At 68.7% G+C, this 175933-nt stretch carries 158 protein-coding genes and 7 pseudogenes; 75 read left to right on the top strand and 90 right to left on the bottom strand.

Annotated features, from left to right (window positions below; translation table 11 throughout):
- Positions 1-186, top strand: a pseudogene (locus tag ACZ55A_RS16450) (hypothetical protein); the annotation flags it as partial.
- A gap of 75 nt (positions 187-261) precedes the next feature.
- Entirely contained in the window at positions 262-978 is a 717-nt protein-coding gene (locus tag ACZ55A_RS16445; RefSeq protein WP_468840077.1) for a hypothetical protein, read from the top strand.
- A gap of 1518 nt (positions 979-2496) precedes the next feature.
- On the opposite strand, the gene ACZ55A_RS16440 is transcribed toward ACZ55A_RS16445, so the two are convergent.
- The gene (locus ACZ55A_RS16440; RefSeq protein ID WP_468840074.1) at positions 2497-2757 is read right to left on the bottom strand and encodes a hypothetical protein; all 261 of its coding nucleotides are present in this window, start codon (positions 2755-2757) and stop codon (positions 2497-2499) included.
- Positions 2758-3217: 460 nt separating this feature from the next.
- Between ACZ55A_RS16440 and ACZ55A_RS16435 the strand changes: the two genes are divergently transcribed.
- A protein-coding gene (locus ACZ55A_RS16435) for an IS5 family transposase (protein WP_468840071.1) occupies positions 3218-4035 on the top strand; the annotation gives its coding sequence in 2 pieces (ribosomal slippage) (positions 3218-3560 and positions 3560-4035; 819 coding nt in all).
- A 294-nt stretch (positions 4036-4329) separates the two neighbouring features.
- Here the strand turns inward: ACZ55A_RS16435 and ACZ55A_RS16430 are convergent.
- Positions 4330-4893, bottom strand: coding sequence for a GNAT family N-acetyltransferase (locus ACZ55A_RS16430; RefSeq protein WP_468840068.1), 564 nt, complete (start codon positions 4891-4893; stop codon positions 4330-4332).
- Positions 4894-5292: 399 nt separating this feature from the next.
- Between ACZ55A_RS16430 and ACZ55A_RS16425 the strand changes: the two genes are divergently transcribed.
- Genes ACZ55A_RS16425 through ACZ55A_RS16410 form a run of 4 tightly spaced genes read left to right on the top strand, consistent with a single transcriptional unit; the run spans position 5293 to position 10940 of the window.
- Complete coding sequence (locus ACZ55A_RS16425) at positions 5293-6666, top strand: ABC transporter substrate-binding protein (protein WP_468840066.1); 1374 nt, start codon at positions 5293-5295, stop codon at positions 6664-6666.
- A complete protein-coding gene (locus tag ACZ55A_RS16420; protein WP_468840063.1) occupies positions 6656-7648 on the top strand; it encodes an ABC transporter permease in 993 nt (330 codons plus the stop codon). Before ACZ55A_RS16425 ends, ACZ55A_RS16420 begins: the two co-directional genes overlap by 11 nt.
- Positions 7645-10116: an ABC transporter ATP-binding protein/permease gene (locus ACZ55A_RS16415; RefSeq protein WP_468840060.1), complete on the top strand. Its 2472-nt coding sequence runs from the start codon at positions 7645-7647 to the stop codon at positions 10114-10116. The genes ACZ55A_RS16420 and ACZ55A_RS16415 overlap by 4 nt, the downstream gene beginning before the upstream one ends.
- 53 nt (positions 10117-10169) lie before the next feature.
- The gene (locus tag ACZ55A_RS16410) at positions 10170-10940 is read left to right on the top strand and encodes a thioesterase II family protein (protein WP_468840057.1); all 771 of its coding nucleotides are present in this window, start codon (positions 10170-10172) and stop codon (positions 10938-10940) included.
- On the opposite strand, the gene ACZ55A_RS16405 is transcribed toward ACZ55A_RS16410, so the two are convergent.
- Positions 10927-12600, bottom strand: coding sequence for an MFS transporter (locus tag ACZ55A_RS16405; RefSeq protein WP_468840054.1), 1674 nt, complete (start codon positions 12598-12600; stop codon positions 10927-10929). The genes ACZ55A_RS16410 and ACZ55A_RS16405 overlap by 14 nt on opposite strands.
- Before the next feature lie 127 nt (positions 12601-12727).
- Here ACZ55A_RS16405 and ACZ55A_RS16400 point away from each other — a divergent pair, with 127 nt between their 5' ends.
- From ACZ55A_RS16400 to ACZ55A_RS16355, 10 genes are read left to right on the top strand one after another with little or no spacing between them, the layout of a single operon-like run.
- Positions 12728-20305 carry an amino acid adenylation domain-containing protein gene (locus ACZ55A_RS16400; RefSeq protein WP_468840051.1) on the top strand — a complete coding sequence of 2526 codons (7578 nt, stop codon included), beginning with the start codon at positions 12728-12730 and terminating at the stop codon, positions 20303-20305.
- Complete coding sequence (locus ACZ55A_RS16395; RefSeq protein ID WP_468840046.1) at positions 20302-21402, top strand: saccharopine dehydrogenase NADP-binding domain-containing protein; 1101 nt, start codon at positions 20302-20304, stop codon at positions 21400-21402. The genes ACZ55A_RS16400 and ACZ55A_RS16395 overlap by 4 nt, the downstream gene beginning before the upstream one ends.
- Entirely contained in the window at positions 21399-23651 is a 2253-nt protein-coding gene (locus tag ACZ55A_RS16390; protein WP_468840038.1) for a Gfo/Idh/MocA family oxidoreductase, read from the top strand. The genes ACZ55A_RS16395 and ACZ55A_RS16390 overlap by 4 nt, the downstream gene beginning before the upstream one ends.
- Positions 23645-24352: a VOC family protein gene (locus ACZ55A_RS16385; RefSeq protein WP_468840035.1), complete on the top strand. Its 708-nt coding sequence runs from the start codon at positions 23645-23647 to the stop codon at positions 24350-24352. The genes ACZ55A_RS16390 and ACZ55A_RS16385 overlap by 7 nt, the downstream gene beginning before the upstream one ends.
- 3 nt (positions 24353-24355) lie before the next feature.
- Positions 24356-25756 carry an FAD-binding oxidoreductase gene (locus ACZ55A_RS16380; protein ID WP_468840032.1) on the top strand — a complete coding sequence of 467 codons (1401 nt, stop codon included), beginning with the start codon at positions 24356-24358 and terminating at the stop codon, positions 25754-25756.
- On the top strand, positions 25753-31200 hold the full coding sequence (locus ACZ55A_RS16375) for a non-ribosomal peptide synthetase (protein WP_468840030.1): 5448 nt from the start codon (positions 25753-25755) through the stop codon (positions 31198-31200). Before ACZ55A_RS16380 ends, ACZ55A_RS16375 begins: the two co-directional genes overlap by 4 nt.
- A 28-nt stretch (positions 31201-31228) precedes the next feature.
- Positions 31229-32539, top strand: coding sequence for a salicylate synthase (locus ACZ55A_RS16370; RefSeq protein ID WP_468840027.1), 1311 nt, complete (start codon positions 31229-31231; stop codon positions 32537-32539).
- Entirely contained in the window at positions 32539-34146 is a 1608-nt protein-coding gene (locus ACZ55A_RS16365; protein WP_468840024.1) for a (2,3-dihydroxybenzoyl)adenylate synthase, read from the top strand. The genes ACZ55A_RS16370 and ACZ55A_RS16365 overlap by 1 nt, the downstream gene beginning before the upstream one ends.
- On the top strand, positions 34143-35945 hold the full coding sequence (locus ACZ55A_RS16360; RefSeq protein WP_468840021.1) for an ABC transporter ATP-binding protein: 1803 nt from the start codon (positions 34143-34145) through the stop codon (positions 35943-35945). The genes ACZ55A_RS16365 and ACZ55A_RS16360 overlap by 4 nt, the downstream gene beginning before the upstream one ends.
- On the top strand, positions 35942-37732 hold the full coding sequence (locus tag ACZ55A_RS16355) for an ABC transporter ATP-binding protein (RefSeq protein WP_468840018.1): 1791 nt from the start codon (positions 35942-35944) through the stop codon (positions 37730-37732). Before ACZ55A_RS16360 ends, ACZ55A_RS16355 begins: the two co-directional genes overlap by 4 nt.
- Before the next feature lie 34 nt (positions 37733-37766).
- Here ACZ55A_RS16355 and ACZ55A_RS16350 read toward each other — a convergent pair whose 3' ends face one another.
- From ACZ55A_RS16350 to ACZ55A_RS16320, 7 genes are all read right to left on the bottom strand, one after another.
- On the bottom strand, positions 37767-39953 hold the full coding sequence (locus tag ACZ55A_RS16350) for a heavy metal translocating P-type ATPase (RefSeq protein WP_468840016.1): 2187 nt from the start codon (positions 39951-39953) through the stop codon (positions 37767-37769).
- Between the two features lie 2 nt (positions 39954-39955).
- Complete coding sequence (locus ACZ55A_RS16345; RefSeq protein ID WP_468840013.1) at positions 39956-40273, bottom strand: DUF1490 family protein; 318 nt, start codon at positions 40271-40273, stop codon at positions 39956-39958.
- Between the two features lie 30 nt (positions 40274-40303).
- The gene (locus ACZ55A_RS16340) at positions 40304-41215 is read right to left on the bottom strand and encodes a metal ABC transporter permease (RefSeq protein WP_468840140.1); all 912 of its coding nucleotides are present in this window, start codon (positions 41213-41215) and stop codon (positions 40304-40306) included.
- A 35-nt stretch (positions 41216-41250) separates the two neighbouring features.
- A complete protein-coding gene (locus ACZ55A_RS16335; protein ID WP_468840010.1) occupies positions 41251-42135 on the bottom strand; it encodes a metal ABC transporter ATP-binding protein in 885 nt (294 codons plus the stop codon).
- On the bottom strand, positions 42135-43064 hold the full coding sequence (locus ACZ55A_RS16330; protein ID WP_468840007.1) for a metal ABC transporter solute-binding protein, Zn/Mn family: 930 nt from the start codon (positions 43062-43064) through the stop codon (positions 42135-42137). Before ACZ55A_RS16330 ends, ACZ55A_RS16335 begins: the two co-directional genes overlap by 1 nt.
- A gap of 108 nt (positions 43065-43172) precedes the next feature.
- Positions 43173-43859, bottom strand: coding sequence for a cation efflux transmembrane domain-containing protein (locus tag ACZ55A_RS16325; RefSeq protein WP_468840004.1), 687 nt, complete (start codon positions 43857-43859; stop codon positions 43173-43175).
- Positions 43859-44194, bottom strand: a complete 336-nt coding sequence (locus tag ACZ55A_RS16320; protein ID WP_468840001.1) for an ArsR/SmtB family transcription factor — start codon at positions 44192-44194, stop codon at positions 43859-43861. The genes ACZ55A_RS16325 and ACZ55A_RS16320 overlap by 1 nt, the downstream gene beginning before the upstream one ends.
- 204 nt (positions 44195-44398) lie before the next feature.
- Between ACZ55A_RS16320 and ACZ55A_RS16315 the strand changes: the two genes are divergently transcribed.
- The 5 genes from ACZ55A_RS16315 to ACZ55A_RS16295 are packed head-to-tail and all read left to right on the top strand — an operon-like array spanning position 44399 to position 48624.
- A complete protein-coding gene (locus ACZ55A_RS16315; RefSeq protein WP_468839998.1) occupies positions 44399-45382 on the top strand; it encodes a metal ABC transporter solute-binding protein, Zn/Mn family in 984 nt (327 codons plus the stop codon).
- Between the two features lie 17 nt (positions 45383-45399).
- A complete protein-coding gene (locus ACZ55A_RS16310; RefSeq protein ID WP_468839995.1) occupies positions 45400-46359 on the top strand; it encodes a metal ABC transporter ATP-binding protein in 960 nt (319 codons plus the stop codon).
- Positions 46346-47269 carry a metal ABC transporter permease gene (locus ACZ55A_RS16305; RefSeq protein ID WP_468839992.1) on the top strand — a complete coding sequence of 308 codons (924 nt, stop codon included), beginning with the start codon at positions 46346-46348 and terminating at the stop codon, positions 47267-47269. The genes ACZ55A_RS16310 and ACZ55A_RS16305 overlap by 14 nt, the downstream gene beginning before the upstream one ends.
- Positions 47266-48141, top strand: coding sequence for a metal ABC transporter permease (locus tag ACZ55A_RS16300; RefSeq protein ID WP_468839989.1), 876 nt, complete (start codon positions 47266-47268; stop codon positions 48139-48141). The genes ACZ55A_RS16305 and ACZ55A_RS16300 overlap by 4 nt, the downstream gene beginning before the upstream one ends.
- A 15-nt stretch (positions 48142-48156) precedes the next feature.
- The gene (locus ACZ55A_RS16295; RefSeq protein WP_468839986.1) at positions 48157-48624 is read left to right on the top strand and encodes a Fur family transcriptional regulator; all 468 of its coding nucleotides are present in this window, start codon (positions 48157-48159) and stop codon (positions 48622-48624) included.
- A 224-nt stretch (positions 48625-48848) separates the two neighbouring features.
- On the opposite strand, the gene rpsR is transcribed toward ACZ55A_RS16295, so the two are convergent.
- From rpsR to rpmG, 4 genes are all read right to left on the bottom strand, one after another.
- Positions 48849-49085, bottom strand: coding sequence for a 30S ribosomal protein S18 (gene rpsR / locus ACZ55A_RS16290; RefSeq protein WP_468839983.1), 237 nt, complete (start codon positions 49083-49085; stop codon positions 48849-48851).
- A 53-nt stretch (positions 49086-49138) separates the two neighbouring features.
- Positions 49139-50293, bottom strand: a complete 1155-nt coding sequence (locus tag ACZ55A_RS16285) for a CobW family GTP-binding protein (RefSeq protein WP_468839980.1) — start codon at positions 50291-50293, stop codon at positions 49139-49141.
- Complete coding sequence (locus tag ACZ55A_RS16280) at positions 50293-50547, bottom strand: type B 50S ribosomal protein L31 (RefSeq protein ID WP_468839977.1); 255 nt, start codon at positions 50545-50547, stop codon at positions 50293-50295. The genes ACZ55A_RS16285 and ACZ55A_RS16280 overlap by 1 nt, the downstream gene beginning before the upstream one ends.
- A 70-nt stretch (positions 50548-50617) precedes the next feature.
- Positions 50618-50782 carry a 50S ribosomal protein L33 gene (gene rpmG, locus ACZ55A_RS16275; protein ID WP_468839974.1) on the bottom strand — a complete coding sequence of 55 codons (165 nt, stop codon included), beginning with the start codon at positions 50780-50782 and terminating at the stop codon, positions 50618-50620.
- A 68-nt stretch (positions 50783-50850) separates the two neighbouring features.
- Here rpmG and rpmB point away from each other — a divergent pair, with 68 nt between their 5' ends.
- The 4 genes from rpmB (at position 50851) to ACZ55A_RS16255 (ending at position 53084) form a co-directional block, all read left to right on the top strand.
- On the top strand, positions 50851-51087 hold the full coding sequence (gene rpmB / locus ACZ55A_RS16270; protein WP_468839971.1) for a 50S ribosomal protein L28: 237 nt from the start codon (positions 50851-50853) through the stop codon (positions 51085-51087).
- The gene (rpsN, locus tag ACZ55A_RS16265) at positions 51087-51392 is read left to right on the top strand and encodes a 30S ribosomal protein S14 (protein WP_444478148.1); all 306 of its coding nucleotides are present in this window, start codon (positions 51087-51089) and stop codon (positions 51390-51392) included. Before rpmB ends, rpsN begins: the two co-directional genes overlap by 1 nt.
- A 205-nt stretch (positions 51393-51597) precedes the next feature.
- Positions 51598-51894, top strand: a complete 297-nt coding sequence (locus tag ACZ55A_RS16260) for a hypothetical protein (RefSeq protein ID WP_468839967.1) — start codon at positions 51598-51600, stop codon at positions 51892-51894.
- Positions 51895-51905: 11 nt separating this feature from the next.
- Positions 51906-53084, top strand: coding sequence for a GTP-binding protein (locus tag ACZ55A_RS16255; RefSeq protein WP_468839964.1), 1179 nt, complete (start codon positions 51906-51908; stop codon positions 53082-53084).
- Between the two features lie 305 nt (positions 53085-53389).
- On the opposite strand, the gene ACZ55A_RS16250 is transcribed toward ACZ55A_RS16255, so the two are convergent.
- The 13 genes and pseudogenes from ACZ55A_RS16250 to ACZ55A_RS16190 all read right to left on the bottom strand — a co-directional run bounded on the left by ACZ55A_RS16250 (position 53390) and on the right by ACZ55A_RS16190 (position 68664).
- The gene (locus ACZ55A_RS16250) at positions 53390-54448 is read right to left on the bottom strand and encodes a GTP-binding protein (RefSeq protein ID WP_468839961.1); all 1059 of its coding nucleotides are present in this window, start codon (positions 54446-54448) and stop codon (positions 53390-53392) included.
- Positions 54449-54546: 98 nt separating this feature from the next.
- Positions 54547-55581, bottom strand: coding sequence for a WD40 repeat domain-containing protein (locus ACZ55A_RS16245; RefSeq protein WP_468839958.1), 1035 nt, complete (start codon positions 55579-55581; stop codon positions 54547-54549).
- A gap of 2447 nt (positions 55582-58028) precedes the next feature.
- A complete protein-coding gene (locus ACZ55A_RS16240) occupies positions 58029-58922 on the bottom strand; it encodes a hypothetical protein (RefSeq protein WP_468839955.1) in 894 nt (297 codons plus the stop codon).
- Positions 58923-59145: 223 nt separating this feature from the next.
- Positions 59146-61260 (bottom strand): methyltransferase, FxLD system, encoded by a 2115-nt coding sequence (gene fxlM, locus ACZ55A_RS16235; RefSeq protein ID WP_468839952.1) that lies wholly within the window; start codon positions 61258-61260, stop codon positions 59146-59148.
- Between the two features lie 27 nt (positions 61261-61287).
- A complete protein-coding gene (locus tag ACZ55A_RS16230; protein ID WP_468839950.1) occupies positions 61288-62556 on the bottom strand; it encodes a lanthionine synthetase C family protein in 1269 nt (422 codons plus the stop codon).
- Positions 62553-65546 (bottom strand): lantibiotic dehydratase, encoded by a 2994-nt coding sequence (locus tag ACZ55A_RS16225; protein ID WP_468839947.1) that lies wholly within the window; start codon positions 65544-65546, stop codon positions 62553-62555. The genes ACZ55A_RS16230 and ACZ55A_RS16225 overlap by 4 nt, the downstream gene beginning before the upstream one ends.
- A 191-nt stretch (positions 65547-65737) precedes the next feature.
- Positions 65738-65884, bottom strand: coding sequence for an FxLD family lanthipeptide (locus tag ACZ55A_RS16220; protein WP_362830437.1), 147 nt, complete (start codon positions 65882-65884; stop codon positions 65738-65740).
- 117 nt (positions 65885-66001) lie between these two features.
- The gene (locus ACZ55A_RS16215) at positions 66002-66175 is read right to left on the bottom strand and encodes an FxLD family lanthipeptide (protein ID WP_468839945.1); all 174 of its coding nucleotides are present in this window, start codon (positions 66173-66175) and stop codon (positions 66002-66004) included.
- A gap of 209 nt (positions 66176-66384) precedes the next feature.
- Positions 66385-66485 (bottom strand): annotated as a pseudogene (locus ACZ55A_RS16210) (DUF5999 family protein); the annotation flags it as partial.
- 17 nt (positions 66486-66502) lie between these two features.
- Positions 66503-67351 (bottom strand): CPBP family glutamic-type intramembrane protease, encoded by an 849-nt coding sequence (locus ACZ55A_RS16205; protein ID WP_468839942.1) that lies wholly within the window; start codon positions 67349-67351, stop codon positions 66503-66505.
- A gap of 298 nt (positions 67352-67649) precedes the next feature.
- Positions 67650-67829 (bottom strand): annotated as a pseudogene (locus ACZ55A_RS16200) (DUF5999 family protein); the annotation flags it as partial.
- Positions 67830-68171: 342 nt separating this feature from the next.
- Positions 68172-68375 (bottom strand): hypothetical protein, encoded by a 204-nt coding sequence (locus ACZ55A_RS16195; RefSeq protein ID WP_362830441.1) that lies wholly within the window; start codon positions 68373-68375, stop codon positions 68172-68174.
- Between the two features lie 73 nt (positions 68376-68448).
- On the bottom strand, positions 68449-68664 hold the full coding sequence (locus tag ACZ55A_RS16190; protein WP_397881782.1) for a hypothetical protein: 216 nt from the start codon (positions 68662-68664) through the stop codon (positions 68449-68451).
- A 350-nt stretch (positions 68665-69014) separates the two neighbouring features.
- Here ACZ55A_RS16190 and ACZ55A_RS16185 point away from each other — a divergent pair, with 350 nt between their 5' ends.
- Both ACZ55A_RS16185 and ACZ55A_RS16180 read left to right on the top strand, forming a co-directional pair.
- Entirely contained in the window at positions 69015-69911 is an 897-nt protein-coding gene (locus tag ACZ55A_RS16185; RefSeq protein ID WP_362830444.1) for a helix-turn-helix domain-containing protein, read from the top strand.
- Between the two features lie 7 nt (positions 69912-69918).
- The gene (locus ACZ55A_RS16180) at positions 69919-70137 is read left to right on the top strand and encodes a DUF397 domain-containing protein (protein ID WP_362830446.1); all 219 of its coding nucleotides are present in this window, start codon (positions 69919-69921) and stop codon (positions 70135-70137) included.
- A gap of 717 nt (positions 70138-70854) precedes the next feature.
- On the opposite strand, the gene ACZ55A_RS16175 is transcribed toward ACZ55A_RS16180, so the two are convergent.
- The 3 genes from ACZ55A_RS16175 to ACZ55A_RS16165 all read right to left on the bottom strand — a co-directional run bounded on the left by ACZ55A_RS16175 (position 70855) and on the right by ACZ55A_RS16165 (position 74094).
- Positions 70855-71049 carry a hypothetical protein gene (locus ACZ55A_RS16175; protein ID WP_468839936.1) on the bottom strand — a complete coding sequence of 65 codons (195 nt, stop codon included), beginning with the start codon at positions 71047-71049 and terminating at the stop codon, positions 70855-70857.
- 571 nt (positions 71050-71620) lie between these two features.
- Positions 71621-73015 carry an esterase/lipase family protein gene (locus ACZ55A_RS16170; protein WP_468839933.1) on the bottom strand — a complete coding sequence of 465 codons (1395 nt, stop codon included), beginning with the start codon at positions 73013-73015 and terminating at the stop codon, positions 71621-71623.
- A 251-nt stretch (positions 73016-73266) separates the two neighbouring features.
- Entirely contained in the window at positions 73267-74094 is an 828-nt protein-coding gene (locus ACZ55A_RS16165) for a hypothetical protein (RefSeq protein WP_468839930.1), read from the bottom strand.
- 751 nt (positions 74095-74845) lie between these two features.
- Here ACZ55A_RS16165 and ACZ55A_RS16160 point away from each other — a divergent pair.
- A complete protein-coding gene (locus ACZ55A_RS16160) occupies positions 74846-76111 on the top strand; it encodes an IS701 family transposase (RefSeq protein WP_468839927.1) in 1266 nt (421 codons plus the stop codon).
- 182 nt (positions 76112-76293) lie between these two features.
- Here ACZ55A_RS16160 and ACZ55A_RS16155 read toward each other — a convergent pair.
- Positions 76294-77145 (bottom strand): annotated as a pseudogene (locus ACZ55A_RS16155) (trans-sulfuration enzyme family protein); the annotation flags it as partial.
- A gap of 251 nt (positions 77146-77396) precedes the next feature.
- Positions 77397-78050 (bottom strand): HNH endonuclease family protein, encoded by a 654-nt coding sequence (locus ACZ55A_RS16150; protein ID WP_468839924.1) that lies wholly within the window; start codon positions 78048-78050, stop codon positions 77397-77399.
- A 297-nt stretch (positions 78051-78347) separates the two neighbouring features.
- Here ACZ55A_RS16150 and ACZ55A_RS16145 point away from each other — a divergent pair, with 297 nt between their 5' ends.
- From ACZ55A_RS16145 to ACZ55A_RS16050, 20 genes and pseudogenes are all read left to right on the top strand, one after another.
- Positions 78348-79106: a hypothetical protein gene (locus ACZ55A_RS16145; RefSeq protein ID WP_468839923.1), complete on the top strand. Its 759-nt coding sequence runs from the start codon at positions 78348-78350 to the stop codon at positions 79104-79106.
- A gap of 349 nt (positions 79107-79455) precedes the next feature.
- Positions 79456-79683 carry a hypothetical protein gene (locus ACZ55A_RS16140; RefSeq protein WP_468839920.1) on the top strand — a complete coding sequence of 76 codons (228 nt, stop codon included), beginning with the start codon at positions 79456-79458 and terminating at the stop codon, positions 79681-79683.
- Between the two features lie 439 nt (positions 79684-80122).
- Positions 80123-80677: a histidine phosphatase family protein gene (locus tag ACZ55A_RS16135; RefSeq protein ID WP_468839917.1), complete on the top strand. Its 555-nt coding sequence runs from the start codon at positions 80123-80125 to the stop codon at positions 80675-80677.
- Between the two features lie 176 nt (positions 80678-80853).
- Positions 80854-81951, top strand: coding sequence for a hypothetical protein (locus tag ACZ55A_RS16130; RefSeq protein WP_468839914.1), 1098 nt, complete (start codon positions 80854-80856; stop codon positions 81949-81951).
- 567 nt (positions 81952-82518) lie between these two features.
- Positions 82519-82797 (top strand): hypothetical protein, encoded by a 279-nt coding sequence (locus ACZ55A_RS16125; protein ID WP_468839912.1) that lies wholly within the window; start codon positions 82519-82521, stop codon positions 82795-82797.
- Between the two features lie 161 nt (positions 82798-82958).
- Positions 82959-84314: a type VII secretion integral membrane protein EccD gene (gene eccD / locus ACZ55A_RS16120; protein WP_468839909.1), complete on the top strand. Its 1356-nt coding sequence runs from the start codon at positions 82959-82961 to the stop codon at positions 84312-84314.
- Positions 84315-84366: 52 nt separating this feature from the next.
- Positions 84367-85611, top strand: a complete 1245-nt coding sequence (locus ACZ55A_RS16115) for a MinD/ParA family ATP-binding protein (protein WP_468839907.1) — start codon at positions 84367-84369, stop codon at positions 85609-85611.
- 36 nt (positions 85612-85647) lie between these two features.
- Positions 85648-89622, top strand: coding sequence for a type VII secretion protein EccCa (eccCa, locus tag ACZ55A_RS16110; RefSeq protein WP_468839904.1), 3975 nt, complete (start codon positions 85648-85650; stop codon positions 89620-89622).
- 92 nt (positions 89623-89714) lie between these two features.
- Positions 89715-91142 carry a DUF6177 family protein gene (locus tag ACZ55A_RS16105; protein ID WP_468839901.1) on the top strand — a complete coding sequence of 476 codons (1428 nt, stop codon included), beginning with the start codon at positions 89715-89717 and terminating at the stop codon, positions 91140-91142.
- Between the two features lie 157 nt (positions 91143-91299).
- A complete protein-coding gene (locus tag ACZ55A_RS16100) occupies positions 91300-91632 on the top strand; it encodes a hypothetical protein (RefSeq protein WP_159748025.1) in 333 nt (110 codons plus the stop codon).
- Between the two features lie 50 nt (positions 91633-91682).
- Positions 91683-91994, top strand: coding sequence for a pore-forming ESAT-6 family protein (locus ACZ55A_RS16095; protein ID WP_468038917.1), 312 nt, complete (start codon positions 91683-91685; stop codon positions 91992-91994).
- A gap of 133 nt (positions 91995-92127) precedes the next feature.
- The gene (locus tag ACZ55A_RS16090) at positions 92128-92583 is read left to right on the top strand and encodes a DUF6507 family protein (RefSeq protein ID WP_468839896.1); all 456 of its coding nucleotides are present in this window, start codon (positions 92128-92130) and stop codon (positions 92581-92583) included.
- Positions 92580-95363 carry a hypothetical protein gene (locus ACZ55A_RS16085; protein ID WP_468839893.1) on the top strand — a complete coding sequence of 928 codons (2784 nt, stop codon included), beginning with the start codon at positions 92580-92582 and terminating at the stop codon, positions 95361-95363. The genes ACZ55A_RS16090 and ACZ55A_RS16085 overlap by 4 nt, the downstream gene beginning before the upstream one ends.
- Positions 95364-95374: 11 nt before the next feature.
- Positions 95375-96226, top strand: a complete 852-nt coding sequence (locus tag ACZ55A_RS16080) for an immunity 49 family protein (protein ID WP_468839891.1) — start codon at positions 95375-95377, stop codon at positions 96224-96226.
- A gap of 14 nt (positions 96227-96240) precedes the next feature.
- Positions 96241-97101 (top strand): immunity 49 family protein, encoded by an 861-nt coding sequence (locus ACZ55A_RS16075; protein WP_468839888.1) that lies wholly within the window; start codon positions 96241-96243, stop codon positions 97099-97101.
- 26 nt (positions 97102-97127) lie between these two features.
- A complete protein-coding gene (locus ACZ55A_RS16070; protein WP_468839885.1) occupies positions 97128-97286 on the top strand; it encodes a hypothetical protein in 159 nt (52 codons plus the stop codon).
- A gap of 214 nt (positions 97287-97500) precedes the next feature.
- A pseudogene (locus ACZ55A_RS16065) lies at positions 97501-98140 on the top strand (immunity 49 family protein).
- A complete protein-coding gene (locus ACZ55A_RS16060) occupies positions 98137-98493 on the top strand; it encodes a hypothetical protein (RefSeq protein WP_468839882.1) in 357 nt (118 codons plus the stop codon). Before ACZ55A_RS16065 ends, ACZ55A_RS16060 begins: the two are co-directional and overlap by 4 nt.
- Before the next feature lie 76 nt (positions 98494-98569).
- Positions 98570-98845 carry an Imm49 family immunity protein gene (locus ACZ55A_RS16055; RefSeq protein ID WP_468839880.1) on the top strand — a complete coding sequence of 92 codons (276 nt, stop codon included), beginning with the start codon at positions 98570-98572 and terminating at the stop codon, positions 98843-98845.
- A complete protein-coding gene (locus ACZ55A_RS16050; protein ID WP_468839878.1) occupies positions 98833-99729 on the top strand; it encodes a DUF5655 domain-containing protein in 897 nt (298 codons plus the stop codon). The genes ACZ55A_RS16055 and ACZ55A_RS16050 overlap by 13 nt, the downstream gene beginning before the upstream one ends.
- Positions 99730-100075: 346 nt before the next feature.
- Here ACZ55A_RS16050 and ACZ55A_RS16045 read toward each other — a convergent pair whose 3' ends face one another.
- From ACZ55A_RS16045 to ACZ55A_RS16030, 4 genes are all read right to left on the bottom strand, one after another.
- Positions 100076-103048 (bottom strand): RNaseH domain-containing protein, encoded by a 2973-nt coding sequence (locus ACZ55A_RS16045; RefSeq protein WP_468839875.1) that lies wholly within the window; start codon positions 103046-103048, stop codon positions 100076-100078.
- Between the two features lie 32 nt (positions 103049-103080).
- Complete coding sequence (locus tag ACZ55A_RS16040; protein WP_468839872.1) at positions 103081-106404, bottom strand: hypothetical protein; 3324 nt, start codon at positions 106402-106404, stop codon at positions 103081-103083.
- Positions 106401-107645: a restriction endonuclease-related protein gene (locus ACZ55A_RS16035; protein WP_468839869.1), complete on the bottom strand. Its 1245-nt coding sequence runs from the start codon at positions 107643-107645 to the stop codon at positions 106401-106403. Before ACZ55A_RS16035 ends, ACZ55A_RS16040 begins: the two co-directional genes overlap by 4 nt.
- A gap of 92 nt (positions 107646-107737) precedes the next feature.
- Positions 107738-109003, bottom strand: a complete 1266-nt coding sequence (locus ACZ55A_RS16030; RefSeq protein WP_468839867.1) for a helix-turn-helix transcriptional regulator — start codon at positions 109001-109003, stop codon at positions 107738-107740.
- Between the two features lie 531 nt (positions 109004-109534).
- Here ACZ55A_RS16030 and ACZ55A_RS16025 point away from each other — a divergent pair.
- Genes ACZ55A_RS16025 through ACZ55A_RS16015 form a run of 3 tightly spaced genes read left to right on the top strand, consistent with a single transcriptional unit; the run spans position 109535 to position 115451 of the window.
- Entirely contained in the window at positions 109535-111088 is a 1554-nt protein-coding gene (locus ACZ55A_RS16025) for a type I restriction-modification system subunit M (RefSeq protein WP_468839864.1), read from the top strand.
- On the top strand, positions 111081-112370 hold the full coding sequence (locus tag ACZ55A_RS16020) for a restriction endonuclease subunit S (protein WP_468839862.1): 1290 nt from the start codon (positions 111081-111083) through the stop codon (positions 112368-112370). Before ACZ55A_RS16025 ends, ACZ55A_RS16020 begins: the two co-directional genes overlap by 8 nt.
- 3 nt (positions 112371-112373) lie before the next feature.
- Complete coding sequence (locus tag ACZ55A_RS16015) at positions 112374-115451, top strand: type I restriction endonuclease subunit R (protein WP_468839859.1); 3078 nt, start codon at positions 112374-112376, stop codon at positions 115449-115451.
- A 362-nt stretch (positions 115452-115813) separates the two neighbouring features.
- Here ACZ55A_RS16015 and ACZ55A_RS16010 read toward each other — a convergent pair whose 3' ends face one another.
- The 31 genes and pseudogenes from ACZ55A_RS16010 to ACZ55A_RS15860 all read right to left on the bottom strand — a co-directional run bounded on the left by ACZ55A_RS16010 (position 115814) and on the right by ACZ55A_RS15860 (position 139655).
- Positions 115814-117187, bottom strand: coding sequence for an SPDY domain-containing protein (locus tag ACZ55A_RS16010; RefSeq protein ID WP_468839856.1), 1374 nt, complete (start codon positions 117185-117187; stop codon positions 115814-115816).
- Between the two features lie 59 nt (positions 117188-117246).
- Complete coding sequence (locus tag ACZ55A_RS16005) at positions 117247-118368, bottom strand: DnaB-like helicase N-terminal domain-containing protein (protein WP_468839853.1); 1122 nt, start codon at positions 118366-118368, stop codon at positions 117247-117249.
- Positions 118368-119624, bottom strand: coding sequence for a DNA cytosine methyltransferase (locus ACZ55A_RS16000; RefSeq protein ID WP_468839851.1), 1257 nt, complete (start codon positions 119622-119624; stop codon positions 118368-118370). Before ACZ55A_RS16000 ends, ACZ55A_RS16005 begins: the two co-directional genes overlap by 1 nt.
- Positions 119621-120544, bottom strand: coding sequence for an adenine nucleotide alpha hydrolase family protein (locus tag ACZ55A_RS15995; protein ID WP_468840138.1), 924 nt, complete (start codon positions 120542-120544; stop codon positions 119621-119623). Before ACZ55A_RS15995 ends, ACZ55A_RS16000 begins: the two co-directional genes overlap by 4 nt.
- Positions 120545-120581: 37 nt before the next feature.
- Positions 120582-121049, bottom strand: coding sequence for a hypothetical protein (locus ACZ55A_RS15990; RefSeq protein WP_468839848.1), 468 nt, complete (start codon positions 121047-121049; stop codon positions 120582-120584).
- Complete coding sequence (gene trpA / locus ACZ55A_RS15985; protein WP_468839846.1) at positions 121042-121755, bottom strand: tryptophan synthase subunit alpha; 714 nt, start codon at positions 121753-121755, stop codon at positions 121042-121044. Before trpA ends, ACZ55A_RS15990 begins: the two co-directional genes overlap by 8 nt.
- A gap of 120 nt (positions 121756-121875) precedes the next feature.
- Positions 121876-122442 carry a hypothetical protein gene (locus tag ACZ55A_RS15980; RefSeq protein ID WP_397881737.1) on the bottom strand — a complete coding sequence of 189 codons (567 nt, stop codon included), beginning with the start codon at positions 122440-122442 and terminating at the stop codon, positions 121876-121878.
- The gene (locus tag ACZ55A_RS15975) at positions 122439-123218 is read right to left on the bottom strand and encodes a hypothetical protein (protein ID WP_468839844.1); all 780 of its coding nucleotides are present in this window, start codon (positions 123216-123218) and stop codon (positions 122439-122441) included. Before ACZ55A_RS15975 ends, ACZ55A_RS15980 begins: the two co-directional genes overlap by 4 nt.
- Positions 123219-123287: 69 nt before the next feature.
- Entirely contained in the window at positions 123288-123953 is a 666-nt protein-coding gene (locus tag ACZ55A_RS15970; RefSeq protein ID WP_397881735.1) for a DUF317 domain-containing protein, read from the bottom strand.
- 44 nt (positions 123954-123997) lie between these two features.
- Positions 123998-124837 carry a hypothetical protein gene (locus ACZ55A_RS15965; protein ID WP_468839841.1) on the bottom strand — a complete coding sequence of 280 codons (840 nt, stop codon included), beginning with the start codon at positions 124835-124837 and terminating at the stop codon, positions 123998-124000.
- Positions 124838-124883: 46 nt separating this feature from the next.
- A complete protein-coding gene (locus tag ACZ55A_RS15960; protein ID WP_468839838.1) occupies positions 124884-125486 on the bottom strand; it encodes a hypothetical protein in 603 nt (200 codons plus the stop codon).
- A gap of 43 nt (positions 125487-125529) precedes the next feature.
- On the bottom strand, positions 125530-126012 hold the full coding sequence (locus ACZ55A_RS15955) for a hypothetical protein (RefSeq protein WP_468839835.1): 483 nt from the start codon (positions 126010-126012) through the stop codon (positions 125530-125532).
- Between the two features lie 182 nt (positions 126013-126194).
- Positions 126195-128348: a TraM recognition domain-containing protein gene (locus tag ACZ55A_RS15950; protein WP_468839832.1), complete on the bottom strand. Its 2154-nt coding sequence runs from the start codon at positions 128346-128348 to the stop codon at positions 126195-126197.
- Complete coding sequence (locus ACZ55A_RS15945) at positions 128345-128941, bottom strand: hypothetical protein (RefSeq protein WP_468839830.1); 597 nt, start codon at positions 128939-128941, stop codon at positions 128345-128347. The genes ACZ55A_RS15950 and ACZ55A_RS15945 overlap by 4 nt, the downstream gene beginning before the upstream one ends.
- A gap of 68 nt (positions 128942-129009) precedes the next feature.
- Positions 129010-129438, bottom strand: a complete 429-nt coding sequence (locus ACZ55A_RS15940; protein ID WP_468840136.1) for an SPDY domain-containing protein — start codon at positions 129436-129438, stop codon at positions 129010-129012.
- 105 nt (positions 129439-129543) lie between these two features.
- Positions 129544-129699 (bottom strand): annotated as a pseudogene (locus tag ACZ55A_RS15935) (DUF317 domain-containing protein); the annotation flags it as partial.
- Entirely contained in the window at positions 129657-129827 is a 171-nt protein-coding gene (locus ACZ55A_RS15930; protein ID WP_468839827.1) for a hypothetical protein, read from the bottom strand. The pseudogene ACZ55A_RS15935 and the gene ACZ55A_RS15930, both read right to left, overlap by 43 nt.
- Before the next feature lie 8 nt (positions 129828-129835).
- Positions 129836-130180, bottom strand: a complete 345-nt coding sequence (locus ACZ55A_RS15925) for a hypothetical protein (protein WP_468839825.1) — start codon at positions 130178-130180, stop codon at positions 129836-129838.
- 26 nt (positions 130181-130206) lie between these two features.
- Positions 130207-131010: an SPDY domain-containing protein gene (locus ACZ55A_RS15920; RefSeq protein ID WP_468839822.1), complete on the bottom strand. Its 804-nt coding sequence runs from the start codon at positions 131008-131010 to the stop codon at positions 130207-130209.
- Positions 131007-131396 carry a hypothetical protein gene (locus ACZ55A_RS15915; protein WP_444472686.1) on the bottom strand — a complete coding sequence of 130 codons (390 nt, stop codon included), beginning with the start codon at positions 131394-131396 and terminating at the stop codon, positions 131007-131009. The genes ACZ55A_RS15920 and ACZ55A_RS15915 overlap by 4 nt, the downstream gene beginning before the upstream one ends.
- Before the next feature lie 274 nt (positions 131397-131670).
- Complete coding sequence (locus ACZ55A_RS15910; RefSeq protein WP_468839819.1) at positions 131671-132078, bottom strand: hypothetical protein; 408 nt, start codon at positions 132076-132078, stop codon at positions 131671-131673.
- Between the two features lie 27 nt (positions 132079-132105).
- A complete protein-coding gene (locus ACZ55A_RS15905) occupies positions 132106-132858 on the bottom strand; it encodes a hypothetical protein (protein ID WP_109896515.1) in 753 nt (250 codons plus the stop codon).
- A gap of 20 nt (positions 132859-132878) precedes the next feature.
- The gene (locus tag ACZ55A_RS15900; protein ID WP_468839817.1) at positions 132879-133577 is read right to left on the bottom strand and encodes a hypothetical protein; all 699 of its coding nucleotides are present in this window, start codon (positions 133575-133577) and stop codon (positions 132879-132881) included.
- 13 nt (positions 133578-133590) lie between these two features.
- Complete coding sequence (locus tag ACZ55A_RS15895; protein ID WP_468839814.1) at positions 133591-134448, bottom strand: relaxase/mobilization nuclease; 858 nt, start codon at positions 134446-134448, stop codon at positions 133591-133593.
- The gene (locus ACZ55A_RS15890; RefSeq protein WP_468839811.1) at positions 134445-135215 is read right to left on the bottom strand and encodes a hypothetical protein; all 771 of its coding nucleotides are present in this window, start codon (positions 135213-135215) and stop codon (positions 134445-134447) included. The genes ACZ55A_RS15895 and ACZ55A_RS15890 overlap by 4 nt, the downstream gene beginning before the upstream one ends.
- Positions 135212-135646, bottom strand: a complete 435-nt coding sequence (locus ACZ55A_RS15885; protein ID WP_356367986.1) for a hypothetical protein — start codon at positions 135644-135646, stop codon at positions 135212-135214. The genes ACZ55A_RS15890 and ACZ55A_RS15885 overlap by 4 nt, the downstream gene beginning before the upstream one ends.
- A 100-nt stretch (positions 135647-135746) precedes the next feature.
- Entirely contained in the window at positions 135747-136244 is a 498-nt protein-coding gene (locus tag ACZ55A_RS15880; protein ID WP_468839808.1) for a hypothetical protein, read from the bottom strand.
- A gap of 95 nt (positions 136245-136339) precedes the next feature.
- Positions 136340-137437 (bottom strand): hypothetical protein, encoded by a 1098-nt coding sequence (locus ACZ55A_RS15875; RefSeq protein ID WP_468839805.1) that lies wholly within the window; start codon positions 137435-137437, stop codon positions 136340-136342.
- A gap of 273 nt (positions 137438-137710) precedes the next feature.
- Complete coding sequence (locus ACZ55A_RS15870; protein ID WP_468839802.1) at positions 137711-138169, bottom strand: hypothetical protein; 459 nt, start codon at positions 138167-138169, stop codon at positions 137711-137713.
- A 372-nt stretch (positions 138170-138541) separates the two neighbouring features.
- On the bottom strand, positions 138542-139159 hold the full coding sequence (locus ACZ55A_RS15865) for a hypothetical protein (protein WP_468839799.1): 618 nt from the start codon (positions 139157-139159) through the stop codon (positions 138542-138544).
- Positions 139134-139655 carry a hypothetical protein gene (locus ACZ55A_RS15860; protein WP_468839796.1) on the bottom strand — a complete coding sequence of 174 codons (522 nt, stop codon included), beginning with the start codon at positions 139653-139655 and terminating at the stop codon, positions 139134-139136. The genes ACZ55A_RS15865 and ACZ55A_RS15860 overlap by 26 nt, the downstream gene beginning before the upstream one ends.
- A 771-nt stretch (positions 139656-140426) precedes the next feature.
- On the opposite strand from ACZ55A_RS15860, the gene ACZ55A_RS15855 reads away from it, so the two are divergent.
- The 3 genes from ACZ55A_RS15855 (at position 140427) to ACZ55A_RS15845 (ending at position 142892) form a co-directional block, all read left to right on the top strand.
- On the top strand, positions 140427-140780 hold the full coding sequence (locus ACZ55A_RS15855; protein ID WP_468839793.1) for a hypothetical protein: 354 nt from the start codon (positions 140427-140429) through the stop codon (positions 140778-140780).
- Positions 140777-142243, top strand: coding sequence for a hypothetical protein (locus tag ACZ55A_RS15850; RefSeq protein WP_467012413.1), 1467 nt, complete (start codon positions 140777-140779; stop codon positions 142241-142243). The genes ACZ55A_RS15855 and ACZ55A_RS15850 overlap by 4 nt, the downstream gene beginning before the upstream one ends.
- A gap of 496 nt (positions 142244-142739) precedes the next feature.
- Complete coding sequence (locus tag ACZ55A_RS15845) at positions 142740-142892, top strand: hypothetical protein (RefSeq protein WP_467012412.1); 153 nt, start codon at positions 142740-142742, stop codon at positions 142890-142892.
- Between the two features lie 688 nt (positions 142893-143580).
- On the opposite strand, the gene ACZ55A_RS15840 is transcribed toward ACZ55A_RS15845, so the two are convergent.
- The 11 genes from ACZ55A_RS15840 to ACZ55A_RS15790 form a co-directional block, all read right to left on the bottom strand.
- Positions 143581-144363, bottom strand: a complete 783-nt coding sequence (locus tag ACZ55A_RS15840; RefSeq protein ID WP_468840133.1) for a glycosyltransferase — start codon at positions 144361-144363, stop codon at positions 143581-143583.
- A gap of 49 nt (positions 144364-144412) precedes the next feature.
- Positions 144413-145198, bottom strand: coding sequence for a hypothetical protein (locus ACZ55A_RS15835; protein WP_468839789.1), 786 nt, complete (start codon positions 145196-145198; stop codon positions 144413-144415).
- Positions 145199-145232: 34 nt separating this feature from the next.
- Complete coding sequence (locus ACZ55A_RS15830) at positions 145233-145802, bottom strand: hypothetical protein (RefSeq protein ID WP_468839786.1); 570 nt, start codon at positions 145800-145802, stop codon at positions 145233-145235.
- A gap of 14 nt (positions 145803-145816) precedes the next feature.
- A complete protein-coding gene (locus tag ACZ55A_RS15825) occupies positions 145817-147331 on the bottom strand; it encodes a VirB4 family type IV secretion system protein (protein ID WP_468840131.1) in 1515 nt (504 codons plus the stop codon).
- A 45-nt stretch (positions 147332-147376) separates the two neighbouring features.
- Positions 147377-147904 carry a hypothetical protein gene (locus ACZ55A_RS15820; RefSeq protein ID WP_468839783.1) on the bottom strand — a complete coding sequence of 176 codons (528 nt, stop codon included), beginning with the start codon at positions 147902-147904 and terminating at the stop codon, positions 147377-147379.
- Positions 147905-147925: 21 nt separating this feature from the next.
- Positions 147926-148396, bottom strand: a complete 471-nt coding sequence (locus ACZ55A_RS15815; protein ID WP_468839780.1) for a DUF6238 family protein — start codon at positions 148394-148396, stop codon at positions 147926-147928.
- A 48-nt stretch (positions 148397-148444) separates the two neighbouring features.
- Positions 148445-149917, bottom strand: coding sequence for an SCO6880 family protein (locus tag ACZ55A_RS15810; protein ID WP_468839777.1), 1473 nt, complete (start codon positions 149915-149917; stop codon positions 148445-148447).
- 69 nt (positions 149918-149986) lie between these two features.
- The gene (locus tag ACZ55A_RS15805; protein ID WP_468839774.1) at positions 149987-151330 is read right to left on the bottom strand and encodes an SCO6881 family protein; all 1344 of its coding nucleotides are present in this window, start codon (positions 151328-151330) and stop codon (positions 149987-149989) included.
- Positions 151331-151362: 32 nt separating this feature from the next.
- Positions 151363-152040 (bottom strand): hypothetical protein, encoded by a 678-nt coding sequence (locus ACZ55A_RS15800; protein ID WP_397881708.1) that lies wholly within the window; start codon positions 152038-152040, stop codon positions 151363-151365.
- Entirely contained in the window at positions 152040-152354 is a 315-nt protein-coding gene (locus ACZ55A_RS15795) for a hypothetical protein (protein ID WP_397882002.1), read from the bottom strand. Before ACZ55A_RS15795 ends, ACZ55A_RS15800 begins: the two co-directional genes overlap by 1 nt.
- 115 nt (positions 152355-152469) lie before the next feature.
- Positions 152470-153588, bottom strand: a complete 1119-nt coding sequence (locus tag ACZ55A_RS15790; protein WP_468839771.1) for a C40 family peptidase — start codon at positions 153586-153588, stop codon at positions 152470-152472.
- A gap of 511 nt (positions 153589-154099) precedes the next feature.
- Between ACZ55A_RS15790 and ACZ55A_RS15785 the strand changes: the two genes are divergently transcribed.
- The 3 genes from ACZ55A_RS15785 to ACZ55A_RS15775 all read left to right on the top strand — a co-directional run bounded on the left by ACZ55A_RS15785 (position 154100) and on the right by ACZ55A_RS15775 (position 156129).
- Positions 154100-154855, top strand: a complete 756-nt coding sequence (locus tag ACZ55A_RS15785; RefSeq protein ID WP_397882001.1) for a DNA-methyltransferase — start codon at positions 154100-154102, stop codon at positions 154853-154855.
- Between the two features lie 246 nt (positions 154856-155101).
- Positions 155102-155659 (top strand): DUF4913 domain-containing protein, encoded by a 558-nt coding sequence (locus ACZ55A_RS15780; protein ID WP_468840127.1) that lies wholly within the window; start codon positions 155102-155104, stop codon positions 155657-155659.
- On the top strand, positions 155656-156129 hold the full coding sequence (locus tag ACZ55A_RS15775; RefSeq protein ID WP_468839768.1) for a hypothetical protein: 474 nt from the start codon (positions 155656-155658) through the stop codon (positions 156127-156129). Before ACZ55A_RS15780 ends, ACZ55A_RS15775 begins: the two co-directional genes overlap by 4 nt.
- A 359-nt stretch (positions 156130-156488) precedes the next feature.
- Here the strand turns inward: ACZ55A_RS15775 and ACZ55A_RS15770 are convergent, their stop codons facing one another.
- Complete coding sequence (locus ACZ55A_RS15770) at positions 156489-156683, bottom strand: hypothetical protein (RefSeq protein ID WP_468839765.1); 195 nt, start codon at positions 156681-156683, stop codon at positions 156489-156491.
- Between the two features lie 117 nt (positions 156684-156800).
- On the opposite strand from ACZ55A_RS15770, the gene ACZ55A_RS15765 reads away from it, so the two are divergent.
- The 13 genes from ACZ55A_RS15765 to ACZ55A_RS15705 all read left to right on the top strand — a co-directional run bounded on the left by ACZ55A_RS15765 (position 156801) and on the right by ACZ55A_RS15705 (position 165563).
- Positions 156801-157241 carry a hypothetical protein gene (locus ACZ55A_RS15765; protein WP_398696978.1) on the top strand — a complete coding sequence of 147 codons (441 nt, stop codon included), beginning with the start codon at positions 156801-156803 and terminating at the stop codon, positions 157239-157241.
- Between the two features lie 148 nt (positions 157242-157389).
- On the top strand, positions 157390-157737 hold the full coding sequence (locus ACZ55A_RS15760; protein ID WP_468839762.1) for an SH3 domain-containing protein: 348 nt from the start codon (positions 157390-157392) through the stop codon (positions 157735-157737).
- Positions 157738-157796: 59 nt separating this feature from the next.
- Positions 157797-158141, top strand: a complete 345-nt coding sequence (locus ACZ55A_RS15755) for an SH3 domain-containing protein (RefSeq protein ID WP_397881703.1) — start codon at positions 157797-157799, stop codon at positions 158139-158141.
- Positions 158142-158217: 76 nt separating this feature from the next.
- Positions 158218-158685: a hypothetical protein gene (locus ACZ55A_RS15750; protein ID WP_468839758.1), complete on the top strand. Its 468-nt coding sequence runs from the start codon at positions 158218-158220 to the stop codon at positions 158683-158685.
- Complete coding sequence (locus tag ACZ55A_RS15745) at positions 158682-159122, top strand: hypothetical protein (protein WP_466977889.1); 441 nt, start codon at positions 158682-158684, stop codon at positions 159120-159122. The genes ACZ55A_RS15750 and ACZ55A_RS15745 overlap by 4 nt, the downstream gene beginning before the upstream one ends.
- A gap of 10 nt (positions 159123-159132) precedes the next feature.
- Positions 159133-159567, top strand: a complete 435-nt coding sequence (locus ACZ55A_RS15740) for a hypothetical protein (RefSeq protein WP_466977888.1) — start codon at positions 159133-159135, stop codon at positions 159565-159567.
- A 38-nt stretch (positions 159568-159605) separates the two neighbouring features.
- Positions 159606-160457, top strand: a complete 852-nt coding sequence (locus ACZ55A_RS15735; RefSeq protein ID WP_468839754.1) for a winged helix-turn-helix transcriptional regulator — start codon at positions 159606-159608, stop codon at positions 160455-160457.
- Positions 160454-160942, top strand: coding sequence for a hypothetical protein (locus ACZ55A_RS15730; RefSeq protein ID WP_468839752.1), 489 nt, complete (start codon positions 160454-160456; stop codon positions 160940-160942). Before ACZ55A_RS15735 ends, ACZ55A_RS15730 begins: the two co-directional genes overlap by 4 nt.
- Positions 160943-160989: 47 nt before the next feature.
- Positions 160990-162168 carry an MFS transporter gene (locus tag ACZ55A_RS15725; protein WP_468839751.1) on the top strand — a complete coding sequence of 393 codons (1179 nt, stop codon included), beginning with the start codon at positions 160990-160992 and terminating at the stop codon, positions 162166-162168.
- Between the two features lie 30 nt (positions 162169-162198).
- Complete coding sequence (locus ACZ55A_RS15720) at positions 162199-162507, top strand: hypothetical protein (protein ID WP_468839749.1); 309 nt, start codon at positions 162199-162201, stop codon at positions 162505-162507.
- Positions 162508-162614: 107 nt separating this feature from the next.
- The gene (locus ACZ55A_RS15715) at positions 162615-163805 is read left to right on the top strand and encodes an MFS transporter (protein WP_468840124.1); all 1191 of its coding nucleotides are present in this window, start codon (positions 162615-162617) and stop codon (positions 163803-163805) included.
- Between the two features lie 410 nt (positions 163806-164215).
- Positions 164216-165043, top strand: coding sequence for an SPDY domain-containing protein (locus ACZ55A_RS15710; protein ID WP_466496934.1), 828 nt, complete (start codon positions 164216-164218; stop codon positions 165041-165043).
- Between the two features lie 31 nt (positions 165044-165074).
- Positions 165075-165563 carry a hypothetical protein gene (locus ACZ55A_RS15705; RefSeq protein ID WP_397881694.1) on the top strand — a complete coding sequence of 163 codons (489 nt, stop codon included), beginning with the start codon at positions 165075-165077 and terminating at the stop codon, positions 165561-165563.
- A gap of 109 nt (positions 165564-165672) precedes the next feature.
- Here ACZ55A_RS15705 and ku read toward each other — a convergent pair whose 3' ends face one another.
- The 3 genes from ku to ACZ55A_RS15690 form a co-directional block, all read right to left on the bottom strand.
- The gene (gene ku, locus ACZ55A_RS15700) at positions 165673-166488 is read right to left on the bottom strand and encodes a non-homologous end joining protein Ku (RefSeq protein ID WP_468839745.1); all 816 of its coding nucleotides are present in this window, start codon (positions 166486-166488) and stop codon (positions 165673-165675) included.
- A gap of 220 nt (positions 166489-166708) precedes the next feature.
- On the bottom strand, positions 166709-167056 hold the full coding sequence (locus tag ACZ55A_RS15695) for a DUF6233 domain-containing protein (RefSeq protein WP_468839742.1): 348 nt from the start codon (positions 167054-167056) through the stop codon (positions 166709-166711).
- Positions 167057-167204: 148 nt separating this feature from the next.
- A complete protein-coding gene (locus tag ACZ55A_RS15690) occupies positions 167205-167441 on the bottom strand; it encodes a hypothetical protein (RefSeq protein ID WP_468839739.1) in 237 nt (78 codons plus the stop codon).
- Positions 167442-167611: 170 nt separating this feature from the next.
- On the opposite strand from ACZ55A_RS15690, the gene ACZ55A_RS15685 reads away from it, so the two are divergent.
- Positions 167612-168781, top strand: coding sequence for a PP2C family protein-serine/threonine phosphatase (locus tag ACZ55A_RS15685; protein WP_468839736.1), 1170 nt, complete (start codon positions 167612-167614; stop codon positions 168779-168781).
- Between the two features lie 31 nt (positions 168782-168812).
- Here the strand turns inward: ACZ55A_RS15685 and ACZ55A_RS15680 are convergent, their stop codons facing one another.
- On the bottom strand, positions 168813-169343 hold the full coding sequence (locus ACZ55A_RS15680) for a GNAT family N-acetyltransferase (RefSeq protein ID WP_466977878.1): 531 nt from the start codon (positions 169341-169343) through the stop codon (positions 168813-168815).
- Positions 169344-169502: 159 nt separating this feature from the next.
- Here ACZ55A_RS15680 and ACZ55A_RS15675 point away from each other — a divergent pair, with 159 nt between their 5' ends.
- The 3 genes from ACZ55A_RS15675 to ACZ55A_RS15665 all read left to right on the top strand — a co-directional run bounded on the left by ACZ55A_RS15675 (position 169503) and on the right by ACZ55A_RS15665 (position 171089).
- Positions 169503-169856 carry an SPDY domain-containing protein gene (locus ACZ55A_RS15675; protein ID WP_468839732.1) on the top strand — a complete coding sequence of 118 codons (354 nt, stop codon included), beginning with the start codon at positions 169503-169505 and terminating at the stop codon, positions 169854-169856.
- Between the two features lie 103 nt (positions 169857-169959).
- Positions 169960-170250 (top strand): hypothetical protein, encoded by a 291-nt coding sequence (locus ACZ55A_RS15670; protein ID WP_397881686.1) that lies wholly within the window; start codon positions 169960-169962, stop codon positions 170248-170250.
- 17 nt (positions 170251-170267) lie between these two features.
- A complete protein-coding gene (locus ACZ55A_RS15665; protein ID WP_397881685.1) occupies positions 170268-171089 on the top strand; it encodes a DUF317 domain-containing protein in 822 nt (273 codons plus the stop codon).
- Between the two features lie 315 nt (positions 171090-171404).
- On the opposite strand, the gene ACZ55A_RS15660 is transcribed toward ACZ55A_RS15665, so the two are convergent.
- The 7 genes and pseudogenes from ACZ55A_RS15660 to ACZ55A_RS15630 form a co-directional block, all read right to left on the bottom strand.
- Complete coding sequence (locus ACZ55A_RS15660) at positions 171405-172097, bottom strand: hypothetical protein (protein ID WP_468839726.1); 693 nt, start codon at positions 172095-172097, stop codon at positions 171405-171407.
- 79 nt (positions 172098-172176) lie between these two features.
- Entirely contained in the window at positions 172177-172578 is a 402-nt protein-coding gene (locus ACZ55A_RS15655) for a hypothetical protein (protein WP_468839724.1), read from the bottom strand.
- 129 nt (positions 172579-172707) lie between these two features.
- Positions 172708-174420 carry a relaxase/mobilization nuclease domain-containing protein gene (locus ACZ55A_RS15650; protein WP_468839721.1) on the bottom strand — a complete coding sequence of 571 codons (1713 nt, stop codon included), beginning with the start codon at positions 174418-174420 and terminating at the stop codon, positions 172708-172710.
- 13 nt (positions 174421-174433) lie between these two features.
- Complete coding sequence (locus ACZ55A_RS15645) at positions 174434-174772, bottom strand: plasmid mobilization protein (RefSeq protein WP_468839718.1); 339 nt, start codon at positions 174770-174772, stop codon at positions 174434-174436.
- Between the two features lie 290 nt (positions 174773-175062).
- Positions 175063-175296 carry a hypothetical protein gene (locus ACZ55A_RS15640; protein ID WP_468839715.1) on the bottom strand — a complete coding sequence of 78 codons (234 nt, stop codon included), beginning with the start codon at positions 175294-175296 and terminating at the stop codon, positions 175063-175065.
- Positions 175297-175390: 94 nt separating this feature from the next.
- Positions 175391-175582, bottom strand: a complete 192-nt coding sequence (locus ACZ55A_RS15635) for a hypothetical protein (RefSeq protein WP_397881679.1) — start codon at positions 175580-175582, stop codon at positions 175391-175393.
- Positions 175579-175933 (bottom strand): annotated as a pseudogene (locus ACZ55A_RS15630) (hypothetical protein); the annotation flags it as partial. The pseudogene ACZ55A_RS15630 and the gene ACZ55A_RS15635, both read right to left, overlap by 4 nt.

Here is a 175933-nt window from a genome sequence, read left to right as displayed (position 1 = left end):
TTCCGGATCTGGCACGACGTCGCCCGGGAGCTCGACTACCCCGACGCGCTGCGGCCGCTCATGGTGTGCGCGTACAACCTCGACGACTGGGACGAAAGCTGGGGAGTCCCCGTAGAAACGCTCAAGAACCACGTGATCGAGGCAGCCACACACTTCCTGATCCAGCAACCAGCGGCCGAACACTGACTGACTCCCGGCGGACGGCCCTCAGCTGACGCCTCCCGGCTGCTGGGGGTGACGAGGAGTTTCTGGTGACGATCGGTGCTGCCGCTGCCGTCCTGTGCGCCTTCGTGTGGGACCTGCCGACAGGAACACATCGACCTCTGGCTCACCTCCGAACCCCACCAGGGCCCTTACGCCGCCGGTCCTTTCGTCGCCTGGGCCGTCCGCAGCAAGTTCGCCTCCGGGATCAGCATCCCCACCCGGGCCCATCGGGTCTCCTACCGCCCGCTCGATGCCGACGAACGATGGAAGATCGCCCGCCAGCTCCTCAACGACGACTCCTTCGAGACCAAGGACCGCGTCGCCGGCCTGATGGTCCTGCTCTACGGCCAGACTCCCGCAAGGACCTGCCGCCTGACCACCGACCACGTCCTGCACGACGAGGACGGTGTCGCACTGCGCATCAACAAGACACCGCTCAGGCTGCCACCACCCCTGGACGCCCTTGTCCTGCAACTCGTCGACATCGCGCACAGCCATGAGCACGCGGTCTACAGCAACGAGACAAACGCGCCCTGGCTGTTCCCGACCCAGCGTCCCGGACGAGCACTGACCAGCAGCCGGCTCGCGACCCGTCTGCGGAACATCGGCCTCCCGTCCGAAGCCGGACGATGCGCCGCCCTGCTCGACCTTTGCACGCAGATGCCACCGGCCGTGCTGCAACGGCTGCTCGGTATCAGCCCTATGGCGGCCGAAAGATGGTATGCCGGCGCGGTCAGAATGGCCTACGCAGCCGAGGTGGCCCGTCGATCGTGAGCTGCACGTTATCTGGAGTGCTCAGGAGCCGTAAGGCAAGTAAGCCAAGTGGGTCCGATCGGTCCGTGCCTTACAGATATCCGGGAGGTCGTCAGGCACGACGGCAGGTCAACGACGGGCGTGTTCGGCGGCCTGGATGAGGTCTGCCGCGAAGTCCGGATTCTCCCCGTTCCAGCGTCGCAGGCCCTGCGCTCGGGTAGCTACGACGAAGTGACAAGTAACGGCCTGTAGTCAACGTGGCCTTTGGTTTCTTGAAGCCCGACTGGCAGCGCGAGCCGCTCCGGCCACCATGATCAATCTCACCGTTAACCGCCGTACGGCTACTACTCGCCCCCGGCGATTCGCATGCGGTCGGGCAGAGGTGGGAATAGCCCAGGTACTCATGTCCGCAGAGTGAGCAATCCTCGGGGGAACATTGACGGGTGACCGTCTCGGTGCGGCCAGCCCAGCTCGCCGCACCCGGCGCTAGAAGATAACGGCTCGGTTTAGCCTCCATCCGATAACGATCGTCATATGGGGCTTTTTGCTGCTGCTGGTGGTGCTCGGCGTGATTGTTGCGCACACCTACCACGGCACTGGCGAGCCGTGCCGGGGCGACGTCGGGGCCTGCTATCCCATCCGTTGAGCTTGCCGAACTGGCCAAACTCCCACCGGACGTCGTCCAGGTCGAGCATCCGTGCCTCGTTGATCCGCAGTCCCAACGGCCTGCGGTCACCCGAACCCGGAATAACACGCCGTCACATCGGCTACAGAGAGCTACTTGTCACTTCGCTGTAGCTACCCGAGCGCAGGCAGGGCCTCGATACCCGCGAGTTCGCGGAGACCGAGGGTTCTTCATCGGGAACCCGCGGATCCGATGCCGATTTTTTCGGGGACGGGCCCATGGGTTCGTGGTGAACACGCCGGGTCGGTTTCGAGATCAGACTGGAGAAGCTGCCGGGCCGAGTCCGCGTAACGGATGGCAGTCTTCTCGTCGATGCCGAAGACGAGGGCGAGGTGGAGCGGGTCAGCGCCGTGCGTCAGGGCCTCGTCGAGCTGGCGGTCGACACGGAGCCGTTCGAGGGTGGCGGTGAGGTTGCGGGTGGCGCGCGTGGTCCAGAGCTTGCCGACCGAACCAGGCCCGCACCTGGTCCAAGTGCCCGACGTCCCCGCGGATCGTGCCGTCCGCGAGCCCCGCCGAGGCCCGCGCAAGAACGAACCCGGCGAGCACGTCGGTCTCGAACTGCTCCAGATTCCTCCGCCGAGACCGGATCACGGAACTCGCGCAGGTCGCGTACGACAGCCAGCGCCAACCCGAGCCTCCTCACCTTCAGCCCGACTACACACTGGTCGGACACGATGGGAACGCTTCAAGAATCCCGAAGTTACGTCACTCGACGACAAGCCCCCAGGAAGAGGTGGAACCCCTGGCCACAGGGGCAGGACCTCAGTGGGGTTCAGCGGAACTCACGGGAGGTCACACAAACGTTCGCTTCCCGGGTTAAGGCCGCGCGTATGCGGTGATGAGGTTGCGCGGGGTCAGGGGCAGAGCTCCGAGATCGCGCTCTCCGTGGACTGGAGCGACAGCTGGTCCACCGCGAGTTTCGCCTCCAGGGACGCCTTCATCTGCAAGAGGGCCTCGATCGCCCTCAAGTCCGGGTCGGGCTGCCTTTTGAGCTCAGCGATGTCCTCGCGCAGCTTCTCGAGGTTCTTTTCGTGGCGAACGATCTCCTCTCGAAGGCCCTGCGCCCCCTCCTCCAACACCTCACAGAAGCTCTGACGCACGCTTTGGGTCACCATCCTGGTGCTCCCCTCTCTTGTGGTTCTCGGTGAACCCAGTCTGCGGTCCCGGCCGCCGTCCCGCGCGCGCACACTCGCGACCGCCGGTCCGTTCGGGGGAGACACAGCAGCGCACGTCCGGCAAACGCACCGGGGCCATCCGCGCCTCCTCACCTTCAGCCCGACTGCGAATCGGCCGGACGAAGTGAGAAGGCTTCAAGAATCCCGAAGTTACGTCACTCGGCGCCGAGACACCCGGAGGAGGAAGGACCCCCTGGCCACAGCGGTCGAGGCTCATTGGGGCTCAGGAGAACTCGCGTGATGTCGCACAGGAGTGCGGCCTCCCAGCCGGCCCGGGTCCGTTGGAGCGCCTGGTGGAGACGTTCGGCCGGTACCTCGAAGACGCCTTCGTGCTCGGGCCTGCTGTACTCGTGCGGCCTTAGACCGTGTCCTATGTGGTGAGGCGGTCGTTGGTTCGGTCATGGGGCGGGGTACGTGGAGTTGGATTGTTCCGGACGGGCTGTGGGAGGTCGCGAAGCCGCTGATCCCTCCGTCGAAGGTGCGGCCGCAAGGCGGAGGAACACAGGACACGCCTGATGAGACGCTGTTCGCGGCCATCATCTACGTCCTGGTCAGCGGCTGCTCCTGGCGCCAACTACCGCCTTGCTTCGGGATATCGAAGTCGACTGCTCACCGAAGGTTCCTGATCTGGTCGAGAGCTGGCGTCTGGGGTCGCCTGCACGAGGCCGTGCTGCATCGGCTCGACGACGCCGGCCTCATCGACGTCACTCGCGTCGTCCTCGATACCGCCCACGTCAGGGCGAAAAAGGGGGCGAACACACAGGTCCGAGCCCCGTGGACCGGGGTAAGCCGGGTTCCAAGATGCACATCCTGTCGGACGCGGACGGACTGCCTCTGGCCGTCGGCGTCTCGGCCGGCAACACCCACGACAGCGAAGGGCTGAAGCCCATGGTGGCGGGTCACCAAACGAGACACGACCCCCACAACGGCCGCCACTTCAAGCCCCAGCGCCTGCACGCAGACAAAGCCTACGACCGTGCCGACCTGCGAAAATGGCTTCGCGGCAAGCGCATCGGAGTCCGGATCGCCCGAAAGGGCATCGAGTCCAGCGAACGGTTGGGGCGGCGCCGCTGGGTCATCGAGCGGACCATGTCGTGGCTGTCCGGCTACCGCAGACTCAGCCCCCGCTACGAACGCAATCCCCGCAACTACCTCGCCTTTCTCGGACTCGCCGCAGCCCTCTGCTGCTACAAGCGACTCGTCCGCCTCACCACATAGGACACGGTCTTAGTGGTCAACGCTCGAATTGCTTCGGGGGGCGATCCCAGAACAGGATTTGTGGCGAGACCGGTCCGGGTGTCTTGGTTGCGGAGCGAGGCTGCTGCCAGGGTAGAGCCGCCGTGTCAGCACCGCCGCTACCGCTGCCGGCCCAGTCGCTGATCGCCCAGTAAGGGGTGTCGTTGACGGTAACCAACAGTCCGTGGCGGGCCCCGGGTTCAACCTGGTACGACTCCTGCCGTCCACCTACCGATTCCGGTGGGCGTGGATGCAGAACGGCCGTTCGCACCGCGGCTACTGCTGCTCCCACTGCTCCTTGGTGATCTCGTACCGTACGCCTCCGTGCTCGGAGCCCTCGATCATCTCCATGTCGGAGGGAGTAGGGATGGTGTCCGCGAGCGTCATTCCGAGCTTCTCCATGATGTTGCGCGAACTGTGGTTCACGGACATCGTCGCAGCCCAGACCATGCGCACACCGAGCTCCGTGAACGCCTTGCCGAGCAAGGCCCGCGAGCCCTCGGTGGCATAGCGCTTGCCCCAAGCCGCCTGCCGCAGCCGGTAGCCGAGTTCGGCTTCGTGCAGCGGGCCCTCCGGCTCGGGACGCAGGTGGAACCAGCCGATGAACGCGCCGCCGTCCTTCTCGTGCGCGGCGAATAGTCCGAGGTCGCCGCCCCACTTCTCGTAGCCGGCGAGGATGTTCGGCAGGTCGCGCTCGCGGACGAGCTCCGGCGCGGTCGGATTGCCGCCGGTCAGGTAGCGCATCACCGACGGGCAACTGTCCAGCTCGATCAGCAGGTCCGCGTCATCGGCAGTGAAGCGGCGCAGGGCCAGGCGCTCGGTCTCCAGGTAGGTGTCCACGAGTCGATCATGTCTGGAGCAAGTCGGACAGCCCAACGGTTTTCCTCGGCAACTCGGGGGCTTTGCCATGACGCCAAGGCCCTCCGGGATGGGTGGAGCGGCGGCTTCGAAAACCGCTTATTGAAAAGCGTTATCATTTCCTGTTAGGTTTCCTCGGCGACTGGACGTACTGGGCGGCCGGTTTCGGCGAAAGGTGACGTGGTGGGGGCTGGGCACATAGCGCGCAGGTCTGTTCTGCGGGGAATCGGCAGTGGAGCCGTCGTGGCGGCGGGTGGTGGGCTGTTGGCCGCCTGTGGTGGTGATGGCGGGAGTGGTGGGCCGGCCGCCGGTGGTGGCAAGCCGCGGCGTGGAGGGCGGCTGCGGGCCGCTTTCGCCGGGTCGAGTGCTGAATCGGCGAGCGTGGTGCAGGCGACGGCGACGGCCGTGGACTATGTCAGGGCCCGGCTGATCTGGGACACCATCGGCGAGATGGACGGCAGCAAGCCCGTGTGGCGGGTCGCGAAGTCCGTTGAGTCCAATGCCGATGCGAGTGTCTGGACCGTACGCGTCCGGGACGGCCTCACCTTCAGCGACGGGCGTGCCCTGACCGCCGAGGACGTGCTGTTCACGTTGCGGACCTTCGCGAGCCAGCCCACCACGCAGAGTGCCTACTTGGCCGGACTGGATGTGAAGGCGTCCAGGGTTCGCGACAAGCACACGCTCGAACTGCGCCTCACGAGCCCGGACGGGTTCTTCGACCTGGCGCTCGCGCAGTCGATGTTCGTCTTCCCGGCCGGCACCAAGGACTTCACCAAGGCGCTCGGCTCCGGGCCTTTTGTCCTCAAGGACTGGTCGAGGGGGAAGAGCAGTCTGTTGAAGGCGCGCAAGGACTACTGGGGGGAGGGCGGTCCGTATCTCGACGAGATCGAGCTGCTGTCCGTCGCGGAGGCCGGGGCGCGGCTGAATGGGCTCAAGGCAGGGCAGTTCGACTACGCGGGGGCGCTGACGCTGGCCACCGTCCGTGCCGAGGCGAAGAACCCGGACCTGAAGATCACCACCGCACCGCGCGAGCTGTGGGGTGAGCTGTCCTTCAGCATGAATCTCTCGGCGGCTCCCTTTACGCATCCGGAGGCCGTGCAGGCGGTGCGCTGCGCCATTGACCGCGAGGCCATGGTGCGTACCGTCACCTACGGGCTGGGCGAGGTTGCCGACGATGCGATGGGTCGTCACCAGGAGTGGTATGACACCTCGTTGCCGCGTCCTGATCACGACCCCGACAAGGCGCGTCGCCTGATGTCCTCGGGCGGGTTGAAGGGGGCCAAGCTGTCCGTGCGTACCAGTGACTACGAGTACGGGCCGCTGGAAGGGGCGACGGCCTTTGTCGAACAGGGGCGGGCGGCCGGGCTGCGGGTCGCCGTCGACAAGGTGCCGGCCGCGGACTTCTACGCCGATATGAAGGCATTGCTGGCGGCGCCGCTGAAGACCAGCTTCTACCACCCGCTGCCGCTGCCGCTGGCGCTGAGTACGTACTACGGGCCGCGCGCCTCGTATCCGTTCACCGGCCCCTCCAGCGGCACCCTCAACGGGCTGATGAAGGCCATGCACGCCGCGGTGGGGGAGGGCAAGCGCGTCCGCGCGGTCCACGACGTTCAGCAGCATCTGCGGGAACACGGTGGCGATGCGGTGTTCGCCCGTGTGCCCACCGTCGCGGGCGCGAAGCCGGCCGTGGGAGGGGTCAAGGCGCTCGGGTTCTTCGACTACCCGTGCCTGCGTGATGCCTACCTTGCCGCCTGACCGTCCGATGGGCCGCATACCGGGGTGGGGTCAGGCCGCATGGTGGCTGCGGCGGATCGCCGCCGCGGTTGGCACGCTGCTCGTCGCCTCTCTGCTCGTCTTCGCCGCGACCACGCTCGCGCCGGGCGATGCGGCCGCCGCCCGGCTCGCGGGGCGGGGGGCAAGCGCGCAACAGATCGCCGCACTGCACCACAGCCTGGGCCTGGACCGGCCCGCGTGGGAGCGCTACGCGAGCTGGCTGTGGGGCGTGCTCCACGGCGACCTGGGGCGGTCGTACGCGGGAGGGGAGGAAGTGTCCCGGTTGATCGCCGAACGAGGCGGGAATTCCCTGCTGTTGGGCGTCCTCGCGGCGGCGCTGCTGGTGCCACTGGCGATCGGGCTCGGGCTGTGGTCGGGGCTGCGCGCAGGGCGGACCGCGGACCGGCTGGTGACCACCAGCACGCTCACCCTCGTCAGCCTGCCGGAATTCGTCATCGGCACCCTGCTCATCCAGCTTTTCGCGGTGGGTACGGGCTGGCTGCCGGCCGTCTCGGTGCCGCCGTCCGGAGCGAGTCCGTTGTCCCAGCCGCAGATCCTGGTGTTGCCCGTCCTGACCCTGCTCTCCGTCTGCCTGGCCCAGAATGTGCGCCTGATCCGGGCCGGGACAGTGGCGGCCGCGGATTCGGACGCCGTACGGACAGCCCGGCTAGGTGGGATTCCCGAACGCCGCGTGGTGCTGCGATGGGTGCTGCCGTCCGCGGTGGTCCCCGCCGTGCCGGTACTCGCCCGCTATCTCGCCTATCTGCTCGGCGGGACGCTCGTCGCCGAGACACTGTTCGGCTACCCGGGACTCGCGGCAGCCCTCGTCAATGCCACCGCGGCCCGTGATGCGCCCGTCGTGCTCGGTGTCAGCATGCTCATCGCCACCGTGACCGTGCTGATGAACCTGGTGGCGGACGCGCTCGCCGCCGCCCTCAACCCTGCGGCCAGGAGGACCAGTTGAATCGGCACATCCGGTGGAGAAGGGCCGGCGCGACGGCGGCCGGAGCCGTGCTGGCCGGCACTGTGCTGCTCGCCGTGCTCGGCCCGTGGCTCGCTCCGCATCTGCCCGGTGCCGTGGCCGACATGCCGTACGCACCCTCCGGCGGTACCGCGCCGCTGGGAACCGACCACCTCGGCGCGGATGTGCTCAGCCGCTTCCTGGCAGGCGGGCGGACGCTGGTGCTGCTCTCCGTGGGTGCGCTCGCGGTCGCGTACGCCGTGGGCGCGGGCGTCGGAATGCTGGCCGCGCTGCGTGGTGGGGCCATTGATGCCACCGTTCTGCGGCTGGTGGATGTGCTGCTCAGCCTGCCGTCGCTTCTGCTGCTCAGCGTGGTCGTGGTGGCGGTGGGGCGGGGAACGGCAGGGGTGGCGGTCGCGACTGCCGTGGTGCTCTTCCCGGAAATCGTGCGTGTGGTGCGGGCAGCCGCACTCCAGGCCCTGCAACACGATTACGTCGAGGCGGCGGTGGCGCGAGGCGAACGCAGCCGCTACGTGCTGGCGCGCGAGGTGCTGCCCAACCTGGCGCCGGTGCTCGCCGCCGACGCCGGAGTACGGTTCGTCGGCGCGGCGTTCACCGTCGCCACCGCGAGCTTCCTTGGCTACGGGGCCCAACCGCCCGCCGCCGACTGGGGACTGATGATCCTGGAGAACCGTGACGGGCTCGCTCTGCAACCGCTCGCGGTCGTGGTCCCCGCCCTCGGCATTCTCGTACTGCTGCTGAGCGCCAACCTCCTCATCGACGTCGTTCTGCCCGCCGCGCGCCCGGTGCGTCGCGCCGGCAGGCCGTCCTCCGCCAAGGACGGCCTGCATACCGACAGCTCGCATCACGCAGTGGCCCTTCGTATCGAGGACGTGACCGTTGAGGCGGACGACGGCTCACGTGTGCTCGACGCGGTCGGGCTCGAACTGGCCCGAGGCCGGATCCTCGCCCTGGTAGGAGCCTCGGGCTCCGGCAAGACCACGCTCGCGCTGGCCGCCTTCGGTGAACTCCGTCCTGGCCTGACGCTGCGCGCCGGTTCCGTTCACCTGGCAGGCCGGTCCCTGCTCGGGATCCGCGCCCGCGCCCTGCGGCGACTGCGGGCCCGGCACGCCGCGTATGTGCCGCAGGATCCCCGCACCTCGCTGTCGGCGACCTTGCGGGTGGGCGACCACATCGGGGAGTTCCTGCGGGCCCGGGGCGTCCCGCGGGCCCAGCGGACGGAGCGCATCCGTGCAGCCCTGCGCACCGTCCGGCTCCCCGATGACGAGGGCTTTCTGCGCCGCCGGCCGCATGAACTCTCCGGCGGACAGCGGCAGCGGGTGGCCCTGGCCGCCGCGCTCGCCCACCGCCCCGATCTGCTGGTGCTCGACGAACCCGCCAGCGCCCTGGACCCGGTCACGGCCGCCGGGCTCCTCGCCGATCTGGGCAGGATCCGCGAGCAGGGCGGCCCTGCCGTCGTGCTGATCGCCCACGATCTGGCGCAGGTTGCTTCGGTGGCGGACGAGGTGGCGGTGCTCGACCGCGGTCGTATCGTCGAACACGGTCCGGTTGCCCAGGTCCTGGCGAGCCCGGTGAGTGAACCCGCCAGGCGCCTGGTCGCTGCGGCCCGTTCCGCCGCCGTGCCACGGAATTCCGGCGCGGCGGGCGCGGGCCCGGCCGAGGGCGTGCTCATGCTGCGCGGCCTCCGGGTCCGGCGCGGCGCCAGGAGCGTGCTGGAAGGCATCGACCTGACGGTACGTCCCGGCGGCTGTCTGACCGTGGTGGGTCCCTCAGGCGGTAGCAAGACCACGCTGCTGCGTTGCCTCGCCGGACTGCATCCCTCCTGGGAGGAGGGCGAACTCAGCCTGGCGGGCGAGGACGTGGCGCGAGGTGTGCGTGGCCGTGCCCGTGAGCAGCTGCGCTTGGTGCAGCTTGTCCCGCAGGATCCGTACGACTCCCTCAATCCGCGCCACTGTGTGGAGCGGATCGTCGCCCGCCCGCTGAGCCTGTTCCGACCGGAGCTGGACGGGGAAGCTCGCCGGGCGCGAGCACACCTGCTGCTGGAGCGGGTGGGTCTCGACCGCGCCCATGGTGCTCTGCGGCCGGACCAGCTCTCGGGTGGGCAGCGTCAACGTGTCGCGCTTGCACGGGCGTTGGCCGCGGAGCCCGCCGTGCTGCTGTGTGACGAGGTGACCAGCGCCCTCGACGCCCCGACAGCCGCGACCGTGCTGGCGCTCCTCGACGAACTGCGGCGGGAGCTGGGACTCGCCGTCGTCGTGGTCACCCATGACATGACGGTGCCGGTGCGCCTGGGCGGTGACCTCGCGGTGCTCGCCGACGGCCGGATCAGGGAGACCGGACGGGCGGAAGCGGTCATCGCGGCGCCACGCGATCCGGTGACCTCTGAACTCCTCTCCGCCGTACCGGTGTTGCCCACCCAGACGGCAGTTCAAGAAGAGCGCACTGGATGAACAACCTCACCGAGTACCCGAGAAGGGCAGGACCGATGCCGTCCCAGCGAGCCATGCGAGGCCAGCCTCCGACCACCGCCGCCCCCGACGCACGATGGCTGCGCCGTCCGCGTCCGCAGCGGGATCCGGCTGTGCGGCTGCTGTGTCTGCCCCATGCCGGCGGGTCGACGTCGCTGTACCGCGCCTGGTCCGGCCTGTTGCCGCCGGCGATCGAGCCCGTCCTCGTCTGTCCGCCGGGCCGGGAGGACCGGCTCGATGAGCCGCTGCCGCAGGACATGGATGAGCTGGTCGAGGGCCTCGCGGAGGCCGCGGCGGGGCTGCTCGACCGGCCGTGGGCCGTGTTCGGGCACAGTATGGGCGCGACGGTCGGGCAGGAGCTCGTCCTCCGGCTGCTGAAGGAAGGGCACCGGGCGCCGGAACACCTCTTCGTCTCCGCGCGCGAGGCGCCGCAGTACCACCGGGGCGGCACCGTTCATCTGCTGGACGAGGAGGCGCTGTCGGCGGAGCTGGTGCGTCTGGGCGGCACGCCTCCTGAGCTGCTGGAGATGCCCGAGGTGCGGCAGCTGGTGCTCCCCGTGGTGCGCGGTGACTACCGGCTGATCGAGACGTACCGGGCTTCGCCCTCCGGGCCGGTGCCGTGCCCCGTGACCGCGCTCATGGGTGCACAGGACGACGAAGTGACCGCCGAGGAGGCCGCGGGCTGGAAGCGGTGGACCACCGGTCCCTTCCAGCTGCTGACCTTCCCCGGCGGCCACTTCTACCTCTCGGACCGGCCTGACCCGGTTGTGGACGTTGTGCGCCGCCGGCTGCTCAGCCGCGGGTAGCCGCCGCGGCGGCAGGCTCGTCCTCGTCCTCGTCTGTCGTCCCGGCGGCGTCCGGGGCCTGGTAGGCGTCCTTGTCGCGGACGAGGACCAGGCTCGCGGCCGCGGCCAGCAGGCCGGCGATCCCGGCGATCCAGAAGATCTGGGACAGCGCTTCGGTGTAGGCGCTGTGCGCCAGGTCCAGGACGGGGCCGCGCGCCGCCTTCGGTACGGCGGCGCCGACCGCGTCGAACTGGCCCGCTGTCACCAGCTTGCGCAGCTGTCCGGCGGCCGCGCGCGGCACGGAGTGTTCGCTCAGCGCGGCCGTGGACATCACCGTGTTGACCTTGCCGGTCAGTACGACGCCGAAGAGGGCGACACCGGTGGCGGTGCCGAGCGGGAAGAAGCTGTTGGCCGCGCCCGAGGCGGTGCCGGCCCGGGAGGGCGGTACGACGTTGACGGCCAGCGACAGCAGATGGGGGAGGGTCAGGCCCGCGCCGAGGCCGATCAGCACCAGCATGGGCAGCAGGACCGTCCAGTCGTCGCCCGGCTTGATCCCTACGGTCAGCAGGATTCCGATGCCGACCGCCACCATGCCGAGCGCGAGGACGCGGGACACCGGCATCACCTTCGCCAGCACCCCGCTGAGCGGTGCGCCGATCATCAGCGCGATCGACTGAGCCAGGAGGACCAGCCCGATCCTGAGCGGCGTGAGGTGGAGCATGCCGCCGAGCCACAGGGTCAGGAAGGGCAGCATGCCGAAGCTGAAGATGCGGGCGGCGAAGCTGAGCAGCAGTGCGCCACTGAAGCTGGGGATCGCGAACAGCCGCAGATCCAGCATGGCGCGCGGTCCCAACCGCCACTGCACCACGATGAAGGCGGTGGCCAGGAGCGCTCCGACGGCCAGTGCCGTCAGCACGATGGGGGTGGTCCAGCCGTCCTCGGAGCCTGTCAGCAGGCCGTAGTTCAGCAGGAAGAGCGCCAGGACGGCCAGTACCGCACCCGCATGGTCGATCTTCCGCGAGCTGTCGGGGTCGGCGCTCTCCGGTACCTTCCGAACGGCGCCGTAGAGGATCAACAGGCCGATGGGCACGTTGACGGCGAAGAGGTACGGCCAGCTCAGCCACTCGACGATGGCGCCGCCGACCAGCGGTCCCAGCGCCGCGGAGACGGCGCCGCCGGCCGTGAACAGGCCGATCGCGGTCGTCCGGGCCTTGGCCGGAGCTCCCTCGAAGGCGCCGGAGATCAGCGCGAGCGAGGTCCCGAGGACCATCGCGCCGCCCGCCCCCTGGACGGCGCGGGCGGCGATCAGCACCCCGGCGTCCGGAGCCAGTGCGCAGGCGGCCGAGGCGAGGGTGAAGAGAGCGACACCGGCGAGGAAGACCTTCCGGCGGCCGATCAGGTCGGACACCGAGCCTGCCGTGAGCAGCAGGGCGGCGAAGCTCAGCGTGTAGGCGTTCACGATCCACTGGAGGCTGTCCAGCGAGGCATCCAGGTCGGTGCCGATCTCGGGCATCGCCACATTGACGACGGTGATGTCGAGCGTCATCAGCGCGGCTGCCAGCGCGGTCACGGCGGTCGTCCAGCGCCGTGCGCTGCGTATCCCGGGCGGGGTGGAATCCTCCGCTTCCTCCTTCAACTCTTCGGTCCCGCCGCTGCCTTGGGCGGCCTGGGCTTCAGTCATGGCATTCCTCTCGGGTTCGGTCGTGCGGAACGACGCTAGCGAGATTCCAGCCAGTTGTAAATGAAAATCATTGCCATTAGTGTGGGTGTGGCTGGACCGGAATATGCCTTGAGGAGGCTGAATCCAGGTGTCACAGGAACCCGCGGACGCGGTGCTCGATCTGCCCGGTGCTGTCGGCGAGGTGCTCGGCGTGCGGGTCGAGGAGATCGACGAACAAGCCCCTCTGATCCAGCTCGGACTGGACTCGCTGGCGATGATGCGGCTGGCCGGACGGTGTCGCCGCGCCGGTCTCGACATCGGATTCGCCGACCTGATCAGCGCACCGACCCTGGCGGCCTGGCGGCGGCTCGTCGGCGAGCGGCAGGGGAGTGGTCAGGGCGAGCAGGCCGCCAGCGTCGACGAATCCGAGCCCTTCGAGCTCGCGCTGATGCAGCACGCCTACTGGGTGGGCCGAAGTGAAGGGCAGCAACTCGGCGGTGTCGCCGCGCACTTCTACCACGAGTTCGACGGGCAGGACGTGGACCCCGCTCGCCTGGACAGCGCGGTGCGGGCCGTCCTCGCCCGGCACGGCATGCTCCGGGTGAGCGTCCTCGACGACGGACGCCAGCGCCTGCTGCCCGAGAGCCCCTGGCCGGGACTGCGCGTCCACGACCTGCGGGAGACGGGCAAGGCAGACGCCGAGCAGCGGCTGGCCGAATTGCGCCGTCAGCTGTCGCACCGCCGGATGGACCTCGCCGTCGGCGAGGTCTTCGACGTCCAGCTGACGCTGCTGCCCGACGCCCTCAGCAAGGGCGGCACGCGACTGCACATCAATCTGGACATGGTCGCCGCCGACGCCCTCAGCCTGCGGGTCGTCCTCGCGGACCTCGCCCGCGCCTACGCCGGCCCCGAGACGCCACTGCCGGCCCTCGACTACAGCTTTCCGCGCTACCTCGCCGAGCGCCGCGCCGCCCGTGAGTCACCGGCCCGCAAGAAGGCTCTGGAGGCCGATCGCGCGTACTGGCAGCGGCGGCTGCCGGAACTCCCGTCCGCGCCCCGGCTGTCGGTCGCCGGCGCCGGCGCCGAGGCCACCGCCACCACCGTCGTACGACGCCATCTCCACCTGGACTCCGACCGGATGCGGCGCTTCGAAGCGGCCGCACGGCGCCATGGGCTGACCCCCGCGATGGCCCTCGCCGCAGTCTTCTCCGAAACGCTTCAGGCCTTCAGCGCCGAACCGGACTTCCTGCTGAACCTTCCGATGTTCGACCGCGAGCCGCTGCACCCCCAAGTGGCGTCGCTCGTAGGAGACTTCACGTCATCGATGCTGCTCGCCTGGCACGGCGCGGCACCCGGCACCTTCGCCGAGCGCGCCGCACGCCTCCAGGAGCGCTTCCACCAGGACGCCGCACACGCCGGATACTCCGGCGTCGAGGTACTGCGCGACGCCTCCCGGCTGCACGGCGAGCGCGTTCTCGCCCCCGTCGTCTACACCAGCGCGCTCGGGTTGGGCGAACTGTTCTCCGACGCCGTACGGGAGAGCTTCGGCGAGGCCACCTGGATCATTTCCCAGGGTCCGCAGGTCTGGCTCGACGCCCAGGTCACCGAGGTGAACGGCGGCCTCCTCGTCAACTGGGACGCACGCGAAGACGCATTCGAGCCGGGCGTCCTCGATGTGATGTTCGACGCCTACGCCGCCCTGCTCGACCGGCTGCTGACCGACCCGGAGTCCTGGGGCGTCCCCGTACCGCCGATGCTGCCCGCCGGGCAGCTCCAGGTACGGGCCGAGGTGAACGACACCGTGTGGCAGACCGGCGTGGCGCGGCTGCACGACGGGTTCTTCGCCCGCGCGGCCGAAACGCCGGAGGCGCCGGCGCTGCTCTGGAGCGACGACGGCGTCCTGACCTACCGCGAACTGGCAGACAGGGCCCTCAAGCTGGCGGGCCATCTCTGCACGCGCGGGGTGCTGACCGGCGACGTCGTGGCGGTCACCCTGCCCAAGGGCCCCGAGCAGATCACCGCCGTACTCGGCGTACTCGCCGCAGGTGCCGCCTATCTGCCGCTGGGCACCGACCAGCCCCCGGCCCGGCGCGAACGGATCCACACCTCCGCCGGGATCCGCCTGGTGCTGGACGACCTCACCGTGCCGGACGACACCGAGCCGCTGCCCGCGCCTGTCCCCGGCAACGCCGACGATCTCGCCTATGTCCTCTACACCTCGGGCTCCACCGGCGAACCCAAGGGCGTGGAACTCACCCATGCCGCCGCGATGAACACCCTCGCCGACCTCAACGACCGTTATGCAGTGGGAAGGCCGGACCGAATCCTGGCGCTCTCCGCGCTGGACTTCGATCTGTCCGTGTACGACGTCTTCGGCACTCTCACTGCAGGCGGCGCGGTGGTCTGCGTGGAGGAGCCCGCGCGTCGCGACGCCGCCCACTGGGCCGAGCTGGCCCGCGCCCACGGCGTGACCGTCGTCAACTGCGCGCCCGCGCTGCTGGACATGCTGGTCACCGCGGCCGAAGCGGACGGTCTCCCGGACCTGCGACTGGTGCTGCTCGGCGGCGACTGGGTGCCGCTCGACCTTCCCGGCCGGCTCCGGTCCACCGCTCCCGGCTGCCGCTTCGTGGCGCTCGGCGGCACCACCGAGACCGCCATCCACTCCACCGTGTGCGAAGTCGGCAAGGTACCGGCCGACTGGGTTTCGGTGCCGTACGGGACCCCGCTGCGCAACCTCAGGTGCCGGGTCGTCGACCCGCTCGGCCGTGACTGCCCGGACTGGACGCCGGGTGAACTGTGGATCGGCGGCGCCGGGGTCGCCCGCGGCTACCGGGGCGACGCGGACCGCACCGCCGAGAAGTTCGTCGAGTGGGAGGGGGTGCGCTGGTACCGCACCGGCGACCTCGCACGCTACCGGCCCGACGGGACCCTGGAATTCCTCGGTCGCGCCGACCATCAGGTCAAGGTGCGCGGAGTGCGCATCGAGCTGGGAGAGATCGAGGCGGCGCTGGCCGCGGCCCCCGGCGTGCGGCGAGCCGTGGCGGTGGTCGGCGCGGACCGCCGGCTGGCCGCCGCGGTCACCGGTGACACCGACCTGGACCGGTTGCGCGCCCATGCCGCCGAGCGGCTGCCCAGCGCGATGGTCCCCGAACTCATCGTGGTGCTCGATGAGGTGCCGCTCACCCTCAACGGCAAGACGGACCGCAAGGCCGTCGCCCGTATCCTCGGCGAGCACACCACCAGCACATCCCGCTGCCCCGGCACCCCACCGCGGGGCGAGGCGGAGGAGCGGGCCGCGGCAGCCTGGTCCGCGGTGCTCGGCGTCCCGGACATCGCCCGCGAGGACAACTTCTTCACCCTCGGCGGCGATTCCCTGCTCGCCACCCGTCTGGTGGCCCGACTCCGGCAGGACGGCCACGGCGACATCCAGCTGGCCGACCTCTTCGCCCACCCGCTCCTCGCGGACTTCGCCGCGAAGCTCAGAGTTGGTGGCGGCCGGCGTGCGGAGCCGGTGCTCCAGCCCGACCCGGACCATCGGCACGACCCCTTCCCGCTGACCGAGGTGCAGCGCGCCTACTGGCTCGGCCGCGGCGAGGACTTCACGCTGGGCGGCACCGGCTGCCACTTCTACCGCGAATACGACGTCGAGGACCTGGACGTTGCCCGGCTGGAGTCCGCGCTCAACCGCCTCATAGCCCGCCACGACATGCTGCGCGCGATCGTCGACGACCAGGGCGAGCAGCGGATCCTGCCCGAGGTGCCGTGGTTCACCGTCCCCGTCACCGACGCCGGGCCCGACCCGGAAGAGGCCTGCGCGGCCCTGCGGGAGGACGCCTCGCACCAGATGTTCGATCCTGGCTCGTGGCCGCTGTTCGCCGTCCGCGGCGTACGCAGCGGACGCCGTACCCGCCTCGGCATCGGTATCGACAACCTTGCGCTGGACGCCCTGAGCATCCTCATCTTCTACGCCGAGCTGGCCACGCTCTACGCCGACCCGGAGGCCGAACTCCCGCCCGTAGGCGTCTCGTTCCGCGACTACCTTCGCTCCGTCGACCCCGACCCCGAATCGCTCGCCGCCGCGCGCGCCTACTGGACCGAGCTGCTTCCCGCGCTGCCGCCCGCCCCCGCGCTGCCGCTCGCCAAGGACCCGTCCGACGTCGTGCGCCCCCGCTTCAGCCGCCGTGCGGCCCACCTGGAGCCGGAGCGCTGGCAGGCCCTCGCCGAACGGGCCCGGCAGTACGGCCTGACCCCGTCCGGCGTTCTGCTCACCGCCTTCGCCGAAGTACTGGGCCGGTGGAGTGCGCGAGCCGACCTCACCCTCAATCTGACCCTGTTCGACCGCCGGGACATCCACCCGGACATCGGCAACGTCCTCGGCGACTTCACCTCACTGATGCTGGTCTCCTCCCGCCCGCAGCCCGGCGACAGCTGGCTCGCAAGGGCCCGACGGGTCCAGGAGGAGCTCTGGCGCTCCCTCGACCACCGGGAGGCCTCCGCCGTCTGGGTGCTACGGGAGATCGCCAGGCGGACCGGCGATCCTGAGACCACCATGCCGGTGGTCTTCACCAGCGCGCTGGGTGTCGGCGGCGAGGTCCCCCGAGAGCCCTTCGTGCGGCCCGCCTGGGGTGTCTCCCAGACGCCGCAGGTCTGGCTCGACCACCAGGTCACCGAGGACGGCGACGGGATCCGCCTCAACTGGGACGCCGTCGACGAACTCTTCCCCGAGGGCCTGCTGGACGCGATGTTCACCGCGTATCTGCGGCTGCTCGACAAGCTCGCCACCGGCGACTGGGACGCCCCCGCCCCCGAGCTGCTGCCCGCCGGCCAGCGCGAGGTGCGGGAGACGGTCAACGCCACCGGGTCCGGTGAGCCGGGCCTGCTGCACCATGCGTTCTTCCGTCGGGCCGTCGAACAGCCGCACCGTACCGCGCTGTTGTGGGGCGACGACGGCGCGATGAGCTACCGCGAGCTGGCGGACCGTGCGCTGCGGCTGGCCACCGTCCTCACCGAACAGGGCGTACGGCGCGGCGAGACGGTTGCCGTCCACCTTCCCAAGGGACCCCAGCAGATCGTGGCGGTACTCGGCGTACTGGCCGCCGGCGCCGCATATGTCCCGGTCGGCATCGACCAGCCGGAGGCGCGGCGCGAGCGGATCCACCGGCTCGCCGGAGTACGCCTGGTCGTCACCGACGGTACCCCGATGGAGGAGCCATCCGGCGTGCGGAGCGTCGCCGTGGACGCTGCGCCCACCCTGGATCTGGCCGCAGCCCCCGTCGAGCTCTCGCCGGACGCGCTCGCGTACGTCATCTTCACGTCGGGCTCGACCGGAGACCCCAAGGGCGTGGAGATCACCCACCGGGCCGCCGCCAACACCGTGACCGACATCAACGAGCGGTTCGAGGTGACGGAGTCCGACCGGACGCTGGCGGTGTCCGCGCTCGACTTCGACCTGTCCGTCTACGACATCTTCGGTCCGCTCTCGGCCGGCGGCGCCCTGGTCCTCATCGAAGAAGACGACCGGCGCGACGCGCGGCGCTGGCTCGACCTGGTACGCCGTCACCGGGTCACCGTGTGGAACACCGTGCCCGCGCTGCTCGACATGCTGCTGGTCGTCGCCGAAGGCGCCCAGGCCCCTGACCCACTGCGCTTGGCGCTGGTGTCCGGTGACTGGGTGGGCCTCGATCTGCCGGGGCGGTTGGCCGAGCAGTGTCCTTGGAGCCGGTTCGTCGCGCTCGGCGGTGCCACCGAGGCCGCCATCTGGTCGAACGCGTATGAGGTCGAGCAGGTGGACCCGGCCTGGCGCTCGATTCCGTACGGCCATCCGCTGCGCGGCCAGCGCTTCCGCGTTGTCGACCCGTTCGGCCGGGACTGCCCCGACTGGGTGCCGGGCGAGCTGTGGATCGGTGGCGCCGGGGTCGCCCGCGGCTACCGCGGCGCCCCCGAGCTGACCACCCGGCAGTTCGTCGAGGAGGGGCCCGAGCGCTGGTACCGCACCGGTGACCTGGGGCGCTACTGGCCGGACGGCACACTGGAGTTCCTCGGCCGGGCCGACCAGCAGGTCAAGATCCGTGGTCATCGCATCGAGCTCGGTGAGATCGAGGCCGCGCTGCGGGACGCCCCCGGCGTGGGCCGGGCGTGCGTTGCCGTTGCCGGTGAGGGCGGCGCCCGCCGTCTGGTCGCGGCTGTGCTGCCGGCTCAGGGAGCCGGCGAAGCAGTCGTCGACAGTGCCCAACTTCCGGCATCCGTAGGGAGGTTCCGAGCCGAAGCCGTCCGTACGGAAGGCGCGGTGGCGGAGGCGTTCCTGGCCCGGCTGCTCGGCTTGGACGAGAGCACGGACGGGCTGACGGTTCCGCAGTGGGCGGCCCGCCTGGAGCTGGCCGAGGAGCAGCTGCCGGTGCTGCGGCTCTGGCTGCGCTGGCTGGTGGAGCGGAAGGTCCTGATCGTCCGAGGGGCGACCTACGCGGCAGGCCCCGAGGCCGCCGCGGCACTCGCCCGGGATACCGCCACCGGAGCCCCGGGCGCCTACGGCGAGCTGATCGGCCGCGCACACAAGCAGCTGACCGGGCGCCTGCGGGACTACCGCCAGATCCTCGCCGGACGGCTGGACGCCGCCGTGCTGCTCGACGACGATGTGCTGGCACCGGCCCGCCTGGCGGGCGCCGACCCCGGCAGTGACCACGCGGTCGAGGAGATCGCCCGCCGGATTGCCGGGCTGGCCGAAGCCGCCGGCCGTCCGCTCGATGTCGTCGAGCTGAACGGCGGCGACGGGCAGGGCGCCGCACGGCTGCTGGACCGACTCGCCCCGGGCCAGGTGCGCTACACCCTGCTCGACGCCGACCCGGCACAGCTGGAAGCGGCCCGCCGCCGCCTCGCGGACCTGCCGCACGAGGTCGACTGCCAACGGCTGCCGGGCCTCCTCGTGCCCGACGAGCTGCGGCACCGCTTCGACCTCGTCCTGGCCGACCAGGTACTGCACCGCTTCCCCGACCCTTCCCACGGTCCCGCGCTGGCAGGACTGCTGACCCGGCAGGGCGGCACGCTCCTGGCTGTGGAACGCGCCGAGCTGACCCCGGTGGCTCTGCTGACCGCGACACTGCTCGACCGGGGCTACACCGGATTCGACCGCGAGCGGCGCAGCGCGGGCACCCCGATGCTGTCCGCGGGGCGCTGGGGTGAACTGCTGGGTGCCGCTGGGTTCGACGAGGTGGTGCACCGCCCGCTGGGCGACTCGTTCAGTGAACTGCTGGCGGCCCGCAGGCCTGCGTCCGCGCCGGACCTGGATCCCGCGGTGCTCCGCGAGCAGGCCGCGGCACGGTTGCCGGCCCACATGGTGCCCGAGCGGGTCGACATCCTGCCGTGGCTGCCCCTGAGCACCAACGGCAAGGTCGACCGGTCGGCGCTGGCCGCGCTGGCCACGGCCCGCAGCACCGAGGACCCCGACGAGCCGCCCCAGGGCGAACTGGAGCAGGCCCTCGCCGGCATCTGGTGCGAGCTGCTCGGGGTGGCCGCGGTCGGCCGTCAGCAGAGCTTCTTCGTGCTGGGCGGTGACAGCCTCCTGGCGACCCGCTTCCTGGCACAGCTCACCCAGCGCTACGGCGTACGGCTGCCGCTGCGTCGGATGTTCGCCGCCCCGACCCTGTGCCAGGTCGCCGAGTCGCTGGCCCACGAGCTGGCGGAGCGCCAAGGGACGGACAGGGACGACGAGATCGAGGAGGGCGCGCTGTGATCGGGATACTCGGTGGCTATGGCGCCGTGGGCGGCCACGCCGCGCGGCTGCTCGGCCGATGGGGCGCGGGACCGCTGCGGATCGGCGGCCGGGACGCCGTACGGGCCAAGGAGTTCATCGCCGACCACCTGCCGGACGCCGACGCACATGAGGCCGCCGTCGACATCGACGACGACACCTCACTGGCCGCCTTCGTCAGGGGCTGCTCGCTGGTGGTGCACTGCGCCGGTCCCTCGTACCGCACCTCCGAGCGGGTGACCTACGCGGCGCTGGTGGCCGGAGCGGATGTGGTCGATGCCGGAGGCGGTGACCACCTGGAGCGGATCAGGACAGCCGTCGGCGACCGCACCGCCCTCTACGCGGCCGGCGCACTGCCCGGCCTGTCAGGGCTGCTGCCCCGCTGGTCCGCCGCACGGCACTTCGACACCGTGCACGGACTGACCGCCTATGCGGGGGTGCTCGACCGGTTCACCGCGGCCGGCGCGGCGGACTACCTCGAGGGTGTGCTCGGCGGTGCCAACGAGCCGCTCGCCGCCTGGCGGGACGGGGCGCGACGGTCTGGGACGCTGACCCGGCTGAGCGGACACCGGCTGCCCTACTTCGTGCGGGAGGTGACCGCTCATCCCTACCTCGACGCGGAGGGGGAGCGGCTGGCCCGCGACCTGTCGCTCACCCATGGCAGCTGGTACACGGCCGTGGACGGCGTACAGCTGCCGGCCGTGCTCGACGCAGCGCGCGGCCTCGACCGTGCCTGCGCGGTCGCGGGCCTGTGCCGGGCCACCGCCCTCGACACCGCGGGCCGCACCCCGTACGTCACCCTGCTCGCCCAGCTCGACGGCAACGCCGGCGGACGGCCCGCGACCCGCACCGCGGTGCTGCGGGCACCCGGCATCGCCCCGCTCACCGGCGCGGTGACGGCGGTCGCCGCACTCGCGGTGCTCTGTGGCGAAGTGCCCGGCGGCGCCCGGTGCGCCGACGCCGCGCTCGATCCGGTGACCGCGGTGGAACGGCTCCGGGCCGAGCCCGGCATCTGCGAACTGACCATGCACGACGCGGCGATCGACGAACTCGCCGTGGCCGAGGAGGGCGCGCTGTGAACGGCCGCAGGCTCAAGACTGTGGTGTGCGGAACGACGTTCGGCCAGTTCTATCTGGCCGCACTCGCCGCCCGCCCCGCGGAATTCGAGATCGTCGGCGTACTGGCGAACGGCAGCCAGCGGTCGGTGCAGTGCGCCGCCCGCCACGGCGTGCCGCTGTACACCGCGGTCGCGGAGCTGCCCGACGACGTGGACCTCGCCTGCGTCGTCGTACGCTCCGGCGTGCTGGGCGGTACCGGCACCGAGCTGGCGCTGGAGCTGCTGCGCCGCGGCATCCACGTCGTCCAGGAACAGCCCGTGCACCATGACGACCTGGTGGCCTGCCTGCGCGAGGCGCGCCGCAACGGCGTCCGGTACCGGCTCGGCGACCTCTACGTACGGCTTCCCGCGGTACGGCGGTTCGCCGCCGCCGCGCGCAAGGTGCTGGCCCGGCAGCCGGTGGCGTATGTCGATGCCGCCTGTGCCTCGCAGGTCGCGTTCCCGATGCTGCACATCCTCGGCGACGCGCTCGGCGCCGTACGACCCTGGCAGGTGAGCGCGGCGGCCGCGGACGAGGACGCGCCGTTCGCCGTGCTCACCGGCCGGATCGGCGGCGCGCCCCTGACACTGCGGGTGCACAACCAGGTCGACCCGGACGACCCCGACAACCATCTGCATCTGCTGCACCGGATCACCCTCGGCACCGACGGCGGGGCACTGACCCTGACGGACACCCACGGCCCCGTGCTGTGGAGTCCCCGGCTGTACATCCCCGAATCCGTCAAGAACCGCTTCGACTTCACCGCCCCCGGTACCGGGCATCTGACGGAGTCGAGCAGCGCCCCGCTCGGCCCGGCCGTCCCACCGGACTACCGGCACGTCCTCCAGGAGCAGTGGCCGGCCGCCATCAGCCAGGACCTGGGCGCGGCACGCGCGGCCATCCTCGGCGCGCCGGACGCCGAACGGCCCGAGCAGTACCACCTGACCCTCAGCCGCATGTGGCAGGACCTCACCAAGGAGCTGGGCTACCCGTCACTGCGGCCCGGACAGCGCCACCAGCCCCTCTCCGCAGCAGAGTTGACGGTACCGGCGGCACCGGACGATCCCGCAGAGCTGATCCGGTATGCCGCCGGCGCCGCTGACCGCCGGGTGGGGCCCGTCGACCGCCGGCAGGTACGCGACTTCGTACGACAGCTGGACGACGCGGTGCTCGACTCGATGCTCGGCGCGCTGCAACGCTCCGGGGTCCTCACCGACCCGGCGTGCGGCCAGTCGCCGCAGGAGATCCTCACCGCGGCCCGGGTCGCACCGCAGCACCAGGCGCTGATCGGGCGCTGGCTGCGGGTGCTCGCCGACCGGTCCGTGATCGAACGGGACGGTACGGGCTTCCGCGGTGCGCCACCGGTGGATCCGGACGCCGTGGACCGGGCCTGGGACAGCGCCGCCACCACGTGGCAACAGGGGCTGGGATCAGCCGAATTCATCGACTACCTCCGCGACAACGCGCGGCGGCTACCCCAGCTGATGACCGGGGAGCAGCAGGCCGCCCTGCTGCTGTTCCCCGAGGGCAGCAGCGAGATCGCGGACGCCGTCTACCGGGACACCATCACCGCCCGCTACCTCAACACCGCGGTGGCCCGTGCCGTCAGCGCGCTCGCCGACGACCGCGATGACCTCTCCCGCCCGCTGCGGATCGTCGAGGTCGGCGCCGGCACCGGTGCGACGACCGAGGAAGTCGTCTCCGCTCTCGCGGGGGGCCCGGAACGGACACCGCCCATCGACTACCTCTTCACCGATGTCTCGCACTTCTTCGTGGCCGCGGCCAAGGAGCGCTTCGCCGGGCAGCGGTGGATCCGGTACGGCTGCTACGACATCGACCGCGACCCTGCCGCCCAAGGACTGGCCCCCGACTGCGCCGATGTCGTGATCGCGGCAGGGGTGCTCAACAACGCCCGGGACACCGACGCCACGCTCCGGGCCATCTCCGGGCTGCTGGCCCCGGCCGGCTGGCTGTTCATCACCGAGCCGACCCGCGAGCACCTGGAAATCCTCGCCTCGCAGTCCTTCATGATGACCACCGCCGACGACGCCCGCCGGACGTCGGACACCACCTTCCTCTCCCGCCGGCAGTGGCTCGATGCCCTCACCAGCGCCGGATTCGAGCGGATCGCCACCGCACCGGACGAAGACCATCCGCTGGCGCCCCTGGGGCAACGGCTGTTCGCCGCCCGCGCCGGCCGCATACCGTCAAGTGGAGTAACACCGTGTTGAGTTGCAGCCACGTCCTGTGCAAGGTCGACGACATCCGGTCGGCCGTACGGGACTACCAAGAGCTCGGCTTCACCGTCGAATGGGGCAGCGCACCCGAGCGCGCCCACAACGCCCTGCTCTGGTTCGAGCGGGGACCGTTCATCGAATTCTTCCAACTCGCCTCTGCCTTCCGCCTGTTGAAGTGGCCGATGAGCGCCGTGAACGGCGTGGCGGCCGGGGACCGGCTCGCGCGCTGGGCCCGCCCAGGAGAAGGCTGGCGCGATCTCGCGCTGGAAACCGACACCACAGCGCTGCACGGTACGCACCGCGCCCTGCGGACGAGCGGGAGCCGGGTGTCCCGCGTCATGAAGGGCCGCCGCACCCGTCCGGACGGCGACCGCGTGGGTTACCAGTTCCTGGCCACCCGGCCCGCCCGGCTGCCGTTCGTGGTCTCCGCCTACGACCCGCCGCAGCGCCCCACAGCCGTACGGCACCCCAACGGCGCCACCCACATCCGCACCGTACGGCTGGGGATCGCGGACCACGACCGGCCCGCATTCGACGCGCTCGCCGGCCACCTCGCCGAGGAAGGCCCGCTGCGGGTGGAACAGGCCCCGCACACCGGCGTCATCGACGTCGAACTGGCAGGAATCGACGAGCGGTTGGACCGCCAGAAGCTGCATGGCGCCGTCTTCTCGGCCGCCGTCGCCCGGAAGGAGTAGCGGATGCCGACGAACCTGCCGACGCGCCCTTCGCTGCCCGGCTTCCGAGGCCGCATCGTCACCCCCGGCACTCCCGGCTACGAACGGGCCCGCCGGGTCCGCAATGCACGCATCGACCGCCGCCCGGCCCTGATCGCCCGCTGCACCGACGTCGACGACGTCATCGCGGCCCTCGCCTACGCCCGCGGCCACGGACTGCCCGTCGCCGTCCGCGGCGGCGGGGCCAACGTGGCGGGCTGGGGCACCTGCGACGACGGCGTGCTGCTCGACCTCGGCGGGATGAAACGCATCGATGTCGACCCCCGGGCCCGTACCGCGGTCGTCGAACCCGGCCTCACCTGGGGTGAGTTCGACGCCGCCACGCAGCAGCACGGCCTGGCGCTGCCCGGCGCCCGCAACACCGACGTCGGGATCGCCGGCCACACCCTCGGCGGCGGCGTCGGCGACCTCTCCCGCCAGTACGGCCTGACCAGCGACAATGCCATGTTCTTCGAGGTGGTGACGGCCGAAGGACGGTATGTGCGGGCGGACGCCGATCAGCACGCCGAGTTGTTCTGGGCGCTGCGCGGCGGTGGCGGGAACTTCGGGGTGGTGACCCGCTTCGGCTTCCGGCTGCATCCCGTCGAGCGGGTGACCGCCGGCGCCCTCGTCCACCCGGCGCAGCAGGCGCGCGAAGCCCTGCGCACGGCCCGCGACTGGCTCGCCACCGCACCCGACCAGGCCTCCCTGATAGCCCTCGTCTGGACCGCGCCGCCTCTGCCCTTCGTCCCGGAGGAGTTGCACTTCGAACGCTGCGCCGTCCTCATCCCGACGTGGTTCGGCCCGCCCGAACGCGCCGACGAGATCCTCGCCCCGCTCCGCCACGGCCACCCCCGCCCGGTCCACGACACCGTCACCGACCTGCCGTACACCGCCTACCAGCGACTCCTGCCGTCGCCGCCCGACGTCGCCCGCCAGCACGTCTACAACCGCGGGGAACTCCTCGCCGAGCTCACCGACGCCACGATCGACCGGCTCCTCGGCCACTGGGGGGCCTCCGGGCCGAACTACTCCGTCGTGCTCGGCGCGCTCGGCGGGGCCATCAGCCGCGCCCCCGCCGGACCGACCGCCTTCGTCCACCGCCGCGCCCAGTGGTTCATCGAGATCTGTGCCCAGTGGTACGGCGAGGCGGACAGCCCCACCCACCTGGAGCCCGCCCGCACCGGCTGGCAGGAACTCCAGGACGTGACCGAGGGGCCGTACCTCAATCTGCTGCCTGACCCGGGCCCGCAGTGGGTGCGCGCCGCGTACGGAGACGACACGTACGCGCGGCTGGGGCGCCTCAAGGAGACCTGGGACCCGGGCAACCTCTTCCGCTTCAACGCCAACATTCCGCCCCGCGCGGCCAAGGAGACCGACAGATGACCACCGCATCCACCCCGGGCGAGCTGATCGCACAGCTGCGACACGCAGGAGCCCAGCTGTGGGAGGAGGACGGCACGCTCCGCTACCGCGCCCCCAAGGGCACCCTGGGCCTCGATGAGCTGCGCGCGCTCAAGGAGCACAAGGCGGACGTGCTGGAGTGGCTGCGCGCCGAGGACCGCCCGGCGTCACTGGTGCCGGACCCGGCAGCCCGGCACGAACCGTTTCCGCTGACAGACGTCCAGGCCGCCTATCTCCTCGGCCGTAACGAGGTGTTCGACTACGGCGGCGTGGCCTGCCATGTGTACCTGGAGGTCAACTACCCCGACCTGGACCCGGGCCGTGCCGAGCACGCCTGGAACCGGCTCGTCGAGCGGCACGGCATGCTGCGCGCCGCCATCGACCCCGAGGGCCACCAGCGCATCATGCCCACCGCGCCGACCCTCACCCTGCCCGTCACCGATGTCCGCGGCGCCGACACCGCCCGGGTACGTGTCGCCCTGGAAGCAGCGCGGGAGGAGATGGGCCACCGGGTGTACGACACCACCGCCTGGCCGCTGTTCGACCTGCGCCTGACCCGCACCGACAGCCGCGCCGTCCTCCATCTGTCCATGGACTTCCTCATCGCGGACTGGGCCAGCATCTGGCTCCTGCTCGCCGAATTCGAGGCGCTGCACACCGACCCCGAAGCGCAACTCCCGCCGTTGGACGTGGAGTTCCGCGACTATCTGCTCGCCGAGCGCGCGCTCGGCGAATCCCCGCGCCACCAGCGGGACAAGGACTACTGGCACTCCCGGCTCGATACCCTGCCGCCCGCCCCTGACCTTCCGGTGCTCGACACCGGTACACAGCAGGCGGCCCGCTTCCGCCGCCGCTTCCTCAAGCTCGACACCGCCGGCTGGCGGCGGCTCAAGGAACGCGCCCAGAGCCGCGGCCTGACCCCATCATCCGTGGTGCTCGCGGCATACGCCGCTGTGATCGAGCGGTGGAGCCGCACCCCGCGCTTCTGCCTCAACCTGACCGTCCTCAACCGGCTGCCGCTGCACCCGCACATAGACCGCGTCGTCGGCGACTTCACCACCGTCAATCTGCTCGCCGTCGAAGGCACCGCCGGCCAGAACCTGGCAGACCGGGCCCGCGCCCTGGCCGGACAGCTCTTCGACGATCTCGACCACCGGCTGTACTCCGGCGTGCAGGTGCTGCGCGAACTCGCCCGCCGCCGTGGCCGCGACGCCGCCCTGATGCCGATCGTGTTCACCAGCGCCATCGGCCTCGGCGACACCGAGGCGAACGGTCGTGCCGAGGGGCGGCTCGACGGCTTCGGCATCACCCAGACACCGCAGGTCTTCATCGACTGCCAGGCGATGGACGACGCGGAGGGCCTCCAGGTCAACTGGGACGTACGCGAGGGGGTGTTCCCCGACGGCCTGGTGGACGACATGTTCGACGCCTTCGAGAGCGTCCTCCGGGGGCTTGCGGACGGTGAGGAGCCCTGGGAATCCGCCGACCCGGTGGCGCTGCCCGGCTGGCAGACCGAGGAGCGCCGCCGCGTCAACGACACCGCGGCCGAATTGCCCGACGGACTGCTGCACCACGGCGTCCTCACCCAGGCCGTCCGCACCCCCGACCGCCCCGCCGTGATCGCCCCGCACACCACCCTCAGTTACGGCGAACTCGCCGGCCGGGCCACCGCCGTCGCCCAGGCGCTGCGCCGCGCGGGCTGTACGCCGGGCAGCCGGGTCGCCGTCGTCATGGACAAGGGCCCCGAGCAGATCATCGCCGTCCTCGGCGCGCTGCTCGCCGGCGCCGTCTATCTGCCGGTCGACACCGTGCAGCCGCCGGTGCGCCGCGCCGGCATGCTCCACGACGCCGGGGTCAAGCACATCCTCACCCAGTCATGGGTGGCCGCCGACTGGCCGCAGGGCAGCACGGTCCTCGCCGTCGACGCCCTCGGCGGGGCGCCGGCCGCCGCTTTCGACCCGGAGGAAGGGGACCCCGACGCACCCGCGTACGTCATCTACACCTCCGGGTCCACCGGTCGGCCCAAGGGTGTGGTGATCAGCCACCGTGCCGCGCTCAACACCGTCGCCGACATCGGACGCCGCTACGGCATCGGCGCCGACGACCGGGTGCTGGGCCTGGCCAACCTCGGCTTCGACCTGTCCGTCTGGGACATCTTCGGCCCGCTGTCCGTAGGCGGCGCCCTCGTCCTGCCGGACCCCGAGCGGCGCACCGACCCCTCCCACTGGGCCCAGCTGGCCGCCGAACACCGCGTGACGGTATGGAACTCCGTCCCCGCGCTGATGCAGATGCTCGCCACCTACCTGGAGTCCGAGCCTGGCCTGGGCCTGCCGGCCCTGCGGCTGGCGCTGCTCTCCGGTGACTGGGTGCCGCCCGCCCTGCCCGGTGAGATCACCGGCCGGCTGCCCGGACTGCGCGTGATCGCCCTCGGCGGCGCCACCGAGGCCGCGATCTGGTCCATCCACCACCCCTGCGACACCTCCGACGCGGCACGCCGCTCCATCCCCTACGGCACCCCGCTCGCCAACCAGGGTTTCCGGGTGCTGGACACCGCTCTGCGCGACTGTCCGGTGTGGACCGCGGGGGAGCTGTACATCACCGGAGAGGGCCTCGCCAAGGGCTATCTCGGCGACCCCCGGACCACCGCACACCGCTTCCGCACCCACCCCCGCGACGGCCAACGCCTTTACCGCACCGGGGACTTCGGCCGCTATCTGCCCGGCGGTGAGATCGAGTTCCTCGGCCGTGAGGACAGTCAGGTCAAGGTGCGCGGCCACCGCATCGAGCTGGGGGAGATCGAGGCGGCGCTGCTGGAGCATCCGGCGGTCGCGGCCGCCGGAGTCGTCGTCGACGGGGCAGGGGAGGAGCGCGGACTGCTCGGCGTTGTCGAACCTGCCGCCGCCACCAAGCCCGCCGAGGGTGCCGCTGCCCAGACGCCGCTGGTGGCTGCCGCGGCCGACAGCGCCGTCCCTGGCGTGGATCCCGCGGGCGTCGCCGCCCATGTCGAGACGCTTGACGCCGCCGTGCTGGCGTCCATGGCGTCCGCGCTGTACGAACTCGGGTTGTCGGCGGATGCCGAGCCCACCGAGGAGACGCTGCACGCAGCGGGCGTCGCGCCGCGCCACCACTGGCTGGTGCGCCGCTGGCTCGCGGTGCTGGCCGAGCACGGCGGCACCGAGGCCGACGAGGACGAGGTGGCCCGCCGCTGGGGCGCGGCCGAGGCCGCCTGGACGGACGCTCTCGGCTCCCGCGACTTCCTGGCCTACGTACGCAGCAACACCGACCGTCTCCCTGAGCTGTTGACCGGCCGACAGGACCCGGTCGAACTCCTCTTCCCCGAGGGCGACTTCAGCATCGCGCAGGCGCTCTACCGGCACCACGCCATGGCCCGCTACCTCAACACCGCCGTCGCCACCCTCGTCGGGCGCATCGCCGCCGAGCACCCCGCCGACCGCCCGCTGCGCGTCCTCGAAGCAGGCGCCGGCACCGGCGGTACCACCGAGGACGTGCTCCCCGCGCTGGAGGGCCGCTCCACCGACTACCTCTTCACCGACCTCGCGCCGTTCTTCCTGCCGGAGGCAAGGCGCCGCTTCGGCGACAGCCCCTGGCTGCGCTTCGGGGTGTTCGACGTCGACACCGACCACCGCGCCCAGGGCCTGGCCCCGAACTCCTACGACATCGTGCTGGCCGCCGGTGTCCTGGAGAACGCCCGGGACATCCCCGCCGCCCTCAAGCGGCTCACCGAGCTGGTGGCCCCCGGCGGATGGCTGCTGCTGACCGAACCGACCCGCGAACACCCGTGGATCCTCGCCTCGCAGGCCTTCATGATGACCGAGCCCGAGGATGACCGGGCGCTGGGCGGGTCCTCCTACCTGGGCCCGGAACAGTGGCGCGCACTGCTCACGGAGGCCGGCGCCGAGCAGGTGCTGAGCCTGCCCGAGGACGGCCACCCCCTCGCCCCGCAGCATCTGCGGCTGTTCGCCGCGCGGCTGAAGACCGACCGGTCCTACGTCACGGACACCGACCTGACCGCGTTCCTGCGCGACCGGCTGCCCGCGCACATGATCCCCTCGCACCTCCAGGTCGCTGACGCGCTCCCGCTCACCGGCAACGGAAAAGTGGACCGACGCACCCTCCAGGGCTGGCGCCCCACCCTCCCCGACACCGGTGACCGGCCGGCTACCGAGGCCCCCGCCGACGCCTTCGAGGCCCGGCTCGCCGAGCTGTGGGCGGCTGCCCTGCCCAGCGGCCGCCTCGGCCGCACCGACGACTTCTACACGCACGGAGCCGACTCCCTGATCATGGCCCGGATGGCGGGCAAGCTGCGCGAAGAGATACCCGAAGCGGCCACCGTCCCCTTCGACGCCATGCTGCGCCAGCTGCTCAACCACCCCACGCTCGCCGAACTCGCCGCCTTCCTGCGCACCACCGGCGACGGCGCCGTCGCAGGACGTCCCGCGCCCCGCCGCGCCGCGACGGGCAACGCCGGTCTGCTGTCGTTCAGCACCACCGGTGACGGACCGCTGCGCGTGATGTTCCACGCCGGCCTCGGCACGATGGACTGCTACCGGCCACTGGCGAACCGGCTTGTCGCGCAGGACCTCGGACCGGTGCTGGGCGTCGTCATCGACGACACCGAGCGCTACTGCTCCCTCGATCCGGCCACCGTCGTCGAGCGCGCCGCCGACGACTACGCCGAGCGGCTGCTCGCCGAGGGGCATGACCGCGTCCAGCTCATCGGCTACTGCCTTGGCGGTCTCTACGCCACCGAAGTGGCCCGGCGCCTCGAAGAGCGTGGAGTGAGTGTCGAGGACCTCGTCCTGATCAGCAGTCACCCCGTCGTCATCGACGTCGAGGACGACCTGCTGATCGAGATCCTGTTCGTACCCAACCTGCACATCTCCATGGCGCAGACCGGATTCGGCGATCTCGACAGCGACACCGTCGTACGCGGCTTCCTGCAGGTCATCGAGCGGCACGGCGGAAGCGTGCCGGCCGGCGCCCTCGCCGGGGTCGGCGGGGACCCGGACATGGACCGCGCCGGTGCCTTCTTCCGGCACCTGGGCTCCTTCACCCGCGAGGAGCGGTTCGCCGCCTACGCCCGCACCGCGTCGGAGGCCAACGGCGAGACCATGCCGCCGGAGATGGTCGCCGCGATGTTCCGGATCTTCCGGCAGAGCTTCCGCTCCGCACGCTTCACACCCCCGCCGTACGCCGGCGACATCCGCTTCCTGCGCCCGCGCGGCGCCTCCGGCTTCGCGCCCGGCATGGACGAGACCACGCTCGGCTTCTGGCGCGACGTCTGCATCGGCGACCTCCCCGTCACCGACATCGACGGCAACCACTTCAGCTGCATCGAGGAGCCCAACGCGGACCGGGTCGCCGACCTCGTCGCCGCCCCGCTGCGCGCTCCGCGGCAGCGCTGACCGCCCCTCTTCCCAGCAGGAGACCCTAGTGATCCATACCTATCAACAGGCATGTATTGACGGCCCGTTCGAGCCGGAGTCCGTCGTCGCCCACCTCGTCGAATCCGGCTTGCTGACCGATTTCGTCGTCTACGAGCGCGAACAGCACTGGCATGTGGCCAGCGATCCCGTCGCGGAGATACGCGTCCACGCCGATCACATCCGCACCGTCTCCCCCGCAACGAGAGCCGAGACCGCATACCCCTGGTCGGGCAGCCCCTGGGAGCCGATCCGCGCCGCACTCGCACGGACGGCGGCCGAGGACTGGCACGCATACGGCTGGCTGTCGTTCGAGCTCGCGAGCGGTGGCGAGAACACCGAGCTGCTCGGACATCTGATCATCCCCGGAAGCGAATTGACGATCAGCCGGCATGAGGTGCTGGTCCGTACCGTCGACCCCGAGCTGACGGCACGCCTGCGCAAGTTGCTCGCCGAGATCCCGGATCGAACGGAGCAGCCTGCTCCCGAACCTGTCGAGGTGGCCGCCGCGGACCGCTCGTACCACAACAACGTCGCGCGGGCCGTGGCGGAGATCGGCCGGGGCGAGCTGGACAAGGTCATCCTGTCCCGCACCGTCACCGTGCCGTACCCCGTCGACATGACCGCCACCTATGTGCGCGGCCGGGCCGCCAACACCCCCGCACGCTCGTTCCTCCTCGACCTCGACGGGCTTCAGGCCGCCGGCTTCAGCCCCGAAACGGTCATCGAGGTCACCGCCGACGGCACCGCCACCACCCAGCCACTGGCCGGGACTCGCGCCCTGACTGGAGAACCGGAGACGGACCGGGCGCTCCGTTCCGAACTGCATCGCGACCCCAAGGAGGTCTTCGAGCACGCGATGTCCGTGAAACTCGCGGCCGAGGAACTGTCCTCGGTCGGCGTGGCGGCCCAGACCCGGGTGGGGGAGTTCCTCACCGTCAAGCCGCGCGGCAGCGTGCAGCACCTCGCATCCCGTGTCACCACCGAACTCGCCGAAGGCCGCACCGCGTGGGACGCGCTCGGCGCGGTCTTCCCGCCGGTCACCGCCTCCGGCATCCCGAAGGCCGCCGCGTATCCGCTGATCCGCGAGCTGGAGGAGGAGCCGCGCGGGATGTACGCGGGCGCGGTGCTACGGGCCGGCGCCGACGGGTCGCTGGATGCCGCGCTGGTGCTGCGTGCCGTCTACCAGCGCAACGGCAGGGCCTGGCTGCGGGCCGGCGCGGGCGTGGTCGGGGCCTCCCGGCCGGACCGTGAGTACGAGGAGACCTGCGAAAAGCTCCGCAGCGTCTCCCCCTACGTCGTTCCGAAGGCGGGCCGCTGATGCCGCACGCACCTCTGGACGGTTTTGTGGGCTGGCCCAAGGAGTTCGCCGACCGCTACCGCGAGCGCGGCTACTGGCGCGGCCGTACGCTCGGAGCCCTGCTGCGCGAGCGTGCCGCGGCCACGCCCGACGCCGTGGCCGTGGTCGACGGGGCCCGACGCTGGACATACCGCGAACTGGACGAGCGCGCCGACCGGCTGGCGTCCGGACTGTGTGAGCTCGGCCTGGCGCCCGGTGACCGGGTCCTGGTCCAGCTCCCGAACTGCGCGGAATTCCTCCAACTGGCCTTCGCGCTCTTCCGCATCGGCGCCGTGCCGGTCATGACGCTGCCCGCACACCGCGAGGCGGAGATCGCGCACCTGGCGGGCCTGTCCGAAGCCGTGGCGTATGTCGTCCCCGACACCCACCTCGGTTTCGACCACCGCCCGTTGGCCCGCTCCGTCCGCGACCGGGTTCCCGGCCTGCGCCATGTGCTCGTGGCCGGCGACGCCCAGGAGTTCACCGACCTGGCGGAGCTGGAGAGGGAGCCGCAGCCGCTGCCCGAGCCCGATCCGTCCGGCGTGGCGCTGCTGCTGCTCTCCGGCGGCACCACCGGCGCCCCCAAGCTGATCCCGCGCACTCACGACGACTACCTCTACAACGCGACCGCCAGCGCGGCGATGGCCGGCCTGGACGCCGCAACCCGCTATCTGGTGGCGCTCCCGGTGGCCCACAACTTCCCGCTGGCCTGCCCGGGCGTGCTCGGAACGCTGCACGCGGGCGGCACCGTGGTGATGTGCCCGACGCCGAGTCCGGACGTCGCCTTCCCTCTCATCGCCCGCGAACGGATCACCGTCACCGCCCTGGTCCCCTCCCTGGCGCTGCTGTGGCTGGAGGCCAAGGACTGGTCCGACGACGACCTCGGCAGCCTCCGACTCCTCCAAGTGGGCGGCTCCCGGTTCCAGCCCGAGACCGCCCGGCGCATCACACCGGAGCTCGGCTGCCGGCTCCAGCAGGTCTTCGGCATGGCCGAGGGGCTGCTGAACTACACCCGGCTCGACGACCCACAGGAGCTCATCCTGCACACCCAGGGCCGGCCGCTCGCCGAGGACGACGACCTGCGGATCGTCGACGCCCAGGACCGCGACGTGCCCGAAGGCGACCCCGGCGAACTGCTCGTCCGCGGGCCCTACACGCTGCGCGGCTACTACCGGGCCGCCGAGCACAACGCCAAGGCGTTCACCGAGGACGGGTACTACCGCAGCGGCGATCTGGTACGGCGGCTGCCGAGCGGGCATCTCGTCGTGGCCGGCCGCATCAAGGACGTCATCAACCGGGCCGGCGAGAAGATCCCCGTAGAGGAGGTCGAGAACCACCTGCTCGGACACCCCGCCATCCATGACGTGGCCGTCATCGGCCTGCCCGACGCGGAACTGGGGGAGCGCACCTGCGCCTGCGTCATCGCCCGCGGCACACCACCACAACGCGCCGACCTGACCGCCCATCTCACCGAGCGCGGCCTCGCCGCCTACAAACTCCCCGACGACGTCAGGGTGTTGACGTCCTTCCCGCGCACCGCCCTCGGCAAGGTCGACAAGGGTGCTCTCATCCGGGAGGTGACCGGATGAGCAGCGGCCTGGGCACGGTACGGAAGCTGGTGGCGCTCGCCCCCGAGGCCCGCGGCAGGCTCCGACGGGCCGCGGCACTGAGCGTGCTCAGCGGCGTGAGCTCGGTGGCCGGTCTCCTCTGCGTGGCGTACGCAGTCGGGGAACTCGTCGTCGGCCACCCGTCCGGAGCGGTCCTCACCCGCTGGACGCTGGGCGCGCTGGCCGGTCTGCTCTGCGGGTTCGCCGCCCGCTGGCTCGCCGAACACCTCGCGCACGAGGCCAGTTACGGCCTGGAGGTCGTCCTGCGCCGCCGTCTCGCCGACGCGCTGGCACACATGCCGCTCGGCGAGGTGCAGCGGCTCGGCGCCGGCCGTATCAAGAAGATCGTCCAGGACGATGTGAAGGCGCTGCACAACGTCGTCGCCGACGCGCTGCCGTTCGTCGGCTCCGGCGTCGCCCAACCGCTCGCCGCCCTGCTCGCACTGGGTGTCGTGCAGTGGCGGCTGCTGCTCGCCGTCCTCCTCATCGTCCCCCTCGCCTTCGTCTGCTTCTCGCTCCTGGCCCGCGACTACGGCACCCAGCGCGAGCGCTACAACACCGCCAACGAGAAGGTGAACGCGGCCGTCGTCGAATTCGTCCAAGGCATGCCGGTCGTGCGCACCTTCGACGACGGACAGGCGTCCCTGGGGCGGTTCGCCTCCGCCGTCGAAGAGTTCACCGAAGCCGTCGCGGCCTGGATGGCCACCACCCGTGCCTCCGGCCGCCTGCACCGGCTGTTCATCGTGCCGCTCCCCACTTTGCTGATCGTCGCGGCCACCGGCACCCCCATGCTCACGGCCGGCTGGATCTCGCTGACCGATCTCCTGCTGGCCCTGCTGATCGGCACCATGCCGATCGAGGCGGTCTCCCCCCTGATGCACCTGACCAACCACATCAACGACTCCAAGGCCGGCGCCGTCCGCATCCAGGAGCTGCTGGACACACCGCCGCTCCCCGAGCCCGAGCAGCCACGCGAACCAGCAGGCTCAGCTCTCACCTTCGAGAACGTCGGCTTCCACTATCCCGGCCGCACCGGCCGACCCGCCTTGGACGGCATCGACCTGGAGATACCCGAAGGCACGGTGTGCGCGCTGGTGGGCTCTTCCGGAGCCGGCAAATCCACCCTCGCCCGGCTGATTCCCCGCTTCCATGACGTCACCTCGGGCACCGTACGCATCGGCGGCACCGACGTGCGCGACATCCGCAGCGCGGACCTGCTGCAACACGTCTCGCTGGTCTTCCAGGACCCGTTCCTGGTCAGCGGCACGGTCGCCGAGAACATCCGGCTCGCCCGGCCCGACGCCACCGACGACGAGGTCCGCGCCGCCGCCGAGGCGGCCGCCGCCCACGACTTCATCGTCAAGGAACTCCCGGACGGCTACGACACCCAGGTGGGGGAGCGCGGCGGACGCCTCTCCGGCGGCCAGCGCCAGCGCCTCACCATCGCCCGCGCGATCCTCTCCCACGCCCCCGTCGTCATCCTCGACGAGGCGACCGCCTTCACCGACCCCGAGACCGAAGCGGCGATCCAGCAGGCCCTCGCCCGCCTCACCCGCGGCCGCACCGTCGTCATCATCGCCCACCGCCTGGCCACCATCGCCGACGCCGACCAGATTGTGGTACTCGACGCGGGCCGGGTCGCCGAACGCGGCCGGCATGCCGAACTCATCGCCGCCGGCGGCCGCTACGCCGACCTGTGGACCCACCACCAGCAGGCCGCCGACTGGGACCTGACCAGCTCCCGGCCCACCCGGCCGGCCGAGGAGGAGATCGCCCCGTGAAGCGCATCCTGCGCCTGATGCTCACCGCCGCCGGCCCCTACGCCCGGCAGTTCCGCGCCACCCTGCGCATCTCGCTCGCCGCGACCGTCCTGCAATCCGCCGCCTACGCCTGCTTCGTCCCCCTGCTCGCCGAACTCTGCCGCGACCCCGTCCGCACCGGCCGCGCCGGACTCTGGCTCGCCGTGCTCGCCCTCCTCGTCGCGGGCGAAGGCGCCCTGCGCGTAAGGGAGATGACCTTCACCTACGACCACTGGCACCTGGTCATCCGGTCCACCCGGCTGCGCCTGGGCGCCGCCCTGCGCGCCATGCCGCAGCAGGAACTGGCCCGGCGGGCCGCCGGCGACCTCACCCAGGTCGTCGGCAACAACGCCACCACGGCCGCCACTGCCGTCTCCTCCCTCGCCGCCCTCTTCGTCCAGCTCGTCACCGTCCCCGCGGTGCTGGGCGTGGTCGTCCTTGCCCTCGACTGGCGCCTCGGCCTGGTCCTCGTGGCCGGGACCCTGGCCGCGCTGCCCCTCGTACGCCAGGTGCAGCGCCGCTCCGGCACGGGCTTCCGCGCGGTCGACGAGGCCGACGGCGAGAGCGCCGCCCGTATCGTCGAATACGTCCAGGGCCTCCCCGTCCTCAAGGCCACCGGCCGCGCGGGCGCCGACTCACCCCTCCTCCTCCCCGTACTCACCCGCCAGCACCAGGCCCAGGCCGCCTCCAACCGCTCCGCGGCACTACCGGTCGCGGGCGCCCAGCTCCTCGTGCAACTCGCCCTGGTGGCCCTGGTCGCCCTCGGCGCCGCACTCGCCCTCGACGCCCGGCTCACCCCGGCCACGCTGCTCGCCGTCACGGTCGCCGCGGCCCGCTTCGCCGAACCGCTGAGCCTCGCCGCCGTCATGACCAAGCTCTTCGAACTCTCGGATGCGGCCCTGGCCCGCATCGAAGACGTCCTGACCGTCCGTCCCCTGCCGGTGGCTCCCGGCGGCCATCCGCCCCGCACCTTCGACGTCCACTTCGACAGCGTCACCTTCACCTACGACGGCCAGGGCCAACCCACCCTCAAGGACGTCGACTTCACCGTCCCCGAAAGGAGCCTGACCGCCCTCGTCGGCACCTCGGGATCCGGCAAGACCACCCTCACCCGCCTCCTCTGCCGCTACGCCGACCCGCAGCACGGCACCGTCCGCCTCGGCGGCACCGACCTGGCCACCCTCGCCCCGGACGACGTACTGCGGCATATCGCCGTCGTCTTCCAGGACGTCTACCTGTTCGACGACACCATTCGCGCGAACATCACCCTCGCCCGGCCCGACGCCACCGACGCCGAGATCGAGGCCGCCGCCCGCGCCGCCGGCATCCACGACTTCGTCAGCCGGCTGCCCGACGGCTACGCCACCCCCGTCGGCGAGCTCGGCTCCGCCCTCTCCGGCGGCGAACGCCAGCGCATCTCTCTCGCCCGCGCCTTCCTCAAGGACGCCCCGGTCATCGTCCTCGACGAGCCCACCGCCGCCCTGGACACCGAGTCCGAAGCCGTCGTCCAGGGCGCCATCGACCGCCTGGTCGCCGGCAAGACCGTCATCGTCATCGCCCACCGCCTGACCACCATCGCGGGCGCCGACCAGATCCTGGTCCTCGACGAGGGCTGCATCACCCAGCGCGGCACCCACCCCGAACTGCTCGCCGAGCCCGACGGCCGCTACGCCCGTATGTGGGCAGCCCAGTCGGCTGCTCGCAACTGGCGGATCCCTGGTAGCAGCCGTGCCGGCTCGGCAGAGAGCGTCGCCGGACCCCGCGCATGAATCACGAGGACGTGACGAGGCCACGCTCCGGATGTCAGCGCACCCGGCGGTCCTCCAGCGGGGCCGCCATCAGCATGTCCTCGTCGGTCGGGGGGAGGTGTGGGGTGTGGTTGACCAGGCGGGCCGAGTTGCCGACGACGGCGATGCTGCTGGTGTTGTGCAGCAGGGCGGCGAGGACCGGGTTCATGGAGCCCCCCGCGCCGGCGACCAGGCCGAGGAGGTTGACGCCGATGGCGAGGCCGTAGTTCTGACGGACCACGCGCAGGGTGTGGCGGCTGAGCTCCACAACGGCGGGGACCTGTCGCAGGTCGTCGCCGGGTAGTGCGATGTCGGCGGTTTCCAGGGCCACATGGGAGGAGTGTGCGCCCATGGAGATACCGACGTCGGCGAGGGCCAGGGCGGGGGCGTCGTTGGTGCCGTCGCCGACCATCGCGACGGTGTGGCCCTCGGCCTGGAGGTCGCGGATCAGCTGGAGTTTGCCTTCCGGGAGGGCGTGCGCATGGACCTCGGTGATACCGAGGGTGTCGGCGACGGCCTGTGCGGTCTCGGGCGCGTCGCCGGTGAGCAGCAGCACGCGGGAGACCCCCAGTTCGACCAGCTGTTGGATGACGGCGCCGGCGCCCGAGCGCACGGCATCGGAGACGCCGAGCAGGCCGATCAGGTCCTCGTCGTGGGCGATGCAGATGACGGTCTCGCCGCCGCCCCGCAACTGCTCGGTCCAGCCTTGGGCTTCATCGGTCAGCTCGACGCCGTGCTGGCGCAGCAGCGCGGGGCTGCCCACCAGCAGCCGGGTGCCGTCGAGTTCGGCGCGCATGCCCATGCCGAGGACGACCTCGCATGCTTGGTGGATGGGCGCATGCAGATGCTGTTCCTCGGTGTGGGCGACGATGGCCTGGGCGAGGGGGTGGCGGGCGTGCAGCTCACCGGAGGCGGCCAGGCTGAGGACTTCGTTGGCGGTGAAGCGGTCGCTGAGGGTGACCACGCTGGTGACCAGGGGCCGGCCGAAGGTCAGGGTGCCGGTCTTGTCGAAGACGACGGCGGTGACCCGGCCGATGCCCTCCAGGTGGGTACCGCCCTTGATGAGCGTCCCGCGGCGGGCGCCGTTGCCGATGGCGGCGCTGATGGCGGTAGGCGTGGCGAGGCCGGCCGCGCAGGGGCAGGCGATCAGCAGCATCGTCATGGCGCGCCGGGCATCGCGGGTGACCACGTAGGTCAGCCCGGCCAGCGCGAACGACACCGGGACGAAGCGCCGGGTGAAGCGGGTGGCGACCGTTTGGATCGGTGCCCGGTCGGACTGGGCCTCTTCGACCCGGCTGATGATCCGTCCGACGGTGGTATCCCGTCCGACGGAGGTGGCCCGGACGGTCAGCGAGCCGGAGGTGACGATGGTCCCCGCGTAGACTTCGGCGCCGGCGCGCGCGTAGACGGGCAGCGCCTCACCGGTGATCGCCGCCTGGTCGACGAGGGCTTCGCCGCCGACGACCTGCCCGTCGACCGGGATCCGGTGGTGCTCGTAGACGGCCACGACATCGTCGGGCACGACCTCTTCGAGGGCCACCTCGACCTCAACACCTTCCTCCCTTACGAGCCAGACCCGCTCCTCACCGATGGTCAGCAGCTCCTCGATGGCGCGCCTGGTCCGACGGAGCGTCAGGGTCTGCAGGAACTCACCGATGTTGAGGAGCCAGAGGACGGTGAGGGCGACGACGTTCTCGCGCAGCACGAACGAGATGACGGTGGCCGCAGTGACGAGCGTGTCGGTCCCGGGGTGGCTTCGGCCGCGCAACGACCGCAGCGCGCCACGGAAGAAAGGCAGCCCGGTGAAGAGGGTGATCGCACCCAGGAGGCCGGAGGAGCCCGCAGTGATGCGGGGGCGGCGCAGCAGACGGCGCAGCGCCACGATGGCGAGTACCGCACCGCCCACGACCAGCCGGGCCAGTTCCCCCGTGGAGGAGTCGGGTATGGAGGGGGTCGGTTTGGCGGGCGCGGACGCGGGCGGGGCCTCGTCGAGCGCGGACACCAGGCGGTCGACGTCCAAGAGGTCCGGCGCCATCCAGATCACCACGCTGCCGGTGCGCGGAAAGATCCGCAGCGCCCGGAAGCCCCTGATGCCGGTCAGCCGCTCATCGACAAGCCCGGCGCTGCCGGGGCGCGCCCGCACCCACGGGACGGTGAACCGGGCCCGGCCCGAGGTTACGGAGCGGACGACGACACCGGACATGGTCAGTGCTCATGCCCGTGGTCGTGTTCTTGGCCCTCGGTGGCGACCGCGGAGGGTGGCGGGACCTCTTCGCCCAGTGACGTACGGGCCTCGGCGAGGACATCACCGGCCTTGAGCCGGGCTTCCTCTGCGGCCGACGCCAGCCACCGGCCGGCCACGATCCCGCCGGCCAGGCCTCCGACAACTGCCTTGCGGGCGACGGGCTTTGCTTCGGGCAGGCGCTTGGCGGCGCCCTTGACGATGAGGGCGCCCACCACCCCGGAAACCGCGTAGTGAGCAAGCCGTCCGGCTGCGGCGCCGACGAGCGCGACGGGGTGCATGAACGACTCCTTCCGTCCGTACCGGCTCCTTCAAGTGTGCGTCCGGACGGTGCCCCGGGGCGAGCCGAGTGCGGGCCCCGGCGCAGGGGTGGCCCGCCGCGCCGTCGCCAGCCGGCACCCGAGGTAGATGAGGAACGCGATGGTGGTGACGTACGGGCTGATGGGGATGGTGCTGCCGAGCGCGAGCAGAATGCCGCCCTCCATCGCGCACAGGGCGAAAACGACGCTCAGCACCGGCAGCAGCAGCGGAGAAGCGGTGACCCGCGCGGCGGCGGCCGCCGGGGTGACCAGGAGCGCGAGCACCAGCAACGCCCCGACGATCTGGACGCACAGGGCGACCGCGAGGCCGAGGACCAGCATGAACGCCAGGGACAGCGCGCGTACCGGGACGCCGCGTGCCTCGGCCACCTCCGGATCGACGCTGGCGAAGGTCAGCGGCCTCCAGACGAGGGCGAGAGCGATGAGCACCACCACCGACGTACCGAGAAGCCAGGCCATCTGCGGAGTGCTGACGGCGATGATCTGGCCGGTCAGGATGCCGAACTTGTTGGCCGCCCGGCCCTTGTAAAGGGAGAGGAAGAGCACGCCGAGGCCGAGTCCGAACGGCATGATGATGCCGATCACCGCATTGCGGTCGCGGGCACGGACGCCCAGGACGCCGATCGCTCCGGCCGCGATCAAGGAGCCGGCGATGGACCCGGCGACGATGTTCACCCCGAGCAGCAGCGCCGCCGAGGCACCGGCGAAGGAAAGTTCACTGATGCCGTGCACCGCGAACGGCAGATCCCGCGTAATCACGAACACCCCCACCAGCCCGCCGACCAGGCCGAGCAGCACCCCGGCGAGCAGCGAGTTCTGGACCAGCCCAAGCAGCTCCCCGTAATTGTCGAAGTTGAAGATCTGATGCCAGATGCCGGTGTCTTCCCCACCATCGGCGAACAGCCCGGACCCGTGGCCGAACCCGTAACCGAGCCCGATCACTGGCTTTCTCCCCCCTTCGCCCCGTCGTCGTGGGGGTGACCGGTGCCGGCATTGGGTTCTCCGACCACCACGATCCGGCCCCTGACACGGACAACATCGACCTGGGTGCCGTACAGCTCCGACAGGGCCGAGGAGGTCATCACCTCAGCAGGCCGCCCAATGCGGTATCGGCCATGGGCGAGGTACAGAACGCGGTCCACCAGACCCAGAACGGGATTGATCTCATGCGTCACAAAGACCACGGCAGTACCGGCGGAGCGCCGCCGCTCCTCCACCAGCTCGGTGATGGTGCGCTGGTGCTGAAGGTCGAGGGAGAGCAGCGGCTCATCGCAGAGCAGGATCCGCGGGTCGGTGGCGAGCGCCTGCGCGATACGGACGCGCTGCTGCTCGCCGCCGGAGAGCCGTCCGATCGGGGTGTCCGCGTACGCCGTCGCACCGACCGCGTCCAGGAGGTCATCCACACGGTGACGGATCGGCCGGCGCGCGAGCGGCAGGCCCCAGCAGTGCCCGTCCAGACCGAGGCGTACCAGGTCACGGGCGCGCAGCAGGGTATGCGTGGGCTGGAACGCCTGCTGGGGGACGTAGCCGATATGCCGGCTGCCGCTTCGGGGCGGGCGGCCGAGGACCGTGAGCGACCCTCCGGTGAGCTGCTGCCGGCCCAGGAGTACGCGCAGCAGACTCGTCTTGCCTGAGCCGTTCGGGCCCAGCACGGCGAGGAATTCCCCGGGCCGGACATCCAGCCGCAGGCCGTGCCACAGCACGCGGTCGCCGTACGCCAGAGCCGCGTCCCGCAGACTGATCACCGGCGCGCCGGTGTCGGCACTCCGCCTGGAACCTCGGTCCGCCGGGGAGAGCGGGAAGACGGCCTCCGCGCGTCCCATCACCTCTCCAATGCGCTCTTGATCGCACCGATGTTGGCGACCATCCAGCTGAGGTAGTCCTCGCCCTGAGGAAGGGTTTCGGTCACCGGAACCACCGGGATCCCGCTGTCCTCGGCCGCCGCCTTGACCTTCTCCGTCGGAGGCCCGGACGTCTGCTTGTTGTAGATCAGCGCCTTGACCTGCTCGTGGGTGAACAGCGAGAGCGTCCGTTGCAGGCTCCGTGTGGAGACGTCGTCGCCCTCCTCGACGGCCTGACTGAAGTCCGCGGGCGTCTTGTTCCGCAGCCCCATCGCCTCGGTCATATACAGCGGTACGGGCTCGGTGACCGCCACGGAAGCCCCCGCGTGCTCCGCCTTGACCTGCCGTTCCTTATGTTCCAGCGCCGTCAGCCGGTCTTTGAACCTCTTGGCGTTGTGCCGGAAGACGTCGGCGTCGGCGGGGGAGGCCTTGGCCAGAGCATCCGCGACCCGGTCGGTCAGCTTCCCCATTGCGGGGAGGTCGTACCAGACGTGCTCGTTGACCTCCCCGCCCGCCCTCGGTGCCTTCCCCGACACCTTCACGGCATCGATGACTGAAGGTGACGCATTGTTGGCACTGTGCAGCATCCTGCCGACGAAGTCGTCATAACCGCCGCCGTTCTCGACCACGACCTTCGCTTTGGACAGCTCCAGCCGGTTCTGCGTACTGGCCTCGTACGAGTGGGGATCCTGCGCCGGGTCGCTGATGATCGAGACGACCGTGACCTTGCCGCCCCCCACCTGCCGGACGATGTCCCCGTACACGTTCGTCGAGGCGACCACGGGAATGGCTGGAGAGGACGCACCGGCCCGGGAGCCGTCACGGGCACCGGCACCCGTGGAGCCGGTGCAGCCGCAGGTCAAGGCCAGCGCCACACCTGTGAGCAGAACCGGGCCACGCATCGAGGGCATAGGGTTCGCGGCCTCCCGGTCAACGAGAGCCGAAACGGTTATCGATTCATTATCGGCCGGTCCTCTCCTGTCATCCACCCGAGCCGACGGCGGGCAGGCTGGGCCTGGTCAGGCGCAGCAGTCGTGGGCGTCTGCGGTGGCGGCCGGCGCCGCGGTGACAGGAACGGGGCAGCAGGTGCCGCCACGCCATGCGTCGCGTCCTTCCTTGACGGCCACCGTAGCGATGATCAGCGCGGCGACCGGGTCGGCCCAGCTCCAGCCGAGCAGGCTGTTGGCCAGCAGTCCCGCGAGCAGGACCGCGGACAAGTAGGTGCACAGCCGCGTCTGTTGCGAGTCCGCGACGGCCGATGCCGAACCCAGTTCCCGTCCGGCTCTCCGCTGGGCGGTGGAAAGGACCGGCATCACGACCAGCGAGGCGGCGGCCAACGCGATGCCGGGTACGGAGTGCTGTGCCTCGCCCGTGCCGCTGACTGCGCGGACGGCGTCGGCGGTGACGTATGCGGCGAGGGCGAAGAACGAGAAGGCGATGATCCGCAGGGCGGTCTTCTCGCGGGCTTCCCGCACCTCGTGCCGGTTCGCGGAGAACTGCCAGGCCACGGCTGCTGCGGAGGACACCTCGATGACGGAGTCGAGGCCGAAGCCGATCAGTGCGGTCGACGAGGCGAACGTGCCGGCCGTGAGGGCAAGGGCTGCCTCGAGGACGTTGTAGACGATGGTGGCCGTGACCAGCAGGCGTATCCGCCGCGCGAGCGCGTCACGGCGGGCCGGAGCCGTCCGCTGCGGTGGGGGCGCCATCAGCAGCAGCCGTTCTCGGCGGCGTCGGCGCAGGTGCGGTCCGCCTCAATGGCGACCACGGCGTTACGCAGGTCGTCGAGGGCATGGCCCAGGCGCGGGTCTGCGAGTTCGTATCTCGTGCGACGGCCGACCGGGATCGCAACGACGAGGCCGCAGTCGCGCAAGCAGGCCAGATGGTTGGAGAGCCGCGTGCGCGAAATGCCGAGCTCGTCGGCCAACTCGGCCGGGTGGGCCGGGGCTTCGCGTAGGGCGAGCAGCAGACGGCAGCGGAGGGGATCGGCCAGGGCGCGGCCGAACCGCGCCAGGACCTCGATGTCGGAAGCGATGGTCAGCACGCCATGACAGTACACGCCTTCCTGAATTCAGCAATCCTTGAATCATGACGTGCTCGGCCGGCGCTTGCGCCCGATCGGAAAAAGTTGATAATGATTGTCATAATCCATGGGAGTGAAAATCATTTCCATCTAGGTTTGGGGGTGCACCCCGCCTGCCCGGCCGCGACCGCTACGCGTCCGGACCCACCCGAAGGAGCTCTCTGCATGTCCGCCGCCCCCGTCCCCCGTACCGTCCGACGACAGCGGCACGCGCGGCTTGCCCTCGTCACTGCCGCGGCCACGGTGACCGCCGCGACCGCCGCAGCGTGTTCCACCTCGGCCGCCGGAAGCGGTCACGCCGACGCATCCGGTGGCGCATCCGGTTCCGGGAAGAAGATCCAGGTGGTCGCCGCGGAGAACTTCTGGGGCAGCATTGCCTCCCAGCTCGGCGGCAGCCGCGCCGAGGTGACCAGCATCATCACCAGCCCGGACACTGACCCGCACGACTACGAGCCGACCGCCGGCAACGCCCGGGCCGTGTCCGGTGCGCGCTATGTGATCGTCAACGGCATCGGCTACGACGCCTGGGCCGACAAGCTGCTCGCCACCAATCCCGGAAGCGACCGAACCGAGCTGAAGGTCGGGGACCTGGTCGGCGTCAAGCCAGGCGGCAACCCGCACCGCTGGTACTCACCGCACGACGTCCACCAGGTGATCGAGAAGGTCACCGCGGACTACAAGAAGATCGACCCGGCCGGCGCCTCGTACTACGACCGGCGCAAGAAGGCGTTCGAGACCAAGACCCTCGCGTCGTACAACCGGCTGCTGTCCGACATCAAGTCGAAGTACGCGGGCACGCCGATCGGTGCGTCGGAGTCCATCGTCACCCCGCTCGCCGACGGGCTGGGCCTGAAGATGCTGACCCCCGAGACGTTCCTGAACGCGATGAACGAGGGCTCCGACCCCACCGCGAAGGACAAGACCACCATCGACCAGCAGATCAAGAGCAAGCAGATCAAGGTCTACATCTACAACACCCAGAACTCCACCCCGGACGTGCAGGCACAGGTCAAGGAGGCCAAGGCGCAGGGCATCCCGGTGGCCACCGTCACCGAGACCCTCACCCCCGCGGGCGCCTCCTTCCAGCAGTGGCAGACCGCCCAACTCCGTGGGATCGAGCGGGCCTTGGCCAAGGCGACCGGTAAGTAAGCGGGGAGCGAGCGACCATGCTGCATCCGAGGGCGAAGGCCCGTGCAGCGGCGGAACACACCGTGCCGCCGCCCCGGACGGCCGCCTCCGAGCCGCCCGCAGCCCTGACGGTCGCGGACGACCCGGTGATCGCACTGCACGGCGCGGCCGTGCGCGTGGCCGGCCGCACCCTGTGGTCCGGCGTGGACCTTCGCATCGGAGCGGGAGAGTTCGTCGCGGTCCTCGGGCCCAACGGGGCCGGCAAGTCCACCATGATCAAGGTGCTGCTCGGCATGCTGCCCGCGGCCGACGGCGAGGTCCGCGTCCTCGGCACCCGGCCCGGGCAGGCCAACCACCGCATCGGCTACCTGCCGCAACGCCGCAGCTTCGATCCCTCGATGCGGATCCGCGGTGTCGACGTCGTGCGGCTGGGGCTGGACGGCGACCGCTGGGGCATACCGCTGTGGCCGTTCGGCGCTCGGCGGAGGGCGGCCCGCCGACGCGTCGAAGAAGTCATCGAATTGGTAGGGGCGTCGACGTACGCGCACCTGCCCATCGGCATCTGTTCCGGCGGCGAACAGCAGCGGCTGCTGATAGCCCAGGCCCTGGTCCGCCAGCCTGAACTGCTGCTGCTTGACGAGCCGTTGGACAGTCTCGATCTGCCCAACCAGAGCGCGGTCTCGGCACTGATCAGCCGGATCTGCCACCAGGAGAATGTGGCGGTCGTCATGGTCGCGCACGACGTCAACCCGATCCTGCACCACCTCGACCGGGTGTTGTACCTCGCCGAAGGCGGAGCGGCGAGTGGCACGCCGGAAGAGGTCATCACCTCACCGACACTGACCCGGCTGTACGGGACACCCGTCGAGGTGCTGCGTACGTCCGGCGGGCGACTCGCCGTCATCGGCCAGCCGGAAGCGCCCGCGCTGCACACCGACCGGCACGCCGACGGGCATCCCGTCGGACCAGCTGCCGGAGGTGACCATGCTGCTGGCTGAGGCAGCCCCAGGACCGGCCTGGTCGTGGAACCTGATCACGGACGTCCAGGAGATGTGGTCGTTCCCCTTCATGGTCAACGCCTTCCGCGCCGGCACGATCGTCGCCGTCGTCTCCGCGGCCATGGGCTACTTCGTGGTGCTGCGGCGCCAGACCTTTGCGGCCCACACCCTCTCCACCGTCGCCTTCCCCGGCGCTGCCGGCGCCGTCCTGCTCGAAATCAGTGCGGCTTACGGCTACTTCACCGTCTGCGTGGCCGCCGCCGTGGTCATCGCGGCCATCGGATGGCGTGGCGGGGGAGGGGGCGGGGGAGCGGATGAGGCCGCGCTCACCGGGACGCTTCAGGCATTCCTGCTGGCCTGCGGATTTCTCTTCATCGCGCTGTACAAAGGGTTGTTGGGAGGTCCGCAGTCCCTTCTGTTCGGTACCTTCCTGGGCATCACCACCTCCCAGGTGAACGTGCTGCTCGGCGTGGGAGCAGTGGTGCTGGCGGCCCTGGCGCTGATCGGGCGGCCGCTGCTCTTCGCCTCCGTGGACCCACAGGTCGCCGCCGGGCGCGGGGTACCGGTTCGCCCGCTGTCCGTCACCTTCCTCGTCCTGCTCGGTGCGGCAACGGCGGAAGCCAGCCAGATCACCGGAACCCTGCTGGTGTTCGCCCTGATGGTCATTCCCGCCGCGACCGCCCAGACCATGACCGGCCGCCCCGGCACCGGCCTCGCCCTCGCCGTATTCCTGGCTCTCACGGCGACCTGGCTCGGGCTGACCAGCGCCTACTACTGGCCTTACCCCTTGGGCTTCTTCGTGACCTCGTACGCCTTCGCCGGCTATCTGCTGATCCGGGCCGGCCGCACGCTGCACACCTGGCTCAGCCGGACCCGTGCGCCCCTCCTGCACAAGGAGGCCACGATATGACGGGACTACTGTCCGCGCCGGCGCCGCTGGATCAGCCGTTCTTCCAGCACGCCCTGCTCGCCGGCACCGCCATCGCGGCGGCCTCCGGCCTCGTTGGCCACTTCCTGGCCCTGCGGGCCCAGATCTTCACCGCTGACGCCCTGAGCCACGTCGCCTTCACCGGAGCGATGGCAGCCCTCGCCTTGGGCTACGACCTGCACATGGGCCTGTTCGGGTGCACTGTCGGCGTCGCGCTGCTCTTCGGTGCACTGGGGCGCAAGGCGCGCCCCGACGACATCGACATCGGGAGCGTCTTCTCCTGGACCCTCGGCCTGGGCGCCTTCTTCATCACCCTCTACACCACGTCCCGGAACACGACCAACGGCCACGCCGGCACCAGCGTCCTCTTCGGATCGATCTTCGGCCTCTCGGCAGGGAGAGCGTCCGCCGCGGCCCTGGTCGCCGCCGCCCTCTGCCTCCTGATGCTGGTCATCGCTCGCCCGCTGCTGTTCGCGACGCTGGACGAGGCCGTGGCAGCGGCCCGGGGTGTGCCCGTGCGGACGCTGGGCTTCGGCTTTCTGGCGGTGACCGGGGTCTGCGCCGCCGAGGCAACCCAAGCGGTCGGCTCACTGCTGCTGCTCGGCCTGCTGGCGGCACCCGCCGGAGCCGCCGCCCGGCTCACCGACCGTCCATACCGGGCACTTGCGCTCTCCGCCCTCCTGGCGGTCCTGGAGATGTGGGCCGGCCTGGCCGCCTCCTACGCGGTACCGACGATGCCACCCAGCTTCGCCATCATGGCTGCCGCCACTGCTGTCTATGCAGCGACCTTCCTCGTCCGGCGCCCGGCGTGCCGTGGGCGTCTTCGTTTGCGTACCACTTCCACCGGGATATGAGGTGCTTACGGACACATGACGGCAAGCACCCGCCTCCAGACCACGGCGACGCAGGAGGTTCACCTCCTGGGACGCTTCACCCCACAACGCGCAACTGTGCTGAAAGCCTTGATCGAGGCAGAAGAGGCAGAGGGATTCGTCAGCGCACAGTCCCTGCACTCCCGACTGCAGTCCGCCGACTTACCGGTCGGCCTGTCCACGGTCTACCGCACGCTCAGTGCCCTCGCCGAAGCAGGGCGCGCCGACGTCGTACGGGACATGCACGGGGAGCGGCTCTTCCGCTACCGTCCCGGTTCCGATCACCGCCACTATCTGATCTGCACCGAATGCGGCGTCAGCCTGCCGCTCGACTCCGTCGCGGTGGAGAAATGGGCTGCCGGTATAGCCCGGACAAGCGGATTCACCTCCGTCCAGCACACCGTGGAACTCACCGGCATCTGCCCCGATTGCGGTCCCACGACGGGCGGTTCACCTCAAGGCTGACGCGACTCCCGGAGCACGCCAGGAGCCGAACCCGGCCGGCCCTGCTCGGGATCCGGGTCGGCCTCTGATTGGCACGCGCGTCACAAGCCAATGATCACCGTTGGGTTCGCCCACCGTGCACAGTGCACCGTCCGTCACGGAGCCGGGCCCTCACGATCCGCCTCTGTCTCTGACAGAGGCGGATCGTGAGGGCCCGGGACCATCAAGCCAGCGGCGCCTCTGAACTACTGGGAGGCGTACGGAAGGAGTGCCATCTCCCGGGCGTTCTTGATCGCACGGGCCAGCTGCCGCTGCTGCTGCGCGCTGACCCGGGTGACCCGACGGCTGCGGATCTTGCCACGGTCCGAGATGAACTTCCGCAGGAGCTCGGTGTCCTTGTAGTCGATGTAGGTGATACCGGCCTTGTCCAACGGGTTGGGGCGGGACTTGAGAGGCTTACGGGGGTCGGAGCGGCGGGCCATGGGGATTCCTTGTCTTGGTCGGTGTGGGTGAGGAGCTGTTGCTCGGCCGGGGTTCAGGAGACGGGGTCGAGGAGTGCGTCGAAGGAGGCCGGAAGGTGCTTCCAGGCCTCACGCCCGCCGGCCAACTCGTCCTCGGTCAGCAGGCAGGAGTCGAGCAGTCGCTCCAGGCCTTCGCGGTCGAGCCCGGGGGCGGTGAAGACCAGGTGCTGGCAGCAATCGCCGTGTTCGGGGTGCCAGTCGAGGGCGGCGGCTGCTCGGCGCATGGCCGGCACCATGTCCCAGGCGGCGTCCGGGAGGGAGGCGAGCCAGGGGCCGACGTTCTCCACGCAGAGGGCGCCGCCCGCGGCGTCCCAGGACAGCAGGGTGTCAGGGCGGTCGGCGAGCCAGAAGCGGCCCCGGCTGCGGGCCGCGGCACATGCCAGGTCTTCCAGCGCCTGGTAGAGCCGCTCCGGATGGAAGGGGCGGCGGCGGTGCCACACGAGGGTGGCGACTCCTGACTCCTCCGCTTCCTGCGGCAGCAGCGCGCAGGCCGGATGCTGGGCGGCGGCAGCCGCCTCGACATCGAATCCGGCGAACGCGACCTCGGCCAGCTGTCGGGAATCCGCGCGCACACGGCGGGCCGTCGGATGTAGCTGGGCGAGGAGAGCGCGGTCCTCGTCGTCCGCCTCTTCTCCCTCGACGAGCACGAGCACGGGCGCGTACTCCAGCTGGCGCGCCCAGGTGTCCCCGATGGTCCGCTGATCGGTAGCGGCCGCCGCGAGGCCCGCCTCCGCCAGATCGTCTCCGTTGGAGAGGTACGGCAGCACCAGCGCGGGATCGACCGCGGTTACCACATTCGAGAGAGTCAGCGCCTCGCCGCCGTGCGACGTGATGACCTCGGCCATCGCCTTGGGCTCGACGGAGTCCCAGAGTTCGACCACCGCCAGCCGGTTCAGACCGCTGTCGGCCAGCCGCTGGAGTTCGGGCACCAGGTCCTCGCGCAAGGCGCAGCACGCGCAGTCGTTGACGAGCGGTGCCTCGCCGGAGGACAGTTCGCCCGAGGCGTCGCGCACCGTGCGACGAACGGTTCCGGCCGCCGCGGTGGACAGGTCATGGTGCAGCGCGACGCTGCCGCGAACGGTGTGCAGCAGCCGACGTACGACCTCCGCACGGGCATCGGAGTGCAGCCCGCCGACGATGACGACGGGGAGCTTGCGGTTCTCCTCCATCACCGTGCCCCGCGCCGGGCGTACCGCCGCTCGAAGCGCTCGACGCGGCCGGCCGTGTCGAGGACACGAGCCGTGCCCGTGTAGAAGGGGTGGCTCTGCGACGAGATCTCCACGTCGATGACGGGGTAAGTCTCGCCGTCCTCCCACTCGATCGTCTTGTCGCTGGTCGCGGTGGACCGGGTGAGGAAGGCGAACTCGGCTGCCTTGTCGCGGAAGACGACGGGCCGGTAGGCGGGGTGGATCCCGGGTTTCATGAGGGTGTTCCTGTCTGTGAGGTCCGCTGAAGAGTCGAGGTCGGCCGGAGGGGCGAGGTCGACTGGAGAGTCAGCGCTCTTCCCGGAAGTCGACGTGGCGGCCGATGACCGGGTCGTACTTGCGAAGGACCAGGCGGTCCGGGTCATTCCGTCGGTTCTTGCGGGTGACGTAGGTGTAGCCGGTCCCTGCGGTGGAGCGGAGCTTGATGATCGGGCGCAGTTCGTTACGGGCCATGGGCGCTACTATATGGGAATGGTTTCCATTGCCAATAACTGGCCCGACGAGAGGTAGCCAAAACCGCCATGTCCGCCCACTGCCAACTGACCGGAGCCAAGCCGGGCTTCGGCAACACCATCTCCCACTCGCACCGTCGTACGTCCCGCCGGTTCGACCCGAATATCCAGCGCAAGCGCTACTGGCTGGCGAGCGAGGGGCGTCATGTCCGGCTCACTCTCAGCGCCAAGGCGATCAAGACGGTCGACGCGATTGGCGTCGAGGCCGCGGTGGCCCGTATCCGGGCACGAGGAGTGAAGGTCTGATGGCGAAGCAGAGCAAGATCGCGAAGAATGAGCAGCGCAAGGTGATCGTCGAGCGGTACGCCGCCCGGCGTGCCGAGCTGAAGGAGATCATCCGGCGGCCTTCGTCGACCGAGGACGAACGGGCCGCCGCCCAGGCCGAGTTGCGGCGCCAGCCGCGCGACGCCAGTGCGACCCGGGTGCGGAACCGGGACAGCGTGGACGGCCGGCCCCGCGGGCACCTGCGGAAGTTCGGCATGTCCCGGGTGCGCATGCGGGAGCAGGCGCATGCCGGGTTCCTTCCTGGGGTCACCAAGTCGTCCTGGTGATGTGCATGGATGCTGCCGCGGCCTGGGCGGCCGCCCAGGCCGCGGCAGCATCCGCCGAGAGCCGGGCGTGATATAAAAATGGAAACCATATCCATTAAGGGTCTGGAGGGGCGCACGGATGAACCCCGTAGCACCAGGTAGCCCAAGTCGCCCGTTCACTCTCGTCACCTGCACCAACTGCCGAAGCGCCACAGATGAACCGGTGATGGACCGGCTGCACGAAGCCGTCCGTACCTGCGCGCACGGCATCCTGATCGCCACCGGGTGCCTGGGCGGCCTGCTGCGCTGCAACGGTGCCGCCGCAGGTCTGTACGCCGCGGTGCAGCCGTGCGCGAAAGACCGAACGCCCAGCGGGCCCGTCATCCGCCTCGGCCCCATCGCGACCGAAGCAGACGCTGAGCTCGTCGGCGCATGGCTACTGGCCGGCATGCCGGACGACGGCACCCTTCCGCGCAGGCTGCGCGCAGCACCCGTACCCCGTCACGTCGCCCACCTCAACTGATGGGAAGCCGAGTGCCCAAGGCGCTGTTGAGCGTTGTGCTCGGGAACACTCCAGCCGCCCGGGGGCTTGCGGTGGACACGCTGGTACGTGCGGCTCCCCACGCCGTGGTGCTGGCAGCGTCCGTCCACTGCCGGGATAGCGGATATCCGGTCGTGCAACGCTTCGTCACCGGAGTCCGAGTGCCGCAGTCCATGTCGCGGGCGACTACCGGCGACCCGGTGGTGATTCTCCGGCAGGACCTGCTGGCCATCCGACGCACCGTGCAGCCGGCTCACGTAGTCCTTGCCCTCTCCGACGAGCTGGATGTCCTGCCGTTCCTGGTGGAGTTGTGGCACTCGCGGATCGGCGCCAGTGCGCTGGGTGACCACTACGACCCGGCCCCCGTCGTGGCCGGAATCGACCCCGCGGCTTTCCTGGCCGACCTCGGCTGCGTGCACCGCGCGGCCCGCCTGTGGGACGGTGCAGATCACTCCAGCCCCCTGACGCAGGCCGAGGTCGCCGCCCGCCGGGTGGAAGCCGGGGATGGCCTGATCGTGCAGGCATTGCCGAATCCCGCCGAGGGCCGAGCGGATGGGGCCGCTGCACTCGCACACCACCTCAATCCATCGGCCACGCTTGTCAACGATCCGCGACAGCCGTCCCCAGGTGTGGAGCTGCCGCCGTCGTTCCTGAGGCCCATGCCGGACGCGCTTGAGGCGTGGAAGGGTCGGCTGGAACCGGTGACCGCGTTGCGCCCACGCCCCGGTACCGACCAGGGCGTGGAGTCGGTGCAGTGGCGGGCCCGGAGGCCGCTGCACCCTGAGCGACTGGCCGACGTGCTGCCCACCGTCATGGCTGGAGTGCTGCGCAGCCGCGGCCACTTGTGGATTTCCAGCAGGCCAGAGGCCGTGGTGACCTGGCGGTCGGCCGGAGGGCACTTGGAATTGCAAGAAGCAGGCCGCTGGTTGGAACTCGACGCCGAAAGTGCCTGGCGTGCCGCATCCCCGCAACGGCGCACACTGGCCTCGTGGTTCTGGCACGACTACTACGGCGAACGGCGCAACGAGATCACGTTCATCGGCACCGACCTCGATCGAGACCGGCTGCGCTCTGCGCTCGATGCGGCCCTGCTGGACGACATGGAGCTCTCGCTCGGCTCGGACGGCTGGGCCGGCTTCTCCGACCCCTTGCTCGGCGATCTTCCTCACTGATCGGTGACGCTGTCTCGCGGGCAGGCCGCGGCGCGAATGTACGAAGCCGTGAAGCGGCTACGGATCCAGGGCAGTTGGGGAGGGACGGCGGGCCCGGTACGTGTCGTATGTGGCCGACGGCAAGGTGGTTGGCGTATGAGAGCCGAGCGGTCGCGCACGATCGGGCCGGGCTCTCTCTGAAGAAAGCCCGGCGCGGTTCGATGACGTCGGCCAGGCCGAGGCCGGCCAATGGCCACCTGGCCGTAAACCGGCAGGGAGCCGAGTTGGGCAGTGCCGTGGCTGCACCACTGCCCAACCCGGGGTCTTCAAGCCTGCGGCACCAGATCCGGGTGCAGATCCCCGTGCTCGTGTTCGCAGGCGTCGTCGAGCCCGTAGGTGTCCCACGCGGGGAACGGGTCGTCGGAGAGGTGCTCCCCGTCGGCCAGGAGGCAGCCGGTCAAGGCTGCTTGAAGTACCTCGGTGCGCAACCCGGTGCCGATGAAGACCAGTTCCTGACCCTGCTTGTCGTCAGCATCGCGGGCGCCGGAGGGCTCGAAGCGGGCGACGGCCCCGGCCTGTGACCACAGCCCTGTCACGTTCGGGCGGCTGGCCAGCCAGAAGAAGCCTTTGGAGCGCAGGATCTGGCCGCAGTCGCCGCTGTCGAGTCCCTCGGTGATGAAGGTCCACAGCCGGCCGGGGTGGAAGGGTGCATCGGCGCGGAAGACCGTGCTGGAGATGCCGTACTCCTCGGTCTCCGGTACGTGGTCGCCGTTGAGTTCCCGCACCCAGCCCGGGGCCTGTTGAGCGCGCTCCAAGTCGAACAACCCGGTGCCGAGGATGTCGCCAGTGTGCACCCGCCCGTGCAGCACGGGCACGACGCGGGCAGCTGGGTTGAGGCGTGCGAGGGTGGCCTGAAGGCGTTCGGCGCTCTGCGCATCGACAAGGTCGATCTTGTTGAGGACGATGACATCGGCGAACTCGATCTGGTCCATCAGCACGTCGCTGACGGTGCGTTCGTCGTCCTCGTACTGGTCCAGCCCCCGCTCGGCCAGCCCGTCGCCTCCGTTCAGCTCGGGCAGGAAGTTGGCGGCGTCGACGACGGTGACCATCGTGTCGAGCCTGGCGAGGTCGCCCAGGGTCGCTCCGTCGTCGCGCGGGAAGGCGAAGGTGGCCGCGACGGGCATCGGTTCCGAGATGCCGCTGGACTCGATGAGCAGATAGTCGAAGCGGCCCTCACGGGCCAGCCGGTCGACCTCTTCGAGGAGATCATCGCGCAATGTGCAGCAGATGCAGCCGTTGGTCATCTCGACCAGGCGTTCCTCGGTACGCGAAAGGGCGGCCTCGCCGCCGCGCACCAGCGTCGCGTCGATGTTGATCTCGCTCATGCAGCTCCGAGGGCGATGCGGCCCCGACGGGCGGGTCTGCCGGAAGCGCTCCCTGGAGCACGCCACACCTCACAACGCGTCGCTCGTCAGCACTGAACCTATGAGGGGTCGATGTCCAGGAGTGTTACGCGGCCTCCCCTTTCCGCCACGGCAAGCATTCGCTGGCCTGCCCACGCAAGGGATGTGGCGGGGGTGGTCAACTGCCATGCAGTGAGGGGGGTGTAACCGTTCCTCCGGCCTTGGGCTCCGGCATTCCACAGTCGGACGGCGTGGTCGGACCCGGCCGTCGCGAGCGCGTCCCCTGCGCCGGGGCGCCAGGCCAGCGCCGATACGCAAACAGGGAGGACGGCCGATCGTGTCGGTCTTCGGGTGCCGATGGACCAGAGCGACAGGTGGCGCTCGGCCGGTACGGCCAGCCGGTGCCCGCATTCGCTGAAGACTGGAGCATGCCGGCCCGAGGCTTCCTCGCACTGGACCGGCTGCGCCGTTGGCCGACGATGCGTCTCCCATAGCAAGGTCGCGCGCTGATACGTCGAGCACACAGCCCAGCGGCCGTCGACGGACAGGGCGAGACCGTCCGGTGCGCCACCGTAGAGATGGACGGCGACAGGTTCACGACGCATCGGCATGAAGCAGCGGACTTGGCCCGCCAGGGACACGGCCAGAAGGCGTCCGCCCTGCGCGCAGGCCACGTCGGTGACTGCTGTCGGGAGAGGTGCTGTGGACCACTGCGCCACGCCGTCGGTGTCGTACGTGGTGACCTTGCCCCCTTCCGCAATCGCCACGACGCCCAGCCCCATCCAGCGCGCGCGGACGCAGGGCGTCGGAGTGCTCCGCGTGATCAGCCTGCCGTCCGTGGCCCGCCACAGGGCGAATCCGCGAGGGCCCACCAGGGTCAGGTGGCGCCCATCAGGGGAAAAGGCGAGCCCCGTGATGCCGCCGGGCAATGTGAGGAGGTCGTGTTCCTCGCCACCTTCGAGGTCCATCACGCGAACCCTGCCACGGCGCCCGGCGGCGGCGATCAGGCCGACGCCCACCGACAGGAAGGCCGGTTCCCAGGGGAGCCGCTTCGACCACGGCGAAACGTCTTGCAGACGTTCGCCGGTTGCTGGTGCGGTCAACGCTGTCACCATGACCACGTTCCTGTCTGGACATGCGGTGCGGCAGCATGGCGGGAGTTGGCGGATATCCCCCGTGAGGATTCATTGACGTGCATGGGCGATCTTTCAGTGGCGAACATGGGAATCATTTCCATTAAACACTGTCGTGGCTTCTCTGCGTACCCCGGGTCCCGATGGCCGAACGGCTTGGCGGGTGTGAGCGGCCGTGCGTAAGGGCCGGCCGCTGCAGGTGAAGGCGGAGGCGTTGTCGGTCACCCGGTGGGGTCCAACCCCGAAATGGACATCAATTCTCGAACTGTCCTCTCACGCCTCACGCGCCGCGCATGCTCCTGGAGTGGGACGGCTTCGCCTATCAGGCCGTCGGCACGGCCCCGGCCTCGCGACCGCCGTGGCCTGGGTCAACGAGCCCACGCCCAGCGACGATTCGCAGCGATAACAGCAGTGGGCTCACTCCCGGCACGCCCACGAGACGTCAGCCCTGCGACGGCCCCGCTGACGTTCCTGTGTCCGCCGGCATCGGTGAACCGGTCGGTGAGGTCGGCGAGTTCGCCCCTCCCGGCCGGTGAGCGTGGGCCTACCCTGGCTTGGCAGGTCAGGAGACGCCAAGGGGGAGGCGGCATGCCCGAGTGGGCTCTCGAGATACTCGTTCCGGTCGGTCTGCTGGCTGTGGGCCTGGGGGCGTTCTTGGTCGGCCCTCCTGGGGACGAAGGAACCGTTGAAACACGACAACCGAATGCCGGAGACCCCTTTTCGACAGGGTGATGGTCCCGGCGGCGACTGACCGGCGGAGTCGCCTCGGCATGGTCGGCCTTTGCCGTGGCCGAGCAGAGCTGAAGTCGGCGGCCGGGAACATGTCCCTGCCCCGGAACGGCCACTCCAGCACGGCCAAGCCCGTCGACCAGCCCGAAGTTCGCGCGGTCACACGTTCAGGCGATAACAGACCGAACATCAACTCACGTACCCCCTCTCACACAACTCCGGCTGGATCCGGGGATGTTTGGCTCCCCAAGGCAGCTGTACTCTGGTGCCACAACTGGCATCAAGTCCGATCTCCGAATGCTGAGGAGGATCGGACCGCGGCGTCGGCGTATGGCCCCGGTAACCGACTCGTTCCCCGGAGTGGCGCCGCCGATGCTGACTTTGTGCTGACTTGCTGACCTGGAAACGCCCTCTGACCTGCAACGATGTCTTGCTGTGCCTCTTCGGCTTCCACTGGCACCGGGTTTGGTGCAACTTGCGGGTGCAGCGGGCTGGCCTGCATCTATGCAGCTCAGAGGTGGTGCGGAGCGGTTTGGTGCATGTGCATGTGTCGCCATCTGTCACCGCCTCTGGCTGGGTGCATGCTGACTCGATGCTGACTTAAGTGACGCGCCGTCAGCTAGAACTGATGAAGCGTCACCTTGTGGCGTGCCTTGTATCGGATAGTGGGTGAGTTCGGATGTTGACCTGCTAATTGAGTAAGGTCGATCCCTGGGAGCTGATGCCTTGATCGGGAACAGCCGTAGTCTGGGCCCGCGAACCGCGAACTGAGTCGGCGTGAGTGCCGACGGCCAGGCGATGACCTGGTCCCTTTCAAAACCCCGGTGCCGCAGCAGATCAGGCTGGCAGGCTTTGGGCATGCCTTCGCTCCTGCGCTCCCGCCGCACGCATCGTTATGCTCGTGAGATAGCCCGTAGCTACCACGCCAGGCGACTTCACGGACTCAGGGCTCTGCCCACCGGGGCGCCTGGGTGGGCTCGGAGTGCTGTGTCTCAGTGGGCTTTCGGGCTTTTGGCGGTCATGCCTTGCAGAATCGCGATCGCAGCAGCGACGTTCTGGGTATATCTCACTCATATCGATGCCCTGTTATCAGGGTTGCGCGGCGCGGCCGCTTAACTCTCCCGCAAGGCGGAAGCGACGCGTGGGACCTCGATGATGACGTGAACCGCCGACCCCGCAGACAGTTGGCTCACGCTGCCCTCGAACTCATATGTCTTGGCAGGTGCTTCTGCGGGCCACTCCGACCAGGAAGCGACACTGACCGAAGGCCGAGGGGCATTGCCGTTGCTACTGAAGTGGCGTTGTTGTTGCTGCCTAAAGGGGCGATGAGTGCCGCGACGACAGTTGCAACCGCAGCGATCGTCGCCGCGATGGTTGTCTGCCAGCGATGGGCCGATGCTGACCGCGAGGGACGAGTGCCGGGGACGGGCTGCGGAGGAACGAGGTCGGGCACCGGACTCGGGTCACCGCCGGCAGCAGTTGGTACTGGTCTGCTCATGTGTGTGCCCCCGCCTCACCGGAGTTCAGTTTGCCCGACGCGACGCGGTCATGAGGCGGAAATGACAGCGAGCAATCCTCCAGAGCCGCACCCGGATCCGTAGCCATGCCCGCACAACTCGAAGGTCATGTACGGAGCAACCCTTCGGGCCGGTGGCGCACTCAATGTTCCATGGCACCGGACAGCTGTCCCCATCACGCCCTCATGCCGTATCGGAAGGCGCTGCAGCGAGCACGCCGGTGATCACAGACTTGCTGATGTCCAGCGCGGTCAAGAGATCCACTTGCAGTTCGTCGGGAATAGCGCCGGAGCCCAGAGCACACGCTTCGACAATCTCCTTAAGGCGGGCTGCCTGCTGGCCGGTCAAATATTCATGGCAACCAGGGTGAGCTAGCACATCGCGAGCCGCATAGCCGTCGCCCGTCCCGACGGTCTCCTCGACGAGGTCTGTAGCGATACAGCGGGCAATCTCCGGCTCCTGGTCGCCAGCAAGGTCGACGGCGGACAGTCCAAGCCGCGTGAGGAAGACCGCCAGGCCAGCACTTCGCTCCAGGGAACGGTAGAGATCCACCAAGTCGTCCAGAGCTGTGCGGACTGGCAGGTTCGCCGTCCGCCTGCACAGCACCGTAAGAAGTGCTGCAACCGCGGTCTCCCACGCCTCGCCAGGAACGGTGCCGCTCAGCAGAACCTGAGCCTGTTCGATGTCGCCCGCCGTGATATGGGCTATGACGGCAACCTGGCGGCCGTCGAGCATCCTGCTGCCGATGCCCTTGTGCCGCTGGACCTGGGCGTGTGCCTCCGCCCACATGTCGGCGCTGGCCAGGGCGCGCGCACCGTCGGCCAGCAGTACGACCCAAAGCCATTGATGCAGTTTGCGGCGGTCCTCGTCCGCCCCGGTGATGTTCCCAAATGACACCTCGTGCCCGTCGATCGTGGCGGCCGTATCGGACGTCACCGCTTGATACATCGAGTCGAGAAGTGCAAAGGCACCGTCTCCGTCGCCGGAACGGATCAACAGCCGCGCGAGGTTGACAAGGGGCTCCAGGCCGAACCGGGCGACCTGCGCGCCCAGGGGCTGGGTGCGCAGGTACGCCACGGCGTGCCGCCAGCACAGAGCGCGGGCCAGGTCCGGAAGAGCACAGTCACTGGCGAGCAGAGCCGCCTTGTTGAAGGCCGCGGATGCTGGAGCCAGACGGCCTGTGCACTCGGCCTCCCGTGCAAGTCCGCCGATCTCCCGAACTCGATCAACGAGCGGCGAACACGCCGGCCGAGGCCGGGCGACCAGCGGGAAACGCCGCACTATCTGGCCGGCGTCCATCTCACTGCCACTCGATGACGATCCGGTTGATGGCATTGTCGAACGCGAATCGTCCCGGCGCCGAGACCGGCGGTGCACCATCGAGCTTCTGGACCTCGAAGGCCACGTCACGCTGGCGGAAACCGCGATCCCATACACCCATCTCTTCGGCTACCCGATCGGCGAGTTCCTTGCCCGCCGGACCATGGCCAATGGCTCCCGCCTCGTACAGCTGCCCGCCGTCCTCGGCAAGATCAGCCTTTCGCAGCGTGAGGTAGGCGAAGCTGCTTCCTTCCGCCACTGCCATGGGCCGGAACCCGTCGGCCAGGTTGCTGGCCCCGGCGCCGTTGCGATCGACCTCCATCCGGCTGAGGGCGTTGTCCAGGCTGCACGACAGCCAGAGCCACATGTACTCCGGCGACTCAGACCCCCGGAACGTCACGCCCGACCACGCTTCGGTTCCCGGCTGGTCGAGCACCCCGCGCAGCGCCTCGTCGGCCTTCTGCTCCTGGTTGAACTGGAGCTTGACTGCGCCGTCGTCGGTCAGCGCGACAAGGCGCCGCGGGTCATCAGCTACGCCTGCCCGCAGCGGCATGAACGTGCACATCTCACTGCGGACGCTACGCCAGCGGCCTGTTGCGTCCCGCTCGAAGGCAACAGCGCGCGAGACGCTGCCCCGCAGCCGGAGCGGCACGACGAGGCGGCCGTCGGGCGCGAGCTGGTCGAGCCAGGCCGACGGGATGCCGTGTGCACCAACGGTCGCGACGATCCGGTCGTACGGGGCGCCGGCCGGGTGGCCGACCGCGCCGTCTCCGAGGATTACGGTCACGACGCCGGCGAAACCGGCTTCTTCGACGGCCGCTTGGGCGTTGTCGACGAGGTCCTGGTCCACGTCGATCGTGTAGACGTGCCCCTCTTCGCCGACCAGACGTCCCAGGGTCGAGGCGAACAGGCCGCTGCCGGCGCCGCCTTCCAGAATCCTCATGCCCGGCTTGGCTTGGGTGAGTTCGAGCATGAGGGCGTTGACCGACGGCTGGGAGACGGCGCTGATGGACGTGCCAGAGGTGTCGAACTTGGTGTGGACCGGGGTGTCGGCGTACGCCTCTTCGAGGGTGGCGCCAGGCTTCGACTGGTGTACGAACACGTGTCGAGGTACTGCCCGTAGAGCGTCTTCGATGTCGTCGCTGTGCACGCGTCCATCTGCCTTGAGCTGGTCGACCAGCTTGTTGCGGAGGTTCTCGGCAGCGGCGTTGTCGTTGATCGTGTCGGTATCCACGCCGGTGAGGCTAGCGTCGCCGGCGGCTGTGCCTGATGCAGACGCGGTGGATTCGCTCGTTCCCATGACTACCTCTTTCGCCAGGTTTGACAAGGTGCTTTGGTCCTCACTGCTGAGGCCCAATCGGTTCCAGTGGAAGATCAGGTGGTGGGCGAGTACCGCTCGAAAGCCGCGTTCCAGCTGTCCACGGTGGTGGAGGCGTGCGAGCCGCTGCCCTGCCCACTCGAACGTGGCAAGCCAGTCGGCCAGTCCCGTCAACGGGCCTCCGTCGACGAGCCTGCTGGTGGCGCTGACATCTACGGTCATGAGCTGTCGTACAGCCTTCGCGGCCCGATCGGCCACCGGCGCAACCGCAATGCCCTGCCGTTCAGCGGCCACCCTCGCCCATACGTCACCCTGCTCGAATCGGTCCAGGCCCGCGGAGCGCATGAGAACGCTGAACAGCAGGATGGCCAGCTCGCGCCGTCCCAGGTCCGGGGCCTTGGGGGCTTCCCGCTTATCGGCGGCGAATTCGAGGATGTGGCGGCTGTCGTGGTGAAACAGCTCGTGGGCCAGCTCCATCCCGGCGACGCCGCCGAATGCCACCGTCTCCGGCTCGTAGATCCCCACCGTCCACTCGCTGACTAGGCCCTCGGCCCGCAGGCGTCCCAAGAGGCTGTCCAGGCGGTTGGAAGCTCGATCGTCAGTGGGCTGATATCGGATCCGCCAGCACGGGAATTTGCGCAGGAAGGACCACTGCGCAATCTCGCCCTCAGCTGCACTGATCTCCAACTCGGGCAGAAGGTATTCGGCGGCGAGCTGTTCGGACTCCGGCCAGGTGGCGAACTGGACGAGGCGCTGCGGCCACTCGTCAGGTGCCATGTTCACTGTTGTCTCTTTTCGTGCGCGTCAGTTGATCAGGAAGCATGTGGCCCAGCCGGATATGGGGGGCGTGCCTGTCTGCGTCGCGTGCAGAGCGAGAGCTACGCCGGCTGCGCCTTCGAGCAGTCCGATGTCGCCGGGCCCGTACGGCGGCCGAAGAAGCGATGTGGCCAGGGCATCCGGCTCGACGTGCGTGATGGGAGCGAGCAGGGGAGGCAGGCGCTCGACGAGGCTGGGCTGGATCGCGTCCGCCGCCATGCTCCGCGTGATGTGTGCCAGTCCGGCAAATCCGTGGCAGATGGAGTGATCTCCGGTCGCTCGCAGCTGTTCCGGATCTGTCATCGCATGTGCCATGGCGCTCTCGGCCATCTGTTGCCGCTCTGTGTCGCCCGTCGCGATTCCAGCGAGTTGCAAAGCGCGGGCGAGGCCCGCTGTTCCGTAGCACCAGCTCGGGCGTGAGGGGCCGTTGCCGGCATGGCCGGACCGAAGCTGCTCGCGAGTGATCCAGTAGGGCCACCAGGGTCCGGCCGGTCCGTCCTGCCGCCATCGGTCCAGCCATGCGCAGATCCGGCTGATTGCCTCGGCCTGCCCGTCGACGGTGACGCCGCGCCGTGCGGCGATCGAAAGAAGAGCCAGAGGGCCACCGATGCCGTGCGCAAGGCCGGTGTTGGCGTGGCCTTGCGGGAATTCCGGTGACGGCTTGCCGGAGGGCGCCAGGTCGCTCCACCAGCCGGGGAGGAGTTCTCCGGAGCTTTCGATCGGTTCGGTGAGCCGGACCAGGTAGGAGAGGACGGCCCGGGTCAGGTCGACTTGGCTCTCGCGCCGGAGCAGAAGTGCACCGAGGCCGCTCAGGCCGCGGATGGTGTCGAACTCCTTCAGCGCGGGCAGCTCACCACGGTCCATTCGGAGATGTGCACGCTCCAGTCGGCGGCGCGTCATGTTCTCGATGTGCCGGTCGAGGGTGTCCAGGGCGCGGGCGTACCGTTCGGGCCGGTCTGCCGCGGCGTTCAGAGCGAAGGCGAGCGCGGGGGCGCCGTAGTAGAGGTGCCCGTCCGCGCCGCCGACGGCTGGGGCTTCAGCGGCGCAGGCGAGCCAGTCGTGAGCGCGCTTCCACGACGCGATCCCGGAGCGGGCCCGTTCGATGTGTAAGAGAGCGACGCCTGCGGCGCCGTACGCCAGGGACTGCGGAAACCAGCCCTGTGCGAGTTCAAGCCCGCGCGCATCGGCCGGTGAGGCCAAGCGGTCGGCGATGGCATCGGCTGCTGCCTGCACCCTGAGGTCTGACGTCTCGGTCATGAATGCCTCGCCTTCCAGGCGAGCGCAGCGGCCCGAGCCAGCCTTAGGCAGGTGCGCTCGTCATCTTTGTCGATGCCGGCGGCTCGGATGTGGTGGCCGTGGAGCAGCGAATCAATGACAGTGTCGGGGTCCACGTCCTCGGCCTGGCGCAATAGCTCCCGATACTGGCCAAGGGCACGGTCGCGGGCTGCCCATTGCGCGTAGATCGTCTCTCCGCCGGGGGCTGCACGGAGTCCGGCCCAGTTGTCCGAGGGGTCAGCCAGCCGTACGGCTTCTGCGAGCACGCGTCGATCCAGCGGTTTTGAAGCGTCGATCTTGCGGTACCTGATCATCCAGTCCATGCCCTCGCGCGGGCTGCCGGAGAAGGCCGCCGCGATGGCTATGAGGTTGCTGGCGGCGAGGGCCTGCGGCTGGGGGCCGCTTGGTAGGGCGAACTGTGCGGCCAGGCAGCGTGAGTCGGCGGTGAAGACGGCCTCGGCGGCCTGCATGGCTGCCCCGCGTCCCCACCGCCCGGTCTCGGGGTAGGAGGTGGCGAATTGCAGGTCGCTGAGCAAGCCGTCCTCACGAAGGCCATCCGCCCACCTGCTGATCCGCGCGGCGGCCTGACCGAAGGCTGCGGGGTCAGGAAGAGCAACCCTCAGGCGAATGTGCGGTCGCGGGTCGCGATACCGCATGTACCACCACGCTGGCGGCTGGTCCCATTGGGCGAGGAGATGCTGGAGGTAGTGGCCCAGGATCTCTGGCTGCCGCTCGTTGTGCCCGTACAGCTTGGCCATCAGCCAGTCGGATCCGCCAGGCAGGCGCCCGTGGCCACGTCCAATGAGGCGGGAAGCGGAGACGGCTGGAGCAGCGGGCCACTTCGGGGGCACGGCTGCCGTCATCGGAATGCTGATCTCGTGGGCGTGCCCAGCGAACCAGGCGCTGGTGCCCTCAGGGGCTTCCGTGAGCACCGCGTGCTCGGATGCGTCCAGGTGCGAGCGCAGGAGTTCAAGGTGCGAGCTGTGCCCGAGATCCAGGTGCAGAAAACGATCGCCCTCGGTCAGGTAGACCGAGTCCGGGAGGCGGCGTTGCTCTGCCCACCTTCGCAGATCCTCACGCCACTCCCTCCACGGAGCCGCGCGGCCCGGCAGTTCGGAGCGCGTCAGTCGCCACCTGGCCGGCGAGAGGACTGTCCGGCCGTAGCGCAGGCGCGGAAGGAACGGGAGCCGATCAGCGATGCCCCACGTGAAGCCGGTCACGACGCCGGCCTGCGCTCTGCCGATCTCGCTGAGGAACCGGGCCAAGGGCGGGGTGTGCGTTCGAAGGTCGAGAGCGTGCAGAGCATAGGCATCCACTCGGCTCCTTCGGGACACCGAAGCCAGGTAGAGACGACGTCGGTCACAGCCCACCGCGAGATCGCTCAGCGCAATCACGTTCGGTCCGGCTGGTCGGTGTTCCGCCACGCTGATGATCTCGGGGGCCAATGCAGGAGCGCGGGTTACGTGGGCGTCGCTCGGGTCGAGTGGTGCAAAGGAGAGCTGGGCCAGCCGCGTGCCGGGGTCGCTCGTCGGCAGCTGTGCGATTTCGCGGGCTGCTCGGGCTTGATCAGATTCGTCCAGCAGACCGATGAAGCGACCGGACAGAGTGCCGACGCCGCGGGAAGCACTGACGACAGAGAGCGTGAAGTCGCCGCTGTCGAGTGCGCGGGCCGAATCGGCGTGAAGTTGGAACCGCAGCTCGAAGTGAGGAGGGATCTGCATCCTCTTCCGGTCTCCAAGCTGTAGCTCGGTGATCGTTTGCTCATCGAGCAGGACCTCGTCGCGACCGTCGAGCGCGGCGCTCTGGGCGAGGGCAAGAAGCTGTTGGTCGCGGGCGTTCACCGGCCCTTCCGGCTCGGGCTCCCCATCGAGGTATCCAGCGGGGAACCCAAGACCGATGTCGGGGTCAACGACGTCCCGTAGCGGGACGAGAGAGCCGATCCCGTACCGCTCGAAGAACCTGTTGTGGTAGTCCTTCCACGCCGCGGTGCCGAACGGCCAGGCCGTCAGCTGCGCCAACGCCGTCGCTGCCGACTCGGCTTCACGGCGAACCTCCCGCGGAAGGCTGAGCGAGCAGTCCACACGCAGGTCCACCGCCACGGGCTGAGAGACAACGGTGCTCACGTCCGTCATCAAGCCGCGCAGCTCGGCGCGCAGCCACCGTCCGGCGGTACCGGCGCCTGCCTGGTTGTGCTCGTTCATTCGACGGCGAACAGAGCGGAGTCGACCCACGATCTCACTGGCCTCAGGCACGTCTCCGATACGGGCCGCTTCTGCCTGATCCATGAGGTGAGCGAAGGCGTCGAACGTGGTCGACGGCGCATGGAGGCCGGTAATCAGAGCTCCGTGTTCCACCAGGGCCTCGATGAGGGGAGCGATCTTGCCTGCGGCCTTGGGGAACTCGGCGGCCACCTTCTCCACCAGCGCGTCGTAGCCGATCGGCGCTCGGGCAGCTTCGACCGCTACCCGGACTGGTGCGGTGTACCTCAGGCGCGCTTCGGCCACTGCGGCACCTCCCACCGAGCGGCGCCGGGGCGGGTATGGAACGACCAGCCGGTTGCCCCGTAAGAACACCGCTGTGTTTGACATGAGCGGTAGCCGACACAGGACCTCCGGCACGGCTTCCAGCTGGGCGATGACGTCACTGAGCCAGGCAGCATCAGCCCGTGCAAGCGCATGGTGCCGTTCGCCCCAACGAACCGCGGTCTTGGGGCCGAGTTCGGCCGGCGCCACACCAGCGAACAGTCCGAAAGGGGTAGCTCGGCTGGTCATCCGCAGCACGTATCGGATCACGGACAGAAGCGTTCGGCGCACGTGCCGTCCGTCCAGGCGAGCGTCGGAGCACACCGCTCCAACCTGCTGCGCAAGTTCCGGGCTCGCAAGCTCGATCGCTTCGACGACCGCGGGCAACGCCCAGACTTCAGCCAGCCATTCGCGCGACCGCTGCACCTGTCCGGGCGAGTCGTCAGCCATGTCCGGCCAGGCTGGCAGCTCCAGTTCGGCCCAACGAGCGGCCCTTACGAGCACCGACTCACCACACCGATACAGCTGTCGGCTACGTCTCGAAGCCATGTGGTCCCCTCCCTCGTAAGCCCTTCGGCCAGGTGCCGGTTCGGGCAGCGGCGCACCACCGCCCGAACCGGCATGGACTAGCGCCCCTGTGGTCAGCCCACCTTGGTGGCGCAGGCGCTGGGGCACGAGCTGCCGCAGCCGTCGTCCGTCAGCACGATCAGCCTTCCGTCATCGACGCCGGACTCCAGAACGCTGACGTCCAGGTCGAACTCGTCCTTCATCTCCACTTTCATCTCCATGGGATTTCCTCCAAGGGTTGAGGCCGATCCGAAGGTTCGGCTCGGCGAGCCGGTACCGCCGTCGCCGACGGCGCCCAGAACACGAACGTGTCGGTCCTGGGAGTTCGAGGTGTTGCGTCAGGCAGCGTTGCTGACACACGAGGTGCCGCACGTGCTCCCACAGCCACCGTCGGAGGCCGCGAGTTCCGTGGTGGCCTTGCCGGCGTCCAAGACGGTGATGTCCAGATCGAACGGGTCCTGAGCGACGGCGCCGGCGGCCTCCGGCCGCCCTTCCAGCGTGCTGAGCATCATGGTGATACCTCCGTTGACTGGTCGAGATGGTCCTGCGGTGTTGCAGATGGCCGGGCAGACCCTGGAGCGTAGTGAGATAGCCACACAGCTCAGGCAGTTCCAGCCACCGGTCCGAGGCGCCATGCACCACGAGCTGACGTGTGCGGAGCCGCTTCCCCCCGGACCGGGGTTCGAGTGCCGCCGAGTTCACCCACCGTCGGCGTCGCTACTCATGCCGCGGTCACGGCGGATCGGTGCGGCGCGATTGCCCGCCCGTCCGGCAGCAGCTCACCGGTGTCCGCGAAAGCAGGACGCCGTTGCACAGCAGGCTCCTTCTCTGCACTTTCCTCATGGCCGAACCTCCATGTCAGCGATGACCGGCAGGTGGTCCGAAGCCGCACGTGCCCGGGGCGTAGTGACGCCGGTGACGAGCGCCGCGATGGAGGCGGTAGCAGCGAGGAGCAAGCCAAGCGCCCAGTCGGGTACGGGGAGGTCGTTGCACAGGTCGTAAGCAATGTGTGCGATCACGATGGGAGTGAGCCTGCCGGTGTGTCGGTACAGCGCGAGACTCACGGCGGCAACAAGAGAGATGCCGATGGCTGGAACGCCGAAGTACAGATGCATGCCGACCTCGATCGTGAGGCTGAGGGCATACATCTCCCACGCCGGTCGCCGTGCCATGGCCAAAAGGCTCACAATCGCCCCGACCATGACTACGTCCTCGACCACCCCGGTGACGACAACGTTCGCGGCCTGAAGCCAGAAGTTTTTCCAGCCGAGGAACCCTGCCTGGGATCCGCCATATGCGCTGCCTGCGTCGGGAAGGAGGGTGGGCAACGCGTTCACAATCACGATCGTGATGAGCGCAGCGAGCCCGACAGTCGCACCGACCGAGACGGCTTGGGCCCTGCCACGCGCCGTGGATACGCCCGGCGGGCCGATTCCCAGTTGTTCCCGGCTGCCCCCGCACCACCTCATGAGCGCGAGAGTCAATGCTGCGAACAGGGCCGCTGCCGCGAGGTTGCGCAGGCCCCACCAGTTGCTGGTCGGATCCGCCCGGTTGAGCAGGACGGCCGCGATAGCCACAGCATGTCCTGCCCAGCGCACCGCTGGGGATAGCTTTCGCGCGCCGTCCTGTCGTTGGCTCGTCGTGAAAACCAGCCAGATCAACCATCCGGCGGCCACCGTGATACTCACGGACCGGGCGTAGTAGACCAACAGCGTCGATGCATATGGGCTGATGGGGCTTACGTATGCGCCGTAGGCGGTCGTACCACTGATCGTCAAGGCGGGTGCTGCGGCAAGCAGGCTCAACGCGTACACCGACAAATGAATTGAGCGGGGCGAGCGGGCCGGTTCGGAGGCAGCGAGGGTATGACCCTGCTCTGCCCTACGGGGCGCCTGGTGCGGCAAGGCTGATCTCCGTTTGAGGCGAATGGGATGGGAAAAACGGGAAGGCCGCCGAAGCGTCATGCGGCATTAGCCTTCGATGCAGGGCTGCCGGCCGCTCGGGCGGCGCGATGATCTGACCGTCCGGCAGCAGCTCACCGGTATCCTCGAACACCAGTACGACATTGCAGAGAAGAGACCAGCCCTGCTCGGGATGGCAGGCCACGGGATGTGCTGCTTCCCGGTCAGTGGCCTCCGCGGTGGGGCACGGGGAGTGGTGCTGACAACGTGGGTGCGTGTCCGGCTTGCGGAATGCCGGTGGTGCGGAGCGTTCTGAGCTGGCATGCACGGCAAGTGGGCCTTTCATCGCTGGGCTGGCGGTAGTGGGTGAGTTGGCCGGCCGCCGCTCTCTGCGCATGTAAAAGAGCGGCGGCCGAGGCCCAGCTCCCAGCGCCGACGGGGACGGCGTACCCACCAGGGAGCGGGCCGCTCCCTCCGCCCTGACCATCCCGGGACCTGCCCGTGCGCGTGTCGGCGAGCACGGTGGTCGCAGCGGGGAGCGGAGGAAGCCATTTGAGAGTCATCTCGGCGCGGGGACAGCGTTCCGGCCGTGCGGAGATGACCAGCTTTAAGGGCTGAGGTGTACGACGTATTGGTAGGCGAGCCAGCCGATGACGCCGATGGTGAAGGACCCGACCACGGCGGCCTGCAGGAGGCCGAAGCCGGTGTAGTCAATCGCCTTGCCGTGGTTACGGACCAGCGTCTGGTAGGGGTGTCGGATCGCCCAGCGAAGACGCGGCAGCCGCCGTTTCCTTCGGTGTGCGCCGCTCATGATCGCCTTCCCCACTTCGAGCCGAGGAGGACGAGAAGACCGATCGCGGCGACGATGGTTAAGCCGATGGGGGTCACGAGACGGGCTCCTCTCTGGTGAGTACACGGTGCAGACGGCGCCATGTCTGGGGAGCGTCCGGGACATGGAAGAGGTCCGGCGTGCGCTCCTCCAGCTCGTGTCGCGCGTCGAGCTGCTGCATCGCGTGCTGAGGCGTACGGACCGGCAAGGGTGCGTGCGCAGCCTCGGGCCGGATGATGCGGGGCGGGGTATCGCGGCGTCCCTCAAGCATGGGTTGCCTCCGCGGTGGTGGTGGTCAAGCGTGGGAGTTGGGCCGGAGCGCAGCCGCGCCCATCGGACGGGGGCAGGTCTTCTCCTCCGCCACCCATGCGAACCGCACTGCACGGCGCGCTCCGGCCGCCGGCTCGGTCTCGCCTCCCCCAGGAGATCGCCCCTCACCGGCACAACTACGGTGGCGCTTATGCGGGTTCATCGGCAACCGAATCTGCGGTGAATATTCAAATGAAGACACATTGGTATATGCCGAGATCCGCACAAGGGGCTGCGGAGCTCGCACACGGGGTGCCACACTCTGCGCACACCAGCAGGTGATCCGCACAGCGGTATGGGGAGGGCGCACAAGTGGCAGCGAAGCGTGGGGCAACCGGACGACGTCTGGAACTCGGGCTCCAGCTACGACAGATGCGGGAAAGCATCGTCATGAAGAACGGCAAGCCGATGACGCGCAAAGCCGCCGTCACCGGCTCGAAGCTCTCCGAGGCCGCGCTGCAACGCATCGAGACAGGCGCCCTGAACTTCCGGAACGTCGGCGACCTACGCAAGTTGCTGGACAAGTACGGAGTCACGGACGAGGACGTGATCGAGACTCTCGTCGAGCTGAACCGCGACTCGTCGAACCAGGACTGGGTGACCCGCTACCGCAGAGTCATGCAGGCCGGTATGCCGACCTTCGTGGGAGTCGAGTCGGAGGCGCGGGAGATCCGCGTATACCAACCGACGGCAGTCCATGGCTTGTTGCAGACCGAGGGTTATGCTCAGGCCATATTCGACATCGGGAAGCCGGTGGAGGAGACCACCACAGAGTTCTGCCGTCAGAACGTCGCTCTTCGCATGGAGCGCAAGGAGAGGGTCCTACGGCGGGAACCCGATCCGGTCAAGCTGTGGGTGATCCTGGGTGAGGCGGCGCTGCGCCACGTCGTTGGGGACATAGAGGTGATGCGTGAGCAGTACGAAGAGATCACGAAGCTGTCTGCACTCGATCACGTAGCGATCCAAGTGCTCCCCCTCGCCGGCCGGGGCTACCGCGCATCCCACGACTTCGCCATCCTCGACCTTGGCGATGGTCTGCCACCGATGGTGCAGATCGACACCGCCTGGGGCGCCGTCTCGACCTCCGACAAGCCGCGCGAGGTGGATAGGTTCAAGCGCCGATTCGACACGATGATGTCCTCGGCGCTCCCGCCAGAGGACACCGCCGAGTTCATCCAACGACTAGAGCGAGAGTTGAAGAGCCATTAACACTCACATGCACCAAGCCACGGCCTCTGAACTGGCGCCCGAGAGCGCCTGGTACAAGTCGTCGTACAGCAGCGGCGACACGGGCAACTGCATCGAGATTGTCGACCTGAGCAGTCAGGTCGGCATCCGCGACTCTAAGGACAAGAGCAGGCCGGCGCTCGTCGTGTCGACTGCTGTGTGGTCGTCGTTCGTAGACCTCGTGCGTTCAAGTGATGTCGACCTGTAGTCAGCACGGGGTGCGGTTGGCGACTGATCTGAAGCACTGATAGTGGCACGGAGTGGTCCTCCCCAGGGGATTTGGGGAGGACCACTCCGCGTCTCGCTTCACCCTGACGTACGGGTCCGACAATCGTCAGGTCGCACGTGGAGCGTACGCATGTTCTGGCCTCTTGTCCCCATCGCCCCGCTGCCTCGGTAGCTGGACATCCGGCCTGGGGCCGAAGGCCCGTCGACAGCGCGGATGCGATATGGGCCACTCGGCTGCCTCCTCAACGCCGCGGAGCGTGCCGGTCGCCTTATCCGGGTCCTGGTGAGAAGTCCACCCGCAGTCGGAGCCGTCGAAGACCTCAACGAAGCTGACGCCGGCCTGGCGAGATCGGTTGAGGGTGCCCGCGTTGTACGCGACGGCTGACTTCGCGAGCGTGGCGGCCATGGCCCACTCACGCACTGGGACGCGGGCTCCGTTGCGGTAGATGACGTGGGTCAGCTTGTGCTCGGCGGCAAGCCGGCCCACAAGGTTCTTCGCGGCCTGCTTCGCCGTCAGGTTGCCCGCGGCCAGCAGCGGCACTTCGCTGCGCGCGGCCTGGCCATCCGCTCGACTTCCTCTGAGCGGCGCAGGAAGTCGGCGTACGAGTCGGCCGCGAGCGACTGAAGTGCGGCGCGGTGGAACGTGGTCCAGGTGAAGGTCGTCCCCAGCGCCTCGGCGGCCGTACGCCCTCCCTCCTCATAGATCGACGCGTTGGCGGAAGTCGAGGATGGCCTGCTTGAACTCTTCCAGTGTGGCCAAGGTGTAGGGCGTCCGCGGGTGGTCGGCAAACGTGGCGATCACTGCACGCTGCTTGCGTGTGAGGCGCAGCCAGGCTTCCTCGAGTACGGCGGCGATCCGCCGTGCGATCTCGTCGGAGTCGCCGGGAACCACTGGAACAGGCCACCACCAGCACACACATCAAGCCCTGAGGTGGTCCCGTTTCCGGCGTCGCCACCAGCCAAACGCTGCCACTACAACCGGCGCACCCGGCGTCACGAACTCCCGCCACATGACGGCTAGTCAGGTCACTGTACTTGAAAGCAAGCCCTTGACCAGCGGCAATAGCGAACTGCGACTGGAGTACTAGTACGGGCCGGTTGCATGATGGATCTGGCATCCACACGAAAGGCGTGGCGGATCTTCGAACTGTTCGGCGTTGAGCTGGTACACGTGCCCTCAGCCACCTGGCTGCCCGTTATGGTCAGAGCTCAGCGCCGTTCAGAGCCCGTCGGTCTCCGGGGCGGGCGTAGCAGCGGGCTGCCAGGCGGTGTTCGGGTTCTTCGCCGGTCGCGTCGCAGAGCGGGGTGAGGACGTCGGCGGCGTGGCAAAGCGGCGAGCGCGGGATCGGCTGGCGGGCCCTGCGGAATGATGGGCATTCACCGTTCGGTGGCCGTGCAGTGGCAACGCAGACGTCGCGACCCGGTATGGACGCGGCCGACGTCAGGATGCCGCTTTGCCCAGCTCAGTCCGACCTGCAATCGAGGTTGTCGGCGAAGAGGGGCTCGCCAGCTGCAAAGGCGTCAACCTTGCCATTTTTTACGGAGAACTGGATGACTCTTCCACCGAATTTCGGTGCGCTGGGCTTGAAGAGGAGTTCCTCGTTGGCATTGTCAACGGAGGTGGTGGTGATCTCCCCTACGTAGGTCTGGAGCAAAGCTGAGCGCGGACTACCCCGGTGGATCCCAGAGGCTGTCGAAATCGACGTCGATGCGGCTGACGAGACTCGGATTGCGACCAGTTGGTCTCGCGAGAATCGCAGGAACACGCCCTTCGGCCCGTCCTTCACGGCCAGGTCCCTACAAGGCCGCCCGAATGGTTCTGGTTGATCGGGTGTTCCTGAAATCCGTGCCCCAATTACCTTCTCCGCCTGAGCTCGACTCATTCCGAACTTCAAAGGCCCCATGTCGTCGACTGTGATGGGCTGGTGACTCAAGTCAACCCGTCTGGGAGTCGACTTCCTCTCCTCCCTTTGAATGACGATCTTAATCCTGCCTACCACCGTTCTCGCCAAAGTGTCATTTCGGTGAAGCATCGTATGGAAACATGTATCCTTCTGCGGATCCTTTGTCCCGCACACCACAGTGGCTACGCTCCGACCATTGGTGGCAGACTCTAGACTTACGACTTTGTCCCCTATTTCGATCCCGCCAACGGCAAGTAGACCAAAGAGCCCTGCCTCGCCCCTTCTCTCCTCTGTTTTGAACTCAGCTTTTCCGGCGAGCGGGTAAACATCGGGGCCGCCTTTCGATGGCCAAGGCGCAAGCCTTGTTATCTCTGAGTTTTTGTTGGCTAGCCCCTCCACTGCTTTGCTTTTGCGTGCGATCTTGGAAGGGACGCCTATGCAGGTCGCTGGCTGCTTTTCACCCCTTCGCTGTATATCGTCGCACTTCTCAAAGACCTTCCTAGCTTCGCCGCATTCGCGAAAGTGGCCCTGGTCAAAGGACCGGTTGAGTGTACATTCTGCCAACCATGAGCCTTTGTATGGTGTTCCGAGTGTGACAACTGCGGCGATTTTACGTCCCACGCGACCGCCACTATCGCTTGCGGCCCATTGCGTAGCAAGGCCACCCATGGAGTGGGCCACCACAATCACTCTGCGATCAGCTTTACTGCTAAGGCAAGAAATCGTGTCGGCCAGCCTGCGACCTATGTCTCTATCTGTGACCCAGCGATTATTGAACCGCTGATAATCGAAGGTAAACGAAGTGACGGATCCCGTACGCGCGACCATATCAACGAGCGTTTTGTTGGATTTTTCAACCCGCGCCTCTTTTCCCGTCCACATTGCTGGCCCGGAGTTGAATCCGTGGACGAACAAAACCGGGGTTACCCCGTTGGAGAACTGCTTTCCTGCCACCTGGGCTGCTCCGCAAACTTTGGACGGTGAGGATGGTGGCGCATAAGCATTGGTGACGGCTACTGATGACGGGGCCGCCGCCATGGCCACGGCGACAGATTGGGTGAATAGAACGGCTGCGATCCGCCTGGCCGCAGAGCTGAGGAAGCCAGCCATTGTTCTCCCTCCCTGCAACTCTCGTAACCGTGTCGGCGTCGGTTCTACGTGTAGCCCTCGTATACACGCGCCGACCCTCATTGTGCTGGCCGTTTCTATTCGGGGGCCCCGCAGGAGGGCGCAAATGTTGCCCAGTCACGCTCACCAGCAACGAAGGTTTCTACGGCACCTTCGCTCATCCCGAACCTGATCACTTTGCCCGCGAACTCGGGTGCTTCCGGAGCGAAAATGAGCTCTTCTCCGCCGTAGTCCGGACTGGTGGAAGTGATCTCTCCGGGGTACGTATTGAGTACGTCCCGTCGAGTACTGCCAATGTGGATGCCGGAAAGCGTAGATATTTTCGTGGCCGGCGGCGTGACGTAGATCGCGACGAGGCGGTCAGATGCGAAGCGGAGAAGGAGACCCTCTGGTCCTCCTTCCACGCTGAAGTCGGTACAGACTCTCTTGCTCGCCTTCCCTGGGATCGGCGCACCGATCGCCTTCGTAGCTTCGTTACGGCTCATGCCCAACTCCAGCGGACCCATCCCATTGACGGTGATACGTTCGCGATTCATGTCAACCCGTGCACCCTCTCGTGACGTGTCAGCGCCGTGCGTGACGAATCCTTTGCCGTCCCACGCCCAGGTGACATGACGAGGCAACGATGGGTGCCCGTGGGGATCTCCCGGTTCGTAAAACGTCATGTCAGCGGCGATGCGGCCCTTAGTGATAGCTAGGGACGCGGGCTTATACTCGGGAGGGCCATAGACATCATCAGGCGGTTCGAAACTAGGGGTTCGCCCAATTTCACTTCCACCTTCCGTGCGGTAAATGCGCAACTCTTGATTAAAGAAGTTTGCGGGCTGGGGACTGCAGTAGAACAGAACGGCAGTCACGTTGCCGAGCCCGGAGATTTGCCCCTGCGCTGTCTGTTGAACCTGCACCTCCCAATGTGAACCGGGGGCACCGCTCCCTCTCACCGTCCCTTTACCGTTGCGGACTGCCACATCAACGGGTTTGTCGACGACGTCATCGCATGTGAGGCTGTACGCACGATTGCGCCAATCGACATCCTCGGAAGTTCCATGAGTGCTAGCCGCACCCGCAAGCGGTGTGATTCCTCCCGCCAAGACGCAAAATACGCTCAGAACTATGGAGGTGCCCCACCTCGAGCTTCCCAACATGGAAATATCCTCTCCGAAACCGTCCGCAGTCGCGAGGTACACACCACTACGCCTTTGTGAAAGGACCAGTTAACCTGTTTGGATCGCGGTGCCCCATGATTGAGGAGCGAGCCAAGTCGGCTAACCTTCGCGCAGCTGTAGCAGGAACTTTGTTGCCGTGCGGGCTTCAGGGGAGCTAACGGTCCACATCGTGCAGCGCCCGGCTCCCGCCCCTTGTGCAGAAGGTCGGTTCGTACAGTGGAGCCCTGGGTACTGTGCCATCCGTGATCCCGAGGTAGTCGAGGATCTTCCCACTGCCCATAGTGCGCCCCCGAGCATGTGGTCGCATCTAGGGCCCGTCATGGTCGGCGTCGCTTGAATCGTCGGCCCTCCGGGGGCACAGCCGTATCCGGCAGCTGTCACCCTCGCATCGCGATGTGGGCGTGACATTTGAAGACAGTCCCTAGTAGGGCCTGGTCAGGTTGATGGTCGTGGTGCGTGTCCTCTGGGTGTGGTGTGGAGTTGTGGTGGCATGACACCGGATGAAATAGCGGAGGTACGTGGTGAGTTGGAGGGCTTCGCGGCTGAGGTCTTCGAGCCGTTCGCGCGTAACGATCAGCGTCGGTGGGGGCAGGTCTACCTGCGGGGACTGCTGACCGACGGGCAGCGCAAGTCGGTCGAGCCGATGGCTGCCCGACTGGGTGAGGACGGGAACCGGCAGGCCCTGGCCCATTTCGTGACGACCAGCCCGTGGGATCCGGCGCATGTGCGGGCCCGGCTGGCGTGGAAGATGGAAGCGGCGATCCGGCCGAGGGCGCTGATCTTCGATGACACCGGGTTTTTGAAGGACGGGAACGCCTCGGCGTGTGTGTCGCGGCAGTACACCGGCACCGCGGGCAAGGTCACCAACTGCCAGGTGGGTGTCTCGCTGCACCTGGCCTCCGACCACGCCTCGGCGGCGGTCGACTGGCGGCTGTTCCTGCCCGAGACCTGGGCGCCCGGGTCCGCGAAGGCCGACCCGGACAAGGTCGCCCGCCGCACCGCTTGCCAGATTCCCGAGGACGTCGGGCATGTGGAGAAGTGGCAGCTCGCTCTGGACATGATCGATGAAACCCGCTCCTGGGGGATCGAGGTGCCCCTGGCCATCGCGGACGCGGGATACGGCGACGCGGCGGCCTTCCGGCTCGGCCTGCAGTCCCGCGGCCTCAACTACGTCGTCGGAATCTCCACCACGCTGTCGGCCCAGCCCGGCGAGGCCGTCCCGGTGACCGAGCCTTACGCCGGGACCGGACGGCCGCCGGTGGCGAAGTACCCGGGCAAGCCGCAATCGGTGAAACAACTGGTCATCGAGGCGGGCCGGAAGGCCGCCAGGCCCGTGCAATGGCGGGAGGGCTCCCGCCCCGGCAAGAGCAAGAGCGGCTTGAAGCGGATGTACTCGCGGTTCACCGCCCTGCGGATCCGGCCCGCCGGACGCGAGATCGCCCGCGCCACCGACGGCCCCACGCTGCCCGAGTGCTGGCTCCTGGCCGAGTGGCCCGCCACCGAGAACGAGCCAGTCCAGTTCTGGCTCTCCGACCTGCCCGCCGACACCCCGCTCACCACGCTGGTCCGACTGGCCAAACTCCGCTGGCGCATCGAACACGACTACCGCGAAATGAAACAAGCCCTCGGCCTGGCCCACTTCGAAGGCCGCACCTTCACCGGCTGGCACCACCACGTCACCCTCGTCTCCGTCGCCCACGCCTTCTGCACCCTGCAACGGCTGGCCAGAGCCCCAAAAGACACGGCGCCGGCCTGAGCCTCTACCAAGTAGTCCGTGAACTGCAGCTCCTACTCGCAACCTGGACCGGCGCCTGCCCCACCTGCCACCGCGACATACCCGCAGCAACACCAACCTGACCAAGCCCTACTAGGTCCCGACCGCACAGGACGACGACCGGCCCCGGTCGTCTCGACCGGGGCCGGTCGTCGTCTGCGGTTCTACCTGTTCGCGACCGCCGCTTCCCGGAGGACCCTGCCCGGCCCCGGCGCCGTCCCCAACGCCCGGTCGAGGTCGGCCCACAGGTCCGCCACGTCCTCCAACCCCACCGAGAGCCGCAGCAGCCGGTCGCTGACCCCGGCACCGCGACGGTCGTCGGCGTCCACGATGCGGTGGCTGATGGACGCGGGGTGCTGGATGAGGGTGTCGACGCTACCCAGGCTCACGGCCGGGGTGATCAGTCGGACGCCCGCGATGACGTCGTGGGGGTCGCCGGCTACCTCGAAGGCGACCATGGCGCCTCCGATGCGCGGGTAGTGGACGCGGGTGACGCGTGGGTCGGCGGCGAGCCGGCCGGCCAGCTCCGCCGCGTTCGAGGACGCGGCTCGGACCCGTACGGGCAGCGTCGACAGACCACGGAGCAGCAGATAGCCCGCGAGCGGATGCAGCACTCCGCCCGTGGCGAACCGCACCTGGCGCAGCCGCCCGGCGAACTCCTCGTCGCAGGCCACCACGCCACCCATGACGTCTCCGTGGCCGCCCAGGTACTTGGTGGCACTGTGCAGGACGAGACGGGCTCCCTGCTCGACGGGGCGTTGCAGCACGGGGGTGGCGAAGGTGTTGTCGGCGAGCAGCGGGACGGAACCGCAGGCGTGCGCGAGGGCTCTCAGATCGAGTTCGGCGAGGGTCGGGTTGGCGGGGCTTTCGACCATCACCAGGCCGGTGTCGGGGCGCAGCGCGTCCGCGATGCCCGCCGGGTCGACCCAGGTCACCTCGGAGCCCAGCAGCCCTGCGGTGAGCAGGTGATCGCTGCATCCGTACAGCGGTCGTACGGCGACGACGTGGCGCGGACCCCCTTTGCAAACGTCATCCATGCCGATACCGATCTTGATTGAACCTCGTTTGGGACGAACAGGTCGTGGGTTCAGATCCCATTGCGGCGAAGCCCTCCATGCGTGAGCGGACGGCGAAAGACGAGCCGTCCGTAGGCGGAGCCAGCCTGCCGCTTCACCAGCCGCCCACGGTGCGCCGCAGGTTCCTGCCCTGCGGCGCACCGACATGTCCCGGCCTTGCAGTGGGAAGGCGCTGTGCACAACTCTGCGTGCTACACCCGCTCAAACACCACGTCGGTGCTCTCGCAGCCGGCGGCGAGCTGGCGCAGGGTGTCGCGTTCGGTGCGGTCGACGGTCAGCGACCAGCGGAGCTTGGTGCTTACCCAGTCGGAGAGGTAGGTGCACTGGGCGTCGGCGGCCGGCGGCATCCATTGGGCGGGGTCCTGGTCGGCTTTGGAGCGGTTGGTCTTGGCGGTGACGGCGACCAGGGAGCGTTCGGCGCCGAGGTCGTTGGCGTAAGCCTGACGGCGGGTTGCGGTCCACTGGGAGGCACCGGAGTCCCAGGCTTCCGCGAGCGGCACCATGTGGTCGATGTCGAGGCCGGACGGCCCCTGGACGGTTGTGTCGTCGTAGTAGCTGCGCCAGGTTCCGCCGGTGATTTTGCAGCCGGCTCCGATGGTGGGCGTGGTGACTGCTTCGGCGAGGAGGACTTCGTTGCGGGTGTTGCAGCCGTCCTTGTCCTCGTCGATCCAGTGCTTGAACTTGGCGCGCTCGTAGCCGTCGCGGGACTCGGCGGCCTGGGGGAGAGCTTCGATAGCGTCGTGCAGGCTGAGCGTCTCGGCCGCATGAGCGGCGGTGGTGGCGGTGGTGAGGGGCAGCAGGGCGAGGGCCGCGGCCGCGAAGGCGCGGACAGTCGTCTTGATCATGATCTGTTGATAGCGCCGTAGCGTCGGTCGTCGCCCGGGAACAGGGATGGTGGTCACTCGGGGGAGTGGCTAGTCGTACCGGGGCGGCGAAACCGCGGAACTACGCGAACTCCTCTCGCCACCGTGGTTCAACCGGTGCCGGCGCCTGGCGCGAGGCCCGTGCCGAGATCACCGCTCCGCGTCCGCGTCACCGTCCTGCTGTCCGCGTTGTAGACGTCGGCCTCGGCAGGCTAGAGAGAAATGATCACGCCACCTTGCGAGACTCCGGACCTCGGATGACCGGCTGCCGATAGGGTCATGTCCATTGTCAATAACGGGGGTTGGCCGATGCCGGACATGCAGCGTCGAATCAGCGGGGTGGCGGCAGCGGCTGCCTTCGGGATCCTGGCCCTGGCGGCCGGCTGCGGCAGCACGCCCGCCGCTGGAAGGCACGAGGCCAAGCCGACAGGGTCCAGCGCGACAGCTCCCGGATCTCCCTCCTCCTCGGCTTCCCCTGCAGATCTCAAGCCCGTCCAGGGCCAGCAGTTGCGTCACTATCTTCTGACCGCTGACGACTTGGGACCGGGATACACGCAGACCGCGACCCCCGACGATGAGAAGGTCGCCGACCCTCACCGGTACGACGACATGGGTGTGAGCGGCTGCCCCGCTTTGAAGGAGCTGGGCAAACACAGCGACGAAGTGCAGTTTGCGGCGAAGACCTCCGCCGGCTTCACGTTCGGCGCGGATTCGACGCTGGGCGAGGAACTGCACAGCGATGCACCGTCCAAACTGTCCGCAGGGCTGCGCAGGCTCGTGCATGCTCAGACGTCCTGCCCCACCTACACCATGACCTCTGGCAGCACCCCTCTCACTGTGACCGTGCGCAAGGACGACGCACCCGGCCCTGGGCCAGATGCCTACGCCTTCACGACCACGCTCACCGGTCCAGGAGGGTCGCAGGTGCTGAAGACGGCCGCCGTCCGCCGCAGCAACGTACTGGTGATGCTCGTGGGCGCGCCCGCCCTGGTCGACCGGCATATCGAAGCGGCCATCGCCAAACTTCCGGCCAGCTGAGTCAGGGTTTCCCGAGCTCTGCCACCAGCCTTGTTGCGGCCTCCTGCGCGGAGCGAAGCTCTGGTGATATCGCCGAAGGCAGCAACGCCATTGAATTGGCCGTCGCCTCATTACCCGTGCACTGCGCGGTTCCTCCGGATGCATCTGGACGACTACGGGTCAGTCGGAGCAGGCCCGGCGCTTCTTCCCCGTGATGACGGCGGAGACTGGAGCCGCATTCACCGCCCTTGCTAAGACATGCCTGCACATCCAGGAAGATGTCCGCGTGCCCCACGATCAGAGGCCGAAGCCACGTCTCGAACGCGGCATTTGAGCCCCACATACGAAGCTCTGCACGCTCACCCGGAAAATGAAGCCTGAGCTGTTTCTTACCCTGGGTACGCGTCAACGGGTTCACCTCCGGAGCGCGGACGGCATTCCGCGAAGGGACCGCATTCCTGACGATGGACGGCACGGATCTCTTCTGCGCGTCTTGGCCGACCGCGTCCGACTCGACGAGCTGCTGCTGCGCAAGAAACGCCGCGCGGACGAGACGGGCGACTGCTACTTCCCGGAGAGCCTCATTCTGGAAGGCTGAGTCGCGGCAGATCTGCGAGCGAGGCCGGAATGCGAGGCTCCACTCCAACGCCCACCATTGAGCTCAGGTGGACGTGGCGGAGGAGTCGCGAGGCAGAGGGAAGTCTCTATGTTTGGGTTGTGGTCTAGCCAGTGCCCCCTCGTGATCGGGGGTGTGGGCGGGCTTGGTGGTGATGCAGCCGATGGGGGGTCCTCTGGGTCGGGCCGAGGAGCCGATCCAGGACGGTGGGGTGTTCCTGGAAAATGACGGGTTCTGAATCGCCCGCCCGGGCAGCGCCCGGATCGCGGTCATCCGCGAGTGGTGTGTAGGACGGCCCGGCAAGTGTGGGGACGGGGGATGGGCTCTCGCTCGTCGTTACTCAACGTCAACGTCTTGGAGCCAGAATAGTGCTGTGCCAATTTCGGTGGCACTGATCGCAAGCAGTGCGACACCCTCAACTGTGACTATCTTCTACCTGGTGCAACATGCGGAGAAAGAGCGCCAACTAGGCGATCCGGGGCTGACAGCGTTGGGTCAGGAGCGGGCTGCCCAGACGGCGGAGTGGGTTCGCCATCTTGGGCTGCAGGCGGTGTTCAGCAGTCCGCTGCTGCGAACGCGCGAGACAGCGCAGTTCATCGCTGCCGCAACTGGTCTGCCGGTGCAGGTGGATGCCCGCCTGCGAGAACGGATGAATTGGGACGACGGCCAACTATTTGAGGAGTTCCTCGCCGATTGGGCCGCGACGGTTGAGAACCGGGACTTCGTACCGCGATCCGGAGACTCATCCCGTCAAGCTGGCGCTCGATTCCTCTCGTTTTTGACCGACCTAGCCGAGGAGCGGGGGTCGATTGCGGTGGTCACCCATGGTGGCGTCACTGTAGACCTGCTGCGCACACTGGCCGGCGATGATGCGCTGACGGCCAGCTTGCTGAACGAGGGAGTGCCTTCGTGTGCGATCACTATGCTCGACGGGACGGCCGTCGTTGATATCGCATCACAGGCGCACCTGGAGTAGGAAGACTCCAGACGTCATCGTGCGGTGCGGGCCGCTGCTTGGTGATCGCTTCGGCAGGGTTGGGAACTGTCGGCTGCACGCTGATCACCCTTTGGAAGCTCGCAAACCAGCATGAACAGGTTCATATAGGCTGCTTGCTCCGTCTCTTGCAACCCGCATTGATCTGGGAGTTCCCTGTGACCGTAGCGACCGCTGCGTCCGAACCGGCCGTCCCGCCCGTCACCGAGATGTCGGGAGAAGAGGATTTCTGGGACGAGAGGGCGTCGTCCGGCAATCAGGTTCTGGCGGGTGCCGCAGACGACTTGGTCGTGCGGGATGCCCGCGAATTCGGGGCGTACGCGCGCACCGGCGGCTGGGCCTTCGCCCTGAAGGTGGCACGCAGCGTACGGCCCGGCGGGCAGGCGGCGGGGGAGACGCCGAAGGTCTCCGCAAAGGAGTTTGCCGAGCTGGCCGGATGTTCCCCCGACCGCGTCATGCGGTTCTACAAGGCATGGGACATGGCTGCCGACGACGGCGTTGTCCCGCAGTTTGAGGCGCTGGCTCCCGGCGAGGACATCGAGCTGCCGGACGCGGATACCTGGCTCTCGTATTACAGCTCCCGCAACAGCGCCACGTCCGTACGCGGCACAGCGATCACGGCGGCGGCCGAGGCTGAAGGCATCCGGCCGACCAAGGCCCTGGAGGTCGCGGAGAACCCCACCGCGTTGCGCGCGGCCATCCTCGCCGATCCGTCCACCGCCCAGGCCGCCCGGAGCGCGCTCCTGGACCGGCTGAAGGAAGATCCGGACCTGCAGGCCGAGCTGGCACGCGACATCGTCCGGACGGATGAGCTGAAGAAGGCGGTGGCCAGTCAGAGCCGGACAGCGGACCGGATCGGCTATGTACGCCAGATCGTGGAGAACGGTCAGGTCAAGACGTCGGCTGGTCAGACGGTCGATGCGACCGCCGAACTGCGGGCGGAGGCCGAGCGGCACCTGTCCCTCCTCGATGAGCTTGACGACGACGAAGAGGCCGGGCAGTGGGCCACCGAGGCGTACGACACCATGAAGGACCTTGTCGCCGAGACCGTCGAGGCTGACCCGGAACTGCGCCTCCAGGAGCGGCGTACGAAGTTCTACAGCAGTCTGCAGAAGGCGACGAAGGTGTTCGAGGAGCTGACCTTCGACGATGCCGACGACATCTACGAGGACGACATGGTGCAGCGACTGGAGGAACTCCAGGCAGCAATCACTACCTGCATCACCGCCCTCCGCAAGGCAGCTCCCGGCATCTGAACTCGGGCGCCAGCCCACACAGTGCCCGCTGCGTTCCCAACGGTGGGCATTGAGCGGGCTGCGCGCTACAGCGTCTCCTTGGCGCGTCCGATATCCGCCACCTCCCTGAACAGCCGCAGTCACCGAAGACGAGCGACGACCATCTCGGCCAGACCGAGCGCAGCCCAGTCCAGTCGTCCACTGTCGTGAGGACGTTGCACGGCAGACGTTCGTCGAGGACCCTCATACGGATCCCGAGATGCCGGGGGTCGACAACGGTGAGCTGTCCTGCGCCCAATGCGCCGAACGCGGACCCCGCGCCTCGTCGACAGCCGCCGCCCTTGGCCGCTGGTCGCCGGAGGCCCCGGAGTGCATGACCCCATGGTGTGCGGCGAGAACGACCAGAACCTCTGTTGCTGGCCACGAGGCTGGAGCGCCGCGCGAGCCGGAAGATCCCCACGACGACCGAAGCGGAAGTCGCGGTCAGCCGGGAGCACCTAGGATTGACGCCCGGTGCGGGACCGCCGATGGACTGAGGTTCATCGACCGTGACTGCGGCGACGGACCACTGAGGCGACGGGCGGCGAAATGGCGCGGGATTACGACAGCCAGTTGTTGGAGTCGGTGGCGGTACGCCGACGCAGGATGCGGGATGCCCTGTTGTTCGGTGTGCAGCGGGGGCGCCGCACCGCGGACGAGCGGTTGGGGAAGGTCTTCGCGGGGATCGCGATCACGGCTGTCCTGTGCGCGGGGTGCGTAGGGTGGTCCTTCCTTCAGCACACGCTGGCTGCTCAGAAGGCTGAGCAGGAGAAGCAGCAGCGTCAGGTGCAGCAGTACGGGCAGCCGACGAGGTCGGCGAAATCCTAGAAGTCCACGGATCGGATTCGGACAGAGTTGGCGGAATTCCCGGGGAGTGCGCGAAGTGCCCCCCCGTGGCGGGAGAAGGGTTCCCTGACCCGGGGGCAGGGTGGAAGCATGTCCAGTTTGGCCAAAGAGTTGGTCAACCTCGCGATGATAGGTTCCGGTAAGTGGTGAGTAGAGCAGCGAGTTCCCGGGGGCAACTGAGCCGAGTGACGTTGGTCGGCGAGCGGCGCCGGGCCGATGTCGTCCTGCTCTCCGATACGCCGATAGGGCAGCTGATCCCGGATGTCCTGCCGTTGCTGGGGGATCGGCCCGCATCGCGGCCGGTAGCACGTCAGTTGATTACGTCCGACGGCTCCGTCCTGCCGCACGACAGCACGCTGGCGTCGGCCGGGATAGCCGACGGCGCCGTGCTCCGGCTCGTCACGACGCACTCTGCGCCGCCCGCTCCCGTTGTGCACGACGTCACCGACCAGGTGACTGACGACCTCGACTTGCGGGCTTGGCGATGGCGTCCCGCTGCGCGCCGGGCCAGTGCGGGTGTGGCGACCGTCGCCTTCGCCGTGATCGCCGCGTTGCTCGCACGCCGTGAGTTCCCGCTCGGCGCCCTGGTCGGTGCGCTGTCAGCTGTATCGCCTGTGCTCCTGGCGGCCGGTGCGCTCGTCGCCAAAATCGGGCGGGGAAACCGGGGACTGGCGACCGCGCTCCTACTCGCCGCTGGCGGGCTTGGTGTTCTCACCGCGTGGACGGCTGCCGATGCGTTCGGCTGGCCGGGCACCGCCCGGCTCGCTGCCGTCGCGGGGGCACTGGTCGTGACGCTTGTGTTCCTTGGTTATTTCTCTCCGCTGGGCAAGGGTGGGCTCGTTGGTGCGGTGACCACTGCCACGCTCGCCATTGTGTGGGAGGCAGTAGCCGCGGTTCAGGGTGATGCTGCCCGGCTCGGTGCCGTTATGGCTGTCTTCTCTTTGGTGATGCTCGGTCTGCTGCCTCGGCTCGCTCTGATGGCGTCGGGGCTCACCGCGCTCGATGACCGTCGCTCGGGCGGCGTCTCTGTCAGCCGTCACCAGGTGCGTACCGCGCTTGCGGCGACGCACCGCGGCCTTGCCCTCTCGACGATCGTCACTGCGATTTCGGCATCCTCCGCGGGCTGGCTGCTCACGCTGGCCGAGAAGCCGACCGTATGGACCGTGGTGCTGGCAGCCCTCGTTGTCGTGGTGCTGGTGTCGAGGGCGCGAGCGTTCCCACTGGTCGCTGAGGTTGTTGCGCTCTTCGCTGCCGCGTCGTGCCTGGTGGTGCGCCTGGTGACGTGGTGGATGGAGCAAGCGGGGGGCGTCGGGCCGCTGGCTGTGCTGTGTGTGGCTGCGATGCTGCCATTGGTCGTTTTGGCGGTGCAGGTGCCCGAGCATGTGCAGGTGCGGCTGCGGCGCATGGGCGACCTGGTCGAATCCATTGGGATGGTGGGACTTTTCCCGCTCGCCTTTGGTGTGTTCGGTGTGTACGGGCAGCTGCTCAACCAGTTCTGAGTCGATGTGCAGGCGCTCCGGGCGGGGCAGCAGTTGGGGGTGAGGGGCAGGCATGCCGAGCGGAGACGGCTGGCAGGGTGAGGTGCTGCGCGACCTGAGAGGCGGCGCCCCGCAGGGTGCGCAAGGCCCCGGCGGACAGGCGTACCCCGCTTCCGCGTCGGGCCCTGCCCTGCCCGCGCAGGGCGCCCAGGCGCCAGGCACCGCCCATGGCGGTGGCGCGCCGCGGCAGGCCAGCTACCCGTACCGGGGGCAGGAGCAGCAGGCGGGTCATCCGGGCAGCTGGCCCCCGGAGCAGGCTGGGCACCAGGAACAGCGGCAGGAGCAGCAGGCCCCGGCCGCGTACACTCTGGGCCCCCATCCCCCCAGCGCACCTGGCTCCCGGCCCGTGGTGGACGAGGGCTTGGCCGGCACGCTAAGCAGCAAGCCGCGGCACGGCGAGCCTTTCGCGGCGCGTGCCGCACGTGCCCTGCGCCGTACGCTTTCCTCGTCGGCCGCGCGCGAGGTCGCCGAGATCACCCGCACCGCTGCGGTGCTGCAGCAGCCCGTGACGACGGGGCGGCAGATCGCCGTCACGTCCATCCGGGGCGGGTCTGGCAAGTCGACCGTCGCTGCGCTGCTGGGCACCACGTACGCGCACTACCGGCAGGACCCGGTCCTCTTCCTAGAGGCCGACCCGGCGCTCGGCTCGCTGCCGCTGCGGCTCGGTGCCAAGTCGTGTCGCTGGACGACCAGCGATATCGCGGACATCGTCAAACCGAACATGTCACTGCTCGACGTCACCGGCTATCTCGTCCAACTCCCCAACAACGCCTGGCTGCTGCCCGCGAGCCAGGGCCAGATCGGCGTGATGCTGGACAGCCAGGCATACGAGCGGGCTGTGGTGGCGCTGCGCCGCTACTTCGGTGTGATGGTCATCGACTGCGAGACGCTGCCCGCCGAAGTCGGCCGGGTCGCACTCGCCGCCGCCCATGGCCGCGTTCTGACCACACCCGCCACGCCGGAAGGCATCACCAGCACGTACTCGGTGCTCCAGTGGATGCAGGCGCTGCCCCGGCACGTGATCGCCGGCACGGTCGTCGTGCTCACCGAATTGGTGCCCCACTCAGGACTCGACCTCGACGAGGCCGCCCAGAAACTCAAGTCCACCGGGGCAAGCGTCCAGGTCCTGCCGTATGACCGGCACTTGGCAGCCGGCGGCCCGGTCCATACCGAGTTGCTGGCTCACCCGACTAGGGAAGCCGCCGCCCGCCTCGCCGCGGACGTCTTCCAGCTCTCCCTCTCCCAGCAGCGTCACTGACCAGATGCCGAGCCCGATCGTGAATGACGGACGATGATGAGTACCCGACTGATCCACCGCCCGGCCAGGACCACCCGGCCCCCGGCCGCCTCCACCGCACGCATCATCGAGGCCCCGCCCAACCTCCCCGAGGGGAAGGCGGGCAATATCGCGATGTCGCTGCTGCCCGTCGCGGGTGTCATGTCGTCCGTGGTGATGATGACGGTCGTGCGCAACAGTCAGTTCGCAGGGCTGGGCGCGATCATCCTCGTCGTCACCGTCATCGGCTCGGTCGCGCTGGTCTTCTCGCAGCGTGGCAAGGCCCAGCGCACCCGACGCACCCAGCGGGAGGCGTATCTCGCGTACCTGGAGGATCTGCGCGAGGAGCTCTCCGCCGAGGAGCGCCAGAGGCGCGAGCATGCCGACGTCCTCAATCCGCCGCCGCCTGCCCTGTACGACATCGTGCGCGATCCGGCTCGCCTGTGGGAGCGCCGCCGCGTCGACGGCGACTTCCTGCGCGTGCGGGTCGGCACCGGCGAGATGCCCGTGCGCGACCTGCAGATCGCTCAGCAGGGCTCGTCGGTCCTCACCCCACCCGACCGCTTCATGCTCAATGAAGCCTCGGCGCTGATGGCCCGCTTCCGCACCGGCACCGAACTCCCGCTCACCGTCCCGCTCGACCGCGTCGGCAACATCAGCGTCATCGGCCCCCGCGAGGACTGCCTGCGCATCGCGCGCGCCCTGCTCGTCCAGGCCGGCGCCCTGCACGCCCCCGACGACGTGGCCATAGCGCTGGCCGTGCCCGGGGATCGGCTCGACGATTGGGCGTGGGCCAAGTGGATGCCGCATCTGCTCGACACCGAGCAGTTCGACGGCCCCGTCGCCGCTCGCCGTATCGCCCCCTCCGTCCCCCAGCTCGCCCGGCAGTTCGGCGCCGAACTGCGCCGCCGCGCCTCCTACGCGGCCGAAGTGCGGCGCGGCCTGTCGGACAACGACGCCCTGTCCATGACGTCCCGGCTACTGGTCGTCGCCGACGGACACGGGGAGGACGCCGTCGACCTGCCGCGTCCCGACGAGGCAGTTGGTCTGCGGGAGATGGGTGTCACCGTCCTGCACCTGCTCGACCAGCGGGTCCAGGAGCCGGGGCATGTCGGCGTGCGGATCACTGTCGACGGCGACCAGGTGATCATCGAGGACCTGCGCGCACAGGAGCCGGTCAGCGCCCACGGCACCGTGGACGAGGTCAGCGTCCCGTTCGCCGAGGGCCTGGCCCGGATGCTGGCACCGCTGCGCCTGTCCGCCGAATCGCTCACCGACGCCCCCCTGACCGGGCCCGTCGACTTCGCCGAGCTGCTCGGCGTCGACGACGTAGCGCAACTCGACCTCTCACACCTGTGGGCGCCGCGCGGCGAACGTGCCTTCCTACGGGTACCCATCGGCATCAACGACTCCCACGAGCCGGTGCTCTTGGACCTGAAGGAGTCCTCCGAGCTCGGCATGGGCCCGCACGGCCTGTGCGTCGGCGCCACCGGCTCGGGGAAGTCGGAACTCCTGCGCACCATTGTCCTCGCCCTGGCGACCACCCACCCGCCGGAGGACCTCGCGCTGGTCCTGGTCGACTACAAAGGTGGCGCAACCTTCGCACCGTTCACGGACTTGCCGCACGTCGCTGGCGTCATCACCAACCTGGAGAACCAGGCCGGCCTCGTCGAGCGCGTCCACGCCTCGCTCGCCGGCGAGGTCAAACGCCGCCAGCAGGTCCTCAAGGACGCGGGCAACATCGCCGACATCGGTGACTACGCCGCGCTGCGCGCCAGCCGGCGTCCCGATCTGGAGGCGCTGCCGCACCTGTTCGTCGTCATCGACGAATTCGGCGAACTCCTCACCGCCAAACCGGACTTCATCGACCTGTTCCTGTCCATCGGCCGCATCGGCCGCTCGATCGGCGTGCACCTGCTGCTGTCCAGCCAGCGCATCGAGGGCGGCCATCTCAAGGGCCTGGACACCTACCTCTCCTACCGGCTCGGCCTGCGCACTTTCTCCGCAGACGAATCCCGTACGGTCCTGGACACCGCGGACGCCTTCCACCTGCCGCCGCTGCCCGGATTCGGCTACCTCAAGGTCGACACCAGCCACTACGACCGCTTCAAGGCCAGCTATGTCTCGGGCGCCTACCGCGGCCCCGTACAGCGCCCGGGCGACGAGGAGAGCGGACCCCTCGCCCTTCCCTACGACACCTTCAACACCCTGTCCTCCGCCGAGGATTCGGACGCGCAGGAGCCGACGGTGCGGCGCCGCGAGATGGGGCCGACCGAGCTGGGCGTCATGGTCGAGCAGCTGGCGAACGCCGCCGGTACGGTGCGCCGCATCTGGCTGCCCCCGCTGCCCGACGCGATCACCCTGGACACGGTCGCCGGACCGTTGGACGTCGGCACGCGCGGTATGCAGCTCGCGGGGCGCCGTGGCCCACTAGAGGTGCCGCTGGGCCTGCTCGACGATCCGGCCAGGCAGTGGCAGGGCCGTTGGTACCTGGACCTGACGGTGGCGGGCGGCCACGCCGCCGTCATCGGCGGCCCGCAGTCTGGCAAGACCACGCTTCTGCGGACCCTCGTCCTCTCACTCGCGCTGACCCACACCCCGCAGGAGGTCGGCATCTACGGCCTCGACCTCGTCGGCGGCGGCCTGGCGGCCGTGTCGGGCCTTCCTCACGTCGGGGGTGTCGCGGGTCGCGTCGACCGTGAGCGGGTGGCGCGCACCGTCGACGAGGTACGGCACATGCTCGCGGCTAGGGAGGACCTCTTCCGCGAGCACGGCATCGACTCCGTCGATCAGCTGCGCGACCTGCACGCGGCGGGCCGGCTGCCGCAGCTGGCCTCCGCCGAGATCGTGCTCGTCATCGACGGCTTCGGGGCGCTGCGCGACGACTTCGAAGAGCTGGAGGACGCCGTCGCCGACATCCTTCAACGCGGCGGCGGTTACGGCATCCACGTCGTGGCAGGCATGCTGCGCTGGAACGACGTGCGCATCGCCGTCCAGTCGAACTTCGGCACCCGCGTCGAGCTGCGGCTGAACGATCCCAGCGAGTCCAGCATCGACAGCAAGCTGGCGGTGACTCTTTCGCCCGACGAGCCCGGCCGCGTCCTGACCGCCGGCAAGCTCTTCGCGCAGGTCGCGCTTCCTCGGACGGACTCACTCGCCGATACCGCGGACATGGGCGCGGTTCTGGAGCGTGCGGCCCGGACGATCCGCGCCACCTGGAGCGGTGAGGTGGCCCAGCCGGTGCGGGTGCTGCCGCACCTCCTGGAGCCCCACCTCCTGCCGGGCCCGGTCGCCGAACCCCAGCGGGTGCCCATCGGCCTGGACCAGACGGCCCTCGAACCCGCTCTGCTCGACCTGTTCCAGCATGACCAGCACCTGCTGATCATGGGCGACAGCGAGTGCGGCAAGACGAACCTCCTCAAGACCATCGCCGGCGGCCTCGTCGAGCGTTTCAGCGAGGACGAGCTGGTCTTCGCCGTCATGGACCCGCGGCGCAGTCTGCGCGGCGCGATCCCCGAGGAGTTCAACGGCGGATACGCGTACAACGCCAAGCTGTGCGCGGGCCTCGCCGCCGGCATCGCCACCGAATTGGACAAGCGGCTGCCCGATGACAGCGCGCGCCTTGAGGACCTGGAGCCCGGCAGCTGGGGCGGCGGTCCGCGGATCGTGGTTCTCGTCGACGACTACGACGTCCTGACCACCGCCGGCCAGGAACCGCTTGCCCCCTTCCTCCCCTACGTCCCCTCCGCGGTCGACATCGGCCTGCACTTCGTCCTGACGCGCCGCGTCGCAGGCGCCTCCCGCGGCATCTACGAACCCCTCGTCCAGGGCCTGCGCGAGTCCGGATCCTCCGCACTCCTCATGGCAGGCGACCGCGGCGAAGGCCAGCTCTTCCCCGGCGTCTACGCCTCCCAGCAGCCACCGGGCCGCGGCGTCCTGATCCGCAGAGGACAGCCCAACCGCCTGATCCAAACCGTGTACACCGCCGGCTGACGCATCGCGGACCCAAAGCCCGCGCACGCGTCCCATGCGACCCACGGATCGCTGGGATCCATGCCACGAACGACGAAGGACCGGACGAGAACATGACCAAGGACGTCATCGCCCTCACCCAGCGCATGCCCAACCCGGCAACCATGCTCGCTGGCCTACTCTCCGGAGGCTCCGACAACCTCGTCGACACAACAGGCGAAGGCGCCGTCATACGACTCTGCGACGAGGAAGGCCGCCCCCTCGTCTCCGTCGAGGCCCCGCTGCTCGTCCAGGTCCCCGGCGAAGCCGAACGGCTCCTCGGCGCTACCCCACCACCCATCCCCTACTGGTGGACGGAAGCCCGCGCCACCACCGGCGTCGAGCACGCCGAGCGCCTGGCGGGCACCTTCGCCGCCCGGCTGGCCACCTTGGCCAACGGTTCCGCCTGGCCACCCGAAGCCGCCCACAACCTCGCCGTGGTGAAAACCGACGGCGTAAACGTCGCACCCACCCCCGCCGACCCCGCCGCCGGTCAGGCCACCGTCGACGTCCTCACCGACAAAGTCGCCGTCGTCATCCAGGACCGCCCCGTGGTCGCCATGACAGCCTGGCTCTCGCACGCATACCAGACAGCCGCCAACGCCGAGCTGGGCCTGCAGATCGTCACCCCGCCCGGAACCACACTCTCCCCCGCCGTACGCGACAGCCTCAGCCACTGGCCCTCCCGCTGGGTCCTACGAGACGAACGCGACGGCTACTACGACGGGCTGACCGGAGCCGTACTGTCCTGGCAGGACGGCATGTTCGCCCCCGTCGCGTCACCCGACGCCACCGCCGACGACCCCCGCACCCCGCTGGCCGCCGCCTACCAAGATGTCGAGATCACGTGCGAGCGCCAGCTGGCCATCACCTTCCGCACCACCCACCCCGCCGACGAACGTCTGGTACTCGGCGGCGCACTGGAAGCGATATGGCGCGAACTCACCGGCGAGCCCCCGGCCGGCTGGGGAACCGCAGAACCCGCCACCCTCCCCTGGTCACCACGCCAAATGACCGACATCGCCTACGAGCGGGCACCAGCACCGACCTGGTTCGTGGTGGTCGGCAGCCCAGACCGGCCCGGCATCGCCACCATACGCGTCAAGCGCACGAAGGCAGGCGTGGAGGAATACGTCACGCTGGCGTTCGGCTACGGAGCTGACGAGGAGCCGCCGGTGGAGGCCCTGCCCAGGGCCGCGGAACTGCTCGCCACCCGCCACCGCCTCACCTCAATGCTCGTACAGATCCGCAAAGCCCGCCGCGACCTGGCCGTGCCGCCCCGCTTCGAGGGACCCGGCGTCCCGTTCGCCTTCGTACTCGGCGCTGAGGAAGTCCACCAGATGCCCGACGACCGCACCCGCCACACCCCGCTGTCCCAGCCGCCCGTCCCCCTCGGCCCCAAGACCCGCCCCGCGCTGTACTACCCACTGCCCGGCGACCCCTCCGACCTGTCGGGCTGGCAGGACTTCGAACGCCTCATGCGGCATCTCAAAGGCGAGTAGGAACGCCTGATTGCGCAAGTGACGGGTGCGGCCCCTGGCACCTTTGAGCCATTGTCACACCCTCGTCATAGCATCGGGATTGTGAATTGCACCGGTCATGTCCCAGTTGATAGGCATGACCGCACATACGATCGTCAAGTCTGGCAGGGGGAGCCCGATGAAGTTCGACATGGGAGCACAGACGCTCTCGACCCTGAGGTCGAAGTCGCAGGGATCGAGCACGGAACTGGGGACGCTGATCCACCAACTCGTCCAAGCAGCGCAGCCGCTGGAGGGCAAGTTCAACGGCGCAGGCAAGGCGGCGTTCGACTCCTTCAAGGCGAACGCGGACGAGATCACGGCGTCGCTGAACAGCGCGCTGTCCGCGATTGTGGGCGGCCAGTCGGGTATGGAGTCGGCATTCGGCTCGGGCGTGCAGGAGCAGGCCGACAACGCCCGGACGCAGATGGCGGCGGCGAACTTCGACGCGGCCCGCTTCTCAGGCCGCTGACAGCCCGGTAGCTACGGAAGTACACAGAGTCTTTAGGGGGAGTGATTGTGATGGCTGCTGGCATGGACCGTCGTTCGTACGACTCGGGTGCATCAGCGGAGGCGCAGGGCAACATCCAGGCGGTGATCGGCCGTCTGGAGCAGGTGATCGCGGCGCGTGATGCGCAGGTCAAGGCGGCGATGGCGGATTTCGCGGCGGATGGTGTCGCCGAGGAGTACCACGGCAAGGAGCAGCGCTGGAACCGCGCCTCGCAGGAGGTCCGGAGCATCATCCAGCTGCTGAAGACGACGCTGGAGAAGAACGACTCCACCGCGCACCAGACACTCGCACGCGCGAAGGCCGCAGTCGACAACATCGGCTGAACCACCCCCAGCGCACCAGCAGACGGAAACACTGCTTTGTGGTGCGCCGATGGGTTGTTGGCCTCCGTGGAGGCGGCGGTGTCGCGCGGGTCGTGGTGCGTGGGTGCAAGAGATGAGGAATACGGGGGCATTCGTGGCGTCATGGGACATTCGGCCGCAGGGAGTGCAGGGCCAGTTGAAGGTCGTCGGCACGCACGCCGAAGACCTCGGCACAGCCCTCAACACACTGCTCGCCGACATCCAGGAGGCCGCCCAGGCGGCCGGTACGGCCGTGCCGGGCACGCAGGCCACCACGTCACCGAACGGGCTGATGTCGGCGTCGGGGTACAAGCCGGTGGGACCGGTGGCCCCGGACCTGTTGCCGAAGACGGCCACGGGCCCGGTCGCCGCCGCGCTGGTCGAGTACGTGAACGGCCGCAAGAAGGGCATGAAGGCGATGGCCGACCGTTGCCAGGCCGCCGTCTGGGGCGCCGCCAAAGCCACCAATGAATACGTCCAGGGCGACCTGGAAGCGGCCAAGAATGCCCAAAGCGCCGCCTACAGGGTGCGGCTGGATGCTCTCAAGGACTTCGGGGGGAAGAAGAAGTGAGTGGCGGACCGGTCGATCCGGCCGACGTACCGGTCTTCACCGGGGACCTGGACGTTCTCGAAACCAAGATCAAGGCGCTCTCCCGCGGCGGCTCCACGATCGAAACGGCCGGCTCGGACGTCCACAAGTCCTTCGGCGGCCTGGCCGCCTTCTACAAGGCACCCGAGGCGGAGCAGCTGTTCGGCGTCACCAAACCGGTGGAGGACACGGCACATGACCTCGGCGAGGACATGCGCGTCATCGCCAAGGCACTGGGCACCTACGCCCGCGAGATCACCCCTCTGATCGAGAAGTTCAAGCAGCTCAAGAAAGAAGCCGCCGACTTCCAAGCCAACGAGGCCGCCGAAGACGACTGGAGCGAAGACGGCGACCTGACCGACGAGAACCTGGCCCGCCGCAACAAGATCGCCGAAGTCTGGTCCGCGTTCCAGGAAGCCGAGCGCAACTGCCACGCCAAGATCGTCGGCCTCGTCAATGGCAAGGCACTCCACGTCATCGACGCCACCCACAAGACGGGGTACGGCTACAACGCCGAAGACCTCAAGCAGGCCAAGAGCCTGCCCTGGGGCGACGCGGTCGAGGAATCCATTCCCGGGTGGCAGGTGTGGGAGCACGCCTGGGAATTCGGCAAGGGCTTCGTCGTCGACGGCGCAGGAGCCGGCGTCGAGGCGCTGAAAACCCTGTTCGGCGGGCACGGAGGAGACGCCGCCGGCGAGGCATGGCTCGGTCTCGCCAAGCTCTCCACCGGCATCACCATCACCACCGCCATGCCCTTCCTGGCCGCCCCTTACTTCACGACACCCGGGCACATGCTTCCCTCCTGGTTGCGGGAATCGCGTACCGCGATGCTTGAGACCGGAAAAGCGTTCGTCGCCTGGGACCAGTGGGGATCGAACAACTCTCGGGCCGCAGGCGCTGTCACCTTCAACGTCCTGAGCGCCGTCATCACCCGGGGCGGCGGCAGCGCCGTAGCGGGCGCGGGCAAGGCCGCCACGGCGGCCAAGGCCATCTCCGTCGGTAGCAAGGTGGCCCAGGCCATCGATCCGATGACCTACGTCGCCAAGGGCGCAGGCGTCGGCCTGACGAAGCTCCGCGGTGTAATGGCTGGCCTCAAGGAAGCCGGCCACGTCGAGGTCCCGAAGATCTCCGACGGCACCTACAGCCTGCCCGAAGGCTCCCAAAAGTTGCCGGACGGCACGATCCAGCTACCCAAGGACGCCGCCGTTCCGGAGGGGGCGACTAGGCTCCCGGGCGGCAGAATCAAGCTGCCCGAAGACACGGTCACCCTCCCGCCGGACACGGTGAAGAACCCACTCGGCGGCCCGGGGAAGTACATGGGCAGCGATGGCTCTCTGTACAGGGAGGACGGGAGCCTCCTCCAGAAGGGCGATGAGGCCAGGAGGGAGAATGTCCCCAACCCGAAGGCGGGCGCGGACAACCCACGGGTCGAGACCACGGTCCGCCAGGAACAGCGGGTCCCGGCCGGCGTCGGCGGACGCAGCGACGACATCACACGCGTCGGCTCGGAAATATCCGACCCGGTGCGTGCCAGCGACGACCTCACGGCCAGCCGCCCCGACATGACTCCGGGCGGCACCGTGGGCCACACCCCTGGCGGCAATGCGGGCGACCACATGCCCACGAACAACCTGGACAACGGGGCAGGCGGCACCAGCCGCACCGGCGACAACCCCACGGGCGGCGCGGGCCACACGGACACCCCGTCCACGGGCGGCGACCACAACGTGCCAGGCGGTTCCACGACCGACAACGGCATCCCGGGCGGTGGCCACCCAGACACCCCGTCGACGGGCGCCGCCCACCCAGGCAGCGATGACGCGGCCCGCGGCTCCGACGACGCAGCTCACCGAGCGGAGTACGACGCTGCCCGCGCGAAGCCAGCCGACGACCGGACGCCCGCAGAACGGGCGGCCATTACCCGCGAGCACGTCCGGTTGGCCAATGAGGACCCGGTTTGGCGCGCGGAGCACTACGACAAGTGGGGGCCCGGCAAGCGCAACAACGCCGAGGAAATGGTCGACGGCCAGCTCCTGCCGAAGCTCGTCGAGAAGCCGGGCGGCGGTTGGATGGCCGCCGACAACCTGCCGTACGCGAACCCGGAGAGGTACCACCTCGACGACCTCCGCCGCGACCGGGACACGGTCGGTTCGCTAGGCGACCTCAACCACCTCGACGACGTTTCTGCCAAGCGTGTGGCGGGTATGGACCTGAACGCTGCCGAGAAGGCATTCGACGCCAACCCGACCGATGAGATGGCGAAGGCGCTCGACGACGCGCAGGATCACTTCAACAAGACGGTCGGCGAGGGCGTCTCCAACAACACCAAGCTCGGCGAGGCCCTCGGCGAGGAGGCTGCACGCCGGCACATGCTCCTGCAAAAGGAGTTCGAAGGGGCCAGGGAGATCACCGACCTTCCCGATACCCCCAACGGATCCAAGAGGTTCGACCAGCTCTGGCGTGACAAAGACGGCAACCTCATCATCGTCGAGGCGAAGGGCCCCAACGGGACACTTGAATGGCGCCAGGGCAACGGAAAGTTCGACAGGGGCACCAAGGTGAAGCAGGGCACCCTCGAGTACGTCCGCACAATCTGTGCCGATATGCGGGAACGCGCACTTCTGTCGCCGAAAGACGCCAAATACGCCAAGGAGATCATGACGGCCATCGAAAACAAGACCCTGCGCTACGTTCTCGTCCAGGCCACCGAGAACACCGGTAAGTATGCTGGTGCTGAGCTAAAGCACTTCAAAATTTTCTAAGGAGAAACGCGTTGGTCTCGAACATCCCCCGCCACCCCTTTCCCACAGGGAACGCGGAAGAGGGCCTCGCCGTGCTCCAGGAGAATGCACAGGAACTGATCGACGGTCTGGAAGCGAGCTCTGCCAATCTGGGTGACGCCCTGGATACCACGCTCACCCTGGCGGAGGCGCACTGCCTGATGGACCCGAGGGCAGCGATCTTCCCCACGTGGGACGCCTGGGTGAACGCAATGCAGGTCGGCTCCGCCCTGTTCGCCGCCGCGACCACGACCGAGGAGCACGTGCAGTGCCGCATCGCGCACAAGGACCGCACGCTCCGGGCCACCGGCGCGCAGTGGTACGTACACCCGGGAACCTGGCTCAGTGCCTTCTACCTGGCTGTGGTGTGCCGAGAGAAGGACAGGATCACAGCCCTGTGCCGTGTACCCCTGTCCCTGCTACGGGAGAACGGCTCACGCTTCGGGGAGTACGACTACGCCTGGATCGACACCCTCCAGACCTATTGGCTCAGCGGCCAGGACCTCGTCCCGAAGCTGGTGACCGCGGTCGACGCCACCGACCCGGAAGCCGTCGACGACCCTGAGACGGTGGGCAAGCTGCTGTACCCCCCCATGGAGATGTTCCACCGCTTCATCCGCAAGGACCAGGACGGCTTCAGCAAGGCACTGGCCAACGCCCTCCAGTGGCACAAGCAGTACTGGAGCGACGAGGAGCGAGCCTTCCAGATCTCGGGCCTCGTCGCCCTCGCCCCCCTCGCCATGGCCTGCATCGCCCACGACGCGGGCATCCCCATCGAGGTCGAGTCCGAGTACCTGCCCGCCGTCCTCATCAAGCGCAACTGGTGCGGCGAGTTCCCCACGTGAGACACCTGGAACAGATGGCAACGCGCATTCCGCGCCAGGACTATCAGAAGGACACGATGGCGGCGGTGGTTCCCGTCATGGAGGAGTCACTGTCCTATTCGCTGGAGAAGATCGAGACCTCGCACAACTCCAGGTCGGATGCCGTCATGGAGTCACTGAACGTCGCACTCGTCCGCTCTGTGGGGGACCCCGGTGCCGTCATGCTGGAGACGTGGGAGTCCTGGCTGCTGGCCATGCAGGTGCATTCGGCCGTCTTCGCCGCCGCCGATCCCGACCGGGAGGCGGTCACCTGCAAGATTCGCCAGGAGGAGCGCCACCTCGCCACCACCGGGCCGCAGACCTACCTCAACGCGGACACCTGGCTCGACGCCTTCTACCTCGCGGTCATCTGCCGTGAAGCAGCCCGCCTCGACATGCTGGCCCGGATCCCGGTGTCCCTGCTGCGCGACTTCGGCGGCGCCCTGGACGAGTACACCTACGCCTGGGTGGAGACCCTCCAGAGCTTCTGGCTCCACCGGGACGACCTGCGCACGCACCTGGTGCGCGCCGTGGACCTGAGCGCTCCCGAGCAGGCCCGCGTCGTCGACGCGGAAGAGATGGGCAAGCTCCGGTACCCGCCGATCATGATGCTCTACCGCTACCTGCGCAACGACGCCGCCGGCTTCAACGAGGCCCTGGCCGACGCCGTCCGCTGGCACAAGGAGTACTGGACCGCGGACGAGGACCGCACCCACAACATCCTGGGCGTCGTGGCCCTCGCCCCGCTGGCGATCGCCTGCCTGGCCAAGGCCAACGGCATCCCGGTCGAGGTCGAGACCGACTACCTCCCCGAGGCCCTCATCGACTTCGCCTGGCGCGGCGAGTTCGACGCGTAACACCGCACCCCACGTGAGGCGCACACATGACCATGGTCATCCCACGCCACGCATTCCGTATGGGCAACGTGGCCGTGATCACGGCGCCGGTCGTCGACCATGTCAAGATCACAGAGATCGAGGCTGCCGCGTTCATCGAAGCGGTGACGACGAAATTCCTTGGCTCCCGGGAGGTCCCACCGTGACCGTCACGCTTCCTCGGCATAGTGCGCCAAGCCCTAATGCTCCGGAGTGGGCGCAGGAGCTGGGCCAGGACCTGACGGAGGACATCGACGAACTCGAGCAGTCCTCGGAGACGATCGACTCACGTTCAATACCGCTCTTCTGTACCTGCAAGCCCGCTGCACGATCGATCCGCGAGCCGTGGAGCTGGAGACGTGGAAAGCGGTCGTCAACGCGATGCAGCTGGGCTCTGCGATGTTCGCCGCGGCAGGCGTGAGCGAGGGCACCGTCGAGTGCCGAATCAACCGGGAGCTGCGCAATATCCCAGCGCTCGGTCCGAGTTCATTCGCTGACGCGGGTAACTGGCTGACGTCGTTCTGGTTGACCGTTGTGTGCCGGGACCAGAAGCGAATGACGGAGCTCTGCGAGATCCCGCTTGACCGTCTCCGCTCACCACAAGGGGCCTACGACGAGTACATCTACCACTGGGTGGATGTACTGCAGACGTACTGGTTGCAGCGGCCGGGGCTGGTGGACAAGCTCATCTCCGCGCTCGAGACGTCGCACTCAGACGTGGCTTCGGTCTCTCCCCGGCCTCTGCTGCAGGCCGTGCTCTACCCACCGATCAACCTCTTCCACCGCTTCGTTACCAAAGATGAGCAGGGCTTCCACCAGGCGCTGGTGGAGGCGCTGGAGCTGCACAAGGGGTATTGGACTGCCGACGGGGAGGGCGAAGGACCCCGACGGGCGGATCGCTCTGGGCCCGCTCGCCATTGCCTGCCTCGCCTATGACGGGGAGATCACGATCGAGGTCGAGTCCGAGTACCTGCCCAAGCACCTCCTGCGCCGCGGTTGGCTCGGCGAGTTCCCCACGTGAGCCACACGAGCATTCCCCGCCATCACTTCCGTACGGACAACATGGCGGAGGCCATGGAGCCGGTCGTCGCGGCCGCCCAGGACGCCATCGAGGGGATCGAGGCATCCGAAGACGACCGCTACGACGCGCTGTCGTTCTCGCGCTCGGTGGCGAAGTGGCACTGCCTCCAGGACCCCGTTGCGGGCGACCTCGAAACCTGGGAGTCGTGGGTTCTCGCCATGCAGGTGGGCTCCGCGCTCTTCGCCGCCGGCACGGCGCAGGAGGGCCCGGTGGCCTGCCGGGTCGGGACCTTGGACGAGGCGCGGAAGCTGCCCGCGACCGGCCCGCGGGATTACCTGCACGCCGGGAACTAGCTCACCTCCTTCTACCTTCTACCTGGCGGTGATCTGCCGCGAGAACGAGCGGGCGAAGCAACTGGCGTAGGTCCCGGTGGAGTTCCTGCGTGCCTCTGGCGCGGAGTTCGACGAGTACGTCTACGCCTGGATCGAGACCCTCCAGCACTTCTGGTTCGGCCGCTCGCAGGTCTGGGAGACCCTGGTCACCGCGGTCCAAGGCACCGCCCCGGAGCAGGCACGGATCGCCGACTCCGAACTAATGCTGAAGATCACATCATTTCCACGCCTCCGAAGCCTCTCGCGGAAACAATCCCGCACCTCATCGGCGTTTACGATCTCCGAGCCGAGGAGGGGAAGGTGTCGGGCCTGAAGCTGTTCCGTAAGGACACGACGAATAGCGACGTGACCGAGGTCACGCCGCATCTTGCTGATGTCGAGGCAGATGTGCAGGGCCTTGTCGAGGCGCACATGGAGACGCTGCTGGGCGTCCGATTCCTGGCGAGTGAGTACAGCACGGGGCCGGTTCACGGGGGCCGGATCGATTCGCTCGGGCTGGACGAGAACGGATCGCCGGTCATCGTCGAGTACAAGCGCGGCGTCGATGCCGGCGTCATCAACCAGGGCCTGTTCTACCTGGCATGGCTGATGGACCATCGCGCCGAGTTCGAGCACGTGGTCCGCGACCGGCTCGGGGTGACGGCCGCGTCCCAGGTCCTGTGGAGCGGCCCTCGCCTGATCTGTATCGCCGGCGACTTCACGCGCTACGACGTGCATGCAGTGCGCGAGCACCGGCGGTCGATCGATCTGGTCCGCTACCGACTCTTCGGCAGCGACCTGCTCGGCCTTGAGACCGTGGCGTCTGTGAGCGGCGGCATGCAGGTAGTACGCCGGGCGCGCCGCCAGGCGGTTGCCCGGGATGCGGCCGACGTCCAGGGCGCGTCGATGGTGGAGCTGGCGGATGCTGTCGACGAGGCACTGCTCGGGATCGGGGACGGTGTGAACCGCGTCGAGCGCAAGCAGTACCGGGCGTATCAGCGGTTGCGGAACTTCGCCTGCCTCTGCCCGCCGCAGCGCAGCAAGCTGCTGGTCTACCTGAAGGTCGACCCGCAGGACGTCGACCTCGTTCCGGGTTTCACCCGTGACGTGTCCGGTCTCGGTCACCACGGGACGGGTGATCTGGAGGTGCAGCTGCGTACGCCGCGAGACGTGGAGCGGGCGCAGGATCTGTTCCGAGCGAGCTACGCGGCGGCGTGATTGCTTGTCAGCCTGTGGGCCGTGCGCGGTTCGCGGCTGGTCTGTGGCCGTCGGGAGATGCCTATCGACGTATGGGCAGGGAGTGCCGGTGGACGATCAATGACGAGCGGGATCGCCGGTTTGCCTACCGGCGATCCCGCGCTATGTAGTCCCGCCCTGCCGTGCCGGTGAGTAGCGTGTCTGGCCCCGAGATCGGCCGCTATCAGGGGCGGTTCACAGCGTCTACGACCAGTCACACGACCTGGATCAGTAGCGCATTGATTCGACACCGCTAACCGCCATCGGCCGGCCCAGGAGGTGGGCCGGCCTTTCCTTCTGGCATCGTCGCCAGCGACGCGCCCATGGGCTACTCGTCGGCTGCGTCATCTCCCTGTTCCTCGGGCGGCGCCGACCGCCGGTATTGAGGGTGGTCGAGGTCGAGCTGTTTGGCTGCGTGCAAGGGGACGGGGTAGCGGGAGCGGTCGGACCAAGCGATGGTCTGGTGACACAAGCGCGCGGTCGCCCGTGCGAGCATCGTCCGGTCGACCCCATCGGCCGCACCGACTGGGTAGATCTCGGTCGCTGTGACGGCCCACCACGGAGCCTTGAGCTCATTCGTCTCCCGCTCCCCCTCTTCCCCGCCCTTGCCCGGGTCGGCATCCCAGCGAGTGATGGCTTTGCCCAGGTCTCCGCCCTTGGCTTGATAGTTGCGCGGGATGTTGAACAGGATCCAGAAGGGATTCCCGAAGTCCACGTCGGCGCGGTGCAGTTTGGCCGATGCGAACAGGATGGATTCCTTCTCGGTGTCCGGATCGCTCTCGCGAGGGACGGGAACGTACTGGGGCACCTCGTCCGCGGCGACGTTCATCCGGATGACCGCGCTCGGTTTCTTGCGAGGAGCGTTCTTGCCTTTGCCGTACCCCGGCAGCCAGGTGCGCGGATCGGTGATGTCCTCTTCCTGGTAGCTCTGATTCTCGTTGTGCAGGCCCGTCCACATCCGTCGGCAGGCGTGCCCATCGACCATGACGACATAGCCCATGCCGGGTTCCAGCTCGTCGCGGACGAGGCTGGAGAGGGCGTCTTCGACGTGTGCTGCTGCTTCTGCCCAGCGTTCCTTGTCCGTCTCGCCTTTGCCGTCGACGTGGAGTGCGTAGTCACTGGCGTGGAAGGCGGCGATTGCCTCCCGGTAGGGCACCCAGGCCCCGATTTGGGGCGTCCACGCTCGCATCGTCCAGGCGTCGTCGCCCTCCTCCTCCGGCGGGAACAGGGCGGTGGCAACGATGATGCGTTTGGTGTGCTTGCCGTCGGCGGTCTTGGCCTGCCGGCGGGCGTGGATCCCGCAGTAGACGAGTTTCCCCGCCTCGTGGCCCTTCCTGTCCTTCGCGATGGCCCGCGCGAGGCGCTGGTCGATGATCCCGAGTGAGCGGTACAGGTCGAGGAGCGCCATGTAGGCGGCGTGGTCTTTCCCCGGCTTCGGAGGACTGATTTCTGTTGCGGGGTTTCCGAAGGATCCCGGTTTCATTCCCGTGGTGAACTGACAGACGAAGTCCTTCTTAGCCAGGAAGCGGCGGACTTGGAATTTCCCGTCATAGCGCTCCTTTCGCAGCAGGAATGCGTTCCGCTTCTCTCCGTCCTTCTTCTTCAGGGCCGGGATCTCGGTCTCGCACCAGGCGCCGACCATTACCTGCGACTCGCTGTCGACGAAGTCCTCTTCGAGGGATTTGAACTCCACGCTCCGGTTGATCTCGTCGCCGTGTGACAGGAAGCGCTCGGCCTGGCGGAACACCACGCTGATGCCGGGAGCGAGGAAGACCTCCTCACCTGGCTCCGGATCGCCGATGGGCGGGCCGTCCGGGAACGCCAGGGACAGCGCGTTGATCATGCGTAGGCGAGTGTTCCAGCGGTACCACAGGCATACGATCCGCAGGTGCTCGAAGCCCTGGGCCTTCACGGAGGCGGTGATCTCTTCGGGCGGGGGAAAGCCGATGGTGTGGAGGAGTTCGCCGGCCTCGATGCGGCTTGCACGCTCCTGCGGGGCCATCTTCTGCTTGTCCGTGGGGCGCGGCTCGAAGGTCATCGGTTCCACCGTGAAGTCGACCCAGGTGGCCTTCTCGCCCAGCACCTTTGAGACGTGTTCAGCCAGGAGCCGCAGGTGGAGGGTGCCAGGTCCCGTGCCGACAGCGAAGTTGTCGTTCTGCGGCATGAGCGGGCGGATGACGCCGGCGTCAGGGGTGATGAACGAGGGGAATTCCCCCTTCTCGGCGGCCCTTTCCAGCAGGTCCCGCTCTTCGGTGACGCGCGTCTGCAGCGCTTGCAGGACGCTGATGTCCATCTCGTCGCGTGCGAGCAGTTCCAGGGCGCGCTGGTTGACGGCTCGGACACTGCCGTTGCGTACCAGCTCGGTGTGCAGGATGGGAAGGCCGTCGCTGCCCTGGTAGATGTGCGTGGACTTGGCGTAGACCATGTTGCTGTGGACGCGGGTGACGTGGGCGTCCAGGAAGATGACGGGGTGGACGACGTTGGGCTCGGTCTTCATGACCACTGAGAGCCGGGACATCGCGTACTGGGCCTTGGTGGCCTCGTTGACCTCGGTTGCGTCGTCACGGAGGTTGTACTTGCGTCCGAAGGGGTGATCCCAGGCGATGAGGCCGCCCCGGCTGTCGGGGAGGTAGGTGACTTCCCTTTTGTTCGGGTTGGCCTTCCAGCCGATCGTGCGGTTCTTGTAGACCTGTTCGCCGTTTGCGTCGAGCTTGGGGGAGCCGTCCTTCTCCTTGTCGGCGACCTTCTTGGTGATCGGGACGAGGTCGTAGATGGTGAACTCTTCTTGGGCGAGCTTCTTGGAGATCACCCAGGGCACGGCCACGTACATCCAGTCGGGACACTTCGGCTGCCTGCCGGACACCGGCTTGAGGAAGCGCGTCATCTCGAACTCCTGCTCGGGCGTGTTCGCGATGGCTTCGGCCACCGGCGGTACGTCGAGGAGGACGGCCTGGTCGGTGTTCAGCCCCTTGCTGTAGCCGACGACGCACCGGAAGACGTGGCGCAGGGTCTCGTCGTCAATCTTCTCCAGTGAGACCAGGAAGTTGAGGTACCGGTCAAGGTGGACGTACCCGCCGGTCTTGAACTTCAGGTAGGTCAGAGCGGTTGAGTACGGCAGGTTCTTCTTCTCGTCCGGATGCTGCTGGCTTTTCTGCTCGTCGTCTCCGTTGCTTTTCAGCTTCTCCCATTCTTCCCGCACGCTGCGCGGGAAGATCCGTACGTACACCTTCTGGCCCTGGACGAGTTCGGGGGTGCAGCGCAGGGTGAGGGTGTTCGGGAGAGTCGCGGTGGTGTCGCTCAATGCTGTGATCTCTTTCGCGAAGAAGCGTTGGGCTATGCGGAGAGGGCGAGGTCGACGCCTGCGTAGGTCAGGAAGGCGTTGACGGCTTCGCCGTACAGTTCGGCCATCTGCCGGCGTTCTTCCGGCAGCCACCGGGAGGCCATGCGTTCGATGATGCTGGCCAGGTCGGAGCTCCACGTCTCGTCGTGGAAGGCGTAGTCCACGAAGTGCAGTTCCATGTTGGTACCGCCGCGTCGTGCTCGGCCGGCGAGCTGGATGAGGGACACCAGCATTCCGGCGACCATCTGTTCCTGGAGGACGAGGTCCATGGTCGACAGCTGCGGGGAGGAGCGCAGAATGGTGGCCAGGTGGTCGCGTGCTGCGGTGCGAGCCGTCTGCAGAGCCTGGACGGGATCCGACGCACCGGATGCGGGCAACGAGTTGATGCCTGCGGCGTTGACACTGCCGTACATCCAGGTGGGATCGTCGATGATCAGCGGGGGCCTCACGCACAGGTAGATGGAGTGGATGGCTGAGCGGAGATTGACGACGATGTTGAGTCCTCTGGCGATGTTAGCCAGGGGAGCGACCAGAATGTCGCCGAATTGGGGGAATTCCTCGACCTCCTCGACGGTGATACGGCGGACCAGTGACGGGTCGGGGAGGTAGCGGACGTTGCTGAGGCGGTCTTCTTCCCGGACGAGGACGCACACTCGGTGGGAGAGCCCTTTCGCCTTGGCGATGCCGGTGGCGATGTGGCCGCACTGTTCGTAGCTGTTGGCGGTGAGGATCACGCGGGCGCGGGCGCGGGTCGATTCCGATTTGGCCAGGCGCGTGAGTTTCCTCGACAGCTTTGTCTCGTACAGGCGTTCACCGATTTCGCGCAGGGCTTCGGGCTTGTCGGAGGGAAACTGGCCGGCGATCGGGATGCGTTCTCCGGCCTTGCGGTGGCCGTTGCCGTAGGTGACGGCCGAGGACTCGACCAGGATGGATTCTTCCTGGGCGTCGGTCATCCACCACATCACGGGGGCGTGGACGTGCTCCTTGACCGCCTGGGGGAAGTAGGCCGTGGCGGAGAGCCCGAAGATGGGCCGCTCCACGCCGGCGGTGATCAGTGAGACGAGTCCGCCGAGTTCCGACACGTAGGTGTGCGGGTCGCCGGCCATTTGCTGCGTGGAGAGCTTGGCGTCCTTCTCCGGGTTCTTCATGCCGGTGACCCGGTAGCCGTTGATCGGCCTGCCGATTGTTCCGTGCGGAAGTACGTCGGCGATGCCGCCGGAGCGCATCGAGTCGATGATGCGGTTGGCGGTGAGCAGCCCGGAGTGACGCAGGGACTGGGCGGTGTCGCGCAGAACGGCGAGCGACACGTCCAGTTCGCTCATCAGCGTGCGGATGAGGAGGTGGTCGATGGCCCGGTTGCGTGCGCGGCCGTCGCTGATCATCGAGGCGAGGGCCTCGTGGAGCCTGAGTTTGAGCGCGTCGCGCTGGTTGATGCCGCGCGGCGACACGACGGCCCCGAGGACGCTGCTCACTCGTTCCCACTCGGGATCCAAGAGCATGGGTGCAGGAGCCATCTCGTCGTCTTTGCCGAGGTCGGGTGCCGGTACCAGGGCATTGAGCCGGTGGATGGCCTCGGCGGGAAGCGGCTGGCCGTCGCTGACCTGGTATTCGGGGAACAGGAGGCTGATGAGCTCGCGGTCCTTGGAGCGTGGCAGGCGCCAGCCCTCGTAGTCGTATTCGTGCCGCAGCCGCGGGACTCGGGTGTCGTCGTGATGGTTGAGGCGGAATGCCTTGGTGCACAGGCCGGTCAGCAGGGACTCGGCCATGAGCCGGACGTGGCTGACCGGTTCGATGAGCTGGTCCTCGAAGCGCAGAGGAAGGTGCTTGGCCGCGGTGTCCAGGACCTGTGGTTCTGCCGTCCACGGGCGCCGGGAGTGCAAGTCGACCGTGGTGGCGCACCGGTCGACGGCGACGGCCTGGAAGGCGTCGATCTCGTCGATGATGACGAAGTCGCTGGCGCGGAGCACGAACTCGCGGACGGTGACGGACCGGACCGGGCGGCCGTCGATCTGGATGCCCACCCGCATGGTGCCCTGGATGAAGTTGTGGTGGTTGGTGACGATCACCGTGGCGTCAGCGGCCTGGTAGGCGGGGGTGAACTTGCCGCAGGTCGGGATCCAGGGGCAGGCCAGCATCTCTCCGCCGCCGCGCAGGCTCAGGCAGTTCTCCTTGCCGGGGCGGTAGACGCCGGCGGAGTCGAGCCAGTGCTGCTGTGCGCATCCATAGGCGAGGTGGTCGACGTCACGGCGGCCTCGCTTGCCCCATTCCCCGGGGGCGTCAGGGTCCTCCTTGACGAGGGCCGCGTGCTTGAGGGCCCGCTCGTGCCGTGAAGACGGCGACATCAGCGGTGCGCACGTCGCCAGGTGCTCGGTCTTGCCCGCTTCGTGCAGGATCTCGAGGTCGCGGCTGATGTCCCAGACAGAAGCGAGTGTGGCCTTGACGTCGGGAACGAGGAGGGTGATGCGGTAGTCGTTGAGCGCAGCCCACGAGCCCAGGAGCCGGACCAGCACGGACTTACCGGTTCCGGTGGGCGCGTGGAAGATCTGGGTGCTGCCGGCCAGGAGGTTCAGCACGTTGACGGTGTCGGTATCGCGTGCCTTGACCCGGTCGAGCAGGCCCGTCAGCACCTTGTACAGCCAGGGGCCCGCCTCTGTGTTCTCGTACTGAGTGTCCAGGAGCTGTGCGATGTCCTTGAGATCTTGGACGTAAACCGGGACTGTGCCGACGTTGGGCCGGGTGGTGAGGGCGGGAAGCGTGTCGTGGCCGAGAGGCTGGGTGAAAGCGGGAAAGCGGGGGATGGTCACGCGCCCGTGGACGATCTCGTTGCCCTCGGTGCGTTCACTCGTCTCGTACGTCTGGCCCGGCGCTGCGAACTCGTGGGGCTTGCGCCGGCTGCTCGGCCGCCGGAAGGGCGCGAGAAGGCTCTTGGCGTAGCCGAGGTAGTCCCCTCCCAAGAGGGGGTAGGCAGCGGTGGCGGTAAGAGGATCACCGGCCAGGGTGAACAGCTGGAGGGTGGTCTCCTCGTCCTCCTCGTCGGCGCTGTCCATGGCGCCCAGGAGGATCCGCGCGGCGGAGGCGAACCGCTTCTCGTCGGCGAGGTCGGGGTTGCTGAGCTTCATCACCTCGGCCACGAGCAAGCGTTCCTCACTGCCCAGCTCATTCCATTTCTCCCATGCCTGCGGTTTGCAGCTGGCGAAGAACGCCGCGTGGCGGAAGGAGGCCAGCGGCTTGCCGTCGTCATCCTGCTGGGGGAAGTAGTGGGCGGCCAGGGCAAGCGCGGCGCGGACGAAGGCGTCCCTGACAGTCATCTGGCTCATGCCCACACCACCCCGGCGCTCTGGCAGACCATCTTGGCGAAGTCGGTCATGGTCGCGGCCTTCATTCCGTACTTGCGGCAGGTCACGGTCAGCAGGGGGATCTGGTCGGCCCGGTGGTCGGGAACGACGAGCCATTCGGCGCCGCCCTTGTCGCCCTCGTTGCGGTGCAGGCTCTCGGCCAGGACACGGCCGTGGGTGTAGTCCTTCACATCCACGGTGAAGACGTGAGTGCTCCCGTCAGGGCCCTTGACCTCGATGCGATGGTCGTAGGCGTCGCTCATCGGCCAGAGCCTGACGGCCTCGTCCACATCTGCCAGTGCGGCGGCCAGCCGCTCCAGCAGAACGGTGTGCAGACGCAGCTCGTGCAGGCCGGGCACGCAGGTGTAGCGCCACACGCCGCGCTTGAGGGCCAGATGCCCCTCGACCGGCTTCGCCTCCGGCACGGCACCGGTGGTGCCCAGCGCGAGCGCTGCCTCGTGCGGAGCCGGGGTGTCGGGGCTGTCCGGATGCAGCTGCGGCGCGTCTCCGGACGTGGGGCGGAACATGAAGCTGGCGCCGGTATCGGCGTGACGGCTGTAGAGGCAGGCGACGCGGTAGTACTCGCGGCCCGCACTCATCCGCTTGCTGATCTTCATGGGCCACTTGCACACCGTGCAGGGGAACCACCAGGTGCGGTAGACGGCGTGGTAAGGGATCGGCTCGTAGAAGCCGATCGCGTTGAGGGGCAAACCACGCTTGTTCAGCTCTGCGGAAGTGCCGGCCGGGCATTCCACCAGCGTGGTGCGGTCCTTGACGTACTGGACGTCACCGCGGCCCTTGAGGATCTCGTACATCTGATCCTGGTCGATCTCGTCCTGAAGCTGCTCCTCGGTGAACCGCATCCGGCCGATCCGCTGAAGCCGCTTCAAAATCCGGTGCAGCTGGGAGGTCTCCCACTGCAGATCGAAGGCGTTGCCGGTGACGCAGCCCTCGGCGTCGACAACGGGAAAGTCGAGATCGCCGAAGCCGGACCGGTCCAGCCACGGCGGGAGCAGGCCGTCGATGGGACCGCGCAGCCTTCGGCGGAACTCGCCGAACGACAGCGGCACTCCGGGGCCGTACGCGGCGAGCAAGTCCCCGTGGTACCGCATCAGCTTTTCGGCCCGGTTCCTCGGGGTCAGGTCCGGTGCGGTGATCGTCTGACAGGCTTTGATGAAGGTGAAGTTGATCAGGCGGAACGCCTCGAAATGCGAGAACGTCAAGCCGTCATCATCGACATGGGTCGTCACGGGAGACGACGGTAGACCACGGGTCTGACAATGCCCCCGGAACGGCCTCGGACCGCCCTAAATGATCATTGCGGCGGAGACGCCGTAGCTGGGTACATCTCCGTGTAGACGTGCAGGTAGGAGGCAATGTGCTGCTGCCCGAGAGCGGTGGTGTGCCACCGGTACTCGAGGACGTGCGTATCGCCCGGTGCCATCCGGGGACGTAGTTCGATGAAGCCTCTGCTGGGATGCGCCTGGCGCTTTGGCCGATAGCCGACAGCCAAGTAGAACAGGGACTTGCCCGACAGCTCGCTCTCGTGGAGACCTTCCGGGCCAGCCGCGGCGACACGGAGCAGAACGCCCCACAGCCATTCAGACAGCAGATGCGCGGGAGGCGCCGACTCCGCGGGCTCTCCCAGCCCAGCGCGGGCGCAGGCACGGCCGCGGCGCGTAATCTCCACGAGGGTCCGGTCCACCTCGCCGACCCCCGGAACCTCTACGCGGTCCTTGGTCACTTTGATCAGTCCCAGCCGCTCCAGCGAGTGGAGGGTGGCCCCGGCCCCTTGATCGTGGACGCCAGCGCTCCGCAGGCGCTGCTGAAGGCGCGTGTGGCCGACTACTTCGCTGGGTGCGTCGAGAGCGAACGGCAACTTCCGCCACTGCTTGGCCGGCGGAACCCTAACCTGGTTCTGCCGGCGCATCCACATCTCCGTTTCAGTCATCTGGTCATCGCGCAGGATTGCCCCCAGATAGACCCGCTGCCGTTCATTCAGTGCCTCCCAGCCCTCGACCGCTGACGCCGGCGGACCGAGCCGCTCCCGCTCGGGCAGACGCGGGGGCTCATCAGCTGGCCGCGTACGCATCCAGGCGTCCATCACCATCCGGACCGGCACCTCGTACACGGTCGCCAGCTGCTGCACGAGCCGACCCGTGTGCCCCGGCTTCCTCCAGTTCCAGCCGGACACCTGACGGCCCCGCTCCAGGCTGCGGACTTTGTGTGCGTCCACGAATAGATCACGGCCGACGGCAGTCGCGCGAAGGCGGGTGGCGACCTCTTCTGCGGTGAGACCAGCGGCATAGCGGAGGTCAACCAGCGTCTCGGACCCGCTGGGCGTACCCGTGAGGTCGGCGGTGGCGCAGCCCAGAGCATCGGCGAGCCGCCGCACGTTCCTGGCTTCGGGCACATACCTGCCCTCCTCCCAGTACACGACCACGCGGTACGTGACCCCCACAAGATCAGCAAGCTCCTGCGGAGTGAGCCCAGCCTGCTCGCGCAGCGCCCTGATCTTGGTGTGCTCAACGGCTAGCAGATGCCTCGGCATACTCGTAGGGAACCTCAGTGAAGACTTCATGGCAACTGCTCGGCGCCGGGTGCCTGTCAGCGTGGAGGTGAGTTCAAGCGAGTGCGGTGGGCCTGCCTGAAGCCCAGAGACCGTCATGATCGTGTCCCGGGATCGAGTCGTCGTTGGTGAGGGCGTAGATAGCGCCGTCTTCCAGGAGCGCATCGGGGCCGAGTCATGCACCTGCCGGGCGGGCGATCGAAGGTGACCTGTCGATCACGAGGGGCGGGCGCGCCCGACGTCGCATAAGGGGCGGCCGCCGACGGATCCGCGCCATCGGACGGCCAGGCCCACGGCGTCGCTGTGACGCCGTCTCCGTCAGTCCCTCGGAGCGTCGCTCGCTGGGCGCGATTGCCGTATTTCGTGGTCCTGGGGAGGGATATCGTTGGCGGGTCGTCCGCACAGGGATGCGACGCCCCGCGCATGTCCACTCGGCGGCGTGTCCGGTGGATGCGCGCCGGGCATCCCCGTACTGGGCTGACTGATAGGAACACCACGACCTTCGGGTCGCCACCTTTTGACGAGCAAGGACACCCCCGACTGATGGCAGTGACCCAGCAGGAGATCGAGAACCGGTTGTGGGACGCCGCCGACGAGCTGCGCGTGGCGATGCCCGAAGCGCAGTACTCCTCGGTCGTCTTCCCGCTGATGTTCTGGAAGTACCTGTCGGACACCTGGGAGCACAACCACCAGGAGTTCCTGGCCCAGTACGAGGGTCTGGACGGTCTCTCCGCCGAGGAAGCCCGGGAGATCGAGTACCGGGACCATCAGTCGTTCGAGATTCCGTTCATTCACCCTGGCACCGTCCAGGAGCGTCGCGCTTCTTGGTCGTCCATCCTCGCCACCGTCGCCCAGCACGGCCTCGGCCAGCGTGTTCGCGCTTCCCTCCAGGCCATCGAGTCGGCCAACCCTGACAAGTTCTCCCGTCTGTTCGGTTCCATGACCTGGACCTCCGAAGCGGTGCTGCCGGGGGAGGTGCTGGCGTCGGTCATGCGGGCGATGGACCGCACCCCCAAGATGCACGAGGGCAACATGTCCCACGACGTGCTCGGCGGTGCGTACGAGTACCTGCTGAAGCGCTTCTCCGACGGTTCCGGCACGCGCGCCGGCCAGTTCTTCACCCCGCGCGAGGTCGTCGAGCTGATCATCGAACTACTGGCTCCCAAGAACCACGAATCGGTATACGACCCGACTTGCGGGTCGGGCGGCATGCTCATTGCCGCCGCGAGCCTCCTGAAGGCCCACGGCGGGCGGGGGTACACACTCAGCCTGAACGGGCAGGAGGCGGTGACGGACACCGCAGGTGTGGCCCGCATGAACCTCTTTATGCACAACCTGACCGAGTTCAAGGTCGAGGTCGGCGACACCCTGAGGGATCCGCGCTTCAAGAAGCCGGACGGATCCGTCAAGCAATTCGACGTGATCGTGGCCAATCCGCCCTACAGCCTGAAGTGGAAACCCTGGACCAACGACCCCCGCGCCATCGGAGGGGTCGCCCCACAGTCGTCGGCGGACTGGGCATTCGTGCAGCACATGATCGCCAGCATGGATCCGAAGAAGGGTCGCGCCGGCGTCGTCCTGCCGCACGGCGTCCTCTTCCGAGGCGGCCAGGAAGGAGCCATCCGCAAGCGCGTCCTAGGCGGCGACCTGCTCGAAGCCGTGATCGGGCTTCCAGCGAACCTCTTTTACAACACATCGATTCCGACCTGCATCCTCGTATTCCGTAGCCCAGGCACCAAGCCCCCGATGCGGCAAGACGGCGTGCTGTTCATCGACGCCTCCACACGCTTCACCAAAGCCAAGAACCGCAACGTCCTCACTGACGCAGACATCGCCGACGTCGTGACCGCCTTCCACTCGGGCAGAGACGGTGACGGAGAAGGCGGCCTCTCGGCGCGTTTTGTCCCCATTACAGAGATCGTCGCGAACGGGTACGACCTCAACATCGGCCGCTACATCAAGCAGGCTGCCGCCGAGCACGAAGACCTAGGCACCCTCATCGACGCCTACAACATCGCCCGGGCTGAACGCCAAAAGGCCGAGCAGCGCATGCTTGCAGTCCTCTCCGCCGCAGGGATCGAGGGCTTTGATGAGTGACTGGCAGCAGATCAGCCTCGGTGACCTGGAGGCTCCTGCGCGCCGCAGGGTGGCCGTTCCACCGCAGGCATCAAGGGCTTCGATGGGTGACGGCTATTCGCTTCGACCGCTCGGCGAGGTGATGCGCCTCGATATCCAGCGCACCCCGATGAAGCCAGCAATCACCTATCGTCTGGCCGGGGTCCTGAACGCAGGACAGGGACTTGTCGCCAAAGGCGAATTCGACGGCGGAGACACAGGGTACGCGGCAATGAACGTGCTGCGCGTCGACCAGGTCGTGATGCGCAAATTGACCGCGTGGGAAGGCCCGATCACCGTAGTGCCAGCCGAGTTCGACGGATTCGTCGTCAGCAACGAGTTCCCGACGTTCACGCTTGGCCCAGAACTGATGCCCGACTGGATGAGACACGTCTGCCGTTCACCGCGTCTGTGGACGGAGATGAAGAATCGGGTGAGTGGGACAGTTCAACGGCGCAAGCGTCTTACCCCAGAGCAACTCTTGCAGATCCAACTCCCGATTCCTCCCCTCGGGGTACAGGCACGGATCGTCGAAGTACTCGACGCAGTTGACGACCAGATCACCGCGCTCGACGCCGAGGCGGACGTGCTTGATGATCTTTGGTGGGCGCTGGGGCGAGAGATGGCGGCCGCGGTAACCGACGAGGCGGCGGTCCCGTTGGCGTCGTTCTGCGACATCTCGGGAGGGCTCACGAAGAACAAGAAGGACCTTGAGCAGCCGGATCTTGTGGCGGTGCCGTACCTGCGTGTGGCGAATGTCCATCGACATCATCTGGACCTGTCTGAGGTGGCGACGATCCAGACCACCCAGGCCAAGGCCGATAAGCTTCGACTGCGCGCGGGCGACATTCTGATGAACGAGGGCGGGGACAAGGACAAGCTTGGTCGCGGGCACGTCTGGGAGGATCAGATTCCCGACTGCATCCACCAGAACCACGTCTTCAGGGTCCGGGTCACCGACCGGCGCTTCGATCCATATTTCGTGTCTGCTTGGGGTAATACGTTCGGTCGGGAGTGGTTCGAGACTTTCGGCACCCAGACGACAGGGATCGCCTCCATCAACCGCGCGACCCTCAGCAGATTTCCCGTCCCGGATATCCCGTTGTCCGACCAGCAGGACTGGGCGGGGCGTCTCGGGGCCATCGTAGAAACGATGGACTCCCTCCGAGGCCAGGCGAGCAGTCTCCGAGCAACCCGCGAAAGCCTTGCGGCGGGGCTACTGGACCGCACGATCGATATCAAGTCTGCCGAGTTGGAGGTCTGAGCCGTGGCAAAGGGCATTCGTGAGCGCGAGTTTCAGAACTTAATGATCCAGTGGTCTCTCCCGATGGGATGGGGCTTCACGGCGGGCAGGTCGCTGCCGCGCGAGACGACGCAGACAGTGCTCGCCAGCCAGCTGCGGGACTCCATCGTCCGGCTCAACCCAGGGATAATCGACGGGTTTGACGTGGCCGTTGTGGTCGAGGAGATCATCGCCACGGTCAATGCCGTCGAAGGCGGCCTGGTGCGCGCCAACGAGCACGTGCTGAAACTGCTGCGCGGACAAAAGGAGTTCCGTGCCGCCGACGGCGTGTGGCACGCCTTGAAGGTCATCGATTTCGAGCACCCGGCCGCCAACACGCTGGTCGTGTCGGACGAGGTGACCATAGCCGTCCCCGGCAAGACCCCTCGCCGGTTCGACCTCGTGTACTGGGTCAACGGCCTACCTTTGGTAGTAGTTGAGGTGAAGTCACCGACCGCGAAATCCGGGTGGACCGACGCCGCCCGCGAGATCAACGACGTGTACGCCACTGAGTATCCGTGGTTTTTCACCCCGAACGTCTTCGCCGTCGCCTCCGACGGGCTGAAGCTGAGGTTCGGTGCAGCCGGCGCGCCCCTGAACCTGTGGCAGCCGTTCCGTTCCACCGAGGACGACGAGAACCTGTCCGGGCAGGCCGACTTGCAACGCTCCGTCGAGCTGCTACTCGCCCCGGCCACGCTCCTGGACATGCTCGCCAACTTCGTCCTCTTCGATACCTCCGGGGGCGGCGCGGACAAGAAGTATCTGCCCCGCTACCCGCAGATGGAGGCCGCCCATCTGATCCACAAGCGGGTCCTGGCCGACGGAGCGAAGGGCCTGATCTGGCACCACCAGGGGTCTGGAAAGACGCTGCTGATGGTGTTCGCCGCCTCCCTGCTGTTGGCCGACACCCGCACCGATTCGCCCACGATCATCCTGCTCTCGGACCGCACGCATCTCGTCCGGCAGACCTCCGGGGTATTCACCTCCGCTATGGGGGACGCCTACTTCCACCAGCCCGCCACCAGCGCGGAGTTGCGTTCCCTGCTGGCCGACGACGTGCGCGGCGTCATCTCCACCACCGTCCATAAGTTCGCCGATGCCGGCAAGAACCTGTCGACCCGCAGGAACATCATCGTGCTGGTCGACGAGGCCCACCGCACCCAGTCCGATAAGTCACAGTCCTTGGCCGGCCAGATGCGCGCAGCATTGCCGCACGCGAAGTTCTTCGGCATGACCGGCACCCCCGTCAGGAACCTCGCAACCGACACCTTCGCCCTCTTTGGCGAGGAGACCGACCCGGACAGGGTTTTGCACCGGTATTCGGTGTCCCGGTCTCTGCTGGACGAGGCAACCGTCCCGGTCATGCTGGACCCACACCCGGTCACCTTCGAGATAAACGACCAGGCACTGCAGGCAGAGTTTGACCAGTTCGCCGACGAATTCGACCTCGACGACCCTGACCGTGAAACTCTGTCCCGCAAGTTCGGGCGCCTCACCTCGGTGTTCGCCAACCCCCACCGCATACACACGGTCTGCCAGGACATCGTGGACCACTACCTGGCCAGCGCCTACCGCAATGGGCTCAAGGCCCAGGTCGTCGCCTACAACCGTGAGTTGGCCGTGGCATACACGGCCAAGATCAACGAACTGCTTGCCGGCTTCGAGGCGTCCCGGGTTCTCGCTGAGGTCGGCAAGCGCGAGCGGATCACCGCCGAGGTGAATATCCACGTCTCGGACGCTAAGGACGAAGACCCTGCCATGCGGCCGTACCGGCTCTCAGAGGTCGACGAGGAGGACCAGAAGCGGCGATTCCTCTCTCCTGACGACCCGCTGTGCTTCCTGGTCGTGACAGCCAAGCTGATGACCGGTTTCGATGCCCCCAACGAGGGCGTCCTCTACCTGGACAAGCCGCTGAAGGCCCACAACCTGTTCCAGACGATCACCCGTCCGAACCGCACCTGGGTATCCCCGACCGGGTTTGTGAAGACCACCGGGGTGGTCGTGGACTACATCAGCCTGGCCGAAGAGGTCCAGCGGGCCGTCGTGGACCCCACCTCGGAGGGATCCGCCGGCAAGGGCGGCGGGTTCGTTACCGACCTGACCGAGCTGGTCGCCGAGTTCCGTACCACCTTCGCCCGCATCGAAGACCTCCTCGCAGACGTGGAGGGGCTGGATCTCACGGTCCACGGCTACGAGTCCGTGCGAACCATCAATGCCTTCTTGGACACCCACCCGGACGCAGCCGAGGTGTTCGCCAAGGACTACCGGCTCTTGGCCCGGCTGTACCCGCTCATCAACACCGACAAGCGGGTCGCCAAGTACCAGGACGGATTCGGGCTGTTCGGCTCCGTTTACACGACCCTGTTCAAGAAGTCCTCCGACGAGGAGAGGAAGGAACGGCTGGGCGAGCTGGGACCAATGGTCCTGGAGATCATCAATGCTCACGTCCATTCCTTCTCCGTGGCCGCTTCCCAGGAGGAAGCCCTCGTCCTGGACGCCCAGGGCATCGCCATCCTCAAGGAGTTGCTGGCCCTCGTCCGCCCCAAGCCTGGCAAGGACGACGGCGAGGACAAGAGGCCGCCGTCTGCGGCGGAGATCCTGGACCACATCAAGGACGCCCTCGATAAGGGCGTCGAACCAGGGTCCGCGAAGTACACCGCCCTCGCGGAGCGAATCAGGCAGCTGCGGGACCGGATCATCCAGAACGCGCAGGACGCCCTGGAGTTCCTGGCCGATGCGCTCCGCGTCGCCCGTGCCATCGTGGACGCCGAGAAGCACCCCGACGAAGCCGTCGTGCTGGACGACGACCACGTGGGTGTCCTGTCGCGAATCATTCACGATCACGCACCGTCCGGCCTCACCGTCACAGAGCGGAACCTGGCCGAGGAGATCGATCAGGTGGTCAAGCGCACCCTCGCGCAGTCATGGGACAACGCCGAGGCTCGCAACCGAGGTGTCCGCCGCGCCACCGCCGCGGTCTTCCGCCGGTACGCGTTGAAGCCGGTGGGCGAACCGTACGGCTCCACCGTCGCCTACATCGAAGCCCACTACCTCGTTGACTGACGATGCGATGAGGCCCGGCAACCCGTGTCGGTTGCCGGGCCTCGTCACGCTGCTTGCATTCAGTTCTACTCGCCGCACTTGGTCGCAAGCATCGTGGTAGCTCCAGGGGCCTGCAGGGCAGCCAAGCTCCTCTCGCCGTTGTCGGGTCTCCGGAACCTGCCTCGGGCATCACTCGCAGGAAGGCGTTCAGCCATTACTGGACGGACGACGTACGGGTGGAGTTCCGCAGCCGAGGCACGTGGACTGGGCGCACGAGCTGTTCCGCGAGCTATGGGGTGGAGTGACGGCCGACGGCGTCCCTGGCAATGGGCGTCCTTTGTCGAGATTTGGTCGTCCGGTGGCCTCTTCCGGCGTACCCGTGATCAGCGCCTACGGCTGGCTGCAAGGCTGCTCGTGACCGTCTGAGCAGTCGGCGATGTGACGGCGAATTTCTTTGTTGGTTCGCGGCCCGCGGTCTGAGGGCTGCGGGTGGCGGTTCTGTGGACGAGGTTCTCGGAGAGGTCGGCCAGCAGCGAACTTGGGGTGTGCGGCGACGCGGTGAGGGTCCAGGCGGGCCGTTCAGGATCGGCACCGGCCCATACGGTCCAGGTGGCCAGGTTCTGGCTCGGGTGCTGGGCGGTGAAGGCGTCGAACTGGATGCCCGCGTCCCCGGCGGGGGACGTCCAGCGGATCCATCGACCGTCCACGGTGTGCTTCCATCCGGCCTCGGACAGGGGCTCCGTGGCCGCGGTGACCATCTTCTCGTCCACCGGGGCGCCGATGACTGTGTCCCAGCCGTCGCCGTCGGCGAGGTGATTCAGCAGCTCCTCCAACACCGGGGCGGGGGTGGCGCCGGTCGCGGTGAGGACCCACATGCGGTCGGAGACGGGTGTCTCGTAGGCGGCCACGGTCCACGCTATTTCGTGAGCTGGCGTTTCGTGGACGCGCTCGATGCGCAGGGTCTGGGACTCGTGGATGGCGTGGGTTGTCTCATCCGACCAGGTCCGCCACTTCTCGAACTCGCCGTGCGCGTCGAGGAAGGCGTCGAGGAGAGCGTCGTGGTCGCCGGCATCGGCCAGGTAGACGGGGACTGTATCCGGGTCTGGGCGGGAGGGTTCGGCCTTGGCCGCGGTGACGTCGAAGACGGAGCGGGCCTCGATGGCGGCGCGTTCGGTGTCGGTCAGGGGTGCTGGGCCGGGGCGCATCTCGGCCGCGTGGATCTTCTCGAAGGCGAGCAGGGCTTGCGCGGGTGAGTCGAAGGTGTCGGCGACCTGGCGCAGGTGGTCCTCGCCGTGCAGGTAGACGGACTTGCCGCCTTGGCCGAGGTAAGTCCCGACCGCGACGGTGGTGTGGCCGTCTTGGGCGTGGGCGTGGATGAGGAGCTGGCCGTGGTGGATGTCGTCGTGGATCTTCTGCGCCTGATTGGAGACCTCGCGGATTTCGCTGCGGGTGCACCACGGCATTGGATAGTTCGCCCAGGTCCATTCCTCGTCCATGGCCTCCCGGAGCCGAGGGGTGATCTCGACGGTGATGCCTTCGGCGCGCAGGTGCTTGGCTGCATCCTCGGCCCAGTAGGGCTCCTCGTGGTCGATGCGGGCCAGGACCAGGGTGTTCTTGGCGACGACGTGCCAGTCGGCGGCCTCCAGGCCCACGTGGGAGATGTGAGCTTGGGCGCCGGTGAGGGTGGCGATCACAGCGCTGGGGTGCGTGGGGTGGGTGTCGAGGCGGACGTGGGCGTCGATGGAGGGGGGTGTCACCAAGGAGGCTCTTTCTGCCGGTGTCCGGGCCAAGGGGGCAGGACAGCGGCGGGCTTGGGTCAGCGGGAGATGCGTGTCGTGGGCGGAGCCGTGGTCCGTGGTGGACTGGTCCGGGGCGCCGCTGTGCCTCTGGTGGGCGCGGGCCTGCTCTCCGGCGCGGGCGAGGTGGCGTGCTGCCACCGGGTACGTACGGCGGTCAGGTCGGCGAGCGCGCGGCGGCTGCCGACGACGAGCTGGTACGGCGTGGTGGCCGGGTCGTCGGAGAACGCCTCGATACGCCGGCCTGTGTGGTGGGCGGCCCCGAGGACGGAGCGCTGGAGGATCCGCTCGCCCCAGCACTCCGGGGAGCCGACCGGTCCGGCGAGGAGGTCGAGCAGCTCACTCGGCTCGGCCCCGGCGCTGAGGAGGCCACGGTGCTGCGCCTCCCACAGGACCGTCACGGGGTCGACGGGGGTATCGCTCCGCGTCAGGGCGACCAGGCACTGCCACAGTCCGGCGTGCAGAGGGTGCGTGAAGTCGTCGGGCTGCAGCCACCGCATGGCCGTCACTTCGTTGGGGTGGGCCGTGGCGGTGGCGAGCAGCAGTTGCTCCTCGTCGAGGGCTTCTTCTCCGGCCTCGGGCGGGGGCGGCGGCGGTGCAGGGGTGCGGGGTAGGGAGCCGGGATGCGGGGCGAACTGGGGTGTGAGTTCGTCGAGGTAGCGACCCAGGGCATCGGCCTGCGCAAGGACGGCCACGGCCGGGTCCGGCAGCGTGGCGTCGGTGGCGATCTGGCAGAGGCGGTCGGCGTGCTCGCGAAGCATCCGGCGGGCGTGATCGGCGCGGATCATGCCCGCGTACGCCGCGGCGTGCTCGGGCCGTGGGCAGACCTGGATGAGGGTGTGCAGGTAGGAGGCGGTCAGTCCCGGCGCCTCGGGCTGGGCCTTGGCCAGTACGGCGTTGAGCCAGGCTACGTCCTTCGCGTGCTGCTTCGGGCTGGGGGCCGGCACGGTGCGCATGGCGAGGAACAGAGTGCTGTGGGCGTGGTTGCCGAAGTGGTGTGGCTCCAGGTGGCCGATGGTCTTCAGCCGGTGTGGTTCGACTAGGAGGGCGCCGAGCAGGGCTTGTTCGGCGTAGTGCACGGGTTGTGGCGGTGGCAGGTCGTCCAGGTCGTCGCCCTCGTACGGGTCGGCGGGGTGGGGCATTAGGCGGCCAGGGTGAAGTCGTCGGGGGTGAGGGTCTTGCCGAGGTGCGGGGCGAGGAGGTGGGCGGCGAGGCGGGGCGGTACGGCGTTGCCGATCTGGCTGAAGACTTGGCCCTTGTTGCCGGCCCAGGGGTAGTCGGCGGGGAACGTCTGCAGAACTCCGGCTTCCTGGGCGGTGATCCGGATGGGCGCCGGGACGGCGGGCGATTCTGCGTCCCCGGCAGGCGAGGCAGCGGGCTCGGCGACCCAGGTGCATTCGTTCGAACGATGCCCGAAGAACAGCGTTCCCGCGGGCTCGCACAAGGGCCGGACGGTGGCGTGGGCCTGGTTGTTGCTCCGCAAGGACCACGACCAGGCAGGCTCCAGCACGGGACGGCCCGCTGCCTGTTCGTCCTGGTAGCTGGGCCGGTCGGCAGGCTTGGTTCCTTCCCGGCCGGAGGGCTGGAGGGGGGCGTCCGGGCGGGGTGTCCAGGTGCCGCGGGCGCGGGCGGTGGACAACGCCTTCCGCGAGCCGGAGGGGAAGGGCTCGGCGCCGCCGCCGGGCCCGCCGCCGGCGCAGACGGTGGGCACGGGCCGGTCGGTGGCGCCCCACCCCAGGGCCTGCGCCATGCTGACCCAGCGGGTGCGGCCAGGCCCGAACAGCCCCTCGGGCTCTTCGATTTTGGCGTGGGTTGGCGGGGGCGGCTGGGCGGTACGGACGCGGGAGGCGAGCAGGATCGCCCGCCTCCTTGTCTGGGGCACCCCGTAGTCGGCCGCGTTGAGGATGCCGGTCCACACGGAGAACCCCCAGCGGCGCAGGATCACCGCGTACTGCTTCCACAGCGGGAGGACGTCTGGCACTTCTTCCATGGCGACCCACTCCGGCTCTCCGACCGAATTCAGGTCGTGGAGGTAGCGCATGGGCTCGGCGGCCAACAAGGAACGCACATCCTGGCAGGCGCTGAGGAGCGCTTCGCGGGTGTCGCGACCAGCGGCGAGGTCTGAGACCGCTTGGTGGACCAGGGGCTGGTCGATCAGCCCGAGGCGTTTGCCGGCCATCGACCATGCCTGGCACGGTGGGGACGCGATCAGGCCGTGGGTCCGACCGATGAAGGGCCACGTCGGATACGTCGCCACATCGGTCTGAATCGTCAATTGCCCAGCGGCAGTGCGAGTTTTGCAGGCCCATGGGTCCCATTCCAGGCCGATGTCTTGCGCGCCGAGGGTGCCCAGTGCCCTGCTCCAGCCGCCCGGCCCCGCGAAGAGATCAAGTATCAAGCGACCAGCCCGTAGTCGTCCTGCCCCGCGGTGTCGACGTCACCGCGGCAGGACCAGGGCGAGCAGCCGTCCGTGACGCCGTTCTCCAGCTCGTCGCCCTCGCCCTCGCCGAGGCGCAGGGCTGCCCGTTCGGCGGCGGTGACGTGGTCGATCGGCGCCTGGCTGAGCGGGACGCGGGAGCGGTGCAGGAACGCCTCGCCGAGCAGCCGGCTACCGGATGCGTTGGCGCGGGCGTTCCCCTGCCGGATGGCCGCGTCGAATTCGACGACGTCCGCCCACTCGGACGGGGATGTGTCCCTGATATGCCGCCACTGCGCATTTCCGTGGAACGGGCATCCCAGGCAGCTGGATTTCGGTGTTTCGGCCAGTCCGAGCGAGGTGAGATAGCGGACGCAGTCCGCCCTGCTCCAGTCAAGGTCCAGAAGTGGATGCCGGTTGCGCATGTACTTCACATCGGCGTCCTTGGCCCGGTGGAACTCGTCGGTGGAGATCCCCACCCACTGCTCGACGAACACCCCCTTGGGGATGCGCGAAGGGTAGGGGTGCCCGAGTAGGTCGCGGACCTTCTTTTTGATCGGCTTTATTTTGTATTCGCCGGTGCACTGCCTGCGGGTCATTCCCGGACGCCCGTCCTTGTTCAGGATGTGGAGGGGCATGGAGGCGAATCGGTGGTCCGGGTTCAGGGCGTCGCTGCGAATGTTCCCGGACGACACACGTAGAAGGGGTATTCCGGCGGGTTTGGCTATCTCCCGTTCCAGGCGGTCTAGATGGGCGTAGACGGCTTCGGGTTCCCAGCCGGTGTCGGCGAAAATCGCGTAGTCGACCTTCGGGAGGATCCCCTCGGCTGAAAGGGCGAGGAGGGTGCTGGACTGAACTCCGGCGCCGAGGGAAAGGGCGCGGAATCGGGGCTGATCTGAAATGGTCTGTCCTGGAGGTGGGGAAACGGGGGGCACGCTCTCAATGCGGCTGGTGCGTCAGTGGGCTGGGCGGGGCCAGCCGGTCACGGTGTATGGCGTGGTAGAGGGCGGGGATGCGGTCGAGGAGGTCGGTGGCCGACTCGATGAACTGCTGCGGTGAGGGGCCGATGAGGACGACCTGTCCTGACACGGCGTCGGCTCGGCGGCGCCGGTTCTCCACAGCGCGAGCAAGGGCGGCGGCGAGTTCGGCGCCCGCGTCCTGGGCGGCCTTGGCGATATGCGCGACCCGTTCGAGGAGCAGCAGGTCCGCGGACGTGGTGTGCGGCGTGTGCTGTGCGAGGACGCGGAACAGATGCAGGGCGGTGTCGGCGAGGTCTTGGGTCTCGGTGATCCGTGCGCCCAACGCGTGTGTGTCGTCGGTGGTGCTGGTGCGCAGGGCCCGGTGCAGGGCAAGGGCGTCGGCGGTGATCCGGTCGAGGATCTGGGCCGGGGCGGAGCGATCAGGCACGGGTCTCCGTGGAGGTGGGTGTGTGCAGGGCCTGGGCGAACGCGGCAGTCACTTCGGCAGCTCGCTCAGGGTCGGTGGCCAGGGCGCGTACGACGGGGGTGCCGATGACGACGGCATCCACCACCGGGGCGACGCGCGCGGCGAGGGCCGGCGTCGAGATCCCCACGCCCGAGACCACGGGCAGCGGGCTCACGCTGCGCAGGCGCCGGGTGAAGTGCCCGAGCGCCGGGAGATGGAGCGGCCCTTGGTAACCGGTCGGGGCTGTGCTGGCGGGGGCGTAGAGCCATCCGGAGGCGCCGGCGACCGCGGCCGGGAGGCTGGTGTCGGGGGTGGTGCGCGGGATGAGGCGTGGGGTGCGAAGACCCGCGTCCCGCGCGGTGTCGTGCCAGCGGGCCGCCTGGTGGGCGGGCAGGTCGACGACCATCACGCCGGCGGCACCTGCGTCGGCGAACAGGCGGGCCAGGTGCTCGGGGCCGTGGCGGTGGACGGGCTCCCAGTAGGTCATGACGACGGTCTGCCGGAGGCCGGCGGCATGCTCGACGGCGCGGACGGCGGCATCGACGACGTTTCCGCTTCGCAGGGCGCGTTGGTAGGCGGCCTGGATGACGGGTCCGTCGAGGAAGGCGTCCTCGGTGGCCAGGCCGACCTCGAACAGGTCGGCACCTGCCTGCGTGAGCTGGTCGAGGTGACGGCGCTCGGCGGTCACCGGATGGAGGCCGGCCGGGACGAACACGCCAAGCGAACAACGGGGTTGGGTGAGGAGGATGTGGAGGGGATCGGCAGTGGTCAGGGTGGGGCCTTTCCCGGCGGGGGCTGTCGCCGGAGGTCAGCGGCGGCGCCCAGCCGGTGGAGTCGGGAGCGCGGGCGGGCCGGCGATGTGTTGCCGGCCGGGCGTCACGGGCGCGGCGGGATGTCTGCTGAAGGCGGGTGCGACGAGGTCGAGGTTCTGGGCGACCTGCTGGGCCTGGTCGTGAGCGTCTCGGAGCTGTTCAGCTACGTCGTCGGGCAGCCGGTCCCACTGGGCCCGGTACTGGTAGCGCTGGATGATCTCGGTGGCATTGCGCAGCTGCTCGGCGACCTGTCGCAGGATCGCGGTCTGCTGCTCGGGCGCGGTCGCGGTGTGCGTGGCCTGCAAGAGCGCATCGAGGGCGGTGGGCAGCGGCTCGTCGTCGGTGGGGAGGCCGAAGAGGTCGGCGTGCAGAGCTTGGGCGAACACCGTCACGGGCCCGCCTCGGGAGCGGTGGCCGAAGTCGGCTGCCGCCTGTCGGCGGACGCTGAAGCTGACGATCACGTCGCGGGGAGCGGCGCCGGGGATCTGGTCGGCGAGGGCACAGGCGAGGTCGTGTGCCGTCGGGGTGTCGGAAGGCGTGCGCAACTCCAGGGGAGCGGTCACCGGGCCGCGGTGCGGGCGGCGGTTGCAACTGGGCGGACTGGTGGGCGTGCCGCGGGGGGAGCGGCGGAGCGGGGCCGGGCGAAGGAGGCGGCGAGGCTGAGGCGCCCGGCTGCGGTGAGATGGACGCGCTCGTCGCGGAACCAGTCCGGGCAGTCTTCACGCATCACCAGGCCGCGGCTCTCCAAGGCGCGGATGGTGCTGATGCTGACGCGGAGGTCCTCGCGGCGTAGATAGGGCTTGCCGCTGGTGATCGCCACGTCGCCGCGCGCCACCGCGCGCAGCGTGGAGTCCTGGGTGGGGGACAGGACGGGCGGCCGGTACTCGGGTACGAAGCCCCGGTGGCGGCGTTCGGCGACGAAGATTTCAGAGGTTGCCAGGGCGTCTGAGGCGCCCAGTGCCGTGAGGCTCGCGACGAGGGTGAAGCGCCGGCTAGCCTCCTGGCGGGCCTGCTGTTCGGTCAGGACCGTCAGGAAGTCGTCGCCGATTTCAATGGGAAGCCCGGCGCGGGTGTTGTCGAGGATGTCGACGGCATCGATGAGATGGTCGGCTGCATCGGTTGCCAGTTGGGCGAGTTGGCGCACGCGTGCATACACCGCGTGGATCGCGGGGCTGTGGTACATCGGCTGGGCGTTGAGGGTGTGCACGATGGTGAGCGCAGATTGAGCCAGATGTTGTGCCGATTCCGTCTGGGCGTTCAGCAGGGTGGTGGGGGTTGGGCCGTTGAGTGCGAATCGATTGTGGGCGTCGTTGAAGCGAGTGAAGTCGGCTGCCAGCATTAGGAGTTGTTCAGCGGGCTCAAGGTAGGCGGTCTTCTCGGTCAGGGATGGCTCCGGGGAGATTGGGAGTCAGCGACGGCGGCCGGGGCGGTCGAGCTGCGAGAGCGCGTGATGAACCTGTGGATTCACTGCGGCCCCCCGGACCGGCGTGATCAAGGCGGTGCGCCCATGCCGCGTGCTGAGGGGGACATCGGCGAAGACCCGCTCCACCGCCATGGGCGTGGCCAGGTCGGAGAAGAAGTTGCGGACGAGGCACTCGGGGGTGTCTTGCGTGAAGGTGGCCAGCGGCGCCCCCTTGAAGTAGACGTGCTCGACCTGCCAGGCGATCTCCTCGCCGGGCGTGTGCTCTAGACGGCAGTACAGGTCGGGCGAGGTGAGGAGGCTGTCCTCGGCGGACCAGCCGTTCAGCTCGGCGAGCTGGTCCAGCGGCATGTCCGTGATCGGGATGCGGTCGGCGTGACGGGCATCGCCCAGCAGCTGGGGCAGTGCCTGGGTGACGGCGGCGACCGCCTCCAGGGGCGCCTGCCTGCTGAACGTCGCTTCCCAGTACGGCTCATGGTGGGCCACGGTGAACCACCGACCGAGCGGGTGCAGTGGGACGAAGTCGATGAACAGGCTGGCGTCGGGGCTGTCGATTGCGACGTGCCCGGTGACGGCATCGCGCTCGTGCTTCCACCCGAAGAGGTGGATGAGGGGGCCGATCACGTCGGCGATCCGGTCGCCGGCGCCTGCCATGTACCGAGGCGAAACCATGGCCCGGTCGTCATGTGCGTACGGCCTCATCGGCGCACCTCCCGCGTCACCGTGACCGCCGTGGCTGTTGGCGCGGCTGCTGGAACCGTGGTGGCACCGGTGCGGGCCCGGTGCTGGGCCAGCGTGCGATGCCCCTCGGGAGTCACGGTGATGCCCCGCCCTTGGTAGAGCGGTACGGAGGTGTCGAGGTGGACCAGGCCGCGCTTGTCCAGGGACTGGAACGTGGCAATGGTGATCAGGGTGTGGTCGGGGGTGAGGACGATGGTCGAGCCGCGGCCTCGTGTCTGCATCGTGGCGCCGCCCTTCGCCAGCGCGCGCAGCGCTTCGTACTGGGTGGGACTGATCTTGCGCGGCGCCTGTTGGCTGCTGTTGGAGGCGCGTTCGAGGTCGCGGGTGATGCCGGTGACCAGGTAGTGGCAGGCGGTTTCGCACACGTCGAGCTGGTGGGCGGCGTCGGCGAGGTAGCCGACCATCTCGGGTACGGCACGGGCATGCCGGGCGTTGCGGATGCTGTCCTCGTTCTGGTGCGGTCCGGCGAAACCGGTGCTGTCCAGGGGGTTGGCGGCCAGCGCGTGCGCGAGGCCGGAGCTGGCCAGGGATGCACCGGAGACGACGGCACCGAGAGCGTTGAGTGCTTGCCGGCTGCCGCTGACGGCTGTGTACGGGCTTGCGTCGAGGGCGGACAGCGGCAGGAGCGCCTTCCCGACCAGCTCCTGGCTCTTGAGCACGAGGGGGGTGAGCTGCCGAAGGGCTTCTGTTCCTGGTGCGACAGCGAGGTCGCGGACCCGGTCGTGGAGGGCCTTGAAGTCGTGGGCGAGGTGGAGCAGGTGGTTGATCTGCTCGTGGAGATCGACGGCGGTGGGCAACAGGGGCTCCGGGGCATGCCCTTGAGAAGGGCGGCGGGTGTGGGAATCAGCGCGGGCGACGACGCGTCGCCGGACCGGGCGGCGGGCTGGGGGCCACAGGTGATGCAGGGCGGGGTGCGGCCGGGATGTCCATCGGTGTGGGGATGCCGAGGCCGACGCGGACCGTGAGGCCGTGGGTGTAGGCGTGCGTTTCGGCGGCCGTGACGGCGCCGAGCAGGCCGCGTTGCTCCAGTCCGGGCGGTGGCTGATAGGAGGGGCCGTCCGCCGCGAGGGCGAAGCCGCACTGCTCCAGGAGTGAGCGGGCGGCGGTGGTCCCGGCTGTCGCCGTCACGGTGCCGTCGGTGAACTGGAAGCGGAGGTCGGGATCGGCTTCGGGAGTACCGGGGCTCCAGCGCGTCGTCCAGGAGAGGTCGACAAGGTCGTGGGTGTGGGCCAGGAGCCCGTACATCGCGACCCCGGCGCGCTCGTGGGCGTCCTGGGCCGTGCCCGGTGGGAGCAGGTAGAGGGTGCGGCCGAGGTGTTCACAAGCGAGGAATCCGGCATCGGTCAGCAGCCGGTCGGCGTCGCGGATGCGGCGGTTGAGGACGACGAAGGTGTGCCCGTCATCGGTGGACCCGATGAACACATCGGGGAGGTCGAGAAAAGACAAGGCAGTCCAGGGAGGTTTGTTGGGGGGAGGGGCTGGCGGTTGCTCAGCGGGCCCGGCGCGAAGCGGTCTGTTCCGATGTCGCCGCCGGGGGCGGGGCAGAGGGGGACGGAAGCCGTGCCGGGGTGGGCGTGCGCAGCGTGGTGCGGGCCTCGTCGAGGGACTGCGCGGCGGCGTGGAGATGGGAGCGCAGCGCGCTGTGATGCTCGATGCCGTCCAGCCGTGTAGCCGTGGACGTGTCAGGGTTCGGTTTGCTGAACGTGGCGAGCGGAACCATGGCCTGCGCGTAGTGGTACTGCGCTCTGCTGAGCGGGACGGCCGCGTTGGTGAGTGCTTCGACTGGATGCCAGGCGGAGCCCGTTTCGTGGGCAGAGCCGAGGTGGTAGTGGGCGTCGCCGGCGAAGCGCAGGGCGAGATGGCTGAGCAGGTCGATGTGGCGCAGGGCGGTGAAGAAGCCGCCGGGGCCGGCGTCGACGGGGTGGGAGCGAAGGTCGGCGATGACGGCGTCCAGTGCTGCGGCTGGCGTCATGTCGTCGAGTTCGTGGGATTCGTAGGTGTCGATGAGGGTGGCCTGTCAGGGGGCTTGCCAGAGCGTGCGGGCGATCTGCTGGGTCCCGCGGTCCGTCCGCGGCCGGGACGGTGTGTGTCGTCCCGGCCGCGGCGGTTCAGTGGCGCGCGAGGGAGGAGCGGCTGGTTGGCGGGGCGGAGTGCTTACGCGGCCGTTGTGAAGTCGCTCTGCTTCGGTGTCGTCTTGGCGACGGCGCGTTCGGTGATGGCCTTCGAGGCACGCTCTGAGGCGGTGGAGATCTCGTCCGCTTCGGGCTGCTGGTACCAGGGCTTCATGTCGAGTGCGGCGACGCGCATTCCGGTGGCGAAGCACAGGGCGCTGCCCTTGGGCAGGGCACGGATGGCGTCGGCCGCCAGGATGCGTTCTTGCCGCATGGACACGCTGGTGGACTTGCCGGACTCGGAGTGCGAGATGGACGTGCTCTCCACGTCGTGGTCGCCGATCATCCGGGACAGCTTGTCGGCGAAGTCGGGGTCGTCGATGCCGGGGCCGACGACCTTGATGGTGGACGCCGACCACATCGCGTCCATGCCCGCGTCCCCCCACACCTTCTGGCCCTGCCGGTAGGACTGCAGGATGGTGATCGGGATGATGCCGCGGCTACCGAGGTGGGAGTACAGGTCCGGGAGGTCGCTGATCTTGCACACGTTGGCGGCCTCATCCAAGATCGCCAACATCGGGGGGTCGAGCCGTCCGCCGGCTCGTTCGGCTCGGGCGGTCGCGGCTCGCATGACCGAGTCCGCGCACGCCGCGATCAGTGCGCTGGCGCCGCCGCCGCCGTCCTTGGAGAGCAGGTAGAGCGTGTCGGTGCTGTCCACGAACTCCGACGGCTTGAACTCAGGGATGCCGTCCTGCGGGGTGACCCACGCGGCGATCTCGGAGTTCAGCAGGGCGGCGGCGTACTGGCGGGCGGTCTCGTAGATCCCGTCGCGGGTCTCCGGCGGGCCCTCCACCGTGCCCTTGAGCTGGGCGGCGACCGCGGCGTGGCCGTGGTCGCGCAGGATATCCAGCGGGGTGCGGTCGGCGGGGAAGGCCAGCCAGGCCATCACGTCCGTGATCGGGCGTTCGTCGAGCGCGGCGGCAAGGAACAACTGCGAGAGGATGTTGGAGCCGGCCTTGGACCAGAAGTCGCCCTGCTGGCTTGCGTCCACGCTTGCGGCGAGGAAGTGACCGGCGAGTCGCCCGGCACCGTCGAGGGTCTTGGCGTCCGCCAAGGGGTTCCACCACATGGTGCGCTCGGCGTGGGCGATCTGCTGGGGGTCCATCGACCAGACGCGACCGGCCTTCGCCCGCGCGGTGATGGTGGCGGTGTAGGCGTCGCCGCCGGCCTTGTTCGAGGTCAGCAGAACGGGGCCGGGGGCGCTGAGGATCGAGGGGATGGCCAGGCTCGTGGTCTTGCCAGAGCGGGGAGCCATGATCGCCACGGCGACGTCCTCCCAGCCCATTCGCACCTCATGCTGGGTGCCCTGCAGATCACCGAGGAGGACTCCGGTGTCGCGGGGATCGACGCGCTTGACGTCCGCCAGGCTCGGACGCAGGGACCGGGCCTTGGCCGTCATCGCCTTGGCGAGAAGGGGCTCGATGTCCCTCTTGCGCGCCAGCCCGCGGATGGGCTTCTTCTTCCCGCTCGAGGTGTTCTTGTGCCGCGACCACCACAGGGCGCCGAGGGCGGCGAGGGCGAGCAGGACGGCGATGGGGGCGATGCGGGTGCCGATCAGCAGCGCGGTGTGGTCAAGGCCGGGCCACAGCTGGTCGGGATGGAGGAGCGCTCCGAAGGGCTGGTAGCTAGCGGGGGTGCCGGAGCCTGTCAGCCACGCGGTGGCGTTTCCGCCAAGCCAGGCGAGGTTGGCCAACGGGACGGCGACGGCGAGTACGCCGAGCAGGGCCCTGAAGGCTATGTCGTAGCCGTCGTTCGAGGTCGGTGAGGGGGAGGAGGGGGTGGGCAAGAGGGGTGTTTCCAGGGGGTGGTGTCGGGGTGCGGACGCCTGGGCGGTGGCCGGGTCGGTGAGGGCGTCGGTGAGTCCAGCGATGATCTCGACGGGAGTGCGGGCGCCGAAGCTCACTGACCAGGCCCGCTGCTCGCCTCGGGTGCGTGCTGGAGGACCCACCACGGACCGTCGGGGTCCGGGCCCCGACGCAGCATTTCTGTCGGGGCTGGTGAGCAACACGCGCGGCACCAGCCAGTTGGATTGGGCACTCCAGTCGCAGGCTCGGTGCAACGCGGCGGTGATCCAGGTGGGACCGCCGCCGGCCAGGTAGCGCGGGGCGACCAGCGCCACATCGACGTTCTCGGTCACGCTGATCTGCGGACCGCGGTGGAGTGGCTGGCTGGCGCCGGTGGTGCGGGGGCTCGCACCGGAGCTGTGGGGGTGAGTGCTGATGGAGCCTGTAGCGCGGCACGGTGGATTTCGAGGAGGACTTCGCCGGCCGACGTCCACTCGTCGAGTTCGTGCCAGGCTTCGGCGTTGCGCCTGGCCCGTGCGTCGTCGTAGACCTCGGTTTCCGGCCGGGCAGAAGGGGGCAGGCTGTCGCGGGTGACGAGCCAATCGTCGTGAAGGGCGGCGAGGCGGTCGAGCGCGGTGTCGAGGACGCCGAGCTGCCAGACCCACCGTGACTGAACGGCTTGGGCAGGGAGGCGCTGCAGCTGTGCCTCGGCGGTGGCGACAAGTGCTCTGGCGCTGGGATAGATCCGGTTGAACGCGCGCCAGGTGTCGGCATCGCGGCGGCTGGCGCGCTGCCCGTAGGCGTCCTCGTCGTGGGGCCAGCCGTCGAGGTCGGTGTGCTGCTCGGAGTAGGCGTCCCAGTCGGCCAGGATCTGGTTGCTTTCGCGGAGGAAGACGGCCAGCTGCTCCAGGCGTTGCTTGTGGTTCTCGTGGGGGGATGTCTTCACGGGGGTCTTTCGGAGTGCGGTTCACCGGCCCGCAGCGGTGGGGCTGCGGGCCGGTGGTGGTCGGTTGGTCAGCGCCGCAGAGGTGCGGTTGTGCTCGTGGCCGGGGCTGGAGCCGTGGTGGTGGCCGGTTGTTGCCGGCGGCGGGCGGCGCGTGCCTGCGCGCGGAGGGCCTCGAGGCGGGTGGTGTGCGCGTCGAGGACCTGCCGCCGGGTGGGCGGGCGGCTCGGCTTCTGCACGGCGCTGTGGTGCGCGGTGCGTTCGTACATGCCGCGCTGGAGCGGGGCGGGGTCGGCGAGCGCGCTGACGAAGGCTTCCACGAGGTGGGCGGGTGAGTGCTCGTCGAACGAGGCGTGCCAGATCCGGGCCCCCAGGATGCCGGGGGCCGGCTCTGTCGTCTCGATGTGCCAGTGCGGCATGCTGCCGTCGCCGAGGTCGGTCCGCAGTTCTACGTGGCACATGCCGTCGAGTGAGAAGGCGGAGTTCGGTGTGTCGATCACCCATCCTGCCCATCCCAACGTGCGGAAGAGATTGGGCTGTTCGGAGGGCGGCGGGGCTGTGAGCGCGTCGGTGAGGCCGGTGAGGATCTCGGCGGGGACGAGTTCGCCGAATTCGGCGTACCACGGCTTGGCGTCGGGGGGCTCGGCCCGCAGCCGCCACCAGGCGGAGGTGGCGGACTGCGGGTCGAACTGCAGGTGGTACCGCCTGTCTGGGCTTGTCAGACGATTTCGGGGCTGAGCGGGTCCGAGGTGCGGGTCCATCCGGCCGCGGCGAGACCGTGGGTGACGTGGCGGCCGTCACCGGGGCCGGCGAGGTAGCGGGGAGTGGTGTCGAACGGGATTCGCCAGGCGTGCGTGGCGGCGAACGCTTCGAGTTGCCGTTCGCTCACCGACACCGCTAGGACCTCGCCGCGGTGGAAGTCGCACTCCGCACAAGGGTGCGCAGGTCGTCGAGGGTGTAGTGGAGGGTGTGCTGGTCGGTCTGCTCCCACGCCGCGGTGCGCAGGTCGTCGACCAGGGCGTGCATGGCCGTGCGGTTCGGGATGTCCGGGTGAGCGAGTACGGCGCGGGCAAGGGCGCGCAGGGTGTCGCCGAGCTGAACGGGCAGGCCCGTGTATTCGTCGAGCAGGGGTTCCATCAGGGCGATGGCCTCGTCGAGGTTGGGGTTCTCGCGCAGGTGCTCGGTGAGCTGGGTGAGGGTTTCGGTGGCGCAGCGGACGTCGTCCGGAGTAGGTGCGGGCATGGGTCTCCTCGTTGATGTGGGGCGGTTCAGCGGGTGGCGCGGGCGCTTCCGGCTGTCGCGTGGGGTCGGGCGCTGCGGTTGCGGGGTTGGGCGGCGGCCCAGGAGTTGCGGGCCCAGGTGGCGGCGCGGGCGGCGGTGATGCGGGTCTGCTGCCAGGCGCTGAGCTGGGAGGGCAGGACGGAGACGGAGGTGGTGCGGACGCGGGCGGAGGGCGGAACGGTTCCGCGGGGCCGCATCACTGGCTGCGGGTCGGCCAGGGCTGCGGTGAGCGCCTGGACGAGGTGCATTGGGGTGGTGGGGGAGAGATGGGCTTCCCACGTTCTGCCGTGCTCGGTGCGTGCCCCTGCCCACCAGAACGCCTTGCCGGGAGCGGTCTGGTGGAACTGCACCCAGCTGCTGTCGTCCGGGCTGGTCGCCGTGGGATGTCGGCGTTGTTCGGTTTTCCAGCTGTGCTGGTGCAGGGGGGCCCAGGGGTTGGGGGCGTGGGCGGAGCGGGGCTGGGTGAGGGCGTCGGTGAATCCGGCGACGATCTCCACTGGGGTCTGTCGGCCCAGGGTCACGTGCCAGGCCGGTTGCCCCCGCGTGGCTTCGGCGCGGATCATCCACCCGCCGGGCTGGATGAACGGGTCGTACGCGACGCGGATGGTGCGGTCAGGGCTGTCGAAGGCCAGCGGACCGCCGCTCTTGGAGCGGTCCTTCCAGCCCGAGGCGCGCAGAAATTCGCTGACATGGCGCACGTCGCCGCCGCCGGCCAGGTACCGCGGTTCGACCAGGTAGTGCTGCTGGGCCTGGTCCCCCGGGCCGCCGGCTGGCTGCTTGTGATTCTTCACCGGTGCCGCCTGACGACCATGTCGGAGGCCACCGGCTTGGACACTGCGGGGTGTGCGGCGGTCGGCGGGTTGGCGAGGCGGCGGATGTCGTCGGCGTGCTCGTCGAGGTCGAGCGCGATGTCGTGGAGCGCGTTGGCCGCCCGGCCCAGGGCGAGGAAGACCTCGGGCGGGAGGGAGCCGGCCTGGGCGCGGTGCTGGGCGATCTGGGAGCCGGTAGCCATGAGTCCGGTCATCCGGCCCAGGACGCCTTCGTCAGCGTCGAGGACCTTTCCCAGGATCTTGGCGGCCTGGCGAGGCGGGGCCTGGGCGAGGTGCTCGGTCAGCTGGTCGAGTCCATGTGCGATGTCCTCGGCGAGGGTGACGGCGTAGGGGGTGGGGTCGGGCATGGTCCTCCCGGAGCGCAGGGGCAAGGGGGTCAGGGGCGGTGTCCGAGGCGGCGGGATTCCCCCAGGGCGCCGTCGGGCCGGCCAGTGGCGAGCGGGCTGCTGCGGTCCCGCACGACGTAGGCGCGCAGATATCGACGGAGCAGTGCGGTCGCGAGTCTGGGCTTGAGGTGGTGGGTGATCGGTGGGGGTGTGCGGGGTGTTACGGAACTCTCCGGTTGGTTGTGCGGTGCAGGCCCCCGGTGGCCCCAGTCGGTGCTGGGGTCACCGTTCGCTACTACGCGGTGTGCCGGGACGGCTCGGGGCGAGAGGAGGGGGCGGCCGGGGCCGGGCGTGTCGCAGCTGGTCGGGCTCGACGGGAGCGGATCTCCTGCACGGCTCGCCGGTAGGCAGTCTCGTCGAAGACGTCGTGGGTGCAGTTGACCTTGTATCCGGCCATGAGAAGTGCGGGGATCGCGCGGCTCGCCAGACGTTTTTGCTCGTCGGCATCGAGGTGCCCGGGGACCTCGTGCCAGATGTAGACGGGGCCGGCGGTACGGACTTCCTGGCGTTCCAGACCCAGCTGATCGAGGAGGTCGAGGAGCTGCTGGGGGGCGCCGGTAGGGGTGTCGGCGTGAATGGTGTTGGTCAGGGCTTTGCAGTAGATCTCGACGTCGGTGCCGCACTCGTCGGCCCTATTGCCCATGATGGGTTCTCCAGTTCACGTTCGGTCTCATCGGGTCCTGGCCGTCGAGGCGCGGGAAGCAGGGGCAGGCGCCGCCACCGCGGGCGTGGCGGCGGGTGCGATCCGGCCCGAGGGGTGCTGCAGGGCGGTGTCGATGCCGAGGGCTTCGAGCTGTCGGCCGGTCTGGCGCACGGCGCGCGCCTGAGTGGTGGTGTCGTCGCCGTTGAGGCGGTACACACCCGCGCTGTCACGGACGAAGCCGTTGGCGGTCAGGACAGAGCCGGCCTGCTCACCGACGGGGGAGGCGGCGAGGCCGCCGTCGGGCTGCCAGGTCAGGACGACCCGGTCCGCCTGTGACGGCTGCACGCCTTGGGCAGCGTTGTGCCGGGCCTGTGTGAGCGCGATGTCGTAGCGGGCTAGCAGGTCACCGGCGACCTGCTCGGCCCCCAGGAAGGGGTCGTCGGTCAGGGCAATGCCGTTCGGCTCGCTGACACCGCGGTATGCCTCGTCGGGCAGGTCGCGGGGGGCGACGGCGGCGATGAGGAAACCGTCGCGCTCGTCGTGGCGGTGGAGGACGGCGAGCCTGGCGCCGTCCGACCGGGCAAGGACGGCTGCCTGCTGGAGTGGGTGATGGGCGAGGGCCTCGGCGACGAGGTCCAGGTCCCAGATCCGGTCGACCAGTTCGGCGAGGTCGTCCTTGTGCTCGGGCGGGAGATAGGCGCTGGTCCAGCTGTCAGGGAGTTCGCTGGCGAGGACGTCAGCGTACGAGGCGAGACGCTCGGAGTTTTCGTGGTCGTGCATGGTGTCCTTGGGCGGGTGGGTCAGCGGCGCATCGCGGCGGCCACGGGCGGGGGAGGCGGAGCCGGAACCGTGCGCGGCGGGGGCGGGCAGGCGCACACGGCGGAGCGCTCTCGCTCGTTGGCGGGGACCTGCTCGGCGCAGATGCTGCGGCCGGGATGCGGGACGTGGCGGTCGGCGAGGTCGTTGCGCGTGTGGGAGAGGTCGCTCCTGATGACGCCCAGGCGCTCGTCGGCGAGGTAGCGCAGGCGTCGGGCGATGTGCGGGTCGGCCGCGTCGCCGAGGCCCTCGTGGAACTCGGCGAGGGCGACGAGCACGTCGTCGAGAGCGGCGAGGACGCCGTCGTGGGGGGCGGTCAGCTCGGTGAGTGTGTCGGCCACCTCGTCGGTGGTGGTGGCTTCGCGGATGGACTCGGCAATGTGGGCGACCGAAGTCCCGAGCGGCAGGTGGTGCGTCGGGCGGTCGTCGGTGTCGAAGTCCTTGTCGCAGTCGACGTGGTAGCTGGTGGATCGAAGCCGGGCGACCGCTTTGGTGGCGAGGCGGGCCTCGTCGTGCTCCGCGAGGTTGGTGGGGACGCGGTGGTATGTCTCGTGGGCTCGTACGACGGGGACGAACCCGGTGCGCTGGAGGAGGCTGTGGGCCTCTGGGTCGCCGCCGCGGGCGAGGACTTCATCGGAGTACGGATCGCGTCGGATACTCAGGAAGCGGTCGGCGTGGGCCAAAGAAGCGTTTCTCCTAACGTGGTTGGCGTGTGACTGCCTTGACTGTGGGCGGGGCCGGAACGGCTGTGCGCGGCTGGGGCGGGGCGTTCAGGCGGGTGGCGGTGGCTTGGAGGTCCTGCTGGATGCCGTAGAGGCGGTGGGCGATTAGCTCCAGGCGATGCGCAGTGTCGGCGCTGGCGGCACCGGCCTGGTCGGCGAAGCGGTGTGCGGTGTGCTCGACGAGGCCGCGCACAGCGACCAGCGGGCCGTCCTGTTCGTTGGCGAGCTGGGCGAGAACCCTGGCGAACTGCGTTGACGCGGTCGGCGCTTCCTGGCTGCTGCCGCGCTGTCGGGAGGCGGTTCGTGGGGGAGTGAGGCGCAGGTCCTCTTCGATGGCGCGGGCCTCGTCGGAAAGCCGTCGTAGGAGGTCGGCCGGCTGGCGCTGCCAAGTGCCGTCGAGGCGGATGAGGTTGGCGATCAGGTCCAGGCGTCCGTGTTTGCCCTGGACAGCGATCCAGTGGCAGTCGTTCGTGTCCCCTGGTGTTTCGATGCCGGCGGCGCGGGCGAGACGGTGGGCGGCCTCCGCCCACTCTGCACGGGACAGCTCCCGGTCGTCGGGGTGGAGTCGCGCATCGAGGTGGAAGATTGCCCGCCGGTCGTCTTGGGGGCTGGCGGCGAACGGATGCTCCAGGAGTGGGTCTTCGAGGTGTTCGGCCCACTGTTTGGCTGTCCACGTGGCCTGTTCGTCGTCCAGGATGTAGGAGTCCAGCCCCGGCCAGTAGGCGACGACGGCATGTTCGGTCAGTCCGCCCACGAAGGGCACCGCGTATCCCAGCGCCTCGCTGAGCGGGTCGTGTGGGGTGTGGGTGCGTTCGTTGATGCGGGGGATCATGCTGCTGTTCCTCCCTTGGGACTGGGCAGGTCGCGGGCGGCTGCGATCAGGGAGCGCTCGCGCACCAGGTCGGCGTGCACGGTGATGTCACCCGGCGGGAGAAGGTCCAGGGCCCGGTCGATGGCAGCGAGCCCTTCGTCGTATCGGCCCAGCCGACGCAGGGCGCCGGCAACGCGGAAGAGCAGGATCGGGTCTCTGTCGGTGTCGAAGCCAGGTCGGGAGCTGAGAGCCAGGAGCCGTTCCGCGCCTTGCTCCAAGTCTTGGCCCAGCCACAGCCCGTGAAGCAGAACGTGCAGCGTCTTGGTGTGCTCCCCTGCCTCCGCGAGTACCTCGTCCATCAATGCCAGGCCCTCGGGACGGGACTGGCCCAGCAGCGCGAAGGCGTACAGGGCGTGGCTGTAGCAATCCAGTGACCGGAGCGCGGTGCTCGGGAGCTGTTCGATGACGGCTTGGAGGGTGGGGCAGCGGAAATCGAACCGAAGGGCGCTCAGGTACAGATGCCGCAAGGTGCGGCTGGTGACCGGATCGGGTCCGGCGGCGGTGGCCTGCTCCGGGCTCAGCAGACCAAGAATGCTGTGCCCAGCGGAGCGTGCCGCCCATGCGGCATTCGCGCATACCTCAGCCGATTCGCGCCAGTCGGCGTCGAGTTCGCGCAGATCCCTTGCCAGGCGGACCGGCCAGGAGGTGTCGGCCGGATGAGAGGTGGCTCGGGCTTCCGTGTCGAGGAGGGCGTGGGCTCGGCCGGGGCGGCGTACGGGGAGGGTCACCGGCCGCTCCGGGCGTCGGCGATGTGGACCAGCTGGCCAAGGGCGGTGGTGGTGTACCAGCCGCAGTCGATCAGCGCGTCGTGGTCGGCGTACTTCGGCAGAAGGTGGTCTTCCATGGCGCGCAGGTGGATCAGGCACTCCGGGCAGCGACGCGAGAGATGCACCAGGTACCGGGGGTGGCCTGTGATGTATGTCTGCGCGCCTCCGGTGGCGTCGCGCAGCCGCCATCCGTCCTCGTCGGTGGGCGTGTGCCAGGAGGGAGCGACGACGTGCACTGCATCTCCCCACAGCTCCCCGCCGGCCACGCCCTTGAGGATGACGACCTGGTCTCCGGGCTCGAAGTGGGCGTGGGTGATGTCCCGGGCGGGCGTGAGCGGGTCAGGCGTCGGCGCGAACGCAGGTGTGGGCGGGGGAGTCGAGGGCGATGTCATACGAGTCCTTCCACGCGGATAGGGGTGGCGGCGGAAGGATCAATGGTCCGGAGGATCGCCGGTTTGGCTAACCGGCGATCGTCGTCTATGTTGCCCCCCGTCAGCGGAACGGGTTCTCCGTCCCGCGCTCCGACTCGCCAGCTGCGTCGAGGAGTTCGAGCAGGTCAGAGCCGTCGGCGTCCCTCTGGTCGATCCACCATCCGGCCTGCGTGATCGTTCGTGCTTTCTCCTCCACTTCAGCCCAGTCCGCCTCGTCCCAGGTGTCCTCGATGACGAGGGCGGTGTGCGCGGCCGTCATCAGCTGGTGGCGGGACCGCTCGCCCCATTCCAGGGCGCGCTCGGGGCCTTCAAGCGGCGGCATGTCGAACCGCTGTGCCCACTCCGTCGCGGCCTGCTGTTCTTCGGCCCGCTTGGCGGCAAGCCACTGTGCCCTTTCGGCGCTGTCACTGTGGCGGCCAGCCTGCCAGCAGTCCGTGCAGTCTCGCGCGGCGAGCCAGCGGGCGAAGCCGGCGCGTTTGTCGGCGGGACGGTTCGACAGGTCGTGTGGCAGATCGTGTCCACAGGTGTGCTGGACGTTCCAGGTCGTACGGACAGCCATAGGTGAATCTCCTTGAAGGCGTGCAAATGACGGGAAGTTGGGGTGCCTGCTCAGGCGTGTCCGCGTCGGTGCGTCGACCGGGGCGGAACGGTGCTCTAGCGGTGGCGGGCGGTTGCTGTGGTGCGCGGCGGCGATGTGGGCGGTGTGGTGTCCAGGGCGGGTCGCGGGCGGATCCGCGGTGCGGGGGTGCGGTGAGGCGGCAGGACGGCGATGGTCGCGCCGAGGTCTTCGGCTGCCTCGTGGACTTCGCGGGTGAGGAATTCGACCTGTCGGCCGAGCGCGGCGAGCCGGGCAGCGACCTGGCGGCCCTGCACGTTCTCCAGGGCGAAGGCGAACTGGCCTGCGGTATCCAGGAGTTCCTGGAGACGGATCAGTGGGCCCGCGTCGTAGCCGCGCTGGGTGGTGGTGAGCAGAGCTTCGGAGACGTCCGCTGCGGTGCGGGCCTCGAGGACATCCCGGCGCAGTTCCTGCAAGGACATCTCTGGCACGGTCTCTGGGCGGTTGAAGCGCGAGACGTCCGGTCGCAGCACCCCAGGGGGAACGGGGCGCGGTAGCGCCTGCCCGGCTGCGTACTCGTTGTCGTAGTGCCCGATCACCTGAAACTCCGGCCCGTCCGGGTCGCCGGCCAGAGCAATCGTGGTGGACGTATCGTCCTCGACCAGATCGGCGAGCGTGATCCGTCGACCGTCAGCGGCGTACCACGACTCCATCAGCTCCAGCTCACCACGCCTCTGTGCAGCCTGGGCCCTTTCGGTCCACATCTGCCGTTCCTCGTCAGCCAGTTCGGGTGCGGGCTGGTGATGCTGGTCGGTGAGGTCGGCGGCGATGGAGCCGTGGTCGGCCCAGGCGGCGAGATGCGGCCACACGCCTGCGTGCTGCTCGCGCTCCGCGTCCGAGCCAGGAGCGGCGGGCTTATCGAGGACGCGGACGATCTCGGCGTGGGACGTGGCGAGGCTGTCGAGGACGCTTCGCCACCCGGCGGTGTGCCGGGCGGGAGGCAGCTTGTCGAGAGCGCCGTGGGCGGCGGTCAGCAGTGCGTCGGCGCGCGGGGCAAGATCCATGGCGTACGCCTCGATGGCTGCGTGGTTTCGGCGTGCGCGGGCTGCCGTGGCGGTGTGATGGTGGACGGTCCGCCCGTGGCGGTCGCGGGTGGTGTCGAGCACGGTCTCCACCTCGCGGGCGATGACGGCCATCCGCAGCCGGAAGTCACGGGCACGGGCGCGAAGTTCGGCCGTCGAAGGCGTGGGGGATATGGGGATCGGTTGCTCCTGGTGGTCGGTGTCAGCGGGACCGGGCCGTGCTCGTCACCGCCGCCGGCGGCGGTGACGAGCACGGCGGTCGGAGTGGCCGGCCGTGTAACGGCGGTCTGGCGAGTGGGAATGGCCTGAGCGAGTTCGATCAGTTCCTCGCCCTCGGCGACGGTCCTTCGTCTGCGCCGGTGGGCCAGGGCGCCCCTCGCGGGGCCGTCATCGCGACCGGCCGGGGGCAGAGTCGGGGAAACGGGCGGTGGGCGCGTAGCCCGGCTCCGGCAGGACCGACCGCGCGGGCGGCAGTGAGCCCGTCGGCGTCATGCCGTACTGCCGTGACTGGCCAGCGGCGGCCTGTGCGATTCGGCTGCGCCGCTCCGACAGGCCATTGGACTGGACGGGGCGAGGCGGACTCGCCGAAGCAGCCGGATCGAGGGCGACGTCGGTTTGCACGTCGTAGCCCTGGCGGCGCAGGTCATGGACGGCCTGCCGGGTGCGGCGCGGGCCGTCGCGCTCGGGCTCGGTAAGTCGGAAGAGGCCCGGTTGGTCGGGGACGGGCTCGAACTGTTCCCGGACGAGGAACCAATGGGCCAGGTGCGCGGGCATGGAGGAGGAGAAGGTGGCGACAAAGCCGTGGTTGGGGTGAGTGCCGAAGGCGAAGTGGGTGGATGGGGCCAATGTGCGGAGCTTTCTGTTGTGTCTGGGCGCGGGCACCGACGGACGGGCGGCTGTCTCAGCGGGCGGGAGGGGGGCAGCGCCCGCGTGGAGGGCTGGGCGCCGGCTCATCGGCGGTGCGTGCGGTGATGACCTGGTGGGGCCCGCGGCTTTCGGCCCGGCGGTCGTGGTGCAGGGGGATACGCCCGCAGGGGCTCGTGGCCGTGAACGTGGTTGTGCTCATGCGGGACGGCCACTGCCGGGTACTGGCGAAGCTGACGAGATGCGACTGGTGTTGGGCCGGCCAGCTGGTGGCCAGGTACCGCCGGCTGCTGTGGAAAGAGCCGTCGCCCATGGGGTGGTCGGGGGTGTCATGAAGTTCCTTGGGCGTGGTGCTCAGCGGCGTGGTGCGGGGGTGCCCGGCGGGAGGGCGCGAGGCGGAGCCGGGGCGGCGAGGCCGTTTCGCACACGTGGGGTGAAGGTGTGCGCCTGGCGGAGGAACGCCTCGCCGTGGCTGAGCCAGGTCTCGATGGGCGTCCAGGTTCGGGTAGCGCGCTCGCCGCGGGTGAGCGGGACGCCGGCGGCCAGCTCTTCGTGGACGGCCTCGGCGTCGGCCAGGGCGCCCGCCAGGTGTGCAAAGGCGGTGCCGTCCTCGGGCCACGGGGTGGTGGCGGGCCGACAACGGTCCAGCAGCGCGGGCGCGTGGTCGAGCACGGTGAGGAAGTCGCGCCAGGCGTTGTCCAGGAGATCCTCGGTCGAGCTTCCTAGGGCATCGAACTCGAGCGGGGTGGCGTCGCTGTACTGGCCGGAGGCAACCATGGCCGTCCAGGTGCTGTGTTCGCTGCGGAGGCGGGCGAGCACCGCGGCGACGGCGTCAGTGCTGCGGGCATGGACGGCGCGGTCGTAGGCCGGAAGGTACCGGTCGGTGATCGCTCGTGCCGCGAGACCGGGTGAGGGCGGCAGGACGACGCTGCGCGGCGCATGCGGGTCAGCGAAGCCCTCTTCGAGGGGCATGGGCGCGAAGGCCCCAATCAAGTAGTCGCGTTGGTGCCCGGGGGCGCTCGGCAAGTAGGAGGGTGGTGCCGGTGGTGGCGTTGGTGAGGGTGGCCGCGTAGGGGAGGCGGGTGGTGCGCACGGCGCGGCCGAGCTCGCCGCTGTCCCACAGCCACGGCACGAGGTCCTCCTGCCACAGGGGATGGGAGTAGATCTCGACCTGTGCCTCCCACTGGCCGGGCAGCAGGCGGGCGATATGGTCAGCCATGTCGCCGATGAACTGTCGGCTGATGACACTGACGGTGGTGTGGTGCCGCTCGGCGCACCGGATCAGACCAGCCACCGTGGTACGGGAAGCGGTTGGCTCGTTGGCCGGCAGGTAGTGGATGCCGGCTTCGCCGCGCTGGAATCCGCTCTCTCGCAGAGCGGTGTGCGCCCAGGGGTACTTCTCGCCGGAGGCGAAGGCGACGATGCCGTTGTGCCGACTGTCGGTGAGGATGATCTCAGCGTCAGCCATGGGCGAGTGCCTCTCTAGGGACCGCAGTTTCGTGAGCACGGGCTTCAGCAGGGATGGCGACTTCCACACGCGATGAGCAATGCACGTGGGTGCGGATCATGCGCAGAATGTCCCAGTGGGTCCTCGTCGACAGTCGCTCGTAGTAACGCCGGTCGTCTTCAACGGCGGATGGTCGGTCAACGGGATGCCGTGGGTGGCGCGTTGTACAAGAGTTCTCCGATGTCGTTGGGGTGGTTGGTACACCGATGGTCACGTTGGATCCCCGGTTTCGCTAACCGGGGATCCGCAGCCATAAAGGAAACGCGCCCGCCAGGGACGGCCCAGCGATCGGACCATCCACCCGACCTCGCGCCAGCCCTCGGTATTGAGGTAGCCGCGGCCGTCGAAGACCCAGGTTGATGCCACACAGGGCTTCGTCGTCGATGAACAGGTAGCCGTCCAGGTGGTCTGCGCGGACGGGGGACTCGCCTTGGGTATGCGCGCAGGGGCGTACGCCCGTAGCGCGTCTCGCCCGAGTGCGCCACTGACAATTCCCTTTCTCACCAGTACCGTCCTGGTGTGCCGTCGTCTGGAGTTCCGCCCCCCCCTACGACGCGGAATTGGTAGAGCCTGCGGCTCGGAGGGACGGCGCACCGCCGTATGCACTGGGGGAGTAGTGAGCTGCGGCAACGTCGAGACGGAGCCGTGAAGGTGATCTGACAGGGCTCACGGCCGGGCAGTGGAGAATGGCGCCGCTCGGGTGACTGGGTTCGTCGTGACGGGGGAGGGGCCATGTCCGTCGGCGAGTACCTGAACAAGACTGAGGACGAACTGCACGCGCTGCTCGGCGCATCACTGCTCGGCGATACCCTTGGAGCCGCCCCGAGTGATCCTGACTTCCCGCGCCGATTCGGCCAGGAATGGTTCAACGGGCAGCTGGATGCCCTGCGCAGCAGGATCTGTGGGCATGAGCGGCTCAAGGCGGTGGCAGGCACCAGTCCCTCGGAGCGGGTGATCGATGCCTATGCGCTGAGCGACATCCTCGGTAACTTCGGCGGGGACCCGACGAAGGCTGCGTTGGTGGCCGTTTTGGTGGCCCGGATCGGGGTCGGCGCCTTGTGCTCTGGCCACAGGCCGCTGCCATGACCGGCGAGTCGATGGCCGAGGACGCCGGACGGAGCCTCCTCCCGGTAGGCAAGGAGAGTTACTCCTCCTACCTGCGCAAGAACATGGCCGACATCGGCGCACTGAGCGACGACCAGAAGTGGCGGCTGCCGTTCCCCGAGCTCTTCGGCGAGTCCCTGTCTCAGGTGCTCGATGCCGCGGCTGCTGATCTCGCCTCTGCCCTCACCATGCTCGGGCAGGGAGACCGGCTCTCCCAGCTCGTGGTGATCGCCACCAAGAGCCAGTCAGTCTCGGCTCACTATGCCCCGCAAGAGGATGAATCCGGCCTGGTCGTGGTCTCGGACTCGCTGGTCGCCCTGTGCACCTCCTACTGCCAGCACGTCAGCCGGGAACTGTCGCCAATCGCCGATACGACATCGATACTGAAGTCTTTCCTCCGTTTCGCTGTTGCTCACTTCAAGGGCACACTCGTCGGCGATCCGGCACGTCTGGCCTCGGTTCTGCGCTACCACCATGTAAACCGCCGGGCCCACGGTGTCGCCACCGCCTTGATCACCCAGCAGGACCGACGCGATGAGGATGGCTTCTCGCATCACGACACAGCCGACCTGTTTCTGCTGATGACGATCAGGTTTCTCCTCGGCCACGAAATGGCACACCACGCTCTCGCCCACCACACCGAATGTTCCCAGTCACCGGAACAGGAGTCCCAAGCCGACTTCCTGGCCCTCCAGGCCGGAAACCTCGTGAACGCAGACGTCATGAAGAAGAATGCGTCCGATATCGGGTTCGTGCGCAAACAATGGCTGGAAGACGCGGGCGAGTTCTACGGTCTGGTGAGTGCCGTCATCGGGATGCTGGCAGTGCAGTCACTGGAAGAAGCTTTACTGGTCAGGCGGGGCAGAACACACCGCCCCGCGCGTGAGCGAGCCGCCCGTCTTATCGAGCTGTCCCTGGGCGACGCCCGGATCCACGAGCGCGAACGCATCCTGGGTCACCGGGATGCGAGTTTCCGCAAGCGGATTGATTCGGAACGCTACGGCCTGGAACTTCTGACACGCAGTTTGGCAGAGGCAACGGACAAGGCAGCAGACTTCAGCGCAAGTCCTGGGTTCGACTGGACGGTCCTGCCCACGGCGCAGGTCGTCGCGCCGACCGAACGCCACTTGCGGGAGGTGGCACGGCTCGACGGGCTGCTGTGCCAACCCGACGAGTCGCTCGCCGCTGCCCTGGCTCACAGCCCACTGCACGACGGTGCCCTGTACGCGCTGGCCGGGGACACGCGCCGGGCGATGCGGGCCTGGAAAGTACCTGACGCCACGATCCGCACCACGCATGATGAGGCCACAGCACTGGCGTTTTACACCCTCGTCCACTGCATCCGGACCGCCAGTAAAACGTACGGGTTTTCAGGGGAAGACCTCCATGAACTCCCGATCGTGGCCGCGACTTTGATTTCCCGGGGATTGACGCATGAGGAGTGACGAATCACCTTGAGCTCCAAGCTGGCGAATATTGGAGGAATCCGGACCAGAGGAGGTGAGCTCGTTCCGTGAGATTCGTTGTCAAATGCCTGATTGTGCTCATGCTGGTGCCATTGTTCGTCGCTTTTGGCTTACTCTTGATCACGCTAGGAGCGGTACTTGGATTGTTCCTTCTGGCGCTCTTTCCGTTGTATGCAGTCATCTCCGTGATCTACTGTAAAGGTAAGCTGGACACGTGGTTCAGTGAAAGTCTAGACATATACGTGGATGGCTGTAGTGGTGCATTTCTCTACGGATTCGTAAAGTCCGGGGAGAATTTTAGAGCGCTCTGGAAGTTCGTGATGTCGTGAGATCTGCTCTTTTTATCTCGGGTTTCTATGGGGGGCGCCAGGTCGCCTGTCTGTGGAGGGTCGGCAACATGTTCGTTTAAGTGCCGCTGGCCGGGGAGCCTCAACCCGACGGATACTGCCGGGCCGTGGGCGACGGGAGCACGCAGATGACGAGCTACAGGCTGTTGTGCGTCTGCCACGTCCTCGACTACGTCGCCGATTTTGAAGCCAAGTTGCTGTCCCGCATCCTGCCCCCCAAGCGCACCGCAATGGTCGGCGGTCTGTGGCTCCTTGCCAAGAGTGTCGGCGTCCCCCTTTGACCGGCAGCCCGTAGAACCGGCAGATCGCCGCGTTCAAGCTGCGGATCTGCGTGTTGCCGCTCAGCGCGATAAAGACGGTCAGCACCCGACAGGCGCCGGCCGGTGTGGTCTCCCCACGCAAGGTGACCTGCCGTCTGAACAGGTCGCGGCAGCCGTACGCGAGCACCGCCGTGCTGTTGCCGATCCCCGGGGTGGGCATCCACCAGCGCGGTGGCTTCACGTTGACGACGTGCACCATCGTCGAGCGCAGCGCCAGGAGGAAGTCGGGTACGTGGCTGCGTACTTTGCCGTTGATGTGCGCCACCATGTGGCAGGGCTGGGCGAAGATGCCGCACACTGACCGATCGAAGTCGGCAAGCGGCGGGCGGGCCAGTTCCAAGCGGCTCTTGTGGGCGACGTAGCCACCCGTCGTGGCGGAGGTGTAGTCGCCCGGGTAGTGCTTCATGCCATGCGCCGAGCGGACCCGGCGCCACGGCTCCGACTCGGCGAAATCCCTCAGCCGAAGCTGAGCGAAAGGGACATCACGAGTCGCCCCGTCCACGCACCGGATCGATGCCGCGGGAGTCCTGAGCTTATTAGGGCCACTCGGTCGCCGTACTGGAACGGTGCGAAGGACTCGCACTGAGCAGACGGGAAGATCGCCAAAAACTGGCACCAGACAACTACTGAACGTAACCACTGCTCATGGTCACGCGGAAATGCTCGAACGATGCTCATGATCACGCGGGAATGCTCGCGGAACTGCGGCACCTAGAGCCTCCCCAGACCGGAAGGCGGCGCGCAGGCTGCGGCCGTAGTTCCAGGCGTGCTCGCGGGACGCGGATTCCAGCTGGTCGTACGTGGTCTGCTTAGTCATCTGGCCCGGGTGCTTGCGGTAGCGGTAGACCGGGACGGGCAGCAGGATCCCGGGGGCGAGGTTGGTCACGCCTAGGGCCATGTAGTCCTCGCCCTGGACGAGGCCGCCCATCGGCGCCGCCCGCACCAGGTCGGTGCGAGCCAGGATCGTGGTGGGGCCGATTGGAATGGTGTCCGATGGGCGCTTCCAGTACGTCCACACATCACCGGCCTGGTGCAGGCCGGGCGGCGTGGGACAGCGCCACAGGGTGGTCGAGCCGTCGGGGTGCCGGTCCTCGCTCCATCCTGCGCACCAGCCCACTCCGGTTGATTCGAGAGTGTTGAGCCGCGTCGCCATGGCGTCGTCGGTGAACTCGTCGTCATCATCTGCCCAGTTCACATAAGGCGTGCGGACCTGGGTGAGGGCGAGGTTGCGGGCGCAGGCGGCGCCGACGGCCCGGGGGAGGGCGAGAGTGCGGATACGGGGGTCGGTCACGAGCGGCGCCGGCAGGCGGGCGGGGTCGGCGCCGTCGATAGCGATCACCGCTTCCCACGGCACGGTCTGCCGGGTGAGGCTGGTGTGCATGGCGGTCAGGTAGTCGAGACGGTCGTCGTGCAGGCGGGTCGCGATGACGATCGTGATGCGGGGTGTGGGCAGGTCGGTCTCCGGTGAGGGGCGGAAGGGGTCAGCGGCGTGCAGTGGTTCGGGGCTTGCCCAACGCGGTGGCGGGAGCCGTCGTCGGCGGCGCGGGTGGGTGCTGGTTGGTGGCCGGTGTCGCGTGGCGGAGATTCACGCCGATGCCCTGCGTCGCGAGCTGGTGGGTTACCGCCTGAATACGAAGTGCACGACCCGCCACTCCGTACGCGGCGGGCAGGAGGAAAGCGGCTCGGTGCGGGTGGTACTGGAAGCCGTGCGCGTACAGGTGCATCCGTGCCTCCTCGGGCACGCTGGCATAAGGGGTGCCCAGCACTCCGTCCTCGTACCAGACGAGAGTGACGACCTGGTCGGTATCGGGCGGGGTGTGAAGCAGTGGCGGCTCAGGCTGTTCCCGGGCGTTGCGGCGTACGTCGATCAGGGCGCACCTGTAGTGGGGCAGGAGACGCCGGGTGACCGCGGCGGCGGCACGCAGCGGGTCGCCGCCGACCTTGATGCCGTTGGGCTCGAACGCACCGTCGAAGTGATGCGGCTTGAGGTTCCCATCGCGAAGGGGTGCGACGAGGAACTGGTGGCGGTGCAGGGGCCGGTCGATAACGCAGAGCTGCTGTCCGGCAGGGCCGTTGAGCAGCGCGTGGTGGCGGAGGACGAACTCGGACAACGCCCAGCTGACGAGGCCGTTGTCCCAGACCTCTTCCGCTAGGGGGAACTGGTCACGGTAGGCAGCGTGCTGGTGATACTCACTGGTCCACGTGCCGGGCAGGCGGGCGGCGAGGGAGGCGGCGAAGGAGGACAGGTCTGCACGGTGGTGGGGCATGGGCTCCTTGGGGCCGAAGTGTTTTCGGTTCGGGTCAGCGGTGTCGTGCGCTCGGCTTGGGCAGTGAAGGCGCTGGGATCTCCCGCTGGGTAGCTGTCGGGAAGAAGCGGTGGATATCGAGATGGTTGCCAAGTTCCTTGGCCGCGTCGCGCAGCGATTCCGACGTGCGCCGCAGATAGGCGCGCGCCGTGGCATGGTCGATGACCATGCGGTTTTCCAGCTGCTGCTTGTCGGCCGGGCGCGAGGCTCGGCGCAGGGAGAGGGCGGTCTCCGCAGTCTCTGCGAAGTACGGTGCGGCGAAGCACGACATGGTGGCCGCCGTCGAGAGGCGGGCGAGTACGGCACTGCCGTCTCGGTTCGTGCTGTGGGCGGTTTGGGCGAATTCGGCGGTGAGTTGGACGACGTCGTGGGCGAGGGACTGCGCGTCGTCGGCGTGCTGGATCAGTTCGGCGTAGGACGGCGCGGCCGGCACATGGCCGGTGCCGTCCAGCAGCTGCCACTGCTCGGCGGCGTCGAGGAGTTTGACCTTCATGTCGTTGAACGCCGCGATAAGGCGGAGGGTGTCGTCGCGAGGTATCAGTTCGCGCTGGACATTGGGATTCATGAGCCTCTTGCTTTTCAATGCATGCGGGCGTCGGTGTCGAAGAGTGCCAGCTCGTGGCTGTGCAGGAGGTGCTGCACGATGAAGCTCCTGCCTGCGACTTTCCACAGGCCCCTGCCGCGGTTGAGGTGCGCGATGGCTTCCATCTCGACGGAGGTCAGGCCGAGCAGGGAGGCCGCGGCGTGGAGCTGGTCGGTCTCCTGGCGGTAGATGATGCGGGTGGAGCAGTCGGCGAGGAGGCCCTCGGCCAGCGCCCGGCCTTGTGATCCGGCGTCGCCTGCGGTGAGCAGATCGCTGAGCCGGTGGATCACCATCAAGTTCGCGATGCCGAGGCCGCGGGAGAGCTTCCACTGGGCCTGCATACGTTGCAGCAGCCCGACATGGCCCATCAGGCGCCATGCCTCGTCGTAGACGATCCACCGTCGGCCGCCGCGCGGGTCGGTGAGGGCGGACTCCATCCAGGCGGAGGCGCAGGTCATGGCGAGCACGAGGGCGGTGTCGTCACCGCCTCCGCCAAGCCGGGACAGGTCGATTGTGAGCATCGGCGTGCTGGGGTCGAATTGCACGGTGGAGGGTGCGTCGAACATGCCGGCCAGGTCGCCGTGGACCAATCTCCGCATGGCGTGGGCGAGGTCGGATGCTGCCTCGCCGAGCCGTCCGGACATCATCCCGGCGGCTTCGTCGAGCTGGGTGGTGTCGTTGAGGGCGGCGGCGACGTCGCCGAGAAGCGGGGCCCGGTCGGCGGCTTGGGCGCGGGTGACCACGCCGTTGAGGGCAACGTCGAGGGCGGTGTGCTCCATGGGCAGCAGGTCCCGGCCGAGGATGGTCCTGGCCAGGGAGCCGAGCAGCAGGAGGCGCCTCTTGCGGATCTCGCCGACCCAGTCCGCCTCGGAGATGCTCTCCGGGCGGGGCGCGGCGTCCAGGGGGTTGAGTCGGCCGGGCAGGCCGGGGCCGAGTGCGACGGACGTCCCGCCCAGCGCTTGCGCTACCGGCGTCCACTCACCCTTCGGATCGCAGGGGACATAGACCCGGTAGCCGAAGGCGACCGACCGGAGGGCGAAGCTCTTGGCCAGCGCGCTCTTGCCCTGGCCGATCACCCCGGCCAACAAAATGTTCGGATTGGTGAAGTCCTCCACGCGGCCGTAGAGCGCGAACGGGTCGAACACGAAACTGCCTTCGGCGTGGACGTCGCGCCCGATGTAGATGCCCTCTGCCCCCAGCCCGCCCTCGGCGAGGAACGGATACGCTCCCGCGACGGTGGCAGTGGTCATGCGGTGGGCGGGCAGCCTGAGCTTGTTGTTGCGGGAGGACGCGGGGCCGGGTCGCCCCGCGGGCGGGAAGAGGGGTGCCGGCATCTCCTGCTCCTCCACGCCGGTGCCGCTGGCGTAGGCGGCTTCTTCGACGCGGGCCTTCGCGGTTGCCTCGGCGAGCTGTCGGCGGGCGGTTTTCCGGGAGGCGCGGTCCGTGCCGTGCGGGGTGAACAGGGGGCTGGCGCTGGCACGGCGGGCACGGCGCGCGGGGCGGTGGCTTATGGCAGGGCGGCTTTCACGTGATGACGGTCTGGACGCGGTGCGGGGTCAGACGCGCGGGGAGGCGCGGAAAATTAGCGGCTTCCGGTAGCCCTTGCCATCGCCCGCCCAGTCCAGCTCGATGTAGCCGTCGGCGAGGTAACGGCTGGAGCCCGCCTTGTGCTTGAGGGTTCCGGTTTCGTACGAGCCGTTGCCGTTGCTGCTGCTGTGTGCGAGCGCGTGCTCCAGGCCGGTGTAGTTGGCGTACTTCACGACCGGGTCCGTGCCCTTCGCGCTTCGCTTGGTCTGCAGGTGGAAGCGTGCCTTGTTGAAACGGTTCTTCGGGGCCGAGTAGGGGCCGTCCCAGTTGACCTTGGCCGTGGTGTAGATATAGCCGCCGCTCCTCTTGGCGCACAGCTTCACGTCGAAGTCCCAGTTGTCGGAGTCGGGGTTGAACGACGGGTCGTCGACGGTGTAGCTGCTCGTGGTGCAGTGGTAGCTGGCGGCGGAGGCCGGTGCGGCGGTGGCCAGGGCTGCGGTGCCGGCGAGCGCGGCGAGGATGGCCGCGGTGGAGGTGGAACGCTTAAGGGCGCGCATTTGGTGCCTTTCGGTGATGGGTTACTGGCTGCTGGGGGCGGTGTGGCCGTGCAGCGGGGTGTTGAGGTCGCTCGGAGTGGTTTTGCGGCGGACGACGTGACCTGCGGCGAGGTGGCGCTGGCAGATGGTGAGGACGTGGGGGCCCTTGGGCAGCCGCTCGGGGTGGCACTCGGTGTCTGCCGAGGGTTCGTCCGCCACGGGCAGGAGGTGGAAGGCGTCGTGCACGGCGGCGGCGGCCTGCCACAGCCGTGTGTGTGCGGTGGCGAGGTGTCGGCCGGCGGCGGGATGTGGCGGTCGGGAGGATTCGGCGAGCTGGTCGAGCAGCTGGTGGAGCGCGGTCAGGTGGGCGTGCAGCACGTCGAGGTGCACGCGGTCCGCGGACGAGGGGGTGTGCTGGGCTCGGGAGGCGAGGCTGCGCGTGTGGTGGCGGATCCCGGAGGTGGCGGCGCGGAGGTAGGGGTGCGCGTCGTCGGTATGCGTAGGCGAGTTCAAAGGGGCGGGGTCCTTGCTGCCGCCGTATCGGTGGAGAGGGCGGCGGAGTCAGAGGGCGGTGCGAGCCAGCGGCAGTGCGGTGACGGCGAAGGCGTCGGGCTGCTGGTAGTTGAGGCGTCGCAGGTCGACACCGGCGGTCACGGCGGCGGTCTCGATCTGCGCGCAGGCGGCGTCGAGGAGGTCGTCGGTGTCGGCGGTGACGGTGACCAGCCCGGTCAGGGCGACATCGGCGTGTCCGGCGATGAGCTGCCGCTCGCGCTGCTTGACGTCGGCGTATTCGACGCTGTCCTCTTCGCTGTCGACCTGGCCGCGGCGGGCGCGTTCGCTGGCGTCGGCCATGATCGCCGATTTGCGGCGCTGGACGTCGCGCAGCGCCGACTCGATTCCCTGGGGCACATACACCAGGGACAGGCTGCGGCGGACCCCGGCGGTGAACATCAGGCCGTGGAGGAATCCGGCGCCGACTTGGACGCGCGGCCAGTTTTCCACCCAGTAGGTGGCGTGGCGGGCGGAATCGGTGGCCATTCGGTCCCAGTCTTCGACTTGGACGACGGGTCCGGCGGCGGCGGGGTCAGCTTCCGCGCGGCCGGTCTCGGACCACTGCTGCAGGGCCGACAGGGCTTTGGGGTCGTAGGCGGTGCGGATGACGGCTGCGATCTCCCGTGCGCTGAGCCAGCCGGTGACCGTCAGTCCGGCGTTCCGGGCGGCCTGGGCGACGCTGGCTGTGGTCTGCTGCATCACGGTGAAGGCGCCGGGCAGCCCGCCGCCGGCCTGCGATATCAGGCGCTTGGCGGCCTTGAGGTCGAGGGAGATCGCGAGGTACGTCTCGTGCGGTGCTGCCGCGGGTCCGGCGGCGGCGACCAGTTCGGAGTAGACCTTCCCGGCGACCGGGGTCTCGGGCTGGCCGTGCTGGGTCCAGTGCCGGGCGAGGGTGTCGCCGCTGTCGGGGACGGTGCGCTCCAGTACCTGCACGGTGGCGACGTGTCCGGTGCGGGCGATGCCTGCCAGTGCTCGGCCCCACCCGGCCACGTTGTGGTTCTGCGTCGCGGGGTCGAGCAGGGCGAACGCGCGGCTGCTGACGCGGGCGATGGCGGTGAGGGTCTGCTGGTGCGGGTCGTGGATGGCGGCGGAGCCGGTGGCGGAGTCGCCGGGGGTGACAACTTTGAGGGAGGCGGAGGTGCCGGGCAGGTGCAGGACGCCGTCTTGCCGGGGCCGGGTGATGGGACGGGCGAGCCAGAGGGTCTGCCCGGTGCGGCGGCGGTTTGCGTAGCGGGCCACTATGGGGGCCCAGTCGATCAATGAGCGGCCGTGCCGGCGGATCATGACCAGGGCGGCGACGGTCGCCCACAGCGGTGCGAGGGCGATGGCGCCGAGCAGCCCGGTCGTCACGACCGTCACCAAAAGCAGCGCCAACGCACAGGCACACAGGGTGAGTTGGGAAAGAGAGAGGCCGAGGAGGAGGCCACGGCGAGACCGGTGAGGAAATTTCACCGCGACCGGGGCGATGGAGATATCAGACAAGGAACTGTCCTGGGGCGCGGGCCTGGGGGCGGGAGCCGGGAGCCTCCCGCCCCCAGGGAGCGGGCAGGGTTAGGGGCCGGTCGGCGGCGCTGGGGAGGCGCTGACGGGCTGCTGCGAGTTGGAAGGCGGCGGTGCCCCCTGCGGCGGTGGGGTCGTGGCCGGCGGCGTGGCCTGCCATCCGCCGGCCTGACCAGCCGCGGCACCTTGTCCGGAGCCGCCTGCTGTTGAACTTCCCCCTGCCTGACCGCCGGTGTCATCAGCGACATTGGTCGGCGGCGGCTGGACGGCCTTCTCCAGACCCGACTTGGCGGCGTTACCGCCTGGCGAGATTCCCGAGCCTCCGCCGGAGGATGTGGCGGCGATATCGCCGGGGAATTCTCCGGAGCCTGCGTCGGGGCCTTGGGGAGCTGCGCCTGCCCCGGCGGCTGCTCCGCCGGTTCCGGCAGTGGCGGCCATGGAAGCACCCTTGCGTCCGGCACGCTCGGCGTGCTGCCGGGCCATTTGCGCACCGGCGCCACCGGCGCGGTGGATCGACTCCCCGTCTGTGCCCTCGGCCGCCCAGTGCACGAATTTGAACACCGCGTAGGGGCAGAGCAGGACCAAGACCATGATCACGATGCCGGACATGACGTCGGCGAGCGCACCGAGCCCACCCTTGGGCGAGGTGTTGCCCATCGCGGCGACGCCGAGTACGAAGATGATCGTCATCAGCAGCTTGGAGACCACGAGGGTGGCGGTGGCTTCGATCCAGCCCTTACGCCAGCGGCGGGCTGCTTCCCAGCCGCCACCGGCGCCGGCGAAGACGGCGAGGGTGACCATGACGAGGATGCCGACCTTGCGGACCATCATCACGCACCAGTACAGGACGGCGCCGAGAGCGACTCCGAGGCCGGCCACGGAGGCGACCATCCAGCCCAAGCTGGAGAGCGCGCCGATCTCCGAGACCTTCACGGTGCGTCGAACGGCCGTCTCGATGGACTGGTGCGAGGCTTTGAAGAGCCCATCGGACAGGGCGTCGACTACTTCAATGGCGATGGTGGTGGCGGCGACGGCGCCGAAGGTGAACAGGACGCCGCTCATCGTGCCGGTGAACGCCTGGGCGAGGGCTTGTCCGTCGCGTCGGACGGCGGCACGGATGAGCTGCGCGCAGAAGGTGGCGACCAGGATGGTCAGTCCGATGGGCAGCAACATCTGGTAGTTGTCGCGGAACCATCCGGCGCTCAGGTCGACGTGGGTGGTGGTGTTGACGGCTTTGGCGGCCAGGTCGGCCGCCGCGGCGGCGAGTTCGCCGGCGCTCTTGGCGATCCAGTTGCCGATCGCCTTGCCGGGGTTGGAGACGAAGTCGATCGCGCCGCCGGCCGCGTCGGTGGCCGAGCAGACCTTGTCTGCCAGGGGCAAGTCACAAAAGCCCATGGGAGCGTGTCCCTCCTTTCGGGATCAGGCGGTCAGGGCGCGACGCGGGGGGCGATGGCGGCCAGGGAGCAGTCGTGGTGGGGCCGGCACTGCACGGCGAGCGTGATGGCGCGTTCCTCGGCACCGCCGCCGTGCTTCTTCCAGGTGATCTTCTGCTTGCCGTTGACGGTGACGACGAAGATGTACGCCTTGGTGATCGCTGACGGGTCGTTCGCCAGGGCTTGCTTGAACGTGCTCGGGAAGTGGCCCTCGGCAGCCGTGCCGGTGGCGTGCTGGTTCTGATCGGCCATACGCGACCACAGCACCGGATCAGGGACCTGGCCGGAGACCGAGGCCCAGTCGGCGTACTTCGCCTCGCCGGTCATCCACGCCTGCATGCCATCGAGTTGCTGGCTACGGCTGGTATTCCGGGTGTCGTACGACCACAGCATCTCCGCGGCGGCCTTGGCGTAGGCGACCGGCTCAGCGGTCCGCGGCGGCTTCGGCACCGACCCGGTCTTGGCCGGCCGGTCCGGCGCGGGCACGGCCGGCGAAGACGAACTGCTCGTCGGCGTGGGGCGATCCTGGTGCTGCTCGCCGCTGCCGGTGAGGAAGGCGACGCCAGCGGCGATGGCGAGCAGTACGGTCAGGGCGAGGGCGACGATCGCGATGCGTCGGTTAGCCGGCCAGCCGAAGCCGTACGCGGATCGGAGGGAGGGGGGCTTGGGCATCAGTGGATCTGCGTCCCCAGCGAGCTGAAGAAGGCCACAATTCCGTTCGCAGCCCCGAGGCCGAGGGCGGCGAAGGCCGAGATGGTGGTGCCTTTCTTGCCGTTCGCTTCGGCCTGGTGCCCGCCGCTGTGGTGGCCCCAGGCCCACACACCGAGCGAGACGGCGAGCGCGCCGACAACGGCGATGATGCCGAACAGGTTGATGCTGTTGACGACGGACTTCAGAACGGCCAGGCCGGGCAGGCCACCGCTCTGCGGTGTGATGCCGGGGTTGTAGGCAAGGTAGAGGGCACGGTCTACGAGTGACGTGGTGATGGCGAAGCTCCTTGCATGCGCAGGCCCGGTGAAACCCGGCCCGGCGGGATAAGAGAAGAGGGAGGGGCGCCGCGCTCCGGGGGCGGGGGGAGTGACAACGAGCCGGGCGGTGGCGTCAGAGGACGCGGCGGGCGGCGAGAATCGTCCAGGCCGTGATCGGTGTGATCCGGACGGGCTTGGTGGTCCTGGGGGCCTCGATGACGAGACCGTCGCCCATGAACATGCCGACGTGCTCGGGCCGTGCGGCGGTGCCGCGGCTGAAGACCAGGTCGCCTGGGCGGAGGCGATGGGCGGAGACGGCCTTGCCCTCGTGAATCTGCGTGTACGTGGTGCGGGTGAGCTTGACGCCGGCGTGCGCGTACGCCTGCTCCATGAGCGAGCTGCAGTCGCAGCGGCCCATCGGATCGGGGCCGCGGGGGTTGGTGCAGTGGCCACCCCACTGATACGGCGTGCCGAGCTGCTGCATCGCCCATCCAATGGCCTTGCGAGCCCTGCGGTCGGCGCCCTTGGGGATCTTGTAGCCCTTCGGGACCTTGCCTTCGGGGATGGGGCCCCAGCTGGAGCCGACCTTGCCCGGGACACACGCCGAGGCGGCGCCCGATGACGCGTCCTTGGCGTCTTTGCCCTGGGTGGAGTGGGGGAGCGACGTGGTGATGGCCTTGTCCAGCGCGGTGGCCAGGCTTTCCCACTTGGCGTACGCGTCGGGGAAGCCGGACTTCTGGACGGCTTGGGCGGCCTGGGCGACGGTCAGCTGCTGCCAGCCGTGCACCTTCAGCAGCGACTTGTAGAACTTCGTGGTGGCGTAGACGGGGTCGTGGAGCTGCTGGGCGGTGCCCCAGCCCTGGCTGGGCCGCTGCTGGAATAGCCCGACTGAGTCGCGGTCGCCGCTGTCCAGGTTGCGCAGGCGTGATTCCTGCATCGCGGTGGCCAGGGCGACGATCTGGCCGCGGGCCGGCACGTTGAGGCTGATGCCGGTGGTGACGATGGTCTGGGCGTTGGGGATCTGCGTCGCGGGAAGTGTGAGGTCCTTGATGTGGACGTGCTTGCTGTCCGCGCCGTCGAGGATCTTGGTGATCTTCTTCGTGACCGCACCGGTGTCACCCGCGGGGAGGCAATCACCGAACTGGCCGCTGTTCTGAGCGGCTTGGCTGGCAGTGGCCATCATCGTGGCCGTGCCGAAGAGGAGTACGGGGGAGAGGACGACGACGCCGAGACTGGCGGCGAGCGCCTTCAACCCGTGCGGCCCGCTCGCAGATCACCGTTTTCGGGCAGGGGTGGGTAGCGAGAGGTCATGAATGTGTCCTTCGGGTGCAGTTCCGGCGTGCCGCGTGCGCTTGGAGTGGTGGAGGGGGTGCGGCGGCCGGGGTGGGCGGTCGAGGTGTTGGTCGGCTTTGGCGAGTTGCCGCTCGCCGTGCCGGCCAGAAGGCGAGCTAGGGGCGCCGGGGCAGGGGGAACCTCCGTGAGGCAGTGTGGGGAATCAGCCAGCGGCGGTGTGCGCCGGGCAGTTCAAAAACAGTAGGCCCAGATCGGCAGCTGACCAAAAAGTCGACGTGAGGGGTCGGAATCCGACACCTCAGTACGGCACTTTTTGGTCGTCGGCGCATTCGCCTCTACAGTTTTGGGACTCCCCTCGCCCCCCGCTCGTAGCTCTGGGCTTCTGCATGTCCAATTTCGGCTCACGAGGACTTCGACGTGCGATGGGGGAGTTATTCCACCTCAAGCTCCCACCCGAATCGGGGTTCTCTTTGCCCTTTTCCCTTCACCAGGGCGACGCTCTCAGCGTCCTCGCCGATCTTCCGGACGACTGCGTCGACTCCGTCATTACCGACCCGCCGTATAACTCGGGCGGGCGCACGGCGAAGGAACGTACCTCCCGCAGCGCAAAGCAGAAGTACACCTCCGCCGACGCCGGCCACGGCCTTGCCGACTTCACCGGCGAAAACATGGACCAGAGGTCATACGGATTCTGGTTGACGCAGATCATGACCGAGGCGCACCGGCTGACCAAGACAGGCGGCACCGCCCTGCTGTTCACCGACTGGCGCCAGTTGCCCGTCACCACCGATGCCATCCAGGCGGCCGGATGGCTGTGGCGGGGTGTGCTGGCATGGCACAAGCCGCAGGCCAGGCCGCAGAAGGGGCGCTTCACCCAGAACTGCGAGTTCATCGTCTGGGCGAGCAACGGCCCGATCGATGCCTCCCGTAACCCCGTCTACCTGCCGGGTCTGTACTCAGCCTCGCAGCCGTCGGGCAAGCAGCGGCAGCACATCACGCAGAAGCCCGTCGAGGTGATGCGTGAGCTGGTCAAGATCAGCCCCGAGGGCGGCACGGTGCTCGACTTCTGCGCCGGCTCCGGCTCGACGGGGGTTGCGGCCCTGCTGGAGGGTCGCGATTTCATCGGCGTAGAGAAGACGAAGCACTACGCCTCGATCGCGGCCGACCGTTTGACGGAGACAATCCGCGAAACCCTCACCCAGGACGACATGAAGCTCACTGCCTGAGGCCGCAACAGCGCGACCTGCGGAGCAGTTTTACTCCCTTCGCTGACCCGGCGACACCCCGTGCCCTGCTGACAACCCGAGGGCGGAATTGCTCACCAGTGTTTCGCGCTTCCCCATTTCCACGGCTCGTAGGAGGCCCTTCCTTTCATGCCTGAATCCGTAGAACCCCCTGTCGACGGGGAGTTGGAACCGGTCCGCATTCCAGATGCCCAGTTGGAGGGGATAGAGGCCAGCGTCCGGCGGCTGATGGAGCAGTCGGCCCAGCAGGCCCAACAGCTCGACCACCTTTCCTCCACCCCGGCCGCCGGGGGTGGCTCTCCGTTCGCGGCGTTCGGCCTGCCGGCGCTCGGCGGACCGGCCCCGGCAGCGCCGCCGGAGCCACGTCCCATCCTGGAGCTGGTGGGCGAGGCGTACGAGGACGAACTCGACGCGCTGAGCGACTGGGTGGATGACTTCCTTCTACCCGCCTACGGGACGGAGGTCACCACGGCGACCCCCTGGTGCCTGCAGTGGCAGGAGCACGCTGATGTCGTCGCTTGGCTTCATGCGCTGTGGCTTGCCTACCAGCAGCACAAAGATCCCGAAGCCGGCCCGTCCGGGATGCTCGTGTGGCACCGGGACTTCCTGACCCACACCATCGCAGCGATCCGCTCGCCTGGAGGTCCGCTGTCGGCGTGCATGACCTCCCCGGATCGACCCGCGCACCGGATCCTTCCCGGGCCTCCGCCGTCGGCGCGAGCCGAGAAGGCGACAGAGGCCGAGCCGGAGTCATCCGCGTCCGGTGAGCACGAGCTGGCGTCATGACCGGGGGGCAGCAGCGGCCGGCATTCGGTCTGAGCTTCGATCCTCGCGCCCTCACCGACCTTCTCCAAGCCCCCACCGACATCCGTGACCTCGCCCTCGCCTACCTGCAGGATGTGGTGAACGCCGAGCGATTCGGGCTTCAGCTCACAGGTGATTTGGAGGGCTACCGCAAGCTGTTCGTGGACTCCCGGAAGGACTGGCGCGTCGTCTACGGCCTCCGCCCGGCGCCCGAGACATCCACATACCGGCAGGAGATCCACGTGGTCGCCGTCCGGCCACGGGCCGGCAACGACGTCTACGACGAGGTCGGACGCCGCCTGGGTATGACCAGCCGGCCGCTGAGCGCGCGAACACACGCGGCCCGCTCCAGCTCCCCGCAGCTCACGACCCGCATTCCGGCACCGATGCCCTCCGTGGTACCGGGCCTGCCCCGCCCTCCCCAGAGCCCCTCGCACCATCGCGCCCGCTGAGCATCTGGCGCTCCGGCCATGCCCTCGGATCCCGCGTCGGCGCCGGTCCGGCGCGCGGTCCCCCAGCTTGTCCCCCGCATCAAGGCCAGCAGCGGCCACGACGTCGACACCCTGTGGCCCACCGCGGCTGCGGCCTGCTCGACGAGCCGCACGCCATCCCTGTACGCCGAACCACAGCGGCTCGAATCGGCCGGGCTCATCTCCCGGGACAGCGGACACCCCCTCCATACCGGCCAGCCGCTCGCCCTGATCGAAGCCGGCTCGCGCCGCGCTGGTCGCCGGCCGCCCGGCCGGGAGCGTGGGCGACCGTCTCAGCACCTCGGCGCATAACGCGCCGATTCCCATCGAAAGGCTCAATGTCAGCTACCGAATCGACCCCACCTGACGACCGAAGGCGGCGCACGCCTGAACTGGATGCCCGGCTTGACGGCTTCGAGGCCGACGAGAAGACCGCCGAAGCGTATTTCCACCAGATCGGCGTGATCGAGGATTGCCTCATCCCGCTCGGCGAGCACCACACCGCCGATGGCGCCCACAGCTTCTGCGTCCTGCACGACTCATCGGCCACCTGGGACCACCCAGGCGTTCCCCAGTATGTCGCTCTCCATCTCCAACGCGACCTTGAGTCAAAGACGTTCCGGTTCGAGCGAGCTGTGCTGCCACTCCCCGTGATGGCGCAGTCGTGGCTGATCCACCGTGGCTGCCCGCCGCAGTCCATCGGGCTCAACCCCGATCTGGGCCCGTCGCCCGCGGACGAGGCGACGCGGGCCCTGGAGCGGCGGCTCATGACTGACGGAGACCACTTCGCACTCGGGTACTCCTACACCCGAGACGACCCGGGCGACCCGGTCATCGTCGTGGCGCTACGTGCCCTGGACGAGCAGGCCCCGTCCGAGTTCCGCGTCGTGGCCGAGGAACTCGATACCAACGCGTGGACGTACAGCCTGCGCGAGGGCGGCTTCGACACGGTCGAAGAAGCGCTCCAGTGGTGCGACGACCGGCTCAGCGGCACGGCCGGACCGCTCCCACCCGTCAGGCCGGCCACGTCATTCGTCCGCCCGGCTCCCGCACCGAAGGCGCCTGCTCCACGCCCGCCGGGCCGATCACGCTGAGCCTCAAAGCGCCCGTGCGCGGCGAAACATAGCCGACGATCGCCGGTTGGCCAAACCGGCGATTCTCCGGACTCTTATATGGCCGCCGGGACGACAGATCTGGCCGCCTCTCCACGCATTCCCCCTTCCGTAAGGAGGCTTATTTCGCATGCGCTCAACCCGAATTGCGATATCCGCCGCGATGCTCGGCGCTCTCGTCCTGCCGATTGCCTCGACAGCGGTGGCTACGGCCGCCCCGGCTTCTGCGGCGAATACTGCCCAGGTCGCCTGGCCGTGTCACCAGCCTGGCCCGTGGGTGATCGGTACGAAGGCCGTGACCATCCGCTCGAAGGCGTCGTCGAAGTCGACCGCCGTCGGGATTCTGTACCGCGGCCACAAGTTCACCGTCCACAAGACCCGCGGCAACTGGCACTACATCACCGACACAGCCACCGGTGAAAGGGGCTGGGTCTCCGGCACCTACGTCTACCGGCAGGTCTACATGTGCCTCGACTGATTTAGCCGCCGCCCGCACATACCTCCTCACTACCTCCCTTCAACTGTTAGGAAATCTCCTTGCGCCTTTCCCGCATTGCCGCTGCCGCAGCCGTGACCGCGGCCATCGCGCTGCCCGCCGTCACCGCTCCGGCCGCCAACGCCGCAGCCCCGGCGACCTTCGCTGCCTCCGCCTCGTGCGACAAGGTCGGGCCGTACAAGGTCCACGCCAGCGCTGTCACCATCCGCTCGAAGGCGTCGTCGAAGTCGACCGCCGTCGGGATTCTCTACAAGAGCCACAAGTTCACCGTCCACAAGACGACCAAGTCCGGCTCGTGGGTCTACATCACGGACAAGAAGACCGGCGTAAAGGGCTGGGTCTCCGGTGTCTACGTCTACCCGACCGTCTACACCTGCCTCCACTAAAAGGCCACCCCACGCCGCGCCGTCAATGGCTGCCGGTGAGATCTCACGGAACCGCTGCAGATGAAAGGAATGCGCAGTGCTTGATGGCACCGACGACGTCATGGGCGTCATCACCGAGCAGATCGAAGCCCGCTTCGATATGGGTATTTTCGAACTGCAGAGAGCTGTCACTGCGGCTCCTCACGCGAACCGTGAGGCAACCGAGATCGTGCGCTGGCACGGCCTGCTCGCCGAGTCCCAGAAGGCGCTGGAATCGGCCGAGGACGATCTCGTCACCGTACTCGAATCGCAGCCGGGTGAACTCGACGATCCAGCTATGGAAATGGCTCACCGAGTAAATGCGGCCGTGGCCGCGCGGGATGGGCGAGCCATGGTCGTGCAGTGGCTCCTCGACCCCGCCGCCCCCGGAAAGCAGGGCCTGGCCGCGGAACGGCTGGCCCGCCTCAGCCGAGGGGCTCGGCAGGGCCCGGCCGTGCAGACCAGCGCGCCCCTTAGGCCGGCGACTGCACCAGAACCGGCAACGGGACGGGGTGCCTTGCGGTGAGCGTCCGGCTCAAGCCCAGCACCTCGGACGGCCGGCTGGAGCAGGTCTTTGACGCTCCCATCGCCGACCTGTACGCGACAGCCACCAGGGGGGACGGCTCGGCCGCGTTGACCCGCGCCATGGAGCTGCGTTCGTTCCTCGCCCTGGCCGAGGAGCAGGTCGCCCGTGTCCGCGACAGAGTTCGCCACGCCATGGCGGCCGAGCGCGACATGGACGAGCTGTCCGCAGGTGACCTGCGGTTCGACGCGCAGTGGCTGGGCGCTGCGCTCGATGCCCGCAACGGCTACCGAGCCGCGCTTGATGACCTGCTGCGCACCATGCCGGCTGCTGGCCAGCAGCCCCGGCCCGTCCGCATGACGCAGCCAGCTGCCCCCACAGCCCTCCCCACCGCCGCCCCGGCACCGCAGCGTGCCGGGGCGGCCCGGGCCCGACCGTGAAGACCCCCGATTGGCTCACCACATCACGTCTCCCGAGATAGCCGGACGGATCCAGGACCTGTACGGCCAGCCGCTGGCCAGCCTCGAAGCACACGCCCAGGACCAGCCGCCCGGCATGCTCGCTGCCCTTCTCGGCATGCACCACGACCTCGCCTTCGCCGAGCAGAGCATCACCTTCCACCGCGACCGCCTCGCCCAACTCACCCACCCCGATCGGCAGATCGGCGGACCTGAGGCATCGCACGTTCTCGACTGCGCCCGACGGCTCGCCGAAGCAGTCGCTGTGCGCGACCTCCAGGCCAAGACGGCTTCCGCCGTCCTCCACAGCCTCGGTCGCGTCACCTCGACCGAGGGGCGCGCCGTCTCACCCGAGCCGGCACCCGCCCCTGTACCGGCCCTGCCCGCCACTTGCGTCCCGGCCGCCAGCACTGCTCCAAGCCGTTGACTCACGGGCCCCGTTCACTCACCCAGGAAGTTCCTCCATTGGCTACCACAGGTCTGCCCCCCGACACCGACGCAGACATCGCCCGCGTCACTGAGGCCCTCGCCATGATCACTCCGCGATGGAACGTGCGGATCCTGCTGGCACTATCCGGCCGCCCGCTTCGCTACAGCGAGGTCGCGGACAAGGTCGCCTGGCTGCAAAACGGCCAGCTCCACCCCCGGCTTCAGACCCTGTGCGAAGCCGGCCTCGTCCAGCGCACCGAGCACACCCCGCGGCACGTCACCTACGGCCACACCGATCGCGGCGCCGCCCTGCTGCCGGTACTGCCGCTGATCGTCACCTGGGCGGAGGAACATCTGGAGAAGGCAGACCAGCCGCTTCCCGCGATCGAGCAGATCGAGGACAGCCTCACCCTCCTCACGCGGAGGCACGCCGCCGCGATCCTCTGGGTACTGAAGTCCCGCGGGCAGACCGGCGGTCGGGCCCTGGCAAGGATGGTCATGCCCGGCAGGGACTGGACCAACGTCTACCCGCCGCTGCGGCAGCTCGTCGCTGACGGCCTGGTCGACACCGCCGGCATCGGACAGCCCTACCGGCTGTCCAGCGCCGGTGACGCTCTCGGGCCGGTTTTCGGCGCCCTGTCCGCATGGTCCGCCGGACACCCCCTCACCCAGGCTGCCCGGCACCCGCTCTGGGGACGTCCGGACACCACGCCAGCCCCGAAGAAGTGGGTCAGCAACCAGTCGCGGCTGCCTGCCCCAGCCGCCGCGCCCGCACCGAGCAGGAACGGCCAGATCTCCTCACCTACGTGGGAGAACCGGAACCTGTTCTCCCATGCCACCCCGGCTCGTCCGGAGGCGGCACTCGCCGTGGGAGGGCCGCGCCGATGAACATCTCCCCCTCCACGGCCACTGTGCGGGACTCCTGCTCGGTGCTGTCCTCGCCCGGTCTGATCCGCCTGATCACCGAGATCGACGACAACGGCCCCATACCGCCACGCCGACTGGCAGATACCCTCGCTGATCTCTCTGCGCACGGTCTTCGCCAGGCCACCAACCTGGCCCGCGGCCTGGACCTCGTCCACGTCCGGCCTGGAGGCCGCCTCGAACTCACCACATCCGGCTTGGAGCTGGCCGACGTCTACGACGTGACAGCACGGTGGGCTCGTCGGCACGCCTATCCGGACCCCGTCTCCGACTTCACCAGCCGCATCCAGAGCACCCTTGCTCTCCTGGCCGCGGCACCGGTCCTCACTGCGGACTCCCGGCTGAGCGCGGACGCTCTCGCGGACCTGACCCAGTCACAAGATCGGCTGGGTCAATGGCTGGTAGCGAACCAGGCCGTCCAACTGGGCGCGCCCGAGACCGCCGCGTGACGGGGCCCACCACCTGGCCCCGGCAGCCCCGCAGAACCGCTCCGACCTTGATACGCGGCATCTATCTGCCCCGGACGGCCGATGGCGCCGCGTTCGCGATGACCACCTACGGCATCCCCCTCCTCGTCCTGGCCACCACCGGGTCGGCGGGGCTCACGGGGTTGGCCTTCGCACTGGAATGGCTCCCTCGGCTGGGTGCCTTCATGGTGGCCGGCACCCTCGTCGATCGCCATGGCAGCGCCCGCGTCTTCCGCGCCGCGTGCGTCCTGCGGGCCCTGGTCGTCCTCACCGCTGCGCTCCTGCTGGCGATCCGCGATGCCGGGGCCCTCGCGGCGGTGATCGTCATGGTGCTCGCCCCGGTATCCGGCGTCCTCACCGAGTTCAGTTACGTCGCCGCCGAGACCGCCGGCGGCGAGGCGAGCCGTGCAGCCGGAGGCCAGGCGCACCGGGTGCAGTCCGTTCTGCTGGGGATCGACCAGAGCGCCATGCTCGCCGGACCTGTGGTGTCGGGCCTGCTGTTGGAGCACGGCGGCCCGGCAGTGATGCTCAGCACGCTCGCAGGCTTCTCCCTCCTCGCCGCCGCCCTCAGCCCCCGCCAGCATGCCCACCCGATCGGTGCCACGACGGGGACGAGCGGGCTACGGGCAGGCTGGCGGACGCTGCGCTCGCTGCCAGCTCTCGCCTGGCTGGTCACCGGCCTGCTCGTCTCCAATGTGGCCATCGGTCTCCTCCAGGCGGCCATGCCGGTGATCGTGGTCACCGAACTCGGACGCTCCAGCGCCGATGCCGGACTCATCTGGTCCGCAGCAGCCCTCGCCTCCCTGCTCGCCATCACGGCAGCCCGCCGGGCCATCGACCGCTGGGGCCTGTGGCCGGTCGGCACCGCCTCCGCCGCCATCGCCGCCACAGCGACCCTCGCCATCGCCGAGGCCGACACCTACCGCGGCTACCTCCTGCTGATCGCGACCCTGATGGCCGGCGAAGGCGGACTCACCGTCGTCCTGCGCACCATGCGCTCCCACCTCATCCCACCCGACGTCTTCGGCAGCACCCTCGCCGTGACGATCCTGCTGCTCCTGCTGCCCTTCCCCGCCGCCGGACTGCTCGTCGCGGCGGTTCCGCCCTCCCAGCTCGGACACGCCGTCACTGCTGCAGCCCTCCTGCAGGCCCTCGGCCTCGCGACCGCCTTCACCCGGCTACGCACGCTGCCCGCCACACCTTCTTGACCCTCCCGCCACGAGAGGAGCCCACCGCTCATGCCCACCATCACGCAGGACGGACTGCCGGGCCTCTGCCTTTCCCCGACGATCACCGACCGGTTCCGCGCCTTCGATGCCCAGCACCCCTGGATCTACCGCGCCTTGGAGCAGCTCGTCGAGGAGAGGCTCGGCGCGGGGGCGAAGAAGGTCGGGATGAAGGCGCTGTTCGAGGCTCTGCGATGGCGCCACCCGCACGAGATCACAGGTCTCAACAACGACTACACCGCCCTGTACGCCCGCAAGTTGCTCGCCGAACACCCGCAGTGGGCTACGTCGATCGAAATCCGCCGCCGACGCAGCCCGTGAACTCCCCATCGCCGCCCCTGTCCTGACCTTCGAGGAGCCTGTTGTTGTCCGACCGTCCTGTCGTCCTGGGCGTCGCCGCAGCCGATACGGAGGGGCAGGCCGGTCGCGTGAGCCCGACAGCCGCCCCGGCCCGGCTCAGCCGGGGCCTGCTGACCGGCTACTTCCTCTGCCTGGGAGTGTTGATGGCCATCTGGGGCGCCCGGATGCCGGCCGTACAGCAAGCCGCCCACCTCACCACCGCGCAGCTGTCCCTCGTGCTGCTGTCCGCCGCGCTCGGCATGGTCGCCGGACTGAAAGCCGGAGGCCGTCTCGCCCACCCCGAGCGGTTTCCCACCCTGCTCACCGGCGGAGCTGTCAGCCTGGCAGGCTGCCTCGTCCTCCTGGGGCACTGCCACAGCCTTGTCCCACTGCTCACGGCAGCACTGGCCTTCGGGGCCGCGCACGGCGTATTGGACGTCGCTGCCAACGCAGCAGCGGTGCGCTGCCAGAACGCGTACGGCAGATCGATCATGTCCGGCTTCCACGCCGCCTACTCCCTCGGCGCTCTCGGCGGCGCCGCCCTGACCGCTGCCACCGCCCGCACCACGCACACCAGTCTCTTTCTCGTAACCGGCCTGGCCGTGGCCGTGGTTGTGCTCGCGGCCGCACCGGCAACTCAGACCCTGAGCGGTGCCGATCAACCGGCATCCTCCCGCCGAGGAGCCGACGAACGCCGACTGCCGCTGTCGTCCGTGCGGCTATGGCTGCTGGGGGCGCTGGCCGCCGGATCGCTGCTGGGTGAGGGGGCAGCCGCCGACTGGGCCGCCGTCCACCTGCACAGCCTGCATGCCACAACGGCCGTAAGCGCCACCGCGTTTGCCTTCTACAGCGCCGCCATGGCCCTCGGACGCCTGACCGGCGACCGACTCCACACCATCTTCGGCGCCCCAGCCGTGGTCCGGGCCGGCGCGATGCTCGCCGCGGCCGGGCTTGCCACCGGAGTCCTCGCCGCCAGTGTGCCGTGGGCATTGGCCGGATGGGCGGTCTTCGGACTCGGCCTGTCCACCACCGTCCCCTCACTGATCACCGCAGCCGGAGCCGGTGGCCCCAGCGCCGTGGCCACGGTCGCCGTCACCGGCTATGTGGGCCTGCTGGCCGGCCCCGCCCTCATCGGTGCTCTCGCCAGCGCCACTTCCTTGTCCACAGCTCTGCTGCTGCCCGCCCTGCTCGCGACCGCTGTTGCGGCCCTGTCGCATCGCGCCTTGGAGAACACCGCGCCGTGCCTCTCACCACCACGCACACCGGTCCCGATACCGTAATCCTCGACTACAACGGCGTGTTGGGTGTGCAGCCCACCACCACTCAGTGGCTCCGCCTCGCGCGCACCGCCACCTGGGAGGCAGAGCTCGCGTCCTTCCAGAACGCCTTTTGGAGTGCGCGGACCCTCTATGACGCCGGCCAGTTCAGTGACCGGGCGTACTGGGCTCAGGTCCTCGGCTTCCAGCCCAGCAGGCACCTGCTGCGTGAATTACGCGTCGCGGACACCAAAACACCCTCGGATCCGTCCGTCCGGAGCGCGTGCTCTTCGTGGACGACCGCGCAGACAACTGCAGCGCCGCCCGCCGACTGGGACTGCGCACCTTGCACTACACCGGCCGGCCTGCCGACCTCGAAGCGGCCATGCTGCCCACCGACTGACCGCCTCCAACCCTCAACCCCTCAGGACCCCGTGGCACCCCCCGATCACCCTCCCACCATCGACGGGGACGTTTTTGTCTCCCCGCGCTACCTCGCCGGATCCAGCGGATTCGGCGACCCCGGCTTCGCTCCAGTCGCCGCCTGGCCGCACCACCACCTGGACGACGGCCCGTGCCAGCTCGTCGTGACCTCTCCGGACCACCGCATCCGGATCGGCTGGTTCGGCGACGACCACGACCTGTGGAAGATCACCGCTTCCGAGGACGCTGCCTCCATGCCGCGTTGGACGGCGACCTTCAACCAGAACACCCCCGCTGAGATCGTCGCCGGCCTCACCACTGCCCTGGCCCGCGACTGGGCCGACGACGAAGACTCCTTCCTCGCACGCCCGTCGATCTACTGGCCCGACAGCATCCAGCCGCTGCTCACAGCCGGCTGGACATACAGAGCGGCCGAACGAGGCACAGTGGAGATCATCGCCCCCGACAAGCAGGCGGGAGCCCTCATTGACGTTCGCAGCCGTGACCCGGACGACGAGACCACCACGCTGTGGGCCGGCCCTCCCGGCTGGGGCACCCGTGCGGAAGCACACTTCACCGCGCGCACCCCGTCGCACCTGATCGCGGCAACTGCCGCCGCCCTGGCCGACCCTTCCCCCGTCCCCCGCTACAAGCAGGGCCTTGATCCGCAGCTCGCTGATCTGGCCCAGCTCACCCCCGTCCGACCGCCCAAACCTGCGGCACCGACCCCGCTGGAAGTCCGGAGAGCCGCCCCTAGCCGACCGGCCGCCCTCCCCACCTCCAGCGTCCCGCGCTGGACCACCACCAGCCGCCCCGCCCTGCCCGGCCCCCGCCGATAGGCCCTGCGCACACTCCTACCGGAATTCGCTCATGTCATTGCAAGCCCGCCAGTTCTTCGCCGAGCTGTGCCTGCCCTTCACCGACAGCACGGTCGTCGGGAACACCTACTACGCCACCCCTATCGCGGGAGCGGCGCTGCGACTGCGCATCAGCTTCACGGAGACGAGCTATGCGGATACGTACGGCGGCCTCCGTGTGGCGGTCGTCCACGCCGACAGAGGCGAGATCGACGCCGTGGCACTCAGCTTCCTCGATCACGGCACCTTCCACCGCCGTGATGAAGCCCAGAACACACCCCGGAACAGCAGCAAGTACGGCACCTTCAACACGTACTACCGACCCGGCCAGCCGCCCTGGGAAGGTGCAGTTCCTGCCGGTCTTCGCGATGCCATCGAGCAGTACACGGGGGTCTGGTTCCCAGACGCCTGGAAGACGCCCACACCGTTTCGCGTCTCTGGCCGCACCGCCCAGAAGGCCCCGGCACCACCGGCATCCCGCACTGCGAGTCGCACCCGCTGAACCGCCCTCCCGAACCACCGCACTGAGCAGCAGGCCCCCGGAACTGAGTTCCGGGGGCCTGCTGCGTACGGTCGGACCGGCGCGACGCGACAGGTGCGCAAACGCAGCGTCAGCCGCTCCTACGGCCGGGATCAGCCGATTTCCTCGTCTTCGAGCTGCGCGTACCCTGTGCGGCCCGAACGCTCTCCTGAAGCATGGCCATCAGGTCCACCACCGGCCCGACTGGCGTTGCAGGGGCATGCGGTGGTTCCTGCCCGGCAAGCTTCGCCGTCACCACGTCGTCCAAGGCCGCCCGGTAGTGGTCATGCTGCTCGTCGAGCCGAAAATCCTCCGAAAGCGACGTCATCAGCGTCCGGGCCATCTGCAACTCCTGGCGTCGCGGCTCCGGGGCAGCGGCCACCAGGGCTTCAGCGGAGCGAACCTCGTCTGGCCACAGCAGCATCTGCGCAACAATCACCTCCTCGCGGACCCGGAGGACCACGAGGCGCTCCGGACCGCGCAGCGCCATGCGGGCAATTCCGACCTGGCCGCTCTGCTTCATCGCGTCCCGCAGCAACCGGTACGGACGGGCGCCGGCTCCCTCGACGCCCAGGAAGTAGGACCTGTCCAGCGCAATGGGGTCGATCTGGTCTGACGGAAGGAAGCCGACCACCTCGATCGTCTTCACGCTGGGAAGGGGCAAATCTGCGAGATCGCTGTCGCTGAGCACGACGGTGCGGTCATCCGGAGCCTCATAGCCGCGCGCGACTTCCTCGTACGGCACCTCGACGCCTTCAGCCTCACAGATGCGCCGTTGCCGAATTCTGGCGCCATCCTTGGCATGCACCTGGTGCAGAGGTACGGCGCGCCGCTCGGTCGCCGAATGAATCGACACGGGTATGGACACCAGCCCGAAGGTGATGTGGAATCTCGTGATGGCGGCCATGCCTCCATGCCACCTCCGAGCATCGGTGATCGCATTCCGGAGCCCGACTGGCCAGCACCGATGCCATCCGCGGAAGTCGCCCCGTAGAGCGCTGCTCCGGCGAAGACCGGGCCGAAGCTCGAAACCAGACTGGCCACGGCATTGGCCATCGTGAAGAAGCGGGCATCTTCCTCGGCAGCTGCGGGGTCTCGTTCGTGGGCGAGAGGTGGTGGCCAGCGAGCTAGGCGTACCCCTTTCCGAGTTCCAGCGCCGGCTTGAGTACCGCGGTGGCGTCGCAGTCGTGGCAGGCACGCGCGCCTGGCCGCGCCAGCGCGTCGAGCGCTTGCATCGCGTCCAGCTCCTTCCCCCCGCCGCCCGACTTCCGGCAGGTGGCGTCGTGCACGACCGTTCCGCCCCGCCGCTCGGGATCTGGTCGTACTACCCATCCCGACGGTGTGGGCGGGGGGAGTTCTGCCGGGAGCCGGTGCGTCGGAACGGAAGACAAGTCCACGCCCTCGATCGGCTGGAGCTGGTCGGCGGTGACCCAGACCCGGTACTCGGCCGCTTCGACGCCGTCTCGCCTCGCCACCCAAGACGGCACCCCAATGAGGTATCGCCATGGGTGCAGTCCTCGCGTCTGACGCCTTTCATGAAGGCGCACCCGCACGGTCTGCTCGTCGGGCAGGACCAGCAGGATCGGAGCGGGTGGTGGGGGGCCGTTCACCGCGGGCGATCCACTACGGTGCTCCGCTCTCCAGTGCCCGGGCCCTGCTGCGCAGTGCGACACGGCCAGCGGTGGAGGCGGAGGGGGTTGACCAGTGCGGATGCCAGAAGACCCGGCAGGAAAGGCGCAGGAGTCGGCGACGCAGAGCGGTGGTGCCGGCATCGGGCGGTGAGGCGGCCAGGGTGCGGTATGTGCGGTGCCGGGCGCGGGCGGCGTTCAGCAGGTCATCTGGGTAGGTGGCGGACTCCATGCCATCAATTCAAGCAGGTGTTCGAATTGCGTCGCATCCTGCCTGGTGAACGCCGGGCAGTACAGCTGTGACTGAGTGCTTCACCTGGAGAGTGAGCGCTTGAGTTGGCGGGGGATGCCGTCTTGATGTCCGGGCTCGCAGCCACCCCCGAGGGGGTGCAGGGTGGAGACGTGGCAGCCCAGCAGCGCTTTGCCGGTCTGCGGCAGTCATGGCAGTCCAGCCATGCGCTGCTGGCGATCCCTGTTGTGCTCATCCTGGTGATCACTGTGGTGGACATCCGCTCTCCAGCAGACGTCCATCTGGGACCGGCGCTGGTCATCGCGCCCGCGATCACTGCCTCGTTCGCCGGTCCCCGGCTGACCGGCTTCATCGGAGTTCTGGCCTTGGCGGCCCAAGCGATCATTGGCGTGTTTCACGGCGGGCTGGCCACAATGAACCACATGGTGCAGTTGGTCACCATCGCGGTGCTCTCGGTTTTGGTCGTGTTCTTGAGTGCGGTGCGCGAGCGGCGCAGTCGGCAATTGGCCCAGGTGCGGTCGGTGTCCGAGGCCGCGCAGCATGTCCTGCTGTGGCCGCTGCCGGACCGGATCGGGCCGCTGCAGGTCGCCTGCCTGTATCTGGCGGCCGAAGACGAGGCCCAGATCGGCGGCGATCTGTACGCGGCCACCCGTACCGAGCACGGGGCCCGCTTGATGATCGGTGACGTGCGGGGCAAGGGCCTGCCCGCCATCGGCGAGGCCGCCCTGCTGCTCGGCGCCTTCCGCGAGGCCGCCCACCAACACACCACGCTGCCGACGCTGGCCGCTGGGCTGGAACAGAGCGTCGCCCGCTACCTCACCGACTTCGAACCAGAGGACGAGGCCGGGGAACGCTTCGCCACCACCCTGCTGCTAGAGATCCCCGATGAGGACCCCATCACCCGGCTAACCAGCTGCGGCCACCCTCCGCCACTGCTGCTCAGGCCGGGCGAAGCGGTCACCGTTCTCGTGCACCCCGCGCCCCCGCTGGGGGTCGGCCGCACTGCACCGGAGGACTACACCCTCGATGTGTTCTCCTTCGAGCCCGGGGACACCCTCCTGCTGTATACCGACGGCGTGATCGAAGCCCGCGACCCTGCTGGCGGGTTCTACCCGTTCACGGAACGGGCAGCCCAGTGGACCGATGCCAGCCCCGAGACGCTTCTGCATCACATTCGGCGCGATCTTCTCGCCCACACCGGCGGACGCCTCGACGACGACGCCGCCCTGATCGCGATCCGCCGCACGACTGCTCCGCATCCGAGCCGTCGCCACGGGAGGGGCATCCATCGTGGCCGCCACGGCTCCGCAATAAGCCAATGAGCAGGCGCGCCAACTGAACAGCCTCGCCAGCTCAAGCGCTCGCTCGCCAGGTGAAGCGCTCAGTCACAACAGCGTCTGGCGCTGCCCGTACTTGGACCCACTCCCGCATTCCGACCGCCACCAGCAACCTGCGTGAGGCTCGGTTCGCGCTCTGGTTGACGGCCACGACCTCGCCGGTCCCCGGCAGGCCGCTCGCCCACTGGACGACAGCGGCCACGGCCTCGCAGCCGAGGCCGATTCCCCAAGGCTCGGGAAGAAGGGCGTAGGACACCTCGGTGCCGCCGCGCCCCGAGTACGGGTCGATCGTGATCATGCCGACCGCGGAGTGCGAGTCGCGCTCGGCGACGGCAAAGGCGCCGAGGCTATTTGGGAGCGTGCGACGGCGCACGGCGATCTTTGTTTCGCTCACCGGCCCGCCAAGGTGCCGACGTACCCGCTCATTTCGCCAGAGCCGCTCGGCGAGGGGCAGGTCGTCTTCGGCGACCGGCCGCAGAATGAGCCGTGGCGTCTGCACCATGGTCGGCTGCCACTCGATGGCGGATGTGTTGGCGTGGTCACGCATTCGTGGCACTGACGGTCCGCCGAGCGGGGCGCTTCCGCCGCCCTTTCACCAGTTCGCCTGGGGCAGACGCGAAAGATCCACGAAAGACTGGCCAAGGGCGCAGAGGCATGTCAACGTAGACATCTTCCCGCAAAACCCCAGGTCAGAGAGGTGATGCCCATGACCGTGGACGTAGCTCAGCCCGGGTTCTCGACTACCGACGAGGCACTGGGGCTGCGCTCATGGCAGCTCGGGCCCGGCCAGCCGACTCAGGTCACCGACCAATTCCCGGCAGAGGACTTCCACCTGATCGTGGACGACCGCGCGGATGTCCACATCAGCTCCAAGGACGGCCGCTTCTACCTCGGCTGGTTCCCCACCGGCCGCCCCGGCACCGACGGTGTGGGATGGCAGATCGCCGTTACAGGAACGGCAAAGGTGCGCGGCTACGACATCTCCTTCGGCGTGGAGGCACCGGCCGACATCGTCGCCGCCGCTGTAGCCCGCGTGCTGGAGACGTCCCCGCACCTCTAAGACGGAGGCGAATCGAGTGTCCTGTGCCAGAGGCTGTCCTCCATACTTCGCCGGCATCTCACGGCCGCCAACCAACGCGATCCCTCACCCAAGGAGGCCGCCCATGCCGCACACGGAGATGACCGTCGGAGACCTCATCGGCCTGTTGTCCGCCTGCGATCGGAGCGCTCCGGTGCGGCAGGCGATGAACCCGTTCTTCCCGATGGCGCACCGCCTCGCGCAGGTCGTCCAGTCCGTGGACGAGACCGGGCAGAGCGTCGTCTACCTCGCTGAGGGAAGGGACGCGGACACACAGCTCGGTCATCTGCCGCCCGAAGTGGCAGTGGAGCTTGCCTGGCAGTCGCCCGTCCAAGCGCCGCCGCGCCGCCCCCGCCGTACTGCCAGCGGCAAGTAGAACCACCCACCTAACCTTTGGAGGCGCCCCTGTACCCCGAGTTCCCGCTCGACCCGTCCACCCAGGACACGGCCCAGCCCGCGTATTGGGTCGGTCCCCGACACCTGGCCGGGGACGACGGACGTCTCTATGACGCCGTCGCTGACACGCTCGCCGGCCTCGGCTGGACGAGCCTGACGATCGTCCGCGGGCGGCAGGAGCCGGACGAGGCACCGGAGGACCGCCAGGTCTTGCGAAGCACCGTCCTGCACATCAGCCCCGACACCCTTCGCTGGGCCCAATGGGTCCTGGCGGACGAGCCGTTCCACTTGGGGGAGCTACCGATCGCCTGGCAGGTCTCCGCTCGCGTCGACACGAGTAGCCCGCTCGCGCAGTGGGCCGCCTACTTCACCCCCGATGTCCCCGGGGAAGTCCTCGCCGACTTCCTCGTCGCGCTCGACGCCCGCGATCAGCCCGATGTACCGCTCGGCGGCGCTGAGCTGGTCCTCGACGCGGTTACCGCCCACGGCTGGCTCCGCGACATCGATCAGCCCCACGCTGGAGCGACCGATCCGACCTTCGCCTCGCATTTCAGCCTCGGCGAGGTGCCACCTCTCATCCAGGACGCCGACCCGCGTGCCCTCACGGCTCAGGCCGACGAGGCGGGGCTGGACGGGTGGCAGGCGTGGGCTGAGCCCGTGCTGGGCGCACCGATCCTGTGGGCCGCGTCCTTCGGCGCCAGCGTGCCGCACGACCTCGTCGCCGTGTTCGCTGGCGCCCTCAGCTCCACGGCACCTGTCCTGCGCCGGGTGCTGCCCGAGAGCACGCGGGAGCGGCTCCTGCGCGCCCCGGCCGGCTGACGGACAGCGCCGTGGTCAACCTCCAACGGGGCCCTATGTCGGCCGCGCGCTGCCTGGCCCGAAGCTCACAAAGCCCGGCCACCCCGAGAGGGGCGCCGGGCTTCGTGCTTTCCGTGTGGTGTTGGTATGCGATGCATATGAAGCCCTGCGTCTCGACGAGGGCAATCCTGTTCCGCGCGGTTGGACGTACGAAGTCCAGCGGTGCGCGATACGGGGCTGACGGGGCAGGGGGCCGGGCGGGTTGTCCGTCCTGGCGCCGTGGTGACGCGCCGGTGCCCCCGGCCAGCAAGGTCCAGGGCACCGGCATATGGTGCGTCAGCGGGTTGCTGCTGCCTTGGCGAGGGCCTCGTCGAGGTGCTGGTCGACGAGAGTTGGCGAGCCGGAGACGATGACCAGGACGCTGCCGTCCCGGATCGCGGTCTGCTTCACCACGGTGTCGCGCTCGCCAGCGGAAAAGGTGAGGAGCTGACTCCAGCGCTCGTCCCCGAGTCGGGGCGCGGTCACCTTCTGCGTGGTCACGTCGACCTTCGTGCTGCCGACGAGGACCTCGTACTGCGGGCAGCCGGTCATGGCCTCGACGATCCGGCCGGTGCCGGTCGAGAGCTTCCCCGCGGTGTCGCTGTACAGCTCCTCGGAGACCTCCGAGTTGCTGCTGGCTGTGTAGGTGAAGGTGGCCTTCGCCTTGTGAGGGAAGTCGAGCGAGCCGCCCATGGCCGCATCACCGCCCATGTCGTTCAAGGCGGGACAGCCGAGAACGGAGACGTCGTCGTGCTGGGTGGGACGCTCGGGCTTGTGGGCGTAGCCGCTGCCGAGGTCGTTCTCGTCGAGCAGGCGCGTCTTCAGCGCGGTCGACGACAACGGCGCATCGTGTCCAGCCTTGGCCGGCTTACCGCCGCGGGCGGAGGAGGGAGTGGCCGGCTTGACCCCGGTGTTGTTGGCTGAGCAGGCGGGCAGGGCGAGGAGAGCGGCGGCGGTGAGGCCGACGGCGGCGACGATGCGAACGCGCATGGTGGAACTGACCCCTTGGTGCTAGGTGACGGGTGGTCAGTACGGGCTCGTGGGCCCGGTGGGGTCGTAGGTGTGGGGGTCAGTGGCCGAGGTGCCGCAGGCAGTCCTCGAACGTCGCATGTGTCGCGTCCGCGGGGCCAGCATGGCGGTTGTACCAGGCCGTGTCGAGGCGCGTCTCCTGCTGCTGGTGCCCCTGGCGGCAGCGCAGCCAGATCTGGTCGCGAGTGGAGAGAATGAGCCAGTCCCGGTACGCACCGCACTCGGCGCAGGCGATCATATCTCCGTCGAGGACGATCGGCTGCGGCCAGGGCATCATCCGGCCGTCGAGCTGGTCGTGGCTCGGGAGGCGCAGCTCCGGCGGGAGGAAGTCGTCCACGACCGACGCCAGCTCGCAGGACTGTGGTTCGGCCGGCATGCGTGCGGCCTCTGGGGGCACCAGGCCCTCCAGCTGCGCCCATGCCTCGTCATGTAGGCGCCGCATCTCGTTTGTCTCCGCATGGCGGCGGCGTATCCGGTACACCGTGGTGTCCTCCCTCGTCGTGTCCTGCTCGCTTCACGATCGTGCCTGAAGTCCCTGACCTGCTTCAATTCACAAAGTCCACAGTCACGGTCATCCGCGCCGGTGCCCGGACCGTCCCGGTGTCCGCTGTCCAGGGTGCTGCGAGCGCTCCGCTGCGTGCGCATCGTTCGCCGTGTCACTGGTGTCGGCGGGCAGGTCCGCAGTCCGGCGCAGCCGCCACACGAGGACGTCGGCGACGGAGTCCGCGGTGTCGAGTTCCCGTCGCTCCGCGGCACCGGCGAGGAGGGTTGCGGGGTCGTGGCCGGCGGCTTCGGCGTCGGCGAGGGTGGCAGCGAGTGCGTACCAGCCGGGCTCGGCCAGGATCTGTTCCGCCAGCTCCGGTAGTGCTTGGCGCAGCATGGACGTCTGCCGCTGGACCAGAGGGGTGCCCAGGCGCCTGCCGCGCTGGTAGAGCGTGCCAAGGGGGTGGGCAGCGGCGGCTTGGTAGGCGGCGCGCAGGTGCTCGGCGGTCTGGCGGGCGGCTTCGGCTTGCTGAGCGTGGCCCTTCTTGGCGTGCCAGTGCATGGCGGCGGTGATGAGGAAGAACAGCATGTCGATCGCCATCGCGGTCGTGGCGCCGTCTTCGCCGCGGCCCAGGGCGGGGCCGCCGTGGACGAGGCTGCGGGCGGCCTGCCGCAGCGCCCGGTCGTGCCCTCGTTCGGCGCGGATGTGAGAGCGGGAGGCTCGTTCGAACGCGGTGGCGGCGTCGCGCAGTTGATGGCGGGTGTGAGCGGCGGAGGTCTTCGCGAGCGCGTCCAGGACCTCGCCGGTCGCCGCGATGTGCGCTGCGGCGACCGCATCGTCGCCGTGCTCGACGATCGGGATCGCTGTCCAGGCGGCCGACGCAGTCCGGCGGCGCGCGGCAGGGGGGTTGTCCGGTGTCGCGCGGCCGGGAGTATCTGTCGAGGGAAGCTGGTCGGGGTGGTCGGCACACCAACGTTCCCGGATCCGTGGCAGGGACAGGTCGGGGGCAAGGCGCGCGCCGGGGTAGAACACGGGCTCGTCGTCCTTGTTGTGGTCGTCGGGCAGGGCGACTTTGTAGCCGAGCAGGTCGCCGGAGGGGGCTACACGCTTGCGGATCAGAAGGCCGGCGGCGGCCAGCCGGTCGAAGAACTCCGTCTCGTCCGCCGCGCCAGCGACCGCGCGGCGCACGGTCTCGCGCAGCTCTTCCCGCGCGGTGCGCTCGCGACCTTGCCGTTGGGCCTTGTGGCGCTCGGCGCTGGTGGGGCGCTTCGCGGCGGTGCCGTCGCCCTTGTTGAGACGGCGTAGTCCCAACTCCGCTTCCAATTTGCGGGCTTCGGCCTGGACACGCTTGGCGTCGAAGTGGAGGTCGGGCTTGTAGCCGTCCTCGCGTACGAGGGTGGCGACGATGTGGATGTGGTCGTCGGCGTGTCGGACGGCTGCCCACCGGCACCCAGCATCCTCCTCGGGGGCATCGATGCCCGCGGCAGCGACCATGCGGCGGGCTACGTCCCCCCACTCCTCGTCGGTCAGGATCCGGTCGTCGGGCCCGTTGCGGACGGACAGGTGCCACACGTGCCGCTTCGGTCGTTCTGCCTGGTCGACATTCTCCACCGGCTGATCCAGGAGTTGTTGGAGCTGCTTGAGGGTGGCAGCGTCATCCCGGCCGGGGTCGGGCGCGTTGTTGTGGTCCCAGGAGGCCACCAGGTGCGGGTCGGTGTGCTCCTCGAACTTGCCGGGCCCATATAGGTAGCTGAGGAGGCCGATGGTGCGCTTCCCGCGCTTCTGGATCCTGGGGATCATGGCGGTTTCGGTCTCAGTTCTGCTGGAGGAGTTGATCGGTCGCATCCTGGACACGCTGCACGGCGCGGTGGGTCGCGGCGAGGACGGCATCGAGTTCGGCAGGCCACGCGCCGGAGTTGAGCGCCTTCGCGGCCTGATTGAGGTTGTTGCCGACCTTGCCCAGGTGGCGGCGCGCCGCGAACAGCTCGGCTACCTGCTCTCGGCGGCTGGCCACGGCGGCAGCGGTGGTCTCCGAGTCCTCGGCGGCGGCGAGGCCGGCGCGTACGAGATAGGCGGGCAGACTCGTGCGTGCAACGCGCGCCGCTGAATGGAGACGTGTCCACTCGTCGTCATTGAGTCGCACGTTGCACATGCGGGATCGCTTGCTCTCGCTCTTGAGCGGGGAGCGCTTGCGCTTCTCGGGCGTACGGGCGCGCTCAGGGCGCGGAGACTTGTCGCCTCCTGGCTGCGGACCGCCCTCGGTCGCTGCCTGGCCGACCTGCGCCCCCCGGTGCTGGTCGGCTCCCGCCACCCCTGAGGCGGGTGATGGCCGAGCTGCCTTCCCCGACGGGGAAGAGTAGCTTGGCCGATAACTTGCTCGCCCCGAGACCGAGTTGAGGTCCCGAGACGGTTCCGGGGCGGACGGGTACTGCTTCGGGTTCGTCACTGTTCACCGCCCTGCGTGTCGTGGACGATCTCCAGGATTTCGAGGACGAAGTCGAAAGCATCCTCTGTGTCGGTCAGGTGATGGATCTGGTGATCGGGGCCGATCTGGACGAACCACTGTCCTTCGGGGCCGTCGACTGCGGAATGGATCAGTCCGTACCGGAGGAAGGTGTGCAGGAATGACCAGACCAAGCGGTCTTCGAACTGGTCGGGAATTGCTGCGTGTGTCATGGCGATCTCCTTCGTGGAAGGGGCGGTGGCCCAGCGTGGAGCCGGGCCACCCTTAGCGGGTCAAGGGTTTGAGCTGCTGCTTTGCGGGTTCAGCTCAGCCGCACTCGGGGCAGCGCCCGACGTGGCCGCTGAGAGCCCGGGCCATCCGCGCCTTCGCCGATGCGGCGTGCTTCGCGCTGGACTTCGCCGCCGGTCGTCCGGCATGGCGCTTTGAGTGAGCGTGCAGGAATCCGATCTCCCGCTCGTACTCATCGCGGAGGGCAGCGAATCGGGGGCAGGTCTTCATCGGGTGGTGCTCCTTGTCGTCGTGGTGCTCGTCTCGCTGCGCAGTTGCTGCAGGACGAGGCTCAGTCGGTCATTCCGGCCACCTACGAGGCCCTCGCGCCGGAGGATCTCCCGCAGCTGGACCCGGGTGACGGCCTCGTTGCCGTCCCGGTCCAGCAGGGCCGGGACGTGGGGGCGGAGCTGCTGGACGAGCTGCTCCACGGATTGCTCCGGCCCGCGCGGGGGGCGCTGCGTCTGCGGACTGCGGGACCGGCTACCACGCTTTGTGGTCTTCGGGGTCGGCTTCCGCCGGAGGGAGACTTTGTGCCCCCGGTCCCCGGTCCCGGTGTCGGTCCCCGGTTCCTGGTCCGTG

Source organism: Streptomyces sp. NPDC034111 (genome assembly GCF_055575375.1).
The sequence above is the reverse complement of the archived record's forward strand: the minus strand, read 5'-3'. Positions and strand labels throughout refer to the sequence as shown.

Excerpts from the sequence above, each read along its gene's own strand:
- ACZ55A_RS16285 (WP_468839980.1), bottom strand. The coding sequence starts at position 50,293 with ATGGAGGAGAACCGCAAGCTCCCCGTCGTCATCGTCGGCGGGCTGCAC.
- ACZ55A_RS16195 (WP_362830441.1), bottom strand. The coding sequence starts at position 68,375 with ATGAGCGGCGCACACCGAAGGAAACGGCGGCTGCCGCGTCTTCGCTGG.
- ACZ55A_RS16225 (WP_468839947.1), bottom strand. The coding sequence starts at position 65,546 with ATGGCTGACGACTCGCCCGGACAGGTGCAGCGGTCGCGCGAATGGCTG.
- ACZ55A_RS16350 (WP_468840016.1), bottom strand. The coding sequence starts at position 39,953 with ATGTCCGGTGTCGTCGTCCGCTCCGTAACCTCGGGCCGGGCCCGGTTC.
- ACZ55A_RS15865 (WP_468839799.1), bottom strand. The coding sequence starts at position 139,159 with ATGCCCCTCGAAGAGGGCTTCGCTGACCCGCATGCGCCGCGCAGCGTC.
- ACZ55A_RS15835 (WP_468839789.1), bottom strand. The coding sequence starts at position 145,198 with ATGCCCCACCACCGTGCAGACCTGTCCTCCTTCGCCGCCTCCCTCGCC.
- ACZ55A_RS15760 (WP_468839762.1), top strand. The coding sequence starts at position 157,390 with ATGCGCTCAACCCGAATTGCGATATCCGCCGCGATGCTCGGCGCTCTC.
- ACZ55A_RS15680 (WP_466977878.1), bottom strand. The coding sequence starts at position 169,343 with ATGCGTGACCACGCCAACACATCCGCCATCGAGTGGCAGCCGACCATG.
- ACZ55A_RS15775 (WP_468839768.1), top strand. The coding sequence starts at position 155,656 with ATGACCGGGGGGCAGCAGCGGCCGGCATTCGGTCTGAGCTTCGATCCT.
- ACZ55A_RS16440 (WP_468840074.1), bottom strand. The coding sequence starts at position 2,757 with ATGGTGACCCAAAGCGTGCGTCAGAGCTTCTGTGAGGTGTTGGAGGAG.
- ACZ55A_RS15855 (WP_468839793.1), top strand. The coding sequence starts at position 140,427 with ATGTCCGTCGGCGAGTACCTGAACAAGACTGAGGACGAACTGCACGCG.
- ACZ55A_RS15670 (WP_397881686.1), top strand. The coding sequence starts at position 169,960 with ATGCCGCACACGGAGATGACCGTCGGAGACCTCATCGGCCTGTTGTCC.
- ACZ55A_RS16070 (WP_468839885.1), top strand. The coding sequence starts at position 97,128 with ATGACCATGGTCATCCCACGCCACGCATTCCGTATGGGCAACGTGGCC.
- rpsR (WP_468839983.1), bottom strand. The coding sequence starts at position 49,085 with ATGGCCCGCCGCTCCGACCCCCGTAAGCCTCTCAAGTCCCGCCCCAAC.
- ACZ55A_RS15850 (WP_467012413.1), top strand. The coding sequence starts at position 140,777 with ATGACCGGCGAGTCGATGGCCGAGGACGCCGGACGGAGCCTCCTCCCG.
- ACZ55A_RS16075 (WP_468839888.1), top strand. The coding sequence starts at position 96,241 with ATGGCAACGCGCATTCCGCGCCAGGACTATCAGAAGGACACGATGGCG.
- ACZ55A_RS15635 (WP_397881679.1), bottom strand. The coding sequence starts at position 175,582 with ATGAAGACCTGCCCCCGATTCGCTGCCCTCCGCGATGAGTACGAGCGG.
- ACZ55A_RS15780 (WP_468840127.1), top strand. The coding sequence starts at position 155,102 with ATGGAGCAGTCGGCCCAGCAGGCCCAACAGCTCGACCACCTTTCCTCC.
- ACZ55A_RS15860 (WP_468839796.1), bottom strand. The coding sequence starts at position 139,655 with ATGGCTGACGCTGAGATCATCCTCACCGACAGTCGGCACAACGGCATC.
- ACZ55A_RS16220 (WP_362830437.1), bottom strand. The coding sequence starts at position 65,884 with ATGGAGATGAAAGTGGAGATGAAGGACGAGTTCGACCTGGACGTCAGC.
- ACZ55A_RS15975 (WP_468839844.1), bottom strand. The coding sequence starts at position 123,218 with ATGCTGGCAGCCGACTTCACTCGCTTCAACGACGCCCACAATCGATTC.
- ACZ55A_RS16115 (WP_468839907.1), top strand. The coding sequence starts at position 84,367 with ATGCCGAGCGGAGACGGCTGGCAGGGTGAGGTGCTGCGCGACCTGAGA.
- ACZ55A_RS15655 (WP_468839724.1), bottom strand. The coding sequence starts at position 172,578 with ATGCGGCGCCTACATGACGAGGCATGGGCGCAGCTGGAGGGCCTGGTG.
- ACZ55A_RS16160 (WP_468839927.1), top strand. The coding sequence starts at position 74,846 with ATGACACCGGATGAAATAGCGGAGGTACGTGGTGAGTTGGAGGGCTTC.
- ACZ55A_RS16105 (WP_468839901.1), top strand. The coding sequence starts at position 89,715 with ATGACCAAGGACGTCATCGCCCTCACCCAGCGCATGCCCAACCCGGCA.
- ACZ55A_RS15720 (WP_468839749.1), top strand. The coding sequence starts at position 162,199 with ATGCCCACCATCACGCAGGACGGACTGCCGGGCCTCTGCCTTTCCCCG.
- ACZ55A_RS16260 (WP_468839967.1), top strand. The coding sequence starts at position 51,598 with ATGGACCGGCTGCACGAAGCCGTCCGTACCTGCGCGCACGGCATCCTG.
- ACZ55A_RS16310 (WP_468839995.1), top strand. The coding sequence starts at position 45,400 with ATGCTGCATCCGAGGGCGAAGGCCCGTGCAGCGGCGGAACACACCGTG.
- ACZ55A_RS15650 (WP_468839721.1), bottom strand. The coding sequence starts at position 174,420 with ATGATCCCCAGGATCCAGAAGCGCGGGAAGCGCACCATCGGCCTCCTC.
- ACZ55A_RS16245 (WP_468839958.1), bottom strand. The coding sequence starts at position 55,581 with ATGGTGACAGCGTTGACCGCACCAGCAACCGGCGAACGTCTGCAAGAC.
- ACZ55A_RS15880 (WP_468839808.1), bottom strand. The coding sequence starts at position 136,244 with ATGGCTGTCCGTACGACCTGGAACGTCCAGCACACCTGTGGACACGAT.
- ACZ55A_RS15830 (WP_468839786.1), bottom strand. The coding sequence starts at position 145,802 with ATGAATCCCAATGTCCAGCGCGAACTGATACCTCGCGACGACACCCTC.
- ACZ55A_RS16125 (WP_468839912.1), top strand. The coding sequence starts at position 82,519 with ATGGCGCGGGATTACGACAGCCAGTTGTTGGAGTCGGTGGCGGTACGC.
- ACZ55A_RS16150 (WP_468839924.1), bottom strand. The coding sequence starts at position 78,050 with ATGATCAAGACGACTGTCCGCGCCTTCGCGGCCGCGGCCCTCGCCCTG.
- ACZ55A_RS15645 (WP_468839718.1), bottom strand. The coding sequence starts at position 174,772 with ATGTGCAACGTGCGACTCAATGACGACGAGTGGACACGTCTCCATTCA.
- ACZ55A_RS16190 (WP_397881782.1), bottom strand. The coding sequence starts at position 68,664 with ATGCTTGAGGGACGCCGCGATACCCCGCCCCGCATCATCCGGCCCGAG.
- ACZ55A_RS16335 (WP_468840010.1), bottom strand. The coding sequence starts at position 42,135 with ATGGGACGCGCGGAGGCCGTCTTCCCGCTCTCCCCGGCGGACCGAGGT.
- ACZ55A_RS15765 (WP_398696978.1), top strand. The coding sequence starts at position 156,801 with ATGGCGCAGTCGTGGCTGATCCACCGTGGCTGCCCGCCGCAGTCCATC.
- ACZ55A_RS16025 (WP_468839864.1), top strand. The coding sequence starts at position 109,535 with ATGGCAGTGACCCAGCAGGAGATCGAGAACCGGTTGTGGGACGCCGCC.
- ACZ55A_RS15820 (WP_468839783.1), bottom strand. The coding sequence starts at position 147,904 with ATGCGCGCCCTTAAGCGTTCCACCTCCACCGCGGCCATCCTCGCCGCG.
- ACZ55A_RS16030 (WP_468839867.1), bottom strand. The coding sequence starts at position 109,003 with ATGAAGTCTTCACTGAGGTTCCCTACGAGTATGCCGAGGCATCTGCTA.
- ACZ55A_RS15660 (WP_468839726.1), bottom strand. The coding sequence starts at position 172,097 with ATGCGCGTTCGCATCGTCGCCGCCGTCGGCCTCACCGCCGCCGCTCTC.
- ACZ55A_RS16280 (WP_468839977.1), bottom strand. The coding sequence starts at position 50,547 with ATGAAACCCGGGATCCACCCCGCCTACCGGCCCGTCGTCTTCCGCGAC.
- ACZ55A_RS16145 (WP_468839923.1), top strand. The coding sequence starts at position 78,348 with ATGTCCATTGTCAATAACGGGGGTTGGCCGATGCCGGACATGCAGCGT.
- ACZ55A_RS16345 (WP_468840013.1), bottom strand. The coding sequence starts at position 40,273 with ATGCACCCCGTCGCGCTCGTCGGCGCCGCAGCCGGACGGCTTGCTCAC.
- ACZ55A_RS16360 (WP_468840021.1), top strand. The coding sequence starts at position 34,143 with ATGAGCAGCGGCCTGGGCACGGTACGGAAGCTGGTGGCGCTCGCCCCC.
- ACZ55A_RS15915 (WP_444472686.1), bottom strand. The coding sequence starts at position 131,396 with ATGCCCGACCCCACCCCCTACGCCGTCACCCTCGCCGAGGACATCGCA.
- ACZ55A_RS16300 (WP_468839989.1), top strand. The coding sequence starts at position 47,266 with ATGACGGGACTACTGTCCGCGCCGGCGCCGCTGGATCAGCCGTTCTTC.
- ACZ55A_RS16315 (WP_468839998.1), top strand. The coding sequence starts at position 44,399 with ATGTCCGCCGCCCCCGTCCCCCGTACCGTCCGACGACAGCGGCACGCG.
- rpmG (WP_468839974.1), bottom strand. The coding sequence starts at position 50,782 with ATGGCCCGTAACGAACTGCGCCCGATCATCAAGCTCCGCTCCACCGCA.
- ACZ55A_RS16095 (WP_468038917.1), top strand. The coding sequence starts at position 91,683 with ATGGCTGCTGGCATGGACCGTCGTTCGTACGACTCGGGTGCATCAGCG.
- rpsN (WP_444478148.1), top strand. The coding sequence starts at position 51,087 with ATGGCGAAGCAGAGCAAGATCGCGAAGAATGAGCAGCGCAAGGTGATC.
- ACZ55A_RS16140 (WP_468839920.1), top strand. The coding sequence starts at position 79,456 with ATGAAGCCTGAGCTGTTTCTTACCCTGGGTACGCGTCAACGGGTTCAC.
- ACZ55A_RS15905 (WP_109896515.1), bottom strand. The coding sequence starts at position 132,858 with ATGCACGACCACGAAAACTCCGAGCGTCTCGCCTCGTACGCTGACGTC.
- ACZ55A_RS16020 (WP_468839862.1), top strand. The coding sequence starts at position 111,081 with ATGAGTGACTGGCAGCAGATCAGCCTCGGTGACCTGGAGGCTCCTGCG.
- ACZ55A_RS15800 (WP_397881708.1), bottom strand. The coding sequence starts at position 152,040 with ATGCCCAAGCCCCCCTCCCTCCGATCCGCGTACGGCTTCGGCTGGCCG.
- ACZ55A_RS15730 (WP_468839752.1), top strand. The coding sequence starts at position 160,454 with ATGAACATCTCCCCCTCCACGGCCACTGTGCGGGACTCCTGCTCGGTG.
- ACZ55A_RS16410 (WP_468840057.1), top strand. The coding sequence starts at position 10,170 with ATGCGAGGCCAGCCTCCGACCACCGCCGCCCCCGACGCACGATGGCTG.
- ACZ55A_RS16375 (WP_468840030.1), top strand. The coding sequence starts at position 25,753 with ATGACCACCGCATCCACCCCGGGCGAGCTGATCGCACAGCTGCGACAC.
- ACZ55A_RS15640 (WP_468839715.1), bottom strand. The coding sequence starts at position 175,296 with ATGACACACGCAGCAATTCCCGACCAGTTCGAAGACCGCTTGGTCTGG.
- ACZ55A_RS16365 (WP_468840024.1), top strand. The coding sequence starts at position 32,539 with ATGCCGCACGCACCTCTGGACGGTTTTGTGGGCTGGCCCAAGGAGTTC.
- ACZ55A_RS15910 (WP_468839819.1), bottom strand. The coding sequence starts at position 132,078 with ATGGGCAATAGGGCCGACGAGTGCGGCACCGACGTCGAGATCTACTGC.
- ACZ55A_RS15925 (WP_468839825.1), bottom strand. The coding sequence starts at position 130,180 with ATGCCCGCACCTACTCCGGACGACGTCCGCTGCGCCACCGAAACCCTC.
- ACZ55A_RS15805 (WP_468839774.1), bottom strand. The coding sequence starts at position 151,330 with ATGGGCTTTTGTGACTTGCCCCTGGCAGACAAGGTCTGCTCGGCCACC.
- ACZ55A_RS15895 (WP_468839814.1), bottom strand. The coding sequence starts at position 134,448 with ATGATCCCCCGCATCAACGAACGCACCCACACCCCACACGACCCGCTC.
- ACZ55A_RS16330 (WP_468840007.1), bottom strand. The coding sequence starts at position 43,064 with ATGCCCTCGATGCGTGGCCCGGTTCTGCTCACAGGTGTGGCGCTGGCC.
- ACZ55A_RS16250 (WP_468839961.1), bottom strand. The coding sequence starts at position 54,448 with ATGAGCGAGATCAACATCGACGCGACGCTGGTGCGCGGCGGCGAGGCC.
- ACZ55A_RS16100 (WP_159748025.1), top strand. The coding sequence starts at position 91,300 with ATGAAGTTCGACATGGGAGCACAGACGCTCTCGACCCTGAGGTCGAAG.
- ACZ55A_RS15845 (WP_467012412.1), top strand. The coding sequence starts at position 142,740 with ATGACGAGCTACAGGCTGTTGTGCGTCTGCCACGTCCTCGACTACGTC.
- ACZ55A_RS16295 (WP_468839986.1), top strand. The coding sequence starts at position 48,157 with ATGACGGCAAGCACCCGCCTCCAGACCACGGCGACGCAGGAGGTTCAC.
- ku (WP_468839745.1), bottom strand. The coding sequence starts at position 166,488 with ATGGCCGCCATCACGAGATTCCACATCACCTTCGGGCTGGTGTCCATA.
- ACZ55A_RS16005 (WP_468839853.1), bottom strand. The coding sequence starts at position 118,368 with ATGCCCCACCCCGCCGACCCGTACGAGGGCGACGACCTGGACGACCTG.
- ACZ55A_RS15675 (WP_468839732.1), top strand. The coding sequence starts at position 169,503 with ATGACCGTGGACGTAGCTCAGCCCGGGTTCTCGACTACCGACGAGGCA.
- fxlM (WP_468839952.1), bottom strand. The coding sequence starts at position 61,260 with ATGGCACCTGACGAGTGGCCGCAGCGCCTCGTCCAGTTCGCCACCTGG.
- ACZ55A_RS15885 (WP_356367986.1), bottom strand. The coding sequence starts at position 135,646 with ATGACATCGCCCTCGACTCCCCCGCCCACACCTGCGTTCGCGCCGACG.
- ACZ55A_RS16380 (WP_468840032.1), top strand. The coding sequence starts at position 24,356 with ATGCCGACGAACCTGCCGACGCGCCCTTCGCTGCCCGGCTTCCGAGGC.
- ACZ55A_RS15705 (WP_397881694.1), top strand. The coding sequence starts at position 165,075 with ATGTCATTGCAAGCCCGCCAGTTCTTCGCCGAGCTGTGCCTGCCCTTC.
- ACZ55A_RS15955 (WP_468839835.1), bottom strand. The coding sequence starts at position 126,012 with ATGACGCCAGCCGCAGCACTGGACGCCGTCATCGCCGACCTTCGCTCC.
- ACZ55A_RS16405 (WP_468840054.1), bottom strand. The coding sequence starts at position 12,600 with ATGACTGAAGCCCAGGCCGCCCAAGGCAGCGGCGGGACCGAAGAGTTG.
- ACZ55A_RS16215 (WP_468839945.1), bottom strand. The coding sequence starts at position 66,175 with ATGATGCTCAGCACGCTGGAAGGGCGGCCGGAGGCCGCCGGCGCCGTC.
- ACZ55A_RS15970 (WP_397881735.1), bottom strand. The coding sequence starts at position 123,953 with ATGGCAGGCGCCGGCGACCGGATCGCCGACGTGATCGGCCCCCTCATC.
- ACZ55A_RS16325 (WP_468840004.1), bottom strand. The coding sequence starts at position 43,859 with ATGGCGCCCCCACCGCAGCGGACGGCTCCGGCCCGCCGTGACGCGCTC.
- ACZ55A_RS16305 (WP_468839992.1), top strand. The coding sequence starts at position 46,346 with ATGCTGCTGGCTGAGGCAGCCCCAGGACCGGCCTGGTCGTGGAACCTG.
- ACZ55A_RS16230 (WP_468839950.1), bottom strand. The coding sequence starts at position 62,556 with ATGACCGAGACGTCAGACCTCAGGGTGCAGGCAGCAGCCGATGCCATC.
- rpmB (WP_468839971.1), top strand. The coding sequence starts at position 50,851 with ATGTCCGCCCACTGCCAACTGACCGGAGCCAAGCCGGGCTTCGGCAAC.
- eccCa (WP_468839904.1), top strand. The coding sequence starts at position 85,648 with ATGAGTACCCGACTGATCCACCGCCCGGCCAGGACCACCCGGCCCCCG.
- ACZ55A_RS15875 (WP_468839805.1), bottom strand. The coding sequence starts at position 137,437 with ATGGCCGTCATCGCCCGCGAGGTGGAGACCGTGCTCGACACCACCCGC.
- ACZ55A_RS16040 (WP_468839872.1), bottom strand. The coding sequence starts at position 106,404 with ATGAGCCAGATGACTGTCAGGGACGCCTTCGTCCGCGCCGCGCTTGCC.
- ACZ55A_RS16180 (WP_362830446.1), top strand. The coding sequence starts at position 69,919 with ATGCACCAAGCCACGGCCTCTGAACTGGCGCCCGAGAGCGCCTGGTAC.
- ACZ55A_RS15690 (WP_468839739.1), bottom strand. The coding sequence starts at position 167,441 with ATGGAGTCCGCCACCTACCCAGATGACCTGCTGAACGCCGCCCGCGCC.